The sequence below is a fragment of the Halobacillus sp. AWH4_228 genome (genome assembly GCF_056158365.1).
Genome location: NZ_JBSWTE010000001.1, coordinates 2,861,563 through 3,085,000, shown reverse-complemented (window position 1 = coordinate 3,085,000; position 223,438 = coordinate 2,861,563). Strand labels below are relative to the sequence as shown.

Here is a 223,438-nt window from a genome sequence, read left to right as displayed (position 1 = left end):
CAGGTGTCCGCCGTGAAGCCGGGCACCTGTTCTATTCTCTCGTTTTCTATCTATTAGAAACGGGTAAAGCTATGGATAGAGAATGTGAAGGAGGAATAAACGTGGGTCAAAACGCAGATTTAATTCACCACTATACAGAGTTTGCTACATTTGAAGCCGAAGGGCTGCAAAATGGGGAAATTGATTTTCCTGAGTTTGAAAAGGTCTTGAATGACTACATATTGAGCCAGCCGAAAGAGACGATGGAATTCAAGGAGTGCTGGGTGTATAAAGAGCAGGATGGACTGCGGACGGTACGTGTGGATTTTTATGATCACAATTTGAAAAATGATATCCGTCTGTGGGGATCCCGAAATCCAGAGGATGGCCAGGTGAAGAGCCTGAACGTGGATGCTTTGGATGTGTCGACGAACCAAGTGGTTTATGAACGTAAGCTGATGTAAGGGAAAAGAATGCCGATGCTGTCATGAAGGCCGCATCGGTTTTTTATATGCGGATGAAGGACAATCATGCCTCTTTAGGAATAAAAAGGGGGGATAGATGGATAGAATAGTAATGGGTGATAAACATGACGAATTCTACACTTTTTCCTACACTGTTGTTCTTTCTATTTCTATTGTTCTCGTTCGGACTTATTTTTTCAAGTCGCCGTCAAGCTGAAGACAAGCGGATGGTTGAAAAGGAAGTGTCCAAGAAGGCGCTGGCTGAAAAGCTTCACAGCGAATTGTCCAAGTATGGGCTGCATCCACAGCAGTACTATCAGGAAGGGGAATTCATAATCGATATGGCTTTTCCTGAGTTGAAAATTGCGATCGAAGCTGTGGAGCACGAGTATTTGGTGTCTCCCGATGAGTGGGAGATGGAATGGGAAAGGGATGCCTTTTTGAAAAATCACGGGTGGACCGTCCTGAGGTTCAGTGCGGCACGTATTGAAGAGGATATTTCGAGGATTGCGGAGAAAATCAGCAGGGAGCTGGCCGGACGGCATCATGCAGGATCTTGAATAAGAAGAAGAGATCGAGTCAGAGAGGCCTCTGGCTTTTTCTTTTTGTTAAAAAGGTCAGAATCTTTGATACAATGGAGAGGGTCCTGTTTCTGTGGGAAACAGGCAGGAGGGTGAGTACTTGGTAAAGGAAGGTTTTATGACAGCTATGGAAGATAACTTGACCAGATTAACGATAGAAGGAAAAGAATATATTCTGATCGGCACGGCTCACGTCTCCAGACAAAGTGCGGAGCAGGTGAAGCAGGTCATTGAACAGGAACAGCCGGATGCTGTCTGTGTGGAGCTGGACGAACAGCGCTACCAGTCCATCAAGGACGGAGACCGGTGGAAGAATACGGACATCTTTGAAGTGATTAAAAGTAAAAAAGCGACGCTGTTATTAGTGAACCTCGCTGTTTCATCGTTCCAAAAGCGGATGGCGAAGCAGTTTGGCATTCAGCCGGGTCAGGAAATGATCCAGGGAATTGAATCTGCAGAAGACACAGGGGCAGAGCTGGTGCTCGCCGACCGGAACATCCAGGTGACATTCTCCCGGATTTGGGGCAATCTTGGCTGGAGTGGAAAGTCGAAGCTCTTAATGTCGATCTTCTACGGCATTTTCAGCAATGACAAAATTTCTGAGGAAGAGCTGGAGAAAATGAAGTCCCAGGATATGCTGGATGGCATGCTTCAGGATTTGACCGATCATTTCCCGGACTTGAAGAAGCCGTTGATTGATGAGCGGGATCAGTATCTGGCTCAGAAAATCAAGGATGCGCCCGGAGAGAAAGTGGTTGCTGTGCTCGGAGCGGCTCACGTGCCCGGGATTAAGAAAGAGATTTATAACGATCAAGATTTGAAAGCGTTGAAAAAACGGCCGCCTAAATCAAAAGCGCCGAAAATCATCGGGTGGTCGATCCCGATATTAATTTTATCGATTATTTTATATACATTCCTCTCCAATCCAGCCGCGGGTACCCAGCAGACAATCAGCTGGATCCTTTGGAACGGGTCGTTTTCAGCGATAGGAGCAGCGGCAGCTTTGGCGCACCCGCTCGCGGTTGTGGCCGCATTTCTACTTGCGCCGATCACATCGCTGAATCCTCTCCTTGCAGCCGGCTGGTTTGCCGGGATTGTACAAGCCTATTTCCGACGGCCGAATGTGGGGGATTTTGAATCGCTTTCCGATGATGTCACGACGGTAAAAGGCTTCTGGCAGAACAAAGTAACGAGAATTCTGCTTGTAGTCGTGCTTGCGAATCTGGGAAGTACGCTTGGGACAGTCATTGGTGGAGCTGATGTGATCCGCTTATTTATTGAAAACCTGTAAAAGAGAAGTCTAGGACAGACTTCTCTTTTTTTATGCTCATTTACAGTATTTTCAAAGAATGTTACAATTAGATGACATGAGTTTGTCGGAAAAATATAAATTCAGAGAAAATATTTGCAATAAGGAATGAGAGGATATGAGCAGGTTTATAAAGGGCACATCAATTCTTGGGATTGCTCTCCTTGGTTTTGGTGTGTGGCAGCTGACAGAGATGGATCGGGAGAATCATGGGGAGACGGAAAGTGCCCAGACGATCATTCAACAGGATCAAAGCTATGAGAAGGTTTTTATTGAACAGGAAGAGGAAACAGAGGAGAACCGTCCGGATTATGAGCGCGTGGATAATCAGATGCTCCGGACGATTGAAGACAATGACGAGATGAAAGAACTCGTGTCCGGCCTTGGTAAAGGGGTAACGGATGATTTGAATGATCTGGAAGCGGAAACGGAAGAGCAGTGGAAAACGATTGAAAAAGATACAAAGCAGAAGAAGCAGATGTTGAAGCGGTTGATTGAGCTTACGGATGATAAGAAGATTGAGCAGATTGCTTCCAGTGCTGAGTCCAAACTGGACCGGATGATGGAGGACAAGAAAATCGACTTTTATAAGGAAGCTGTCCTTTCCTTCCAATTGATTTCTGAGCGGTTGTCTTGATAGTGGCTGTCAGGTGAGAGCGAGTCTCCTCACGTTTTGTCGAAATCGTAAATCATTTGAATGATTCATCATCAACGACATGGTAATTTTTGTTTATTTTGCTGTTTTTCAGTTTTTTATGGAGATAAAACGGGGATGTGGAGAATGTAAAACAAATAAGGAGGTTCTTCATTTATGTCCATTGCTGTAAAAGATAGGTTGAGTACAGACAAGCTTAGTAAACTGAGGACGGCCGCTGTTTTGGAGTTTACCGAGGAAATCTTCGAGTCAGACAATTACCGCTGCCTGGAAGTTCTGGATTCGGATCAGCAGCACCTGTTTATTGTGAACAGAAATGACCGCACGCTGACAGCCTTAAGCTTATCGCCGGATATGTCATTGAAAAAGGAAACGTTGTTTGCGGATAAAATCATTTCTATGAAGGAGTACTTCGACGAATACAGCCTCAATGAAAATACACCTCCTAGAAAAATTGAAATCGTATTTATGGAAAACCGGACAGTGCTCATTGAACCTGTCAGTTCCATGGAGCAGGACGAGGAGTACAAGAAAAATGATGTCGCTGCCCAAGTGAATGAGGATTTTGAAAACTTGATCGCTGCTTTGAAGAACACGTTGATTCTATAAGTCAGACGGAGGAAGAGCCATTTGAATGGCTCTTCTTTTTTATTTGGCCTGCATAAAGCCGGCACGTCCGGGGACAATAAGAAGACTCGGCATTACATGCGCCAGAATACCTCTCCAGATGCAGCTTTCCTCCCGCACACATCCTCGTCCATCAGGATTGTGGAGGTGATTGAGATGAATACAACCGATCTGTTTGAGCTGTTTAAACTCTTCATTGACTCCCTGCATTTCACCGCTTTTCTCGTATTTTCCATCATCTACGTCTTCCAGCATAAGCAGAAGGATTAGTTCCAGGCGGACTGCTTCCCCCGGCAGTCTGCTTTTTTATGTATAAAAAAGATCCCATCCGGGTATAGTAGGCCTATCAGGCTTTTAAACTATGACCCCATAACATTGTAAAGCGGCTATTAAGATTTCGACAAAAAAACGCAAAAATCATGTTGCATCGATAGAATTCGGATGTTATCATAACAAATATAGATGAGGGGAGTTGTACGGACAACTCAGCTCTTCATATGCGGGTGTAGTTTAGTGGTAAAACCTCAGCCTTCCAAGCTGATGATGAGGGTTCGATTCCCTTCACCCGCTCCATTCACTATTGTGATGCAATTATTTTTTATACTTATGTGAACCAACGCAGTGTTTCGTTAAATGGGTAACGAAGCATTGCGTTTTTTAATGCGGAAAAATGGATACAACCTATAATAGAACGAAGACAGGAGGATGCCGGAATGAAAAAACTTCAAACGATGCTGAAGCAGATCGACGGTAAGAGTTACAAAGGATATAAGCAGATCCAAGGGACGTACAGTTTCGAGGATTATACGCTTCATATAGACTATGTGCAGGGAGATCCATTTGCGGCTCCATCGAAAATCAGGATTCAGGTGCCTCAGAGCAGACGCCCTGTTCCTGCCGAATATAAAGAGACGAAGAGTCGAAAAACGTACGCAGAAGATGCCTTTGCCAGAGCGGCAGCGGATACGATTAAGAAAACCCAGTTCAGTGTGAAGGGCTCAGGAAAAAGCGGAATGGTCGCCATTGATCAGCCGGGCCAGGAAATTTTAGAACGGACTGCGGTCACCCTGATGCCTGAAGATATCATCATCTGCCTGACGGTGGGCCTGCCCGCAAATGGCCGGCGCATCAATGGAAAGCAGGCGGAAAAGCTGTTTTTCTCTGTGATTCCTGAGATGCTGAAGCAGTCTGTGTTTACTGTCAAAGACAGCGAGCTGGAGGAAGTTTGTCAGCTTGCCGATCAGCACGATACCCTTTTAGAGGCAATGCGTGAAAACGGCTGGATGTCCTTCGTGGCAGACGGGGCGGTTCTTCCAAGGGAGAGCGGAGTGAGCCAGCGCCCGATGAAAAAAGCCGTTCCTTTTGAGAGCCCGGAGGAAAACCGCGTCTCAATCACGATTCCCCATCGTCAGGAGCCGTTGACAGGGATGGCCTTGAAAAAAGGGATCGTCCTGATTGTCGGCGGGGGATACCATGGTAAAAGTACCCTCTTGAATGCCATCGAGCGCGGGGTGTATCCTCACATTAAAGGGGATGGACGTGAATATGTCCTGACAGATCCGGACAGTGTGAAAGTAAGAGCGGAAGACGGACGTCAGGTCACCAAGGTGGATATTTCGCCGTTTATTAAAAATCTTCCGCACGGAACGGACACGACGGCTTTTTCTACGGAAAACGCAAGCGGCAGCACCTCCCAGGCGGCCAACGTTATGGAGGCGCTTGAGGCGGGGGCACGCACACTGCTGATCGATGAAGATACGAGTGCCACCAACTTCATGATCCGTGATGAACGGATGCAGGAGCTTGTCGTAAAGGAAAAAGAACCGATCACACCGTTCATTGATAAAATCAGACAGATGAGAGACGATCTTGATGTTTCTACAATTCTCGTCATGGGAGGTTCCGGCGACTACTTCCAGGCAGCGGATGACGTTATCATGATGGATCAATATGTCCCGGTCAACGTCACGCAGCAAGCGAAAGAGATTGCCGCGAAGTATCCGTCAGAAAGACAATCAGCCGGGGAAGAACACTTCGGCAGCGTTCCACAGCGTGCCTTTCTTCCGAATACGCTGCAGACGAGAAAAGGAAAAAAGGAAAAAGTGCAGGCTAAAGGGCTGTTCAAGCTGCTGATGGGTCATGAAGATATCGATCTTTCCGGTGTCGAACAACTGGTCGATGCCTCACAGACACGTCTGATTGCCGATGTCCTTCTGCATCTCGATAAAAAAGGCCGGCTGAAGACTGAGCAGAGTCTGCCGGCACTTCTGGATCAGATTGAAAAGCAGCTGGACACGAAAGGCCTCGCTTCCTTCGGTCCGTTTAAAGACCAGCATCCAGGGGAGCTGGCGAGACCAAGAAGATTTGAAATCGCAGCAGCTATGAACCGGATTCGGACAGCTGCCGTGAAAGATATTCGTTAGAAAGGAGAACGTCCGGGTGGATTTTCATCAGTTTAAAGAAGAAGTGATCACCTACAGCAGAGAAATCGGCATCGATAAAATCGGATTTGCTTCTGCTGATGTGTTCGGAGAATTGAAAGCCCGATTGAAACGCCAGCAGGAACTCGGATACCAGTCCGGTTTCGAAAAGGGGGAGGTGGACGAGCGGACCGAGCCCGGCCGCCTTCTGCCGGGCGCGCAGTCGATTATTTCCATTGCTCTTGCGTATCCTTCAAAAATGAAAGATGCCCCGCGCAGTGTGAAGGGAGAACGGCGGGGGATTTTCTGCCGGGCCTCCTGGGGACAGGACTATCATGATGTGCTGCGGGACCGGCTGCACAAGCTCGGTGCTTTTATAAAAGAGAGGTTTCCGGAAGTGGAACTGAAATCCATGGTGGATACAGGGGAGCTCTCTGATCGTGCTGTAGCGGAGCGTGCAGGGATTGGATTCAGTGGAAAAAATTGTGCCGTGATCACTCCGGAGTTTGGTTCATATGTATATTTAGGAGAACTTGTAACGAATATTCCTTTTGCTCCTGATGAGCCGGTGGATGACAGCTGTGGCGACTGCAACATTTGTGTGGACGCCTGCCCGACCGGAGCCCTCGTCCAGGGCGGCCAGTTGAATGCTCAGCGCTGTATCGCCTTTTTAACGCAGACGAAGGGTTTTCTGCCTGATGAGTTCCGCACAGTGATCGGCAACCGTCTCTATGGCTGCGATACGTGCCAGACCGTCTGTCCAAAGAACCGGAAGAAAGATTTTCATAATCATGAAGAATTCGAGCCGGATCCGGAGGTTGTCAAGCCGAAGCTTACACCGCTCCTGTCCATTTCCAACCGGGAGTTCAAAGAAAAATTCGGGTTCATTTCCGGCTCGTGGCGGGGCAAAAAGCCGATTCAGCGGAATGCGATTCTGGCGCTGGCTCATTACCGTGACGAAACGTCCGTTGATGAACTGATCCGATTAATGAATCACGACCCGAGGCCGGTCATACGCGGAACCGCCGCGTGGGGACTCGGGAAAATCGGCCGTTCCGATTGTTTTGAGGCCATTGAGAAAGCGATGGAAAAGGAAGAAGATGAACAGGTCTTGTATGAAATGGAAAAAGGGCTGCAATTTCAAACGTAATCAACTCCTGTACCTTTTCAATCCACTAGAGCTCTAGTATAATAGAAAAAACTGTTAATAAAGAAGGGGTTGGCTATGAACCATCATTCTTTTCTATATTACGACACGTTTCAAACTCCTTTGGGGGCTATGACTGTCCTGGCCAATGATGAAGGAGTCTGCCGCATTGATTTTGGTCATCATGAAGATCGACTTCCAGCCTATCAATCTTGGAAAAGGAAGCATTTTCTAAAAGGTGAACTGGTTTATGACCCCGATCATTCATTGATTGTTCAGACAGAAAAAGAACTGCAGGAATACTTCCAGGGAATCCGCACAGCGTTTGATGTTCCGCTCAACTGTTACGGAACAGATTTCCAGCGGAAAGTGTGGAAGACACTGCTTCACCAGATCCCATTTGGTGAAACGCGCTCCTACAAGGATGTAGCCTTAGCGCTGCACTCTCCGCAGGCGATCCGTGCTGTCGGAGGGGCCGTGAATAAAAACCCTTTCTCTGTCATTGTGCCATGCCACCGTGTCATTGGAAGCAACGGAAAGCTCGTCGGTTATGCCGGCGGACTGGACAAAAAAGAAAAACTGCTGGATTTCGAAAAACAGCATACAGCTATACAACATTAAAAGTCCCTGCGGGGGCTTTTTTTCATGGCCTCCCCCCCTCTTCATATACTGAAGGAGGGGGGAAGCGGATGAATAGCACGGAGGAAATCAAGCGTTACTGGCAGAAAGTGCTGGACCGGGTTTTCGATCAGGAGGAAGAAGGATGGTTAAAGCGGAAAATGGAGGGCATGGAAGCGCGTGGTCACAAGCTCCAGCGGATGACTTTCCGAATTTATCCTTATCACAGAAAGGCTTATGATCACGTCGTGGATGTTGCTTATGACCTGCATTTGACCATGCTTGTAAAAAGTGGGCGCCATGTTTTTTTGGAAGAAGGGTTCTACACAGGTCGTGGACAGTGGGCCAAAGGGAAGTGGGTGCATCACGAAGTCGTGACGGAGATTCCCGCCTCCGGGGATTCCTCCTTGCCTTTGACATTCGAGATGGGGGAGAGAGAGCCGGTGGATAATCCACGCTTCGACTACAACCGCCGGGAGGCTGTGCGGTATGCGGACCGCTGGTGGGACAGCTACAACCCGGCTTATAAGAAGTTTGAAGTCGATTGCACCAATTACGTTTCCCAATGTCTGCGGGCCGGCGGTGCACCGATGAGGGGAGCCGGGGACCGGACGCGCGGGTGGTGGTACGGGAATGGAACGTGGAGCTACAGCTGGACTGTGGCTCATGCGCTGCGCTGGTACTTAAGCGGATCGCGTAAAGGCTTGAAAGCCGTGGAAGTATCCTCGGCGGATCAGCTCGCGCCGGGGGATGTCATCTGTTATGACTTTCAAGGAAACGGGCGGTATGATCATAATACTTTTGTTGTGAAAAAGGATGCCCAGGGGATGCCCCTGGTCAACGCTCATACATCAAACAGCCGGCACCGCTACTGGGCGTACGAGGACTCTACCGCTTACACGCCGGATATTCAGTATAAATTTTTCAGAATTAACGGGTGACCGATATGGTATAATGGTCTGGTTGACTACGATTAGACTGAGGTGAAAGTGATGCCTAACCATATTGTCCTTTTCCAGCCGGAAATACCGGCCAATACCGGAAATATCGGGCGGACCTGTGTGGCGACAAATAGTGTCCTGCATCTGATCCGTCCGCTCGGTTTCTCGACTGATGATAAAATGGTGCGCCGTGCGGGTCTCGATTACTGGCCTAAACTGACGGTCCATTACTATGACTCGATCGAAGAGTTGTATGAGAACTATCCAGAAGGCGAGTTCTACTACATTGAAAACTTCGGAACGAAATCGTACGCTGATTTTGATTTCAGTGATGCAAAAAAAGATCAGCTGTTTGTTTTCGGGCGGGAGAGTGACGGCATACCGAAGGAGCTCTTAACAGGTCTTGAAGACCGCTGCCTCCGGATTCCGATGACCGGCGAAGTCCGCTCGTTGAACTTATCCAATACCGCATCGATCATTTTGTTCAATGCTTTACTGCAGCAGGGGTTTCCGGGATTAATCAAATAAGACATGAAAAAACGCACCCCATCGGGTGCGTTTTTTTACTTTCTTGGCCCTGGCTTCGTATCATATCCAGCTGAGAAGATAGCTGTCAAAAATGCGAGGCAGACGAGAATAATCAAGGTTACATTCATGAATAGTCCTCCTTTTCTAGCCAGACAAGCGTTTCTTTTTTAAGTATACCCCATTTTATTCGAGGTGTGAATGGGCTTACAGTTAATTTTATCCTATCCCTGGTGACAGATGCCTATACGATGGCCGGGCTGGTGACATAGAGTGAAGAGTAGGTGAATAACCACAGGAATGGATAGGAGGAGAACGAGTGAATCAGTATCCATATGCTTATCCTTATGGAATAGAAGAGGACTTCCGGAATGAAGAAGAGCGTTTCTTCTTTTTCGGCCCCTTTGCCGGTGGGTTACTGGGTGGCTTTTTAGGCGGTGCCCTGGCTCCAGGTTTGTACGGAGGATTTGGCGGCGGCGGTTATGGCTATCCACCTCCTTATTACGGACGCCCGCCTTATTATGGAGGCGGAGGCGGAGGTTATTACGGCCGTCCCCCGTACGGAGGTTTCTGGTAATCAATAAATCCCCTTCTCCTGATTCAGGAGAAGGGGATTTTGTTTAGAAGTTCGTTGTGTCGAGTTCTTTTCCTTGGGACTCATAGCCCTGCATGTACTTGATCCGTCGCTGGGCGGAGGTGCTGTTCACTTGTTCATCCGCATGATAGGAGGAGCGGACCATCGGGCCTGCTTCACAGTGCTTGAATCCTTTTTCAAGGGCAATCTGTTTCAGTTCCTCGAATTCATCCGGATGGTAGTAGCGTTCCACGTTCAAGTGTTTTTTCGTCGGCTGCAGGTACTGGCCGATGGTCATGATGTCGACGTTATGAGCAAGCAGATCATCCATCGCTTCGATGATTTCCTCTTTCGTCTCGCCAAGACCGACCATCAGGCTGGACTTCGTCGGTGTATTCGGACGGATTTCCTTCACACGGCGGAGCAGCTCAAGAGAACGGTCATACATGGCGCGCGCACGGACTTTCTTCGTCAGACGGCGGACGGTTTCAATGTTGTGGTTGAAAATATCCGGCTCGCCCTCCATCAAGGTATGCAGGCTTTCATAATCACCTTTCATATCAGAAGGAAGAATTTCCACGGTGCATCCCGGTACCCGGCGGCGGATTGCCTTCACGGTTTCACCGAATACAGCAGCACCGCCGTCGTTCAAGTCATCACGGGCAACCGCTGTAACAACGACGTGTTTCAGTCCCATGATTTCAACGGATTCCGCAACACGCTCCGGCTCGCCCCAGTCAAGTTCGTTCGGCAGCCCGGTCTTAACGGCACAGAAACGGCAACCGCGTGTACATGTATCCCCCAGGATCATGAAGGTAGCGGTTTTCCGTTCACTCCAGCATTCGTGGATGTTCGGGCAGCGGGCTTCCTCGCACACCGTGTTCAATTTCTTCTCGCGCATCAGTTTCTTCAGACCTGTATAGGATTTGTTGGTGTTGATCTTGATTTTCAGCCATTCCGGCTTTCTTATGTATTCCTGGTTTTTACTCACGTTCACCACTCCTTATCCCGCTCAGCGGGCGTAGTTCCATTCATCTGTTTCGTAGCGTTCCCGGGCGATTTTCCTTACCTCGTCCCATTGTTCCTCAGACAGGTGGAAGGGCTCCAGGTGAACATTCAATCCTTGTTCAAATCCTTGTTTAAATGCATGTTTTGTTTCTTCGAAAGAGACAGGCTCTTCGAGGATTTCGTTGACGGCAATGGCTTTGCTGCCGAAAGCTTTGCGGGCTCTTTCCTTGATGCGTTCATTTTTGTAAACAAACATATCAAAAAGCTTCCCATCATCCACTTCAATCGGGATGGACCCGTGCTGCAGGATGATGCCGCGTTTTCTAGTCTGTGCACTTCCCGCCGCTTTTTTTCCATCGACAATCAATTCATACCAGGACGGTTCTTCAAAACAGACAGCTGACCCGTTCACATCCAGCCTGCCTTCAGGAACAGCAAAGTCTGCATCAATGTTCAGGTTCCTGAACCCTTCAAGCAGGCCCTTGGAAATGACGAGATAGGCTTCTTTCACGGAATCCGGCATGTCCTCGTGTTTTTCCGATACGATGACACTATATGTAAGTTCATGGTCATGTAATACCGCACGGCCGCCCGTTTGACGGCGGACGAGCTGATACCCATGCTTTTGAACGCCATCCAAGTCAATTTTTCCTTTTACTTTTTGAAAATAACCAACAGACAGCCCGGCAGGTTCCCAGCCGTAAAAACGCAGAACAGGCGGGATGGCCCCTTCCCGGTGCCAATTCATAAGGGCCTCGTCCAGTGCCATGTTGATGGCAGGTGTACAATGGCCTGAATCGACAAAGTACCATGTTTCCATATGCAGTCCTTCTTTCTTTTTGAGTGAGTACTTTATCAAAGTAAAATAGTCAAAACAATTCTAACAATCGGACAAGGGCATGTCAAAATATAGTAAATCCTTCTTCCGGGAATTTATTAGGACTTTAGGCTGAAGAATTTACAGCCTCAGATTCGGTATATGACTATATAATGAGAAGAGGAGGGATTATGATGAATCAAACCTTGCTGTCCAGCGTGCTTTTTTTAATCAGTGCATCCATCTGGGCCATCCTTGCTATTTTTTACGACGATTACCGCTGGCTGAATTTATTCTTATTTATTTTGTTCCTCGTCATGGGACTTGCCAAAAGGAAAAGCTATATGGAAGGGAAAGATGTGGAAGAGGACGGAGATTGATTCCGTCCTCTTTTTTCATAAATGACGGGCAGCGGCATAGGTTTAAGTAGAGGGGCTGTCCTTCTACCCTGCAGGGTGCAGGTCAAAATGACGTAAAATCACTGGATAGGCAACACCGCAAGGGGACAAGTCGAACGGATTCGTTGTTGTAGTTGTAAGGTTCCTGCAGCTCTTTCATGATGGATGTTTTGGTTCTTTGCACAGGCTAGTCGGGACTGACCAAGCCGCTTCCACATTTCTTTTGTCGTCCAGTTGCAGCGGCTAGTCCCTCGAGGTCATAAGTCCAACACCTCTGTGGAGAAAAGCCCTCCACGGCGGTGCTGGTCTTATGCTTGTCGGGACTGACCAAGCCGCTTCCACATTTCTTTTTTTGTAGTCCAGCTCCGGCACCCAGATGCTCGAGACATAAGTCAATGATCTCCGTGAAGGAAGAACGCTTCACTGCAATCCTTGTCTTATGCTTGTCGCATCTATCAGGGTGCTTCCGCATTTCAGTCTTTGTCCAGTTGCAGCGGCTAGTCCCTCGAGGTCATAAGTCCAACACCTCTGTGGAGAAAAGCCCTCCACGGCGGTGCTGGTCTTATGCTTGTCGGGACTGACCAAGCCGCTTCCACATTTCTTTGATTCACACATGTTTTACATGAGCCAGGCATAGGATGTATTAAAATTCGTCTCTTACGACGGGGGAGGTCGCGAAGTGGACATTTTAAAGAAGATACAAGACCACCGGGAATACGAGGAAGAACTGAAGTGGGAAGGAACGTTTGCTGAATACTTGGAGCTGTTGAGAGAGCGGCCGTATTTAGCACAATCCGCTCATTCCCGCGTTTACAATATGGTTAAAAGTGCTGGTGTGGAAGAAGCGCATGATCATAAGCGTTATAAGTTCTTTGATGATGATATCTACGGACTGGATGAAGCGATGGAAAAGCTGGTGGAGGAATATTTCCACCCGGCAGCGAGAAGACTGGATGTCCGCAAACGTATTCTATTATTGATGGGACCTGTCAGTGGCGGGAAATCCACACTTGTAAACCTGATGAAGCGGGGATTGGAAAAGTACACGCATACGGATGAAGGGGCTGTCTTTGCCATCAAGGGCTGTCCAATGCATGAAGATCCGCTGCATCTGATCCCGAGCCATCTGCGCAAGGATTTTCAGGATGAGTATGGCATCCGTATTGAAGGAAGTTTGTCTCCGTTAAATACGATGCGTGTGGAAACGGAGTATGGAGGAAGAATTGAGGACGTTTTAGTGGAACGGATCTTTTTCTCAGAGGATAAGCGTACAGGCATTGGTACCTTCAGCCCTTCTGATCCGAAGTCCCAGGATATTGCCGACTTGACCGGTTCGATTGACTTCTCGACCATTGCTCAATTCGGGTCGGAATCGGATCCGCGTGCTTACCGGTTCGATGGAGAGCTGAACAAGGCCAACCGTGGCATGATGGAGTTCCAGGAAATGCTGAAGTGTGATGAGAAGTTCCTCTGGCACCTGCTCAGCCTGACACAGGAAGGGAACTTCAAGGCTGGCCGTTTTGCCCTGATCTCAGCGGATGAATTAATTGTAGCTCATACGAACGAAGCGGAATACCGTTCTTTTATTGCCAACAAGAAGAATGAGGCGCTCCACTCCCGGATGATCGTCATGCCTGTGCCGTATAATTTGAGGGTCAGTCAGGAAGAGCGGATCTATGAAAAGATGATTAGAGAGAGTGATATCCGCGATGTCCATATTGCTCCGCACACGTTAAGAGTGGCAGCAATGTTCACGATCCTGACACGATTAAAAGAATCGAAAAAGGCGTCCATCGATGTGCTTAAGAAAATGAGACTCTATGATGGCGAAATTCTAGAGGGCTTCAGTGATGTGGATGTCGAGGAACTGAAGAAGGAGCATGGCGATGAGGGAATGAGCGGGATCGATCCACGGTACGTGATCAACCGCATATCATCCACCATCATTAAGAAAGAACTGACATCGATCAACGCACTGGATGTTCTCCGTTCCTTGAAGGATGGACTTGGAAGCCACGCCTCCATATCCAGTGAGGACAAGGAGAGATACCTTGATTTCATTTCCCTGGCGAGAAAAGAGTATGATGAAATTGCGAAAAAGGAAGTGCAGAAAGCATTTGTGTACTCCTATGAAGAATCCGCCGTTACGCTTATGGACAATTACCTGGATAACGTCGAAGCGTACTGTAACAAGGCGAAGCTGAGGGATCCGCTGACGGGTGAAGAACTCAACCCGGATGAGCGTCTCATGAGGTCCATTGAAGAACAGATCGGCGTTTCGGAAAATGCGAAAAAAGCCTTCCGTGAAGAAATTCTCATTCGGATCTCCGCCTACGCACGTAAAGGCAAGAAGTTCGACTACCAGTCCCATGAGCGTCTGCGCGAAGCCATTCAGAAGAAGCTGTTTGCTGATCTGAAGGATGTCGTGAAGATTACGACGTCAGCGAAGACTCCGGATGAACAGCAGCTGAAGAAGATTAACGAAGTCGTTGCCACCCTTGTCGATGAGCATGGGTACAACTCCAGCTCAGCGAACGAACTGTTGAAATATGTAGGCAGCCTGTTGAACAGGTAATGCCTCATCAGACCGCCTCCTTTTCGATAAGAGGGCGGTCTTTTTTATGTTATAATGTCAAAAAAAGAAGAGTGGTGAAATCATGGCCAGGAAATTTTATGCAATTATTGATGTAGGTTCAAACACGATGCGTCTAGTGATTTATCTGCGTGATAAAGGTGGACGTCTGCGTGAAGTGGAGAATGTAAAAGCGGTCGCACGTCTCCGGAACCATTTAACGAAGGATGGTCTGTTATCCACCGAAGGGCTGCAGACGCTGCTGACGACACTGAAGAGTTTCAAGGAAGTTGCTGAATCCTATACGCTTGAGGAAATGGTGTGTGTCGCTACGGCTACGGTCCGCCAGGCGGGGAACCAGGAGGAGATCATCAGCCAGGTTTCCAAGCATACCGGTTTTGACATGCGCATTTTATCGGATCACGAAGAAGCGTATTACGGTTACCTGGCCGTCGTGAATTCCACTCCAGTTACAGAAGGGATCACCGTGGATATTGGCGGGGGGAGTACCGAAGTTACATATTTTAAAGACCGTGAATTGATCGAATCGTACAGCTTCCCGTTCGGAGCATTGACGTTGAAGCAGGACTTCTTCAAAAAGGAACTGCCGACCGAGAATGAATTCGCGGCTTTGCGCCGGTATCTGCTTGATCAGTTCAAATCACTGCCGTGGCTGCAGAAGAAGGATATTCCATTGATCGGAATCGGCGGTGGCGCGCGGAACCTTGCACAGATCGATCAGAACCTGAAGGAGTACCCGCTGGCCGGCCTTCATCAATATAAAATGAAGGACAGCGATCTCGCTTTTATAAAAAATTATTTATTCACCCTGCCGATGAAGAAGCTGCAGAAGGTGGAGGGGCTGTCCAAAGACCGGGCGGATATTATTCTGCCGGCGACGGAAGTGTTCCATTCCCTTTACGATACCATGCAGGCTTCCGGATTCATTCTGAGCAGAAAAGGGCTTCGGGATGGTGTCTTTTTTGAACAGCTGACGAAGGATATGGGGACATCGGTTTTTCCGAACGTGCTGGAGGAGAGCATTCAGGAATTAATCAATGATTATGACTTGAATGTCAAACAGATCCAGCACGTCCAGCATCTGGCTCATCAGCTTTTCTACCAGCTCCATGAAAAAGGGCTCGGTTCTTTGAAAAAATCGGACTGGCAGGAAGTGAAGAGGGCGAGCTATGTGTTCAACCTGGGGGATTATATCGACAGTGAAGCGAGTGCCCAGCATACCTTCTACCTGCTTGCCAACCGGACGATTGACGGATTGATGCATATGGAGAGACTGCGGATGGCGCTTATGGCCTCCTATAAGAACAAAACGATTTTCAAGCAGTTCCTTCAGCCGTATAAGAAGTGGTTTTTGAAGGATGAACAGAAGAAGCTCCGTCTTCTTGGCTCCCTTCTGAAGTTCTGCTACAGCCTCGACAGCACCCGCAGGCAGACGATCCAAAGCCTTACGCTGACGAAAGAAGGCCATGACCTGCATATTATGTGTCACTGCTCCGGCGAATGGATGCCGGAGGAATATCAGGCGGAAAAACAGAAAAAACATTTGGAAAAGTCACTGAAAAAGACTATAGAACTGTCTTTTGTGGAAAATAAAAAGTAAGTCCCTCTGCGGGCTTCTTTTTATGCACAGCTATTAATTTCGGAATATTCTACCTTAAAAGAAAACAAAATTCAGCAAAATTCATCATTTTTTTACAAAACCTTAACACTTGTTTTATATAGAGGATATAGAGACGTACTAACATATGGAGTGGAATAAATGTGTAAAGGGTGTGCGGAATGTCAACAGAAAACAAGACACAGGAATTGAATAATCCATTGTTTTATAACAACCGGGAGCTGAGCTGGCTCGCTTTTAATGAGCGTGTGCTTGATGAGGCTCTTGATTTGGATAACCCTTTGCTTGAGCGTTTGAAATTTTTAGCGATCGGATCCTCCAACCTGGATGAATTTTTCATGGTACGGGTAGCCGGATTGAAGGATCAGGTAAAAGCCGGTTTCAACAAGCCGGAGAACAAGGCCGGGTTGACTCCGAAACAGCAGCTGGCGAAAATTTCGGAAATCAATCATAACAACGTGAAGAAGCAGTATGACTCTTATCAGTCGATGAAGCCGGAACTGGAGAAGGAAGGCATCTCCCTGCTTTCCATAGATAATTTGACGAAAGAGGAAATCAACCGCTTCGAAAAATATTTTGACGAGGAAATCTTTCCCGTGCTGACGCCGATGGCTGTGGATGCCTACCGTCCGTTTCCGATGCTTCTCAACAAGTCCATCAACCTTGCTGTCGTCATCAAAGATGAAATCGATCCGGAGAACACAACAAAGACGGCGATTGTCCAGGTGCCGGCCGTCCTGGATCGTTTTGTCCAGGTGGAGCATGAAAATAAATACCAATATGTGCTTCTTGAGGAAATTATCAGCCATTTTATGGGTAAACTGTTTAAAGGATACAAAGTGGAATCTGTTACAGAGTTCCGTATCACAAGAAATGCGGATATGACAATCCATGAGGAAGGTGCCCGGGATCTTTTGAAGGAAATCGAAAAAGAATTGAAAAAACGCAAATGGGGCGCAGCCGTCCGTCTGGAAGTAAGGGATGGCAAGTACGATGAGAAAGTGGTCAAATTCCTGCTCAGCGTCCTGGAAATTCATCGTGATGACCTGTATATTACGAACGGTCCGCTTGATCTCACGTTCCTGTTCAAGTTCCATAAAACGTTTGCTGATGTGAAGGATCACCTTTACTATGAGACATTGATGTCGCAGCCACCGCGTGATTTGGATGGGGAGGAGAATATCTTTGAAGCAGCGGAGAACCGCGATATCTTCCTGCACCACCCTTATGAATCCTTTGAGCCTGTCGTCGATTTTGTGGCGGAAGCGGCAGATGATCCATACGTGCTGGCCATCAAACAGACGCTGTACAGGGTAAGTGGAGATTCACCGATTATAGACGCTTTAAAGCGGGCAGCGGAGAAAGGGAAACAGGTGACGGTGCTTGTTGAACTGAAAGCGCGGTTCGATGAAGAGAACAACGTGCAGTGGGCCAAGGAGCTCGAAAAAGCCGGGTGTCACGTCATTTACGGCATGACCTACTTGAAAACCCACAGCAAAATCACCCTTGTCGTCAGGAAAAAAGCAGAAAAGATCGAGCGCTTCGTCCACCTGGGTACCGGAAACTACAACGACCAGACGGCTTCTCTGTATACCGATATGGGCATCATTACGTCGAAGCGGAAGTTCGGGATAGATTCGACGCACTTCTTCAATTACTTGAGCGGTTTTACGGAGAAACCGGAGTTCCATCACTTGTCTATGGCTCCATTTGATATCCGGAATGACTTTATCCGCTACATGAACAATGAAATCCGCTTCCATAAGCAGCACGGAAACGGCCGGATCATAGCGAAGATGAACTCGCTTACGGACAAAAACCTGATCATGAAAATGTACGAAGCTTCCCAGGCAGGCGTACAGGTCGACCTGATCGTCCGCGGGATCTGCTGCTTGAGGCCCGGCATTGAAGGCGTCAGTGACAATATCCGCGTGTACAGCATTGTCGGACGCTTCCTGGAGCACAGCCGGATTTATTATTTCCATCACAACGGGGACGACCGCCTGTTCCTTTCCTCTGCGGATATGATGACTCGAAATATGGTGAAACGCGTTGAACTGCTTTTCCCGATTCACGAGCCTTCTGTGAAAACCCGGCTGAAGAAAATCCTGTCCATCATGCTGAATGATAACATCAAGGCGAGGGAGCAGAAGAACGACGGCAGTTATGAGTACGTACAGCCTGAGAAAAACCAGGTGCGTATCAACAGCCAGATGAAGTTTTTCGATATGGCCTACCGGGTTCTTGAGGATGAGGAATAATCTTTACCAGTAAAAAGTAAAAAGGCGTACCAAAGGGTGCGCCTTTCTTGTTATAATGGAATTGTTACCATTTGAGAAAAATAAGCGAAATTTGTTGAATACGTAAGCGTTTCAATTCTATAATAGTATGTGGACTTGGAAACGTTTTCGAGGAAACTTTAGCCAACAACTACTTGGAGGTATTCTACGTGTCTAAACAAGGCTCCATTCAAAGATTTTGGGATAATTTCCACGGCCCCAACATGGGGTATATCGAAGAGCAATTCGAAGTATATGAAGAAAACCCAAGTGCTGTCGATCCTTCACTGAAGGAAATTTTTGACGAGCACGGGGCACCTGACTGGATGAAGACAAGCCCGTCTGTTGAAACGAACGGCGCTGCGTCTCCTTCAGAAAGGGACATTGCGAAAATCACCTCGGCATTGAAACTTGTTGAGGCTATTCGTCGTCACGGCCATCTGCAGGCGAACATCTATGCTGTAGGAAGTGACGAGCGGCCTAAAACAAATTTGCTTGATTTAGAAACCTACGGACTTCAGGAGAAGGATCTGGAGGCTATGCCGGCGGAGTGGGTCTGGCCGGACGCGCCTATGAAACTGGATAATGCCCTCCAAGTGGTCCATGTACTTAAAGAGAGATATGCGGGGACGATCTCCTTTGAATTCGGCCATGTCAATAATGAGAACGAAAGAAAATGGCTGCAGGACAAAGTCGATACAGGATCGTATCAGGTATCTTTGACAAATCAAGAAAAGAAACAGCTGTTGTACCGCCTGGCTGAAGTGGAAGGTTTTGAGAACTTCCTTGCCAAAACGTTTGTGGCACAGAAGCGCTTTTCCATTGAAGGCCTCGATATTATGGTGCCGATGCTCGACCATATTATCCAGTCGGCTTCCGGCGACCACATTAAACATATCATGATGGGCATGGCCCACAGGGGAAGACTGAACGTGCTTGCCCACATCCTTGGGAAGCCTTATGACCGGATTTTCTCTGAGTTCCACCATTCACCTGATAAAGAGCTCGTACCTTCAGAAGGTTCGATGGGCATCAACTACGGCTGGACAGGTGATGTGAAGTATCACTTCGGAGCCCGGAGAGAGATCGAAAACGGCGAGCAGTCGGCAACGAAAGTGACGCTGAGCCATAACCCTTCCCACCTGGAATACGTCAACCCTGTCGTCCAGGGTTTTACAAGAGCGGCGCAGGATGACCGCAGGGAACCCGGCTATGCGAAGATGGACGAAGACGAGGCATTCGGTCTGTTGATCCACGGGGATGCAGCCTTTATCGGTGAAGGGGTTGTCGCAGAAACGCTGAATATGAGTGATCTTCCCGGCTATCGTACAGGAGGCACGGTCCATATCATCGCCAACAACCTTGTCGGCTTCACGACGAACCGCAGAGACGGACGTTCGACAAGATATGCCAGTGATCTGGCGAAGGGCTTTGAAATACCGGTGGTGCATGTGAATGCCGACGATCCAGCGGCATGCCTTTCTGCTATGGCTCTTGCATACGAATACCGTCAGAAGTTCCATAAGGACTTTCTGATTGATCTCGTCGGGTACCGCCGTTTCGGACATAACGAAATGGACGAGCCGCGCTCTACACAGCCGAAGCTGTATAAGGAAATCGATGAGCATCCGACGGCTGCCGCTGTTTTTGAGAAGCAGCTTCAGGATGAAAGCGTTGTGGAAGACGGCGAGCTGGCGAAGATGAAAGAAGAGATTGAAGAGAAGCTTCGTGACATCTATAACAATATGGGTGAGCACGAAACAGCTGCTCCTGATGTGAAGGACCGTCCGAGCGGTGTAGAACGGGATCTGGATGAAATTCAGACATCCGTGGATATTGAGCGTCTGCGTGGTCTGAATGAAGGGATGCTGAAACGTCCGGAAGGCTTCAATGGATTTAAGAAGCTGGAAAAGATTCTCCAGCGTCGTGCGAAAATGCTGGATGAAGGGCAGAAAGTGGACTGGGCGACAGCGGAAGCCCTGGCCTTCGCTTCTATCCTGGAAGATGGCATTCCGATAAGGATTACCGGTCAGGATACGGAGCGGGGAACCTTCGCTCACCGTCATCTTGTCCTACATGATGTAGAAACGGATGAAACCTACTGTCCACTTCACGGGCTGGATCAGGCGGAAGCGTCCTTTGATATTCACAACAGTCCGTTATCGGAAGCAGGGGTTATCGGTTTTGAGTACGGCTACAGTGTTCATGCTTCCGATTCTCTTGTCCTGTGGGAAGCGCAGTTTGGTGACTTCGCCAATGCCGGTCAGGTCATTTTTGATCAGTTTATTGCCGCCGGCCGCGCGAAGTGGGGAGAGAAATCCAATATGGTCTTCCTGCTTCCGCACGGGTATGAAGGACAGGGGCCGGAGCATTCCAGTGCCCGCCTTGAGCGTTTCCTTCAGCTGGCTGCAGAAAACAACTGGACCGTGGCCAATGTCACATCATCGGCCCAGTATTTCCACCTGCTCCGCAGACAGGCGGCAATCAGCAACCAGGAAGAGGCACGGCCGCTTGTATTGATGACACCGAAAAGCCTGCTGCGGAATCAAAGAGTCGCCGTAGACGGAGATGCTTTCAGCGATGGGAAATTCCAGTCGCTCATGATGCAGCCGGGATTATCTGAGAATAAAGATAAAGAAAAAGTGAAAACCCTTCTATTAGGAAGCGGAAAAATCATGGTGGATATCGAAGACAAGGTGGAAAGTATGGACGAAACCTTCGAAACCATCGATGCTGTCCGGGTGGAACAGATTTACCCATTCCCGGATCAAAAACTGGCAGAAATGCTGGAAACCTATCCGAATTTAGAAGAACTAGTATGGGTCCAGGAAGAACCGCAGAACATGGGTAGCTGGTATTTCGTGGAGGGGATCCTCCACAGACTCCTGAAGGATGGACAGATTCACAGATTTGTAGGACGTCCGCACAGGGCTTCCCCTTCCGTTGGAGAACCGAATATCCATAAAACAGAGCAGAATCGAATCATTCTTGAAGCGCTGCAGATGTCTAAAGGAGGAGAAACAAAATGAAGGAAATCAAAGTACCTGAATTAGCTGAATCCATAACTGAAGGCACGATAGCCGAATGGCTTGTGAAAAAAGGCGACCACGTTTCCAAAGGCGATCCAATTCTTGAGCTGGAAACAGACAAGGTCAATGTGGAAGTGAACGCGGATGCAGACGGGGTTATTGCTGAACTGCTCAAGGAAGAAGGAGATGACGTAGAAGTCGGAGACGTCATCGCTAAAGTGGATGAGAACGGAGAAGCTTCCGCATCTTCTGAGGATTCCTCTGATGATCAACAGGCGGAAGCACCTGCAGCTGAACAGAAGGAAGAACCTCAGCAGCAGGAACAGAAACAGGAGTCCAAGCAGGAAGAACAGCCAGCGGGCTCCAATGGACAGAACAATGGGAATAAGGACATTGTAGCCACTCCGGCTGCCAGAAAGCGTGCTCGTGAACTCGGTATTGATTTGAGCAGTATTTCTGCCCGTGATCCGCTCGGCCGCATCCGTCCGGAAGATGTCGATGCCGCAGCTAAGGGTGGCAGCAAGTCGGAAGAGCCGAAATCAGCGTCTAACGACAAGCCGAAGAAAGAGAAGAAGGAAGAGGAGAAGGCACAGTTTGATAAACCGGTGGAACGGATTAAAATGTCCCGCCGCCGTCAAACGATTGCCAAGCGTCTTGTAGAGGTCCAGCAGGAAGCAGCAATGCTCACGACGTTCAACGAAGTGGACATGACGAACGTTATGAAGCTTCGCAGCGACCGCAAAGAATCCTTCCAGAAAAAGCACGACGTGAAACTCGGTTTTATGTCCTTCTTCACGAAGGCGGCCGTCGGTGCCTTGAAGGAATTCCCGAACTTGAACGCAGAAATTCAGGGCAGCGAAATCATTCAGAAGAAATTCTATGATATCGGAATGGCTGTTTCTACAGAGGAGGGTCTTGTGGTTCCTGTCGTCCGTGATGCCGACCGCCTTGATTTCGCCGGTATTGAGAAGGGAATCGCTGATGTAGCAGCGAAGGCCCGGAATAAAGAACTGCAGCTGGAGGATCTCCAAGGAGGTTCCTTTACCATCACAAACGGTGGAATTTTCGGGTCCATGCTTTCTACGCCGATCCTGAATTCCCCTCAGGTCGGAATTCTTGGGCTGCACAATATTGAGAAGCGCGCGAAGGTCATGCCTGATGACAGCATTGAAGCACGTCCGATGATGTACATTGCGCTTTCCTACGACCACAGAATCGTCGATGGAAAAGAAGCGGTCCAGTTCCTGCGCCGCATTAAAGAAATGATTGAAGATCCGTACGACCTTCTTTTAGAAGGATAATAGGAAATGAAAAGCCCCTGCAGCCTGGCTGCAGGGGCTTTTTTTTATGAGAAAACCTAGTAGAAGGGATCAGAAATAAGAGAAAAGATAGGCGGAAATAACAAATAATCGATACATATCCCAATATGTTTCATCCATTCACGTGGACCTGCATACGATAGAGTAATACTCGATTAGGAGGGAATAACATGGATGAAGAGACGAGTTTTGTAATCGCCGAAGACGACTGGTCCCTCCATCGGAAAGGCTACGACGATCAGCGTCGACACCAGGAAAAAGTCAAAGATGCCATGAGCAAGCAGCTGCCTGATTTGATAACCGAAGAAAACATTGTCATGTCCAATGGAAAGCGTGTCGTGAAGATTCCTATACGGTCATTAGATGAATATAAAATCCGCTACAATTATGAGAAGAATAAGCATGCGGGACAAGGAGAGGGAGACAGCGAAATTGGCGATGTGGTGGCCCAGGCCCCGCAGCCCGCTAAAGGGAAGCCCGGCGATGGAGACGGCGCCGGTGACCAGGCGGGAGACGATTATTATGAGGCAGAGGTATCGCTGGCTGAATTGGAAGAGGCTTTATTCAAAGAGCTGACCCTTCCTAATCTCGATGAGAAAGAAAAAGACAATATCCTTCATACCGATATTGAATTCAGCGATATTCGTAAAACCGGATTGACCGGCAATATCGATAAGAAGAGGACAATGCTTGAAGCCTACAAGCGGAATGCACTTCGCGGGGAACCCTCTTTCGCACCGATTTACCCGGAGGACATCCGCTACAAGACGTGGAATGAGAAGACCAAGCCGGAGTCCAAAGCGGTCGTCATTGCCATGATGGATACCAGTGGGTCGATGGGGCAGTGGGAAAAATACATGGCCAGAAGTTTCTTTTTCTGGATGACCCGCTTCCTGAACCGAAACTATGAAACGGTGGATATTGAATTTGTCGCCCACCATACGCAGGCGAAAGTCGTCAGCGAGGAGGATTTCTTTTCGAAAGGGGAAAGCGGCGGAACCATCTGCTCATCTGCTTACAGGAAAGCGCTGGAGCTCATTGAGACGAAATATTCACCGGAACGCTACAACATCTATCCGTTCCACTTTTCTGATGGTGACAACCTGACCTCTGATAATAAACGATGTCTCGGTTTAATTGAACAGCTGATTGAAGTTTCACAGATGTTCGGGTACGGGGAAGTGAATCAGTATAACCGGTCCTCCAGCTTGATGCAGGCTTATAAATCCATCGAACATGATAAGTTCCGTTATTACATCCTACGCAGAAAAGCCGACGTTTTTCATTCGATGAAGCATTTCTTCAGCGAGCAGGTCGAGGAAATGTTCACGTAGCTGACATAAAAAGGGTGTCGAGAGAGTTCTCGGCCCCTTTTTTGTGCGAAAGGTTTACAAGTACACAGGAAAGGAAACTCCTTGATATAATGAGAAGGGTCATCCTACATACAAGGAGTTCATTCTATGATTCAGGAAATTCTGCAGTCTAATCAATTCATTATGCTGATGGCGCTTCTGCTCATTGTCAGCATCATCGTTACGAAATTCTCTTCCCGGCTTGGGGTTCCGTCTCTCGTGTTGTTTATTCTTGTCGGAATGATGGTCGGCAACGAGGGTCTGGGGTTCATTGACTTTGACAATCCGGAAATCGCCCAGCTTGTCGGTGTCATTGCTTTGATTATCATTCTGTTTGAAGGTGGAATGCTGACCAAGTGGAAAGATATTCGTCCTGTCCTCGCCCCTTCGTTGACGCTTGCGACCGTCGGAGTCGTACTGACGACAGGTATCGTTGCAGTTGCAGCGAAATATTTCCTTCATATCGGCTGGGTGGAGGCGATGCTCGTCGGAGCGATCGTCGGTTCTACAGATGCTGCAGCCGTCTTTGCTGTACTGAAAGGGAAAAATGTAGACGGGAAGCTGGAGGCCACCCTGGAAGCCGAATCAGGGACGAATGATCCAATGGCCGTGTTTTTGACGATCAGCTTCATTCAACTGCTGACGGTTGATGAAGTCAACATGTTCGGATTGGTTGGTTCCTTCTTCTGGCAGATGGGGGCAGGGGTCGTGGTTGGTGCTGCGATCGGCTGGGGGGCGAGTTTCGCCTTAAACCGAATCAACCTCGATTCCAGCGGGCTTTATCCCCTTTTTGCGCTTGGTTTTGCGTTTCTTTCCTACGGGGCGAGCTCGCTTCTGCAAGCCAGTGGACTTCTTGCCGTCTATGTCACTGCGGTGATCATCGGAAATGCGGAACTTGCCTACCGTTATTCAATCCTTCGCTTCCATGAAGGCTTCGGCTGGATGGCACAGATTCTGATGTTCATCATCCTTGGGTTGTTCGTCACTCCGTCAGAGGTGTTTACGTGGTCTGTCATGGCGAGCGGATTATTGATTGCCGGGGTGCTTATTTTTATTGCCAGGCCGGCAGCGGCTTTTTTGAGTCTATCCGGGTTTTCGTTTACATGGAGGGAAAAAGTGTTTCTATCGTGGGCGGGTGTCCGGGGAGCGGTTCCGATCGTCCTCGCAATTTTCCCGATGCTTGCCGACATCGAAAACAGCCAGGTGATCTTCAACGTCGTTTTCTTCACGGTTCTGACTTCAGCGCTCATCCAGGGGTCCTCGATTACTTGGATGGCAGACCGGTTCAAACTGGTTTCCGACAAGCTTGGCAACCCGATTCATTCATTGGAACTGATTTCAATTGGAAAAGCGAATGTGGAGATGATTGAGTTTGAGGTAACTCCGAGGAATGTCGTCGTCGGGCAGAAGCTTGAGGAAATGGAACTGCCGGACAGGGCATTGATTAATGCCATTATCCGTAAGGGTGATGTGATTACACCATACGGACAGACGGAAATAAAAGCAGGGGATACGTTATACATTCTGGTTTCCAGAAAAAACAAGAAAGAAGTCAAGAAAGTTCTTGAAGCCGTTAAGGATCACGGACACCACGAGAAAAGCCGAGCTTAAACAGCTCGGCTTTTCTCGTAGCAGCTATGATATTTTGGGCGTTTCTTTATGATATGAAGAATACAGTCTTTATTATAGGTAACAAATGCTGATTTGTAAACCTTTTCTAATAAAAACGTGATCATTTTACTAGAAAATATTAGTGAAAGCGGGAAGCAATTGTGTGTTCGACAAAGTTCCTATACAATAAGAATCACCAAGGAGGGATGTACGGTGAAGAAACGTATAGGTTTTATCGGCTGCGGTCAGATGGGCCAGGCCATGATTCAGGGCATGATTGATGCAGGGGTCGTGGAACCGGGGGATATCGCTGCGACCGCTTTGTCTGATGAAACGATCGATTTTGTGGCCGATGAGTACGGCATACATATTTCCAATGATAATAAGAAACTGGCAGGAGAAAGCGACCTGCTGTTTCTGGCCGTGAAGCCATATGTGTACAGAGGTGTGATTGAGGAAATCCGTGAAGAGGTTTCCGAGGATACGGTGGTCATTACGGTTGCAGCCGGTATTACGCTTCAATCGATGGAAGAGGCTTTTGATAAAAATGTCAAAGTCATCCGATCCATGCCGAACACCCCATCGCTGGTTGGTGCAGGTATGAGTGCGCTCTGTCCCAATGCTTTTGTGACACAGGAAGATCTGGCCGAAGTGCTCGAGCTGTATGAAAGCTTTGGGGAAGCGGAAGTCATTGAAGAGAAACTCATGGATGCTGTGCCGGCGGTCAGTGGTTCTTCCCCGGCTTTTGTATACATGCTGATTGAAGCGATGGCGGATGCCGCTGTCCAGCAGGGCTTTCCGAGGGACAAGGCTTATAAAATGGTTGCCCAGACAGTCGAGGGGGCTGCGAAGATGGTCAAGGAAACAGGCAGACATCCGGCAGAATTGAAGGATGCCGTCTGCACGCCCGGAGGCACGACGATTTCCGGTGTAACCAAGCTGGAGGAAGCTGGGTTCAGGAAGGCCATTATTCAAGGGATGACGGCTACGACAGAAAAGTCAAAAGCCTTATCCCAAGGGAGAAAATAACAGAAAGCCGGGCCCCGGATGCCGGGCTTTCTGTTTGTTTGAAACGAATGGGCTCGCATATCCGTACAGATAGTACAGGAGGTGGACGTATGAATAATCAGCCGGCTCAACGTATTTCTAAGCGGGCTTTAACGCTATGGCGCATATACGGCGTCATACACAGCTTCATTCTATTACTCATAACAACGGCTTTAACCGTTACGGTGTTCCTCTGGGAATGGCCGTGGTGGCTGGCGGCTGGAGGAGGAGGGCTGGTCGTTCTGGATGCCGTTCTGTTCATCTGGCTGGTGCCAGGGCTGAGATGGAAACGCTGGCGCTATGAAGTCAGTGAGCAGAACATCGATCTGCAGCACGGCATTTTCATCATTACCCGCACACTGGTACCGATGGTCCGGGTTCAGCACGTAGATACGGAGCAGGGACCGCTGCTACGGAAATTCCGACTTTCCACCATCAGCATATCGACAGCGGCGACGATACATAAAATACCAGCGCTCGATGAAGACGAGGCGGAGCGTCTGCGCCAGTCGATTTCCTCTCTGGCAAGGGTGGCTGAGGATGATGTTTGAACCGCGGAAGCTCCACCCTATTTCTGCATTGATCAATTTCGTTAAAACCCTGAAAGATGCGGCTTTTCCATTGATTGTCGTTATTTTTATTAACGGCAGCCCGTTCAGTGGAGAATGGAACTGGGTGCCGCTCGCCATTTGGGGAGGTCTGCTGGTAATCGTGCTTGGTTCAGGAGTCATCCGCTGGCTGCGGTTTTCTTATTGGATGGAAGATGGAGAACTGCGTATTGAATATGGGTTGATTTTCAGGAAGAAACGCTACATTCCTGTGGAGAGGATTCAAAGCCTTGATTTTTCGGAAGGAATTTTCCACCGCCCGTTGAAATTAGTGAAAATTTCTGTGGAAACGGCGGGGGCGACCGGTACACAAGGAGCGGAGGCTGAATTGACAGCCATTACCCGCGAAGAAGCCAAAGAGCTTGAAACGCTCATTTTTCAGCAGAAGCGGGCGGCCCAGGAAGAAGAAAGCGTTGAGGAAGATGCCGGGGAACAACCGGTGGAACCGCCAAGACAGAAAGTGTTCGGCATGACCATGAAGGATCTTGTCCTTATGGCCGTCACTTCCGGAGGGGCGGGGGTGGTCATTTCCGGTGTGGCCGTGTTCTTTTCCCAGTTCATGGACATTCTTCCTGTCGGGGCCATTTATGAAGAACTGTTGGACTGGATTCAGGTCGGTGTATTGATGGTGGCTGTTACTGTCCTCTTTGTTCTTTTGATCGCTTATGGGATATCGATCCTCCTTACGATCATGCGCTATGCCTATTTCTCTGTCTACCTGGAGGAAGAGGATCTGATCATTACCCGGGGATGGCTGGAGAAAAAGCAGATGACTATCCCGCTTAACCGGATTCAAGGGGTGCGGATTGATGAAAACCTGATCCGCCAGCCCCTGGGGTATGCATCGGTCACGATCATCAGTGCCGGTGGTTCCGTACTGCAGAACGATGAGCATCAGTTGAAACTGCTTCCGATGATCCGGAAAAAGGAAATCGAAGGAGTTCTCCAGATGATTCTCGAAGATTATCAGGTTGTTGGTGATTTCAAGCAGCCACCAGCCAGATCGAAATACCGTTACATGATCCGGCAGTCATGGCTCGGGGTGGCGGCCGCCGTTCCGGTCAGCATATACTTTTATCCTTACGGGTTGCTGGCTGTTCCAGCTGTCCTGGGGCTTGCGGGTTTCGGCCTGCTTGCCTATAAAGATGCGGGGTGGGCCATCCATGGTACCCAGTTGAGCCTGCGCTCAAGGAATATTATCAAGCAGACCTACTTGATGAAGCGATTCCGTATCCAGGCCGCATCCAAGAAGCAGACACTGCTGCAGAAGCGTGCCGGTCTTTCTACGATTCAGGTGACACTCACCTCTGGTGGAGGTGGAGCGGTGGCGCGCTGCTACTACCTGGAGGAAAAAGAAACCGATTCGGTCCTGGACTGGTATATAGACGCTGTGGCCAATCAAAAACCAGTGGAAAAGTAATTTTTCCGCTGGTTTTTTTCTGTTTACAATAAAAACACGAACATTAATAAATTACAGTTGATTTTTGTTCGCTTTACTATTACTATAAGAGACGTCCTATTCTTAAGTGAAAGATTGGTGTTGACATTGATGAATAAATTATTTCGTTTGGATGAAAACCAAACCACTATAAAAACTGAAATACTTGCCGGCATTACGACCTTTCTGACGATGGTCTACATTGTCGTTGTAAACCCTGCGATTCTATCCGGAGCAGGTGTTCCGTTCGGCCAGGTGTTTATGGCGACGATCATCGCTGCTGTCACAGGGACGCTGATTATGTCCTTTGCAGCCAACTACCCGATTGCCATCGCCCCCGGGATGGGGTTGAACGCCTATTTTGTTACAGAAGTGGTCCAGCAGGATGTCAGCTATTCGGTCATCTTCGGATCCGTTTTTGTTGCTGGTATTCTTTTCGTTATCTTAAGTTTAACAAGTCTTCGTAAAACGTTGATTATGGCCATTCCGCCATCCTTGAAATATGGCATAACATCCGGAATCGGTCTGTTCATTGCGTTTCTTGGACTTCGCATGTCCGGCATTATTGTTGAGAGTGATACAACGCTTGTCACTCTTGGAGACATGACATCTCCAGGGGTACTGCTGACCGTCTTTGGTCTTATGGTTACGCTCGGCCTGATTGCAAGGAACGTCACCGGCGGATTATTTATCGGCATGTTCATTACCGGCCTTGTTGGATTTTTCACCGGTCAGCTTGAACTGAATGGTTTTGTTGATACACCACCAGCTCCGGTTTTCTGGGATATGGATATTGGAGCGGTGTTCAGCAACGGCCTTTATACTGTGATTTTTGCATTTTTACTCGTGACTATTTTTGATACGACAGGGACGATGATCGGTGTGGCCGAGCAGGCCGGATTCATCCGCAAGGACGGAAGTCTTCCGAGAGCCCGCGCGGCTTTAATGGCAGATGCTTCTGCTACGACGGTCGGCGCTGTGTTCGGAACGAGTCCTTCATCCGCATACATTGAATCTTCTTCTGGTGTAGCGGCAGGAGGACGAACAGGATTGACGACCATGGTTGTCGCCGGCCTGTTCCTTCTCTCGATGTTCTTTGCACCTGTCGTAGGGGCGGTTTCCGGCCTTCCTGCGATTACCGCTCCTGTGTTGATCATCGTCGGCTGCTTTATGATGGAGGGGCTGGCAAAAGTCAACTGGGGGTCCTTTGATGATGCTTTCCCGGCTTTCATCATCATCCTCACCATGCCGCTTACCTCAAGTATTGCAACAGGGATTGCTTTCGGATTCATTACGTATCCGATTTTGAAACTGGTCGTCGGTAAAGGAAAGCAAGTCCACTGGATGCTTTACATGTTTGCGATCATCTTCATACTGCAGATGGCCTTCTTCCCCGGCCATTGATCCTGAACCTGCGTGCCCTTAAAAAGGCACGCAGGTTTTTTTATGTTCTTTCGGGTATATTTTCCTTTCCGTTTGGAAGATTAAGGACAGGTGATGCCCATGGGTTTCTTGAAACGGCTGTTCTTTGGAGATCATAAAAAACTCCAGGACAGGGATTTGGCGCACGACCATAATAGTCAAAAGCAGCCAAGTTCTAAAAAATTATCCGAGAATGTGGAATATCTCTTAAGTAATTTCCATAAGTCCAATGATTTGAAAATCCGTGTTCTAAATGAAGGGAATGCCGCTTTACTGTATTTCGAATCACTGGCAGAACAGGAAAAGGTGTTTGAAAAGATCTTTGCTCCTGTTGAAAAAGGTCATATCGATGAAATTTCCAAGTTGAGGAATGCCCGTATTGCAGAGGATCTTGAGGAAGTGATTACGAACCTGCTGGGCGGTCAGGCGGCTTATATGGAGGATGGCTCTAATAAGGTTCATCTTTTTGATGTGACGTCCTCCTTTAATCGGACACCGGAAGAGCCGCAGAACGAGCGGGTCATTCGTGGGGCGCACGACGGATTCATCGAAAATATCATGGTGAACATCAACCTGATTCGAAAAAGGATCGAAAATCGGAACTTAACCGTGAAATACATCAAGATTGGCTCCTATACCAATACAAATGTCGCCATCCTTTATATGGACGGCATCGCAGATCCTACCTTGGTTCAGGAGGTGGAAAGAAGGATCAGCTCTATTGATACGGATATGGTGCACAGTCCCGGGCTGATCGAAGAATACATCGAGGATCAAACGAATACGCCATTTCCACAGATGCTGCATACCGAAAGACCGGACAGGGTGGTCGCCAACTTAATGGAAGGCCGTGTGGCGATCATGGCAGAGGGCACCCCGACCACGCTTATTGCGCCATCAACGTTTTTTACGTTTTATCAGGCTTCTGATGATTACAACATGCGTTGGTTTACCGGAACATTTATCCGCCTTGTCCGTCTTTTCAGTTTTATAGTAGCCGTCGGTCTTCCAGCGTTTTATATCGCCATTGTCGGCTTCCACTTTGAGGTCATTCCGGATGAATTGATCATTCCTATCAAGGCTTCCATCAATGAAATTGCCTATCCCCCAATTATCGAAGCGCTGGTCATGGTCGTGATCATCGAATTGATCCGGGAGGCTGGTGTGCGGCTGCCGGCCCCGGTTGGGCAGACGATTGGTATTGTAGGAGGTCTCGTGATTGGCGATGCGGTGGTCCGGGCAGGGCTCGTTTCCAACTTGATGGTTATTGTTGTTGCGTTGACGGCAATTTCTTCCTTTGTGGTGCCCTCGAATGAATTGAGTACGGCGCTCCGTCTCCTTACATTTCCGTTAATTATCCTTGCCGGGACGATGGGCTTTGTCGGGATTGTGTTTGGAATGCTCATTATTATCATCCATTTGACAAAGCTGCAGTCTTTCGGTGTCCCGTACCTGGCTCCCGTAGCACCGCTCAGTTTTGTGGATCTTAAGGATACGTTTGTCCGTCTTCCGATGTTCATGATGAAAACAAGGCCGAAAGACTCACATGCGGTTAAGCCTGACGCATTGAATCCAGTGAGGAAGTGGAAGCTCAGTGACCAGCAAGGATCAAAACCAAACCAGAAGCCGGATGGGGCAGAAGCCTCTTCACAAAAACAATCCGATTGATGATCATAAAATTTCCAGACGCCAGTTTTTCTTTATCATTATCCAAACCCAGATTGGTGTAGGTGTGCTAAGTGTGCCATTTGAACTGCACAGTGCCGCCAGGCAGGATGGGTGGATCTCTCTGCTCATTGGAGCGTCGATCCTTCCTTTGGTTCTGCTGGCCATCTGGGGGACAGTAAAAAATTTCCCGGATGACTCTTTGTTTCAGATTAGCGAAAAAATCTTCTTCAAATGGGGAGGAAGGGCGTTAACTCTCGGTTATGTCCTCTATTTTGTCAGCGTAGGGACCTTGATTATCATCCTGTATGGAAGGATGATCAGTCTTTGGGTGCTTCCCAGTACGCCGCTGTGGATCATAGCTTTTCTTATGATTGTGGTCTGCTGCTATTTGATTTCCGGCGGACTCCTTGTCATGGGGAGGGTTTACACGATGGTTTCTGTTCTCATTCTTATTCTATTCGGAGTGATTATCTACTCGGCGAAAGAGATGAATATCGTATACCTTTTCCCGATGCTTGAGAATGGCTGGGGGAGAGTTTTGAAGGGTGTAAACGAAGCGCTTTTTTCTTTTTTAGGATACATCGTGTCGCTGTTCATCTATTCCAAGGTTATGGGTACTCATAAACAGAAACTGAGAGTCATGCTGTATGCCCACTGTTTTGTGTTTTTTTTCTATTTCATTATCGTATTTGTCAGCTTTACGTACTTCAGCACAAAGGAAATCACTCTGGTACCAGAGCCTATTTTGTATATGCTGAAGGCATTTGAACTTCCGATTATAGCGAGACTGGACTTGTTTTTCATTTCGATATGGGTGGTGAACGTGGCTACGACTTTCGGCACGTACTTGTATATGGCCAGTCTTGGAGTGAGTCACCTCTGTCCAATCTGTACGAAAACGACAGCATCCATCCTTGTCAGTGTAATCGTGCTTGCTTTGACTCTCTATGTCGGATATGACATGGACAAGACCAATCAGCTCGATCAAATCGTTCTCTATCTTGGCTATATTTTTTCTCTGTCGGTCCCCTTGATCATGCTGCCACTGTCCTACTTAAGAAAACAACGTTTCATGGAGGAAAGGTGATATGAGAAAGGCTGTATTGATTCTTGCTTCATTAATTATTTTGACAGGCTGCTGGGATGAGCGTCAGTTCAAAAACATCAGCCTTGTTCTGTCCATGGGATTTGATGTGGGGGAGGAGCAAGCCATCAAGCAGACGGTTTCCATCCCTACTGTTACACGCAGTTCGGAAGGTCCGGGGCAGGAATTCATCAATGTTCTTTCTACAGAAGCCCATACACCGAGGGAAGCCAGAGATAAAATTGATATGATGATCTCCGATAACTTCGATCCTTCCAAGGTAAGGGTGATCGTTTTTGGAGAGGAGCTGGCCAAGGAAGGAATATTTCCAGTCCTGGATGATATGTACAGGGATCCGAAAAGTAACTTGAATGCTTATATGGCTGTTGTAGAGAAAGGGACAGCAGAAGAGATTACCCGGCTGAGGGCGACTGGAGAAACGAGAATCAGTGAATATCTCGGGGGGATGCTGGAAACAGCGGCCTCTTCTACGCATACGACGGGGGAAAATCTACAGTTGTTATGTGCGGAGCTGATTGAACCAGGCATTGATTTTTCAGTACCGCTCATTCAGCTGGATGAGCAAAATGGAGCGATCAACTTCAGTGGTATGGGGTTGTTCCATGAAAGAACGTACACAGGAGAAAAAATTTCAGCGGAGCAGTCTACGCTCTATATGCTGCTTCAGGGGAAAAGGGGGAAAATTGCCCGCTTAACCGAGAAGGTTTCCGGGGAAAATGATGAGATTACCAGTTATGTGACCGTTGAAGTGAATAAGATGAAAAGGGACATGAAACTGACCGTCGACGACGCAGTCAAGGCTGATATTTATTTGAATCTGCAGTTGAAAGTAGTGGAATATCCTTCCGATCACCTTTACGTGAAAGGGAAAATCAAAATGCTGGAGAAGGAGCTCACCGACGTGCTCACAAAAGAGTCCGAGAAGATTCTCACTACGCTTCAAGAGGCCAACAGCGACGTATTCGGCATTGGACGACGAGTGAAAGCCTATCATCCTGATTATTGGAAGAAGGTGGAGTGGAGTGAGGAATTTCCTAAGATCGAAATCGTCCCTCACTTTGACATCAAAATCATTGAGCATGGCATAATGAATTAGAATCAGAAGAATTTTTAGAGATTTTTCTTTTTCATGAAACCTTTTTGAGGTGAGTGTCGTCTGTAGAGTAGAACTATTTTTGGAGGAAGTCCGTTTGCCAGTCACAAAAGGAACATTCGTTTTACTCATGTGCGCCGGAATCGTTCTCAGCTCCTGCATGCCGACGGACCTGCCAAGTGGATATTATGCGTATGACAGAGAAGAGGCTTCCGGATTCGCTCAGTCTTTGAAATTTCAGCCTGAGCTTCCACGCTTTATTCCTTTCCAGTCTGCCAGCATGATAACGGAAGAAAATGAAATCACTTTTCTTTCCGCGCAGAATGATGTGTTAACGCTCCAAGTTTTCCCCGGCAATCCTTCGTTTCCAATGATGGATCCGGTGATGCTGGAGATTCCAGGCAAGGGGAAAGCCGCGTATGTGAACAACCGGTTTGCCCAGAAGCTTTCATGGACAAAGAACGGCATCGCTTATCTGCTTGTGTACCGCATGGCTGCCGTTCGTGATGAAACGAATGAACAGAGTGTGACACGTCAGCACCTGGTTGAAGTGGCTCACTCGTTTCATTAATAAATTGGTTTATACCTCCCCTATGGTATAATACATGTGCACCTGCCGCTTGACCAACGGCAGGTGTTTTTTTGCTTTCCTTTTTATACATAAATTCCCTTTCTTACTCCAGACTACAACGATAAAACAGGAGGGAATGATCGTATGAAAAAATGGATCGGTACAGCTGTTCTGCTGATCGTACTGCTGTTCTCAATGAGTACTGAAATCATTTATGCCCAGACGGATACGTAAACGGTTAAACGTGGAGATACCCTTTGGAAAATCTCGCGGAAGTACAAAATCGGTCTTTCGGAAATTATCAATGGCAGCCCTCAATTCAACAATCCGGAAATCATCGATGGAAAGCGCCGGTCATAGGAAGAACATTCCGGACCCCTATTGACCCAGAACGGCGTGGGTTATGCAGAGGGTGGAAGTTACGGCTATTCCTGGACGCAGGTGTTCATTACTAAATAGGACAGGCATTGGAGGAGGTGCCCGTGTGCCTTCTCCAATGCCTGTCCTTTACATGGTGGTGTATTCTTATTATGATAGAATAAGTTTATGATAACGATTATCATTTGTGGGAGGATTATTATGAAAAAATATTGGAGTTACATAGCGCTCCTCTTCCTTGTACTTCTGCTTGCCGCGTGTGGCAGTGAGGATGAAGGAGAGCAGCAGGAAAGCTCAAATGGGGAAGACTCCAGTGGGCAGGAAACACGGGTGATTGAACATGAAATGGGAGAGACGGAAATCAGCGGTCAACCTGAAAAGGTCGTTGCGCTGGAGTTTTCTTTTGTTGATAATCTGGCGTCTCTCGGTGTATCACCTGTCGGAATTGCCGACGATAATGATGAGGCGCGGATCATAGAACCGATCCGCGGGAAAATCGATGACTATACGTCTGTCGGTACGCGGAAGCAGCCTTCTCTTGAAGTGATCAGTTCACTTCAGCCGGACTTGATCATTGCGGACATGCAGCGTCATAAAGATATTTATGATCAATTGTCTGAGATTGCTCCAACGATCATTCTTCCTTCACTGGCCGCCGATTACGATGGCATCATCGACAGCTTCCAAACAGTATCGACCGCTATGGGTATGGAAGATAAAGGAGAAGAAGTGCTGGCAGACCATAAAGAAAAGATGGAGGAACTGCGCAGCCAGGTGCCTGAGGACGAAGACCGGACTGTTCTGCCGGCGGTAGTTGCGGACAGCGGCTACTTTGCTCACAATATGGAGTCCTACACCGGTTCACTCCTTGAGTCGATCGGTTTGAAGAATGCAATCCAAAGCGGCGATGACCGCTACAACAAAATCAACCTGGAACAGCTTGTAGAGTTTGACCCTGACGTCATGTTCCATATGTCCTCAGGAGATCAAACGGTTGTTACGGAATGGGAAGGCAGCGACTTGTACCAGGATATATCCGCTGTGAAAAATGGAGAAGTCCATGAAGTGGATCGCAACATGTGGTCACGTTTCCGTGGATTGATTTCTTCAGAGAAAATTTTAGAAGATGCCGTTCAGTATCTTTATGAGGGTCAGTAAGTAAAAAGCGGAGGGATGCCTCCGCTTTTTTTATGTAAGGATGCAGGAGAGAGGAGGATGTTGTGTGAATCAAACCTTACACCGTTTTAAAACAGGAACGGTCATCGTAGTGGGAATCTTTTTGCTGCTGGCCAGTTTTACGGCCAGTTTAAGTATTGGAGCTTATGCGATCTCATTTTCAGAGGTATTGAGCCTCCTGTTTTCCCCTGATGGCAGTAAAGCCTCTTCCATCATAGACACCATCCGTCTGCCGCGTGCCGTGACGGGCATTGTGATCGGGATGTGTCTCGCTGCTGCAGGAGCCATCATGCAGGCGATTACTAATAATCCGCTGGCGTCTCCGCAGGTCTTCGGAGTAAACGCCGGGGCGTCCCTGATGGTCGTGATTGGCGTCGTCCTTTTTCCGGGATTAGGAGCTGGGACGCTTGTTTACGGCGCATTTTCAGGGGCGGCAGCCGGCGGCGCTGCTGTGTATTATATGGCTTCCACAGGAGGAGGAATGACTCCTGTAAAGCTCGCTTTATCCGGCATTACCATCCACCTTCTGCTTTCATCCATGATTGAGGGCATTGTTTTGTTTCATGAAACATCGACAGAAGATGTATTATTCTGGCTTGCCGGAGGGATTGACGGACGGACGTGGACAGATGTAAACCTGCTTCTTCCCTGGGCCGCTGCCGGCTTAGCGGGGGCAGGTCTACTTGGCAAACCGCTGACGACACTCGGTCTTGGTGATGATGTGGCTCAAGGGCTTGGGCAGAAAATCGGGTGGATCCGGGGAGGAGCGGCTCTCCTGGTCGTTGTCCTTGCAGGTATATCCGTAGCTGTAGCTGGTCCAATCGGATTTATTGGATTGATCATTCCGAATATTATCCGGAAACTTCTTGGTCCTGATTACCGAATCCTGCTGCCTGTATCTGCGCTTTATGGAGCCGTACTGCTGACGTCTGCAGACGTGCTCTCCCGATTTATTTCCTATCCAGGGGAGGCACCGGTGGGGATCGTTACCGCACTCATAGGTGCTCCGTTCTTTTTATATCTCGCCGGCAGAGGAGGTCGTAACGGATGAAGCCGTTGATTCGAACACCAAAAAGATGGCTCGGGATGCTGTTATTCCTATTGATAGGGGTGACGTATCTATCCATAGGGGCAGGAGCCGTATTTATCGGCCCGGCTGGTATCTTTGAATATATCATTGGAGAAGATGCGGCAGGGCAGGCTTATATTATTGAAAACTTCCGTATCCCACGTATTGTGGTCGGCTTGTTAGCCGGAACAGGGCTCGGGTTATCCGGGGCCATTCTTCAAGGTGTCATCAGAAATCCGCTTGCCTCGCCTGATGTAATCGGAATTACGAAAGGCGCAGGACTGGCCGCTGCCGCTGTAATTCTGTTGTACCCGGGCCTGCCGGTACTGGCGCTTCCGGCCGCGGCCTTTTCTGGAGCAGGCATCGTCATGATAGGCCTTTATATATTTGCCTTCCGCCGCGGCGTTCAGCCGGCAACCCTTGCTTTAATCGGGATTGCTCTCGGGGCGGTGTGTCAGGCAGGCATTCAATTTCTTACCATCAAATTCCCGTTGGAAACGAACGCAGCGCTCGTCTGGCTTACGGGCAGCGTGTGGGGGAAGGATTGGACGGACGTCCAGATGCTCGTTCCGTTTATTCTGATCGGCGCGCCTGCTGCATGGCTGTTGTCCAGGAAGCTGGATGTCCTGAACTTAGGCGATGATGTAGCTGAAGGGTTGGGGGAACCGGTCCAAAAAGCGAGACTGTCTCTTCTTGCTCTGGCTGTTGTTCTGGCAGGGGCGTCTGTGGCTGTAGTCGGAACCCTTGGTTTTGTCGGGTTGATTGCTCCTCATATTGCCAGGCAGATGGTTGGGAACAGGCATGTGTATCTGCTTCCGGCCTCCGCCTTAACGGGAGCCCTTCTTCTTGTGACGGCAGACAGTCTGGGGAGGGGATTGTTTCCTCCTACAGAGGTCCCAGCCGGGATATTTACAGCTGTTATAGGAGCCCCTTATTTTCTATTTTTGTTAAGAAAAATACAAAAATCCTAAAAAATGGTTTATTTACTTTTTTTGATAGAAGGGATAAATTTTAAGAATATGCGACATATTACACAACAGAACGACAATAATAGCAGAAATGTATTATATTTCATACAAATAAACCTTGCATGACGTCTGACAACCTGATAAAATCCATAGTGGAATTACTAGATGTAAGCATTTTCATTTCAGCTTTTTTGTCAAAAATAGAGGGGGAGGACTTTTCATGGATATTCTATTAGGAATTCTTGCAGTTGCCGTCATTATTGGAATCGCTTTTCTAATGTCCAATGACCGCAAAAACATCAATTTTAAGGGCATTGGAATCATGCTCGCTGTTCAGCTGCTGATTACGTGGTTCATGTTCAATACCAAAATCGGTGAGGCGATCATCACCGGTATTTCCTGGGGCTTTAACAAGCTTATCGCCTTTGGTACAGAAGGTGTGAACTTTGTGCTTGGTGGTGTAGAGGTTGGAGAAGGCGGCGTGTTCTTCTTTAACGTACTGCTTCTTATTATTTTCTTCGCTACTATTTTGTCTGTTCTTACGTATTTGAAGATACTTCCGTTTATTATTAAGTATCTCGGCTGGGGACTTTCCAAAATTACCGGTCTTCCGAAGGTCGAATCATTCAACGCGGTCAACAGTATTTTCTTCGGTCAGTCTGAAGCGTTGATTGCGATTAAATCACAGTTCCACAATCTGAATGACAACCGTCTTTATATTGTCAGTGCGTCTGCGATGGGTTCTGTGTCGGCTTCAATCGTAGGAGCTTATCTGAATATGCTCCCAGATGAATATATCCTTGTTGCACTGCCGTTAAACATGTTTAGTGCTTTGATTGTCGCTTCCTTGATTGCACCTGTCCGAGTGTCCAAGGAAGAAGATAAAGTAGACATCCAGGATGTTTCCAATGCAAAGAGTTTCTTCGAAGCTATGGGTAACGGTGCCCTTGACGGCGGTAAAATCGCCTTGATCGTTGCCGCTATGCTGATTGCCTTCATTGCCTCCCTTGAATTGGTTAACGCAATGTTCGGGGCGTTGTTCAGCGGATTTACATTGCAGCAGCTGCTTGGATATATCATTGCCCCAATCGGCCTGTTGATGGGTATTCCTGCAGCAGAGGTTCTGGATGCCGGAGCGATTATGGGAACGAAAATCGTGACCAACGAATTCGTAGCCATGCTTGAATTCCAATCTATGCTTGATGGTGTATCTGCGAAAACCGCTGGTATCGTGACGGTCTTCCTTACAAGTTTCGCCAATTTCTCCTCCATCGGAATCATTGCTGGTACCGTCCAGGGAATCGATCCGGAAAAAGGCGGCCGCGTATCAGGCTTCGGTTTGAAGCTTTTGATCGGGGCGACGCTTGGATCTATGCTTTCTGCAACAATTGCCGGTCTTTTCTTGTAATCGTATAAAAAGTCTGAATGGATGCTTCCATTCAGGCTTTTTTTTATCATTAAAACCGCCGGCGGTCGTTTCACGAATCAATCGATCATGGGATCGGGTGTTATAGGGGAATATTGTTATTAAGGTAAAAGAACGTACAAAGTGCATTTGAATTATATTAGGATATTTTTTGTTTGTGTGTTATGTTGAGCTGTGTCTTTTTAATTGGACATGACTCAACCCTATAGAAAGGAAGGACGCATCCATGTTTACGCTCAGTGATCTTCCGATGTTTTTCGTAAACTTTTTTCTGATTCTGCCGCTGGTTACCCTTATTCATGAAGCCGGGCACGTATGGACAGCACGATTATTTGGGGGAAAGATAAAATTCTGTCTCGGCACAGGAGAGACGCTCTTTCACATTGGACCTCTGGAAGTGAAAAAGAAATACTTCATGGAAGGCTGGTGCCAGTATGACTCTCTGACCTACAACAAAACGTGGGCGCATGTCGTCATCTACCTGGCCGGCAGTGGTTTCAATTTGATGGTTATTCTGCTCATCAATTACTTCATCACCATTGATGTCCTGCCTTCCACGTTGTTTTTTTACCAGTATGCTTATTTCTCCATCTACTTCATATTTTTCTCTTTATTCCCTTACCGCAATGATAATGGTAAACCGAGTGATGGCATGGCCGTTTACGATGTCCTCCGTTATGGAAAGGCGAAAGACCCGATTGATTAACGGAACCTGTCATGTCTGCCCCATCATAGAACCTCCAGTTTCTTCAAGGAGACGTTTACGGATATTTTATTGAGGAAATACACAGGTATAGACATTTAAGATAAGGGAGAGATGACCGTGGAAACCTATCAACTGTTCATAAATGGGGAATGGATCAAAACCGGTGAAACACAGGAAGTCCTTAATAAATATACACAGGAAACCTATGCACATGTGGCTAAAGCTTCTGAAAAAGAGGTCGATCAAGCTGTTGAGGCTGCATCCGTTGCGTACCGGAATAACCAGCTTTCCCCTTACGAACGTTATCAAGTGCTGAAGCGGGTCAGTGAACTTCTGCAGGAAAATAAGGAAGACTTAGCCGCGACGATTACCCACGAAGCTGGAAAGCCGTTGAAGCAGGCGCGCTCAGAAATCGATCGTGCGACCCAGACGTTTGAACTTTCCGCTGAAGAAGCGAAACGCATACATGGGGAAGGGGTCCCGGTTGAAGCAGCACCTGGATCGGAAAACCGCATGGCCTTTACGATTAAAGTTCCAGTCGGCGTCGTTGGTGCCATCAGTCCATTCAATTTTCCGATCAACCTCGTCGCTCACAAAATTGCCCCTGCTATTGCCGCAGGGAATGCAGTGGTATTAAAACCGGCGAGTAAAACGCCGATTTCCGCTCTGAAACTGGCTGGTTTGTTTGAACAGGCGGGACTTCCGAAAGGGCTGCTCAACGTCGTTGTAGGTTCGGGATCAACGGTCGGTAATCAGATGATGCAGGACTCCCGCATCAACCTCTATACGTTTACAGGAAGCGCAGAAGTAGGCTTGAAGCTGAAGCAGAACACAGGATTGAACAAACTGGTGCTCGAACTTGGTAACAATTCGCCTGTAATCGTTGATAAAGAAGCGGACGTAGAGGCAGCAGCGGAAAATATTGCCGCCAAAAGCTTTGCCTTCGCCGGACAGGTGTGCATCTCGGTGCAGCGGATTTATGTTCACGATGATGTGAAAGACGCTTTTCAGGACAAGTTCATCCAGGCGATTGAATCTCTGAAGGTCGGCGATCCGAATGATCCGGAAACGGACGTAGGTCCGATGATCAGTGAGGATGAAGCCGAGCGTGCCGGTCAGTGGATCCAGGAAGCGAAGGAAGCAGGAGCGGAAGTGGTTTATGGAGGGGAACGCGAAGGTGCTCTTCTGAAACCGACCATCCTTACCAACGTGACCGGCGATATGAAGGTGGTTTGTGAAGAAATCTTCGCCCCAGTAGTCACCATTCAAACGTTCTCTGACATAAAAGCCTGTATCGAAGACGTCAACACGTCAAGCTATGGTCTGCAGGGAGGAATCTTCACCCAGAATGTAGACACGGCTTTCTATGCGGCCAGAAACGTGGAGGTTGGAGGATTCATGATTAATGATTCTTCTCAATACCGCGTGGATCTGATGCCTTATGGCGGTGTGAAGGACAGCGGATCCGGCAAGGAAGGTCCGAAGTATGCGATGGAGGATATGACAGAAGAACGTCTCGTGGTTATGAACTTAAAATCATACTAAGACGCCTGAATATTAAAAGCGATTCTACACGACTTTTGTCAAACAAGGATCATTTGAAGGAATCGTTTTTCGTTAAGTTAGAATGGCTGTATTAGAATCCATTTTTCACATCATTCTTGGTGAAAAAGAAAAAACTTCTTCGCTGCCCATCATTCAGGGAAGTCACGGGAAGCATCCACCGAAAAGCTGGATGTGACGGTTCGCACGAGTATAGTATTCCTTCAATATCTTGAGCCTCCTGTTCGTTTACAGGAGGCTCTATTTATTTACGAAGCTGTTTTCTCTGCAGCAGGACCATCCGGATAAACAGGGCTGCTGCTCCGGCTGTTAAACCGATGGTCAGACTCAGCCAGTAGCCGTAGGGGCCGAAAGCTGTATAATTGGCCAGCAGCCATCCACTCGGAAGCCCGATTCCCCAGTAGGAAACGAAGGCCATCACCAATGTAATATTCACATCCTTATATCCACGGAGGATGCCTTGAAGCGGGGCGCCGAATCCATCAGACAGCTGGAAAAATACCGCATAAATAATAAAGGTTTTTGTTAATTCCACGACAGCTTCATCAGAGCTGTATAACCTTGCTACACTGTCATCGAATACGTATAGGATGAGGCCGGCAATGACGCTCATACATACAGCGAGTCCGATGCCAAGGTAGGAATAGGTGCGGGCTTCCTTGTAACGTCCCGCCCCTGATTCAAATCCGACGACGATCGTCAAAGTGAAGGCAATGCTGAGCGGTACCATGTACAGAAACGAAGCGAAGTTGATCGCTGCCTGGTGCGCAGCGATCGTATTGGTGTCATATACCGTCATGAAGAAGGTCACCGCAGCAAAAATGCTCGTTTCAAAGAAAATCGCGAACCCGATGGGAACACCGATTTTCAACTGATCTTTCCATTCACGCAGCGATGGCCGTTTCCATGCCTTGAAAATCTCATAGCGCCTCAATGGTCTTACCCGGTGGATGATCAGGACGAGGATAAGTAAAGACACCCAGTACGTCAGAGACGAAGCGGCCCCCGCCCCTACACCTCCAAGAGCAGGAGCGCCCCATTTCCCAAATATCAACATATAGTTGAATAAGAGATTGAGTGGGAGGGTCAGTAGAATGACCATCATGGAAAGTCTCGTCAGTCCGAGAGCATCGACAAAGGAACGAAGGATATTAAAGACGAATAATGGCACGATACCTGTTCCAAGGGCGACTAAATAATAACGGGCCACGCGGGCAACTTCAGGTTCGATATTCATGAGGGACAAGATGGGATCCAGCAGGAACCACCCGGTCCCCGCTACGACTACGGCCAGCAGGACAGCTAGATAGACCCCTTGTTTGACGGAAAAAGGTATCTCTTTTTCCCTCCCGGCGCCTTTTAATTGAGCGACAATCGGGGAAATCGCCATCAATATCCCGTTCAGACCTGTGAATACGGGTACCCAGATGCTTGAGCCGATCGCAACACCAGCGAGCTGATCTGGTCCTGCTCTGCCGGACATGACGGTGTCAAAGAAGTTCATGGCGTACATGCCGAGCTGGGTAATTAAAATAGGAAACAAAATGATTAGAAATAGTTTGATTTTCTCTTTTATTGTGTGAGTTTCATACATGGTGATCTCCCTTTTCTGTTACAATGCAATTTAGAGGAATATGAGGATTATAGCACATTTATCCATAGAAGAAAGATCTTAGAAAGGACGTTAATCCAATCATGAACGATAAGCGCATTTTATTTACAGGCGGAGGAACGGCAGGTCACGTCATTGTGAACCTCGCTCTTATCCCGGAATTTCAAAAGCAGGGATATACCGTTGATTATATCGGTTCCTATGAAGGAATTGAAAAGCAGTTGATTGAACCGCTGGAAGGGGTGACCTACCACGGCATCTCCACAGGAAAGCTCCGGAGATATATGTCGAAGGAGAATTTCAAGGATCCCTTTAAAGTAGCCAAGGGTCTGATGCAGGCACTGTCTATCATCCGTAAGAGAAAACCAGGCGTTGTCTTTTCAAAAGGCGGGTTTGTTTCGGTTCCGGTCGTGATGGCTGCAAGATTAAAGGGCGTTCCCACGCTCATCCATGAATCCGACTACACGCCGGGTCTTGCGAACAAGCTTTCTTTCCCGTTTGCGAAAAAGATTCTGGCTACATTCCCGGAAACGATGACGCACCTTCCGGAAGATAAAGGTGAATTTATTGGAGCCGTTGTCAGGGAAGAGCTTTTCCAGGGCAGTCGATCCAAAGGTCTTTCCATGTGCAGCTTTCATAAACAGAAGCCTGTCGTGATGGTCATGGGAGGAAGCATGGGCTCCAAGGTCATCAATGATGCGGTCCGCTCCAACCTCGATCAGCTGCTGCAGAACGTACAGATCATTCATATTTGTGGACGTGGAAACAAGGATGACTCCTTGAAAAGACCGGGATATGCCCAGTTTGAATATGTCCAGGACGAGTTGAAGGATTTATTTGCGGCCACGGACTTTATCGTTTCCAGGGCCGGGTCCAACGCCATCTTTGAATTTCTAGCCTTGAAAAAACCGATGCTTCTTATTCCGTTGTCGCGAAAAGCCAGCCGGGGTGATCAAATCCTGAATGCCGATTCCTTTGTCAAGCAGGGCTATGCGATGAAGCTGGAGGAAGAAGAAATGACCGGCGACCGTTTTACGACGGATCTTCAGATGTTGATGCAGAATAAACAACAAATATTGGAAAGTATGCAGGATTATAAGAGTGAACAGACGAAAGAAAGGGTTATACGACTCATTCAGACGTTTGAAAAGTGATTCTTGAAATGAACGAGTAAAGAAGTTTTTTCTTCCATTTTTATGAAAAAACCACTTAAACCTTTTATAGGACGACATAAAAGGGAATAGGTAATTGTAGACCAATCACCGCATTAGTCATTCTTTACTCATTCAGCAGAGGAGAGGTTGAATCATGAAGACGTCTCTTGAAGCGCAGATCAGACACCCAAGAGAAATAAAGACGATCCGGAAAAAATACCATCCCTATTTAGCCAAGTACTTCGGGAGTGATCAACTGCTCGTCGACGCCAGTATTTCTGAGGCGGTATGGAATGCCTGGGAGCACGGACATGGGCAGAACAGAGATTACCCGATCCTGCTGAAGGTGAACTTTCTAAAGCACCGTCTCGTCGTCCGGGTTTACGACCAGGGCGAAGGTTTTGACTGGCGGCCTTATCAATTGTCGAGCGATGTGAGGCATTGGTTTCCGAAAGTGGAGGATCTGGATGAAAACGGCAGGGGCATTATGCTCATCCTTCGAGTTATGGACTGTCTGAGGTATAATGATAAAGGCAACGAATGTTTGCTGATGAAAAATTATCTTCAGGAGTAGATACCGTGAAATCCAATATGTGCCGCTACTGTTATAAAGAAATCAAGGACCGGGATGAGCTGGTGACGGCATCCAGCTGGTTCCGCCTGCGTCCCTATCATTATCGATGTTTTGAGAAACTTGAACAGGACACCCGGACCGTTGCGGGCGTCTGGAAGCCGGTGAATGGTTTGACGGGATCGGTCAATATCCTTGTCATGCTGATTCTGGCTGTGGGTCTCCTGGGTACCGATCTTCTGGGCGGCATCGGGGATATCATCGGAATCATTGCTTTGTATCCCCTTTTCCTCCGGCTGCTGTCTTATATGATTTTTGAGCGGCCGCTTCCTAAGCTCGCACCCGAAAAGCAGAGATAACCGACAGGATGCCTGCATCCAGAGCTTGTAGAGAACTTTCTCTACAAGCTTTTTTCATGCTGCTGGAAGCTTCACATTAGATTTGGTTGCGCTTCCAAAAAAGGTGTGATATGTTGGTTTTCTCTGTTTTTAGATTTGTTGTTCGCAGCTATTCAGATGGAAGGGAGGAGATACAGTTTGAATGAATGTCAGTATGAAAAAGATCGTCTGGAATTTACGAAGGCTTATATGGAGCGGATGATTGCTGTTCAGGAAAGCGGTCGTGCCTCTTTAAAGCAGCGGCAGGGGGATACGCTGGAAAACCTTGACTTCCAGGACAGCAGCCTGAGGTATCAGGAAATGCTTTCCCACGCCAATTTCATGAAGATGTCCAGCGATCAGCTGGATAATTTGAAGAGTCTGCGGCGGAAGCCTTACTTTGCCCGTATTGATTTTCATAGGAAAGAAAATCCCGAAACAGAACAGTTTTACATAGGGAAGGTCTCCTTGTTCGACAGGGAAACGCAGCTCCCTATTATCCTCGACTGGCGGAGTCCGCTGGCCAACGTCTACTATGAAGGACGGCTTGGAAAGGTCAGCTATGAGGCATTGGGCGAGCGGTATGAGGGAGAAGTTTCTTTAAAGCGGCAGTACCAGATTGAAGAAGGAGAGTTGATGGACTACCGTGATATTGATGTAACGGCTAATGACGATCTCCTGCAGGACTCCCTTTCCCAAAACGCCGGCGGGCGCTTATCCGAAATTGTTTCGACGATTCAGGAAGAGCAGAACCGTGTTATCCGGGCGGATCTTCGAAAGCCGATCATCGTCCAGGGGGCAGCGGGAAGTGGAAAGACGACGATTGCTCTGCACCGCATATCCTACTTCCTTTATACGATGAAAGAAATATTCAAACCTGACGAAATGCTGATTCTCGCTCCCAACCGTCTATTCATTCAGTATATCACAGAAGTACTTCCTGAACTGGGGGTGCAGCGCGCCAGGCAGTCCACTTTCCAGGATTATGCCGTTCATACGGCCGGGATCAAACGTCCGGTCATTACCCAGCATGAAGTGCTCACACAGGCTGTTGAAGGTACCATCGGGTGGGACGGGGTCACAGCCGCCCGGTTGAAGGGATCGAAAGAATTCCAAATCATCATGGACACCTACATCCAATCATTGAAAAAGCAGTACAAAATCAATCAGGATTTTATGCTGTCGGAGTTCCGGATAAAAAAAGCTCGAGCCATCAACCGTCTGTTTTTTGAGGAATACAGCTATTTTCCTTATGAGGTACGGGTGAAAAAAATTAAAGGAGTGCTCCAAAGTGAACTGCGGCGTAAGAAAAAGCAGATTTTGGAGAAGGTGGCTGCCAAATACGATGAAGCACTGGATAAGGCTTTGTACGGAATGAAGGATCCGGATAAACGGAAAATCCGTGTCAGCTACTTGATTACAAGAAAAGAGGAGCGTCTCGCGGAGATCAAAAAGGCCGCGCGGACGGCTGTCGCTTCCTTTATGAAGCAGTACCCGGCTTTTCCTATAGAGAGGACATATGAAAGGCTGTTTGAGGAGAACGTATTTTTGGGGGTCCACCCTGAGGATACTGAAGAATGGAGAGCTGTCCGCCGTTGTTCCCGTTCGGCATTTGCAAAGGGATATATCTATTCGGAGGATCTCGCGGCTCTGCTTTATCTCTATACATTTCTAAAAGGCACCCCTCCGGATGACCGCGCTAAAAAAGTGGTGATCGATGAGGCACAGGATTACAGCTATTTTGAAATCTATGCCCTGCGCAGGGCTTGTCAAACGGACCTGTTTACCATTGTCGGAGATCTGGCCCAGGGCATTTATCAATACAGGGGACTAGACAATTGGGAGTCCCTGGTCGAGGACATCTTTCCTTCTGCTTCTTATTTAACCTTGCAGAAAACCTATCGGACAACCATTGAAATTATGGATCTTGCCAACGACCTTCTTACTCATCTTCCGGTTTCCCTGCCGCGGGCTGAGCCTGTCGTCCGTCACGGGTCTCTTCCGCAGTTTCTTCCTCTCAGAAATGGATGGGAGGAAAAAGTCCATGCCTACTGCCTCGGTCTCGTGGAAGAAGGGATGTCCAGCTTTGCCATCATTACAAAAACGATGAAGGAAGCTGAGGAGGTCCAGAGAAAACTGGAAGTCTATGGCATGGCTTTTCAGCTTTTGAGAGAGGGGGAGGAAAACTTGTCTGAACGAATGGTTTTACCTGCCTACATGGCTAAAGGTCTTGAATTCGATGTGGTCCTTTTATATAACGACCGCAATCCTTTCAAGGAGTCGGAGCTTGATTTGAAAATGCTGTACGTAGCCATGACCCGTCCCCTTCACAGGCTGCTGATGATTGGAGAAGAAAAAGAGGATTTTCTGCTTCACCTCATTCAACCGGACCGTTTCATAGAAGTTTAGATTTCCGGCAATACAGGGTACATCCAGTCATAAAGCTGATGGTGTCTGCAGGATGCTTCATTTTTCAGGCCGCGCTTTTATAAATGAAAGGAGTTTTTTTAGATGGGAATCCGTTCTGAAGCCGTTCTAAGTAATGGTGTGAAAGTTCCACGTGTAGGTCTTGGCGTATACAAAATGGAAGATGGAGACGAAGTTAAACAAGCGGTTCAATCCGCTGTCGATCTTGGTTACCGCCACATTGACACCGCTTCATTCTATGGGAACGAAGCAGGTGTTGGGGAAGGGATCAAAGCCTGCGGGGTGCCCAGGGATGAATTGTTCATCACTACAAAGGTGTGGAATGACGAACAGGGATATGAAGAAACGCTGGAAGCCTTTGATAGAAGCCTTGATAAACTGGGAGTAGAGACACTGGACTTGTACCTTATTCACTGGCCGGTTCCTGGGAAATTCAAAGACACGTGGAAAGCGTTGGAGAAACTTTACCGTGAGGGACGTGTAAGAGCCATTGGGGTGTGCAATTTTATGGAGCATCACCTCGATGAATTGCTGAAGGATGCAGAAGTGGCCCCTATGGTCAATCAGGTGGAATTTCACCCGGCCCTCTACCAGGAAGCGCTTGCTGATTACTGTTATCAAAAAGGAATCCAGCTGGAAGCATGGGCGCCGCTTGCCCGGGGCCGCTATTTTGATGCCGCTATTTTAAAGCAGCTTGCTGAAAACTATCAAAAAACCCCGGCACAGGTTATTTTAAGATGGCACCTGCAGCATGATGTGGTCGTTATTCCGAAGTCGTCCAATCCGGATCGTCAGAAAGAAAACTTTGACGTTTTCGACTTTGACTTGAAGAGCGATGAAATGCTGCGTATCGACGAACTGCACAGTGGGGACCGTATCGGCAAGCATCCGGATGAATTTGATTATGATGCATAAAGGAATCACCAGCCTTCGTGGCTGGTGATTTCAGGTTTAATGGACCAGAGGTGTATGCGCTTCTCTCTTTGTGGGACATTAATAAAAAATGTGCCGGCAGGGAGGATGGTCTGTTGAATGTGCAGCTGATAGAAGTTTATATCCCGGATAAGCACTTTGAATCAATCAATGAAAAGCTTCAACAATACGACCACCGGTCCTATTGGATTTCCAGCGAGTCCGAAGAGCGCATGCTCGTCCGGATGCTCGCCGATACAAGTGATGTCGAGGAAATCCTCAACTATTTAGAGGGAGTCTCAAATGTCGTTGAAGGATTTGAAACGATGCTGATCCCTGTCCAGACATACTTATCCAAGGAAACCATCAACGAGTCGGTGGAGAAAGAAGGAGAGAAGCAGGAAGCAGAAAAAGCGAAACTGCTGAGAGCGAGCCGCCATGAACTAATGAATGCAGCAGAAAAAAACAGCAGGATTTCCTGGAACTATTCTTTATTAATCGTACTTTCAGCGATCGTGGCAACAGTCGGGATCATCAAAGACAGTGAAGCGGTCGTTATCGGCGCCATGGTGATTGCGCCGATGATCGGCCCTGTCATCTCCATTGCCTTCTCGGCCATCCTTGGAGACTATAAGCTGCTCGGCAAGTCTGCTCTGTCTTCCTTATATAGTGTACTCATCGTATTAGCCATTTCGATTCTTTTTGGTTATGTGACGGATGCTGGAATGGAAAACAGTCAGTATCTGGACCGGACAAAGGTGACTTTGATCGACATCCCGCTCGGCGTAGCTTCCGGGGCCGCCGGTGCTCTTGCTTTTCTCAACCGGTTGTCTGGAAACCTTGTCGGGGTTATGGTAGCGGTTGCATTGCTGCCGCCTTCTGTTGCCCTTGGTATGTCCATCGGTGACGGGGCGTTTGTGTCAGCTTACGGCGCCTTCCTGCTTGTCACAGTCAACATCATGTCAATCATACTTGCGGCGGTTATGATCTTTTCCATCAGCGGTATTCGCCCTGTCCGATGGCAGGAGGTCCAGAGAGCCAATGTTTCCCGTCCGCTTTCCATTGTTTTTGTCAGCATTATCATCCTTGTCCTGGCCATCGTCATTCTGGAAGGTCAGAAAATCATATAATTGCCGAGCGGGTTTTGAGTGAGCCCCCCGCAGGTTACCGAGGAAAAACATACGTCCGGAGCGTATGTTTTTTTATGGTTCACAGCATGATAACTGATCTATCAAAAATAATGTCGTATTTCCCGGGAAATGTCCACCGCCTTTCTGCTGGTCGGCTTTTCGTCCCTAACCGTGATACAATGATGAAGCGGAGAACACATGAGTAAGATCATGGGGGTTCTCTAATTCATAAAAGTTGGAGGCAAATCCGATGAGTGATCAAGATGAAAAAAGAGACATCATTGATGAGGATTTGTATGAAGAAATAGATGAAGAAGAGCTGTATGATCTCGTGCAGGAAGAAAAGCGGAAAGCGCTGGAACGGGATCGTGAAGAAAGAGAAAAACGTAAAGAAAAGCGTCCTTTTCCGAGATGGATTTTCTGGCTGATTGCCGGCGTTATGGTTGTCAACGTTACGGCTGCTCTGCCTAATACCTTTTCCATTCCGGCGGTGGATTTCCTGATGACCTCAGCTCAGTTATCTAATGACGAAACCATTCAAACATATAAAGAGGCCGTCGTCGTTGTAGAAGCAGGGCAGAGCAAGGGCACCGGTTTTGCCGTATCTGAAGACGGGACGATTTTGACGAATCATCATGTCATCGAAGGGGAGAAACGGATCGCAGTAGCTTTTCCTGAACAGGGATTATTTAGTGCGGAGGTTCAAGCCGTTTACCCTGAGGTGGACCTCGCCGTCCTGCAGGTGGATGGGGAGGAAGGTTTTCCCCACTTGGACCTTGCCGCCTCCACCCAGTTTCAGAGGGATGAGCATGTCTATTTCATTGGGAATCCCCTTCGTTTCTCCGGGATCGCTAATCAAGGTAATGTGCTCGGTTATACGGACGTTTCCGGTATGGAGCAGGAGGTTCTTATGTTGGATGCTCCCATTTACCGTGGGAATTCCGGTAGTCCAGTCATCAACGAAGAAGGGGATGTCATCGCCGTCGTTTATGCTACAATGAATGACGAGGACGAAGGACGTGTCGGGCTTGCTGTACCGATTGATTATTATTATGAACAGTCAGGAGAAGCTCCATGATTGGAGCTTCTTTTTTTAGTTCGAAAGTCCTTTTCCGGTGCGCAAAACTGGATGATAGTTTTGTCATTTGGTGTAGAATACGGTCCCATTGGCGAAAGGTGGATGGAAAAGGGGACGAATGGCCTGAATTTTGAAATGATTATTTAATAAAATGTAAACCTCATGTGGTAGACCAGTCCCCCTTTCTTTGAGTAAAATGGTCATGCTTACATGCAATACCTATGCCCAAACTCATTCAAACACATACTTCAGGCATATTGGTTGATACAAATCTGTAACATAAATGAAATAATTTATAGATCAACACCCAGAAATAAACGGATTTATACGAAAACATTAGTAGGCTGGAGGTGGTAAAGGTTGATCAAACGTCTTTTTCACAAAAATGACGCCTCCCTGGACGAACAAGTAGCGTCAGCAAAAGAGGGAGATGACGAAGCAAGAAACGAAATGCTCAAGCAGTATCAACCTTTTATCGCCAAAAGTGTTTCTGAAGTGTGTAAAAGATATATAGACCCTGCCAGAGATGATGAATTCAGTATTGGGCTGCTCGCTTTCAATGAAGCGATTCAATCCTATTCTTCGAACAAAGGAAGTTCCTTTCTATCCTTCGCCCGTCTTGTAATCAAACGGAAAGTGATCGACTACATTCGTAATGAGCAGAAGCGTCCACCTGTCACCTCTCTGGATGAGGACTTCCATGAGGAGGAGCAGATGGAGAATCCATTGGAAATTTCCGCAGCCAGAGAGCGGCATCAATTGGAAACGGAAGCCTGGCACCGCAGGGAGGAAATCCTTGAATTCCAGCAGGAGCTGGAGCGGTATAAGCTTTCTTTTGAAGAATTGATTGAAGTCTCTCCCAAGCATCGGGATGCAAGAGAATCAGCGGTTCAAGTGGCCCGGCTCGTTTATGATGATGATGATCTGCGCGCACAGGTACTTGAAAAGGGCCGCCTTCCTATTAAGGATTTAGTCGACCGTGTGGATGTCAGTAAAAAGACATTGGAGAGAAATCGGAAGTTCATCATTGCTCTCGTTCTCATTTTCAAGGGGGATTATATATATCTTAAGGACTATTTGAAAGGAGTGGGCATGTGAAAACAGGCATTGTCATGGAGCGTAAGAAAGAGTATATGATTGTCATGACGAATGAAGGCCGCTTTTATCGAGCTGTTACGATTGCTCAAGCAGAAGTGGGGACAGAAGTGCAGTTTCAATCCATCCCCTCAAGTAAAGCGGCCCGGCAGTGGTCACAGATGCTGCAGTATCGTTATACAAAAGCCGTCGTGGCGGCTGTGCTTTTTCTAATGGTTTTAATTCCCGCATACTCCTGGCATGGCAGCAACCAGGCCTTTGCCTATATGAATATAGACATCAACCCTAGTGTTGAACTTAAGTTGAATGATCGAATGCAGGTGCTCGACATCGAGCCGAATAACGCGGAAGCGGAGGAAATTGTCACCCTTCTTTCAGATTGGAAGAAGGAAGATGCTTCGGATGTAACGATGGATTTGATTCAAGCGAGCCGTGATCACGGTTTTGTGAGTGAGGGGAACCAGGTGCTCATCGGCATCAGCTATCTGGAATCAGATTTTGATCACCAATACTTAGAAGAAATGGAAGGTACGCTGAACGACAACTCTAAACAGATGACTGTCGCGGCCTACCTTATTCCGGACGAATGGCGCAGAAAGGCCAAGGACGACGATCTTTCTGTGAATAAATGGATGGCGGAGCGGCTCACGGATGAGGAGAATCTGAACGAAGACACAGAGAATATCCCGGAAACCATTGATGATACGGACAAAGAAATCATACAATCCTTTTATCAGAAACCGGCATCTCAAGGGGAAAAGGATACCAGTGAAACTTCTGACGATTTTTCTGACTCAGCACCTGTCCATCCAAAAGTAGAACCGCAGAACTCGATGGAGCGGCAGTCTCCTGGGGACGATCTGGAAAAAGAGCCGGAGCTTCTTCCCGGACAAGCAGAATTCGACCTTCGTCATGAAGACCAGTCTTCCCGCAGTCCCGCTACCGGTGTTCACGGGGATGATCCTGTCCCAGAGACCTTTCCATAAAAGGCATGGCTTGTTGATAAGAAAGTATTCCATGTGACTGAAAACACTCCTGATTTATGGGGAGTGTTTTTTTATTGTATTTTGAGTGAATATAGAGGTAGTGTGAGTAAAAGGAGGAATAATGATGAGTAAACCGTATCTGGGTGTAAAAGACGGCCGTCTGGCAGAATGTCCGTCATCCCCCAATTGTGTGTCCACACAGGCCGGCCAGCAGGATAAAAAAATGGACCCCCTTCCATTTTCCAAAGACTTGGAAACCTCTAAGCAGGTCATGAAGGAAGTGCTCCATCAGATGGAGAGAACGACGATTGAAACGGAAACAGAAAATTATATCCACAGCATCGTCCAGTCGAAATGGATGAAATTCAAAGATGATGTGGAATTTTATTTTGATCAGGATGAACAGGTGATCCACTTCCGTTCTGCCTCCCGTACAGGGTATTCGGACATGGGGGTCAACAGGAAGCGGATGAACAGCATCTCAGAACATTACGAAAGCATGAGGAGGAAATAGACGATGGGTTATGACTATCAGATTGCGGTGATCGGGGGCGGGTCAGGAGGCCTTACCGTCGCCGCAGGAGCGGCAAGCTTCGGGGCAGAAACGGCTCTTATTGAAAGAAAACCAAACCTTGGAGGCGACTGCCTTCACTACGGGTGCATGCCGTCCAAAGCCCTCATACAAGCTGCGAAGGAGGTCCACACCAGCTCTCACTATCAATCCTTCTCTAATGAAGACTACGATCAGCTTTTCAGTCGAGCGATGGAGCGTGTGGCTGAAGCGGTGGAGGATGTGCAGAACCATGATTCCAAAGACCGTTTTATCGATATGGGCATCGATTTGTATGAAGCAGAAGCTGTCTTTCAAGATCCGCATACACTCCGCGTAGGCGACAAGACGATCACGGCTAAGCGGATTGTGATTGCGACAGGTTCCTCCCCCTTCATCCCGCCGATCCAAGGAGTGGATGAGGTCGATTACTTAACGAATGAAACCATTTTTTCTCTGCGCCAGCGGCCGGCATCGATGGTGGTCATCGGCGGCGGGATTATCGGTATTGAACTCTCCCAGGCCATGAGCCGTCTTGGTGTAGACGTGACCGTAGTGGAAGGGAACGATACGATCCTCGCTAATGAGGATGAGGAAATTGCAGGGATCGCCCAGCAGACAGCAGCCCGGGAAATGAGCATCTTGACGAATGCAAAAGCGGACCGTATTGAAAAGACGCAGACCGGAGTCAAAGTCGTCTATACAAAAGACGGTGTGGAAAACATACTTGAGGCTGAACAGCTTCTTGTTGCGACAGGAAGAAAGGCGAATACCGGTAGTCTCGGGCTGGAACATGCGGGAGTGGAGACAGAAAAAGGAGCGGTTACCGTCAGCGCTTCCTTAAGAACGTCCCAGAATCACATTTACGCCGTCGGCGATTGTAACGGGTCGATGCCGTTCACACACGTCGCCGGAATGGAAGGCAAAATCGCCGTGTCCAACGCTGTGCTGGGTCTTTCCCGGAAAGCTTCCTATGAGAAGATTCCATGGGCGGTGTACACGGCACCGGAAATTTATCATCTTGGTTTAACAGAAAAGGAAGCAAAAGAAAAATACGGCGGTAACCTGTTGACGTTCAAGACGAAACTGGAAAATAACGACAGGTTTATGGCGGAACGGAACACGACAGGCGTAGTGAAAATCCTGACGACCAACAGAGGACGCATTGTCGGGGCCCATGCGGTCGGCGAAGGGGCAGGTGAATGGATGCAGGAAGTAGGAACCGTACAGGCGCTGAATAAAAAGTTCCAATCGATTTCCAACATCATTCACCCGTATCCCGCGCGCAATAATGTCGTATCCCAGACATCAGACCTTTATTGGAGGGAGAAGTTGTTCGGCAGCCGGGTCAATGATTTGATTCAATGGTATGTGAAAAAATGGCGTTAAAAGAGCGCGGACATGACATCCGGACCCTTGGGAAACAAAGGGCTGCCTGCATGCCTGCGATACAGCATAGCTTTTTCGCGCCATGATCCTCGTACCATTTCTTTTACGGCTTCAGGAGGAAGACGAAAAAAAGCTGTCGGAAAATATTCGACAGCTTTTTTCATCGTTTTATTGATTCAAGCGTTGACTCTGATCACCGGCCAGCCCATAAAAGAACATATGGGTGATTTCCTCTGTAAAGGATGTAATCGATTCATCAAACAAGTGATCCGCCGACTGCAGAGCCTGATAAAAAGCGTTGATAAAGAACAAAATCGATCGGAAAGAGACATCGGGATGTACGTCTCCTTCTTTTTTTCCCTGTTCAATGAGTTCCATTAAGAGCGGGATGGTTTCATTCTGGGTAAACGATTGAACAAACTCCTGAATTCCAGGATGATCTGTGAGAACGGTTTGTAGAAAGCCTGGGTCCAGATGCAGAATATTTTCTTTCTTTTCCAATATGACATGGTTGATTTTATCCTTAAAGCTCCGGTCAGGGTCCCGTACAATAAGACGGAACTGTTCGAACCGCTCGTAGAAGAACTTTTTGATCGTTTCAAAGACGAGTTCATCTTTACCACCGAAATAATTGTAGATGGTCACCTGGGAGACCTGGGCTTTTGCTGCGATTTCCTGAATGCTGACCTTCTGTACTCCATATTCAGCGAATAAGGAGAGGGAAGCATCAAGGATGCTGCGCTTTTTTCTTTCCTTCCGCTTTTCAAATCCATTCATCGGCCACACCTCTTCCCGTACATCATACATCGAATTATGAACTGTTTCAATTCATATATTTCAAATCAGAAAGCCTTTGTGAATCTTCTGTAAAAAAGACGCGGGCATTGGGGATGGTTTGATATGATGAAAATATGGAAAGAACAAGAAATGGGAATCATGAAGGTACTTAAAAGGGGGAATGGATTATGAGAAGAAATACCGCAGCCGTCATAACCGAAGCGGCAGAAGGCATGGGAAAAGAGGCGGCGCTTCAGCTGGCCTTCGAAGGTGCCTCCCTTGCTGTAACCGGTTATTCGGAGGATATTTTTCTATTTAAGGAAGTATTGGAGCAGAAGGGAGCTGGACGTGTTCTTGCGTTTCAGGCGGACGTCACAGAAGAAAATGATATGGAACATGTTGTCCAGGCTGCCAGGAATGCCTTTGGGAGGGTGGATGTCCTTGTTACCCATGCCCGTTTTGAGGACTCCGGTTCGTTGGAAAGCGTCACGGTCGAAGAGTGGCAGCGTACCTATGAGCGGAATGTACAGGGGATTTTCCTTCCTGTAAAGGCGGTGTTTCCAGCTATGAAGAAGCAGGGGGCAGGAAAAATCATTACGGTTTTTCAACACCCTGTCCGGCAGAAGTCTGTCCTTAACTCTTCAGGGTTGGCGGCGGTCGAAGCATTTGTCCATGCTGTTATGGAAGAAGCTGGTCCCTGTCAGGTTCAAACAGGTATGGTGCATGTTCTGGATGATGTGGAATGGACAAAGGAGTGGGCACGTGCGTTCACAACAGTGTTGGATGACACATCACCGATGGCCGTCCAGCGGATCGGGAGCGTAGGTACAGACGTGGAATGAGAAAACCGCAGAAGTGGATTCTGCGGTTTTTTTATAAAGAAAAACTTTCGATTGTTGTCGTTTGAGCATGATCGATATAGCTGAGCAGGGCTTCGTGTGAATGGAGGCGGTCTTTGTGCATGCTCGGGTAGTAACAGGCATGCAGAAAAGTTTCAATTTTTTTGGACAAAAATTCATCATTGGTCCGGACCATAAGGACAAGCAGATCATCCCACTGTCCCCATATCATATAGTGGAGAGCTTTATCATAATCGTACGTATTCATCGCTGACACTTCCTTTTGAAAGAAGTGTTTTTAGTATCTCCACCCGCGGTCATCCCCACACTGAAAGATCGTCACAGTTCTTCCAGACTCGACATAAAAATGCGTTTTTCTTCCGCAGATCCATGGAAATTTTGTTATGATGGAATGGAAAGTTTTTGCTATATCTACGGAGGGAGACGTTCGGATGTCGGAGAAACAGCAGCTTTATGCGCATACGGGACTTCTTGCCGCCTTCAGCCTATTCTTATTCCTGAGCTTTGTCACAGCTGAAGCCGACAGTGTCCAGAGAGTCATGATTACGATTAGTGAAGTGATTGGATGTGCATCCCTCGCAGGAGCCGCCATTTCGCTGTATTACATAAAAAGCAGCCGGCGTTTTATGATTCTGGCCATTCTTGCTTTCCTGGCGCCCTGGCTGGTTTATGGAATCGGATATGAAGTGGGATGGGACGGTGATACTTCCTATGTCTGGGTGTGGTTCATCAGCCTGTACCTAATGCTTGTGGGTGGTTTTATCATCCTCAGGATGAGCTATAAGAAAACGGAGGAAATCTTCAAACTTGTACCAGCGTTTTTAATGTTTGTTAATGCTATTCTTTTCGTATACCTTATCTTTATACATATATGGTGGAGTCTTCCTTTCGTTTGAAAGAAAACCCAGGTCCAAAAAGGATCTGGGTTTTCTTATGGTTGATTTTACAACCGCATATTTGTGTTTTGGACACACATACTAAAAGCAATCGGAAAGGAGGAATACCAATGAAAATCAAGACACTTGCCCTTGGGTTATTAGCAGCGGGTTCTCTTGTCGCCTGTCAGGCGGAGCAGGAAGCCGGCAATGACGGTAACTACAATGGGGTTGAAAATACAAGTTTTGAACGCGAGGCCGACAACATGTATCAGGAAGGCCAGAAAGCGAATCAATATGACAATGACCGAGGCATGGTCCACAACACGAACTACCATGTGGCTAAAGATGCCGCCAACCGCATTATCAAAAATGTGGACGGGGTGGATCGCGCGTATGTATTAAAAACACGTGATAACGCCTACGTCGCCGCTGAATTGGATAATCCAAAAGGAGATAAAAATGAGGTCTCCGATAAAATGGAAAAGCAGATCAAAGAAGCGGTAAAAGGCTCCGATCAGGATATTAACAACGTGTATATTTCCACAAACCCTGATTTCGTCGATTTGACGAACAACTATGTGGATGATGTTGAAAATGGCGAACCTGTGCAAGGGTTTTTCCGTGAATTCGGAGAAATGGTCGACCGCATATTCCCCGATGAACGTTCCTAATGGGTATACCAGCTTCCTTTTTGGGGGAGCTGGTTTTTTATGTATAAAGGCTGTCTGCCGGTGTTTTCTGTTAAGCTGTAGAAAAACCTATTCTGGAGGGAAGCCTGTGATTCAAACTGCGGAAAGAGATGATGCCGGACGTTACAAAAGGTTGATGGCAGAACTTGAGGAAGAGACAGACTTCCTGCTTTATGGCAGGGATGAACGCACGTGGACACTCGATCGTGTGGAAGGAATGATTCAACATTGCAGAGAACATCAAGGATCGCTGCTCCTTCTTTCTGAAGACGAGTGGGGGCTGAATGGGCATGTCACGGTATTTGGAGGGGCAGCTCCGAGAAACCGCCACTCGGCAGAGATCATTACAGGGGTGAAGAAAAGGGTGCAGGGAAACGGAGTGGCCGATGAGCTGTTCGGATATGTGGATGCATGGGCGCGGGACCATGGAATTTTGCGTCTTGAGCTGACTGTGATGGTTCGGAACACAAGGGCTGTCCGGTTTTATGAAAAGCATGGATACATAATAGAAGGAAGAAAGCAGAGGACACTGATGGTGGACGGGCAGCTTCTGGATGAATACATGATGGCTAAAATTCTATAGCGGGTGGATATAACATGCCCGTAACCTTCATGTTCGCTCTTTCCTGTTCATATAGTAAGGTAAGCGAAACTGAAGGAGGGGGCATCTTTGAAACCAGATGACCAGAAAAAGCTCGAATACGCGATCCGCGAAATTACGGAAATCGCCAAAGGATTCGGGCTCGACTTTTACCCGATGCGTTATGAAGTCTGTCCTGATGATATTATTTATACATTTGGTGCCTATGGTATGCCGACGCGGTTTTCCCATTGGAGCTTCGGAAAGCAGTACTACAAAATGAAACTGCAGTATGACCTCGGGCTCAGCAAAATTTATGAACTCGTCATCAACTCCAACCCCTGCTATGCGTTTTTACTGAATTCCAACAGCCTGATTCAAAATAAGCTGATTGTCGCCCACGTTCTTGCCCACTGTGATTTCTTTAAAAACAATGCCCGTTTTCAAAATACGAAAAGGGACATGGTTGAAAGCATGGCTGCCACAGCGGAACGGATTGCTGCCTATGATAAACTCTACGGCAAGGAAGAAGTGGAGTCCTTCCTGGACGCAGTCCTGGCGATCCAGGAACATATCGATCCCTCTCTCGTAAGACCGAAGCTGGCATGGTCGGTGGATGATGAGGAAAGCAGTGGAGAAAAAGCGCTGCTTACGGAATATGATGACTTATGGAATATTGATGAATCCTCATCGGAAGATCAGCCCCGTTTTAAAAAGAAAAAGAAGTTTCCGCCTCGTCCGGAGAAGGACTTGCTCTTATTTATTGAACAGTACAGCCGGGAGCTTGAAGACTGGCAGCGGGATATCCTGACAATGATGCGGGAGGAAATGCTGTATTTCTGGCCCCAGCTCGAAACGAAGATCATGAATGAAGGATGGGCCTCGTACTGGCATGCGAGAATCTTACGTGAAATGGATCTGACCAGCGACGAGTCGATCGAGTTTGCGAAATTGAACGCAAGTGTTGTCCAGCCTTCAAAAACCCAGCTCAACCCCTATTACTTAGGTTTGAAGATCTTTGAAGATATCGAGGAGCGCTATGACAATCCTTCAGAAGAGATGAAAAAGCACGGCGTCGTTCCAGGGACGGGACGCGAGAAGATGTACGAAGTCAGGGAGATCGAATCCGATCAAAGCTTTATCCGCAACTATTTAACGAAAGAGCTTGTCCGCCGTGAAGATTTGTACCTGTTCCAGAAACAGGGGCAGAAATATAAGATTACGGATAAAGATCATGAAGCGGTCCGAGATCAGCTTGTCACAATGAGAGTCAACGGGGGCTTTCCCTATTTAACCGTGCAGGACGGAGACTACGTGAAAAGCGGAGAGCTCTACTTGAAGCACCATTATGAAGACGTGGAGCTGGACGTCAGTTACCTGGAGAAGACGCTTCCTTACGTGTATCAATTGTGGGGACGCCCGGTGCATATGGAGACGAAAGTGGAAGGGCGCGATGTCATCTTCAGCTACAGTGGTAAAAAAGTTCAGAAAAAATATGTGTAAGTGTAAAACTGCTCTTGAAAAAGGGCAGTTTTCTTCATGAAAAGGGCGCTGCATCTGCTATAATAAGGAGATAATAAAACGTTTGCAGAAGGGGTGGCATGATGCGTAACGTCCGTCTGGCAATCATAGGTTTTCTGGCTGTCCTTACGCTTGCGGTCGTGTTTTTCTTTGACAACCGGGAATTGAATGGTCTTACGAAAGACCGCCTGTATCCGATGATCGACGAGCCCACGCAGCATCCTCAGGCGTTAACGAGCAAAGTCAGTGATCTGGGAAACGGCATCCTTGTTACGAAACTTTACAGCCGTAATGATTCGACAGGGCTGTATTTCGGGATGTGGTACAGAGACGGAGGCGCCCTGATTGACCAGAACGACGAGGAATGGCTTCTGGAAGATGGAGAAATTGAATTCCTCGTTAAAGCTGTAGATTCCAATGGGACGACGTATAACGCAGAAACCGAGGGCATTGTGCAGGGCACCTTCTCCACATTCCGTTATGTGCAGTTTGATGACTTTCATTATGATGAATCGCTGGAAGACCTCCATGTAGCCTTTTATCCAATGAAAAAGGAAGAAGGGGAGCGGACTCCGCATCACCTTCCCGTGGTGGAAGCGGTTATTGAAATAGAACCAAACATCCAGTAATGGCGGCGCATACCCTGATGTTAGAAGGTCCAAATCCTTCTGTAACAAGGGTGTGGGCCGATATTTTTCGTGATACAGAAAGATTTAAAGAAGATAGAACAAATGGTCCGCGTTTTCTGTTAAACTAGTTCTTAATCTGTTATGGAATGCTGAGGAGGTAAAGAATGACGATTTATAACCATATTTTGACACAGGATGATTTTGTCGGACAGGATGAGCTGAGCTATCCGTTTGAAGAACGCGGGCTGCAGTTCGGGGATGGTATTTATGAAGTCATCCGTATTTACGGCGGCCGTTATTACTTAATTCATGAGCATGTGGAGCGGTTATATCGTTCCGCAGCAGCTATAAAGATCCAGGTTCCTTATACGAAAGAGGACCTGTATGCCAAACTTGACGAGCTGCTGGAGAAAAACCACGTCACTGGTGATGCCAAGGTTTACCTGCAGATCACAAGAGGTTCTGCGCCAAGGGATCATGCCTTTCCGGATGAGATTGAGGCGAACCTTTACGCTTATGTGAAAGATCTCCCAAGACCTGAGGAGAAGTTGAAAAATGGCGTAACCACCATTACACATGATGATGTACGCTGGGACTGGTGCTACATCAAGAGTCTGAACCTGCTTGGAAATGTTCTGGCTAAACAGGCAGCTAAAGAGAAGGACAGTTATGAAGCCATTCTTCATAAAGATGGGGAAGTGACCGAATGCAGCTCCTCCAATGCCTACCTGGTCAAGGACGGAAAGGTCTATACCCATCCTGCTAAAAAGAACATTCTTCACGGCTGTGTAAGAATGCGTGTAGAAGCTTTTTGTCAGCAGAAGAACATCGAGTTCATTGAAGAACCATTTTCATTAGAAGATCTGCAGGACGCGGATGAAGTCTTCTTATCGAGCAGTACTTCTGAAGTTATGCCGATTTTAAAAGTGGATGAGCTGATCATCGCCGATGGAAAACCGGGGCCGGTTACACGGACACTCCAAAAGTGCTATGAACAGGATGCAGGACTTCCGGAAGAGGCCTGCCTATTCTCCACAGCAGCAGCGGAATAAATAAAAACAGCCGGCAGCCGGAAACGCTGCCGGCTTTCTTTGTGTGCTGTGGTTTCACGTATGCTATAATGCAGATGAAATCAAGGAAAGGGGCGGAAATCGTGCCGAATGTAAAGCTGGATTTAACGCAGGACCAATATGAAAAGCTTGTAGAAGCGGTGTTTCTTGGAACATGGATGGTCAACTCGACAAAAATGGAGCTGGATGAACAGTTTGAGGACGTCCGGGAAGCCGTTCTGTCAAAATATAAAGAAGGCGGTCTGGAAGACAAGGTTACGCACCATGAACAGCTGGGAGTCCATGATCTTGATGTGGACTATGAATCCAGACTGATGGATACCCATGTCGAGGAATATGATGAGTTCAGCTTCTGGGACAAGCTGGTGGAAAAGCTTTCAGAGAGAGAACTGACGAACATCTATGGTCCGCTTGGAGATAAACTCACAGATGAGCAGATGGAGAAACGGATGGAAATCGAAGAAGAAATCGGACGGAAACTTGAAGAAACAGGTGTTACTCACTTAACTTTTGAAAAATAACCGCCCAAAAAAGCGTGATGAGAGCATCACGCTTTTTGAGCGGCTTGTTTCTCGGAATCTGACCAGAGCCTGGCAATGGGGCGGGCCCACTGGAAGGTCCATTGAATGAGCGGGCCGAGCAGAATCGCCACAATCAACGTGCCAAAGCCTACTGGTGCCCCCAGTAAAAAGCCGATCAACGCCATGCCGGATTCGGAAAAGATCCGGATGGAGCTTTTGGACTGATTGGTTTTCTCGTTCATGATCATCATGAAATGATCGAGTGGGATACGCGGGAACGGGGTCCGGAGGTATACCGATATCCCGACAGCTGTGGCGAGGAGGCCGAGGCTGAATATGCCCCACTGGCCCCACCATACCTGTACATCCAGTTTTTCCAATGATCCGTATAAAAACAGATCAAGGGTACGGCCCCGCAGGATGATCGGAATTAACGATTCATACTGCGGCCGTTTCCGTTCAAGACGCGCATTGACGAGAAGAAGGATGATGAAGGCGGCAATCATCACGCTGCCGACAGTGACAGGTAAATGCATCGACAAACCAACGGCAATGCTGTCCCCCGGTCCTACACCGAGGCCGGATTTTATAATCAGGGCAAGGCCGAGGCTCGACACGACCAGGCCCGCAACGTAAATAATGAAGAGAAAGAAATACTTCATGATCGGCTCCTTTGCACGAACACATTTGCTTTGTTCATCATATCGCTTGAAAAGTTCGATGTAAAGAGAGCCGGCTGTGGAAGAGGGAGAGGATGATCGGTTCCCTCTATCCTATACAAAGAAGAAGGAGGATACGACATGAAATATGCAGTCATTACCGGAACGTCCCGAGGACTCGGGGAAGCGGTGGCAGAAAAATTCATAAAACAGGGGGTCCACGTCTTAGGGATTTCCCGTTCAGGAAATGCAAAACTGGAGGCACAGAATGAGGAGAAAGCTGGAAGTTTTGAGCACATTAAGGCAGACTTGAACGATCTTGCCGATTTGAAGAATGTTGCAGATGTGGTAAAGGAAAAAGTTTTTCATGAACAGACGGAATACGTGTACGTCGTCAATAATGCCGGTGTCGTAGAACCGATTGAAACAGCAGGAAATCTTGATGCTGAAGCAGTGCAGAAGCACATGCAGATTAATGTGACAGCTCCGATCCTGCTTATGAATGAACTGCTTCCGGCAGCGTCCGAAGCCGGTGTCAAGCTTGGCATCGTGATGATTACGTCCGGAGCTGCTGAAAAGAGTATTCACGGCTGGAGTGTGTACAGCAGTTCCAAGGCTGCATTGAACCGTTTTACAGAGACGCTTGCTCTTGAGCAGGAGGGCAGCGGCCATACGATTCTAGCCTTTAGTCCAGGGGTCATGGATACGGATATGCAGCAGGAAATCCGTTCTTCCAGTGAATCCGCGTTTGCGGATGTGGATAAATTCAAAAAGATGAAGGAAGAAAATGTCCTGCGTTCTCCGGAGGAAGTGGCTGAGGTACTCATGAATCTACTGGGTCAGGAAATCACAAACGGACAAGTGTACCGCTTATACGACCTCGTTAACTAACAAAAAAACCACCCTTGTACGGGTGGTTTTTTTGTTAGTTAACCAGTGAGAGTTGTCCATTTGTCGTGCAAAGGGTCACATTCCGCTTATTGGTGGATGAATGTTGCGGGCACCCCTCCGCTGACTTGGTCAGGAAGGTCGCCTGCCCAAGTGGATCTTCGGCCCGTGCTGTTCCCGCAGGCATCACCACCGTGCGCTCCACGTGAGCTCAATAGATCCCGGGGCGGAAAGGGATTGGTGCTCTCCTGGTGGCTGTGGAGAACACTCCACAGCTTTAATACACGGTTTTTCTATCCGTGGAGACGGATGTTGACCTGGCTTTTTTCAGCGTGTATTTCTACATATCCTCCAATGGGAAAGGTGAAAATCGGGCTGGTGTGGCCGAAATCAGCTTGAACAATGACAGGGAGGTGAGCAAGCTCCGGTTTGCTTTCAATGACAGCAGTCAGTGTATGAAGATCCATATTTGAAGCCGTTTGGAACCGGCCGATCACAATCCCCTGCACTTGATCAAATCCAGGCTGGTGAATGAGGGACTGCAGGTCGCGATCAAAGGTTTCTGGATTGGAAAGCTCATCATCTTCCAAGAAAAGAACCGTACCGGCAAGCTCCGGCATAAAGGAAGTTCCCTGCAGCAGATTGAACGTACACAGGTTTCCTCCGATCAACGTGCCGGATGCTTTTCCCTCTTGAATGACGACAGGGCCCTGGTTAGGGTGGAACGTACGGTCATCCTGATCAAGGTACCACGCATCATCACTCCATTGAGCAGCTGGTTCGATGTTTACAGGGGCGTTTGTTGTTAACATGATCCGGAAATGCTCCAGCGTATAGTCCAGACCTTTTTCCATACCGAAAGTAGAAAAGTGTGGGCCGCTGTATGTGACCAGTCCTGTTTTATGGTAGATGCTGTTAGCCAGTGCTGTGATATCCGAATACCCACAGAAAATTTTGGGATGGGCTTTGATTAAATCATAATCCAAACGATTCAGCAGCTGGTTGCTGTCGTATCCTCCCAATGTTGTAAGCACAGCTTTAACAGCAGAGTCCTTAAACGCTTCATGAATATCCGAGATTCTGTGATCCACAGGATTGGAAAAAAGGGTCGGTGCTTCTGCTGCATATGTGCTGAAGCTGACTTTAAACCCCATGTCTTTGAAGCGTTGGAGAGCAAGCTTCTGCTGTTCTGGAGCGACGATGGACAAGCTTTTGGCTGGAGAGATGACCCGTATTTCATCCCCCTGTTTTAGTTTTTCAGGTATCATCAGGAGCCCTCCTTTTACGAATCACTTAAATATATCAAAGGAATCGGAAGGTGTCTATGATTTGTTAAAATTTTGAATCTTTAAGGAAAGCTGATTCGTAAAGAAGAAAGAAGGAGGTGGAGAACATGTGGGAAACCATTCTCGGACTTGGGGGCGTCCTTATTTTTTTCACCATGGTTATTGTCTACCTTATACGAAATCCATTAAGAAAGCAGCAAAAGCCCAGCCCGCATCAGAAAAAACGGGATGCCTCGTTTTACGCACCTGGAATCATGGGAGGAGACAGCGGTGATGCAGGAGACAGCGGGGACTGATCCACAGCACAGAAAGGACGGAGCGCAGCCGCTCCGTCCTTTTCCTGTTTATGAGGCCTTCGCCTGTTTTTTTGCTTCTTTATTGTTTTTCAAAAACATGTAAAGGGAAGCACCAAATATAGTGAAATAACCAGCAACACTCAGAAGGTCTGGAATCTGGCCGAACAGAAGAATGCTGATCAGGGCCGAATAAACAACCGTGGAGTAAAAGAAGATGGAAATTTCACGGGCAGGAGCGAATTTATAGGCAATCGTCAGACCAAACTGGCCGAGCGTCGCGAATGCACCGGCACCCAGCAGGTAGGCCCACTGCCTGGCTGTCATCGGTTCATAAAAAGCGATCGTGAACGGCAGCAGGGTGATCGTTGTGAAAAAAGAGAAGTAGAACACGATGGTGTAGAATTTCTCTTTATCCCCAAGGACGCGCAGCAGCGTGTAGGCCCCGGCAGCGAACACCGCAGAAAACAGGCCGGCCGCATATGGAATGAATTCAAGTGAAAATGCCGGCTTGATAATAAGGAGTGTTCCTGCAAAAGCTACGGCAATGGCGATAAGCTGGTACGGTCTCGTCCGTTCTTTTAAAAAGATGGCAGAGAAGATAATTAATAAAAACGGGCTCAGTTTATTCAGCATATCCGCATCGGACAACACAAGGTTATCAATGGCGTAAAAGTATAGAACCATCCCGATGGTACCGAGGGCGGACCTGGAAAGCAGAAGCTTTTGATTTTCCTTCTTTCCGAACAGGCGCTCTTTATTATAGCGAACAAATCCAAAAGCGATGACAGCGGAAACGAGGTTGCGGAACAGTGTCTTCTGCACGGTTGGAACGTCACCGGACAGCTTGACTAAGGCAGCCATCATGGAAAAACCGAACGCTGATATGAGCAGTAATACAATTCCTTTATTACGATTTGTCATGGTTGATGTTCCTCCAGTTGTTCTTAGGTTGTTCAAAAACACCTTAACCATCCTAATACAAATCAAGAGGGATGAAAAGCAGAATTACTTCAATCCTAAAAAAGAAGAGGAGGTCGTGTATAATGGAGACAGACAAAATAGAGAAGGGACGATTGGTGTGATTTGTGCTCATCCCATCATTGTTAAAACACGGACGATCCGTAATAATCAACAGCTTTATGAGGAAAGGGAGGAAAGCCTGGAATTATATGAGGATTCAGTCGTATGCCCGGATGAAACATTCCAGCTTAAGGACGTCCATGATGTGTCCTACAAAGAATTTTCCCAGGGCTCCGGATTTCTTTACCTTCATACAATGAAGGGCGTGCGGACATTTTTAGTGAATGAACATCCCCGTGCATGGATGGAAGCGTTCAGGACAAACGTATGACGAACAGCAGAATACCGTTTGATCTGACTCCGTCGGATGATCATGGGATTCAGATAACCGCAGAAGGGAGACGCCTCTATCTCCGTGAGGTTCTCCCGGAAGACTGGGAGGAATTCCATCCCTACGCTTCAGATCCGGATACCGTTAAATACCAGCCCTGGGGGCCGCATACAGAAACAGAAAGCAGATTTTTTGTCCGTCAGGTGCTGATTGATGCCAGGCAGAAACACCGCTCGCGGTATGTATTTGCGGTTGTGGAGAAAGGCGCCGATCAGGTGATCGGAAATATAGAGTTGAATATCAAGGACTGGGATGGCGTCGGTGAAATCGGCTTTATCATCCACCATCATTACTGGGGGCGGGGATACGCGACAGAAGCCTGCCGTCTGATGCTGGCGTACAGTTTTGACGTGTGTGGTCTCCATCGCGTCACAGCACTGAGCAGTCCGGAAAACAAAGCCTCCCAGCGGGTGCTCGAGAAAATCGGAATGGTTAAAGAGGGAACACTGAGGGAGGATATTTTCGTGAAAGGCGCTTGGAGGGATTCGGCCGTCTATGCGGTTCTCCGGAGGGAGTGGAAAAAAAGAAAAAGCAGGCATTGATTTTCATCAATGCCTGCTTTTCACTTGGCAGCGGCTTCTTCTATTTAATGATTGGATAGGGAAGCATCCGCTTTATGATGGACCGCCAGCTTTTTGACAAGCTGGGAGCTGTCTTTATTGAGCCCGGCGATTTCTACTTCTTTGTCCTGCTCTCTGAACTTCAGGACAAGTTTATCAATCGCAGCTACGGCTGAGTCATCCCACACATGGGCATCAGTGAAATCAATCCGGACCGTATCGGCTTTCACATTAAAGTCGAAATGCTTAAGCAGGCTGTCTGTTGAAGCGAAGAAGACTTGTCCGGATACGTGATAAACAATCCTGCTTGTTGTTTCCTCCACCTGTTCTTCGACGTGGACTTTGGAAATCTTGGACACAAAGAAGATCGCACTCAGGATGACACCAGCCAGGACGCCTTTGGAAAGGTCATGGGTGTAAACAACGGTTCCAACGGTTACTACCATCACGACCGTGTCTGTGATCGGTGTTTTATGCAGTCTCGTCAAGGCACTCCAGTCGAAGGTTCCCACGGACACCATGATCATAATACCGACAAGCACAGCCATTGGAATCTGCACAAGAAGGTCGTTAAAGGCAATAATCAATGTCATCATGAAGACACCGGCCACCAGTGTGGATAATCGTCCGCGTCCTCCTGAGGAAACATTGATGACCGATTGTCCAATCATCGCACATCCGGCCATTCCGCCGAACAGACCGGAAACCACGTTGGCCATGCCCTGTCCGCGGGCTTCTTTGTTCTTATCACTTACGGTATCTGTCATATCATCGACAATCTGAGCCGTAAGCAGTGACTCAAGTAGTCCTACAAAGGCGAGAGCAAGCGATATCGGGAAAATGATCTGCAGCGTTTCAAAGTTTACTGGAATATCAGGTACAAGGAAGATGGGAAGCGTACTTGATAGTTCTCCCATATCTCCAACGGTCTTAAAGCCGGCTCCTGTTGTTACGGCAATAATCGTCATAACGACGATGGCGACAAGCGGAGATGGGACAGCTTTTGTAAACCTTGGCAGTAGATAAATGATAGCAAGAGACCCTGCAACCATGGCGTACATAGCAAGACCTGCGCCCTCAAAGTGAATCAGCTGGGACGAGAAAATCAAGATGGCCAGGGCGTTTACGAAACCGATCATCACCGATCTCGGGATGAATTTCATGAACTGTCCGATTCTTAAGGCACCAAGAATAAACTGCAGGATACCCGTCAGAATAGTGGCGGCCAGCAGGTATTCAAGTCCGTGATCCTTCACAAGCGTCACCATAAGCACAGCCATCGCTCCTGTTGCGGCCGAAACCATTCCAGGCCGTCCCCCTACAAAAGCAATGACAACAGCGATACAGAAGGAAGCGTACAATCCTACCATGGGGTCGACTCCAGCGATGATAGAGAAAGCGATCGCTTCAGGAACAAGGGCCATGGCGACGACCATACCTGAAAGCACATCGTTTTTTACGTTTCCAAACCATTGTTGTTTTAATGTTTGTGTGTTCAATTGCGCACCTCTCTCTTAAATTTTGTCTGTATTACCCTTGGCAATACGTAATTCCGGCAAGAACGTTCAGATTATATCACCTATCGAAGGAATTACATAACCCCATGTAAGCGCATAAATAAACTTTTTTCTCTTTTATTCTTCAAATATCTCTATGAAACTCTTATTTGTCTGTAGGCGGAATTTTTTCTGGATGGAGGGTTCCAATATGTGGGAGATGGTGCGTGTCTTCAATTATTTACATGGGCTTCACAATCCATGGTAAAATGATGAAAAAGAAGGGGGGAGCGGTCATGTATAAACACATATTGATCGCGGCCGATGGGTCCGATCATTCCATACGTACAGCAGAACGAGCGGCAGAGCTTGCCGGGCTCCAGATGGGGGCAAAGATCACCATCATTTATGTGGTCGATGTCGACCAGTCTAAAACCGATGTCCTGACACAGGGAGACAAAACAGTGATCGATCAGAAGCGGAAAGAAAGACTGGAGCCGATCGAAGACGTCCTCCGCGGCAAAGATATCTCTTATGAAATTGTCATCCGTCATGGAGAACCCGGGCCAACCATCGTTCATTACGCCAATGATCATGCCTTTGATATCGTCATTATCGGCAGCCGGGGATTGAATGCTCTCCAGGAAATGGTTCTTGGCAGTGTCAGTCATAAGGTGGCTAAACGGGCCAAATGCCCCGTTATGATTGTGAAATAAAAACAGGCAGAAGAGGCAATCTCTTCTGCCTGTTTTTTTACAGCAGGTTGTGGTAGCGTCGTTCCGTTAACTTCTTCATGGCCGTCTGCATAAGAAATGCCAGCAGCAGAAAGATGATGAATAAAGCACCTGTTACCGGCCAGAGCCCCTGCAGACTGTTGATATTCCAGACAATCACTATAATCACGCCAAAGACAAGGGCTTCAATGGCGAGGGGAACAATTCCGATGAAACGACCCTTGAATACTTCACGCTCATCTGTCCAGTCCAGTTTCGGGCTGTATAGATCCACCATCACGCCGGCAGCAGAAGCAATCCAGCTTATGAGGAGGGACAGGATGAACCATGCTGTCCAGATGAACAGAGGGATTTTTATGACCCATAAAGCGGCTGCGCTCAAAATAACCAAGGAGATGGCATTCAGCAGATAGGCCGTCAGCATTTTACTCGTGATTACCTTTGACGGTGGAATAGGCAGATACAGATGATTGAACCAGCTTTTCCCATCCCTTGAAATCGAAGAGATGGAAGCAGGGTTCGATCCAAAAACAACGACCGAAAGCCCGACAGAGGCCAGAATGACGAATTTTCCGTTCATTCCGGCCAGCTGAGTGCCGGCTCCCCCAAGCGGTCCATCCATTTCCATGATGATCAGCACAATGGCTAGTACAGGCAGAATTAAACTTTGCACAAAGACTTGGGTGAAGAAGGTGGGGGTGCGTAAAATCAACAGGACTTCTTTTTTGAAGAGACTGTAGATCATAGGCTTTTTCTTCACATAAGCTTCGACTGTATCCTCAGTAAACGTGTTCCTTTTTCCACCGGATAAACCGAGTACGCCTTTGAAATAAAGCTTCTGGCCGATAGTAAAGAAGAGAGCAATCCCTCCTGCGGATAGTGCGGTCATCAATACGAGAAAAAGGATACCCTGTATGGACGCAGGGGCGGCGAGGGCTGAACTGCTTATATAAGCAGTAGGGAAGAACTTCGTCACTAATCCGAGCAGGTCTCCCTGTTCAGCCGCCAATTGATACATATTCTGGCTGCCGCCCTCCAGACGGATCACAACATTGATTCCGATAACGAATCCAAAACCAAGAAGTCCAGCAATGACTTTGCTTCGGTCCTTGTTTTTCGAGATATTGACAAAACGCATCATGAACATGATGGCAATGGCAGTCAAAACAAAGGGAAGCACCGGAAGCAGAAGCCAGACAAGGAAGGCGGAGCTGTAATAAAGCAGTCCCGCACCGCTGTGAAGACCGTAAAACGCAAGCCCGGGGAGCAGAATGACCGCATTCACCCCGTAAAGGGACAGAAATGGAACGGCTGCTTTTCCAGCTGCTATTTGATAAGGGTGAAAAGGGAGCGGTACAAACGATTCCACATCCTCTGCAAAATAAAAAGATGATAAAACGGTACCTATGCTGATAAAACAGTAAAAAACGGTCATTAAGACAAATAAAACCCCAAGGATGACCGCTTCATCCCCTGCCGGGCTGAAGGCCGCATACATGGCTGCGATCAGTTCGTTCAACAGTGTAAGAATCAACAGCCCGAAGGGGATCATGAGGACGGCTAAGATGAGGTAGCCTGTTTTTTCTGATGTACTGCGGTGAGCGAAAGATAACTGCATCTTCACCATCAACTTCATCAGCTTCCACGTGTTACTCATTTTGTGTCAGCTCCAAAAACAGCTTCTCAAGATTGTTGTCCTCCTGGAACTGCTGCTTCATTTCTTTCATACTTCCTCTGAATTGAACATGTCCTTTGTTGATAATAGCCACCTCGTCACATAACTGTTCAACGACTTCCAGCACATGGGTGGAGAAAAAGACGGTCTTTCCTTTGGCTGCGTGTTCCCGCATCATTTCTTTCAATGTATAGGAAGACTTAGGATCAAGGCCGGTTAACGGCTCGTCAAGAATCCATACATCAGGATCATGCAGAAGCACACCACTGACAACGATTTTCTGACGCATGCCGTGCGAATATGTATGAATCTGATCATTCAGTGCTTCATAGATGTCGAAGCTTTTCGTTAAGTATTCGATTTTCTCTTTTCGGACGTTTGCCGGTACATCAAAAACATCACCGATAAAATTCAAGTATTCCATGCCCTTTAATCGGAGAAAGATGTCTGAGCGGTCCGGAACATAGCCGAACTGATGCTTGGCTTTCATAGGGTCAGTGCTGATATCCACGCCGTTCATGGATATGGAGCCTGCATCCAGCGGCAGGATCCCCGTCATCATTTTGATCGTTGTCGACTTTCCAGCACCGTTGGGACCGAGAAAGCCGAAGATTTTCCCGTCCGGGACCGTCAAATCCAAGTCCTTGACGGCTGCTTTACCGGCGAAGTTTTTAGTTGCCTGCTTGATTTCAATCATTCCATCCCTTCCTTTTTCAGGAGCTTATGAATGGTATACGAACGGTAGCTTTTATCCGTTTCAATTTCACAGAAAAAGTTCATAATGCTCCTCATCTAAATAACCTGTGGGAAGTTTGATTGCTTGCTTCTCCACGCCCCAGCATCGAAAACCGAGCTTTCGATACAGCTCTCTTGCCGGGGTGTTTTCTGTAACAACGCTGAGGTGAAGGAGTTCGACTTCCACTGCCCGGGCATGCTGGATCAGTTCTTCCAAAAGCAGCATGGCTCCTCCAGTCCGCCTTACCTCCGGTGTGATGTACATCGCAACGATGGATGCTTTATGTCTGAACTTCGGGTGTGTTTCCCGTACCAGTGTGACTACCCCAGTCAGTTTTTCTCCTGAAAAAAGTCCGAAGGTTCTGGTGTCTTTACCCTCCAGCCGTTCTGCGGTCGTTTCGATCGGGTCCGGCTTCTGCTTTTCCTGTTCGTAGGTCGTAATAAAAGCGTCCGGATTTGTAAGCAGAGCTTCGAGTCTTAACTCATAGTAGGCTTCTGCATCTGAACGGTTCAATTCGCGCGTCTCCATAGGCTTTGCCTCCTTTTGTTGTTCCTAGCCTAGCCGAAAACTATGATAAAGTAAAGACATCAAAACCACAGGAGGGATCGTATGTCAGAGAAGGGAAAAATGGTGAGTGGTGAACTGTATCAACCCTGGGACGATGAACTGGTGATGGAAAGATCGCGCGCCAGGCAGATCACCCACGCATTGAACCAAACGAAGAATACGGAGGAGCATTACCGATCTCAGTTGATCGAAGACCTGTTTGGAACAATTGCCGGGGAGATGACCCTGGAACCGCCTTTTTACTGTGATTATGGTTACAATATTCATGTAGGAGACAGGTTCTTTGCTAATTTTAACTGTGTCTTTCTTGATATATGTCCGATTACGATCGGAGACCGCGTCCTGATTGGACCGAACGTTCAGTTGTACACCGCTCTGCACCCTATGGACAGGGAAACAAGAGCAAAGGGGCTGGAGTCCGGGCGGCCGATTACCATCGGTGATGATGTGTGGATCGGAGGAGGAGCGATTATCAATCCCGGAGTTACCATTGGAAACAATGTCGTGATTGGTTCAGGGGCAGTTGTCACCAAGGATCTCCCGGATCATGTTTTCGCCGCCGGCAGCCCTGCAAAGGTCATCAGGACAGTCGAATAAGGCTCCGGGGTAGTTTTGCCGGTATTTTTTCGTTATCATACAGAGGGATACTTGCATACGTAATAAGAAAAAAGAGAGGATTGTATCACTATGATTAAACGTAAGAGTCAAAGAGAAATTGAAAACATGCGCGAGGCCGGTAAGCTGCTGGCTGATGTCCATAAACAACTGCGCACCTTTATTAAGCCGGGTGTCACAACGATGGAAGTCGAAAAATTCGTGGAAAAATATTTAGCTGAACGCGGAGCTACCGGAGAGCAGAAGGGATATCAAGGGTACGAATTCACCACATGTGCTTCCATCAATGACGAAATCTGCCACGGGTTCCCACGCGATGAGAAGTTGAAAGAGGGCGATATCGTCACCATCGATATGGTCGTCAACTTGAATGGTTACCTCGCGGACTCTGCCTGGACACATGCCGTGGGAGAAATCAGTGAAGAAGCTCAAAAATTGATGGATGTAACGAAAACATCTCTTTATAAAGGAATCGAGCAGGCTGTACCGGGTAAACGGATCGGTGATATCGGCCACGCGATCCAGGCATATGCGGAAGGTGAAGGGTATTCGGTTGTCCGTGATTTCACCGGACACGGAATCGGCGAATCCATCCACGAAGATCCTTATATCCCTCACTTCGGTGCTGCCGGCAAAGGAGCACGTCTGAAAGAGGGAATGGTCATCACCATCGAGCCGATGATTAACATCGGAGACTGGGCAAGTCAGATGGATGAGAACAATTGGACGGCACGCACGGTTGATGGGACGTTATCCGCGCAGTATGAACATACGGTGGCTATTACAAAAGACGGCCCTGTCATCTTGACTGAACAGGAAGATGAATAAATAAAAAAGGAACAGCTGTGAGCTGTTTCTTTCAGCTTGTAGAGAAACCTCTGTTTCTTTACAAGCTTTTTTCTTTCTTTCCGCGGACGAGCGCCCGAGCTTCCTCGCAACACCCACGCTCGGCGATCTCTACTCGTTCTTCCGCAGGAGTGGAAGAGGCACCGCTCCTTGGGAAATTTTAAAGTCGAAAAAAACAAGGCTGTCGAGACTTTCTCGACAGCCTGAGGAACAGCTGTGAGCTGTTCCTTTTTTATTTTAAGCTCTGTTAAAGTCTGTTGTTGATATTTTAAACGATTACTAAATCGTTTCCGCTGGAATTAGGGGTCCGGTCTGCTATTTACTCAGAGCATGGGATGGCAGGGAAAACCGTCCGCTTTCCGCGGCTCACGGTACCTCACGGAAAGGGAGTCATTCCCAAGGCCGCCTCCTACAAATCCCATGACAGAAAGGGGTGATGATAGGAGCTCACATGTTAAATAACAACACCAAGCAATAACAGAGCCTTATTTTAAAAACAAGACATAAAAAAAACTCCCCTCGAAAGGGGAGTTTTTTATACGTTCTTATTTTTGAACGTTAGCTGCTTGTGGTCCACGCTGACCTTCTTCAATTTCGAAAGTTACGACTTGACCTTCTTCAAGAGTTTTGAATCCTTCTTCTTGAATAGCGGAGAAGTGAACGAAGACGTCGTCTTGACCTTCTACTTCAATGAAACCGAAACCTTTTTCTGCGTTAAACCATTTTACTGTACCTTCGACCATGTACAAAAACCTCCTGCGTGGAGAAACTCCACATTGTATTACTATTCTTGCTCATTCAAGTCCATCAAGACGACATCTTGCGAAACATCTTCTCTTGCATGACACTCATCGAACAACGAATAATTAACCATAGTATAACAGATGGGCAAAAGGAATGAAAGCCCTATTACAAAAAAGTTCCTTTTTACTCCTGGGGCTGGGTCATATAGGCCTGATTCATTAATGAAAGCAGGGAACGTTCCACAAGAATATCGACTTCCTCAGGAGCGATGCGGGCCAGTTCATACAACGGCTTCCCCTGTTCGAGAAGGTGCTGGATGACAAGCCACCCTGTGTAATTGGCTTCTTTTTCAAATCCTGATGCACCGGTACCTTTGGTAAAAGAGTAGAGGGCCTCGTAATCTGTGCGGTGCAGATGGGGCTGAATGTTCATCATGACCCGGTTCGGTTCGCGGCTGCAGTTTTCTTCATCCCAGCTGAAGTAAGGATCTGATATCCCGCTTTCCTCCAGCACTTCCAATGTCGTATGGATCGCCAGCCCCTCCTGAAAGATCAGCTGCCCGAGGGTACGGGTATGGCTGGGGGCGAGTCCGGACTGGCGGCAGTGAACGACTCTGGCCAGCTCCTGAATCAAACGTGTCTGACCACCGGGCAGTTCGACAGGGAAGCAGAGAATGTATTGATGATTTTCCTGGATGATGAAAGGATCCGTTTCAAATGTTCCGACAAAAAAGAGTACGTTTACATCAACGTAGGTGGTGCTGTGCAGAATTTGTTTAATATGATCCACGTGCTCATTCATTTCCAACGGACTGATATCGAAGTATTGAATTTTATCATAGACGTGATTGTACTTGTTCCAGGCATACTCCACCATTTCCTTTGCGAGCTGCCCTTGTTGATACCCCGGCGGTGTATGAGGGAAATCATAATATTCCATCCATAATTCATGACGCTTATGAGGGGGTTCTCGATAAGCCTGGTCATAAAACGTTAAGAAACGATCCAGCATTTGTGAGCACCTTACATCATCCATGGTGATCCCTCCGAATGTTTTAGGATTGATTTAGAAATTCCAGCCGTTTATTCCAAACATCATGAGCATCTTTTCCAATCCAGATCAAATGACTGTCAGCATTGACTTCGTAGATTTCACAATCGGGTACCGTCGATTTCAACAACAGGGCGTTTGTATAAGGGACGCTGCGGTCTTTCTGTGAGTACATGCCGAGAACAGGGACATTCAGCTCATCCAGGTTCGTTACATCATGGTCAAGGTCAAGGATAAAGCCTCTGCCGGGCTGGGAGGTGGCGAGCATATCATAGATGAACCGCCGGTCATTGGCCGATAAATGATTGAGGTAATCCTCCACATCTTCGGTCGTCATATCAGCAAGAAGCTGCTTCATGACAAGGTCAGGGAAAAGTTTAAGCATAAACTTGAGGCTGCCTGTGACCATTTTTTCTGCGGGACCGAACAGCAGCATCGCCTTTTTCCGGGCCTTTCGATCCCATGCCCCCGTCAGCGCTGCTTCAAGAACAAGCCGGTCCACCCTCTCCGGGTAGCGGGAAGCTAGAGCGATTCCGCTTGGTCCTGCTGCAGACACAGCAATGACATGGACGCGTTCCAAATTTAAATAATCAAGCACCTCAACCATTGTATCTGCGAATTCATCCGGTGTTCGGCCTGTCGAGGGTTCTGTGTAGTCGTAACCAGGCCGGGAAATCGTCAGCAGTGAGAATCCTTCATATACAAGGCTGCTGTGGGATAAATCTGTATCTCTGCTGCAGTGTCCACCTTTCAACAGCAGCACAGGAGGACCTTCTCCGATATATGTAAATTCCACTATTCCGTTTGTTGAATCAAGGAGTGTCGTGGTCATGGGCTCATCCCTTTCTTTCTTTTTCCATACACTAAATATAAGCTATAATAAAAGAAAATGAAACATCAGACAATTCTGTTAATAGGGGTGGAAAAGTGAGAATCGTGTCGATATGTCCAAGCAATACTGAAATTGTCGCCTATCTGAATCAGACCCACCTGTTGGTTGGTGTCGATAATTATTCTGATTATCCGGAACAAATCAGGAAGCTTCCAAAGCTCGGCCCTGATTTATCCATAGATATACAAAAAACGGCAGAGCTGAAGCCGGACTTGGTCCTGGCTTCGCTGTCTGTACCGGGCATGGAAAAAAATATTGAAGGGCTTGAAAAAGCCGGTCTTCCTTATATCATCATCGATTCCAACAGCCTGGCAGAGATTGGGGAGGATGTCCGTCGTGTCGGCAGAGAGCTCGGGATGGGAGAGGAGGCCGATCATAGAGCGGATGAGTACCGGGATGAATTGGATCGTTTGATGGAAAAGGCTTCTCTTGCTGAGGTAAAGCCTGCGTTGTACTGGGAATGGTGGCCCAAGCCGGTTTTTACTCCGGGTGGAAAGAACTGGTTGACGGAAATCAGCCGCCTGGCCGGAGCTGAAAATGTCTTTGCAGATCAGGATACGGCCAGTTTTCAAACGGACTGGGAAGAAGTGAAGAATCGTAACCCTGACCATATCTGCATGGTATGGGTGGGGGTGAAGGAAGAAAAAATGAACCCGGATCTTCTTAGAAAACGCCCGGGATGGCTGGAGATAAAGGCTGTGAAAAACGACAGGATCCATGTCCTGGAGGAATCATTATTCTGTCGTCCAAGTCCAAGACTGCTGGAGGGGCTGGCAAAGTTGACGAATGTCCTGCAAAAAGAAATCGACGAGCATGGATAAGCTCGTCGTTTAGTGAAGTTTCCTTTTATGCTTAGGAACAGCCAGCTCGCGGAAATTGGACGCGAGTTCCTTGAGTTGATGGCTGAGGGCTTCCCCTGACATAGGGAGCCCGTGCCCAGTGATCGCGGTGACCGGGTTCAAGGCCGCTAATTTCTGTACGGATTTTTCAGCTTCCTCCCAATTGTGAGTAAAGTAGGCCGGGGGTCCATGAACATGCTGATGCTGAATGAAAACGGCCATGCTGGATTCTTGTTTTACAGTAATAAAGGCATCTCCAGCAAGAAGGGTGCCATCGTCCGGACGGTATAGTGCGACATGCCCCGGTGTGTGACCGGGGGTGTGGATGACCTGCCAGTCAGGGAGTGAGGGGATTTTCCCATCGTTCGGAATGGAATGGATATAGCGGCTCAAATCCGGCTGATGTGTAGGGAAGAATGGGGAAATCAAAGCAAAAAAACCTCCACCAACTGTGGCATCGCCTACAGGGTAATCCCGTTGATTGGTCACATAATCCATTTCCATTGGATGAATAAAAATGGGGACATTCCAATGGTCTGCCAGTTTTTTTGCTGAACCTACATGATCGAAATGGCCGTGGGTCAAGATGATCGCTTTAGGGGGTCTGGATCCATAGCGTTTTTCCGCAGCTGCTATGATCCTTCTGCTGTAATGGCTGATTCCACAGTCGACAAGGACCCAGTCCTCTGTCTGTTCTTTTCCTATAAAGATGACATTGACAATCAATGTACGGTAGAAGGCGACATCGTCAAGAACTTGTTCAGCTTCTGCCTGTTCCATATCTAAATGATGATCCTGTTGTTCTCCATGCTTCTCCTGGTCCACACCTGTCACCTCTTTCATATTCTCTACAGGTTAGTGTGGGAAATGATCGCACGGATTATGCAATAGAAAAAGGACGTACCCTCTGGTGGATACGTCCCTGTTTTAGGATGGCTGCTTTTCCTTCTACTATCCGTAGATGGTTCATTTTTCATCATCCAGCCAAAAAGTGGAAGTGCTTCCGATTAGTTCGCCTTATGATAAGACGGATTGGCTGCCGAAGCTATCGTTTTTCCTGTCAATCCGTACAAGATGGTAAGGATTGGGGATAACAGGCAGAAGAATGCAAATGGAAGATAATCAAGGACCGGTACACTCAGCACACCGGAAAGGAATACGCCGCACACACTCCATGGGACAAGAGGATTAATGACTGTTCCTGCATCCTCCAGTGTCCTGGACAGGTTTTTACGTGCGAGTCCCGCTTTTTCATATACATCCTGATAGGCTTCTCCTGTCAGCAGGATGGAAAGGTACTGTTCGCCAATCGCGATGTTGATACCGATCGCTGTAAATGCGGTGGAAAGCGTCGCTGACCTTGCTGATTTCAGTGAATCCTGTACTCGAGACAGTATGGCCGGGATGATTCCGGTAACGAAAAACAAACCGCCGAGAGCCAGTGCTAAAATCACGAGGGAAACCGTAAAGAGCATACTGTTCATTCCGCCCCTTGTGAGTAGTTCATTGACCACTTCCACCTCTGTGCTTCCTTCGAACCCACTGAACCATGTCTGCCACAAAGCCGTCCACGGCAGGACTTCTCTAAACCCGGCCAGAACCGTAGCCGTCAGACTGCTGACAGCCAGAGAAATGAAGGCTGGACGTTTAGTCATGGTCATGGCAACGAGGACAAGGACTGGAATCCAGGATGTCCAGTGCATTAAGCCTGATGCAGCCAGTCCGTTCTGGAAGTTATCGAGCTGTTCAACGTCCGGGTTTCTGTCCGGAGATAGGAAGATGAACAGAACGAACGTGATGATGAAGGCCGGGATTGTTGTCCACGCCATATTTTTAATGTGATCGAACAAGTCCACTTTTACAACCGTGGAAGCAAGGTTGGTTGTATCAGAGAGCGGTGACATCTTGTCTCCGAAAAATGCGCCGGAGACGACGGCTCCTGCAGTCATTGCAAGGGAGACGTCCATGGATCCGGCCACCCCCATGAAGGCCACACCGACGGTAGCAGCTGTCGTGAATGAGCTTCCGAGGGCCACACCGATGACAGCCGTAACGGCAAAAATGATGGCCAGGAACCAAGGGCCGTCCGCAATCGTAAATCCGGCGTCCATAAGGACAGGGATGGTACCCGCGGCCATCCAGCTGGATATAAGGATACCGATGACGAAGAACAGGAGTACCGCTCCCATTCCTGTCTGCGCGCCCTGAGTCATCCCGTACTGCAGGTCTTTAAAGGAGTTTTTCTTTAATAACCCATACGTAAGCATAAGGAGAATGCCTAAAAGAATCGGGATATGTGGAGCGGTCTGCAGAGAGATGATAAAATAACTGATTACTCCAATAGTCAGAACGAGCATAACTATGGATTCTACCAAGGATGGCAGGTGTTTTGGCTGTAAATGAAACATGTTTCTTCCTCCTCTAATCCATACAAAAAAGCTTCGTCCCAAAGAAAGGGACGAAGCATCGCTCCGCGGTACCACCCTTATTGGTAAAGAAACATTTCTTTACCCGCTCTTGTGGTTGTATCATTTGAACCGTACCCTGTAATTCAAAGGAAGCCGGCCCGGATTTTCACCATCCATCCGGTCTCTGCTGGCTGTCTGACTGCCTTTTACTGCGGAGTACTTGATACAAAAAATCTTCTTTGCTTAAACGCTTTTCCGTAATGAAGTAAGTTGCATTTATAATATAAGAGCACCAGTGCGATGTCAACATTTTTTCATTGAAAAATCTTTCCATCATCCTCATCGATTGGGTATAATAGTGGAAATTTCAGAAAGGAGGTGCCCCTATGGAAACCCATGCTTTCAAACACGCCCATTCCTCTTCACGGATGCATATGGTGCAGAGAGGAATCACGGCCGGCTTTCCCATTATGCTCGGATATCTGCCAGTAGCTTTGACATATGGGGTGCTCGCTGGACAATCCGGCATCACGAATTTGGAATTGACATTGATGAGCGTGCTCGTGTTTGCTGGAGCTGCCCAGTTTCTTGCTGTTGGAATGGTGGCTGCCGGGACAGGGTTCGTTGAAATTGTTACGGCTGTGTTTGTTTTGAATTTCCGCCATTTCGTGATGGGGCTTTCCTTCGTGAACCGGCTGAAAACGATGGCTCTTCGCGCCAAGATCCCGTTAACGCTCGGGCTGACAGATGAAACGTTTGCGGTTTCGACCCTCTACAAAAAGGAAGCTGCGGAACCTAATGGCGCTTATTTTTATGCTTCCCTTATGCTGACTGCCTACGCTTCCTGGGTGGGAGGGTCCTTCTTGGGAGGGGTGCTTGGTGATGTGATTCCTGCAAGGCTGAGTGACAGCATGGGTGTCGCTCTTTATGCGATGTTCATCGGACTCTTAATTCCTTCTGTGAAAAGAAATGGGCGGATTGCCATAATCGCTGTGACCGCTCTCCTCATTAATTATCTTTGTCAAAGGATGGGGATGAATCAAGGATGGGCCATTGTTGCCGGCACGCTTGTAGGTGGTCTGAGCGGGATTTGGATTCTAGGAGAGGAGGAGGAATCATGATCATCTGGATGATTATTGGGATGGCCGTCGTTACAGCTGTTCCCAGATTTCTGCCTGCGTTCATTGTGGATGTTGCTGCTTTTCCACGCTGGGTGGATCGATGGTTGAACGCTATTCCGTACGCCGCTTTAGGAGCGCTCATTTTTCCAGGCATCCTGACAGTGAAACCAGATGCACCGCAGGTAGGGGTTGCTGCGGGTCTTGCTGCTGTGCTGCTGGCCTGGCTGAATATACATATCATCTTTGTAGTTTTGGGATCCATCGGGACTGTTTTTCTATTAACAGTATAAGCACACCCGCCCAGTGGATGCATATCGTATAGGGATACTTCCGAGAAAGGAATTGATCGTTATGCATCGACAATTTGGCTTTCCTTTTGGGCAGATCTTCGGATTTCCTGGAGGAGGACCTGGTGGTCAGCCTCCCCAAGGGCCTCCACCTGGAGGGCCCGGTGGTGGACCAGGCGGACCGGGTGGACCAGGCGGATCAGGAGGGCCTGGAGGGCCCGGAGGACCCGGTGGCGGACCGGGCGGACCGGGAGGCCCCGGCGGAATGCTGCCGCCTCCACCTCCAGCACCTCCATCCGGAGGACAGGGAGCGGAGTTGTATGCCGTTGATCCCGGCTCCCTGTATGGATGTTTGTACCGTTATACATGGATCCGTCTTGTCAATGGAAGGTCGTTCTGGTTTTATCCAACCTACATTGGAAGAACATCTGTAGCGGGTTACCGCTGGCGCCCCGGTCAGCAGCGGTGGGTTTATTCGGGATTCGATACACGCAGGATCTCCAGTTTTTCCTGTCGATAATTGTGAACAAAGAGATGATGCCGTACGTTGCATCATCTTTTTGTTACAATAAAGAAAATATATAAGAAGAAGGTGAACGGAATGCCTCACGTCAGGGAAGCGCGTTTTGAAGATGCCGCGACGATAGCGGACATTCATGTGAAGAGCTGGAAATCCACATATAAGGATCTGATTGATGAAAGGGATATTAGTAATACAACACTTGAGCATAGAATCACATTATGGGAAACCATTCTGCGAAAACCTTTGAATGGTCAGATTGCCTTCGTCATCGAAAATGATGAAGGACAAGTGGTAGGTTTCGTTTCCGGAGGGAAAGAGCGGACGAAGAACTATGGGTATGATGGAGAAATCTATGCCATCTATCTCCTGGATGAGTATCAGGGGAAAGGCTATGGGAAAATACTGCTGCAGACTTTTGTACGCGGAATGGGGGAGGCTGGTTATCAATCGCTTCTTGTCTGGGTGTTGACCCGGAATCCGTCCAGTCAGTTTTACATAAAATATGGAGCGGACCCCGTAGAAGCAGAAAAAGTGACGATTGGTCAAGGTACCTATGAGGAAACGGCGTATGGATGGAAAGATCTCCATACACTGGAAGAAGCGCTGACGGTATAGCAAAAGCTCCCGCTTGGGAATGACAAGCGGGAGCTTTTATTCTTCGAAAGGTTCAATGTGGATATGGGCATACCGGATATCATTCTCTTTTTTTAAGAGGGCTTCTACTTCATCCGTAATTTCGTGTCCCTGCTGGATCGTAATGTGAGGGTCTACGTGAATGGTTGCTTCAACAAGCGTCTGACTGCCCTGTAATCTTGCCTTCACATCTTTAACGGCCCAGACATCCGGATGGCCGGAAATCGTTGTACGAATATGTTCAATCTGCCCTTCCTCATAACCATCGGTCAAACTGTGGGTGGCTTCCTTGAAGATGTCCCAGGCTGTCTTGCAGATGATCAAACCGACGATGAAACCTGCCAGCGGATCGAGCCAGAAGAGACCGAACTGGGACCCGAAAATACCAATGCAGGCTCCGATACTGACCAGCGCGTCGGATCGGTTGTCCTGTGCGGCCGCATAAAGGGAGGGGCTGTTCACTTTTTGTGAGAGATTTAAGTTATAGCGGTAGACGCCGAACATGACTCCGGCAGCTCCCAGAGCGGTCCAGGCAGTCAAAAGCGATGGCTGGCTTGTTTCCTGATGAATGAGGTCCTGCACGGTTCCTATAATGACTTCGATTCCGACAGTCATCATAATGAAGGCGGCAATCAAAGAGGCAATCGTCTCTGCACGGAAATGTCCATAGTGATGGTCCTCATCAGGGGGCTTGCGGGATATTTTCAGTCCGACGAGTACAGCGATGGAGGCGACCACATCCGTCGTATTATTCAAGCCGTCCGCCCGTAAAGCTTCAGACTCTCCGGTATAGGCGACCAGCAGCTTGACAGAGGCCAGAACAAGGTAGGCAATGATACTGACCCAGGCTCCCCGTTCCCCTCTCTTTAAATTTTCGTATTCACTCATCCGCCTGACACCTCCATCCTCGGTTTTTACAGCATGTTTTAGCTTACCAAAACGGTCATTAGTGAGTCCAGAGAAAAAAAACTTCCCTCACGCATGTACATTGCCTGAGGTCAAATTCAGCATCATCTCGATTTGGAGATTCTTTAGTTTTAAATAAATATAAGGGGGGAATAGCAACAGTGAAAATCATAAAATTCGAAATTCATTAAAGGAGAGATAAAAAATGGCTCAGGTAAAACTTGCGATTATTTATTACAGCTCTACAGGAACGAACTACAAAATGGCCAAGTGGGCGGAAGAGGAAGCACAGAAAACAAATGCAGAAGTGAAACTCATCCGTGTTCCTGAACTTGCTCCGATGGAAGCTATAGAACAGAATCCGGCATGGAAGGATCACTACTTAGCTACTAAAGATGTTGTACCTGAAGCTACGGTTGATGATCTGGACTGGGCAGATGCCGTTATTTTCAGCATGCCGACCCGCTTTGGAAATGTGCCGGCGCAGATTAAACAGTTTATGGACCAGGCCGGCGGCTTATGGTTCCAGGGGAAGCTTGTAAACAAAGTCATCAGTGCAATGACATCTGCACAGAACCCTCATGGCGGTCAGGAATCCACTCTTCTCAACTTTTACACAACGATGTTCCACTGGGGGTCCATTATTGCCACTCCAGGATACACCAATGATGCGGTGTTTGGAGCAGGAGGGAATCCATACGGAACGAGTGTCAGTGTAGACGGGGAAGGTCATATGAAAGAAGATGTGGAAGCAGCTGTCCGCCACCAGGTCAACCGGACTCTTGAAATTGCAGGTAAATTTGCAGAATAAGGAAAAGGAGAGGGCGCAGACGTTAAGCTGCGTCCTTTTTTTATATATACGGACGCGGGATATGGAAAGTTCAAAAAAATATCAGGCGGCTGCATGTGCTGTCACCCTAGTAAACAAGCGGTTCAGCAGGTTTATGTAAGTAGAAATCGGGGAATGATATAACTAAATATTCAGAAAACTTGTTGCGTTCTTCTAGTAAATCCTGCATAATGAAAAAAAGCATGAAGGGGGTAATCTCATGAGAAAGCAAAAGATCAATTATGTTATTCGTCGGAACCCCGGTTACAAAGGGAAAGAGATTACGGCAAAGAGAGAACTGTCTTTTGGAATAAAACTAGCCTCGCGTCTGCTTTTGGATCACCTCAGCTATCAATTCAATAAGGATCGTTTAGATAGAGAAATCAACCAGGCTATCGACAGCGGCGACCGGGAAGCGTTCGACCGGCTCAGCCTGCAGTATCAGCTGTTTACATGGGAATAAAGCACAGCCGCTGGAGTGACAGCGGCTTTTTTATATGGCCTTTTATAGACCCGTTATTAGGTAGAGATGTGGATATACAACTTCTTCCTGACAATGTTATAGTTGTTACAGCATCTTTGAAAGTAGGAAGGGAATTAGTGTGAAAAAAATACTTACCATGGTCTTGATAGGGGCCGCATTAACCGGGTGTTCCAACAATCCTCTCAGTTCGGATGACCATCAGGCAGAGGAAGCACCTGCCTCATCCACTGCCCAGCAGGAGGAGAAAGAAAGTACACCAGCATCAGGAGAGGCGTCTCAAAATGAGGATACCGCTTTGTCCAATGGAATGATAGAAGTCGGTGATCCTGAAAGTGTTGAAGTCGTCGTCAATAAACAGCGGAAACTCCCAGACGGCTATGCCCCTCCGGATTTAACCGTACCGGATGTGCCGTTTTCCTTTGAGGAAGACCATCCGAAAAAACAGTTAAGACAGGAGGCGGCTGATGCGCTGGAGGAGCTTTTTGAAGGCGCAGATCAAGCAGGGCTTGAACTTGTAGCCGCATCAGGATATCGTTCGTATGAACGTCAGAAAGAAATTTATGAACGGAACGTAGAAGTGTATGGAAAAGAAGAAACCGATACGTTTTCTGCGAGTCCGGGAACAAGTGAACACCAGACAGGTCTGGCGATGGATGTGACTTCGGCAGAAATGGCATTTAAACTGACCCAGGCTTTCGGTGATACCCCGGAAGGTGAATGGGTGGCGGACCATGCTTATGAATATGGGTTTGTCGTCCGTTATCAGGAGGGAAACAATGACATTACCGGTTATAAATATGAACCGTGGCACCTTCGCTATGTTGGTAAAGAAGCAGCGGCAGAGGTTCATGAACAGCAGGTGACCTTAGAGGAATTCTTCGGTTACGAGCCGGTCAGTGAGACAGAATAATAAAAAGCCGTTTCCCGATGGGAAACGGCTTCTTTTTTTTAATAGCAGATGCCGACGCGCTTTTGTGGAAACTGGTCGTTTATAAGCGTCTGGTAGGCGAAGACGGCTGTATCGCCGGTGGTCACTTTTTTACCATCCTCCGGAAGTCTGTCCAGTTCAAAGCGGACGCCGCCTTGAACGTCTCCTTCTGGAAGGTAGGTCGGACAGACAATCGTCCAATCGAGTGTGGTTTTCTGTAAATGCTGGTAAACCCCGGCATGTTCTTCTGCCGCGAACGTTTTACTCCGTTTGGATTCCGAACTTTCAAACCTGTATTTTCCATCCTCGTAGCGGCTGTCGAGGATTCCCGCGGTCCCGATCGTTACCACCCTTTTCAAACTTTGACGCTCCATTTCATCCGTAAGAAGCGGGACGGCTGTTGTGAGGGTATCGGACTTATCTGTACTTAATCCACAAAACACGACTTCACAGTCTGTCAGCGTCTTTCTGATATCTTCCTGATTCTTTGCATCCCCTTGGACAAGTTCTGCCCCTTCCAGCATTTCCTCTGCTTTATGAATGTTCCTGACCAACGCTTTTATTTCATGGCCCCTGCTTAGGGCATAGCGGATGAAATGGGTACTGACACGGCCTGTTCCACCGATTACAGCTATTTTCATATGAATCACCTCAAATATTTGTAAATTTTTCTATCAAGAAACCTTTCCGATCTTTTCTTCTGCTATTCTTAGGACTAAAGATAGTGCTGGGGGGATGGCTATGACGAAAAAGTCTGTGCGCAGCTGGATTTTATATGATTTTGGGAACTCAGCGTTTGCCACCACCATTATGGCTGCTGTGCTGCCTGTGTTCTATTATGATGTGGCAGCGAAAGGAGTACCATCGTCGCTTGCGGCGAGTTATTGGGGATATTCCCAGTCAGCCGCTGTTTTAATCGTTGCGCTGCTCGCCCCCATTCTCGGTGCCGTCAGTGATTATTCCGCTTCCAAGAAACGTTTTCTTATGTTCTTCGCTTTCATGGGGATCCTTGCTTCTATTCTGCTGGCATTTGTCGGCGAGGGGGATTATGTATGGGCCTCTCTGCTTCTGATTGCAGGTACCGTCGGTTTTTCCGGCGCCAACGTATTTTACGATGCTTTTCTGCCTGAAGTTGCGGGGGAGGAGGAGATCGACCAAGTCTCAGCTGCTGGTTTTATGCTCGGTTACGTAGGGGGCGGCATTCTCCTTGCTGTCAATCTTCTTATGATTATGAAGTATGACTGGTTCGGTCTTCCGAACAGCACTACGGCCGTGCAGCTGTCCTTCGTTTCTGTCGGGATATGGTGGCTGATCTTTTCCATTCCCCTGCTTCGTCATATTAAAGAGGAGAAAAGGAAAACCAGTGTGAGGCAGCGCTCCTACCTATCCATCGGATTCCGTCGTGTTTTACACACAGCAGGGGAGCTTCGGTCTTATAAGCCGCTCCTATTATTCCTGGCCGCTTTCTGGCTGTACAATGATGGTATTTCTACCATTATTAAAATGGCCGCCATCTATGGCCGGGATGTCGGAATTGACAGCAACTCGCTCATTACAGCTCTTTTGATTACTCAGTTTGTCGGCATTCCCTGTACATTTTTATTCGGGCGGCTGGCACGAAGAATCACAGCTAAACGAGCCCTGCTGATCACGCTTTTTATCTACCTTTTTATCGTAGCTCTCGGTTATTTCATGACGACAGCGTTTCACTTTTACATCCTTGCGGTCTGCGTCGGAGTCGTTCAGGGAGGGGCGCAGGCATTGAGCCGGTCGATATATGGACGGATGGTCCCGGAAGGTCGCGAGGCAGAATTTTTTGGATTTTACGGCATTTCTTCTAAATTCGCTGCTGTTTTTGGTCCTTTTGCCTTTGCGTTGATCGGTCAGTTGACCGGTTCGAGCCGTCTCGGCATTCTATCGCTGATCGGATTTTTCACAGCGGGCATTCTCCTTCTCTGGTTTGTTGATGTGGAAAAAGGTGTTGATCAGGCCTCGTCTGGAAGTGGTGAACCTGTCGAACGTTAAACGACCCTAAAGGAGGGGGCGGCTGTATTGGTTGGCGCGGTTCTCGGACAAAGGTCTTCCTGTGTCATAGGAAATGTCCCCTATCTTTTTCTTCAGCTGTTTGAAAGTCTCTGTCTGCTGGTGTTCCCAGTAGTGGAAAACCAATGAAAGAACCGTAACAGCTTCGCTCAGCGCTGCTTCGTAAAGATCAATAAACGACTCTGTATGGACAGCGGATGTAGCGGAATGCTGCCATGGGCGGCGGTTTTCATTCATATAATCGATGTCGTCAATAATGGGACTGTGAGAATAGGAGGAGACAAAAGACGACAGCCATTTGTTTTTCCACTGCCACCTGTCTCGCAGCAGTTTCTGCGCAGCCGTCATATGGCGGTAGGACTGCCTGATCAGGGATCGTGGATAGTGAGAGGCTTCGGCCGGGAATTGTCTGGCAAGGAGGGGGTGCATGAAGCTGGTCAGTTGTTCCTCCAAGGTTGAAGATAAACGGATGTGTTTGTGAACGGCTGTTTTCCATGGATCTTTCTTTCGGAAACGCTTCATCAAGAGAGTGTCGATGATCACTTCCAATTCCTGATGCTTCGCTCCCTCATAACCGGCATGGAAATGGATGAAGGGATGGGTCGTCCGGTCAAGCATGTGATGGCTGATAAAACCTGTCATATAGGCCTGCATTGGAGCTTTTTCCTTTGCTCCCGCCTCGATCATATCCATGAGAAAAGGGCCGCATCGAGATGTGTGCAGAAGGGTGCCCAGAGCGGTCCCTTTTTTGGACGAACAAAAGGGCGGGAAGTTATGATAAAAGAAAGGATCCGGTCCCTGGGCGCCCATATGCAGACTGTTCGGTGCTGCATGGATCAGGGGGTGGCAGAGAATCCTTTCGCAAAGTTCATCAATAAATAGAATGTGAGTCCAAATGTTCGGCATGGTCGTTACCTCCTGTTTTAAAGCAAAAAAAAGAGCCGTTCCAAGGCTCTTTTCACCACTTTATACCCACTTGAGAAGTCAAGCGTGGTTTGGTTAACCGGTGCTTGACAGCATAAGTATAGACGATTATCTGAAAAATGTAAATAATCTGAAATGAAAACGCGGAAAATTGTCAAAAACACCCGTCATTCAGGTGATTGTTCAAAAGATTCTTGATACAATGAAAAAGCATAGAAAGAACTGAAAAGGGAGGATTTTTCATGGATTACCGCGTGGAGAAAGATACGATTGGTGAAATACATGTGCCAAGTGAAAAATATTGGGGGGCACAAACGCAGCGAAGTAAAGAGAATTTCCCGATCGGTGATGAAAAAATGCCGAAGGAAGTCATCGAAGGCTTTGCCATCTTGAAGAAGAGCGCAGCGAAAGCCAATGCTGCTCTTGGACTTTTAGAAGAGGAAAAGGCGGAAGCGGTAGGCTATGCTGCGGACCAAATCATTGCAGGTGAGCTGGATGAACATTTTCCGTTAGTGGTCTGGCAGACCGGCAGCGGCACGCAGTCGAATATGAATGTGAACGAAGTTATCGCCTACGTGGGCAATCAGTGGCTGGAAGAGAAGGGGAGTGAGACGCGTCTTCACCCGAATGACGATGTCAACAAATCACAAAGCTCAAATGATACGTATCCTACAGCGATGCATATCGCTTCCGTCCGTAAAGTGGAGGATGTTGTCCTTCCTGCCCTCACCCAGTTGAAGCACACGTTACAAGAAAAAATGGAAGCGTTTAATCATATTGTGAAAATCGGCCGAACTCATCTCCAGGATGCGACACCCCTCACGCTTGGGCAGGAAATCAGCGGCTGGCACCGCATGCTGGAAAAGACGGAGAAGATGCTGATCGAGAGCAGTGAATATGTGAAAGAACTTGCTATCGGCGGCACGGCTGTCGGGACAGGCCTGAATGCGCATGAAGATTTTTCAGAACAGGTCGTTGCTGAAATCAATGCGTTGACCGGCAAAGGGTTTGTTTCTGCACCGAATAAATTCCATGCCCTCACATCCCACGATGAACTTGTACATACGCACGGAGCTTTGAAAGCTCTGGCTGCGGATATGATGAAAATCGCCAATGATGTCCGCTGGCTTGCGAGCGGTCCGCGCTGCGGCATTGGAGAAATAACAATTCCGGCCAATGAACCTGGAAGTTCCATCATGCCTGGGAAAGTGAACCCGACTCAAAGTGAGGCGGTTACAATGGTTGCGGTTCAAGTAATGGGAAATGATGCGGCCATCGGTTTTGCTGCCAGTCAGGGGAACTTTGAATTGAATGTATTCAAACCGGTGATTGCTCATAATTTCCTTCAGTCCGCCCAGCTTCTCGCTGACAGTATGGTCTCCTTTGATGAGCGTTGTGTCAGCGGCCTTGAGCCGAATCATGAACAGATTGAAAAGTATCTGCGTGACTCCCTGATGCTGGTCACGGCCTTGAATCCTCATATCGGTTATGAGAATGCCGCGAAAATAGCAAAAACAGCATTTGAAAAAGACCAGACGTTGAAAGAAACAGCTGTGGAGCTCGGTATTTTGACCGAAGAGCAGTTCGAGGATTACGTAGATCCAAAAGCCATGACAAAACCAAACGCCAAGTAAAAGGAATCCAGCCATGTGTCTATTGTTTTTCTCCAGTAATTACCACTGTCTTTTTTGACATAAAAACAAAACCTCCGACCCATACTACGATTACACAGGACAGGAGGTGAGACACATGGCTAACAACAACAGTTCAAACGAGTTGGTTGTACCTGGTGTACAACAAGCTCTAGACCAAATGAAATACGAAATCGCTCAAGAGTTCGGCGTACAGCTTGGTCCAGATTCTACAGCACGTGCTAACGGTTCTGTAGGTGGAGAAATCACTAAGCGTCTTGTACAAATGGCTGAACAGCAGTTCGGTGGATACCAAAAATAAATACGTGTGACGAAGGAGGAAGGGTGCGCCCTTCCTCTTTATTTTTGTGAAAGAAGTGGACCAATTATGTACGAATGCGGACTTTGTAACGGGTGGGGAGAAACGCAGCGCGCCTGCCCGAGGTGTGAGGGTAGGATGAAGGATCGGGGAAGGGTGACTGATTTTCTTGATGAATACAGCCCTTATCTGGATCTTACCTATACCGACCTTGTTGATGGTGAGATCGATTCCTCCATTCAGGACGAATGTGTTCACCTTTTTGTGTGTGAAGCCTGTGGTCTGCAGGATATTCAGACAACATAGGCTGTTTCAGATACGATACAGCCCGGGCGGTGATTTATTCCAGACACTGCCCGGGTTTTACCGTTTTTGGAGGCATTCAGAAACATGCAGTTCCCCTAAAAAAACAAGCAGCCCTGGATAGGGCTGCTTTGTTATGATCAGCGGATACGGCTTTCTGTATCCTTATCAAAGAAGTGGACTTTGTTCATATCAATCGCCAAGGTAATTTGGTCTCCACCGTTGATATCGGAACGGGAATCGACACGGGCGATGAATTCCTGGTCATTCAATTTGGAATACAGGTAGGATTCGGAGCCCATCAGCTCAGCTACTTCAATGTCGGCCGTAATTTTCTTGTCCTGGTTGGCATCGATAAAGAGCGGCTCATCGTGCATATCTTCCGGACGCACACCGAGGATAATTTCCTTTCCGATGTAGCTCTGTTCTCTGAGCGGCTTCATTTTTCCTTCCGGTACGGCAATTTTGATTTCTCCGAGTTCAATGTGACCATCAGCCAGTGTGCCATGGAGGAAGTTCATAGCCGGGGACCCGATGAAGCCGCCGACAAACACATTCTCAGGCTTATCATAGACATCCTTCGGCTCACCCACCTGCTGGATGATTCCATCTTTCATAACGACAAGACGGGTGGCCATCGTCATCGCTTCGGTCTGGTCGTGGGTAACGTAGACGGTCGTTGTCTGCAGACGCTGGTGCAGTTTCTGGATTTCAGCGCGCATCTGGACACGAAGCTTGGCATCCAGGTTGGATAAAGGCTCATCCATCAGGAAGACTTTTGCGTCACGGACGATGGCACGCCCGAGGGCTACACGCTGTCTCTGTCCACCTGACAGCGCTTTTGGTTTACGGTCCAGTAAAGCCTCCAATCCAAGGATCTGAGCGGCGTTCTTGACGCGGCGTTCAATTTCCGACTTATCCATCTTGCGGAGTTTCAAACCGAAGGCCATGTTGTCATACACGTTCATGTGCGGATACAAGGCATAGTTCTGGAATACCATGGCAATGTCACGGTCTTTTGGTGCTACATCGTTCATGCGCTTGTCATCAATCATGAAGTCTCCGCCGGTGATCTCTTCAAGCCCTGCAATCATACGGAGTGTTGTCGATTTACCACAACCGGACGGACCTACAAAAACAATGAATTCCTTGTCATTGATATGAAGGTTGAAATCGTCGACGGCTTTCACATTTTTATCATACACTTTATCAATATTGTTCAGTTTAAGTTCTGCCATTGGAAACTCCCCCTGTTTTTGAAATCGCTTTCTTAACTGATTTCAGTGTACCGAAGTTTCTGAAAACGGTAAATGGACAAAGTGCACAAACTCACCATCGTGAGCTTTGTGCACTCTGTCGAATTACAACTGTAGATGTAAAAGAGCAAGATAGGTGATGACCGCCCCTTTGAAATCCTTAATATCCAAATCCGTTTTTTCGATGAACTTATCGACACGATACTGCAGGCTGTTCCGGTGCATATACAGCTTTTTAGCAGCAAGGGACGTGTTGGATCCGGTTTCAAGGAAAACCTTGATGGTCTGAAGCAGTTCCTTATCTTCCAGTACCTCGTGGAAGATCGACTGCTCCACCTGATGCCAATAGGCTTCAGGAAGGTAGTCGATGTAGAAATAGGGAATAATATCCTTGTAGGAAACGACAGCGGGCATGTGGTATCGATCTGCCAGATCGGCTCCGCTCAGCGACCATTTCAAAATAGAAGGGGCTTCTTTTAAGTCAGAACTGAAATGGCTTGTGAAAAAACGTATATTTGTGTAGAAGTCACTCATGAGAACATCCGGAATCCCTTCGAATGTCAGGACCTCCTGCCCGCTCGAGAAGATTTCCTCCACCATGTATCCCGACTGGTCCGACTGCCAGAGCAGGGGCACGCGTTCCGGAAATAGAGACTGGAGCGCTTCTTTTATCGTGCTTTTTTCAGTGCCGGAGTCATCAAATGTAAACAGGATGAAGCGGTACGACTGCGGCCAGGAAATGCCTTCATACTGGCTGCCGGTGGAAGTGAGTTCCTTCCATGCCGTTTCCCTTTCTGTCTCGGTCATGGTATCTTTCTCAAAAGGAGTAAGGAAGATGGATAACAGCTCCGCTTCCTGGTTATTCCTTTCGCCCTTAGGGATGGCAATGAGTTCTTTTTCCGGCGTCAGATAATAGTCCCACTGGTCTGAATCGCCGGCTTCTGCTTCGGTGATCACCCTCATAGAGGGGTAGATCTGCTGGAGTTGATGAATGACAGACATGAATCTCTTCCTTTTTACTAGGATATTTACTATTATAGTAATACAATGTAGAAATCCGCAAAGTCAATTGATCCCTATACATGATAAGTCGGAGGGAGAGGAGGAATCGGAGTGGAACACGTAAAAGAACAGAGTTTCTATGGACAAGAAACGAAAAACCGGTTGAAACGCATTGAAGGGCAGGTGCGCGGTGTCCTTAAAATGATGGATGAGGAAAAAGACTGTAAAGATGTCATCACCCAGCTGTCTGCGGCACGTTCAGCGATGGACCGGGCGATTGGTTATATTGTAGCGAAAAACCTTGAGGAATGTATACGCGTTGCTCACGAAGAGGGAGAATCCGCTGAAGATTTAATCAATGAAGCTGTACAGATGATTGTGAAAAGCCGCTGAAATGAAGCTGTCTCTGATGGATGAGGGTCCATCAGAGACAGCTTTATTATTTTTCTGCAAGGTCATTTTTCCGATTTTCCTGAACCGGAATTTCATGGGCTTCCCCGATCTGCTCCCGCCCGTATACCGGCGCTACGGTGCCGCCCGCCATTCCTTCATTAATCATGCGGTCAACATCCACTTCAAACTGGTCTTTTCCTTCGGGTGCCTTCTTTTTTTCCTCCTTCATTCTGGTCACCTCCTTCCTTATAGGGTGGCCCGTTTGAAGGGGAATCATGAGAGTGGATATTTTTCATTCCTCTCGTTTGGCACACGCCGCATTTTTCCATTATACTTGGTACACTACGATAGAAAGAGGTTGTACGATGCATCCAATACTTCTGATTCTTTTAATGATGGGGATCGGTGCCTTGATTGGTGGAGTAACGAACTCTCTCGCGATTAAGATGCTTTTCCGCCCTTACCGTGCGATATATATCGGGAAGTTCCGCGTTCCATTTACGCCGGGGCTTATACCTAAACGACAGAATGAATTAGCACAACAGCTCGGGAAAATGGTCGTGAATCATCTTCTTACACCCGAGGGTATCCGCCGCAAATTGACTGAACCTGCTCTGGTGAGCCAGATGACCTCCTTGGCTGAACAAGAGGCGTTGAAATGGATGCAGCAGGATAAATCCGTCCAATCCCTGCTGAAGGATTTCCAAATCGATGTGGCTTCAGAGGAAATTCGATTGAATACGGCTTCTTGGATCGAAGAACGGTACCATATGCTGATGGATGGATACAGGCAGCAGGAAATCAGAGAGCTGCTGACTCCGGAATGGACATCGAAGGTGGATCATGGCGTTGACCAGGCCGCTGAGCACATTCAAAAAAGTATCGAGAATTATTTCCGGAGTACAGAGGGAAAAGAGAAAGTTTCCGCCCTCATTAATAATTATCTGGACAATCAAGGGTTTCTCGGTAATATGATTTCCTCTTTCTTAGGGCCGGACGGGCTGACTGAACGTCTGTATCCGATTCTCCTGAAATATGTGTCCGACAGTGAAATGAATGAATGGTTGAAAACGATGCTTCATGCAGAAAAAGAGAAATGGCTCGACATGCCCCTGGAATCCGTGGAAGAACGAATCGGTTCTGATGAAATCGGGCGTCTGATCGGGCAGACGACGGCGGAGGCTCTTCCTGTTGAGCAATGGATGGAGCGTTCGATTGCAGACTGGACCGCTCCTATTCAGGAGAAGGTGACCAAACAATGGATTCCGGTCCTCATTAGGAAATCCATCGATGTCATCTCCGGCAAAGTGGAAGGGATGATCCAATCCGTTCGACTGGAGGAAGTCGTCAAGGAAGAGGTAGAGGCTTTCCAGGTGGATCGTCTGGAGGAGATGGTCCTTGGCATTTCAAGAAGGGAATTCAAGATGATCACATATCTCGGAGCTCTTCTTGGAGGACTGATCGGTCTGCTGCAGGCCGCTCTCGTCATGGTGATCGGATAAGACCCTATTCCTATACAGACTTCAGTGAGTCTGTTATAGTGGGGTAGGAATGTTAGAAGTACGAAATTACAGGAGGGCTTATTTTATGGCAAACCTATACGATTACGCTTATGATTTGGAAAAAGCGATCCGCAACAGTGAAGAATTCACAAGCTTGAAAGAAGCTTATGAAGCGGTTATGAATGACGAAGCAGCGAAAACAATGTTTGATGATTTCCGTCAGACACAAATGACGCTTCAACAAAAACAGATGCAGGGAGAGGAAATCTCCGAAGAAGAAGTGGAGCAGGCTCGTAAAGTCGTAGAACTTGTACAGCAGCACCCACAGATTTCCAAGCTGATGGAAGAAGAACAGCGTTTGAACACTGTTATCAACGATATCAGCCGTATTATTACAAAACCGCTGGAAGAGCTTTACGGTAATCCGGAAGAGCCACAGCAGTAATGCAGTTGACCGCCGTTTCTACGGTGGTCCGAGTCTGCAGAGAACCTTGTGTTCTCTGCAGACTCTTTTTTTATGCCTGGAAACGCAGCGGCCCTTCTCATTCAGCAGGAGTCTGTCTTTGTGTCTTTTCTGCATGATGGATGGAATGTTGTCGACCTTTGCAGGAGAAAAGAGACACGCCGGCGAAATGTAACGAATAGAAGACATTTTTGAATCCAGGGGGAGAAGAATGGGCCACTTTAGGGTTGAAGAAAAGGATAATGTTGTGCACATTACGTTGGACCGCGGAGAAAAGTACAATGCGCTCGGGACGGAGCAGTTAGCTGAATTTGCTTACGTTCTCGATCAGGTGCAGCATTCAAAGGCTCAGGTTGTGGTTTTGTCGGGAAGTGGAGACGGCTTTTGCGCCGGCGGGGATCTTACAATGATGAAGGAAGCCGCCGACCGTGACGTGTACGACCAGGTGATGGATGACATTGAATATATCGTGAAGTCTTTTTATACGATGCCTAAGGTTGTGATCGCTGCTGTTCACGGGCCTGTCGTCGGGCTCGGACTCAGTATTGCTTTATCGGCTGATTATGTAATGGCGGAAGCAGGGGCGCAGTTGTCCATGAACTTCATCGGCATCGGACTTGCTCCGGACGGGGGCGGCCACTTCTGGCTCCAGGAACGTCTGGGTACCCATCAGGCCAAGCATTTTACTTGGAAGGGGGAGCGGATGTCGGCTGCGGAAGCTTATGAATACAAGCTGATTGACCAGGTTGTTGAAGGATCGGTCCAGCAGAAAGCTGGAGACCTTGCAGATTATTGGAGCCGCCGCCCGCTCCGATCGATGATTGCGACGAAGGAGATCTATCATAAATATGGCTTGGAAAAGCTCCAGACCTATTTGACAGAGGAAAGGGAAACCCAATGGATGCTGAGGCACACAGATGATCACCTCGAAGGTGTTCAGGCTTTTATGGAGAAGAGGAAGCCTGTATTTCACGGAAAATAATGAAGAGCCGCGCCGTTAAGCGCGGCTCTTTTCAGCGGTGGAAAAGAACCAGCCGTCCATCAGGCGACACGCAGCGGTGGGTAAACTCACTGTATCCATGCTCCGTCAGTTTGGCTGTCCCTATTTTTTTTGCTTCCTCATCATGTTCAGCTTCAAAGTTCTCATCAAGCACATTTGTCCCGTCTTGTTCGAATACGGTTAAGTAGTAGCGTTTCATGGATGTCCCCCTCGAATGAATAGTTGTTCATTTATTTACATTTGTCATGAGAAAGCGAAATTCCTGCAAAAAGCTTCAAGTTTCTTCATTTTTATTTGTGGAAAAATTGAAACTCCCGGGCGGACAAGCCCGTAAGATAAACAGAAAGGGGAGGTTATCGGTATGACTTTGAGGTTGGAGAATGTTACAAAGACGTTCGGTTCGTTCACGGCAGTGGATCATTTATCCATCGAGATACCTGAACAGCAGATTTTCGGTTTTCTTGGAGCCAACGGAGCGGGCAAAACGACGACGTTCCGTATGATCCTCGGGCTGCTGGATCAGACAGAAGGAGAGATATCGTGGAATCGGGGGAAAATCGGCTATGGGGAGAGCCATTTGATTGGTTATCTTCCTGAAGAGCGGGGGTTGTACCCGAAGTTGAAAGTGAAAGAGCAGCTTGTGTACCTGGCTAAACTGCGCGGGATGTCCAAAAAGGAGGCAGTGGAGGAAATCGACCACTGGCTGGAACGATTTAAAGTGCCGGAGTATAAGCAGAAAAAAGTAGAGGAGTTGTCCAAAGGGAATCAGCAGAAAATTCAATTCATATCGGCTGTTCTGCATAAGCCGGAGCTGCTTATTCTGGATGAGCCGTTTTCCGGACTGGATCCGGTCAATGTAGAAATGTTGAAAGAGGCTGTTGTGGAATTGAAGGAAGCTGGCACATCCATTGTGTTTTCATCTCACCGTATGGAGCATGTGGAGGAATTGTGTGAAAGTCTTTGTATCCTTCATCATGGATCCCCCGTCGTTCACGGCAGGTTGAAGGAAATCAAACGATCGTTCGGTAAGAAAAACATCCGCATTCATGCAGATTTTGATACCTCATATTTACAGTCGTTCAAGGGTGTGACCAAATATAAGCCGCTTGCAGAAGGATGCGAGCTTCAAATTACTGCGGAAGAAGCAGCTGCGGGTATTTTTGAATCCCTTCATGGAAAAGGCTTTGTCCGCACCTTTGATTTGGAAGAACCGACACTGAATGATATTTTCATTGAAAAGGCAGGGGCTTCCTATGAATAAGTTCTTCATTATGATGGGCCATACATATAAAAATAGAGTGAAATCCAAATCTTTTGTGATTACGACGCTCATTATGCTCGTGTTTATTTTCGCTGTATCCAACCTTCAATCCATCATTGAACAGTTCAGTGGGGACGAAGATGAAAACCGTATTGCCGTTCTTTCCGAAAGTGCAGCTTGGGCGTCGGCTTTTGAAAGAAGTCTCGCTTCCAGTGAGTCAGCAGCCGCTGAAACCTATGAAGGGACGCTGGAAGAGGCAAAGCAGGAAGTAGAAGAAGGCAGTTATGAGGCTGTCGTTCACATCCGGCAAGGGGCAGATCAGCTCCCGGAAGCGACGTACTTTGCCAATCAGATTGCGAATATAGAAGCAAGTGAGCCTGTCCGTCAGGCCCTGCAGCAGGTGAAAATCGAGCAGGTGACCGAAGAAGCAGACGTGGCGCCGGAAACCCTGCAGCAGATATCAGCTCCGGTATCGTTTGAACTGGAAGCCCTGGAGGAACGGGCGAAATCCGCGGAAGAACTCAATCAGACGCGCGGAATCGTATATATCATGTTGTTCTTTATGTACTTTGCTGTCATTATGTACGGCCAGATGATTTCTACGGAAGTGGCTACGGAGAAATCCAGCCGGGTGATGGAAATCTTAATTTCCAGTGTGTCTCCGGTTTCCCAGATGTTCGCTAAAATCATCGGTATCGCTCTCGTGGGCTTAACCCAGTTTGCCATTTTCCTGACCGCCGGATATTTCAGTATTCAGCAGACGATAGAGTCGGGGAGCGCTTCATTTATTGATGGGCTGGGGCTGACCACGATTCAGCCTGCCACCATCATTTATGCGGTCGTATTCTTCCTGCTGGGATACCTATTGTTTGCCACCCTTGCAGCAACGCTCGGGTCTCTCGTCAGCCGTCTGGAGGATGCCCAGCAGATGACTGCTCCTATGATCATGCTTATCGTGGCTGCCTTTATGATTGCGATGTTCGGTCTGGCCTCGCCGGATTCGACTTTCATTACCATCAGCTCGTATTTCCCGTTTTTCACCCCGTTGATTATGTTCCTGAGAGTCGGGATGCTCGACGTCCCCGTATGGGAGGTCTCCCTTTCCTTAGGCGTGCTGATCGGTTCGATTGCGCTGCTCGGATGGATAGGGGCAAGAATTTACAGAGGAGGCGTTCTCCTTTACGGAAAATCATCATCTTTGAAGGATCTTAAAGCAGCCCTCCAACTATCGAAAAAAGAAAAGTCATCCTGAACGTTTCCGCCCTTCCCGGGGCGGTCTTTTTTTGCGCAGAAGCCCTGGAAGCGAACGTGCATTCGTGGGTGTGCTTTGGTAAAATAAAAGAAAAAGATGGAGTGAAGGAGCGGAAGCTATGCGGAATGGAATCACATTTGTCCATAGTGCAGATCTGCATATGGACAGCCTGTTTAAGACGAAAGGCCATCTCCCTGAGGAACTGCTCGAACGGCTGCGGGCGGGAACCTTTGAAGCCTTTGACCGCCTTATTCAAGTATGTATAAAAGAAGAGGCGGATTTCCTGTTGATTGCCGGGGATGTCTATCATGAGGAACTGCGCAGCCTGAAGGCACAGGTCCATGTGCGCCGGGGATTTGAGAAGCTGCAGAAGCACGGGATCAATGTATACGTCAGCTTTGGAAACCATGACTTTACGTCAGGAACGGAGCACGCGGTTTCCTTTCCCGAAAATGTATTCCTATTCGAGAGCGAGCGTGTCCAGGAGTTTCCCTTTTATAAGCAGGGGGAGCTTCTGGCGCATATTTATGGCTTTTCTTACGAGACAAGGGTGGTCAAGGAGCACAAAGCGCAGGAGTTTCAAAAGACGGGACACCCTCCGTATCACATTGCTATGCTTCATGGAAGTCTGGAATCGAATACGGATCACGATGTTTATGCTCCCTTCACATTGGAGGAATTGAAGCGTACGGGGATGGATTACTGGGCGCTCGGCCATATCCATAAACGGGAAATTTTATCTGCAGACCCGCTGATTATCTATCCGGGAAATACACAGGGCAGGTCTCAGAAAGAACAGGGGCCGAAAGGGTGTTACGTCATCGAAGAACAGGAGGGGGAATGGGAGTACAGGTTTCAGCCTCTGCACAGCTTTGTGTATGAAAGTGTTACCGTTCCTGTTCCATCCCTGGAAAGCCCGAATGAATTGGAGCGCGTATTAGAGAGTGCGAAGCATCACGTTGCGGAAAGCGGCGACTCTGTCATGCTCTCTGTGACGATTGAAGGCAGCGGGCGTCAGTGGAAGCGCTGGTGGTCCTCGGGGGTAATGGATGAATGGAAGGATATCGTTAACGAAAATGAAGACGTTATCGAAGACGGCTGGGTGTGGATTGAAGATGTGCGTCTGGATGAAAGAGTAAGCTGGACTGAAGAAGATCTTCATGGTCCTCATTTCACGGGAGAGTTCTTGAAGAAAATGAATGAAGCAGACGCCGAAGCCTTGGATTCGTGGCTCGCTCCATTGTACGGTCACAGGAAGATGTCGCGGTTCGTTCCTTCCCTTAATGAAAAGGAGCAGGCGGAAGTGCTGGAGAAAGCAAAAGCAGCGGCAGTAAACCAATTAATAGGAAGCGGGGATGACGGCTTTGATCATACATAACCTATATATTCATGGCTTTGGAAAATGGAGCGGGTTCTCCCTATCCTTCGCTGAGGACCGTCCGAACATCATTACAGGAAGGAATGAAGCAGGGAAATCCACCCTTTATCATTTCTTTTTATACATGTTTTTCGGTCTGCCGCCTAAGCAGAGGGAAGCATATAAGCCTAAACAAGGCGGGGGGCTTGGAGGTACCATCACGGTAGAGACGGCAGAAGCTGAAGTCGTGACAGTCGAACGATTTCATGACCGGCATAAAGGACAGGCGGTCTGCCGCAGCTCTCTTGGAGTAGAGTATGGAGAAGAATGGCTGAGGGAACAGTTGAATGGTCTGGACCGGGAGAGCTTTGAAGCGATCTTCAGTTTCAATGCGGACGACCTCCGCCATTTGGAAACGCTGTCTGCTGAAAGTCTTGGTGAAACCTTGCTGGATATCGGTCTCACCGGATCGGATCGGATCAGCCGCACAGAAAGATGGCTGGAAAAGAAAGTGGAGGAGCGGTTCAAACCCCAGGGCAGAAAACCCGTAATCAATGAACAGCTTCATAAAGTGGAAGACCTTTATAAAAAGAAACGATCACTCGAAAAAGAGGAGCAGGACTACCTTCATCTGCTTGAGGAAAAGCAGCAGGCGATGGAGGAAATCGAAGCCTCTGGAATGGCCTGGAGGGAGAAAACGAATGCCCTCTACCGGACGGAACAATTATTGAAAGCCAGACCGGCACTTGTGAACTATCATCAAGGGCTGGAAGAACTTCAACGCCGGGCGTTCATTGTTTTTCCTGATGGGGGAATGGAAAGATACAGGCAGCTCAAGGAAAAAATCCTCCCCCTTCAATCAGAAAAGAAGCTCCTCACTTCGGATGTCGAAGCCGGAAAGGAAAAGCTGAAGGCTTTGTCATCCGCTTACCAGCCTCAACGACTTGAGGAAGCAGCAATGCTTTTGAAGCAACGCCCCGAATCAGAAAAGATCGATTATGAGAAAGATCGGCTGCATAAGGAATCAGAGCGCAGGCAGGAAGAGCTGTCCAAGGAAGTCCAGGCGCTGGATATTCCATTGACCGTTGCCGATCTTGATGATTACACATTTCCCTTTTATATAGAAGAAACGTGGAGAGAATTGAAAAACGAAGAGCAGACATTGGTTCAGGAAAGGGCCTATATTCATGATCAAAGCATGGATCTGGAGCGGGAGTTTCAGTATGTAGAGACGAAGAAAGCTGAATTGGAAGAAGAGATGATCGGTGAAGACGAAGCGGCTGCTCTTCAATCCAAAGTTCAGGAAGCTTCAGAAACGGCTGCGGCCAACCGAGCCACAAGGAACAGTGGAAAAGCCGGCAGGAGACGTCCGAACAGGTCTGTTCTTTTTGTTGGAGCCGCCACTGTCCTATCAGGCGGGGCAGCGGTCTTTATAGGCGGCGGGAGTGTTGTTTGGCTGCTGCTTGGAGTGATGTTGTCCATCGGTCTCAGTTTCTATGCTTCCCGCCTTCCACAGAGTGTCCATCCTCAAATCCCGGATAGCAGAGAAGAAGAAGTGGAAAGAGCACGGGAGGAGCTGAGGAAATATGAAACAAGAAGAACGGAATGGAAGCATGTTCATGATCAGTGGAAGCAGCTGAATCATGAAGACATCCGTCTTCAGGAAAAAGAAAGTCTTGCCGCGCAGCGCCGGCGCCGCTTGGAAGCTCAAGTGACAGAGCAGCGAAGCCTTTATCCGTTTCTAACCGGACTTGATGTGAAACACTGGGAGAAGTTATTTCATAAAGTCGTTCAACTTCGTGAAAAGCGAGTGGAATACCTTCAGGCAGTGAATCGGATAGAGGAACTGGAAAGGGAACAGGACAGAATGATTGAGCAATTGAAAACGTTTCACAGACGTTTAGATTGGGAAATAATAGATCATACTGTCCGTACAGGCTGGAACGAATTGAGCGGCTGGGTCAAAAAGCAGGAACAGTTGGAAAGGGATGTCCATCAACAAAAAGAAGCGTTGGAAGCGTTGGAACACCGTCTTAAAAAAATCACGTATCAGCTGCAAGGTTATCTTGAAGAATGCCATCAGCTTTTTGAAGAGTGCGGGGTCGAGAGCGAACAAGACTTCTATAAAAAGGCGGAAGAGGCAGAAACCGTAAGGAAACTTCAGGAGAACGTCGCCGGGCATCAGTTTCAAATCGAAGGGTTGTTGTCTGAAGAAGATCAGACATATGCGGATGTATGGAATCAAGTGCCGGAGGAAAGCCGGCTGCTGACCGAAATCCGAGAGTTCAAACGGGATATTGAGCAGCTGGAAACGCAGCAGTCCGATGCGCGGCAGCATCTTGCGGATATCCACAGCCGGCTCGATCAGATGGAGAATTCTGATGAGCGTTCAGCTCTGACCCACCACTATCAGGCGGAGAAAGAGAAGCTGAAGGAGCTGGCAAAGGAATGGGCCGGCTATCAGACTGCCCTCCAGGCCTTAAAGGAAACCAAACAGTCCTACCAATCCACCTACCTTCCTGCTGTACTGGCATCGGCTGAGGACTATTTCCGGGTGTTGACCGACCGCCGCTATGAAAGCATAGCGGCTGATGATTCTGAACGGGGGATCACCGTGCTCAATTCAGAAGGAATGCTTTTTGCCCCTGGAGAATTATCGAAGGGGACGCGCGACCAGTTGTACATATCGCTGCGTCTGGCTCTGGGGGAAACGATGGCCGGCCAAAGGCCGCTTCCCTTTTTTATGGATGATGCGTTTGTGCATTTCGATGAAAGCCGGCTGCAGAAAATGACTACGATTCTACAGGGCGTATCCACCCGTCACCAGGTGCTGTTTTTCTCCTGGAGAAGTGATCTTCAGCAAGTGTTTACAGACGCAAATATTCAGCAGTTAAAATAAATTGAGGTTTAGGTCGCAATCTCAGGACTTTAATGATAAAATGTTCTAAGATTACATGAGCATTATGCAAATGGAGGGTTTCCATTGCCAGAAACAAATAATAAAGACTGGACGAAATACGAAGAAACAATTGAACAATTCATTCAGGTGATTGCTAAGAATATGAGCCTCTACGGGGTGACTCCTTCGATAGGACGACTGTATGGAGTGTTGTACTTCTCCGAGGAGCCGATGACGCTGGATGACATGCGTGAAGCTCTTGAGATGAGTAAGACGAGTATGTCCACAGGTGTCCGGGCTTTGTCTGATATGAAAATGGTGGAACCTTCCTTTAAAAAAGGAGTTCGGAAAGACTTGTACAAGTCGGAGGAAGACTGGTATAAGTCATTCACTTCCCTTTTCGGGAGCAGGTGGAGACATCATACAGAAACGAACATTGAAGAGGCGGACGAGGCGATTCAGGAACTGGAATCTCTTCAGAACCGCACTTCCGATGAAGAGTTGAAAGAGAAGATCCAGGTGGATATCGACCGTTTAAAATATGCCCAGAACTACTACCGCTGGCTGATGAAATTTATCCATGTCGTTGAATCCGGGGAAATTTTTAAATACGTTCCGAAAATCGATCAGAAGAGTGAATAACATAAAAAAACTGTCCCGGCTTTTCCGAGCATTGAATGGAAAAAGCGCGGGGCAGTTTTTTTGCTGGAGGGGAGCTTGTTCATATTCCGTCATGCTGATACATAAGCTTATGGTAAACAGGGCAGGGAGGAACAGCGTATGCTATTCGGTTTGCCGATCTGGGTATTTCTATGTGTGGCTTTTATATTTTTCAGTGGCTATATGGCTTTCCGGGCTATGAGGGCGGAACATACATTGGAGCAGGAGTTTATTGAACAAGAGGGACAGGTGTATTTGAAGAGGATCGAGCAGGAAAAGCAGCGGCGGGGAAAACGGAGAATGACCTCAAACTAAAAGCCGGGTGAAGGATCACCCGGCTTTTTATTATTCTTCTGTATTCTCTTCTTCCGTGCTTGATTCCTCTTCTGCTGCTTCGTCTTCTTCAGATGCGTCATCAAAAAGACCTTCGAATTGATCATCCTTCACATCAATCTCGGCATCTTTTTCAAGCTGATCCATTTTCTCTTGAAGCTGTGTCTGATCGACCTTCTGGCTCACAAGTGTGCGTCGGATTTCATCTTTCGTATCTTCATAAGACTCGATATCTTCTTTTTCGCGCTTGTCGGTCACTTTAATGATATGGTAGCCGAACTGTGTTTCGACAGGTTCACTGACGCTGTCTTTTTCCAATTCGTAGGCTTTCTCTTCGAATTCAGCGACCATCTGTCCTGGACCAAACCAACCGAGATCTCCGCCGTTTTCAGAGGAGCCGTCTGTGGAGTATTCTTTGGCAAGCTCTCCGAAGTCACCACCGTCATCAAGCTTTTTCTGCACTTCTTGAGCGGTTTCTTCATCTTCGACTAGAATATGGCTTGCTTTTACTTCTGTTTTCATGCGTTCATAGTACTGCTTCATTTCTTCTTCCGTGATTTCGACATCTTCAGCTGCCGCCTTTTCCTGAAGCAGGCTCATGCGGATGGTTTCCTTGAAGGCTTCTTCATCAGAGAAGCCATTCTGTTCAAGAACGGTTTCAAACTGCTCCCCGTACTGGTCTTTCAATGTCTGCAGTTCTTCTTCAACGGCTTCATCGGTCACTTCATAGTTGTTGGAAAGAACTTCTTTCATAACAAGGCTTTGAAGCACTTGATCACCATGCTGGCTTTTCAGTTCCTGATAGAATTCTTCCTTCGTTACTTCTCCATCTTTCGTTTGAACGACGACTTCCGATTCATCCGCGTTTGATGAACAAGCTGAAAGGGTGAAGACGCCTGCCGCCAAGGCAGCAGTAATGGCTACTTTTTTCATGTGCATGACACTCCTAAAACGTTTTGTAATTTTTTCATGACGTAGAGATTAAATAAACAGCCTATGAGTAAATATAACACATTTTCCCTGTCCTATACTATAATGTTCAGCGAAAAAGGGTGGGGGAGCTTCCACCCCCAGTCTTTCCTTATCCGATCGAATATAAAACAGGCCACTGAAGGGATCAGCGGCCTGGGTCATTATAGTGTATTTAAGACTTCCACATAGGATGAAATGAGTAAAATAGTGATCAGCACATTAATTGTTCGGAATACACGAGTCTGCTTCTCGTTCGACATTTTCGTTTTTAAGCATAAGGAATGTGTGAGTGAGTTAAACACGAATAAAATGACGAGCGCGTACAAGCTGAAACCAAATGCCATGTTGATGAACCTCCTTTATTCCCTATGAAACTACTCTATCAAAGTTTAACTGGATTGAACAGGAAAACCCCGTTCCAGGCCATAAAAAAACAGCGCTCCACTGAACGCTGTTTTTGATTTTATGCTTTCGGCTGATGAATGAGAATATCGTAGCCGTCTTTCGCATTTTCAATGATGCATTTCCTCGGTGCTTTCGCGAAATGGCTGACATAAAGAAAATCTGAAAAGGACAGCCCGATATTCACAGAGGCAAACAGCACCAGATAGGCGAAGTAATTCGGGAAGACGTAACTCATGACTAGTGTTGGAACAGTAATCAAAAAAGTCGGTGCCAGTGCCATCGTCATGGACATCGGTTTGGACAGCCTCGTCTTGCATTGATACGAGAACGTCGGTACGCAGCGTTTCCTGAATTTAAAGTGAACCCGCAGTCGTTTATAGCTGAGCATCAAAGGCAGCATATGCATGAGCCTGTGAATGGACGGCAGAAAGAATAGAATGACCAGCAGCGGTATAAAACCGTGATCGTTCATATCATGCGTCGCATGGATCATGGAAAACGGCAGGTAAAGAATTAAAAAGGACAATAGTCCGGTGAGAATAGACATGATATAAACACGGTTTAATCCGAATTCTTTATTGATGTTCACTGATTTCCAGCAGTTCATCATAAGAATCCCCCCTTACTACAAAAAATGCTGTGATTTTATTATGATTATCGATATGATAGGAGTACGTTTTCTCTATCGTTTTATTAGCACAAGACGAATAATAGTATGTTTAGAGACAAAAAGCAATAGGTTTTTCGTAAAAAATACCACTGAAGATTTTACTTGATCTCGAAGTGGTCTGAAACCCTGCTGTGACAAGGGTGACAGCGAGAGGGGAGGGAAAAGTATGAAGAATGTGAATCTTTGTGACACTCTTTCTTTTCAACTGAAATTATTGAGCAGCATCAAAGAAATTGACCACTATCCTTTTACAAAATTAGTGATTGAAAAAGATTTAACAGAAATGGAATATGACGAGACGATGCATTTGCTGCAGACGCTCTCTGATCTTTATAAGGAAGAGAAGGAGGAGGGGCTGCTGGATCACTCTTCGTTACTCTTTCATTACGCGGGGATGGTCTGTTGGAAGCTTCCCATTACAGATTCTCTCGAAGCCCTTCATAAAGAAGGGTATTATAAAGACCTGACAGAACTGCTTCTGTCCTATACATAAAAAACCCCTTTCCAATGAAACATCGGAAAGGGGTTTTCAGCATATAAGTCCGGGTTTATAAGGGATAAGCACCAGGGCATTAAGAAGAACGTGACTTCTGCGATTTTTGTTTGTACTTTTCCAAATCCGTCGGCTCGTTGACTAAAGCCTCTTCTTCAATATTTTCAAGAGAACGCTCCAGAATCTCCATATATTCATCGCCGTAAATCTCTTTAATCAAGGCGGATAGATCAAGGAACTCAGGAAGTTTCCCGAACATTTCGGTCATCGGCATCACGCCTTTGAGCACCGAATTGTCGTCCGGCTCGTACTCATTGAGCGTGGATTCCAAAAGGTCGTTTCCTTCAGGAGTCAGTTCCACATAGGTATTCCTTTTGTCATTCTCACGTTTAGAGAATTGGAGGAGTCCGCGTTCTTCCATTTTCTTTGAAAAGTTGAAGGCAGTCGAGACGTGCATCACACCATATTTGGATATTTCAGAAATGCTGGCCCCTTTGAGGTGGTAGGCAATCCATAGAATATGATGCTCATTGATGTTCAACTGAAAAGGTTTGATCCAGTTCTGCCAGTCCTTCTCGATGGCTTTCCAAAGCGCTTTGGACAGTTGTGCCATTTTATGACTATAATAAATGGCTTCTCGCTTTGTGATCTTTTCCTTCACCAATTTCACCTTCTTTAGGTATATTCTTAATTCTATTGTGCCAGACATGGCGGCAATAGGAAAGTTAGAATGTGCTATTCCAATATTCTATTCCCTCTTTATAATAATATAAAACATTCTGTATTTGACAAGGTGTAAATAACAGAAAAATGATAAAAAAATACCAGTAAACGTATGTTTACTGGTGAGAAGTTCAAAATGGGTCCGGATGAAGGCTCTGGAGCGCCTTGGAAAGGCAGGTATGAAAATGGACCATTTCCCTCATGCGTTCCTGAAGAAACGCGGTTTCATCCATTTCTTTTTGTTTCACACAGCGCTGCATGTTTTCCTGCACCTGCTCTTCTACAGCCGCTAATTCATTCTCCTGTTCATTCACAGCTGTCTGCCATTTTTGTATGTAGGAAGTCATAAAGGTTTTGTAGAGGTTGGTGGTGGGTGTATATAAATCCTTCCGAACCCCTTTTTTCCACACACGTTCAACCAGTCCTTGATCGGATAAATTCCGGATTCCAGTACTCATGGCCGTCTTGCTTTTTCCCAGCGCGCTGCTCATCTCATCAAGCGTCATTGGTGACGGATGAAGGTAAAGGGTGACAAACAAGCGGGAGTCAGCCATGGATAAACCGAACATCTCCAGGGTTTTAGAAAATTCGTGTATGACTTTCATCTGGATGTCTTCCAGGTTGTGGTGATCGTTTCCTCCCATATGCTCCTCCTTTTTACGTTCTACGACTACATTACTATAAATGGTAATCCAAGAAAAATTACGGATCGACAAGCATTTTGTCGAAATTAAACGAAATATGAAGCAAATCACCCTTTAAATTACGTACAGTTTGAACTGTACGTAATTTTTGTACTTATTTTAAAGTAAAGTACGTTTGAACTTTTATTTGCAAATGGGTTACAGTGTATAAGGTAATGAGTTCAAAGTCACAGTTTGAAGATTTTTAGAAAATGAGGTGAAAACGTGCCGGTCATACAAGTAGAGAATTTATCAAAGATTTTTGGTAAAAACGCTAAAAAGGCGACGAAATACTTAGATGAAGGACAAACAAAAGAAGAAATTCTAGAAAAAACCGGAAATACGGTAGGTGTCAACAGAGCCTCCTTTGACGTTGAAGAAGGAGAAATTTTTGTCATTATGGGATTGTCGGGGAGTGGGAAATCCACACTCGTGCGTTTGATCAACCGTCTCATCGAGCCGACGGAAGGCAGTGTGCTCATTGATGGAGAGGATTTAGCGAAGATGGACAGCCGTTCCCTTCGAGAGGTCAGACGTCAGAAGCTAAGCATGGTCTTCCAGAAATTCGGGTTATTCCCACATCGGACCGTACTTGAAAATACAGAGTTCGGCCTTGAAGTCCAAGGCATTGATAAATCGGAAAGAAAGAAAAAAGCCGAGGAATCTCTTGAACTCGTTGGTCTTGGCGGATACATACACCAGTTCCCGGGTCAGCTTTCCGGGGGAATGCAGCAGAGAGTCGGACTCGCCCGCGCTCTTGCCAATGATCCTGAAGTTCTTTTAATGGATGAAGCTTTTTCTGCTTTGGATCCATTGATTCGTAAGGAAATGCAGGATGAGCTTCTCGATCTGCAGGAAACGATGAAGAAGACGATCTTATTCATTACGCACGATCTCGATGAAGCTTTAAGGATCGGCGACCGTATCGCATTGATGAAGGATGGACGGATTGTTCAAATCGGCACACCGGAAGAAATCCTCGTGAATCCTGCCAACGAATATGTCGAGAAATTCGTAGAGGATGTGGACCGTTCGAAAGTGTTGACCGCTGAAAATATTATGAAACGGCCGGAGACCGTGGATGTGGAGAAGCACGGACCGAGAACCGCTCTGGAAAGAATGCGTAAAGAAGGCCTTTCTACGATTTACGTCACCGACAGCCGGCGGAACCTCCATGGCTATGTCACAGCGGATGATGTTTCAGAGGCAGCCAGGCAGGACGTGAAGGACTTGAAAGGGATTCTGCGTACAGATGTGCCGCAGATTCAGGGTTCCACGCCGATGCAGGAGATTTTCGACATCATCCATGATGCTCCTGTTCCAGTTGCCGTCATAGACGAAGGGAAGCTGAAGGGAATTATCGTACGCGGTGCTGTTATCGCCGCACTTGCAGGAAATGAGGTGAATCTACATGGAATCGATTCCTAAAATTCCAGTAGCCCAGTGGGTGTCGGATGCCACAGAGTTAACGACAGAAACGTTCGGATTTTTATTTGATTTTATAAAAAATGATTTTGGTGACTTTATCGAGATTGTAGCCGAAGACTGGCTGATGGGCATTCCTGTCTGGCTGTTTATCGCCATCGTCGGAGTGCTGGCCTTCTTTGTTTCCGGTAAGAAATTCGGTTTGACGGCTTTTTCTGTGATTGGTCTTTGGTTTATCCATAACCAGGAGCTGTGGGAAGAGTTAATGAATACCTTCACTCTTGTGGTGTTTGCCAGTTTGATCTGTGTTATTGCAGGTATTCCGCTGGGAATCTGGATGTCGAAAAACCGGACCGTGGAAAAGATTTTCACTCCTGTTCTGGACTTTATGCAGACGATGCCGGCTTTCGTATATTTAATACCGGCCGTAGCGTTCTTCAGTATCGGGATGGTCCCGGGTGTATTTGCATCCGTTATATTTGCGACACCGCCGACCGTCCGTTTCACAAACCTGGGAATCAGACAGGTGTCTCACGAACTGATTGAAGCCTCTGACTCCTTTGGTACAACCGGCGTTCAGAAGCTGTTCAAAGTACAGCTGCCGATGGCAAAGAAAACGATTATGGCTGGAATCAACCAGACGGTCATGCTTGCCCTCTCCATGGTGGTTATCGCTTCAATGATCGGAGCCAAAGGTCTTGGGCAGACGGTTATTACCGGATTGCAGCGGGCCGAAGTAGGAACAGGGTTTGTCGCAGGCCTTGGAATTGTCATATTGGCGATTATTATCGACCGTTTTACTCAAAACCTGAATACACAGCGTGGCGAGCAGTAAGGAGAAAAAAGACCATCGTCTTTTTCTAATACACACATTTTTTTAAAGGGGAGAGATTTACATGTGGAACTGGAAGCGTTTAGGTATGGCAGCAGGGGTGTCACTGACATTGATTGCTGCAGGATGTGGCTCATCAGAAGAAGAAGCGTCCGGAAGTGATTCTTCATCAGAAGAGGTCAGTTATGGGGAAGAAATGGATTATGAGATTACCGGAGTCGAAGCGGGTGCCGGTGTTGTCAGTAAAGCACAGACAGCTGTGGAAGAGTATGACAACCTTGAAGGATGGGAAGTGTCTACATCCTCCTCAGGGGCCATGGCAGCAGCACTTGGAGAAGCTTATGAGGACGAAGAGCCGATTGTTGTCACTGGCTGGACACCGCACTGGAAGTTTTCCAAATATGACCTTGAATACTTAGAAGATCCTAAGGGTGTCTTCGGTGAAGAAGAGCAGATTAAGACGATGGTTCGCGAAGGCTTGGAAGAAGACAAGCCGAACGCTTATCAAATCTTGGACCAGTTCAACTGGACAACCGAAGACATGGAATCGGTCATGCTGGATATCAATGAAGGCAGCAGTGAAGAAGAAGCCGCACAAAAATGGATCAAAGAAAATGAAGATCTTGTAGCGGAGTGGACAAAAGGGACGGAAGAAGTCGATGGAACCGAAGTGAAGCTGGTTTATGTGATGTGGGATTCTGAAATTGCCTCTACGCATGTCATTGGAGAAGTGCTGAAGCAGCAAGGATTTGACGTAACGTTGACGTCTCTGGATAACGGACCGATGTGGGAGTCTGTAGCCTCTGGAGAAGCTTCCGGAATGGTCGCAGCGTGGCTGCCGGTCACTCACGGAAGTCAGTATGAAAAACACGAGGACAGCATTGTGGACCTTGGTGCCAACTTGGAAGGGGCTAAAATCGGCCTTGTCGTTCCAGCCTATATGGATGTTGATTCTATTGAGGATCTGAAAGCGGCGGAATAACAGCTGAAACGCATCATTGAAAACCCGTGCAGGAATCGAGACATGTTGATCCCTGCACGGGTTTTTAGCAGGGTATACACCCTGTTTATTAACTTTAAAGCGTACAAAAGCCCCCGTTTGGATCAACGGGGGCTTTTCGGCTATTGATGGTTAATGGTCTCATGACTTGGCTGGGAAGGGTCGGTGTTTTGATCGGCCTTCGCTTTTTCCTCCAGCTCCTTCAGACTCTCTTCAATCTGCTCCAAATATTTCTGGATGTTTTTCTGGTGGGGTTCGACGGTGCGTTTCCAGCTTTCAATGGAGGATTTCACATCCTCGGAAAGCTCTTTAATTAATTCAGCACCTTCTTTGGACGTCTGAGTAATCTGGTCTCTGAGCTGCATGCCATCCTCTTTCAGGCTCAGCACGGTATTCTTCAGGTTTTCGCTTTTCAGTCTGGCATTTTCACGGAAATCCCTTCCGGATGATGGGGCATTAAAAAGTGTGCATGCGGCCCCGACGGCACCTCCTACTAAAATGCCCAGAGCTAACGATTTTCCATTTGGCATATCCGTCCATCTCCTTTCAGATCCATCTCCATGGTTCTATTTTCTCTTAATATGTAAGAATAAAACCTTAAAATGATAAAAAAGCGTCTGTCGTTTTAAGTATAACAAAGGCACTACAGAAAAGTAGTGCCTTTGTTGACTGACAAGGTTACGAAGCCTGCCGGACCGGACCTCCCATGGAAGACCGCTTGAGGATCTTCATGGCAACAGGGTACACAACGGCGACGAACAAGATGTTGAAGACCGCAGCCGGGAGAACGACTGTGGCGAACATGACGCCGAAACTCGCTTCCATCAGGCCGATGATATATAGGACAACGCCAAGGAAAATGGATCCGCTGATCATTGTTCCAATGCCGGCAAGAATCGGCTGCGTCAGTTTATGGTTAGAGATTTTTTTCGTCAGCAGTACAAGTCCAAAGAAAGCGAAAGCTGTCAATGGTTTGTCAATCAAGTTGGCAAGCTGGCCGCCGGGCACTGTCGTTGTCAAAGCAGCGATAAAACCGGTAGCTAAGGACAAAAGCAGTACATAAGGGGCTTTCGGGAACATCAGTATGCCCAGGAACATCATGGCCAGCATCATGTCCGGACGCATCCCGAAGAAAAACGGTGGAGCCACCGCGTGAAGCACAGCACCAATACCAACAAGCAGGGACAACATAACTAATACTCGAATATTCATTTAACATCTCTCCTCAACTATTCTAATCTCTTCTAAATGACATTCCAGACGTGTCCTTCTGACCGCCTGCGAACGCATACCTGTATTATACAAAAATCAGCTCCGAAAATCAAAAATGATACATAGTGTTAATGAGGAATCCGGCTGCTGATCTCACCGGCAACCGCCTGAAGCTGCTCCGGGGAGTACTCATCGGAATGGACTTCCCATTTTGCTCCGAAACCATCATTATCCCCATACCTTGGAATCAGATGAATATGTAGATGGAAAACAGACTGTCCTGCTGGTTCTTCGTTGTTGTTCAGCACATTCAAGCCGACCGGTTCATACGTTTCCTTAATGGCATTGGCGATTTTAGGAATTCTCGAGAAAAGAGCGGCTGCTGTGTCAGGATGGGTGTTGTAAATATCCTTGCAGTGCGCCTTGGGGATGACGAGCGTGTGCCCCTTCGTCACCTGACTGATATCGAGGAAAGCATACACTTTTTCATCTTCATACACTTTAGCGGAAGGGATGTCTCCGTCAATAATCTTACAAAAGATACACGAGTCTGCCATGTTTGACACTCCTTTCATTATTGAATGTATTGTACCATAAGAAGCGGTAGACGCCCATTAGTAGAAAGCGCGGGCGGCGTGTGTGCAGATGGAAAATATGATAAAATTCACTCAAATGGACCAATGAAAAGAGGGATAGCATGCAGTCTTTATTACATATTGAAAACCTCCACGGAGGCTATACGCATAAAAACGTCCTGCACGGCATCAGTCTTGATGTGAAACCGAAAGAAATCGTCGGATTGATCGGATTGAACGGAGCGGGGAAAAGTACGACGATCAAGCATATTATCGGATTGATGCAGGCGAAGAAGGGGACGGTGTCTATTAACGGAACCCGCTTTGATGAGGATCCCGAGAAGTACCGGCAGCAGCTGGGATATATTCCTGAAATGCCGATCCTCTATGATGAGCTTACCCTTTATGAGCATCTTCATCTGACGGCTATGGCTTACAACATCCCTGAAGATGTTTTTAAGAAGCGTCTTGATCCACTATTGAAGGAATTCCGTCTGGAGAAAAAACTGAAATGGTTCCCTGTCCATTTCTCTAAGGGGATGCGTCAGAAGGTGATGATCATGTGCGCCTTCCTCATAGAACCGGAACTTTATATCGTGGATGAACCTTTTGTCGGTCTTGATCCGCTTGGGATCCAGTCCTACCTGCAGATGATGGTGGATATGAAGGAGAACGGGGCGGGCATTCTTATGTCCACCCATATTCTGGCGACAGCTGAGAAGTACTGTGACCGTTTTGTCATTCTCCACGACGGAGAGATCCGTGCGCAGGGGACACTGGCGGAGCTCCGACAATCCTTCGGCCGCCCCCATGCTTCCCTGGACGATATATATGTCGAGCTTACAAAGGAAGAGCAGCATGATTAAGGCGAAGGAGTTCTGGTCTGCGCGTTTTTCCGGACACATCAAGGAAACGAGCCGCTACTTGAAATACATGTTCAACGGGCATATTGCAGTGGCCATGCTGTTTTTCATTTCAGCTTCGGCTTATTATTATCAGCAGTGGCTTCAGAATCTTCCGGAGAACTTCCCTACCGCTTTCGTCATCGCTGTCGCTTTTGGTTTTCTCGCCGGCTACAGTCCGGTGCGGACACTGCTGAAAGAGCCGGACCTTGTCTTTCTCCTTCCGGCTGAGTATCAGCTGAATGATTACTTCAAGCGGTGTCTCTACTATAGTTACATCGTCCAGCTTTATTTAATCTTTCTTGTGTCGGCTGCGCTCGGCCCGTTATATTTGGCGTCTTATCCATCTCTGGGTGGCCGTTATTATTTCATGATGATCGGTGTCGTCCTTGTTGTGAAGGTGTGGAACATGCTTTCCAACTGGTGGATGCTCAAGGAAAGGAATGGTCGGATCCGCCGGGTGGATCAGGTGGCCAAGGCGTTCCTGAACGGCTTCATCTTTTTCTTTCTTGCCCGCGGAGATTGGGTGTTTGCCGGTGTCGTAACCGTTCTTCTTGCCGCCCTCGTCCTGTACACGTATACATTGGCGAGTCAAAAAGCCGGACTCGCCTGGGACCTGCTCGTAGAAAAGGACCAGCAGCGGATGCGTGCCTTTTACCGGATCGCCAATATGTTCACGGATGTGCCGCATTTGAAAAACACCGTGAAGAAAAGGCACGGGCTTGTCCGGCTGCTCGTGCAGAGGATCCCCTTCCGTCAGGACCACTCCTTTACTTATTTGTTCCGGATTACATTCGTCCGGAGCAGTGATTATTTAGGCATGTACCTCCGGCTGATTCTTATTGGCGGGCTGGCGGTTTGGTTTGTCCCGAACGTCTGGGTGAAAGGGGCATTTGCTCTGCTGTTTCTCTATTTGAGCGGGTTTCAGATGATGACCCTCTGGAATCACCACAGGACCATTATCTGGCTCGATCTCTATCCCGTTCATCAACAGTGGAAACAGAAGGCCGTCCTGCAATGGCTGAAAACGATCATGCTTTTCCAGACGGCTGTCTTCGGAATCCTGCTTGCTCTTCAATTCCAATGGGCGGGGATGATTGGTGTCTGGGTGCTCGGTGCTTTGTTCAGTTATGCGTTTGTACAAACGTATGTCAAACAACGATTAAACTAACAAGGAAGGCTGCATGGAGCAGCCTTCTTTTTAAAAGGAGGGTCTTCATTGAACTACGAACAAAAGGTGAAGAAAGAAGCCGTACGCTGGAGCCGGTCGCTCGATAAACGGTCTGCTCTTCTGCAGCGGACCTCGAAGCCGTTTCAGCAGCGGATCAACAGTACGATTCCCGACCGCATCCACCAGGTGATAACGGAAAGTGTCCGTTCCATGATGGAAGCCGCTTTAACCACCTCTGAATACGTCAGGCCTGTGACTGTCGAAGACCACTGGACGTGGGAAGAGCGGGAGGTGAAGATTAAGGAACTGCTGAAGCAGTACAAAAGAACCGCTTCACTGGAAGGAGCCGGGACGGGGTTCGGCGGCATATGGCTGGGCCTTGCCGACTTTCCTCTGCTGTTAAGTATCAAGATGAAGTTTTTATTCGATGCGGCCCAGGTGTGTGGAATGAACATCCATTCGTATGAGGACAGAGTCTATTTACTGCACGTCTTTATGCTGGCTTATTCCAGCGATGACGTGAGGAAACAGACGAAGGAAAAAGTGATGAATTGGAAGGACGTTCCGCTTGAGGAGAAGAATGTGGATTGGAAAACGCTTCAGATGGAGTACAGAGATACGCTTGATATAGTAAAGCTGCTCCAAATCGTCCCCGGCATCGGTGCCGTCGTCGGCTTTGTGGCCAATGGACGTTTATTGGAGCAGCTTGGTGAAACAGCTGTACAGTCCTTTCGTCTACGTTTTCTTTAGGACTGTTGTTTTTCCTGATAGCTCATATAAGCCTGAAACAGCGTCTTTGCAGCGTGAGGCAGGGCAGACTCATCAAAGTCGAATTTCGGATGATGATGCGGGTAGTAATGATCAGGGATTTGAGCTCCCGTAAAGTAGTACGCACCCGGTTTCTCCAATAAGTAATAGGCGAAGTCCTCTCCGGCCATCACGGGCTCCACTTCTTCGGTAACGAGGGAAGCATCCGCCTTAGAAGCGTTCTCCAGGATGAGTTCAGCCTCATCGATATGGTTGATGACCGGTGGGTAGCCCTTTTCATAAAGAAAATCATAGTCGGCGTCATATCCCTGGCACGTACCTTTTATGATTTTTTCCATTTCGCCGATAATCAGATCCTGAACATCAGCATCAAACGTCCGGACTGTCCCCGTCAGCTTAGCTGAATCAGCAATCACGTTAAAGGTGCCGCCCGCTTCCAAAGTTCCGACCGTAACGACCGCCGTTTTCAGAGGGTCAATCCGGCGGCTGACCACCTGCTGCAGCGTAGTCACGAGCTGGGAAGCGATGACAATGGCATCTTTCGTCTGGTGCGGCTGAGCGCCGTGTCCACCTTTTCCTTTGATCGTAATTTCAAAACGGTCCGCTCCAGCCATAAACGGCCCTTTAGACGTCTGGATGACTCCGGTCGGTGCATTTACCCATAAGTGCGTTCCGAAGACGGCATCCGCTTCTTCGATGGCTCCCGCCTCGACCATTGGCTTGGCACCTCCGGGAGCATATTCCTCCGCATGCTGATGAAGGAACAGCACGGTTCCCGGAAGTTCGCTTTGATAAGGGGCGAGAGCTTCGGCCAGGCCTAGCAAAGCTGCCGTATGGCCGTCATGTCCACAGGCATGCATCGCCCCGTCATGCTTGGAGCGGTAGGAAACATCATTCTCCTCCTGGATCGGCAGGGCATCAAAATCTGCACGAAGGGCAACCGTTCGGCCGGGTTTTCCGCCTTTAAGCGTGGCGACGACACCGTTGCCGCCGACGTGGCTTTCATAAGGAATGCCCAGTCTTTCATATGTATCTGCTATAAATTGCGCCGTTTTCTCCTCGTGGAAAGAAACCTCCGGATATTGGTGAAGATACCGGCGTGTTTCCACCATCTTGTCGTATTGACGGTCGATGGCTTGAAAAACATTCTCCCTCATGTCGCATTCTCCTTTATGTTGTGGTTGTACAAATTGTAATACAGCTTCTGAATATTCTCAAATTTATCCCGGACGCATGCTTTTCTTAAAAGCTCTGTTAAAGTCTTTTGTTGATATTTTAAACGATTACTAAATCGTTTCCGTCTGGAATTAGGGGTCCGGTCCGCTATTTACTCAGAGCATGGGATGGCAGGGAAAGGGAGTCATTCCCAAGGCCGCCTCCTACAAATCCCATGACAAAAAGGGATGATAGGAGCTCACATGTTAAATAACAACACCAAGCAATAACAGTGCCTTCTTAAAAGAGAAAGACTGCAGTGAAGAGGGACTGTTGTCCGGCAATCATAAAAAACCCGTACGATGGTTGTTCATCGTACGGGTTTGTGCCGTGGATAGAAGATTAATCCTGCAGCCGGGAATCCTGAAGAAGGCGGCTGATCTCTTCCATGTGGTGGGTTTCATCTGAAATCATATCATCAAGCTTGACGGAAAGCTCGGTCAGGCTCAGTTCCTCCGCCTGCTGTTTTCTTTCTTCGTAGCGCTGGATCGTCTGTCTCTCCGCTTCACGTGCTTCCTCGAGCATTGGACGAACTTCTCTCAGCTGTTTCACTTCTGCCGGTGTTGTTGTCGGTGTGCCTCCAAGTGTACTGATTTTTTCAGCTAAATATAAGGCATGCCCTTGTTCATCGGCGACTTCCTCTTCGAAGAACGGCTTCAAAACGGAACGGTAAAGTCCTGTTACGACCGCCGCATTATAGGTGTACATAATGGAAGCGGCATACTCATGCGCGAGGTCTTCATTCAAGCCATCAATGAGGGCTTTCATTTTTTCATCCATGCAACAACATCCTTTCTTATTTCAGTCTCACCCATTACTTTTCCCTCCCGCTATCCATTTAAACGTGAAATTCCGTCTCAAGTCGGAAGGGGTGCCCCTCTGCAGCGGGGTTTCACCTCTCCATGAAACAGATAAAATGAAAACAGGCACAGGAAAGGTTTTTATACTGTTTTTGTCGAATTATTTACGTAAGAGAAGGGTGATAGGATGAGTACAACTGTTGGGAGAGGGATTGCGGCCTTCCTTTTGATTGGGGCCGGAGTCATTCTTTTGTTAACGAATATGAACATCATTTCCCTGGAAATGAATCTATCCTGGGGTATGATTTATCCGTTTATCATTCTGCTGTTTGGGTTGAGAATGTGGAGCGGTGCTCTTTTTAAAAAAGCGGGAAGCTGGGTGACCGGGTCATTTTTGTCCGTTTTTGCGGCCCTGTTGATTCTGGACCGTTTCGGAGTGATGACTTTCCGCTTCTGGGATATCTGGCAGCTCTGGCCGCTGCTGTTCGTGTATATCGGGTTTGGGATCATGAAGGGAAGAGGCGGAGGCAGCGATGCCCGCTATTTTGATAAACCGCTGCCTGCATCCAGGACGATGGCGGTCGGGGATCTATCTTTTACAGAAGAAAACTGGAAGGTAGAGCCGATGAACGTCTGGAGCGCGGTTAGTGATTACAAGTTCGATTTTACGAAAGCTTTTATTCCAGATGAGGATATTCCGATCCGTGTGGCCGGCTGGGCCGGTGATGTGCGCATGTTTGTACCAAAGCAGGTGCCTTTTCGGGTGGACGCAAAAGTGAAAGCCGGAGATATCAAGGTGGCCGGCCAGAAGGCGGACGGAATCAACCGCTTCATTCAATATGAAACACGGGATTACCAAGAAGCCCGCCGGAAACTGACCATCCAGATTGAATTAACGGCCGGTTCCATTAAAGTGGTTCAGGTGTAAGGGGGGAAAGCGGTGCTGAAAAAACTAAACAGTGTACGTTATATGTTCATCCGCTCTCATCTTTACGGCCTTTTTCTAAATACATTGATCCTGCTGGCTGTCCTGCTGTCCGTTGACGTTTGGTTCGATCCAGCGTGGCTGGAAGCGGGAGCGGTTCTGCTGTTTATCGTGGTATATGTCTTCATCGGTTTTTTGACGGCGCTGTATGCCGGGTTTCGTTCGAGCGGGGATATGAAACAGCGTCTCGACTATATTTCAACAATGATTACACAGCTGGCGAGAGGGAAGCTGTCGTCCAGGATTTACTTCCAGGAGGATGATGAAATTGCCGGGCTCGGGGATGAATTGAATACCCTCGGTCAAAAGCTGCAGCAGCAGAAGGACGCCCTTTTAAAGCTGGCTGACGAAAAAGGGGAGCTCGCCCGTTCCGCCCATAAAGCGGCAGCGATTGAAGAGAGACAGCGTCTGGCCCGGGATCTCCATGATGCCGTCAGTCAGCAGTTGTTTGCCCTGACGATGATGGCACAGGCGGCTGAGAAGATCTTTGAGCGTGATCCTGTCCGTGCGAGAGAGCAGGTGGGGGAGATGACTCAGATGGCGCTTCAGGCTCAGACGGAAATGAGAGCGCTGCTGCTTCATCTCCGGCCGGTGCATTTATCCGGGGAATCTTTGACCGAAGGCGTGGGTGCTTTAATCGAAGAATTGAAGCAGAAGTGCCGGATTGATTTTCAAGTGGATATGGAGGATGTGGAAGGTCTAACGAAAACGATGGAGGATCAGCTTTTCCGTATTGTTCAGGAAGCCTTATCCAACGTTCTGCGGCACGCAGGGGCGGATGAAGTGAAAGTCATCTGTACGAGCGATGAAGAAGAAGTTTTTTTACATATCTCCGACAATGGAGCAGGCTTTCGTGTAGAAGAAAAAAAGGGAAACAAAGCTTCCTATGGTTTGAAAACGATGCAGGAGCGTTGTGAGGAAATCGGCGGCATTTTTTCTCTGCGTTCGAGCAAAGGAGAGGGGACGCATATCGATCTGCGTGTTCCTGTCCGTTTTACAATGGAGGGGGAAACAGGATGATCCGTGTGGTAGTCGTTGATGATCATGATGTTGTACGTAAAGGCGTCATTGCTTATTTAAGTACGGAAGAGGACCTTGATATTGTAGGGGAGGCATCCAGCGGCAGAGCAGGAGTGGCCGTCGTGCAGCAGCAGAAGCCGGATGTTGTCCTCATGGACTTGATTATGGAGGACGGAACCGGTATTGAAGCTACGGAAGAAATTATGAAAACCGAAGCGTGCCGGATTATCATTCTGACAAGCTATTACGATGATGAAAAGGTCTTTCCCGCCCTTGAAGCCGGGGCCTTCAGCTACATGTTGAAAACCTCGTCGGCTGATGAAATCGCAGACGCGATCCGGAAGGCTTTTGTGGGAGAAAACGTCATTGAACCAAAAGTCGCCACGAAAATGATGACCCGGTTTCGGAAAGATAAATCCCTGCATGAGGATTTAACGAATCGGGAGCTTGAAGTTCTTAAGTGTATCGGAGAAGGGATGACCAACCAGGAAATCAGTGATGTTCTTTACATCGGCATAAAAACGGTGAAAACCCACGTCAGTCATGTGCTGAGCAAGCTTGAGGTGCAGGATCGGACACAAGCGGCTGTTTATGCCCATCGTAATGGGCTTGTGCAGGCGTAAGGGGAGGGTTTTATAAATGGATAAATCCTTTGTTTTCAATAAATACACGAGTATAATGACAGGTAGGAGAGAGAAAGGAAGACTTGTATGAAGAAGGATCATGAAAGCCGGCTGTTTGTCATCTGGGCTGTATCTCTGACTGCCATGGCCGGAAGCTTGTTTTTTTCAGAAGTGCTCGGCTTTCCGCCGTGTGAGTTGTGCTGGTATCAGCGTATTCTCATGTACCCGCTCGTGCTCATCTATGGCACAGCCCTTGTGAAAAAGAATATGGCGGTTGCGCTGCCGGGGTTGTTTATGAGCGGTATCGGTGTGTGTGTATCTGCCTGGCACTACAGCCTCCAGAAAATCCCGGTCTTATCCGCCGGGGATTCGTGCGGTCTTGTGCCGTGCAGTGGCCAGTACATCAATCTATTCGGTTTCATCACCATTCCGTTTTTAGCGGGAACCGCATTTATCATCATTTTTATCATTCACGTGCTTGTAGTGAAAAAGGAAGGAAGTCATCGTTCATGAAAAAAGGCATGATTATTTTCGCCAGTGTGCTGGCTGTTCTCGTTGTTGTCCTTATCTTTGTCGTCAATTACCAGAACAATCAGAAGACAGCCGATAATCTTTATGGCAAGGATGAGCTGGATCAGGCTACCATCAACCAGCTGGACGATCCGAATTACCAGAATCAGATTCTGCCGGATGAGCTGGAGGAGGAAATCGAATCGGGAGATCCGGTTACCGTGTATTTTTACAGTCCGACCTGCCCGCATTGTCAACGGACAACTCCTGTGCTTGTGCCGATGGTAGAGGATCTGGATATCGACATGAAAAAAATGAACTTATTAGAGTTTGATGTGTGGACAGCGTACAGCATTGAATCAACGCCGACACTCGTCCATTATGAAAATGGCGAAGAGCAGGCGAGACTTGTCGGAGAGCAGCCGGAAACGGTGTTCGAGGAATTTTTCCGGAATGAAGTACTCAATGGGGCAGAGGAAGAATAAAAAAGTGAGCGGCATGTGCCGCTCACTTTTGCTATGCTAGTCTTCAAGCTGGATCATACGGTATTGTGTAATATAGGCGTCTCCGTCTATAAAGGAAGGTTTCTTCGCGTGTTTCGGTCCGGACTTTTTGTGGGCATCATCAAAGGATTTGGAATTCTTCCAGTCTTCGAAGTCCTGCTGGTTCCGCCACTGGGTGAAGACAACATACGTATTTCCTTTCAGCGGGCGGAGGATACGGATGGCCTGGAAGCCTTCCTGGTTTTCTACGCTTCCCGCTCTCTGCTTGAAACGATCCTCAAACACCGGACGTCCCTCTTCACTGACAGGGATGTTGTTCATAACCACATACCCTTCCGACTGGACGTCCCCGACACGGTCGACCGTCTCATAATCCCGGCCCTCAGAGAAAATCGAAGGACCGTCTCCTTCATAATAAGCGAGGGTTTTATCCTGATCCTGCATGTAGAAGATGGAGGCGTCAGGGTGCTGCTCCCGCAGTTTAGCTAAGTAATCCAGTGTACCACTTGTCATTGAAACTTTCATAGGCGATGTCTCCTTTCCTTCGGTATGTTCAGTGTATCAATAGGGGTTGAAGGGTGGCAAGCTGGAAGGTGACAGACAGAAAGGGTCGAATTGCAGTGAAATTAAAAAAACAATGGGACAAGCTTCCTTCCTGGGTGAAGAAATGGAAGTGGCCGCTTCTCGGTCTTGGCGTGCTTGTCTTTTTCTTATTTGCAGGCTTTATGACGATCTATTTCGGTGGGCGTTTCGTCGTCAATGAGAAGGATTTAATCCTTGATGAAATGACGACAGTGGAAACGGCCGATGGTGAAGTGATTGAGCGTATCTATACGAAGAATCGGCAGGTCGTCAGTATCGACCAGGTTCCTGATCATGTGCAGGAAGCCTTTACTGCCGTGGAGGACAGCCGTTTCCGTGAGCACTCCGGTGTAGACTTTAAAGGTATTCTACGTGCGGTATATAAGGATATCATCGCCATGAAAAAGGTGGAGGGAGCCAGTACCATCACGCAGCAGCTGGCGAAAAATGTGTTTTTGACCAATGAAAAGACGTGGATGCGTAAGACGAAGGAAGTGATGGCCGCCCTTTATTTGGAGCGGAACTTCACGAAGGACGAAATTTTGGAACTTTATTTGAACCGGATTTATTTCGGGGAGGGAACGTACGGCATTGAAGCCGCTTCCCAGCACTATTTCCAAACCTCAGTCTCAGATCTCAGCATCGCTCAAGGAGCGCTTTTGGCAGGGCTGCCGAAAGCACCGAATACCTACTCTCCTTTTGAAAACCCTGAAGCAGCTGAAGAACGCAGGAACGTTGTGCTGGCACGGATGTATGATGTAGGAAGCATAGATGCCGCTGTACTGAAACAGATGCAGGGAACGACATTGGCTGTGGAAAGAGAAGAAGATACGGAGGAGGAGACGTGGTCCAATAGTTACGTCGACCTCGTTATTCAGGAAGCGGCTGAGAAGTATCATATCTCACGGGACGAACTGAAGCGCGGCGGTTATCAGATCATCGTGGAGATGGATCCGGTCATTCAGAAAATAGCTGCCGAAGAAATGAAAAACGGGGAATATATTCCCGGGACAGCAGGTCCTGTGGAAGGGGCGCTGACGATTACCGATCACCGGACGGGAGCCGTTGCTGCCGCTGTTGGCGGACGGGATTATGTGCACGGGGACTTCAATCGGGTTCTTTCAAAACAGCCGCCGGCTTCAACGATCAAACCGTTCGCGGTCTACGGCCCGGCCCTCATGATGGATGAATATGACCCGTATTCCCTGCTGTCGGATGAACGGCAGGCCTTTGGTGAGTTTAATCCAAGAAACTACAACGATGAGTACGAAGGTCAGGTGTCGCTCTACGAAGCTCTTGTAGAATCGAAGAACGTGTCAGCGGTATGGCTGCTCGATCAAATCGGCATCCCTTATGCGAAAACGTATTTAGATAAACTGGGTCTTTCTACAAAGGACGATGGGCTTGCGATTGCTTTAGGCGGGCTTTCTGAAGGCTATACACCCCTGCAGATGGCAGAGGCATACGGGGCCGTTGCCCAGTCAGGAGTGAAGAAAGACAGTTATACCATTAAGCAGATGGCAGACCGGGAGGGAAAGGTTATCCATGAGCATACGCCGGAAGAAGTGCAGGTGTTTGACGCTCAAACCTCCTGGTATTTGACGGAAATTCTGCAGACAGTCGTGGAGGATGGTACCGCAAGTTCCGGCGACTATCCGAAAGCCCTGGCTGGGAAAACCGGTACGCAGCAGGATACAGATGTCTGGTTTGCCGGCTATACCCCGGAATATGCCGGAGCCGTCTGGATGGGGTATGACTCCAATGAAGAAGGCAGCCGTGTGGAAGGCAGCAGTGCCTATCCGGCCCGCATGATGAAACGCATTTTAACGAAAGTGGACCAGCAGCAGGAGCTTGCGACAGCGTTTGAACAGCCGGAAGGAGTGGAAAGTCTTCCTGATCCTGTCTCCCTGCCGGTGATTACAGATGCGGAGGCTAACCTCAACCTGGGCGGACTGGCTACGCTGCGCGGGACGATTACGTGGAGCATACCGGAGGATGAACGGATTATTTACCGTATTTTCAGGGAAGAAGAGGGAGAGGATGTTAAAGTCGGGGAAGTGACCGGCAAAGGGGAGTTCCGCATCAGTGCGTTCAGTGTTTTTGATGAGACCCGCTACTACATTGTCCCCGCCGACCCGCTTACAGGTAAAGAAGGACAGCCGTCCAACTCTGTCCGCCTGAACTGGGACTTTTAAAATCGTACAAAATCGTGACAAACCACTTATACAGCGACATGGTTTTCCGATAAATGTTATAGTTGAAAACGGGTCGTTGATGAACGTTAAAAAGGAGTCTTATTCATGAAGAAAATTGAGAATGACACAATATTGAGAGCTTTCCGCGGTGAAGAAACCGATCATACACCCGTATGGTTTATGCGCCAGGCCGGACGGTCACAGCCTGAATACCGCAAACTAAAAGAGAAATACTCATTGTTTGAGATCACTCATGAACCGGAACTGTGTGCCTACGTCACACGTCTGCCTGTCGAGCAGTACGGCGTGGACGCTGCCATTCTTTATAAGGATATCATGTCCCCTCTTCCGGCGATTGGTGTGGATGTCGAGATCAAAAAAGGGGTCGGTCCCGTCATCCATAATCCAGTCCGCTCGAAAGACGACATCTTGAAGCTTGGAACCATTGATCCGGAGGCGGATGTTCCTTATGTTCTGGATACCATCCGTCTGCTTACGAAAGAGCAGCTGACAGTACCATTGATCGGCTTCAGTGGAGCGCCGTTCACACTGGCAAGCTATATGATTGAAGGCGGTCCTTCCAAGAACTACAGCAAAACAAAATCACTGATGTACAGTGAGCCGATGACATGGTTTGCTCTCATGGATAAGCTTGCTGATATGGTCATTGCGTATGTAAAAGCGCAGGTGGCAGCCGGAGCCGAAGCCATCCAGATTTTCGATTCGTGGGTAGGTTCCCTGAACGTCGAAGACTACCGGACATTTATCAAGCCGGTGATGCAGCGGATCTTCTCTGAATTGAAGGAAGAAAATGTCCCGTTGATTACTTTCGGCGTCGGAGCAGGTCATTTGATCCACGAATGGGATGATCTTCCTGTCGATGTCATTGGTCTGGACTGGAGAATGTCGATTACAGAAGCTAGAAACGCAGGGGTGACGAAACCGCTGCAGGGGAACCTGGATCCGACGATTCTCTTATCCGACTGGGACGTTATTGAAGAGCGGGCCAAGCGGATTATTGATGAGGGCAGAAATCATCCGTCCCACATCTTTAATCTTGGACATGGTGTCACACCGGATATCAAACCGGAAACATTGAAGCGTTTGACCAATTTAATCCATACGTACTCAAAAAAGAACTAAGAGGTGAAGCTGCATGGCACAGAAGAAAATGGGACTATTAGTAATGGCTTATGGAACTCCTTATAAGGAAGAAGATTTGGAGCGTTATTACACACACATCCGCCGGGGAAGAAAGCCGTCGGATGAGCTTCTTCAGGATCTGCGTGACCGTTATGATGCCATTGGAGGCATATCGCCTCTGGCCCGCATTACGGATGATCAGGCCGAAGCCGTACAGAACGCGTTGAATGAAAAACAGGAGGATGTTGAATTCCATATGTATCTTGGCTTAAAACATATTGAGCCGTTCGTGGAAGATGCGGTGGCTCAGATGGCCGAAGATGGCATTGACGAAGCGGTTTCCATTGTTCTTGCTCCCCACTATTCCACGTACAGCGTAAAATCTTACAACGGACGTGCGAAAGAGGAAGCAGACAAACACGGCATCACTATCCGTTCTGTGGAAAGCTGGTACGACGCCCCGGGCTTTATCGATTACTGGAAGCAGGCTTTGGAAGCGGAATACAGCAAAATGGATGAAGCAGAAAAAGAAAACAGCTGCCTGATCGTATCGGCGCACAGTCTGCCGATGAAGATTTTGGAAGGCGGCGATCCATATCCGGATCAGCTGAAGAAAACGGCGGATTTGATTGCAGAAGCCGCCGGCATCACCAATTATGAAATCGGCTGGCAGAGTGAAGGGAATACACCGGATCCATGGATCGGTCCGGACGTGCAGGACCTTACCCGTGATCTTTATCATGAAAAAGGATACACCACTTTCGTGTATGCGCCGGTCGGTTTCGTTTCCGATCACTTGGAAGTTCTTTACGACAACGATTACGAGTGTAAGGTTGTCTGTGATGAAATCGGAGCAGGCTATTACCGTCCTGAAATGCCGAATACGCATCCGCAGTTTATCGACACTCTAGCTGATGTCGTGCTGGATAAAGCGAAAGAGCAGTAAGACGATGGGGGAACGAAAACAAGTCGTAGTTATAGGCGGGGGGATCACAGGATTAACATCCGCCTATTACCTTCAGAAAAAAGCAGACGAAAAAGACATCCCTCTCGATGTATCATTATTAGAAGCCGGCCATCGTCTGGGCGGTAAAATTGAAACCGTGAAAAAGGACGGGTTCACGATTGAACGCGGTCCTGATTCTTTTCTGGAACGAAAGGAAAGCGCCGGGCGCCTGGCCCGTGAAGTCGGACTGGGGGAGGAGCTTGTACCCAATGGGACAGGTCAATCCTACATCTTAGTGAATGGGCGGCTTCACAAGATGCCGGCGGGATCCTATATGGGGATTCCTACGCGGATCCGTCCATTTCTTTTTTCCGGATTGTTCACACCTGCAGGAAAAATCAGAGCGTCGATGGATCTTGTGAAGTCCAAAAAGACGGTGGAGGGAGATCAGTCGCTTGGACTTTTCTTCCGGCGCCGGCTGGGGAATCAAGTGGTCGAAAACCTGATTGAGCCGCTTTTGTCCGGCATTTATGCCGGCGACATCGATCAGCTGAGCCTGAAGGCGACCTTCCCGCAGTTTTATGAGATGGAGCAGGAGTATGGCAGCCTGATTAAAGGACTGCGTCGGACCACTAACATCCCAAAGCGTAAAAAAGGCGAAAAGAAACCGAGCATGTTCCGTACCCTGAAACACGGGCTCAGCTCCCTGGTGGATGCGGTCGAAGAGCAGCTGCATCCAGGAACGGTACAAACGGGAGTCCAAGTGAATCATATCGAGAAACAGGACGATGGCTATCAACTGCTGCTCAGTAATGGAACAGTGAAGGAAGCGGATGCTGTCATTATGGCTGTTCCCCATTTCGCGGTTCAGCGCATGCTGTCCCACTTTGATTTTCTTGAGCCGTTTAAGAACACCAATGCCACATCGGTGGCCAACGTCGCCATGGCTTTTGATGCGTCAGCCATTAAGAAGGATATTGACGGCACAGGCTTTGTCGTGTCGAGAAACAGCGATTTCCGCATCACCGCCTGCACGTGGACACATAAAAAATGGCCGCACTCGACACCAGAGGGAAAAGTGCTTCTCCGGTGTTATGTCGGTAAGCCGTCGGATCAGGAAATCGTCGAAAAGACGGATGAAGAAATCCAGGACATCGTTTTGAAGGATTTGAATAAAACGATGAACATTACGGAAAAACCGGATTTTTCTGTTGTGACGCGCTGGCATGATGCAATGCCTCAGTATAAGGTGGGGCATAAGGAAAAGCTGCAGCATATTACAGCAGCTATGGAAAAAGAGCTGCCCGGCATTTATCTGGCTGGCGGCTCCTACCGCGGCATCGGTCTTCCTGACTGTATTGACCAGGGAGAAGCGGCCGTAGAGAAGGTTCTCACACATCTTTTTGTATAATGGCACGAGAAGAGCTCCCCGGATCAACGGGGGGCTTTTTTTATATGCAGCCTTCCTTATAGAAGCCTGCAACCTTATGAAAGGGCTTGCATGAAACGACAAGGCTTAGTATGATAATAATTGGAAACGTTTTCAAATAGCATCAAGGGGGAAATGAATATGGCTACGATTGAAGATGTAGCGAAATTGGCTGGATTATCAAGGACGACGGTGTCCCGCGTCATTAATGATCAGCCATACGTGACTGAAGAAAAGCGGCAGCGAATAGTCCAGGCCATGAAGGACCTCGGGTATGTCCCCAATTCATCTGCGCGCCGCCTGCGCAGCCAGAAAACAGAAACCATAGCAGTCCTGCTGCCCCGGGTTACCAATCCATTCTTCGGAAACTTAATTGAAGCGATGGAGCAGAAAGCATCCGAATGGGGATACCAGGTAATCGTCTGCCAGACCCACCATTCCAGAAAAAAAGAAATCGACTATCTTCAGCTGCTGAAAACGAAGCAGGTGGATGGTGTGATTATGGCTTCCCTCATCAATGATTGGAAGGATGTCGAGCCTTATCTGGAGTCCGGTCCGATTGTGTTCTGCAATGAATACATGGAGGATGCTTCGATTCCAATGATTCATATGGATCATAAAACAGCCGCCTACGAAGCTGCTGTTCATTTGCTGGAGCAGGGGTGTAAACATATTGCGTACGCCAGCGGAGGGCCGGAAAGTCATCTGGGAGCTATGCGGAAGCAGGGATTCCTTGAGGCGTTGGAGGAATATGGGCGACCTTTCCTCGACGAGCTTAATATCGACTGGGCGATTGATGTCAGTGACGGACAGAAGGTCTTTCATTTGATTCGCAGCGAATTCCCTTATATTGACGGGGTATTTACTGGATCGGATGAAGTAGCAGCCGGTTTAATCTATGAAGCTTCTTCCTCAGACTGGAAGGTGCCGGAGGACCTCGCCGTGGTAGGGTTTGATAATCAGATGGTGTCGCTCCTGATGGTGCCTTCTGTCACAACCATCCAGCAGCCGGTCATACAAATGGCGGATAAAACGGTGGAAGTACTCATACAGCAGCTGCTTCATCCGGGAGCCATTGCACCGAAGCGGTATGTCTATCCCCATCAGCTTCTATTAAGAAATTCAACGAAACGCAGAGAAGCAGCCATTCAGTAGTTTTCTACGAATGGCTTTTTTTTATGGCATCCATAAAAAAAGCAGCTGATGCCAGCTGCTTCAAATGATAGGTTCACTCTATGGATTTTTGTGGAATACTGGAATTAACGGGCAGGGTGGTCGCAGTCGTCGCAAACATTACCATAACAGTCGGCTTTTTCCTGAATGACATTTCCACATTGAGCACAGTGCTTTTTCGGCAGGTTACGGAAAAACTCAAGAACATTCATCATGGTAAATCGCCTCCAAGTATTTTTAATGTAAAACCATTGTATTATAACAATATTCAGAAATCAACCATCTGTTATAAAACAAAGCATATTTAGGCGGAATTTTTTTAAAAAGGGAGTGGATGATGTGAAAGTGACGATTATCGGATACTGGGGAGCCTATCCGGCGTCAGGAAGTGCGACCTCCGGATACTTGTTGGAGAAGGATGGATTTACGATGCTTGTCGATTGCGGAAGTGGTGTTTTGTCGCGACTGCAGCAGTACAAAAAAGTGATGGATCTTGATGCTGTCCTTTTGTCTCATTACCATCATGACCATATAGCGGATATCGGACCGCTGCAATACGCGATGCTCGTTCAGAACACTCTGCATGAAACGAATCAGAAGCTTTATCTATATGGGCACAAAGAAGACAAACAACAGTTTGAGCGGCTGAGCCATCAGTATACAGAAGGCGTCGGCTATGATCCTGGAGAAACGCTGAAACTCGGACCATTCACGATTGACTTTCAAAAAACCTCCCACCCTGTTCCTTGTTATGGTATGCGGATCAGTGATGGGGACAACACGATTGTTTATACAGCGGACACGAGTTATTTCGAACCGTGGGGGGATTTTGCAGAAGGGGCGGACCTGTTGATTACAGATACGAACTTCTATCATGGAATGGATGGGACCGGTCCGGGGCATATGACCAGTACAGAAGCTGCCACCATCGCCCGGGATGCCGGGGTGGATACGCTCTGGCTCAGTCATCTTCCACATTTCGGGGATCATACCCGCCTGCGTCAGGAAGCCCGGAACGTTTTTCAAGGAACCATTCAGATCGCAGAGGAAGGTTTATCCTGGAGTAAATAGATTGTTTCTCCTTTTCTAAACGATTACAATGGTACATGGAATAAGGACTGGAAAGGATGAAAGCCATGCTTTTTATAGACCACGAAGGCATTAATGATCCCAGGATTAATCTGGCGATCGAGGAGTACGCCTTAAAAAATCTCGATATTAATGAAACCTACTTACTGTTCTATATCAATGAACCGTCCATCATAATTGGGAAGAACCAAAACACGGTGGAGGAAATCAACACCAATTATGTGGAAGATAACGGCATTCATGTTGTACGCCGCCTGTCCGGTGGGGGAGCCGTTTATCATGATCTCGGAAACTTGAATTTCAGCTTCATCACGAAGGATGACGGAGACAGCTTCCATGATTTCGCTAAATTTACGAAGCCGGTGACAGAAGCCTTGAAAAAGCTCGGTGTAAATGCGGAGTTGTCCGGAAGAAATGACATTACCGCAGAGGATGGCCGGAAAATTTCAGGGAATGCCCAGTTTTCTACACGAGGGCGGATGTTCAGTCATGGAACGTTAATGCTGGATTCTGAAATCGAAAACGTCGTATCTGCGCTGAATGTGAAAACAGAAAAGATCAAATCCAAAGGAATCAAATCGATCCGCAGCCGCGTTGCGAACATCTCTGAATTTCTCGAAGAGCCGATTTCCATGGAGGAATTCAAACACCTGATTCTCCGCTATATTTTTGATGTGGAGGATGTGAAGGATGTACCACAGTATAAGCTGACTGCCGAAGACTGGGACAACATCCATAAACTTGCCGATGAGCGCTATAAAAACTGGGACTGGAACTACGGCCGTTCTCCGAAGTTCAACATCCAGCACACCAAGCGGATTGAAGGAGCAGGGAGTTACGATGTCCGTCTTGATGTGTCTAAAGGTACCATCCAGAATGCAAAAGTGTTTGGAGATTTCTTCGGTGTCGGTGATATCCATGTAGTCGAGGATACATTGATCGGATGCAGGTATGAACGCCAGGCCATCTCTGAAGCTTTGGATGAGGTGGATATTTCCTATTACCTTGGGAAAATTTCAAAAGAAGACTTTTTGAACATCCTTTATTAAAAAATTCCCGGTCTCTGTTGGAGGGGGCCGGGTTTTTCCTATTTCACGTTTAGACATAAGTTGATAAAAAGTTTTCAGTATTTTATAATTAATTAGAAAATACAAATGGTGAATGATTATTCATTCATAATAAGGGGGAGCATGCATGAATTTAAGCGGACAGCTGATGCTGACGGCTCAAGAAAACCCTGACAAGGATGCCTATATTTTTCAAGGTCATTCGGTCAGCTACAAAGAGTTCGATGCGTCCGTAACGAAATTCGCTTCAACGTTGTCCAGGCTTGGCTATGGGAAAGGAGACCATGTGGCTTTGGTAAGTGGGAACAGTCCTCTGTTTATGATCGGCTTGTACGGAGCCCTCCGTGCGGGGACGACTGTTATCCCAATCAACCCGACCTACACCGCATCAGAGATTGGATACATTTTAAAGAATGGGGATGTCAAAGCTGTCATCACAATGGATGTCCTTTTGGAGATTTTTGAACATTTGGATCACCAAAGCGATGTGGAGCATTATTTTGCTGCCGATACGAACAGCGGTATGGATTTGTCCGCATCTTCCTTGTCTCCAAAAATGAAATCGTTTACAAAAGCGGTGGAGGAAGGCAGCCCGGCTTTTGAGGGACCGCCCCTTGAGGATGAAGACACGGGAGTCATCCTTTATACCTCAGGAACGACCGGGAAGCCGAAAGGTGCGATGCTGACCCACCGGAATTTATATTCCAACGCCACAGATGTGGCGGACTACCTGGAGTTTTCTTCCGATGACCGGGTCATTGCCACACTGCCGATGTTCCATGTTTTCTGCCTGACCGTCTGTTTGAATGCACCGCTTATGAATGGAGGCACCATCCTCGTCATTCCGAAGTTTTCCCCTCAGGAAGTATTTGCTGTGGCAGATGAACATAAAGCTACCGTGTTTGCCGGAGTGCCGACGATGTATAATTATCTGCAGCAGACAGGCAGCGATCAGGTGCAGACCTTCCGGCACATGCGTCTGTCCATCTCCGGCGGCTCATCGCTGCCTGTATCCCTGCTGGAATCTTTTGAACAGCAGTTTCACGTACGGATCTCAGAAGGGTATGGATTGTCGGAGGCTTCGCCGGTCACTGCCTTCAACCCGCTGGACCGTCCGAGAAAAGCTGGATCAATAGGGAGAAATATAAAAAATGTAGAAAACCGCGTCGTGGATGAACTAGGAGAAGATGTTCCTGTCGGCGAAGTCGGAGAGTTGATCGTCAAAGGTCCGAACGTGATGAAAGGCTATTACAAAATGCCGGAGGAAACTGCTGTAACAATCAGAGATGGCTGGCTTTATACCGGCGATATGGCCCGTGTAGATGAAGAAGGGTATTTCTACATTGTGGACCGGAAAAAGGATATGATTCTTGTCGGGGGCTATAATGTCTATCCAAGAGAAGTGGAAGAGGTTTTATACAGCCACGAGGACATTACAGAAGTGGCGGTCGTCGGTGCGCCGCACCCGGAGCTTGGGGAAACGGTCATCAGTTTTGTTGTTTCCAGGAATCCGTCTCTCCGGGAAGCCGAACTGCTCGCTTTCTGCCGTGAGCGGCTCGCCAAGTATAAATGGCCGTCCCGAATTGAGTTTCTACACGAACTTCCAAAGAACACAACAGGGAAAATATTAAGAAAGAACTTACGCAAGCAGCTCACCAGCTCTTAATCATTAAGCCGTTCCGGTTTCATTCAGCCGGAGCGGCTTCTTTAATTTAACAATCATTTATAAGAACTTAAGACCCCGTTTATTTTCTCTTGATACTTTAAAGAGGAATAAGGAAGGGGTGGGTGTATGAGAACGTTCAAACGTCGAATGCCGCTGCTGTTGGGGCTGCTGCTTGTTACAGGTTTTCTGCTGGCTGCTGAAACGCTGTATTCCGAGGAGCCCGTGGACATTCAGCTTCTCGGTGTCAACGATCTGCATGGTCAGCTGGAGGCAGAACTGACCTTTGATGGAAAGAAAGCGGGAGGGGCTGAATACCTGGCCGCTTACTTGAAAGCCTATGAGAAGGAGAACCCTCACTCTCTTATTGTTCACGCAGGAGACATGATTGGTGGAAGTCCGCCAATTTCTTCTTTGTTTCAGGATGAACCAACGGTCGAATGGATGAACAGGGTGGGCTTTGATGTTGGAACACTAGGAAACCATGAACTGGATGAGGGAGTAGAGGAAATGACGCGCCTGCTTGACGGGGGATGGCATAAGCAGACGGGGACGTTTTCTGGTTCGACCACCCCTTATACTGCTGCAAATGTCGTGGATGAATCGACAGGAGAGCCGCTGCTTCCTTCCCACATCATTAAAGAAATCAAAGGTGTGCCTGTCGGTTTTATTGGAGTGGTAACGACAGACACGCGTGATTATGTCCTCGAAGAGAACTTGGAAGGCGTCAGGATTACGGATGAAGTCACGGCGGTCAATGAAGCGGTTCAGGAATTGAAGGATAAAGGGGTTTCTTCCATTATTGTTCTCGGCCATGTTTCGGCTGCATCTGACAAGTCCGGCACAAAAGGCTCTGAGTCCTTTGTAGAGATGGCCGGAGCCATTGATGATGAAGTTGATGTCCTGTTTGCAGGGCATAACCATACGTATGCAGATATTGAAGTAGATGGAAAGCTGATTGTTCAGGCGTATTCGTACGGCCGGGCATTTTCCAAAGTCGATTTGACGATCGACCCGGCCACTCAAGATATCGTCAATAAAGAAGCAGAGATTATTGTGACCTACCACGAAGGGATGGACCCGGATCCGGAGACAAAGGCATTGCTGGAGCCGTATCAGGCTCAGATCGAAGAGGAGTATCACCAGGTGCTGGGAGAGGCGGAACGTGGTTTGTCGAGGAAGAAAGACGAAAAAGGCCGTTCTGCACTCGGTGAGCTTGTAGCCGGTTCACTGAAGGAGAAGATGCAGGCGGATATGGCATTCGTGCATCACGGTGGGATACGTCAAAGTATCCCTCAAGGTCCCATTCAAGCTGTGGACCTGCACTCCTCGCTTCCTTTCAAGCATTATGGGGTCAGTCTGACAATGACCGGCGAACAGATTGAAGACGCTCTGCTTGAACAGTGGAGCGAAGGACGGACGAACAGGGTACAGCCATCAGGGCTGACATATGAGTGGGAGAAGAACGACGGAGTGATTTCTGTATATAACCTGCGGGATCAAGACGGTGAACCGGTCGATCCCGAGCAGACCTATACGGTCGCTGTCACCCAGTATCTGGCTTACGGCGGAGATGGTTTTGAAGCTTTCGGACGTGGGGAGCTCCTGCGTGAAGGTGAGCTTCTTGTGGATATCGTGTCAGATCATATCGCTGAAAACAACCTGTTGGATGAGTAGACTGCCTATTACGGCAGTCTTTTTTTCATGGATGTGAAACGTTCATGTGGGTGGAGGCGTAAAAAAGGAAAGGGGGAATGAAACGTGGAGAAACAATTATCTCGATTGATGGAAGCCAAACAGGACGTACATAGGCTGGAACGTTTGGAACGTGAACATAACCAGCTGGAAAAAGAGCTTCAGGAGGCACGCGGAAAAGAAGCCCATTTCGCTCGTAGACTGGAGGAGGAAAAAGAGGATGTGGAAAAGCTGGAGCGTGTTCGTTTGAGTCATCTATTCGTTGTCCTTACCGGCCAAAAGCAGGACCGGATGGAAAAAGAAAAGCAGGAAGTGGTTGAGGCTGGTGTGAAATGGCGGGAGGCTGAAAAGTCCCGTAAGGACATCGAAGGGGAAATACGTCATATTGAAGAACGAATGCAGGGCCTGAGCGGGGTGCGGACGCGCTATCGTACGCTGTACGAGGAACGAAAAGAGGCGCTCGTCTCCGGCGGCGGTGATAAAGGAAAGCGGCTTCTGGAAATTAGTGAGAAGCGCTCGCAGCTTCTTGCAGAGCGGACAGAAATTGAAGAAGCCCTGCAGGCAGGAAAGGAAGCGCACAAGGCTTTGGAGACGGCTTCGGAGTTTTTGACGAAAGCGGAAAACTGGGGAATGGCCGATATGCTTGGCGGGGGTCTTCTCACCACAGCGGTGAAGCATTCCAGAATGGATGAGGCAGAAGAAGCTGTTCATATGGCCCAACAGCATTTGCGGAAGTTTGCAAATGAAATGGCGGACATCGGCGAATTCGCCGATGTGGACCTCCGAATCTCTGAAGGATGGACGATAGCTGATTACTTTCTGGATGGTTTGATTGTGGATTTATTTGTACAGAATAAGATCCAGCAGTCCCATGAAGAGGTACGCAGGATTCGAAAGCAGACACACGACTCTCTTGTTGATCTCGAGTCTCTGCAGCGGGATTATGAGAAGAAAGAGGCGGTGTGGAAGGAAGAGCAGGACGAGCTGATCAAGTCCTCGTGAGGGAAGGTCAAATGTCATTTCTTAGTAAATACGCAAGGAGTTGCGGGAAACCGCAACTTTTTTTCGGTGATTATGAGCGGAAGATATATTACAATAAAAACAGATAAGCGGTGATGCTTATTGATCTCAAACCATTTGCGATTGGTTGTCGTAAATGGGTCAGTAACTTGTTACTGATGAGTGTAATGAAAAGAATCTTCCCTCTCAGAAGAACTTTTCAAACAATTTATTCCCTCACTCAAAAGTTAACCAGTCGTCTCTTTTGGCCAATGCTTCCTATGAAGCATTGGCATTTTTTTGTCTTTTATTATTCCGGCTTTTTATAGGTGATCATAAACTCCTCGTCTGTGAGATAAAAGTCGCGATTCGGGCGGCGCTGTAACAAATCATGTTTTTCCAGCTTATAATAATTTATCCGTTTAAAAGGGTCATGATCAATGACAGGAAGTTCCTGAGTCTGTTTCATGTATTGATCCACGGCATATTGAACGAGGTCCAGATCCTGAGCTAAGTCAAGGGCGTCTTCTTCGAACAGTTCATAAGTTTCTCTGGACATATAGTAGTTCTTCTCAGGAAGTCCCTCGAGATATGGCGCCAGCAGGTCATAGTCCAGTGTCAGGTCCTGATTGATGAGGACGCTTAAGGGAACATCTCCTGGTTTGTGATCAGCGAAGGCGTGAACGGCCTTGCGGACATCATGGATCGATAAGTCACGGACTTCCAATGTTTGTTTTCTGCCGGCTTGTGAAGGTTTCTTTTTACGTTTCCACATGAATAGTCTCCTTTCTTTGGAATGGAGGGAATGAGGTGCCTGTGATGAAAGGTCAGCCTGAACTTGAGGTGTTTACACTGCTCAATCCGGATTTCGGACAGAAGGGGGAAGAAAAGAAAGACGCTTACCCCGAAGGCAGCGGCTGTTAACTGTAGTATAGCAGATATGGATATTTTTTTGAGAATGTTTAGACTTTTTTCTTAGTTTTTGGTAAATTGAAGAAGAAAAGCGGTAAGATCGACCTGCAGGGAGAGTTACCGCTGTCTAAATGAGAAAGGGTGTTTGTGGATGACGCATGTGCAGAAGAAAGAATATGAAATCAACCCGAAGACGATGGCGCTGGTTGCTGTCCAGCAGGATAATGGACAAGTCTTTACTGAAGTTGTGGAGCGGGAAGAGCGCTTTTATGTGCACGCGGCTCCCAGTACGATCGTGGATGATTCCTGCCGCTATTTCGCCAGCAGTCTGGACGGGCGCATGGCCGGGACGAAACAACTGACAAGCTACACACATAAACCTCCGATTGTCATCTCCGAAGCGATGGGTATTTATTTCTTCCCTATTATTTCCCCGAAACGAAAAGAATGCTCCTGGGTCGCCCACAAATATATCCGGACCTTTAACGGTGAGCGAGATAAAACGACGACGGTCCATTTCGGACAGGGCACATCCGTCAATTTTCCTGTTTCTGACGGGATGTTTGCCAACCAGGTACAGCGCACGGCTCATCTGCGCGTTATTCTCGAAGACCGTTTTCGTGATGGGCCGGCTGCCTCTGAGCGACGGGCGGACCGGATTGCTGAGACCTTTTCATAAGCTCAAATAGAATGTTTTCCACCTTTTTGCGGATGGCCGGGTTGAAGTAGTTCCGCTTTTCCTCATAGCCGTGGGCAAGGAATAGAAAAGACGTGAAGGAATCATTGCGTCCGGACTCCACAACCTGGATCTTCATGGCATCCATCTGTTTTCTCAGCTCTTTTCTTTCCTGGCGCGCTTCCAGCTCCATTTTACCGAGCAGCTCCATGTACGGCTCCTTTATTTTGAATTTCCCCTGTTCCACGTGTTTCCGATCCTGCCTGATGACTGTAACCGCCATAGATAAAAACAAGTAGCGGGAAGCGAGATCCAATTCTTTCTGTTTTAAGTACCTCATGTCATTCCCCTCCGAATACGAACAAACGTTCTTGTTCTGTATTATACCACGCAGACATCCTTTTTATGCAACCTGTTTTTTGAAGAGGTTAAAAGTGGCAGCGGGAGAAAGAAACGGAAATCTTGATTAAACAGACTGGGCAGAGGGGATACCTATCCTATAAAATAAAAAGAAAACCCCTCTTCATAGGTGTACATAAGGAGCTTCATCATGGATGCTGTATTTGAAAAAATCAATCAATGGCGGCATTTAGCTGAGAACGATCAGCTGTTTGATTATATCATCCGCCAGCTGGAGGAGCTGGATCGCCTCGGTCCGCTTCCCGGCATTCTTCTTCCCCTGCTGGAAGCTTTTCTTCCTGTTCTCCCCTTAGTGGCCTTTGTGCTGGCCAATTCGGTGGTGTACGGGCTGTTCCGCGGATTTTTATATTCCTGGATCGGCTCGGTGATCGGTGCGGTCAGTGTTTTTCTTATCATCCGCAGGCTCGGGGATAAAAAGCCGTTCCGCGCCATTACAGAACAGAAGCAGGTGAAACGGGTCGTCGTATGGGTGGAGGAACACGGTTTCGGGCCTTTGTTTCTGCTGATGTGCTTTCCTTTTTCGCCTTCCGCCGTCATCAATGTCGTTTCCGGTTTGTCCAAAGTCAGCCGGCAGCAGTTTATTCTTGCTGTTCTATTAGGAAAATCGGTGATGATCTTCACCATCTCCTATGTCGGCTCAAGCATTGCCTCATTCGCCCAGAATCCGGTGAAATCGATTGTCGTCGGTATTTGTATTCTTCTATTCTGGATTCTCGGAAAATATCTGGAGGGGCGGATTCAAAGGAAGGCGGAGCGGAAAGTGCGCCGCGACGATTAAGTTCGTTCCATTGCGGGTAAAATGTGGATAGACCAACACATGGAGGAGCAGACCATGAAAAAATACCTGAAATGGATACGGACTGTCCTGCTTGCCCTTCTGCTGGCGTTTGTTTTCCGTTCCTACTTATTTGCGAGTTATGTCGTCGATGGGGAGTCTATGGAGCCCACCCTGTATGACGGCAATCTTTTGATGGTGAACAAAGCGGTGTATGACTGGAGCGAAATAGACAGGCAGCAGGTCATTGTGTTCCATGCTAATGAAGATGAAGACTATGTCAAACGGGTCATCGGCATTCCTGGTGATGAAATAGAGTTTAAGAATGACCAGCTTTACGTGAACGGTGTCCTTATGGATGAAAGCTACCTTGATGATCTTCGTCCCAGTGACGGCCTTCCTTTTACGGAGGATTTTACACTGGAGGAAGTGACAGGGTCCACAACGGTACCGGAGGGGCAGTTGTTCGTCATGGGGGATAACCGCAGAGACAGTCTGGACAGCCGCTACTTTGGTTTTGTTTCGGAAGAGACGGTTGTCGGGAAAGTGGATGTCCGCTACTGGCCGTTCAGTCAGGCTGGAATACAGTTTAAATAGCCGGGAAACGGCTGCAGCGAACTTGGGCAGGAAGATCATCTGTCTGCCCTGTTCCTGTATACGTCCCTGCAGAACCTTCCACATGCCTTTGCGCAATGGGGGGCTCAACAAAGGGGATCATCTGTATAACAGATGATCCCCTTTTTATTTTTCAACAGGGGGAAAACACAGGTGGAGGAGAATCCGTTTCGATCCTGAAAGGAATCAGCCCTTCCGCTTCTGTGGGAAAAGCCCGGCAGGATGATCTTCCCAGAGGAGACTTGGACGTTCGAAGAGGGTCTGTGCTCCTGAAAGCACTGAAGCAACAAAGACTTTCTATACAAGCTCTTCCTTTTTGCAGAGTCGCGGGATTCTTCATTTGGTGAGGAAAAGTGATAAAATAGAAGCAGTATGGAAGAAAGAAGGGAGCGGAAAAGATGGGTCTGCGTTTTTTAATCGGCCGATCGGGAGCGGGAAAAAGTACGCGCTGCCTCGATGAAATCGAGCAGCGTCTGCAGGAAGCCCCGCGCGGTCCGGCCATTGTCTATATTGTGCCTGATCAAATGACGTTCCAGCAGGAATACGGGCTGCTGAAACGCGAAGGCATGCAGGGGTCGATCAGAGCCCAAGTCTTCAGCTTTTCACGCCTCGCCTGGCGTGTGCTTCAGGAGACGGGCGGGGGAACGAGGAAATTTATCAGTTCAACAGGCGTTCAGATGATGCTGAGGAAAATTGTAGAAGAGCGCACATCCGACTGGCGCGTCTTCCAGAAGGCTGTGGAGAAGCAGGGTTTCATTGCTCAGCTGGAAGGAATCATCACCGAATTCAAACGGTACCGGATTACACCTGATGATCTTCGTTCCCAGATGGATGCGTTGGAGCAGTTCGTTCATTCCACCAGTCAGGAAGAAGGACTGAAGGAAAAGCTGGACGATCTTTTCTATATTTACGATAAACTTGTAGATGCTCTAAGAGAGCAGTACATAGACGGAGAGGACCAGCTTCAGCTTCTATCTGAAAAAATCGGGGAAGCCGGTTATTTAGAAGATGCGGACGTCTATATTGACGGTTTTCACAGCTTCACCCCACAGGAATACGGGGTCATCGAAGCGTTATTGAAAAAGGTGAAGAACGTCCACGTCACTCTTACGACCGAGAACCCGGAAGAGACAGGGAATTCAGAGCTGGATTTGTTTTATGAGACGAAACAGACCTACCTTGACCTGAAAAGGACGGCCGAGGAGGCGGGCACGACAGTTGATGACGTGGAAGTGCTTGATCATACTGCGGGCCGGATGAAAGATAACCCTGCCTTCCTTCACTTGGAGGAGTATTATGATGTGCGCCCGGCTGAGACTTATCCTGGTCAGGCCCCTGTGACGATTGCGGAAGCCGTCCATCCGCGGGCGGAAGTTGAAGGTGTCGCACAGAAAATTCTTGAGCTTGTCCGCGACCAGGGCTATCGGTTTAAGGATATGGCGGTGTTAATGCGGGAGCCGGATGTGTATCACAGTTTGATTGAGACCTTGTTTGATGATTATGGTATTCCTGTGTTTATTGATGAAAAACGGACGATGCTCAACCACCCGATGATTGAACTGATTCGTTCGGGACTGGACGTCGTGGAAGGAAACTTCCGTTATGATGCGGTGTTCCGTCTGTTAAAGACCGGATTTATTCCAGCCTCCCATCCGCGCTGGCCGCTGACGGAGGATGCCATTGATGAACTGGAGAACTATGTGCTTGAATACGGCATACGCTCCCGAAGTCAGTGGTTTTCGGAAGAACCTTGGGTATATCAGCGGTTCCGCGGGTTTGAGCAGGCGTCCAAGACAGATGAGGAGAAGGAAAAACAGGACCGGATCAACGCCTACCGGGAGCAGGTACGCGAGGCGCTGCAGTCCTTCGATGAACAGCTGCGTGCGGCAGAGTCTATTGAAGGCAGAGCAGGGGTGCTGTATAAATGGCTTGAAAACCTTCGTGTTCCAGAACAGCTGGAAACGTGGCGGAACGATTATGATGAACGAGGAGAGATTGAGCGAGGGCGTGAACAGGAGCAGGTGTGGGACGCATGTCTGCAGCTGCTGGATGAAATGGTGGAAATGGCCGGAGAGGAAAAAATGTCGCTGCAGGTCTTCCGGAAAACACTGGACAGCGGGCTGGAGGCTCTCACGTTTGCCCACGTTCCTCCGAGCATGGACCATGTCATTATCGGAAGTGTTGACCGTTCCAGGATGACGGGCATCAAAGCCGGATTCCTGCTCGGTGTGACGGATGGGATGTGGCCGATGAAGCCGCCAGGTGACGGAATGATCTCCGAACAGGAGCGCTCGCTTCTCGCTGAGCACGGATTGAAACTTGCCGACGGAAGCAGCCGGCAGCTGCTGGACGACCGTTTTTACGTGTACCTTGCTTTGACGATGGCTTCTGAGCAGTTATGGGTGAGTTATCCGTTGAGCAACGAAGAAGGAAAATCAAAAGTGCCGGCGCCGCTCATTCAGCGGATCGAAGAACTGTTCCCGCGCTGCGCGGAGCATGAATTGTGGCAGGAGCCGGATGATCTCCACGATGCACGCCGGTTTATTACCAATCCGGCAAAAACACGATCAGCGTTGACGGCCCAGTTTTCCAGATATTTAAAAGGGTATATGATGCAGCCGGTCTGGTGGGAGCTGCTCAACTGGTACATCGATCATGAGCCGGCCCACGGGCTGACGAACCGCGTGCTGCAAAGCCTCTTTTATCGAAATCAGCCGGTCGATTTGAAAGAGGAAACGACAAACCAGCTGTTTGATAAAAGTCTGAAAACGAGTGTCTCCAGACTTGAGACGTATCACCGCTGTTCCTACCAGTACTTTGCCCAGCACAGCCTCAACCTGGAAGAGCGGCGTACGTATAAACTGGACGCCCCGGATATCGGGCAGTTGTTCCACGAAGCGCTGAAGCAGATTACCGAATGGATCAAGGAGGAAGGGCGCGATTTTTCCCAGCTGCAGCGTCCGGAGACGGACCAGTATGCGGAACGGGCGACAAGCTACCTTGCTCCAATCCTACAGAACCAAATATTGAAAAGCTCCAACCGCTATCAATATATTCAGAAGAAGCTTCAGCAGGTCATTGCGAGAGCTGCTTTCGTCCTGAGTGAACAGGCCCGGAAGAGCAGCTTCTCTCCCGTTGGCCTTGAGCTTGGTTTCGGGACGGAAGGTGCCGAGCTGCCCCCGTTATCTCTTGATCTGCCGAACGGCTATGAACTGATGCTGCGCGGACGGATTGACAGGGTCGACAAAGCTTTGTCTCAGGAAGATTTGTTTCTTAGAATCATTGACTATAAATCAAGCAGCAAAGGCTTGAACCTCGTCGACGTTTTTTACGGCCTTTCTCTGCAGATGCTCGCGTATCTGGATGTCGTCCTGACGAATGCGGAGCAGTGGCTCGGCATGAATGCTTCACCGGCGGGGGTCCTGTACTTCCATGTACACAACCCGATGATTACCGGGAAACAGCTGCTGCAGGATCAGCAGATCGAAGAAGAAATCTTTAAGAAATTCAAAATGCAGGGGCTCCTGCTGGAAAATGAACGCGTTGTCCAGATGATGGACACGGGTCTTGACAAGGGATACAGCCAGATTGTCCCGGCGGCTCTGAAAGCGAACGGCGGCTTTTACAAGAGTTCAAAAACGGCCGATGCCGAACGTTTTGAACAGCTGAAAGCCTATATCCGCGATTTGATGGGCCAGGCAGGGACGAAAATTACGAATGGAACAATTGACCTGGATCCCTATCAGAAGAAACAGCAGGTCGCGTGTGAGCACTGCTCGTTCCGTTCCGTCTGTCAGTTTGATCCGACCCTTGAGGGGAACGAGTACCGCAAACTGCAGGACTTGAACGATGACGATGTGTTGGCACGACTGGCTGGAAGAAAGGAGAATTCATAATGGTCAGCTGGACAAAAGAACAGGAGCGGGCCATTTACTCGCACGGCTCCGATATCCTCGTAGCAGCGGCGGCTGGTTCTGGAAAAACGGCCGTCCTCGTTGAACGGATCATTCAAAAGCTGCTGCATAAGGAAAATCCCGTGGACATCGACTCCCTGCTTGTTGTGACCTTCACAAACGCAGCCGCTCAGGAGATGCGGAACAGGGTCGGACAGGCCCTTGCAAAAGCCCTTGAGGACAATCCGGGCTCCCATCACTTAAAAAAGCAGCTGGCTCTGCTGCAGAATGCGTCGATCTCAACGCTGCACGCCTTCTGTATGGACGTGGTGCGGCGGTATGCCTATATGCTGGACCTTGATCCCGGCTTCCGTATTGCGGACACAGTAGAGGCTGATCTTATCCAGCAGGAAGTCCTGGAGGATCTGTTTGAGGACTGGTACGGCAGAGATGGAGAAGAGCAGGAACGGTTCTTTGACGTTGTGGAACGGTTTTCCAGTGACCGCAGCGACCTGGATGTGGAGAAACTCGTGCTTGATCTTTATACGTTTGCCACACAGAATCCGTGGCCGGACCAATGGCTCGATCAAATGGCAGCCATGTATGATGTGCGGGAAGATGAGGAAGAAGAAAAGCTGGTGTGGCTCGACCTGCTGAAACAGGAAGTATCCAGCCAGCTGAAGGCGATGGAAACCGAGGCCCGGCAGATGCTCGATCTCACCAGGGAGCCGGACGGCCCGTATGCATACGGAGAAACCGCAGAAGGCGATCTTGAACTCATCCAGCAGGCGAAGGGGGCGCTGGCCCATTCGTGGTCTGAGCTTCAGGCGTTCATGGAAGGACAGAAATTCAAGGCTCTTTCCAGAAAGAAAATGGACGCAGATGAAGAGAAAAAGGATGAGGCGAAGAAAATCCGCGACCGGTATAAGAAGCGGTGGAATGAGCTGAGGGACGAGTGGTTTTCCCGCACCCTGGAAAGCTATCTGAAGGATATGAAGGATCTGTATCCGGTCATGGAACAGCTGGTCATCATCGTTAAGGACTTTAAGCAGCGCTATGAGCAGTTGAAAAAAGAAAAGGCGATCGTCGACTTTTCCGATCTGGAACACTACTGCCTCAATATCCTCCTTGATGATTCCGCCTCCTCTGAGGAACTGGCAGCTTCGCCGGTGGCGGAGGGCTTTCAGCGCCAGTTTTCTGAAGTGCTGATTGATGAATATCAGGATACCAACCTTGTGCAGGAGACGCTGCTCCGCCTGTTGACCGAAGGGAAAGACGCCGGTCATCTCTTCATGGTGGGCGATGTGAAGCAGAGCATTTACCGCTTCCGCCACGCCGAACCTTCGTTGTTTTTGAATAAATACAAGGCTTACGCTGCGGATGGAAGTGTGGGGGAGCGTATCGATCTCGCCCGGAACTTCAGAAGCCGGAAGCAGGTGCTGGATGCGGCGAACTACATTTTCCGTCAGGTGCTCGACGAGGAAGTCGGGGAGATGGAATATGAGAAAGAAGCTGAACTCATTTACAGCAACACGATTTATGATGAACTGACTTCGGATGATACCGAGGCTGAGCTTTTTGTTATTGACCGGGAGTCCCAGGAGGGGGACTCGGAAGATGACGAAGCCTACAAAGATTTGGAAAAGGCGCAGCTGGAAGCACGGGCCTACGGAAAAATGGTCCGGCGCTGGCTCGGGTATGAAGGCGGGGAGCCTGCTCAGGTCGTCGACAAGGAGACTGGAACGAAGCGGTCGATCCAATACAGGGACATCGTCATTTTGATGCGTTCCATGACCTGGGCTCCGACAATCGTTGATGAACTGAAACAGCAGGGGATTCCGGTTTATGCGGAACTTTCAACCGGATATTTTGAAGCGATCGAAATCAAGGTGATGCTGAGTATGCTGAAGGTCATTGATAACCCGATGCAGGATATCCCGCTAGCTTCGGTATTAAAATCGCCGATTGTCGGACTGGATGAGGATGAGCTTGCGCAGATCCGTCTGGCGAAGAAACGCTCGACCTACTATGAAGCGATGCAGGCTTATGTGGGAAACAATGAGCTGGATCGCAAAGTGGATGATTTTCTCAAATTGTTGAAGAGTTTCCGCGAACGGGCGCGCCAGGGAGCACTGTCAGAGTTGATCTGGGAGATTTACAGAGAAACAGGCTATTACGATTTTGTCGGTGGTATGCCGGGTGGACGTCAGCGTCAGGCCAACCTCCGTGCCCTGTATGACCGGGCCCGTTCCTATGAAGCAACGTCCTTCCGGGGATTGTTCCGTTTTCTACGGTTTATTGAGCGGATCGAAGAGCGGGGCGATGACCTCGGGGCGGCCCGTGCGCTCGGTGAGCAGGAGGACGTTGTCCGGATCATGACTATTCACAAAAGTAAAGGGCTGGAATTTCCGTTTGTCATTCTCGGAGCTGTCGACAAGCAGTTCAATATGATGGATTTGAAAAACCGGTACCTGCTTCATAAAGATTACGGGTTCGGTACAAGATATATTAACCCGCAGAAGCGGCTCATGTATCCGACACTTGCCTATCACGCGTTGAAGGAAGCGAAGCGCAGGGAACTTCTGGCTGAGGAAATGCGGGTCTTGTACGTGGCCTTGACGAGAGCAAAGGAAAAGCTTGTTATGGTCGGAAATGTTGCTTCTTTTGATAAAAAGCAGAAAAAGTGGCAGCTGGCGGCCGATGTCAAGGACTGGGTCCTTCCACCACATGACCGGCTCGAGGCAAAGTCGTACCTTGACTGGATCGGTCCTGCATTGATCCGTCACCACCAGGCAGATGAGCTCCGTGGAGGAATAGAAGTGCAGACCGCTGAATCCATCCAGTATGACCACTCGCAGTGGAAGGTTCATATCGCCCACGGAAGTGAGTTCAATGTGCTTGACGAAGTGATGGAAAAGCGGGATGAAGAACTGCAGACGGCGGTTGAGGAGTGGACGAAGGTGGACGTGGAAGCCGATGTGGATCCTTCTTATGTGGAGCGGCTGAACTTTGTCTATCCTCACGAGCAGGCCGCTTATACGAGAGCGAAGCAGACAGTAACGGAAATGAAACGCCAGCGGGAAACGCTTGATGAATACGCCGGCGACCAGCTGGTCATTCCTTACCGCGCCCCGATTGTCAGGCGCCCGCGTTTTATGCAGGAAGAGAAAAAGCTGACAGCAGCGGAGCGGGGAACAGCCATGCACACCGTCATGCAGCATCTTCCTTTGACAAAAGTATGGACAGCAGCCGAAGTAGAAGAGTATGTGGAACACCTGGTACTCAAGGAAATTATGCGCCGGGAGGAAGCCGATGCGGTGGACCCCGAAGCGGTCGCGCAATTTTTCCATACGTCTGTCGGGGCCATGGTGCTGAAAGCAGAGACGATTGAACGGGAGATCCCCTTCAGTTTGACGCTGCCGGCCCACGAAGTGTATGCCAAGTGGGAAACAGAAACAGAGGAGCAGGTATTCATCCAAGGGGTGATTGATGTGGTGATTCCTTATGAGGATGGATGGATGATTCTTGATTATAAATCTGACCAGATTCCCGAGCAGGGAGAGAAGGCCGCACAGAAATTGGCCGATCGTTACCGGATGCAGCTCGGGTTATATAAAACGGCTCTCGAAAAAATCTGGAAGCAGCCGGTACGGAATACGTGCCTGTACTTCTTTGATGGACCACTCGAGGTGGAGGTGGAGACCGATGGAGGGAACGTGTGAGCTGTGTGGACGCTCGCCCGTGAAAACGACGGAGCATCACCTGGTTCCAAGGCAGTACGGTGGTGTGGAAGGACCGACGATTTGGCTGTGCGGTGCCTGCCATCGTCAGATTCATGCACTGTTTACGAATGCGGAGCTGGCTGGTTTTTATCACACACCTGAACGCCTGAAGGATCACCCTGCCATGCAGAAGTATTTGCGATGGGTGAAAAAGCAGGATCCGGAAAAGAAAATAACGACGAGAAAATCCAATCGAAGGAAACGTTGAAAAACCGGGGACGCCCCCGGTTTTTTTCTGTCTGAAAAAAAGCAGCCCCTGTTTCCACAGGTGCCGCTTCAGGCGTTGGCTGTAATATTCTGGTCGGCAATGTCCGGATCAAAGGGGTTCGTGGAGCTGAGTCCATTGTTGGTAATAATCCAGTTGCCAGTATTCAATGCTCCGGATCCGGCATTTGTTTTGGACGTCGCTTTAGGAGATAAATAAAACGAGTCTCCGAAGTTGACGACCCCACCTCCTACGCTGTTAATGCTGATCGGACCGACAATCGCAGGCATAGCAGTGCCTCCTTTTTGAGTACGGTTCAAGCCATATACCAACAACCTATGCAGTCGTGCAGGTTATGGTTCATCCTTTAGGATTCGGAAGTGTTTCGTATAACTGAGCGCATCGATATGGTCGATCCCGCCGGTTTGAAAAATCCCCGCCGTTGATACACCGACGACTCTTACGTTATGGATGATGATCGGATTGTTTTGAAACGTGAACGTTTCTACATTCAGAGGAAGGGGAGGGGGAGGGCTTTTTAAAGAGAAAATGGAAAAATCATCAAACTGAAATACGTCTTCTTCGAACGCAGGTCCTTCTTTCTGCACAGCCAGCACGCGCGAATTTGGCGAAGCTTTATACACATCACCGATATCAGCGATGGAGCCGATCGCAAGCGATTGAATTTCGATATCGTTCGTATAGACCATCCGTTTAATCATCGGCCGGATGCTCATCCTCTCGTTCTGTTTCTAAGCCGGCATCGGCTTCAGCATCCACTTCTTCGAATGGTCCGATAATCAAAGATTCCGGTGGCGTATCAAAAAAAGACTGCAGACGTATGGTTTTGTTATCACCGATCAAGAAGACTGAAGAGGCTGCGACCCCTGTAACATGGATGTTTCCTACATGCAGCCCGTAATTGTGGACGATATGATTCATCCTTGACCATCTCCTTCGAGGTTATCGAGATACTGGGCAATGGAATGCTGAATCTCCGCCTTCACTTGATGGAAGATCTTCTCCGGCGGTGATTCCGGGTTTTCACTCCGGTAATATTCAAGACGCTGAGGCAGCTGCTTCCTTATGTCGGCAATCATCCGCTCTTTGTGAGCGTCGGAAATCTCCCTTTCATGATCCCGGCAGTACTGGTTCATCCAGCCGGGAATATCCGAAACCATATATTCGTGCAGAAAATGAAGGGACTGCTCATCCGTTTGAGGCAGTTGAGGATGCTGTCCCTGCCCGTTGTATAGATCCCCGATGTCGGAAAGGTCGCTGCCGCCCGGGGTCAGACCAATCTGAAGCGTTCCTTCGAGGGTTTCAATTTTAAGCTGATCAAAGTGGTACTCAATTTTTTCAATGACGGTTTTTGCAGGGGGTTCTGCGGACTGGAGTTGATCGATTTTCTTTTGCAGCTGATCAATCATTTGCTGCTGCTGTTCCATCTGCTTCATCATCTGGTCCACCCATGCCTGCCAGGAATAATACGGGTTCAACTCCACTCACCTCCCTGTACCATCCTATGAAAAAAAGAGGACAGCTATGTTATCGAAAGAGGGACGAGTGTTCCAGGTCCGAATTCAGGGATAGATACCTCCCCGTCTTCCGGCTGCGCTTTCTTTCCAGGTGCCGTGTATCCACCGGAATTGTACAGTTCTGATTTTGACTGAATCACCCCGGAGCTTCCAATTTGAACGACGGAAGAGTTGGCGACACTGCCGATTCTCAATACGTGAATGTAAATCGATTGATGTACGGTTATGTTCATAACATTCCTCCTACGCATTCCCTATAATAGGCTGATCGATATTTTCAGAGTCATTGACGAACGTATCCGACCGGTTGATGTGGATGCGGATGCCGTCGCCAGTGTTGAAGGAACCGCCGCCGGCAAAGGTCTTGGCGGCCGCTTGAGGCGCCATATAGTACACATCACCGATATTGAAGATGCTCGAAGACGAAAGAGAGATGACTTTGACAGCTCCTACTTTGGCAGGCATAGAAAAACTCCTTTCTATATCTTATGAAACCTCGTTGTTTAAATAACGTAAGAAAAGTAAAATAAAGGTCAGAGGAGGAATACATATGAATACAAAAGCGTCTCCCCTCGGGGATTCAGGAAGGCTGAACTGGATTGATGCCGCCAGGGGCCTGGCGATCCTCGGGATTTTCATGGTGAACGTCCCGGCCTTTAACGCCCCGTACTTCCTATACGGCGGGCAGGAGGAATTCTGGTCCTCTTCGGTGGACCAGACGGTTCAGAGTATCGTGGATATTTTCTTTCAAGCCAGTTTCTACACCTTGTTTTCCTTTATGTTCGGGTTTGGGATTCAGATGATGAAGGACCGGCTCGAGGAAAAAGGGATTCCGTATATGCCGGTCATTTACAGACGGCTTTTCGTTTTAACTGGTTTCGGAATGGTGCACGCGTTTTTAATCTGGCACGGAGATATCCTGCTCAGCTACGGGGTGCTCGGGCTTATCCTGCCGGTCTTTTTTCAAGTGTCTCCCGGATTTCTGCTTGGCTGGGCATTCGGTCTGCTCGGGATTCTCACGCTTCCTTTTACGCTTGCCCTTTACGTGACCCGGGGACAGTTTCAGGGATCTGTGAATCGTCCCGCGATTGAGAGCGCGTTGAGCCATTATGGGAATGGTTCTCTGTTTGATATCTGGCAGCAGAACCTTACAGACTGGCAGTATGCCAATGCCATCGGCAATCTTCCATTTTTAGTGCTGAGTCTTGTGCCGATGTTTCTATTAGGCATGTATGTGTGCCGGAAGCGGTGGCTTCATGAGCCGGACGCCCACAGGAGTACGATCCTTAAGGTGTGGGTGGTTACAGGCATTCTGTTTGTCACGTTGAAAGCCGGTCCTCACTTCTATGGGAATCCGTTGTGGTTCGGCCTTATGCAGGACGGTGCCGGGGGCTCTGCTTCCGCTATTTTTTACGTCTTATCTATTACTCTATTGTTCCGCACGGAAATGGGTGCCAGACTGGCCTCCCCGTTGGTATGGGTGGGACGGATGTCGTTGTCCAATTATATTCTGCAGTCCGTTTTCTGCTTTGTGCTGTTCTATTCCGCCGGCTTCGGGTTGTACGGTCAAGTGTCGCCTGCAGCAAGTATGGGGATTGTTATCCTGTTTTACATCGTTCAAGTATTCCTCAGCCGGTTCTGGCTGAAAAACTACCGGTACGGTCCGTTGGAATGGCTGTGGCGGACGCTCACCTACGGACAGAAGCAGCCGAATAAACGCCGGGAAAAGGCGGTTTCTTAACAGGAGGCGGAGAATTTGAAGCGTAATCAACTGCTGAAAGAAAGTGAGTGGTGGGTGGAAGAAGCGATCATTACGGAAGCCCAGCGGGAAAAGCTGTTGGAGCACTACCCTGAAAAACAATATAAACCGGTTCTGCTCACCTTTGCTGCTTTATTCATCGGTCTTGGCTTTCTTACTTTTACGGCATCCAACTGGTCCTACCTGGCTGATTGGGGGCGCCTGGCGGTTCTTCTTTTGTCCATGTCCGCTTTTTACGTGGCAGGGGAAAGGGTGTACAGGAAGAAATCCGCCCGAGTCGGTTCCAGTCTTATCTTGACAGCGCTGCTCATTTTCGGTGCAGCCATTTTCCTGATCGGCCAGATGTATCATTATACGGCTTTCAGTGCGTCTCCGTTTCTGCTGTGGTCCATGGCCGCGGCAGGATTGTACTACATTATGAGAGAAAGCTTGTTTTATTACGCAGCGGCTGTGATCCTAACCGCCGGACAGGTCTACAGCGGTCTTGTTTTTCAGGACTTTTACCTGTGGCTCGGCTTTCTGCTGCTTGTGGGTCTTGGATGGGCGGTCTACGTGACACGCTCTCTTCCGTTTGCCGGAATGTTCGCTGCTTCCTATTACATCCAGGCCCTTGTCCTGGTCTTCAGCGGCGGATATCCGTACTACTGGCTGATCGTCGTATCGATGGCCCTTTATATCGCTGATGACTTTATCATCCAAAAAGGTCAGACGAGAATATGGAAAACATCAGCAGTCGTCTTCATGTTCGCCGTCTTTTTTCTGCAGATTTTCTTCCTTGGCGATGGATACGCTGAAACGTTAACGGAATCTTCCCTTTACTTCTTTCTCATCTGGGCAGTTCTGTTTGTTTTTGCTGTTGTACGTTCGGCTCTTAGTACGACCAATTATTACTGGATTGATCTGCTGTTGTTTATACCTGTTTTCCGTTTTCCATCAGGAGATCTCTTCTCGCTGATCGTCCTGTTTGTCTATGCCGTGTTATGGCTTGTTTCCGGCTACCAGCAGGAAGTGCGGCGCTGGGTGAACAAAGGGACAGCGGCCTTCCTGCTCACGACACTGGCTGCTTATTTCCAGCTGGCCTGGGACTTTATGGACCGTTCTGTCTTCTTTTTCGTCGGAGGTCTCTTATTATTCGGCCTCAGTTATGGGCTGGAAAAGAAACGCCGGTCGTTCCGTAAGGAGGGAGAGGAAGAGTGAAGAAGCAGTGGTGGTTTTATGGACTTGTATCCGTTCAGGTTTTGTTTCTCCTTCTGATGGCTGGTGGTTATTATGCGATGGACGTTGTAGGAGAAAAAGTGGTGCTGAAAACAGCTCCTGTGGATCCGCGCGACCCTTTTTACGGAGATTATGTGGAGCTCGGTTATGAGATCGAAGAAATTTCCGAAGACCAGTGGCAGGGGAAAAAGGCTCCGGACAGGGGAGCGAAGGTCTTTCTTCTTCTTGAAGCGGTTGAAGGCGGCATCTATGAACTGCAGAAGGCAGGTGTGGAACGGCCTGATTCTGAAGAGGGGCAGGTCGTGCTGGCAGCACGTTACCTGTGGGAAGATGAGCGTGCCTCCATCCATCACGTGGATATCGGGCTGAACCGTTATTATATTGAAGAAAATACGGGGCGGATGTGGGAGCAGGAGGAAGAACGGCTCGTAACCATTGTGCTCGCTCCGTGGAATCAGAAAAAAATTGTCTCCCTGGATTAAACGCTGAATAATGCGGAAGGGCTTGAATGGTCGGGATGATCACGTGCCGCGTATCGGTCGATGCCTGCCGCGGGTACGGCCTCATCACTGAACGCTCTCCGTGGAAAGGAAATGGACCGAGCTTCTCTATAACCAAAAAACCTCCCCGTTCCAACGGGGAGGTTTTTTTGATTAAGCAAGAACAGCTTTGATCTGCTCGATCGCCCAGTCTAAATCCTCTTTTTGGATCACAAGTGGAGGAGCGAAGCGGATGACATTTTCATGCGTTTCCTTGCAGAGAAGACCTTTCTCTTTTAACTGTTCACAGTATTTACGGGCAGGTTCGGTCATTTCTACACCAATAAACAGTCCCTTGCCGCGTACTTCCTTGATTTTTGGATTGTTGATGGACTTTAATTCTTCCATCATGTACGTACCGAGTTCAAGGGAACGCTCCGCCAGTTTCTCTTCTTCAAGCACTTCAAGCGAGGCGGTTGATACCGCACAGGCAAGCGGGTTGCCGCCGAACGTCGAGCCGTGGGATCCTGGATTGAAGACACCAAGGATATCCTTATTGGCAACAACACAGGAGATGGGGAATACACCGCCTCCAAGGGCTTTGCCGAGAATGAGCATATCGGGAGTCACACCTTCCCAGTCGCAGGCGAACATTTTACCGCTCCGCCCGAGGCCGGCCTGGATTTCATCCGCAATAAACAAGACATTCTCCTCATTACACACATCGTATGCTTCTTTAAGAAATCCTTCCGGAGGCATCACAATGCCTGCTTCTCCCTGGATCGGCTCAAGTAGAAAGGCAGCTGTATTTTCTGTGATGGCTTCTTTCAACGCGTCAATATCGCCGTAAGGCACAAGCTTAATACCTGGAAGCATCGGACCGAAGCCGCGTTTATATTCAGTTTCAGAAGACAAGGACACAGCTGACATCGTCCGGCCATGGAAGTTGCCGGTGCAGGCGATGATTTCCGCCTGGTTTTCATCCACCTTTTTGACATCATAAGCCCAGCGTCTTGCTGCTTTAATCGCGGTTTCAACAGCTTCAGCTCCTGTATTCATCGGAAGTGCCATATCTTTATGCGTCAATTTACAGATCTTCTCATACCAAGGGCCGAGCTGGTCATTATGGAAAGCGCGTGAAGTTAAGGTCACGCGGCTGGCTTGATCGGTTAAAGCCTGGATGATCTTTGGATGGCGGTGGCCCTGGTTGACGGCAGAGTAAGCGCTTAACATATCCATATAGCGGTTCCCTTCCGGATCTTCCACCCATACGCCTTCCGCTTTGGAAATAACGATCGGCAGGGGATGGTAGTTTTTGGCCCCGTATTCCTGTGTCTGGTCGATAATGTTTTGACTGCTTATAACAGACATGTGATCCCTCCCATTTCTATTCAATCTCCAATTATTATAACAGGTTATGCCGTGTTTTTCGTACTATTGAAAAAATTATCCGTCTTAGTTTTGAATAGGAAAGTGGAAGCCAGTCGTGGTATCATAGCGGTAGATGGATAGAAAAGGAGGAGAAACCATTATGGCGCACTTACATATTACTTCCTGGGTAATCGCTTTTGTGCTTGTCGCCCTTGTGACGACTTTTGCACGGGGAGGAAGAGAAAAAGCAGCGAAGATTTCGCATATGATTCTGCGGGTCTTCTATCTGTTGATCTTGTACTCCGGCGGTTCATTGTTTGCCAGCTACTCCGTGTACGGAGCTATGATTATCATAAAAGTACTCGTAGGGCTCTGGGCAATCGCCGCAATGGAAATGGTCTGCGTGAAATATAAGAAAAAGAAACCGGCTGCGATCTGGTGGGGACAGCTGCTCGTTGCTGCGGTCATTGCTCTTGTACTCGGCTTCGGATTTCTTGGCGCGGGCATTTTACCTGCATAAAAATGACGCTGCATGCGCGAATCGCATGCAGCGTTTTTTATAGGTAGAAGGGGGCTTCAATTCTGTTTCTTATGTCCGCTACTTGGGGGATAACGGATGTTGTTTACATATACAATGATAATGATTATCATTCCCGGTGTCAACAGGTTTATTCCTTTTTCTTTGGCTATGTTAAAAGTCAATGTTGAAATAAAGGCTGCGAACATTTCTTAGTGACAGACAAATGGATTGCTCAAAAACTTTCATCCCAAAATGTATGGGGTACAGACTTCGGGCGATTTATAAAGCCATACCAATCAAGGGTCAGGATTTAAATGGCTTTCGTGTTTTTGAAAAATAAGGAGGGATTAGATGAATAAAAAAACTTTTTTGATTTTAACGATTGTTTTTGCGGCTGTGACCTTCATTCTAAATAATGTCTTCCATACTGCTGTGGGGGGATTTTTGATGACTTTAAGTTTTTCAGCATGTTTAGTGCTGATTATAGGGTCTGTTTACTACATAATTAAGTTTTCCATTAAACAGTTTAGATACAATCAAAAAAACGGGGAGACATGAAATCATTCATAATCTTTATTTACAAGCCAGTGAGAGGAGGGTTATTTTTCAGGTGGAATCAACCCTGAAGTTTACCACAGCCTTTTTCATAGAAGTCTGTGATCCTTCATATAGTGAGTCATCATGGATGTTTTATCGAAAGACTTCTGTTAGAAAAAGGATGGTGAAGCAGGATGTGTGGAATTGTCGGTTGGGTGGACAGTGATTCCCGGACAGAGGGGAAAGCTTCTATACTGGACCGTATGGCGGATACACTCAGACACCGCGGTCCGGATGATTATCAAACATGGATACACGAATCTGCCGCCTTCGGTCATCAACGCTTGATTGTTGTCGATCCTGATGGAGGCAGGCAGCCGATGGTCCGGACCGCCAGGGATGAACAGTTTGTTCTATGCTATAACGGAGAACTTTATAATACAGAAGACATCCGCGCGGTCTTAAAATCGAAAGGATGGAGCTTCGCTTCCCATTCAGACACAGAAGTGCTGCTCATCAGCTATATAGAGTGGGGACCAGACTGTGTCGACCATTTGAATGGCATTTTTGCTTTCAGCGTATGGGAAACGAAACGGAAGCGGTTGTTTCTTGCCAGAGACCGTCTCGGTGTGAAGCCGCTCTTTTACAGTCATCAAGGGGATCGACTGCTTTATGCTTCAGAAATGAAAGCCATTCTTGCTCATCCTGAAGTGGACCCTGTCCTTGACCGATCCGGTGTGCATGAACTTTTATCGCTCGGACCTTCCCGTACCCCGGGGCAGGGCGTGTTCAAGGACATTCAGGAAATCCGCCCGGGGCACTGGGCTCTTTTTGAAAAAGGAAAGCTTGCCGTGAAACGGTACTGGAATGTGAAGAGTGCCCCGCATGAACATACATTTGATGAGACGGTGGAAAAAGTCCGGGAGCTTTTTATGGATGCTTCCACACGGCAGCTCGTTTCAGATGTGAAGCTCGGCACCTTTTTGTCGGGCGGTGTGGATTCCAGTGCCATCACAGCAGTGGCCGCCGACATGTATAAGCAGAATCAAAGGGGGACGCTGCAGACATTTTCCATTGATTATAAGGACCAGGCCCGCTTTTTTAAGAAAAATGCCTTCCAGCCGGATCGGGATGAAGCTTTTATTCAGCTGGTCAGTCAGCAGCATCAGACAGACCATACGGTGATGGAAGCCGCTACGGATGATTTGATGGACCGGTTGAAACAGGCCGTAGAGCTGCGCGATCTTCCAGGTATGGCGGATGTGGACTCGTCTCTTCTCTGGTTTTGTGAAGAAATAAAAAAACATGTGACGGTCGCATTGTCGGGGGAATGCGCCGATGAAATCTTCGGAGGCTACCCGTGGTTTTACAGGAAAGAAGATAAAGAGCGGAAGGGTTTCCCTTGGATCCGGTCCTTGGATGAAAGAAACCGGCTGGTCCGGGATGATTTAAAAGGCGACATTGATGTTGAATGGTATATGCTGAAGCGTTATAACGAAACCATCGCCGAGACACCGCTGCTTGATGGCGAAAGTGAAGATGCGCAGAAGCACAGACAGATGTCGTATTTGAATATGAACTGGTTTATGCAGACGCTGCTGGAGCGGAAAGACCGGATGAGCATGGGAGCCAGTCTTGAGGTCCGCGTTCCTTTCAGCGATCACAGACTGGTGGAGTATGTGTGGAATGTGCCGTGGAGCATGAAGTTTCATAACGATCAGGAAAAAGGACTCCTCCGCCAGGCGCTGCGAGGCATCCTTCCTGACCGGGTGCTGTTCCGGAAGAAGAATCCGTATCCGAAAACCTTCCACCCTGACTATACCCGGGCTGTCTGCCGGTGGATGGATGATATTCTGACCGATGAGCGTGCTCCGTTGTTTCAATTGTTTGATCGTGATCAAGTAAGAAAGCTGAAAGAAAGCGAAGGGAAGTCGATGGATACGCCGTGGTTCGGTCAGCTGATGACGGGTCCGCAGCTGATTGCTCACCTCTGTCAGATCGATCACTGGTTCAGAACATATCGTGTCCAGCTCTAGGGATGAGCAGCCAAACCTGTGCGGTGTTGAAAAACACCGCACAGGTTTTTGGTCTGCCGCTGGATTTTCAATTCTTCTCTCCGTAAACACAGGATTGACGGTGCAGTTATGAAAGCGGTACCCTTAGAGAGGAGTGTTTTTCAGGTCGAGGGAGGACGGAATATGAAAAAGGCAGCAGGGATCCTTCTGCTTCTTTCTTTTTTCCTTTTAAACAGCATGGTTTCCACAGCTGTCGAAGGAGAAGAGCGCAGGTGGCAGGACGAGAGTGTGTATTATATCGCGGTGGACCGCTTTTTCAACAGCGACCGCAGCAACGATGAACAAGTGGACGTTGAAGACCCGCAGGCTTATCAAGGCGGGGATCTTGCAGGTCTGACCAGCCAATTGGATTACATAGAGGAACTTGGTTTTACGACGATCCAGCTGTCCCCGGTGATGGCCAATGCTCCTGGAGGATTTCATGGCTTCTGGGTCACAGACTTCCAGGCTGTCGAGGAACAGCTCGGGACGATGAAGGAAATGAGAGCGTTCGTCCAGGAAGCTCATGATCGTGACCTGAAAGTGGTGCTTGATCTTCCTTTGTTCACAGCTGCTGAACATCCGTGGCTCGAAGACGATACGAAAAGCAGCTGGTTGAAGGAAGGTGTGACAGATGCGCCTCTGTCATGGCTTGACGATCTTCCGCAGCTGAACATGGAAAAGGAAGCAGCCGCTGCTTACATGGAGGAAACGATGGAGTTCTGGGAGGAAGAAGCGGGAGTAGACGGCTTCCACGTTATATCACAAACGGGTGTAGAGATGATGGAGGAGAAGGATTCTGTTCTTTATACAACCAGCCTGGAACAGGCAGGGGATCTTCCTGAGCAGATCAGGAACGTCTTCGAAGCTCCGGGTGCTGTAGCAGGCATCGCATCGTCGGCAACCGGTGTCCAGCAGCTCGACGGCCCTTTTACCGGACGCTTTACACATGAGGCGGTTGAAAACGGGCAGAACCCCATTACCCGCTGGCGTCTCGGCCTTACCTATCTTTTTACAACACCAGGCGTTCCTGTTGTGTATTACGGATCGGAAACGCCGCTGGATGATGGAGGGGACCCTGAAACGGTACCGATGATCAATGTGAAAGCCGGAAATGAAGAGTTAAAGCAGCGGATTGAAAAATTAACGTCGATGCGGGACCAATACCCGGCGATGACCCGGGGAGGATATGAAGAGTTATATAACGACAACGGGCTGATCGTTTTCGAGCGCAGGGACGAAGAAGAGTCGCTGATTGTTGCCATCAACAATGCGGCAGAAACGAAAACAGCAGAGCTGGATCACCTGGACAGCGGCCTCCAGCTGCGCGGCCTTCTCCAGGACGGAGTGGTACGGGAACAGTCGGATGGGACGTACCGCCTGGCTATGGACAGGGAAACGGCGGATGTGTTCATCATTGAAGAGAACAGCGGCTATAACTGGCTGTTCATCGGCTTTGTCGGGGGCGTTCTGCTTCTGTTTACCGTGGCGGTTATCATCTTGAGCCGAAAAAGCCGTTCGTCTGAAAAAGTATAGACCTTCTGGTGGATCCACTTATCGACGGGGACTGCCTCGGGTACGGGCTCAAACCATATGGGGAAACGAGTCCACAAAAAAGGCTGTCGACAACTTTTTCGACAGCCTGGGAATGAAAAGCGCTCCAGCTTGCTGGAACGCTTTTTTTATTTGTTTTTTCTGGAATGTCTGCGATATCTGAGAATCAACCATGCGCCGACCACCAGAAGTGGAACGACAAAGGGAGCGTACCCAATGCGTCCTACCGCTGCCCAGGAGCAGTCCGTTCAAGGAACGGAAAAACGCCTGTTTGATACGTTCTCCTGTATGGAGTGACGCACTTTCAGGTACAGAGAGGTTTGTTTCCTTGATCATCAAAGTGATTGTTGAATGTTCGCTTTGGTTTTCCAGGAAGTTCATTTCACCTTTCAAGGACTCGATGTCTCCCTGAACCCGCTCCAGATCCTGTGAGATACGCACCAAATCCTCAGTGGCTCCGGCCTTTTCTAGAAATCCAAGGAGACGGGCTTCAATTTCTTCCTTCGCCTTTAATCTGGCTTCCAGATCGACATACTGTCTGGTGCCATCACGGCTGCTGATGTTTCTCGACTTCACGTCGTCTGCCGCGGCCTCAAGGGCGTCAAGAAGAGGAGTGAACGACGGCTGCGGTACTCGCAGAGTGATGTGTCCTTCACGCCCGCCGCTGGCTGTTTTTTGAATGGATGTTTCGACCATGTACGCATCATACTGCTTCATGCTTTTGTTCATGTTTGTTTGGTAAGAGTTAAAATCATCGGTTTCAAGAGTGAGGACAGCTTCATACAACATCAACTCTCCGATACTGCTCTCTTCCTCAGCTTTGCCGTTTTCCCTGTCGGCTTGAAGTCCGGAATGGGAAGGCTCGGTCGTCTGATCCTGTTCCACCGCTGTATCTTCATTTTCGTATGATTCTGAGCCTTCCCTGTCTGTTTGACAGCCAGTAAAAAGGAAGAGAAGTAATGAAAAAAGAAAAAACGTGTGGGGTACCGTGAGCCTCCTCAGGCAGCGCCTTCCGGGGTCTCACGATGTACCTTCATCCCACAGGAGTCCCGCCATTCCCAAGGCCGCCTCTTCAAAGAAGGGGAGTTAGAAAGGACATAACCGAAGTCCGAGGAGGCTCATCGTTCCCCGCGGAAAGCGGACGGTTTTCCCTGCCATCCCATGCTCTGAGTAAACAACGGACCGGACCCCTGGTTCCAGACGGAGACGATTTAGTAATCGTTTAAAATATCAACAACAGACTTTAACAGAGCTTTTTTTATAAGAAAAACCCCCGATCGCGTGGGACAGGGGGAGGGAACTGTAAATCCCATCTGCCTCCCCGGCTGTCTTTATAAATGAGACGCGCAAAGAGGGAGTAGGGTTACATCGTTCAGGGAATAGTTATTGATATGTGTCGTTTAAGAAGAATAAAGCGATCGTGCCCGGGCCTGAGTGGGCGCCGATGGTTGCACCGACATAATCGATGTGAATATCGGATGTTCCAAACTGGTCCTTGATCATTTCAGCCAGCTGTCCGGCTCTTTCGAAATCGTCTCCGTGGCTGATGGCCACACGCTGGTTTTTCAAATCATGCCCCCGCTCTTCCATGACTTCAAGCATCCGCTTCATGACTTTCTTGGATCCGCGAATTTTTTCAAGGGGGATCAGCTTTCCACCCTCCATATGCAGAAGCGGTTTGATTTTCAGCAGTCCTCCGACGAAAGCTGCTGTCCGGCTCACCCGGCCCCCGCGCTGAAGGTATTCAAGGTCATCGACTGTAAAGATGTGCTCCATATGCTCTGCATGATAGGTTCCTGTTTCCAGAACGGTTTCAAGGTCTGCTCCCTCACGGGCGATTTCTGCGGCTCTCATAACGATGAGACCGCATCCGAGGGAGGCCGCCTTTGTGTCCACCACTTCAAAAACGGCATCCGGATAGTCCTCCTTGATTTCCTGCTCGACCATTTTTGCCGTCTGGTACGTGCCGGAAAGTTCGGAGGAGAAGGAGAAATAAATGAAAGGCTGGTTCTTGTCGGCAAGATCCTTAAACGTTTCTCTGAATGTCTGCGCAGAGACTTGCGCCGTTTTCGGTGCATCCCCCTGGCGCATACGGTCGTATACATCCTTCGGGGTAATCGTCTCCCCATCCACATATTCCTCGTCTTTCATAATCACTTTTAAAGGGAGGGAGATAATCCCATACTTTTCAACAGTGTCCCGGCTCAAGTCACTGGCCGAGTCACAAATAATCTGCACGTTCATCTGCGTCACCTACTGTCATAGAGTTTGTATGTTAAGTGTAGGCACAATCCTGTGGATAGTCAAAATAAAAAGTGAACCATCGTTCGACAAAATCAGGGTATTTTCCTCAAGTTTAACTTGATTTTACCTACATCGGGTGATAAAAATGAATAGATGATAGAGGTTAGGAGGTTTTTCGGTGTTTACAGTAGAAATAAAAAGGATTCTGATTGTTTTGTTCGGTGCGGTTTTGAACGCGATTTCACTGAACTTGTTCTTAATTGAAGCCAACGTTTATGCGAGCGGTTTTACAGGTGTCGCCCAGCTGTTAACGAGTATCTTGAATGATTTCGCCGGCATTCCGGTCAGTACCGGGCTGCTCTTATTCATACTTAATATCCCTGTAGCCATTTTAGGATGGATGAAAGTAGGAAGAGGATTTACGGTTTATAGTGCCATTTCTGTTGCTTTTACGACGTTCTTTCTTGAGGTCATCCCTGTGATGCAGCTCTCCGAAGACATCATCCTGAATGCGGTGTTCGGGGGCGTGATTGGTGGTACAGGTGTAGGAATCACCTTGAAATGGGGGGCTTCCACGGGAGGTCTCGATATTATCGCGATGATTCTGTCGAGAATGAAAGACCGCCCGATCGGCATTTATTTCTTGATCATTAACAGTGCCATCATCGTGATTGCCGGAGTGCTTTACGAACCGGAGAACGCCCTTTATACACTCCTTACGCTGTATGTTACAACAAGGGTGATTGATGCGATCCATACACGTCATGAGAAGCTGACAGCGATGATCATTACATCCAGGGCAGCCGATCTTGAAAAAGCCATCCACGGTCACATGGTCCGTGGGATTACGACACTTCCTGCCCGCGGGGCGTTTACCCAGCAGGATAAAAACATGCTCGTCATGGTCATTACGCGTTATGAGCTTTATGACCTGCAGCACATCATTCAGGATGTGGATCCCAAAGCCTTTACCAACATCGTTCAGACGACAGGTATCTTCGGGTTTTTCCGAAAAGACGATCAATGATGTAACTTTTCCACCTCTGAAACGACGAATACATTAAATAGCATAAAGAGGAGTGGGGGTCATGAAAAACGTGCTAGCCGGTATCTTCGGAATAACGCTCTTATTTGCCGCAGGATGCTCGAACCAATCGGAAGTCAAACAGGCGGAAGGTGAGGAGAGCGAAGAAGCGGCATCCGAGGAGATGACCGAGGATCAGCAGACGGAAATTGATATGGAGGGCCTGATCGAACAAATGGTGATGGATGCGGAAGTAGTTGTGGATTCCGGAGAAGTTTCGTTTCAGTTTTCCTTGAAGAATACGGGGGAGGACCCGGTCATTCTGGGCTTCACCTCAAGTCAGAAGTATGAAATCCAGGTGAAAGACAAAGAAGGAGAAGTGGTGTATACCTACTCCGCGGATCAGATGTTTGCGCAGGGCTTAACGACCGAGGAAGTCGAAGCAGGAGGCCTTCTGGAGGCTTCTGAAACGTGGCCGGCTGATATTGAGCCGGGAGACTACGAGGCAACGATGACGTTCCTTGTGGATACGATCAACGATCAGCCGCTGGATGCCAATCCTTTTGAAGTGACCCAGTCATTCACCCTTGAAGGGAAGGATGCTGTAACCGAAGAGGAAGCAAAGACGGATGAGACCGGATTGAAAGAGGCGGAATACGGCAAAGGGGAAGCTTTCCGTAAAGTGACGGTGTCAGGAGATAACGGATCGTATGTCGTAAAAGGGGAAGCCCGCGTTTCTGAAGGATCTTTCCTTTACAGTGTGGAAGACGGTCATAACGTACAGGTATCCCCAACACCAGTAAAAGTCAAAGAGGGAGCTCCTTCCTGGTCTCCTTTTGAGATCAATATTTCCATCCCGAAGGAGGATATGCCGGATTACGGCATGGTCACTCTGATTTTATTTGAGGAAAGTTCAGACGACGGGCGTCCGATTCATCTGAACTATATTCCTCTTGAACAGGTACAGACGACCGAATAAAAAAACAGCCCTGCCGTTTAGAACGGCAGGGCTGTTTTTTAATACCCGTATTCTTCCAGTGTGCTTTTCACTTTCGGTGTCAGCTCATCCCAGTCTCCCTGTGGAAGCTTGTTCACAGTGATGAAGTTTTGGAAGCCGAATACGTTATCGACACCGTCCAGCTCCATTAGATCGTTCATGATTTTGTGTTCACTCGTCTGCCCGGGCATAACGGACACACTGCCGTCCCCCTGAAAGATCATGGATTCCGTCGTGAACTTGCGTGCATTCGGATTGGGTGTTTCCTGTACTTGTATAGCCATATGATTATCCTCCTCTGTTCCATCTGCTCCTATTCTATCAAAAAAATCCTGTAATCAAAACTCCTAAACGTTATCAGGCGTGGGATGGGAATATCTGTGGTACAATGAGAGCAATGTTTGAGGAGGTGTGGGAGATGGAAACGAAACTAATTGAAGTTCTGCAGCCGATTAAAGAGAACGATTATGCTCTTCCAGAGGGGCAGAACCTGCAGGAATTGACGACGATGATGCTTCAGAAAATCGGAACGGTACATCCTGAGTTGAGAGATAACCTGATCCACTCCGTTTTTACAACGTTTATTGAGCGTGGTCATTATTCGAATGACCAGTTGAAAAATATACTTCAGTCCGTCTTAAATAAAAATTATTTGTTTTACAGAATCGGTACGTCCAAGCAGGAGGAAGATGCTGTATTCAAGCGGAGCTTTTCCGTTTTGCTGATTCCGCCCATTATGCAGAAGCACAGGGAAGCTCCTTTCCTGAAGGAAGAGGAGGTCCACCGGGTGTGGGAGCATTTGAAGAAATACATGCAGCAGGAAAAAGATCACAGAGGTTATGTGGAAGGGAAGGGATGGGCTCACGCCATGGCTCATGCAGCGGATGCCATTTACAGTGCAGCCGCCTGTGAGGAAATGACCCGTGAGGAGATTCTCCATATGCTTCCCGTCATCCGGGAGCAGTTTCTCATCGACCAGCCTTACCTTTTTGATGAAGAAGAAAGAATGGTCACCGCTGTATTGATGATGTTCCGTAAAATTGACCATGTGGAGCGGATGGAATGGCTGGAGACCCTCCTTTATATAAGAGACGGGTGGCAGGACCCTAAGGAAGACATCATTATCAACAACAGCAAGCATTTCATGAGAGCGATGTATTTCCGTATGCTTGAAGGGGATTACCGGGAGCTTCGACAGGTTTTAGAAAATCTTCTGAGGGAACTTAGGAAGCAGGAAGCCTATTAAACCTGGAGGAAGCCTATGATTCGATGGGGACTGTTTATCGGAACGACATCTGGCATTGTCCTTGGCCTGTACATGTGGTTCGTCGAGAAGATTACGGGGGATAAAGTGTATACGCTGTTGATGAACGTAGACTTTATTCCGTGGTTCGGAAGTATTGACTGGCCGGTTCTTATGGAGTGGTTTTTTCATATGATCATATCCTGGATCATCGGTCTGGTGTATGCGTGGCTGTTTATGTACCGGGTCCAAAGTACGTCCCGGAACCATTGGCGGGCAGCGGCTCTTTTGACAGCGCCTGCCGCCTTGACGTATGTCCCGCTCACCATCCTTGCACTTAAGGAAACGCCACCGGTAACAGATGGATCCGCCGTTCTCTTCTGGCTGTTCGGTCATGTCCTTTATGCCGTGACCTTGAAAAAATCCTATGATCGTTTTACGTAAAAGGCGGGGTCTTCCCCGTCTTTTTTTCGTGAATGCGGGCTGCCTCAGCGGCCAGGGCGGACAAAACGGCTCCCCCGGCCTGGATCCAGCTGCCGATCAGGTTGAGGGACGGGTCTTCCTCCCCGCGCCGTTCTTTTCCTGACCCGACGGCCTGCATGGAATTTCCGATGACTTCCATCAGCTGGCCGTTCAAAGTATAGACGGAAAAACGACTGGAGGGGCCTTTCAAAGTTTCGGAAAAGGCGATGGTTCCCCCGAGCGCCTGTAGAAGATTTCCTTGGGTGACCAGGGACAACGCCTCGTTTTCCGGCAGATCCGCGAGCAGGCTGTAAACGATGGCTGTATTTCCCGAGGCCTGGATCAAGCTTCCGGCTGTACGGAGTGTAAAGGTTCCGTCTTCATTGGCAGCAAGCCCGTTTCCGGATGCTTGCAGAACATTCCCGATGAGATCGAGGTCGTCATTATCAATGGTTATGCTCACAGCCGAGGCGATTGTCCCTGCAGCGGTCACCCATAAACCGAAAGTCTGATCCTGTTCCATTTCTCTCCGCCTCCTTACAGCTATTGTATACAGGTGGGGGAGAGGGGTTTCAGGAAAAGCGCAGAAGTTTTTGGAACCCAATGAAAAGGACTGCCGGAATTCAATCCGGCAGTCCGAAGAAAAAGCCTGTGTTATCCAGTCAGAGTTCTCCGCACGTCGTGTTGGGGGGACACGTTCCTCTTATCGGTGGATGCCTGCCGAGGGCACGGACTCCGCTGACTTGGTCAAGAAAACCATTGGACCAAGTGGAGCTTAGGCCCGTGCTGTTCCCGCAGGCGTCACCACCGAACGCTTCTCGTGCTGACGTTAGAATATAGAGGAGAGAGATTGTGCCTTACGCAGGTTCGCAGATTCAAGCGAACGGCACGGGCTGCACTATGGCCGCTTACGTGGAAAAGAAAAAGGGAAGGAACAGCCGCTGATACGGCTGCCTGCCGGAATATAAACAAGACCCTCCTCCATCCAGCAAAGGTGAGCGGGGTGAAGGAGAGTCTTGTTCGATGTTATAGAACTCCCAAGGGGCTTTCGCTCCTGGCGGTAAGAAAGAAAAAAGCTTGTAAAGAAACAGAGGTTTCTTTACAAGCTGAGAAAAACACCCGCAGGACGGGTGTTTTTCTTTTTTATGAAAATCATTAGGGGGGCACTTCTGTTATACCCCTTACAGACGGAAATCAATCCGGTCTGAATAAAAAATTTACTGCAGGTTGTTATGATGGGCTTCCATCTGCTGCTCCAACTGCTGTAGCTGTTGTTTCTCCTGTTGTGAACATTGGCTATAGGCAGATTGGATCGCTTGTCTGGCCGCCTCCATATCCTGCTGGCTCGTAGCATCATGTCTTCCGCCACGCTGGGTAAAACGGTTGACTGCATCGCGCGCATTTTCAAAAAGGTTTTTCTCCATGGTTAAAACCCTCCTACTGTATGCCGGTCGCTTTCCATTTGTTTACGATCTGCATCTGTCAGCCTTTTCGGCTCCATGATGCTTTCGTCAAATGTCTGCACTTCCACCCGGCTGTTGTCTTTGCGGCTGTCCTGCTTACGCTGCTCCATGACAAGACCCTCCTGTCATAAAAAAGCCTGAACGCTTTCACGTTCAAGCTTAGTATGGCAGAGAGCAGTGGTTTTAACCGAGGAAACCATTTCCTTTAGATCGCCCGTTTATTGAGGCTCAAGTACTGATCAAGAAACGCCCCGATGCCGTCTTCTTCGTTCGTGCCGGTGATGTGTTTGGCGACGTCCTTCAATTCGTTGATCGCATTCCCCATAGCAACGCCTACTCCGGCATAGTCGATCATTTCAAGATCATTATCCTCATCACCAAATGCGATAATCCGGTCCTGCGGAATGTGGAAATAGCGGGAGATCTTATCCAGGCCGACCGCCTTGTTCAGCCCTGCCCTTACGATTTCGATTACGTGATAGGGAGCGCCCCATTTGCGGTGGTCGATCAACGCAGCGTGTTCATCCAGTTCCGCACGGATCGCTTTAATTTTTTTCTCTTCCGGATGAATGAGAATGGAAGTCGGGTCATCTTTCAAGTTGGCCTGCAGACGCCCGACCGTAATCGGATCATTTTTCGTCTGGAAAATACTCATAATATCTTCGTCATATTGGTCAAGGTATACTTGATCCTTCACTTCCGCCAGGATGTTTTTGACGCCCAGTTCCTGGCAGGTATGAATGATTTTATGTGCGGTGCGGATCCCTAAAGGAGAATGGATCGCATCCCAGCGGTGGTCGGAAGGATGGTGAATCAGGGCCCCGTTGAAATTGACCATCGGTGTTTCCAGTCCAAGTTCATGGTAGAAATCGATGCTTGCTCTGTGTGGACGGCCTGTAGCGATGACAACGATGTGCCCCTGATCCATGGCCTTTTGAACGATGCCCTTCGTTTTTTCACTGATTTTTTTCTCGTCAGTCAAAAGAGTACCGTCTAAATCCAATGCAATTAAATGCTGTTTCATACTATTCACCTCATTTTGTATGTATAGTTTATCGGTCAGGTAATGGATTGTAAAGAATATCCTCCTTGATGACCTAACACTTTCCAATCAAGAACCGCAGTGTTACGATAAATTATAGACCGTTTTTATTAAACATGCCTTAAGGCCAAGTAAAGATTATCAGAAAGGAACCAGCCGCAATGATAGGGATATACCGTAATTCATACAAAAACGTACCAGCACTTACCATTGTAGATACAGAAAAACAGGACCAGCCGCTCCCTGTATTCATTTATTTTCACGGCTTCACAAGTGCAAAGGAGCACAATCTTCCACAGGCTTATATGCTCGCGCAGAAAGGCTTCCGTGTAGTTCTGCCGGACAGCGCCTTTCACGGAGAGCGGGAAGAGGACCTTTCAAAAAAGGAACTGGATATGAAGTTCTGGGACATCGTGTATCAAAACCTGAAGGATCTGCAGGATCTGAAGGATGAACTTGACCGCCTTGATCTGATTCTTGACCGTCGTATCGGCGTAGGAGGCACATCCATGGGTGGAATCACGACAAGCGCAGCTTTGACGATGTATCCATGGATCCAGGCGTCAGCAGTCATGATGGGGTCACCGAAAATTGTGGATTTTGCAGAGCGTACCATCAAAGGAGCGGAGAAGGCAGGTCTTCATGTGCCTCTAAGTCAGGAGGATCTGGATGAGATGTATGATTCCCTGGCAGGCATCGACCTTTCCAGACAGATGGATAAGCTGTTTGGACGGCCGCTGTTCTTCTGGCACGGGGATGCCGATCCAGTTGTGCCGTTTGAGCATTCGTACGACTTCTATAATGAAGCGATCAAACAGTATAAAAATCCAGAAAATATCCGTTTCCTGAGAGAAGTGGGACGGGACCATAAAGTGAGCCGGTTCGGAATGGTTGAAATGGTCAATTGGCTGGAACTTGTGCTGTAACAGCGGGATTATTTTATTATCTCCAATATTTTGTTTATAATAGAGTTTGAAATACTGTAAAGGGGGAACTTAAGTGAGTACAACTGCATTGGAAGAAAACGCAATGGGCGCCCTTGAGAATGTCATTGACCCGGAACTCGGCATTGATATTGTCAACCTCGGTCTTGTCTATGGTGTTGATATAGAAGACAACGGAGACACAAAGGTGACAATGACCTTGACTGCCATGGGCTGCCCGCTCGCAGGACACATTGAGCAGGACGTTAAGCGCGCACTTGCTGATCTGCCTGAATTGAATGAGATTACCGTAAACATTGTTTGGAATCCACCTTGGACGAAGGACCGCATGAGCCGTTATGCGAAAATCGCTCTTGGAATTCCGGATTGATGAAAGGTGAGGCCCCTGCCGTATGAAATGCGGCAGGGGTTTTTACATAAGTGAAGCATTTGGGTTGGGGTAGGGAAAGCCTGCCATGCCTGCTCGTGAATACGAGAGGGAGGGAACGACATGAATGAAGCCCCGGTTTTCCAAATCGTCGGGTATAAAAACAGCGGAAAAACATCCCTGCTCTCCGATTTGATTGCATTCGGAGCAGAGCGTGGAGAAAAAACTGCCGCCATCAAGCGTCACACCCATGAAGAACCATTGAAGGTGATGCATCATGAAACAGACAGCTGCCGCCTTCATGAGGCGGGTGCCTTTATGACAGGGGTCGACAGTTCCGGACGTTTTCAGCTTGAGTTGTCCCATCAAGAGGACTATACGCTCGACAAGCTTATTTTTTTATACCGCCAGTTTGATCCGGATTTAATTGCTGTGGAAGGGTATAAGAACGAAGCCTACCCGAAAGCTGTCATCATAAAAAGGGAAGAAGATCTAAAACTTCTCGATCAGCTGCACAATATCCAGCTGGTCATTACATGGAATGAAGCGGTGACCGCGGATGTTCCTTTTCCAGTGATAGCACTGAAAGACTGGAGAAAGCGTCTGTCGGAGGTTTATCGTCTGGCGAAAGGGGAGGAGAGACGTGAACAGTAAACAAGTATGGGTGACCGATGAACCTTTGTCTCCCGGTGATATTATTGCCAGGGTGACGCGAAGGGATGCAGGGGCAATCAACACGTTCATAGGTACGGTCCGTGAGTTTACAAAAGGGAAAAGAACACTGCATTTACACTATGAGGCGTACCCATCCATGGCAGAAAAGAAGCTTCAGCAGATTGCTGACGAGATAGAACAGCAGTGGCCGGGCACAACAACGGTGATGGCCCACCGTACAGGCCGCCTGGATATCACGGATATCGCTGTTGTGATTGCTGTTTCCACCCCGCACAGGGACGCTTCCTATGCGGCAAGCCGGTATGCCATCGAACGGATCAAGCAAATTGTTCCGATTTGGAAGAAAGAACACTGGGAAGATGGCGAAGAGTGGATCGGGAATCAGAAGGAAACCAAACCTGGAGTGCCGACGAAGGAGGAAAGCCGATGAATCAGCTGTTGTTTTTTGCCGGTTTGAAAGAAGCCGCCGGTACGGAAAACGTTGATATGGATCTTGCCGGCTTGACGGTAGAGGAAGTGAAAAAGAAGGTCTTTGAAGTCTGCCCAAGTGACCAGCTTCAAACAAGTATGGTCGCGGTCAATGAAGAGTTCGCCGGCCGGGAACATAAAATTGAAGAAGGCGACACGATTGCCTTTCTGCCTCCTGTCAGTGGAGGTTGAAAACCACCCCTCCATTTGAGAGGAGGGGAACGAGAGCTCCTGAAGACGTTGACCATTTCTACAAAATAAAGAGGCGTTTCACATCTGTGTGAAACGCCTCTTTTACACTTATAAGAATAAAACGACAAGTCCGCCGACGATGAAGCAGTAGAAAGCGAAGTATTTTAAGTTTCCCCGCTCCATAATGTTCATGAACCAGCGAAGGGAGTAATAGGAAGCGACTACCGAACCGGCAAAGGCGACAAAATAGGCAATCCACGTACCTGTAGAACCGCCGGCATCCGCAATGACATCATCCATCGAAAGAAGCATCGTCCCTAAGCTGACAGGGATGAACAGAAGAAAAGAAAAGCGCAGCGCGGTTTCCTGTTTCATGCCAAGGAACATAGCCGCAACAATGGTCGCTCCTGACCGGCTGATACCGGGGATCAAGGCAACCGCCTGTCCCATACCAACGATGAGCGCATCCTTCCATGTCATCTGCCCGTCGCCTTTTCTGCCTTTCATGTTACGGATGAGCCATAAGGCGATTCCTGTAATGATCAGTGTGATTCCAACCGTCTGAACACTGGATAAGGTTTCAATCGCATCTCCAAGTAAAACGCCGAGAACACCTGCAGGAATGGTTCCGATAAACAAATACAGGACGAAATCAAAATCATCTTTCTGCCGGCTGTCTCTTGTCATGATGTAGCCGATGCCGTTTCTGAACAAACGGATCAGATCTTCTCTGTAAATAATGAGGACGGCGACAAGAGAGCCGAAGTTTACGAGAACCTCAAAGGTGAGCCCCTTCAGGTTTAAACCGAGCAGCTCCTGTACGATAACGAGGTGTCCGCTTGATGAAATCGGGATGGGTTCGGTAAACCCCTGGAATATCCCGAGAAATAAGTATTTAATAATCAGCCATATTTCTTCCATGTTTTTCTCCTCCTACCCAGATCAACCATAGCTTTATCCACTATATCGTTGATTGATTTTTATGTACAATCGGTCTATTTATTCATATCCTCAGCTGTTCAGACACATAAAAACGCTGCCATCCGAAGATAGCAGCGTTTTGGCTCAAGCTTCGTCCTTGATCAGACCGTCCCCAAGTACAACAGCGGCTAATGTGAAAAGAATGGTCATCACAATCACCTGGCTGAAAGCGAAACTGCCTCCGGCCATGTTGCTGATCACATACGCTGACATAAAACTTAATACAAAAGCCCATAGAATTGTCCATATCATCCGCATCGTTACTCACCTCATTTACGCAATCTATTTCTATAGTAGCAGAATGTCGAAAAAAAAGAAATATGAAATCGCTTCATGAAAAGACATCAGGTGGAATAGGATGTAGGAAGATAAAGAAGGAGTGATTTTCTATGCTTGTAACCGTCCAGCCGTGCTTTCACTGGATTGGATTTCATATCACATCCTATCTTCTTCAGGAAGGCGTGGAAGTGATCGGGATCGATCCTATTGAAACGAATCAGAGTGATTTCTTATATATGTATGTCGGCCGGAATAGTAATTTTCAGCATTTTTTCCAAAGGGAAGATAAAGAAAACCACGTGCAGGGGACAGAGAAGGAAGCCTCTGTGGAATATGTCGATCATCACCTCCTTGTCCGGAAAAACGGAGAAACGCTCTGGGTGAAACTTCCCGCCCTGTATGGTGAATGGATGGATCTTCAGCGGTTTGGTATTCAGGACACGGAGCAGTTGAAATCATGGATCAAGAAGAAAGAAGCGGTGTATATCGGAGACTTCTTGAACGACTTATCCAAGAGCCTTTTAGGCAATCAGCCTTTTCAGCTTTCCGGCCATGTCGTAGATGAGGAATTGATGGAACAGCGGATCGAAGCCGTCTTTCACAGCTGGCAGCTCCTTTGTTGACCCCCTGCCCCCGCGGCATAGCGTTCTCTTTGAAAAAGATGTAGAATATAGGGATAGACTAGCCGCAGGGGTTTAGGAGTGCATACCGTTGAAAAATCGAGTCATCATGATTCTGCTTCTGATTGTTTTTCTAGCTGGCTGCCAATGGTTCCCTGGATATGAAAAAGACGTCGATGTCGGCCTTCTCGTGGAAACTTCGATTGACGATCAATCCTGGGGACAGCAGGGGTACCGGGGGCTGCAGGCAATTCAGGAAGAGTATGGGGTGGATATCTATTATAAAGAAGAAATCCGCAGCTACCAGCAATCGGCGGAAGCTGTGGAAGCGCTTGTTCAGCAGGGAGCCGAGGTGATTTTCGGACACAGCAATATCTATGGCAGTTACTTTCGTGAACTGCATCAAGCGTATCCTGAGATTGATTTCATATACTTTAACGGGCAGTTTGCCGCAGAAAACGTAACGAGCCTGAACTTTGATGCAAGGGCGATGGGGTTTTTCGGAGGCATGGTCGCCGGTGAAATGACGAAGGCGGATCAAGTTGGTTTGATCGGTGCTTTTGAATGGCAGCCCGAGGTGGAAGGATTTTATGAGGGTGTGAAATATCAGAATCCGGAGGCTGACGTCGATGTGGCTCTTTTGAACAGCTGGGAAAACACTGAACTTGCTCTTATGCAGTATGAAAGAATGAGGGACAAGGGAGCTGACGTTTTTTATCCGGCGGGTGATTTGTTTGCGGTGCCCATTATCGAACAGGCGAGGGATGATGGCCGTCTTGCAGTCGGTTACTTGGAAGACCAGTCCTCCATTGCTGCTCAAACGGTTTTGACGAGCACGGTTCAAAACGTTGATGAAGTATACAAATTGGCTATGGAACGTTATTTCAACGGAGACCTTCCCGGAGAAGCACTTACCTTTGATTTCAGTGAAGGAGCGATTACGATGGGGGAATTCAGTCCTGTCGTTCCGGAAGAATTCCAGGAGAATCTGGAAGCGGAAGTGGAAAACTATAAGGAAACGGGCACGCTCCCGCAGTGAAAAAAGACTTTGAGGCATCTGCCTTCAAAGTCTTTTTTCGTTCATTTCTTAAATTTATCCATAAACGGCTTCATCATTGGAGAAATGGATTTCCATGTTTTCGAAGCTTCCTGAAATAAGTCAGGGAAGTGGAGGGAAGACTCCTTTTCCTTATCTTCCTTGTTATCTTTATTGTTGAATCCCCAGAAATCATCAAACGGGGATGATTTACGCTTGGTCATTCATGATACACCTCCTTATTTCTACAATATGAGCAGGAACGCCGGCCATGTGGGCGGCTTTTTAATACGGTTGGAAATATCATGATTTTTTGAAAAGGGGAGGAGATGGCGGTGTGCTTGCAGAAATGTTCTGTATGAATTAGAATTAGTACCAAGTCATAAGAATTGATATTAGATATTACCTTTAAGGGGATGAACATATGAAGGCAGGATTCTTAGGAATAGGACACTACACGCCTGAAAAAGTATTGACCAACAAAGATATGGAGAAAATAGTAGATACAAGTGATGAATGGATCCGGACGCGGACAGGAATTGAAGAGCGCCGCATCGCTTCCGATGATATGGACACTTCTGACCTTGCTGTCCGCGCCTCTCAGGAAGCTTTGAAGGATGCTGGTCTGGACATTCAGGACATTGATATGATCCTTGTAGCCACCGTCACTCCTGACACGCCTTTCCCTTCGGTCGCCACCGTTCTTCAGGAAAAGCTTGGAGCGAGAAAAGTGGCCGCTATGGATTTGAGTGCGGCCTGTGCAGGGTTCATGTACGGTGTCATAACAGCGAAACAATTCATTGAATCAAACGCTTATCAGAATGTACTCGTTGTCGGTGTTGAGAAACTGTCTAAAATTACGGACTGGAGCGATCGTAATACGTGTGTTCTTTTCGGGGACGGCGCGGGTGCAGCTGTGATCGGTCCTGTCAGTGAGGACAAGGGGATTCTTTCCTTTGAGCTTGGCTCTGACGGATCAGGCGGCCAGCATCTATATCAGAAACCCGAGGCAAAACTTCAGATGAATGGTCGGGAAGTATTCAAGTTCGCAGTTCGTCAAATGCCGGAATCATCCGTGAACGTGGTTAAAAAGATCGGCTTAAGTGAACAGGATGTCGATTACCTGGTGCCTCACCAGGCCAACATTCGTATTATGGAAGCGGCCCGCCAGCGTCTTGGGATACCAGAAGAGAAAATGTCTACAGCCGTTAAACGTTATGGAAATACCTCTTCTGCTTCAATTCCGATCGCTTTGTCAGAGGACGTGAAGGCAGGTAAAATTAAAGATAATGATCTAGTAGTTCTTGTCGGATTCGGCGGTGGTCTCACATGGGGCGCCGTAGCTCTTCGATGGGGTAAGTAACCAAGGAGGAATTTTCATGGATAAACAACGTGTCGTCATTACTGGAATGGGAGCCGTAACTCCTGTCGGTAATACAGTGGAAGATATGTGGAACAGTATAAAAAACGGCGTTTCCGGTATCGGAGAAATCACAAAAGTAAATAAAGACGATTACCCGGTGCATGTCGCTGCGGAATTGAAGGATTTCGACCCTTCCAAGTGGGTGGATCGTAAAGATGCGCGCCGTATGGATCCATTTGTTCAATACGCCATGGCTGCTTCTCATATGGCCGTCGAAGATGCCGGCCTTGAAATCACAGAAGAAATTGCGCTGCGTACCGGTGTGTGGATCGGATCCGGTATCGGAGGCATGGGAACGTATGAGTCCCAGTTTGAGACTTTCCAGCAGAAAGGATACCGTCGTGTCAGTCCATTCTTCATCCCGATGATGATTCCGGATATGGCTGCGGGACAGGTGTCGATTTCTCTCGGTGCGAAAGGGATCAACTCCTGTACGGTAACGGCCTGTTCTTCAGGTGCCAACTCGATTGGAGATGCCTACAAGGTCATCCAGCGTGGAGACGCGGACATTATGATTGCGGGTGGTACGGAAGCACCAATGAACAAAATGTCCTTCGCAGGGTTCGCATCCGCCCGTGCACTGTCCTTAAATGAAGATCCACAAACAGCAAGCCGCCCGTTTGACCAGAACCGTGACGGTTTTGTTATGGGTGAAGGTGCCGGGATTCTCATTCTTGAGACATTGGAATCTGCGAAAAAACGCGGAGCGAAAATCTACGGCGAAATCACAGGTTACGGCTCGACAGGAGATGCGTATCACATTACGTCTCCAGCCCCGGAAGGCGAAGGCGCATCAAGAGCTATGCTTCAAGCCATCGGTGATGCCGGCCTGAAACCAGAGAATATCGATTATTTGAACGCTCATGGAACATCTACAGAACTGAATGATAAATTTGAAACCCATGCGGCGAAGACCGTATTCCAGGATTATGCCGGAAAACTGGCGATTTCTTCTACAAAATCGATGACCGGTCACCTGCTGGGAGCCGCTGGTGCCGTTGAGGCGGTTATTTCATTGAAAGCGATCAATGATGGCATTCTGCCTCCAACGATTAATTATGAAACACCGGATCCGGAATGTGATCTGGATTATGTACCGAACGAAGCCCGTCACCAGGACGTGAACACGGTGATGAGTAATTCCCTCGGTTTCGGCGGACATAACGTCAGTCTGATCTTCCAAAAATATCAGGATTAATAAAAAAGAGTCCGGTGTGTCGTTATGACACATCGGACTCTTTGTCTTCTTCGAAAAATTCTTCCAACGTCTGAGCGGTCTCTACAAAATCATGATTCAACACGAGGCCGACCGGATAGTCCTTGCGTTCATTCCACACGTTATCATTTGTTGGAACACTCATCATGTCAATGCTCCCGGAAGATTGGAAAAGAATATCCTTCCCGGCATTCAGGATGCTTGTTCCACTTAGATTGGTGTCGATGTAAGGCTGGATGGATCCGACGAGGCGGGGAGCTTTCAAAACGCCCTGCACAGACAATAGTTCGTCCTTCAAAATTTGAATCACCTTCTGCTGCCGCTCCACTCTGCCAAAGTCTCCCGAAGCATCACTACGGAAGCGGACATAGCCAAGCAGTTCATCTCCGGATAAAATCCGGCTTCCCTGCTCGAGGTCAATGTTGGTTGAGCCGTCCCCGGACGTATACTGCATATCTTTCTCTACGTCAATTTCTACTCCGTCAGGGGAGAGGGTGTCCACAATTTCGGTAAAACCGTTAAAATCTATGATCGAATAGTACTCGGCTTCAATACCGAAGTTTTCAGCGATTGTTTCGCGGAGGAGCTCAGGTCCGCCGATGGCAAAAGCGGCATTCAATTTGTTTTTGCCGTGACCTGGAATGTCCACATACATATCTCTCATCAATGAAACGATCTTCGTACTCTGCGTCTTTTTATCATACTGAGCGAGCATCATCGTATCAGTCCGGGACACTTCCGATCCTCTCTGGTCAATACCCAGAAGGAGAACCATCATTTGGTCATCTCCATTATCGACACCTTTAAATTCATCTTTATAGAGGCTTTCCGTCGTTTCTGAGAAGGCATTCTCGGCCGATGCGGTCTGGTTATTGAGAGAACGGTGCTTGCCGGCTAAAAATTCGTAAGCGGTATAACTGCTGAAGGCCAGCAATATAAAAGCGAACAGGGCGATTATCCCCTTGCGTCTGCGGCGTTTATTCCGTCTTTTCCGCAAGGAACGGGAATTACTCAAACCTCATCATCCTTTCAAAGTAGAAACGTACCTGATAAATAATGTACCTGTTAATGGAAGAGTTGTAAAGACTGGGATTTCTCAGTATTTCCGCGCATTTCCAGAAGATTTTCTTCATAAGATAGCTGTAGGAGGACGAGCCGGGAGGAGGCTGCCTGTGTGGTATTGGTTATTGCTGTTAACCGGTTTCGGTTTTGCTGTGGCTGGAGGGACGATCACCATCACCTATTTGAACTTTGTTCCCGCAGGTCTCAGCTGGATTGAATTTTTCCTGCTGATCCGAACCCGCCTGGAATGTTACTTGTTTCCTCTTGGGATTCTACTCATCACGACGGCCCTGATTTTAATGGATGATTAATTTTCTAAAATATGGATTGAAAGAATAAAAAAGCCAGTAATGGTCATAATGTAACCAAAAGAGATCACTGATTGAAAGTGAGGGTCCGTAATGTTATACATGCATGATCTATGGGTGAACTGGTTTGAAGGTGAAGAGAACGGGTACAATGTGTGCCGATTCCATGAGTGGAGGAAAGAAGACGGCATTGAATTGATCGATCAGATTCCACTTTTGTTTGTGAATGATGAGCTGTTTCATTTTATTGAAAACGATCTTCAGGATCTGCCGCCGGCACTGCTTCAGGATATCCACCGGAAGACGTATATGAAAAAGAACCAGGAGCGGCAGACCGTGGAGTATGCTGCGGTTGTGACAAATGGAAAGGATGTCGTCGTTTTTGACACGATCGGCTATACCCTCCCGGTCAAGAAGAGCCGTCTGATTCCAAGGCAGGAACGTCTTGTTTTTGAAATGGTTCAGGGGAAAATGCCGGAATCCTATTATATGGATAAAAACATTTTGAAAGAGCATCATATTTTATCCCTGGACCCCCGTAAAATGGCCGGCTTAACCCGCAGGGAACGGCAGTTGAAGCAGCTGCTTATGATGGCGCTTGATCAGCTGAAGAATTCGGACCATCCTGAGGAAGTACGTTACTGGCTCACGGAATGGGATCCGGGGCAGTATGCGTCCATCAAGCAGTTCAGCGTACAGGAAGCCTGGGACCGTTTGTATAAAGGGACATGCAGCGGGTGGTCAATGGTTCATGAAGAATTATGTAAGAAGATGGTTAAAGGACAACCATTTTTTGAAACCATCTGGCATGGAGAGAATGAACGCGTTTCCCAACATATGAACAGCCGGAATTGAGAACACTCAATTCCGGCTGTTTTTGATTTTATTTCTTTTTCACTCTTCCAAGGCCCATAGCTTTTTTCGCTTTCCGGATCATCTTCCCGGCTTCATAAGACGCTTTGTCAGCACCTTGATCAAGAATATCATCCAGTTCTTCTGAGTCAATCAGGCTTTCATAACGGTCCTGGATCGGTTTGAGAACGGCAATGACCGCTTCCGCTACCCCCTGCTTGAAGTCGCCGTACCCTTTTCCTTCATATTTCTTTTCCAAATCGCTGATGGAAACACCGCTGCAGGCCGATTCAATGGTAAGCAGGTTGGAGACCCCTGGTTTGTTTTCCTTATCATATTTCACAATTCCGTCCGAATCGGTCACTGCGCTTTTCACTTTCTTCAGGATTTTTTTCTCGTCATCCAGCATTGAAATGAAGCCCTTCTGGTTCTCGTCGGATTTACTCATTTTTTTCGTCGGGTCCTGCAGGGACATAATCCGGGCTCCTGCTTTAGGAATGCGCACTTCCGGAATCGTAAAAATGTCATTGAATTTGTTGTTGAAGCGCTGGGCCAGGTTTCGTGTCAGCTCCAAGTGCTGTTTCTGGTCATCGCCGACGGGTACGATATCTGTTTTATAAAGAAGGATGTCAGCAGCCATCAAAGGAGGATACGTCAGGAGGCCGGAGGAAACGCCGTCCTTACCTCCGGAGGCAGACTTATCCTTGAACTGTGTCATTCTTTCCAGTTCCCCGATGTAACTGATACTTTGGAGCATCCATCCAAGCTGAGTGTGTTCAGGAACTTCAGACTGGATGAACAAGGTCGCCTTGTCCGGGTCAATGCCGGAAGCCAGATACAAAGCAGCGAGTGAACGGATGTTCTTTCTAAGTTCTAAACGGTCCTGCGGAACGGTAATGGCATGCTCATCTACTATACAGAAATAGCAGTTGTTCTCATCCTGAAGCTCTGTAAAGTGTTTCATAGCCCCGATATAGTTACCGAGCGTCAATGTTCCACTCGGCTGAATACCGGAAAAAATCGTTTTTGTCATCTTTTTCACCTCTGGTTTAGTTTATAAGTAAGAAAAGCAGGAATATAAAAAAGCCATCCATCCCTTCCTTGTGGAAGGGACGAATGACCGTGGTGCCACCCTTATTACTTTCGTTTACACAAACGAAAGTCTCTCGAATCGTTAACGCCGATGCTACGTCTATCAGAAGCTCCGAAGTCCCAGTTCCCGTTCATGCCCTCAGCTGTTCACAGCAGCCACAGCCTCTCTGGAGAGGGGAGATGAACCGTACTTAATCTTCTTCCCAGCTTTTCATCTTATGTTTGAAGTAATTTTGTATTATAGCGTAACACCGGCATTTCCGCAAGTAGCTATAGAAGATAGTAAATGAGAAGTAAAATAAGTAAACCCACCATCAAGATAAACCCATGGAATAAGAAGAAGCGCGGCCAGGAGCCGCTGATACTCTTAGAAGGAAGGGGCTTATCCTGCCAGTCGTCCATATAATCCCCGTTTTTACTCATTCTATTGGTAAAGCGCCGGAACCCATAGGTGATTCCATCGAAAAAACCACCGCGGGTCACCCACGCAATCAATCCGATCCCTAAATAGAAGAAGGACAGGTAGAAGAGCTGATTAATGTAATGATATAGATTGTAAACAGGGGCGAGGATGATAAATAATAAAGTAGCGGCCGCCAGATTAATACCGGTCATCCTCCATTTATTTCTCATGATGCTCACAAGGTCTCCACCTTTCTGACAAACTCACCCATCATTATAGCATGGAGAGCAAGTATGAAGGCAGAGTAAAGTTGTTAATGAAACAGAATATTTAATAAACATAAAATAATGTATAAATCATACATGGGCTTTAGCGTAGAACTGCGCTAAACAACACATACTTATCAATGCGTCCCTTTTTTTATACAGAAAGGCTAATATTTACTAGAGTTTATTCCAAAGTCTTTGTAAAATAAACTAGGCATTTAGTCTTATTTTGTGTTAATGAAACGTAATAATGATGGGAATTTGGGAATTTTCATGAAAAAAAGGTAATGCAAAATAGTTAGAAAACTTGTATAATTCGATATGTGGACAAAATACCACAATAATTTCTTGAAAATTTTTAGGGGAGGTCATTTTCAAAGATGAAAAAGACAAATTGGCTGCTGCTGGTCCTGGCACTGGCACTAAGCATGTTCCTCGCAGCATGTTCCGGCGGATCGGACGAGTCGTCTGATTCTGCAGACAGCGGGGACTCATCAGACACAGAAGGTTCTTCTGAAGCTTCAGGGGAACAAGTACTTAGCTTGATGGATACAGCGGATATTCCAACAATGGATGCTTCGCTTGCAACAGACGCTGTTGCATTCCAATGGCTTGGATCTACGACAGACGGTCTTTACCGCCTGGGCGAGAATGGTCAACCCGAGCCTGGTATTGCTAAAGAACACGAAGTAAGTGAAGACGGTTTGACTTGGACATTCACTCTTCGTGAAGACGCTGTTTGGTCAAACGGCGATCAGGTAACTGCCAACGATTTCGTTTACGCGTGGCAGCGTGCTGTAAACCCTGATACAGGATCTGAATACGGTCCATATATGATGGGTGGAGTAATTGCTAATGCAACGGCTGTAGCTGACGGAGAAGTTCCTCCGGAAGAGCTTGGCGTTAAAGCGGTAGATGACTACACATTTGAAGTTACACTTGAAAAGCCGATTCCATACTTTGAGTCTATGACGACGTTCGGCACGTTCCTTCCAATGAACGAGAAGTTCGTTGAGGACAAAGGTGAACAGTACGCGCTTGAATCCGAAAACCTTCTTTCCAACGGACCATTTGTAATGACGGAATGGAGTCACGGGGAAGGCTGGACGCTTGAAAAGAATGAAGACTACTGGGATGCAGAAAATGTACAGCTTGAAGAAATCAATGTAAAAGTTGTTAAAGAAACAGCTACAGGAGTAAACTTGTATGATACAGGTGAAGTTGACCGCGTTAACTTGACTTCTGAGTTTGTTGATCAATACCGTACTTCTGATGAATTCAGTGTGAAGGAAGAGCCGACTCTTTTCTACCTGAAGATGAATCAGGAAAGCGATATGCTGAGCAACGTTAAAGCACGTCAAGCGGTTCAGATGGTTATCGACCGCCAAAGCATGATTGATGTTATTTTGAATAACGGTTCTGTTCCAGCAGGCGGCGATGTTCCTGGAAACTTCGCGAAACACCCTGAAACAGAAGAAGATTTCCGTGAAATCAACGGAGAGCTTGTAGAAACAAATGTTGAGGAAGCGAAGAAGCTTTGGAACGAAGCGAAAGAAGAAGAAGGTATGGATTCTGTAGAGCTTGAATACCTTGGCGGTGACACAGAAACAGCCCTTGAAATGGACGCATACCTGAAAGATCAGCTTGAGCAGCTTGAGGGACTGACGGTTAAAGTAACGTCTGTACCATTTAAAGAGCGTATCGAGCGCGACAAGAACATGGAGTATGACTTCCAGAATGCTGGATGGGGTCCTGACTACATTGACCCGAACACATTCCTGAACATGTGGGTGACCGATGGTGGTAACAACCATACCGGTTATTCCAGTGAAGCGTACGACGGCATGATTGAAAAAGCGAATAACGAACTTGCACAAGAACCAGTTGAGCGCTTCGAAACTTTCCTAGAAGCAGAAAAACTGTTGATTCAAGAGGATGCTGTTCTGGCTCCACTTTATCAGCGTGCACAGGCTCAACTTTGGAAGCCGTATGTTAAAGGTGTCATGGCTCAGCCAATGGGTCCTGATTACACGTACAAATATGCTTATATCGAAGGTGAATAATTGAGGGATTCCAACCACATATAGGCTTGCTTAATAGGGAAGAGAGTATATGTCCAACGAGTTGGCGTATGCTCTCTTTTTCCCTGTCAACCTATTATTCTGATTATAAACAACTTTCAGTTAATTCAGGCAATAAGAAGAGACTGTGGTTTATCTAATGGAGGTGTTCAATATGACTCGTTATATTATTCAACGGCTTATTTACTTGGTTATAACGATGATCTTAATTGCTACCTTAACGTTCTTCCTGATGAAGTTTTTACCAGGTACTCCCCTAAGTGCTGCAGATAAATTGTCAGAAGAACAACAACAGGTAGTTTTGGAAAAGTATGGCCTGGATGATCCAGTGCCAATTCAATATTTTAATTATATGGTTAATCTTGTACAGGGAGACCTGGGTATTTCCTTCCAGTTCGATAACCGTGAAGTTTCAACAATCATTATGGAAAGAATCGGCCCGTCCATGCAGCTTGGTGTGCAGGCGATGGTGATTGGAGTCATTCTGGGAATGCTTTTAGGCTTGGTTTCTGCAATCTACCATAACGGATTCATGGATTACACGTCCACCTTTTTAGCTGTGCTGGGTCAGTCCATTCCGTCCTTTGTATTCGCAGGACTCCTGCAGTTTTATATTGGCGTTAAGTTCGGCTGGTTTCCAGTTGCCTTGTGGGAAGGCTGGGAGTATACTGTTCTACCAACCGCTTCGTTGGCCATCTTCCCAATTGCAATTGCTGCCCGCTTTATGAGAACAGAAATGCTTGAGGTAATGGGTTCCGATTATATCGTGACTGCCCGTGCCAAAGGGGTCAATAAATTCGGTGTCGTATTCAAGCACGGTCTTCGTAACGCCTTGATCCCATTGATTACGGTTTTAGGCCCATTGGCGATCAGTTTGATGACAGGTTCTTTGGTTATTGAGAACATTTTCGCCGTACCTGGAATCGGTGAACAGTTTGTAAAAGCGATTAATGTGAATGATTACCCAATCATTATGGGGACAACATTGCTGCTATCTTTCATGTTCATCATTATCATCCTGGTCATCGACCTGCTTTATGGAGTCATTGATCCTAGAATCCGACTGGCAGAAGGAGAGTAGTCATTTATGGAAAACCATAAACCAAATAAAGATTTATTTGTTCCTGTGGATACCACAGATACTGAAAGTGAAAAGATTACCCGGCCGAGCCTGTCGTTCTGGCAGGATTCCTTTATCCGCCTTCGTAAAAACGTAGGTGCGATGATTGGGCTTGCTGTACTTGTTATTTTAGCCCTGCTGGCAATTTTCGGACCGTACTTGAATGATTACGGCGTATACGAACAGGACCTTTCCCGTTCTAAAATGCCTCCGAAGGTAGAGGGGCTTGGGTGGCTTGGTATGGATGGTACGCTGTCCGACGTCCAATCAGCCGCTACACTTGAGCAGGCAGAATCCAAAGCTTTGATGCGCTTTAACAATCAGGAAGATTTCATTGAAACAGAAGTTGTTAACGACGGCAGCGACGGTGATCCTGCCCAGGTAAGAGCGACGTATGATGTTTATGCAGCGAAAGACATTCAGGAAAACTACTGGTTTGGGACAGACGGTCTCGGTCGTGACCAGTGGACACGTACATGGATGGGAACGCGTGTATCCTTATACATTGCTTTCCTTGCTGCAGCGATTGATATGCTGATTGGTGTTGCCTACGGTGGAATTTCAGCTTATTACGGCGGCCGTGTGGATAACGTCATGCAGCGGATTATTGAAATTCTCGTAGGTATTCCAAACCTTGTTCTTGTTATTTTGATGATTTTGATTTTAGAGCCCGGGATCTTATCGATTACGATTGCCCTTGCGATAGCCGGATGGATATCGATGGCCCGGATTGTCCGTGGACAAATATTGAAATTGAAAAACCAGGAATTCGTGCTTGCTTCACGCACACTCGGTGCGAAAGACAGCCGGATTCTTCAAAGGCACTTGATTCCGAACGTACTTGGGTTGATCATCATTAACACGATGTTCTCGATCCCGTCAGCGATTTTCTTTGAAGCCTTCTTAAGCTTTATCGGTTTAGGACTGCCGACGCCGATGGCTTCATTGGGTACGTTGATCAATGCTGGTTTCCAGTCGCTGCAGATTTATCCGCACATCTTGTTGTTCCCGGCAGTTGTCATTTCCTTAATTATGATTGCCTTTAACGTCTTAGCGGACGGTCTGCGTGATGCGTTTGATCCGAAGATGCGTGAATAGGAGGTAGGTGTAACCAATGGAAAAATTACTAGAAGTAAAAGATTTACATGTATCCTTTGACACCTACGGCGGTGAAGTAAAAGCTGTACGTGGGGTTAATTTCGATTTGAATAAAGGGGAAACCCTGGCGATTGTGGGAGAATCGGGTTCCGGAAAATCCGTTACGACCAAAGCGCTGATGCAGCTGATTCCAATGCCTCCAGGGCGCATTAAGCAGGGGGAAATCATTTTTGAAGGACGCGACCTTGCTAAAATGTCGGATAAGCAGATGCAGAAAATCCGCGGGAAGGAAATCTCGATGATCTTCCAGGATCCGATGACTTCCTTGAACCCTACCATGAAGGTTGGAAACCAGATCATGGAAGGATTGATCAAACACCAGAAAATGAGCAAGCCGCAGGCACGTAAACGTGTCGTTGAGCTTCTTGAACTTGTTGGAATTGCAGATGCAGAAAACCGCATGAAGCAGTATCCTCACCAGTTCTCAGGTGGAATGAGGCAGCGTGTGGTTGTAGCGATTGCTCTTGCGTGCAACCCTAAATTATTGATCGCCGATGAGCCGACCACAGCTCTTGATGTAACGATTCAGGCGCAGATTCTTGAATTGATGAAGGATATTCAGAAGAAGACGGATTCAGCTACTATTTTCATTACCCACGACCTCGGTGTTGTTGCCAACGTAGCGGACCGTGTGGCGGTGATGTACGCTGGTAAGATTGTAGAAGTTGGAACGGTGGATGATATCTTCTACAATCCGAAACACCCTTATACATGGGGGCTTCTGGGTTCCATGCCGTCTCTTGACAGTGAAGATGAAGAGCTTTATGCCATTCCAGGTTCTCCACCGGACTTGCTGAATCCTCCGAAAGGGGACGCCTTCGCAGCCCGGAATGAGTATGCGATGAAAATTGATTTGGAAGAGGAGCCGCCAATGTTCAAGGTAAGCGATACGCACTACGCTGCCACGTGGCTGCTTCATGAAAATGCTCCGGATATCGATCCTCCAGCTGCAGTGAAGAAACGCATGGAAGGCATGGCGAAAACATCCGGCGGTTCGGAAGGTGAACAACGATGAGCAAGGAAAAATTAGTAGAAATTAAAAATTTGAAGCAGCACTTTAAAACTGGACGACACAGCGTTGTAAAAGCTGTGGACGGCTTGAATTTCGATATTTACAAGGGTGAAACCTTCGGCCTTGTAGGAGAGTCGGGCTGTGGGAAATCCACAACCGGCCGGACCATCATTCGTTTGTACGATGCTACCGATGGTGAAGTTCTCTACAACGGCGAAAATGTGCACGGGAAAAAATCCCGTGACCAGTTGAAAAAGTTCAACAGGGAAATGCAGATGATTTTCCAGGACCCTTATGCATCCTTGAACCCACGGATGAAGGTCGAGGATATTATTGCAGAAGGCATGGACATTCACGGTCTTTCAAAAGATTCGAAAGCAAGAAAAGAAAGGGTTCATGAGCTGCTTGAAACCGTCGGCTTGAACAAGGAACACGCCAACCGCTATCCCCACGAATTCAGTGGTGGACAGCGCCAGCGTATCGGCATTGCCCGCGCGCTGGCTGTGGATCCTTCCTTTATTATCGCAGACGAGCCGATTTCCGCCCTGGATGTTTCCATTCAGGCCCAGGTGGTCAACCTGTTGAAGAAACTGCAGAATGAAAACGGCCTGACGTATTTATTCATCGCCCACGACTTGTCCATGGTCAAATACATCAGTGATCGTATCGGTGTAATGTACTTTGGTAAAATGGTGGAACTTGCAGATGCAGAAGAACTGTATAAGCACCCGATCCATCCGTATACACAGTCTCTTCTTTCCGCCATCCCGCTGCCTGACCCGGATTATGAACGTTCCCGTGAACGTTTCACATATGATCCGAGTCAGCATGATACAAGTGAGGAACCGGAATTCCGTGAAGTACGCCCTGGACATTTTGTCCTTTGTACAACTAAGGAATTTGAGCAGTATCAAAGAGAGCATGGTACAGGTAGATAAGGAAGAAAAAGAAGACTCTGTCTCCATAGGCAGAGTCTTTTTCATGAATGTTCCCTTTTATAGGAAAAAGGAAGCAATCTTCCAAATATTTCAGGAAAGTTCAGATCATCATTGTTATAACGAAGCTTCCTCTTTTATAATGAATAAGAGACATAATAGGATAGGAGTAGGATGAAATGGGGAAAAAAAGTCTCTGGACCATGATTTTCACAGGTATACTGCTTGTGGGCATGATGATTCCAGTACATAATGCAGAAGCAGCAGATGGTAAAGATGCCGGTACGCTTACGAAAAAGCAGATGGGCTTAAAGGAGCTGGCTGTTCCAAGTCCGGCCGCAAGGTTTACATACAACTCTGGATTAAGCTTTGAATATCCGGATGCGGTTCGCGGCATCTACGTTACGGGTCCTTCCGCCGGCGGAGCTAAGATGGCAGAGTTGACGCAGCTGGTAGAAGACACCGAGCTGAATGCAATGGTCATCGATATCAAAGAGGATAACGGAAACATCACATTCCAGCCTGAAGAAGGATCACCTTACGCTGATGTGGCTGAATCTTTTATTGATGATCCTGAGCAGATGCTGAAGGAACTTGAGGAAAAAGGCATTTATCCGATTGCCCGTGTCGTTGTGTTTAAAGACAGTATGCTGGCGGAGAAACGTCCCGATCTGTCCTTTACACAAAATGGACAGGTATGGAAAAACGGCAAGGGAGAAGCGTTTGTGAACCCATTCATGGAAGAGGTATGGGAATATAACGTAGAGCTTGCTAAAAAAGCAGCAGAGATGGGCTTTGAAGAAATTCAATATGATTACGTCCGTTTCCCTGAAGGCTTCGGAAGCCGGGATGACCAGCTGGATTACGGGCAGGGGAAATATGCGGATATGGACCTGAATAACGTGCAGAAGCGTGTTCAGGCTGTCACCGACTTTGTAGAATACGCCCGTGGAGAGCTGGAATATTACGGGGTTGATGTGTCTGTGGATATCTTCGGATATTCAGCGACCATCGAAGAAGCTCCGAACATCGGACAGAACTTCTCGAAAATATCTTCCAACGTCGATGTTATTTCATCGATGATCTACCCAAGTCACTGGGGTCCGTATTTCGGTATATCCAAACCGGATGCTGAACCGTATAAGTTGATCAATGAATACGCCAAAGTGGAAAATGAAGTTCTCGGTAAGCTGGATCCAGCTCCGACCTCCCGTCCATGGCTTCAGGACTTTGAAGCCCCTTGGTTGTATTCCGGACCGACGAAACAGTATGGGAAAGCTGAAGTAGAAGCGCAGATCAAAGCCTTGAATGAAAACGGTATTGATGAGTTCCTTCTATGGAATGCCGGGAATAACTATACGAAAGGTGTCGACTACACACCGATGAATGAATAAAAAAGACCGGGGTCTCCCCGGTCTTAAGCTTGTAGAGAAATCTCTGTTTCTTTACAAGCTTTTTTCTTTCTTACCGCCAGGAGCGAAAGCCCCTTCCCTTTCCGCGGACGAGCGCCCGAGCTTCCTCGCAACACCCACGCTCGGCGATCTCGGCCCACTCGTTCTTCCGCAGGAGTGGAAGGGGCACCGCTCCTTGGGGGTTCTTTAACATCGACAAAGACTCTCCTTCACCCCGCTCACCCTTGCTGGATGGAGAACAATCTTTTTCATATTCCGGCAGACACCCGTCATCAGCGCTTGTTCTTTCCCTTCTTTTCCACGCAGGCGGCCATAGCGCAGCTCATGCCGTTCTTTGGAATCTGCAAACCTGCATAGGGCGCAGTCTCTTTCCTCTATATTCTAACGTCGACACGTGGAGCGTTCGGTGGTGATGCCTGCGGGAACAGCACGGGCCGAAGATCCACTTGGGCAGGCGACCTTCCTGACCAAGTTAGCTGAGGGCGTGCCCGCGGCATTCATCCACCGATAAGCGGAAAGTGACCTTTCACACGACAAATGGGCAACTCTAACTGGTTAACATAGGTTTTTTTATTCAAACATGAGAAGGCGGCTTGTATTTTTGAGATTAATGGCCGTGAACGCCGGGAATAACGTAAGTAATGAAAGTAAAGCCTAAGTGCTGGCAAGGGTTGTACAGCGGTGCATTTAACAAGGATAGGAATTTTCGCTATAATGAAAGGGACTAATGATAAGGGAGCAGATCAATGAATTGGTATGAAAAGCTGAACGAATATTTCCCAGTTGAGGAAATGAAGTCAAAAGAACACATGGAAGCTTTATTAAAGGAAAAAAGCGATGTCTACTACAAAGACGAGGGGGAATACCACGTCCTGATGTATGCTGAATTCGACAGCTTTCTTTTCATCGATTATGTATACGTTTCCACCGCAGCGCGGGGACAGGGACTCGGTCATAAGCTCATTGAAAAAATGAAGGCCAAGGGCAAACCCATCATCCTTGAAGTAGAACCTGTGGATTATGAAGACTCTGATACGGAGGCGCGTCTCCGCTTTTATCAAAGGGAAGGTTTCACACATGCCCAATCCATTGGATATACCCGCCGCTCTGTCGTAACGAATGAAATGAACAGTATGGAAATTTTATACTGGTCACCGGATGATGCATCGGAAGAGCAGATTTTCGAGCAGATGAAGAAAATGTACACAGAAATCCATACGTATAAGGATGAACAGTTTTATGGAAAGTCGTATCAGCCGGTAGAGGAAGTGCTGACCCACGACGAGAAAAGGGACACCGAGGATATTCTGGACGAACTCGGGAAAACCCGTCAGACATAAGAAAAATACCCGCTGCTATTCCGGCGGGTATTTTCAATGACTGTGCAGTAGTTGATAAATGAGTTGGAAAGAAAAAATGCAGAAATGGTGTTTAACTTCTATATGTAAGTGGTATAAGGGTATAAGAACCAGAAATTGATTGCTTTTCATAACATATGTTCGTATAGATATAGAAAAAACTTGACAACTGTGTTATAGTAGAACTATAGTACAGATTGTACTGATTATAAAAAAAGAAGCAATTGAATCTCTACCATAAAATATTTGAGGAGTGAAGTTTCTGTATGGTTACACTTTATACCTCACCAAGTTGTACATCATGTCGAAAGGCGAAGGCTTGGTTGGAAGAGCATAACATCCCTTATACGGAACGAAATATCTTTTCTGAGCCGCTTACACTGGATGAAATCAAGGAAATCCTTCGTATGACTGAGGATGGAACGGAAGAAATCATCTCTACGCGCTCTAAAGTTTTCCAGAAGTTGAAAGTTGATTTCGATCAGCTTCCAATGCAGGATCTGTTTGATCTGATCCAGGAAAACCCGGGATTGCTGCGCCGCCCGATCATCATTGATGATAAGCGCCTGCAGGTTGGTTATAACGAGGACGAAATCCGTCGTTTCCTTCCGCGCAGTGTGCGTACATTCCAGTTGAAAGAAGCTCAACGTCTCGTTAATTAATACAAAATAAAAACTGCGACAGCCCAGGCTGCCGCAGTTTTTATTTTAGGCTTGAATATTGTCAAATCGCCGTTCCTTTTCGTTTATTTATCCAATACCCTAAAGTAATAATGATAATGACCATAATTACAGCAAACCATTGATGGATGTATGGGAAATCTTCCATATACTGCATCATGTATCGATCCTCTTTTACCATTTCTGCAGCTGTATAAGCTAAAATTCCGGCCCCGAAATAAATGAGCAGGGGAAACTTGTCCATCATATGAAGAATGATCCGGCTTCCCCATACAATGATAGGAACGGAAACGAGCAGCCCGATGATAACCAGCAGAATATTATTGTGGGAAGCGCCTGCAATGGCCAGGACATTATCGAAGCCCATGACGATATCAGCAAACACAATCGTTTTTACCGCCGCGGCAAGACTGTCACCCGCCTTGATGTGGTCGGTTTCCTCGGTATCCGTCAGCAGTTTGAAGGCAATGTAAAAAAGAAGCAGCCCTCCGATTAATTGAAGAAAGGGAATTTGGAGAAGATAAAGAGCAACCACCGTTAACAGGACTCTTGCCGCAATAGCAAGCCCTGTTCCGAATAAGATTGCTTTATTCCTTTGTTCCGGAGGCAGGTTCCGGCTGGCCAGAGCGATGACAACCGCATTATCACCGCCGAGAATAATGTCGATGCTGATAATGATGAAGAGTGGTTCAAGTAGGTCCCAGTTCATGAAAAAAATCCTCCTGCTACGTAGTGACAAACTAATGGTAATAAGCTAAAATGAAAAATCAACCCGCTTCACTACAGGCTCTGTTCTAATCTATTCAGAACGCGGACAGCTCTATGCTGAATTCGAGCAATTTGTTTTTCATTTTGCTTCAGCTGTCATACAATAGAATCACATCAACCCTTACATGGCACATTATCACGGTTGAAGTTCAGGCCTGAAGGGTAAGGGTCTAGGAAGAAGCACAAAGGGTGAGCATTCCCTTCCCCCTTAAAACATGTTTAGAAGGGAGAGAAACGTATGGAAATCGAACGCATTAATGAGAATACCGTAAAATTTTACGTAACATATCAGGATGTAGAACAAAGAGGTTTTGATCGAGAAGAAATTTGGTATAACCGTGAAAGAAGTGAACAGCTTTTCTGGGAAATGATGGATGAAGTGAACGATAAGGAAAATTTCCAGTCGGACGGACCGCTTTGGATCCAAGTCCAGGCTATGGACAAAGGTCTGGAAGTGATCGTTACAAAAGCTCAAGTATCCCAGGATGGTCAAAAGCTTGAACTGCCGAATGATGAAGGTAAGGGTGTCGATGTTCCGCTGGATGAAAAACTTGAATCCCTGCTGGATGATAAATACCAGTCATCCGGAGATTATAAGCAGTCTGAGGAAGATGGAGAAGAAGAGTCGGAAGGTTCCTTGACTTTCACCTTGAAATTCAATGAGTTCGAAGATATTATCCAGCTCAGTCATTATCTATCTATTCCTGAATCAATGGAACAGCGCTTATTCCACTTCGAAGACCGTTACTACTTGTATATTCAGTTCGATGATGAACGTATGAATGATGACGAACAGGAAAATACGCTGAGCCAGCTGATGGAATATGCTCACGAGTCATCCTTGACCGTCCATCGTCTTGAGGAGTATGGGAAAGTCATCTTTGAAGAGCAGGCCCTGCAGCAGATCAGACAATACTTTCCACTTGATTAATATAAACAAGCACACACCATCGTGTGCTTATTTTTTTTGCAGGCAGGAGAAAATGACACGATGTCGAATATTGGGGAGAGGTGATGCTTTATGCTGTATGCTCTTAATGATCAAGAGCAGCTTCAGTCCATTTATCAAAAATCCTTCTCCGATATTTCCCGATTGAAAGAGCGCGCTTATTATTGCCCAACCTGCCGGGAGCCTGTCCGGATCCGATCGGGACCCAAAGTGATACCGCACTTTGCTCATCTCCCAGACAGCCGCTGTTCCTCGATCAAAGGCGGGGAATCAGAGGAGCATGAAGCTGGAAAGTGGCTGATATACCAATGGCTGAGAGCCCAGGGGTATCAGGTAGAACTGGAACGTTACCTTCCCGGTATTCAACAACAGCCAGATGTCTACATTTCCGGTTCTAATCGAAAGGTCGCCGTAGAGTATCAGTGCTCTACGATACCGGTTACAGACATATGGAAGCGTACAAAGAGGTACGTGGACCATGGGGTTTTCCCTTTATGGATCCTTGGACCGAAACACTGGAAAAAGAAAGGCCCTCACATGCTCCAATTTAATACCTTTCTTCAATCCTTCTTATATCAATGGTCTGCTTGTTATCAACTCTTCTTCTTTCACCCACGCGAAAAGACGATGACGACAGCGTCTGGTCTCCGCTGGTTGTCCCCAGCCTCTGTGACCGGTTCGTTTCACTCCTTTTCCTTACCGCAAAGCACGTTTCCTCAAATGTTCTCCCCCGGCCGGAAAGCCGTACTTCCTTCGATATTCCATCACTGGAAAAAATCCTGGCACAACAACCGGTCGACATACCGCCGGGAGCCGGGAAGTAAGGAGAAGCAGTTCCGGCAGTATTTATACTTGAAGGGGTATCACTTTTCCCTCATTCCAAGCGTTTGTTACCTTCCCGTAGCCAGTCAGATGCAGCTGAGTGTAAAGCCTTACATATGGCAGACAAGGCTTTTATTAGACCATTTTACTCCAGTGCCCGTCGGTTCGGTGGTGGATTTTCCGAAAATGGAAGTTCCGGTTACGATTAATCAATACAGGCCTGATCCTGCAGCGGAGTATGCAGAGCTGCTCAGCCTCTTAAATATCCTGAAAAAAACAGGGAACAATAAGTGGGTGAAAACCAGGGAGGTTGCTTTCCCGGCCACTATGGAGGAAGCCTTTCTGGATGACCGGACCACGCTGGCCAGGTTGAAAAATTTAAAGATCATGTAGCAGCGGGGAGGTATTTTTTCTTTTATCGAGAAGTGAATGAGGATGAGGAATGAAATAAAGGAGGATGCAGATGTCATCTACTAAGCAACTGCCAAAACGAGAAGAAGTCCCTGTAGAAAAAACATGGAACCTTGAAGCCATGTATGCTGCAGATGAAGACTGGTATAAAGACCTTGAAGAAACGAAAGCCATGCTTCCTGAAATGGAGAAATATCAGGGCCGTATCGGTGAATCTGCTGAACAATTATATGAGCTTTTATCTTTCCAGGATAAAATATCCAATAAAATCGGGCTGTTATTCACGTATGCCCATATGCGCAACGATCAGGATACCACGAACGCCTATTATCAGGAAATGAATGCAAAAGCGGAAAACCTCTACACGAAAATCGCTTCCGCAATGAGTTTTATCGTGCCGGAGATTCTAGCCCTGCCGGAAGGAAAGGTGCAGTCCTTTCTGAATGAGCACGAGCCTCTCAAGCTGTATGAGCATACTTTGGATGAGATTACCCGTCAGCGTGCCCACGTTTTAAGTGAGAAGGAAGAAAAACTTCTTGCCGGTTTTTCTGAAATTGGAGCAAGCCCATCCCAAACCTTCGGGGCGCTGAATAATGCGGATCTTACCTTCCCATCCATAAAGAATGAACAAGGGGAAGAGGTGGATCTCACCCACGGCCGTTATATCAACTTCCTGAAATCGGATGACAGGGATGTGCGGAAATCGGCCTTTGATGCGATGTATGATACGTTCGGTGCATTTAAAAATACATTCGCCTCCACGCTCAGCGGGCATGTGAAAAAGAACAATTTCAATGCCCAGGTCAGGAAATACGACCGTGCAAGACAGGCGAAGCTGGATAACAATAATATTCCGGAATCCGTGTACGATAACTTGATTGAAGCAGTCACGGAACGTCTTCCACTGCTTCACCGTTATGTCGAACTGAGAAAAGAAGTATTGAATCTTGATGAAGTCCATATGTACGATCTCTACACGCCGCTGGTCAAAGAAGCGGAGATGGATATTCCATATGAGGAAGCCAAAGATCTTGTGCTGAAAGGTCTGGAGCCTCTTGGAGAGGAATACGTGAACACTGTGAAGGAAGGGTTTGAAAACCGCTGGATCGATGTCGTCGAAAACAAAGGCAAGCGCAGTGGGGCTTACTCTTCCGGCCATTACGGAACAAATCCGTATATTTTAATGAACTGGCAGGATAATGTAAACAATTTGTTTACACTTGCCCATGAGCTCGGACATTCCCTGCACAGCTACTATACGCAAGAGAATCAGCCGTATCGGTATGGAAATTATTCCATTTTCGTGGCTGAAGTTGCGTCCACGTGTAATGAGGCTCTTCTGAATGAGTACATGACCAAAAATACGAACAGTGATAAAGAAAAGCTGTATCTGCTGAACAATTTCCTGGAAGGTTTCCGAGGCACAGTTTTCCGTCAGACGATGTTTGCGGAATTTGAGCACACGATTCATATGCAGGCTCAGAACGGGGAAGCGCTGACCGCTGAGAAACTGACCGACATCTACTATGATCTAAACAAAAAATACTTCGGGGAAAACATCGTTATCGACGAAAAGATCGGCCTGGAGTGGGCGAGAATCCCTCACTTCTATATGGGCTATTACGTTTATCAATATGCGACGGGCTATGCAGCCGCACAAGCTCTGGCTGGACAGATTCTTGAAGAAGGCAGCCCTGCTGTCGAACGTTATAAGAATTTCCTGAAGGCCGGAAGCAGTGATTATCCGATTGAAGTGCTGAAGCAGGCCGGTGTTGATATGACATCGAAAGATCCGATTTCGTCCGCCCTGGATGTCTTTGAGGAAAAACTGAATGAAATGGAGCAGCTCCTCAAAAAATAATAAAAAAGCTTGTAGAGAAACGTTGTGTTTTTCTACAAGCTTTTTTGTTCCCAAGCGTTCCTGCCCTGCGGAAAGGAAAACACTCCTTTCCACAGCCGGCCGTATGGGTGAGAAGGACAGAAAAGGGTTAATGAAAGCCTTTGAATGTTTTTTTGTAGGAGGCCGCCGATACAATGAGGAAAATGGCTGTAAACAAGAGAGGGGAAGTGATGTAGAGAGGATAGAGATGCATCAGAGCAAACAAGTGAAAAAGTAAAAGCATGAACAGAACAGCCAGTGCAGCCAGCGTCAACCATATTTTCATGACCAGTCCTCCTTTATAAAAATGTATGATCAAGGGGGATTCGTCATGATCCGGCCATAAAAAAGCTCCCGGAGAGGGAGCTTTTTTATGAACCGATATATTTCCAGAAAGCCCCGTGCTTCACAGGGACTTCGCGTACTTTCTGTTTTAGGACGAGCTTCTTCATTTCGTGTTTAGCTTCTTGTTCCGTCCAGTCATAAACGACGGCAATTTCCTTATTGGCTACAAAGCGATAGTGCTGTAAGAAATCCTCTAAATCGGGTTTGACCCCCGGCTTAGGATCCTTCTGCAGCATTTCTTTCAACACTTTCACATAAACATCGTACGAATACAGGCCGGTCACTTTTAATCCGGCGTCTTCTTCTGATTCATTGAAAATGACGATGGTCGGAGTAGAATCCACTTCCATCTCACCAGCAAGCTTCATGTCGCATTGAAGAGCTCGGCGGGCTGCATCAGAATGAAGATCCCGTTTGAACTCAGCAACATCCAGACGGCTGTTTTCTGCGCATTCAATAAGAACTTCTTCATTGGAAATGTCCTTCTTTTCCAGAAACACGTACTCCTGGATCTTACGAAGGAAGCGCATGCCTGCTTTTTTACCCTGCAGTTCGGCGGCTTTAACAGCCAGGGAAGTCGCAAGCGGGGAGGCGACAGGATTTTCAAGCCATACATCCCCATCACAGCACATGCCTGTTCTGGAACCGGTGTGGTCCCATTCTTTTTTCAGGTTTTCGGCTTTTCTGCCGTAACTCTCCTGTAAGGAAGTAAGATTTCCGCTAATGACCGGGCGGATGGTAAAGAAGCGTCCATATTCGATCGTGAGCTTTTTAAGAAAGGGTTCAAGTGACCAGCATTCTGGACAAAGCGGGTCGATGAAGACGTATATCTCTATAGGGCGTTTCAATAAATTAAAAAAGCCGCTTGATGTTCCGTTTGTCTGTTGATCACGATTTAAACTTTTCCAACCCACAACTATTCTCCTTTCTCATCCTCAGGTGTATTCATCATATGGTTGGCCGTTTTCACGAGCCGGTCGAACATGGCAGAGCGGTAAGGCTCCTCCAGATCCACTTCTGTCATAGCTCCGGACATGCAGGACAACCAGGCATCTCTCCGGGCAGGAGTGATTTCAAAAGGAAGGTGCCTGGCCCGCAGCATCGGATGGCCGTGCTCTTCCACATAGAGAGGAGGGCCTCCGAAAAACTGTGTTAAAAATTGTTTCTGTTTCCGGATGGTTTCTGTAAAATCATCCGGAAATATCGGAATCAAATCCGGATGCTGCTGGACTCTCTTGTAGAAGGCTTCCACCAGTTCGTCGATCTTTTCTTTTCCGACGGCATCGTAAAACGATTGATTTCGCTGCATAGCATCCCATCCTTGTCTGTTCAACATTTTAGCAATGAGGGGTGTCTGACAGCAACTATTCTGATTTGAGCTTAGCGTTATAGAAACGTTTGATCTTATTATCTGTTTCGCGCTCAGGAATATTGCAGGACTCAAGAATTTCCTGGATTACGGCTTTTCCCGACGTTCTGCTCTCTGCTTCCACCTCAAGTTCGTAATCCTCCTGGTCATAATAGAGGCTGTGGTCAAGGACAACAAGGGCCCCATTATACTCCAATTCTTTCCGCCTTGTTGTCAGCGAACCTAAGTAGTGCAGGTGATCCGGATCAATGCCGAGATCACGCAGCTGTTTGAACACCCGGCTTTTTTCCACTCGTTTGTTCTGTATCCATAAATTGGCTTCTTCCTCTGTGAGGGAATCATGTGTTTCAAGCAGACCTTCCGGGTGCGGCTGCTTCAAGGTCAGTGTCCACTGATCGGATTTTTTACGGATTCTCAAAGCCGCTCCGTGCTGTTTCAGTTTTAGATCTTCTGTTTCAAAATAATAATTGGTTTGTTCGATAAGTTCAACTGATTTGAATGGTAAAAAATGATAAACCCTGTTGTATTCTTCTTCCTTCAGCAGGTTTTTGAATTCAATTTCGATTTCCTGGGTCATGAGAACCCCTCCTGTATTGTAGTTCCTTTGGTCACTCTGCTTCTTCAGCAGGCTGACTTTATGATACAATGAATGAAAGATAAAACGCACATAATTACTATAAAGATTGGTTACATAAAGGTGGACGCTTAATGAATTGGGATATATTTATAGCTCCATATGCTCAGGTAGTTGAGGAGCTGAAAATAAAGCTGAAAGGCATGAGGCGGCAGTTTGAATATGAGGAGGAACAGTCTCCTATAGAGTTTGTAACCGGACGCGTTAAGCCGAAAACAAGTATATTAGAAAAAGCGAGACGAAAAGGAATCAATCCTGAAAACATTGAAGAGGAAATTCAGGACATTGCTGGTGTGCGCGTCGTCTGTCAGTTTGTGGACGATATTTACGCTGTTGTGAATATGCTGCGAAACAGGCATGACTTAAAGGTTGTGGAGGAAAAGGACTATGTGTCCAGAAAAAAAGACAGCGGATACCGTTCCTTCCACGTGATTATCGAGTACCCTGTTGAAACCATTCACGGGGAAAAGCGGCTGCTCGCTGAAGTTCAGATCCGGACCCTGGCGATGAACTTCTGGGCGACCAATGAACATTCGTTAAACTACAAATATTCGGGTAAGATACCTGCAGAGATCAAATCCCGTCTGAAGCGCGCAGGCGAGGCCGCCTTTCAATTAGATGAAGAAATGTCCAAGATAAAAAATGAGGTGCAGGAAGCCCAGCGTGCTTTCTTAAGAAAAGAAGAACAGAAGAAAAACCCGAAAAAAATGTAGAGGAGTGGCCGACAATGAAGTTTTCGATCTTATCTAAGGGAGATCAGAAATCCAACGAAATCCGTTCAAAAATTAAGAATTACTTAACCGAATTCCAGCTGGAATATGATGAGGATGAGCCTGAACTGGCCATATCCGTAGGCGGGGACGGAACCCTTCTGGAAGCTTTCCATACGTATGTCCATCGTTTGGATAAAACCGCATTTATCGGTATTCATACCGGGCATCTTGGTTTCTATGCAGACTGGATGCCGGAAGAACTTGAAAAACTGATCATTGAAATAGCGAAAACGCCGTTTCAAGTGGTGGAGTATCCACTCCTTGAGGTGACGATCCGCCCGAAAGATGGCAGTGAAGAAGACCGTTACCTTGCGTTGAATGAATGCACGATCAAAACATCCGAAGGTTCTGTCGTAATGGATATTGAAATCAAGGGCGATCATTTCGAAACCTTCCGGGGAGACGGCTTATGTGTATCCACACCTTCAGGAAGTACAGCTTACAACAAGGCGCTTGGGGGAGCGATCCTTCATCCATCCCTGGAGGCCTTCCAGATTGCCGAAATGGCTTCCATCAACAACCGGGTGTTCCGTACGATCGGGTCACCCCTGATCCTGCCGAGCCATCATACATGTATGTTCAAGCCGCTTCACGACCGCAGCTTCCTGTTCACCATCGATCACATTTCAAGAACGTATAAAGACGTGAAGTCGATCCAGTGCCGGGTGGCAGAAGAAAAAGTACGGTTCGCCCGCTTCCGTCCATTCCCATTCTGGAAACGCGTGCATGACTCCTTCGTGGCGGATGAATACTCCGTCTAAAGTGATAAAGCGGTGGACCATCACCGCCGCTTATTCCGGTTGGTCAAGTCGGGACTTCCTGTTTGGGGCGGGGGAATTCTCCCGGCAGCTGATCAAAAAAGTGCGGATCAGCGGCAGCGTTTTTGTCAACGGTGAACGGATGGACATGTGGCAGCCGCTGAGGAGCGGTGATCTTCTTGAAGTGGAATTTCCAGAGGAAGAACGCGGGTCCATTCAGCCGATGGAAGGTCCGCTTTCCATTGTGTATGAAGATGAGGATGTACTCGTCATCAATAAACCGGCCGGCCTTTTTTCGGTCCCAGCTCTTGATAAAAACGAACCATCTGTAGCGGCTTTTCTGCTTTTCCGATACATTCAGGAAAACGATCCATGCACGGTTCACATCGTCACACGACTGGATAAGGACACAAGCGGATTGATGCTGGTCGCTAAACACGCGTACAGCCACCGCCTGCTGACACAGAGCATGAAGAAAATTGACCGCCGGTATAAAGCTGTAGCGGAGGGAAGATTACAAGCGGATCAAGGCATCGTGAATCAGCCCATTGCACGGGCAGAGGGATCGATTATCCGCCGTACGATATCGTCGGAAGGACGGCCGGCTGAGACACGTTATGAAGTGGAGAAAAGGAGCGGGGCATATACATGGCTCCGCCTCCAGCTCATGACGGGACGGACGCATCAAATCAGGGTCCACTTGGAACATCTGGGTTATCCGCTTGCGGGGGATACCCTTTATGGTGGAAACGCCTGCCCGTGGATCCCGGGACAGGCGCTGCACTGTTACCAATTGAACTTCCGTCATCCCTGGAGTAAGAAAAGGATGACATTCGTAACGGAAACACCTGAAGAGTGGGATCTTTTCGCTTGAGGACATAGGGTTCTCAAGCTTTTTTTCACCTTATGATGGGTAGATATCAATCGTATCGGAATTTCTCTTCTATATAAGGCATGGAGGAGGAGACGCTGACCACCTCTTCTTCCGGAAGCCTGAAAGCCGTCAGTTTTCCTCCAAAAACACATCCGGTATCAATATTGACGGTCTTATTGACAAAGCGTGGCGTTTTTACAGGTGTGTGCCCATAAACAATCCACCGGCTTCCTTTATAGTCCTGAGCCCAGTCTCTCCTCACCGGGCGCCCGTCGGGGAGTTTTTCCCCGGTGATATCTCCATATAAAATGAACGTTTCGATTCGTCTGCTTCGTTTTCCGATATCTTCCTCTTTAATACCGGCATGAGCTACGACAGCTCCTGTATCTTGCAGAATCAAGTGCAGCGGGGCTTCTTCGTAAAGCTGGAGAAACTGCTTTTTCACCAATTGCTGCTCCTTCCCGGGCAGGTTTCTGTATTCCGCCGCGGTCGTTTCCAGTCCGTGTTTTTCCTGGACCGGGTTTCCGAGAAAGAACCGGTACAATTTGTTACAGTGATTTCCCGGGACATAAAGGGCGTTTTGTTCATAGACAAGTCTGTAAACAAGCCGGATGCACCCGAGAGAGTCCGGACCTCTGTCCGTGATATCTCCGACAAATACCGGTGTACGGCCATCCGGATGGAGGGGGAGTCCGTCGCTCCAATTGTAACCAAGCTTCTCGAACAGTTGAACAAGCTCGGGGAGACAGCCGTGGACATCTCCGATCACATCATAGGTCATAATGACGCTCCTTTTGGTAATGGAATGAGAGGCTGCAGGTGTTTTAAAAGGGCAGGAATTGCAGCGCATGAAGGAATCTGAATGATATTTTTCCCACGGGGATGAATAATAAACATGGCCGCCCGTTATTCCATCCCGGAGGGGCCTTTCTGTTAGACTATGGATAGGCGTGGAGACGGTACGGAAGCTGAATTTAAAAGTTGCGTGACATTCGTTGACAAACCTATGAATCACAATTAAGATTAAACGGTCAAAAACGAAATAGACACGGGGGAGGGCTGCTTATGGAACACTTAGATGACCACGAGCGGAAAGAAGTCTGGGCAAATATTAAAGATGCCCTGTTCAATGAACATATCGATCAGTTTCGTGCTGAATTTTTGGAGATGCATCCCTATGATCAGGCGCGGATTTTTGAGGATCTGGATGCGGATGTAAGAATGCAGATCTATACTTATTTGTCACCGGAAGAAGTGGCAGATGTGATGGAGCATATCGATTATGAGGAAATTGAACCCTTCTTTTCAGAAATGGATCCAAGATTTGCCGCCCAGGTGTTTGCCGAAATGTCTGCCGATGATGCTGTTGATATATTCAACGAATTAGATAAAGATAAAGTAGCCAGCTTCCTGACGATCATGGATGATGAAGCTGCGGACGAAATCAAGGACCTGCTCCATTATGAGGAGAAAACCGCAGGGTCCATCATGACCACAGAGTTCGTTGTCGTAAAGGCCGGTATGACGATCAAGGAAGCCATGGTGCATTTGAGAACAGAAGCCCCTGATGCCGAAACGATTTACTATACGTATGTCATAGATGAAGATAAAAGGCTGGTTGGTGTTATTTCGTTGAGGGATTTGATTATTTCTGAAGAAGACTGGCTGATTTCCGATGTCATGAATGAACGGGTGGTATCGGTATCAGTAGGGGAAGATCAGGAAGAGGTCGCCCGGATGGTCAGGGATTATGACTTTCTCGCGCTTCCTGTTGTCGATTTTCAAGATCATCTGCTTGGTATCATTACTGTGGATGATATTATGGACGTCATGGAAGAAGAGGCCAGCGATGATTACTCGAAGTTTGCTGCGATTTCTGATGTGGACAGTCCGGATGATAACGCTTTTGCCTCAGCGAAAAAGAGGCTTCCCTGGCTGGTGATCCTGCTATTTTTAGGGAGTTTAACAGCCAGCCTGATCGGGCGGTTTGAGGAAACGTTGGATAAAGTAGCCATTCTTGCCATCTTTATTCCGCTGATTGCCGGAATGGGTGGAAACACGGGTACTCAGGCGCTTGCTGTTGCTGTCCGTGGAATTGCTACAGGAGAAATAGAGAAACAAGGAAAATGGAAAATGATGATGAGAGAAGCAGGTACTGGTGTGATCACCGGAGTTTCCTGTGGTGTGCTGATTACCCTTATCGTTTATATATGGCAGGGAAACTTTTTCTTAGGATTATTAGTAGGTTTGTCCATTTTATTAACGCTGATTGTTGCAACGCTCGCAGGATCTCTCGTCCCCCTTATCATGCATCGTTTGAACATTGACCCCGCTGTTGCCTCAGGGCCATTCATCACAACAGTGAATGACTTGATTTCCATTCTGATTTACTTCGGTATGGCAACAGCCTTTATGAATTTTTTGATATGAAGGAAGGAGGGCGAGTATGGAACATGGTGCTTCAGTAACTTCACTGGTTATTGTCATAATTGCAGCATTTATTACTCCCATCCTACTCCACCGGTTTAAACTGAATATGATTCCGGTGGTAGTAGCAGAAATCATCGTAGGTTTGATTATAGGTCAAAGTGGATTTGACCTTGTTGAACAGGGAAGCTGGCTTGAAATACTATCGACCCTGGGGTTCATTTTTCTTATGTTCCTGAGTGGTCTTGAAATAGACTTCTCCATTTTTGCAAGCAAGAAGAAACGTGCGAAACCGGTCAACCAGGGAACCGGCGCCCCCAATCCAGTATGGGTGGCGGTCATCGTATTTGTCGGAATATTCGTCATTTCCCTGGCGCTGTCCTATGTATTCGTGCTGGCTGGATTTATAGACAATGCCTTTCTTATGACGTTGATCATTTCAACGATCTCCCTTGGTGTAGTTGTTCCAACTTTGAAAGATGCACAGATGATGAAAACGACAATCGGTCAGACGATCCTTCTGATCGCTGTAATCGCCGACCTCGTTACCATGATCCTATTGGCCGTATTCGTCTCCATTTATGGAGAGAACGGCGGCAATACGTGGCTTCTGCTTATTTTGTTTGCTGCTGGTGTCCTTTTCTATTACATCGGGAAAAAGTTCCGTCATCAATCCTTTGTGGAGACGATGGCTAAAGGTACCATCCAGATTGATACACGTGCCGTCTTTACATTGATCCTGCTTCTCGTTGCTTTATCGGAAACTGTGGGTGCGGAAAACATTCTGGGCGCCTTCTTAGCGGGTACTCTTGTATCTCTGCTTTCACCGAACCCGGAAATGGTCAAAAGGCTCGACAGTTTTGGATATGGCTTCTTAATCCCGATCTTCTTCGTCATGGTCGGTGTAGAAATAGATATTTGGAGTTTGTTTACGGATACACGTGTCCTGTTATTGATTCCGCTGCTGTTTGCAGCCCTGTTGATTTCCAAAATTGTTCCGGCCTTGATCCTTTCGAAATGGTATGACCGTAAGACGGTGTTCGGATCCGGATTTATCCTGACGTCCACCTTATCTCTCGTTATTGCCGCTGCTGCGATTGGCAAAAGGGAAGGAATGATTGACGATCAGATGGAAGGGGCGCTTATTCTTGTAGCCGTCCTGACCTGCGTTGTCGCACCGATCGTCTTTAAAAAGGTATATGGACGCTTTGAGGATGAGGACCATAAAACGGTGGTTTCCTTCATCGGATCCAACCGGATGACGCTTCCTGTTGTGCGTGAACTGGATATCAACGCGTATGAAACGCATTTGTACCATACGAAAGTGGATAAAATCGATGAACGAATCAGCCGGAACTGCTTTGATATCAAGGAGCTGGACGGTTACAACGTCGAGAATATGAAAGAGCTGGGTGTCTTTGATGTGGACCTTGTCGTCGCCTCTACAGGGGACGAGGAAAGGAACGCAGAAATCGCCCGATATGCGAAAGAACAAGGTGTGGAGCGGATTATTGTCCGAGTCGAATCTCCTGAGCTTTCTACAGAGATGAGGGAGCTTGGCATAAGTGTTTTCAGCGTCTTCCTGTCCTCGAAGGCTCTTTTGAAAGCGATGATCGAAGCACCGAACGTGCTTGATATTTTGACAAAGCAGGATAGTGCGCTTTATCAGATCAATATGAACAATTCCATGTATAACGGCGTCCATATCCGGGAGTTCCCTTTTACAGGAGACGTAATCATGGTCCGGATCTTCCGTGGCAAAGATTCCATCGTTCCTCACGGCGATACGGAGCTGAAAATCGGGGACCGCTTAATCGTGACAGGTTCCAACGAGTATGTGGATGAACTCAAAATGGAACTGGAATACTGTGAATGGTGCTGATGATGAACTTCCGCTTTTGTTAGAGCAGCCATTGAGCTTGTAGAGAAACTCCGTGTTTTTCTACAAGCTTTTTATGTATGCGGGACTAGTGACCACACCCTTCATTAGATGATTAGGGTTTTTTTATGGATCCTGATTTGTTTTTCAAACGTGGATCGTTTAAAATAGGAGCAGGTACTAATAACAAATACTAATTTGTGAGAATGATTGAGGAGGGAAATCAGCGTGAACTTTTCTTTAGAAGGACGTACGTATGTAGTCATGGGTGTTGCCAACAAGCGGAGTATTGCGTGGGGAATTGCACGTTCTCTGCACGCAGCGGGCGCCCGGTTGATTTTCACCGTGGCATCGGAACGGTTTAAAAAGTCGGTACAGGACTTGGCCGCGACTCTGGACGGAGTGGAAGAACCACTGGTGTATGAGTGCGATGTGACAAACGACGAAGCGATTATCCACACATTTCAAGAAATCGGACGGGATGTCGGAACGATTCACGGACTTGCGCATTGTATTGCCTTTGCGAACAGGGAAGAGCTGAAGGATGAGTTTTTGAACACAAGCCGTGATGGATTTTTAACAGCCCACAATATCAGTTCCTACTCACTGACGGCTGTTGCGCGTGCTGCCCAGCCATTGATGACCGACGGAGGAAGCATCGTTACGCTGACGTACCTTGGCGGAGAGCAGGTTGTAAAAAACTACAACGTTATGGGTGTAGCGAAAGCCAGTCTGGATGCCAGCGTGAAATATCTGGCCAATGACTTAGGGAAGCATAACATCCGTGTGAATGCGATTTCTGCCGGACCTATCCGGACATTATCAGCTAAAGGTGTCGGTGATTTCAATGAAATTATGAAAGTGATCGAAGAGCGTGCTCCACTGCGCCGACCGGTGACTCAGGAGGAAGTCGGCGATACCGGCTACTACTTGATGAGTGACCTGTCCCGTGGTGTGACAGGAGAAATCATCCACGTTGACTCCGGATTCAGTATTGTCGCTTACTAAAGAAAAAATCCGTCCATTTTGATGAGGCCACTGAAATCCTCCTTCCTATCAAGAGATGTGGTTAAAGGTTGTTGTTGATTTTCAGGAATCGCTTGTCGATGGATGCTTGCCGCGGGCACGGCCTCAGCTGACTTGGGGAGGAAGACCACTGGACCAAGTGGATCTCCGGATCGCGCTGTTCCCACAGGCGTCACCATCGAACGCTCGTCATGGAATCAACGGTGTCCCATCTAATTAAGAGTGATTTTCTTTGATTTATCAAAGAAAATCACTCTTTTTTCTTGTGCAATGAAAAGAAGAGATGAAAATGAGGGGTTCCATGTTCGACCGTCAATGATCCATGTAAATCATTTTCACAGCCGCGTCACTCCTAACAGGATGAGGATCAAGAGAAAGAATGTGTAAATAATACGGAAACTTCCACGATGATCGTCGAAAATGAACATGGGAGAAAGACAGGGCATATACATAAGGTGATGACCGACTGGAAAAGGAGAGATCGAACATGGCCGATGAAAAACGTCTTGCCAAGCAGCCGATGCTTTACATTGTTCAGCCGAAAAATCTAAAGCCTGCCGTTGTTCCTATGCAGACGAGTTTCCGCACGGAACGCTCAGTAAGGTCACGTGGTTCTGAACAGCCCGCTGCAAAAGAAACACCACGATATGAAAAAGAAGCACGGATGCGCCGAACCCATGCCGCTCATACAGAAGAAGTAACAAAACTACTTCCGGAGAATACCGACGCGCCTGAGGTGGAAAACGATCGGGATAACGAAGAAAAGCAAGTATCCAGCCGGGAGCGCAGGCAGCGATTCCACGAACTCTCCCTGGAGGAAAAAGTGGATTACTTTTTTCAATTATCCCCCCATGTTCCGAAGATGAAATGTGAAGTGACGACAAAAGAAGATCAGCTCAGAGGGTACATTACCGATTATCAGGATGGTAAAGTCCATATGAAGGTGTTTCAGCGGCCGTTTCAGAGGGAGATTGACTTTGATACGATTATTGATATTCGTCTACTGGGCTTTTGAAACAGAAAAAACCGCGCCTGTTTGCGCGGTTTTTTTCTGATTTCTTACAGCGTGCTGGCAGCCGGAAGGCAGGTAACGTGGCAGAAGCAGTTCAAGTCCACCGTGATGCAGATCCCTGAAGCGCGAAGGTCGCGGCAGCTTTGATCAGCAGGTGATTTCGGATCGTCGTCTCTCGAATCCTCATCGTCTCCGTTGCGGTCAGAGAATAGAAGTTCAAGAATCGCACATCCATCGTCGTCTACGGACTTGACGCGGAAGAAAAAGCTCCCTTTGACATTACAGCGCTCTCCGCTGCGTTTTGAACCGTAACCTTTAAAAGGCTTGCATCCGTCTTTACAGTAAAGAATAACAGGTACTGTATCGAAACCTGATCCTCCGTTACTGTCACCCAGAAGGTCTGCGATTGATTGTTCACAGCTCGTTGTGCAATCGTGCAGGACGTCATTCTGAGCATCCACGATGTCTTTTAGGATATCAATAACACAGGAGCCTGAATCGTATTTTTTACCACAGCTCATTGTTTTTTCCCCTTTCCATACGCATTGACGTATTGTCTTTACTAGAATATGTCTGTCAGCGCTGTCGGTGTGGGCATTTGTCCGTATTCAGGCATTCCCAAAGTTTTTCGTCTTGTATGGGCGGACGACTATACCCGGCCAAGCTGAAAACCATAAAGTAACAATGAATTCGATTAAGGAGTGAGGGGAATGTCTGAGAAGAAAAAGGTCATTCATGTCAAAGACCTTGTTATTAAAGCTGATAATGTCATTATTGAGCCGCAGCACCGCGGACGTCATGACCGTGATGAAAGCAGTGACCGTGTGGATCCGTTTTTCGGAAGGAAACGCAGGGAAGCCGGGGCGGACGAAAGCAGTTCAAGTTCTAGAAAACGCCATGATGATGAGTCTTCCGACCGTCGTGGAGGATTCCGCTGGTTCTAAACTGAGTAAGCAGCCACTACGATGTATGTAGTGGCTTTTTTCTTCTTTAGAAAGGATGGGATATCAAATGTTATCCATCGCAGAATTTTTGCTGCTTGCTCTGGCGAGTTTCCGTCTGACCCGCTTGATTGTACGTGATTACATTATGGAGTGGATGAGACGTCCGTTTTTCAATGTGAAGCTGGTTACGAACGATCAAGGGGTGGAAGAAGAGTGGGTCGAGCCTAAAGGGTTTATTGGTGAAGGTTTGAGCTGTCAGTGGTGTGTCGGTGTCTGGTCCTCCATCATTATGGTCGTATTTTATCTGGTGGTCCCATACGGGGAGTGGCTCGTCTTTGTCTTTGCTCTCGCAGGTCTGCAGTCGGTTCTGTATGCATGGACAGACCGCCTGTGACGGGGAAAGAGGAAAAAAAGAAGGCAAAGACGCTGCTTGAAGTCCTGCAGGAAATCGATGTGGAAACGTCGAAATATAAAGGCATTATCAAACAGCCGGACAAGAAATTCCAGCAGTGGGAAAAGGATTTGGGAGCTTGGGAGAAAAGGTTCACCAAACAGATGACCGATGTAGAAAAATTTCTAAACAAATATGCAGGGAAGATGGAGAAGTTTTTTGAATGACAGGCCTGGTTCAATTCGGTGTTTTCGGGGTAATGGAAGATAAAGGAGGCGTTCCGGATGGGATATATTCTGCCTGTGAATCATTACCAGTATCAGGATTACCAGACAAGAGTTGTGAATCAGCACCAGCAGTCCTTTGCCGTGGATAAAATTTTCAAGGCAAGCCTCGATACGAAACGACCCGGTCGGCAGCAGAGAGAAGAGGACCGCCTTGTCTATCAGAAAAACAGTCCGTTTATCACCACGCCCGGATTCCATGCGGCAGAGGCCGAAGATCATAAGCCGGCATCCCCCGCGCATCAGAACATCGGCGTGAAAACCTATGCTGCTGTAACAGGAAAAGGCAGCTACTTCAGCGAAACTGTATAGAAATGCTTGAAGGGGCTGTAACGATGACGTTCAAACAAATCAATGATTGGTGTTTCTATGATCATTCATCCGTAAATATCGGCTACATTCATAAAGGCGGTACAGGGCTGCTGATTGATTCAGGTATCGATCGGTCATCGGTTAAAAAGGTGCTGAAGGAACTGGAAAAACGGCAGCTTCCGCTCACCCACCTATTTATCACCCATGCTCATGCGGATCATTACGGCGGAGCTTCCTATGTACAGCATACGTATGACGTTCATACATCTGCCCCCGTATTGGAAGCGTCGGTCCTTTCCAATCCATCGCTGGAGCCGCTCTATCTGTTCAGCGGGGTTGCTCCGCTTAAAGAACTCCGTAATAAGTTTCTTGAAGGTCCCCCTGTACGGATTGACAGGGTTGTCGATGAAGGACAAGTCGATTTCGGCAGGATCACAGCCGAACTTTTTCTGCTCCCGGGCCACAGTCATCATCAGCTTGCATTGAAAGCCGGAGACGTCCTGTATGCCGCGGATAGTTATTTCAGTCTGGAGACGCTCCAGAAGCACCGGATCCCGTTTCTGGTGGATGCCGGAGAAACCATCCACAGTCTGGAGCGTCTTCTGGCTATCCCGTGTGCCGGGGCATTGCCCGGCCACGGGTCATTCGAACAAGATCCCTCTGAAACGATCCGTCAAAATATCGTCTACCATCAGCGTATCCTCGATGCTGTCCAGTCGGCAGTGGAGTCGACAGGAGAGGTGACGCACGAAGAGCTGATTTCCATTCTGTGTACGAAGTGGGATGTGCAGGCGCCTGCGCTCGGGCAGTGGCTCTTATATCGGACGGCTGTAACCGCTTATGCCGTAACCTTGAAAAAAGCAGAAGTGATTCAAGATCGTCTGGTTGATCATAAGTGGGTGTTTTCGGCTATAACCCGATGACAAACAAGGTTTGGTCACCATCCTGGAACTCTGCATACAGTACGGCCTCTGGTGTCTCGTAATCCTGGGCTTTCAGCTGATGATGCAGCCAATTTTCATCAAGCCCGGCTTCCTTCAGGTTATCCCAGATGACCTCCCCGTCACTGATGATGGTACGGGGAAGCGGGACGGGAAGAGGAGGGAGGTTCAAATCCTTTCGGCTGACGTTCTGAGAATGGGAGTTTTTCAACACAGAAATGGTTCCATCCGTTTCCAAAACAGCATACTGCACATCCCTGATCGAGAAGACATCCTTGGAGCGGAGAAGGTGTTGAAGCTGGTTGATATCCAGCTTATTTTTTTTGAGCTGCTCTCGGTCAATCCTTCCCTGATAAATTACGAGGGATGGGCTTCCCTCAAGAAGCTGCCGGGATCCTTTAAACTTTTCCGTGATCATCTCTGTTGTGTAAATAAGGATGCTCCACAGTATAATGGCAAAGCCGATGTCGGGAATACCGACGTCAGGATCGTAAAGGGCATTTCCTACAAGCTCTCCAAGTACAAGGGCGGAGATGAAATCAAAAGCTGTAATTTGAGTAATCTGGGATTTACCCAGTACCTTAGTCATGACAAACAGCGCGGCAAACCCGAAAAGAGTCTCCACCGTAATTTGTATATATTCCATTGAAGCGTCACGATCCTTCTTTTTCGTTCTTCTATGCCTCATTGTAGACAAAAGGGGTGGAATATAAACGAAAAAACTCCCGCCTTTCCATAGGCGGGAGCTGGTTATTCATTCAATTCTTTGACCATCGTGACATGTGGGATGCCGGCATCCATGAATTTGTCTGAAATCGTGACATAACCGAGGGCTTCATAAAAGGCTTCCGCCTGGGTTTGAGCATTAAGCTTGGCTTTGTCATACCCATAGTCACGCACGGCGGCTTCCAGCTGTTCAATCATCTGTCTGCCGTAGGAATGGCCGCGTTTCTCTTTCAGAACACAAATGCGCTCAAGCTTCCCGTATCCGTGGACAAACCGGAGACGGGCGGCGGCTACCGGTTTGTCGTTCTCATACCCGGTGAAATGAAGGGACGCTTCATCATGCTCATCGATTTCAAGTTCTTCAGGTACCTGCTGTTCTTGTACAAAGACGATTTTTCTCACTGTGTAGGCATCGTCCAGCTGCTGTTTGTTTCTGACCTGCCGGATATCCACGAGCTTCACCCTCTGCCAAGGCGGAATGTCTCATAGACACTCCATGCGCCGTTTTCAAGTTGGTAAAGAAGCTGGAAACGATCGACCTGATCCTGCAGATCGAATTTAAGCATAGTGAGGCTGCCGTATACATCGGAAAATTCCTCGTCTGAAAGCTTCTGAGCAATCGTGATGTGCGGAACGAAGGAGAAATCTTTTTCTTCCGGCAGTACACCAGTGTAAAGTTTATCATTCAAATCAAAAATTTCATCGGATGGTTCAATCTTCAGGTAGATGGTGTTGGTTACGGGAGAGAAGGAACTTACCTTGTACACCCCGTAGGAGAATGGCTCTGTGTTCTTGGCAATTTCCCTCAGCTGGGGGATGATTTCACTTTCAATCTGATCTTCCTCCGCTTCAAACGCCTCTTTCATCGTAATGTGAGGAGGAATCAGCGCGTAATGAGGGTCATATCGCTTGCGGTAAGAATTCGCTACATCTTGTACTTTTTTTGATGGAAACACTGCTATTCCGTATTTCATTGAACTAACCTCCTGATTGTCCCATTTTAAAACGTTTATTCACCACTAAATATGTTCAATAAAGCCCGTTCAAAATCCTTCTGCCAGGATCCCCAAGTATGACCGCCATCCAGCTCATGGTACGTATAGGAGACCGGCTTTTCCTGTAGAAGATCCCGCAGCTTTCGATTTGGTTCAAGAAAATCCATCCGCTCACCGGTTGTCGTCTCCACGTCCGTTTCCTCCAGACCGATGGTGTGATCGATGGTTAATGAAGAAAGCTGCCGCCCTGTGTCGACGACTTCCAGGACGTGATCATCGACATAAGGACTCTGCATGATGACATTTCCGAAGATATTCGGGAATTTAACAGCTGTCATTAAGGCAAGGGTTCCGGCAAGGGAATCCCCGGCCAGTGTCCGGCCTCTCCCCATATTATACCCGGGCAGCTGTTCATCAAGAAATGGGACGACCTCCCTGATGAGGAAGCTGACGTAGTCTCCCTGTCTCTGGCCGTCAGGATGGTATTTCTCCCTGCGGTCGTATTTATCCTTGTAATGTATACCAATGAAAATCGTCCGTTCCATACGTTCCTCCCTGTGGAGCTTATCGCTCAGAGTGGCAGCGCGCCCCATGGAGTAATAATCGTTTCCATCCTGCATGATACAGAAATGGTACTTGTATAGAGGAGAGAAGTTGTTCGGCGTATACACACGAAGGGTCATTTCTTCGTCTAAGTACTGACTGTTTATGGTGTACTCGGTCATGGATCCGTCTCTACCCATAAATAGACCACCTCCTTACAGCACGGAAGTATATGAAAATTTCCCGCTTAAAATTCGATGTAAACGTTGCACTTCTTATTTTATCATAGAATTGTTGAAAAAGTGGAACAGATCAATAACCCAAATGATGGAGGGAGGAGGAAGGTTTGTAAAAAAGTTTGTCGAATCATGTTGACTTCAATTGTGATCCATAGTATATTAATCTTTGTCAGCAAAAAACGACAAATTTCTACATAAGATTCCGTAGCTCAGCTGGGAGAGCGCCACCTTGACAGGGTGGAGGTCGTTGGTTCGAGCCCAATCGGAATCATCATACAAAGTGCCGGAGTGGCGCAGTTTCTCATCCAGGGAGAGGCTGCGTCACTTCTTTTTTATTTTCCAGTCATCTTGTCCTCTTCTCCCACATATGCTGTTTCAAACGCCCTGAGCTGGACCGGGCGTGGTGAGAACAGGAGGAATGAACCATGCGGCCCGAAAAAATCATTTCCCCGTGTTATGGAGAAGTGACCGAAGTCCTCGTTCAGAACGGGGAGTATGTCTATGAATGGGAACCCCTTTTTGTTATTAAGCGGGACGGGACAGAGTCAGAGGTAGCGGTGGGCATCAGCGGCAGCCTGAAAAAGCTTCATATTAAGAAAGGTGATAAAGTGTCACCTGCCACCCTTCTTGCCGAGATGGAAGACGATATGATCATATCCGGCAGCGATTAATACACAAAAGAGAACCGTCCGGAATATGGACGGTTCTCTTTATTTGGTACACAGGTTATGAAGCATCATCGCTCTTCAAGGAAATGGTTGTCCCACACGCATCGGCCAGTTTCTGTGCCTGATGGTTAAACCGCTCAAAATCAAGCTCGTCCATATTCTCTACATCAACAGCCTTAATAATGTAACGGCCGAATCTCCACACGTCGTCCTGGACTTTCTCCTTTTGTATGAATGCCAGTTTGTACAATACTTCCATAACGGAGTTCATGACGGACACATCATGGTGTCCGTAAATGCGGATTTGATAGAAGCATTTATACAAGTATTCACTAAAAGGTACCGGCTCTGCGATAAGACGGAGGTGGTCATTATCGTCCGGGTAATATCGGATCGGCTCATATACATCGGCGAGCTCAACGAGGAGGGAGCCGATCCGGTTGATGCAGTTCGTGGCAGTATGAGGATCATTGAGACTTGGGGAAATGGCGCGCACGGCGATTTCCACAAGCTTCTGCAGTGAAAATTCTATATCCTGAATGTCGACCCGCTCGTTGCCGATCACGACAAAATCTCTTGCTTCTTCTGGTGTGAGGTTCTCCTGCTCTGATTCTACCCAGTAATAGAACAGGGGCATTTCTTTCTGAATGTATTCCCCCATGGAAAAGGTGGTCTCCAATAAAAGGTCATTTTTCTCCGCCCATTGAATCAAGGAAGAGTAATTGACACTCTGGATATATCCGGATTCCCCTGTCGCAATGACTCTTTTCTCTGAATTCTTTCGTCTTTCAATTTCCTCGTGATCCCATTCGGTGTAACGGTCGTAATTTTTCTCGGAAAAGGTTCCGTTGATCAAATCAGACGTGCTCTGGCGAATGGTGCCGATTAAATTGTTCACTTTGATGAAACGGGAAGAGTGGTGAATGAAAATGATAAAGAAAGCCAGGCAGACGATGGATACGAAAACGGTTAAAAACGGACTGATGAATCCGGATCCGGAATCCTTCCCAAGCAGGAACAACTGCAGCAGGGAAAAAATGAAGCCGAAGGAGAAGACCCCCAACACGTGCTGGGTGATCCGGCTTTTCATAAAGTCCTGAAGTGTCCTGGGAGAGAATTGAGTGGTATAGGTTGTAAGGACAACCATAATGGTGGAGAAACTGATGGTTGTCATCGTTAAGATGGAGGTGACGAGCGATCCGTACAGTGTTTGAGCCACTGAGCTGCCTGTAAGGAGGAAACCGGGAAGGGCGTCCTTCCAATTGGATACGATCCATTCATCAAGAAGAATGGAGATCACAACGCTCAATATGGAAATCACGCTGTAAATGGCGGGAAGAAAAAGAAAACTGTCTCTTAGATCAATCCATCGTTTGCTGTTATTCATGTGAAAAACCTGCCTTCTGTATGATTGTTCTTTTTCTATTATGAACGAAATATACAAAACCTACAAAACAGAAAGCCCGTCACGCTTTCCTTGAAAACGTCATAAATCATCCATATCGAATTGAAAACAGGGAAGAAGCCTCCCGGATAAGGAAAGAGAGACCTTATTATAAACAAAGAACCTCTATGTTGGCCGACATAGAGGTTCTTTATTTTATTTACTCAGTATCTCTTCGTAAAGGCCAAGAGAGGTGTTCAGAACAAAATCAGGCTTTTGTTTTGTTTTGTGGCCCTGCACGTGGGCATCGCTTTTTTTCCACGCTTTATAATCTTCCTTGGAGGCGAATCTTGTAGTGATGATGACCATCTGTTCTCCTTTACGGGCTTTCTCTACAGCAATGGACATTCCTTGGAATCCCTCCATGTCTTCTATAGGAAGCGGCTGATTGAAGCGGGAAACCAGCTGCTCTATGTACCCTTCCTTAACGGTTATATATTTCGATTCGATATACATAGGATCTCCTGCCTTTCATTTTTGTGCTACAAAAAGTAACAATCCCAGTATACTAGATGAATGTTTTTTGTGCCACAAAAAAGTTTAAAGCTGTTTCATTTCATTAAGAATTCCGGCATAATGGACAGAGATGGAAAGGACGGAGATTATGAAGCAGTTGACGTTTTCTTCTTATGAAGAACTGGAGGAATTTTTGAAACATAAGTTCAGGGAAAAGGCGGCACATGCTGGTCTCCCTGAAGAAGATATCCGGCAGATGACCGGTTACAAGGAAAGGGCTCAGCAGTTGTGGGAAGAAAACAACGGTGCCGAGGTGATTGAAAAAGAAGGGGAAGTCACCCTTGATGTATGGATGGATGAGGATGGAAAGCGGCACATCAAGCGTGGGCGCCCGCGAAAGAAGACCGAGGATAAACTGACCCGATCCCTGCATGTGCGTTTGGATGAAGAATCCTACAAGAAGCTGGAGAGTTATGCAAAAGAGAATGGCATGGACCGCTCAGCGGCGATCCGGACCTTATTGAAAAACCTTTGATGGGAAGCCTTCCTCGTGCATATTTACAAACCTTTAAAAAAATCTTCACACTATATTGACACTCCGATTTTTCCGTAGTATATTATTACTTGTCACCAGGAAATACCCATTATTATTTTGATTCCGTAGCTCAGCTGGGAGAGCGCCACCTTGACAGGGTGGAGGTCGTTGGTTCGAGCCCAATCGGAATCATACAAACCCACGTGCTGAAATGGTACAGTTTCTCGTCAAGGAGAGGCTGTATCATTTCTTTTTTTATAGAAGAAATTCGGATTCTCTAACGTGAGCCGTTACATATTCTTGTATAATGGGTAATAAATAGAAATTAATTCTTTAACAAATCTCTTCAGGAGGTGCGGCAGGCAGGATATGGGGAAAAAGAAAAAAGATGAAGAATTCGACGATTTGCTGGATGCTTTCAGAGAAGCCGTTTCATTGGAGGAAACCCGGTACTATTACATGAAGCTTCAATTATTTCTGGATCACTATGAGGAGAGCAGAGCCGTATTTCAATCTACAGACAAAATGGAGAAGAAAAACTATGAACCCTTGCTACAGGGTATGATGGAGGCTACTTCCAAAAAAGAAGTGGATTACTATGAAGCAGAAATCCAACACTTACTGGATGTGAAAAAAACTTAAAATTACATTTATTGTTATTTGAAGAACAAAATTGAAAATAAGTATTTATTTTCTTTTTGGAATGTTGTACACTGAAGGTAGCATGTTCATTATAGTAACTTTTCGTTTATACAATAAAAGACTTATCGAGGCGGCCCGCTTTGGTGGATGATTAGTGCATAGTTCTTATGTTTCTAAATATCTTCCAGCGGCCGCTTTTTTAAGTTTAGGGGGATCAATAATGTGGACACGCTCCTGATTGCCGGTTGTATCGGAGGGATGACAGGCGTTGTGGCTCATTTGATGAGAAACGGAAAGGTTTTGGTTTTCCCAAGAAGGCGGAGACGTCCAAAGGGCATTTATCTCGGGTTTTTAGCCGATTTTTTAATTGGCGCTGCAGCAGCGGTTTTTGCAGTCACATACCTTGTACCGGAACCGGGCCTGCTGCGGACATTGATCGGCATATCGATCCTGGCCGGGATGACGGCAGAGAATGTGCTTTTGAAAAGAGAATTGAACGTGGAGAAAGCGAAAGTGGAAGGATTGGACCGGATCAACCAGCGTTTAAAATGACCGGACCCATCCTTTTTTTGTTTCAATCCACTAAAAGCATAAAATGATCATGCTCCGTATCGACAGGCGCTGTTTTAAAGATGCCGGTATACACCGCCTTTAACTCCTCATACAACACCTTCGAATGAATCGTTGTCAGATAAGTATCGGGATTTTTCTGGTAGGCTTTCAGTTTATGTAGATCCAGATTGACGGTGTACGAGTAAAAGAGATCCTGTGATCGTAGAAAAGGTTTTTCACACGGGGTCTGCCCGTCATCTGTGAGCGGAGAGCGGCTGTGGATCCGCAGTTTTTTTGGTGAGTCGGCATCCTCTTCCCATTCGCTGGACACCCCGTAGAATGTAGCAAATGGGGGTTCTTTGCTTTGATCGATATAGGTCGTCTGAAAGCTGAACTCAATGGCACCTTCCCTGCCGGTTACTACACAGAAGGCAAGATAGGTCCGGGTGGATGCTGTACCTTGAGCGAGGTCTTCTTGATTGCTGAAACAATGACAGAAACTGGTTCGGGCCATAAGCGACACCATCCTTCCCATACAATTATGGATAATTATAACACGTCGACCACTCCGTTAGTCGGTTAAACGGCGATCGATGAACGAAAAAAAAGCCGCTTCCGCAGCTTTTTTATCCGTTGACAGGAATTCCTCCGTTTACATGAAGCATCTGACCTGTGACATAGCTGGAATCACTGGAGGCCAGATAGACATAGGCGGGGGCCGCTTCCCTCGGCTGGCCTGGACGGCCCATGGGATTGTCCGAACCGAATTCCGCCACTTTTTTCTTGTCAAAACTAGCTGGGATCAGCGGCGTCCAGATCGGCCCGGGGGCCACGCCGTTCACACGTATCTCCTGATCGATCAGGGATCCGGCGAGGGAACGGGTGAAAGAGGTGATGGCACCTTTGGTTGATGCATAATCGATGAGCTGATCGTTCCCTTTGTAAGCTGTCACCGAAGAAGAGTTGATGATACAGGATCCCTTCTTCATATGAGGCAGGACCGCTTTCGTCATATAAACGTAGGAAAAGAAATTGACGCGGAATGTTTCCAGAAGCTGTTCATTGGAAATATCGAGCACACTTGTCTGCGGATATTGAACGGCTGCATTGTTGACAAGAATATCTATGGTTTTAAATGTCTTTACTACTTGTTCGACAATGGTTTCGCAAAACTCCGGTCCACCGATATCCCCGTGATACAGCTCGCAGCGCCTGCCTTCTTTCTCGATTAAGCTCTTCGTAATGGCTGCATCTTCATGCTCATCCAGATAAAGGACAGCTACATCAGCGCCTTCCTTGGCAAAAAGCAGGCTGACCGCTCGGCCGATCCCACTGTCTCCTCCGGTGATCACGGCGGTTTTCCCCGCCAGTTTTCCACTTCCTTTATAGGTCTCATCTGCATACTCCGGCAGCGGCTTCATTTCATACTCGTAACCAGGCTGTCGTTCTTGATGCTGTTCCGGTTGTACGGCCTTCTTTTTCTTCATGATGCGTAACCCCCTATGTACAAATGGTTAAAATTGGTGCAGATCCACTTCCGCTAGCTTGCCCTCGTGACCGTCTTCTTATCCCTCCATTCTTCCAGGGTGCTGGATAGAGGATTTACGTGTCATTCTGTTCATTCCAACCGCCATTCATTTAACGTTTCGTCCATTGATGTGTAAAAATTCAGAATTTATACTTATCTTGAGTGAAAAATATATGAAACAAGAGGTGACAGGATGGCGACAACTTTCTCGAAGTCGAATCAGGTGGTTATTGAAAACTTTATCCATGGCGAGTGGGTTCCTTCTGAAGGAGGTCAGGTGGAAGAAGTTCCAAACCCGGCAACTGGAGAAACCATTGCAAGGGTCCCTATTTCAACTAAACAAGATGTGGATCAAGCGGTCCAATCAGCGAGAGAGGCTTTTCAGTCCTGGAAGAAGACTCCAGTACCGAAACGAGCGAGAATCATGTTCAAATATCAGCAGCTTCTGATTGAAAACCGGGATCAACTGGCTGAAGCGTTGACACAGGAAAATGGAAAGACGAAAAAGGATGCCACAGGAGAAGTACAGCGCGGCATTGAGTGTGTGGAGTTTGCAGCAGGGGCTCCGAGTCTCATGATGGGGGATGTGCTTCCGGATATCGCTGAAGGCATCGATTCAGGGATGTACCGGTATCCAGTCGGGGTCGTCGGCGGTATCACCCCATTTAATTTCCCTATGATGGTTCCGCTCTGGATGTTCCCGCTTGCGCTTGTATGTGGGAATACCTTTGTTCTTAAGCCATCGGAACGGACGCCGATTTTAGCAAAAATGCTGGTGGAGCTCATCCATGAAGCGGGACTCCCGAAAGGGGTGCTTAACCTTGTCAACGGGGCGCATGATGTCGTCAACGGCCTGCTTGAGCATGAAGAGGTCGATGCTGTCTCCTTTGTAGGTTCCCAGCCTGTAGCGGAATATGTGTATAAAACGGCTTCACAGCATGGGAAGCGCGTCCAGGCGCTGGCCGGCGCCAAAAACCATTCCATCGTTATGCCGGACTGTAACCTGGATAAATCGGTCGAAGGGATCATCAATGCCGCTTTTGGAAGTGCGGGCGAGCGGTGCATGGCCTGCTCTGTCGTTGTTGCCGTGGGCGATGTGGCTGACAGCCTTGCTGCAAAGATAAAAGAAGCAGCGGATCAGTTGAATGTAGGCAATGGTCTCGATGATGATACAACCCTCGGGCCATTAATCCGTGAAGCTCACCGTGAGCGTGTGCTGAGCTACATTGAAACCGGAGAAAAAGAAAACGCGGCCTTAATCAGAGACGGCCGGGTAGAGCTCCGGGAGCATGATTCCGGATACTTCCTTGGCGCAACCATTTTCGATCATGTATCCAAGGATATGAAAATATGGAAGGATGAAATTTTTGCCCCTGTCTTAAGCATCGTCCGGGTGAATACTCTTGATGAAGCGATCGCAACGGCGAATGAGTCGGAATTTGCCAACGGTGCCGTCATCTATACGTCCAGCGGAAAAGCAGTCCAGCAGTTCCGGGAAGAAATGGATGCGGGAATGCTCGGAGTGAACGTGAATGTACCTGCACCGATGGCCTTTTTCCCGTTCTCCGGAAATAAAAAGTCGTTTTATGGGGATCTGCATGCCAATGGAAAAGATGGCTTGAACTTTTATACGAAACGTAAAATGCTGACACAGCGCTGGTATTAAGGAAGATGGAGGAAGAAGCAGATGGGACGCTTCTTCCTTCTTTGTTTCCACCTTTAACAATGGATCCAGCAAGGTTTTGACACTTTGTATAATGGATTTTCCGACAAAAACCTGTATTGTATGATTAAATAACTAAATATTATGAATTTTATAAAATTAAAGCGGTAGGAGGAGGAGCACCTATGTCAGATAAAGTACAGATCGGTTTAATTCAAGCTTCACATGATGTGGATGGTAGTGAACCTGTAGAGGTCCACAAGCATCAGTCCATCGAAAAGCATGTGCTTCTGGTACGTGAAGCGGCGCAAAAAGGAGCGCAGATCATCTGCCTGCAGGAAATTTTCTATGGTCCATATTTCTGTTCCGAGCAGAGCCCGAAATGGTACGACGCCGCAGAGGAAATTCCGAACGGTCCGACGACGAAGCTGTTTCAGGATCTGGCTGCAGAACTGTCGGTCGTCATTGTTCTTCCGATTTATGAGCGGGAAGGGATTGCCACGTACTACAACACAGCGGCGGTCATTGATGCGGATGGTTCTTATCTCGGCAAATATAGAAAGCATCACATTCCGCAGGTGGGTGTTGGGGACAAAGGGTATGGATTTTGGGAGAAATATTACTTTAAACCAGGCAACCTCGGCTACCCGGTTTTTGATACGGCCTATGCCAAGGTTGGGGTCTACATCTGCTACGACCGCCATTTTCCTGAGGGTGCCCGTGTCCTTGGTCTGAACGGTGCAGAAGTCGTCTTCAATCCATCGGCTACCGTAGCCGGGCTTTCCGAATATTTATGGAAGCTGGAACAGCCGGCCCATGCCGTTGCGAACGGTTATTACCTGGGGGCGATCAACCGTGTCGGCTACGAAGGTCCATGGAATATGGGCGAGTTTTACGGCCAGTCCTACCTGGTTGACCCGCGCGGCAGCTTTGTCGCAGAAGGCAGCCGGGATCAGGATGAGGTCATCCTCGGGGAAATGGACAAAAAATTCATCCGTGAAGTTCGTGACACCTGGCAGTTCTACCGTGACCGACGCCCGGAAACGTATGAAAAAATGGGTGAGCTTCTCCCGTAATGACCCATCACGATCTGAACAGAGAGTTCTGCATAGGGCCGGGGGCTGAAAAGGATCTATGCAGGGCTTTTTTTATAAATCCGTATCTTACTGAAAGAGGGGGATCAGCGTGACTCAGTTGAAAAGCAAGGGGATATCACTGGAGAATCTTCAGGTGAATTTTAATGAGGTCCATGATGGATTGAATGCCCAGGAGGCGATGGAGGAGTCCAACCGCTGTCTGTACTGCTATGATGCGCCCTGCATTCAGGCCTGCCCGACAGGGATCGATATTCCGAAGTTCATTAAAAAAATTGCTTCCGGGAATTTGAAGGGATCAGCGAAGACGATTATGTCCTCCAACCCTGTCGGTGCCACATGTGCCCGCGTCTGTCCGACCGAAGAACTTTGTGAAGGGGCCTGTGTCCTGAACCATTCGACAGAACCGATCTTAATCGGTGATCTGCAGCGTTTCGCCACAGACTGGGCCATTAAAAATGAACAGCTGTTATTCAAACCCGGAGAGAAAAATGGGATGAGTGTCGCTGTGATCGGCGGCGGACCTGCCGGCTTGTCTACCGCACGGGAACTTGCCCGTTTCGGCTATGATGTCACAATTTTTGAAGCAGCAGAGGAAGCCGGTGGTCTGGATACATACGGGATCGTATCGTTCCGGCTGCCGCAGGAAATTTCCCGGTGGGAAGTGGACCAGGTGGAAAAGCTGGACGTGAAAATCAGAACGAATACGGCGGTTGGAGCGGATATTTCGTTCGAAGAGCTGTCCGAGCAGTTTGATGCGATCGCCTTGACGATCGGTATGGGTCACGTACCGATGCTTGGGATCCCCGGAGAGGGTCTGACCGGTGTTCATGATGCGATTGAATTTGTGAAAGAAACAAAGTCCGGTCCGATAACGGATGAGCTGCTTGGACGCAAGGTCATTGTGATCGGAGCCGGAAACACAGCCATTGACGCAGCCACCTGTGCCGCTCGTAAAGGGGCGGAGGACGTGAAAATCGTCTACCGCCGGACAAGCAGAGAAATGACAGCCTATGAGTTTGAGTACGATTTTGCAAAACAGGATGATGTACAGTTCCACTGGCTGACCCAGCCTGTAGAAGTTCTTGGTAATGAAACGGGTCACGTCACGCATTTGAAATGTGTGGAGATGAAGCTTGGGTCTGCTGGGGAAGATGGAAGGAAAAGACCGGAACCCGTACCCGGATCCGAATTCCTGATAGAAGCGGATGCGGTCATCAAAGCCATCGGTCAGACGCGCTACACCGATTTAATTGAATCGTTTGGTCTGGACCATGAAGGCGGCGTCGTTAAAGTCGATCCAGTCACACTGAGAACCTCCCAATCCCATGTCTTTGCCGCCGGCGATGTCATTTTTGCGAAAGGGCAGGGAGAGGCGATGGTCGTCACGGCTGCCCAGCAGGGCAAGGAAGTCGCTATGGCGATTCATAAACAGCTCTCTCCGACGCCTACGGCTGCGGTGTAACTTTACAAAAACTACGAGGAGGAATCTTATGGCTGACCTACGATTAAATCTGGCAGGGATCGAATCCCCCAACCCTTTCTGGCTCGCATCCGCTCCCCCGACCAACTCGGGGTACCAGGTGCAGCGTGCCTTCGAGGCGGGGTGGGGAGGAGCTGTTTGGAAAACGCTTGGCGATCCAATCTTGAACGTGTCCTCCCGGTTCGCTGCTGTTTCCTATGGCGGGAAGCGTGTGGCCGGATTTAACAATATCGAATTGATTACAGACCGTCCGCTTGAAGTGAACCTGAAGGAAATCTATGAAACGAAGAAAAGATTTCCGGATCATGCCATCATCGCTTCCTTAATGGTGGAACCAACACAGGAAAAATGGCACGAAATCGTCAAACGCGTGGAAGATGTCGGAGTGGACGGCCTTGAGCTGAACTTCGGATGTCCCCACGGCATGGCAGAACGCGGCATGGGGGCGGCCTCGGGTCAGGTTCCTGAGCTTGTGGAAAAACAGACCGCCTGGGCGAAGGAAGTGGCGCAGACCCCGGTCATTGTTAAGCTGACTCCGAATATTACCGACATCACCTTTACAGCGGAAGCAGCCGTCAATGGCGGCGCAGATGCGGTCAGTATGATCAATACGATTAACAGCCTCGCCGGCGTGGACCTGGACTCATGGGATACGGTACCAAACGTCGCCGGCAAAGGCGCGCACGGAGGGTACTGCGGTCCGGCCGTGAAACCGATCGCCCTGAACATGGTGGCGGAATGTGCCCGACATCCGAAAATCAATGTACCGATTTCGGGCATGGGCGGCGTTTCCAGCTGGCGGGAAGCGGTCGAGTTCATGCTGATGGGCGCGACGGGTGTGCAGGTGTGTACAGCGGCCATGCACCACGGCTTCAGCATCGTTGAGGATATGATCGACGGATTGGACAACTATTTGGATGACAAGGGCCTTGATTCGGTCATGGACCTTGTCGGAAAGTCTGTCGAGAAGTATTCGGACTGGGGAAACCTTGATCTCAATCATCAGGTCGTTGCCAAAATCAACAACGATGTGTGCATCAACTGTAATAAGTGTCATATTGCCTGTGAAGACACGTCACACCAGTGCATTGATATGCTCAAGGATGAAAAGGGCCGGGACATTTTGAAGGTGCGCGAGGAAGACTGTGTCGGATGTAATTTGTGCAGCATCGTCTGTCCGGTGGACGGGGCGATTGATATGGTGGAGTATGCCAACGGGAAGCCTCCGATGACGTGGAACGAACGGCAGGCAGCGATTGGAGCCACACCATCGTGCAGTGTAGATTTGATCAAGTAAATAACATGGAGGGATTGGATGAGAAAAATTATAAAGAATGGAACGATTGTCACGGCAGCAGATACGTATCAGGCGGACCTTTTGATCGAAGATGAAAAAATCGCCATGATCGGCCAAGGTTTTGATGAAACTTCGGCCGAAGTCGTGGATGCCTCCGGGCGCTACATTTTCCCAGGTGCGATTGACCCGCATACCCACCTGGAAATGCCGTTCGGGGGCACGGTCAGTAAGGATGATTTTGAAACAGGAACCATTGCTGCGGCCTATGGTGGAACGACAACAGTCATTGATTTCTGTTTAACAGATAAAGGAAAACCGCTCCAGAATTCCATCGATCAGTGGCATGCCAAGTCTCAGGATAAATCGGTCATCGACTACAGCTTTCACCTGATGATCAGCGAAATGAACGAACGTGTACTGGATCAGCTTCCTACCGTCATTGAAGACGAGGGCATCACTTCTTTCAAAGTGTTTATGGCGTATAAAAATGTGTTCCAGTCCGATGACGGCACACTTTTTAAAACGCTGGAACAAGCGAAGAAGCTGGGAGCGCTTGTCATGGTGCATGCCGAAAATGGGGATGTCATCGATCACCTAGTGAAAAAGGCCCTTGATGCAGGACAGACCGACCCTATTTATCATGCGCTGACCCGCCCGCCGGAAGTGGAAGGGGAAGCGACCAACCGGGCGGCAGAGTTGACCGGACTGGCCGATTCGCAGCTTTATGTCGTCCACGTCACCTGTGAGCAGGCCGTATCAGCCATTGCTGCAGCAAGGAAGAAAGGCTATAACGTCATAGGTGAAACGTGCCCGCAGTACTTGGTTCTGGATCAAAGCTACTTGGAAAAACCGGACTTTGAAGGGGCAAAATACGTCTGGTCCCCTCCCCTTAGAGAAAAACACCACCAGGAAGTGTTGTGGAACGCATTGAAGACCGGCGATCTGCAGACGCTCGGTTCGGATCAATGCTCTTTCGATTTCAAGGGACAGAAGGACCTTGGCAAAGGGGACTTTACTAAAATACCAAATGGCGGTCCAATCATTGAAGACCGTGTCAGTATATTATTCTCGGAAGGTGTGAAAAAAGGCCGGATCAGTTTGAATGAATTTGTTGATATGACTTCTACCAAAATAGCGAAAACGTTCGGATTATTTCCGCAGAAAGGAACGATTTCCGTTGGGGCCGATGCGGATATCGTCATCTTTGATCCGGATGTGGAGCGGACGATTTCTGTTGAGACAAGCCACATGGCCGCGGATTACAATCCGTTTGAAGGCATGCAGGTGACCGGACAGACGGTCAGCGTCCTCTCCCGTGGGGAATTTGTCATTAAGGATCAGCAGTTTGTTGGAAAAATCGGCAGCGGCCGCTATTTGAAACGGTCCAAGTTTGGCAGTCAAACGTCTTCTCAGGAGAAGCTTTACCAAAAGTAACACGCCCTCGTGAAAGAAATAAACACGCTGTCCGGCGGCTGTCGGACAGCGAAATTTAAAGGTGAACTTAGGAGGAGACGGCTTCATGAGCAGGAAAGATAATCATTTAATGTCCCCGGACCTTATGCCCATTCCCCATGATCAGAAGAAAATCGGCACCCTCGGATTTACGTTTATGTGGGTGGGGATGGCTGTCGTTTTAGCTGCATTCGCCATCGGTGGAGCAGGGGTCCA

General features: G+C 47.8%; 237 protein-coding genes, 3 tRNA genes and 1 other annotated feature (1 of these 241 cut by a window edge). Of the genes, 166 read left to right on the top strand and 74 right to left on the bottom strand.

Annotation, left to right across the window (positions count from 1 at the left end; genetic code table 11):
* The first annotated feature begins 101 nt into the window (after nt 1-101).
* The 12 genes from ACXADP_RS15985 (at nt 102) to ACXADP_RS15930 (ending at nt 9,843) form a co-directional block, all read left to right on the top strand.
* Nucleotides 102-443, top strand: coding sequence for a hypothetical protein (locus ACXADP_RS15985; protein ID WP_474971912.1), 342 nt, complete (start codon nt 102-104; stop codon nt 441-443).
* Between the two features lie 125 nt (nt 444-568).
* Nucleotides 569-1,003, top strand: a complete 435-nt coding sequence (locus ACXADP_RS15980) for an endonuclease domain-containing protein (protein ID WP_474967702.1) — start codon at nt 569-571, stop codon at nt 1,001-1,003.
* Nucleotides 1,004-1,142: 139 nt separating this feature from the next.
* Nucleotides 1,143-2,315: a TraB/GumN family protein gene (locus ACXADP_RS15975; protein ID WP_474972321.1), complete on the top strand. Its 1,173-nt coding sequence runs from the start codon at nt 1,143-1,145 to the stop codon at nt 2,313-2,315.
* Between the two features lie 136 nt (nt 2,316-2,451).
* The gene (locus tag ACXADP_RS15970) at nt 2,452-2,970 is read left to right on the top strand and encodes a hypothetical protein (RefSeq protein ID WP_474967703.1); all 519 of its coding nucleotides are present in this window, start codon (nt 2,452-2,454) and stop codon (nt 2,968-2,970) included.
* A 174-nt stretch (nt 2,971-3,144) separates the two neighbouring features.
* Complete coding sequence (locus ACXADP_RS15965; RefSeq protein ID WP_474967704.1) at nt 3,145-3,597, top strand: hypothetical protein; 453 nt, start codon at nt 3,145-3,147, stop codon at nt 3,595-3,597.
* A gap of 517 nt (nt 3,598-4,114) precedes the next feature.
* A tRNA-Gly gene (locus tag ACXADP_RS15960) sits at nt 4,115-4,188 on the top strand.
* A 140-nt stretch (nt 4,189-4,328) separates the two neighbouring features.
* A complete protein-coding gene (locus tag ACXADP_RS15955) occupies nt 4,329-6,038 on the top strand; it encodes an ABC-ATPase domain-containing protein (protein WP_474971911.1) in 1,710 nt (569 codons plus the stop codon).
* A gap of 16 nt (nt 6,039-6,054) precedes the next feature.
* Nucleotides 6,055-7,185, top strand: coding sequence for a tRNA epoxyqueuosine(34) reductase QueG (queG, locus tag ACXADP_RS15950; protein ID WP_474971910.1), 1,131 nt, complete (start codon nt 6,055-6,057; stop codon nt 7,183-7,185).
* Nucleotides 7,186-7,260: 75 nt separating this feature from the next.
* Complete coding sequence (locus tag ACXADP_RS15945) at nt 7,261-7,803, top strand: methylated-DNA--[protein]-cysteine S-methyltransferase (RefSeq protein ID WP_027956636.1); 543 nt, start codon at nt 7,261-7,263, stop codon at nt 7,801-7,803.
* 68 nt (nt 7,804-7,871) lie between these two features.
* Nucleotides 7,872-8,741 carry an amidase domain-containing protein gene (locus tag ACXADP_RS15940; RefSeq protein ID WP_474971909.1) on the top strand — a complete coding sequence of 290 codons (870 nt, stop codon included), beginning with the start codon at nt 7,872-7,874 and terminating at the stop codon, nt 8,739-8,741.
* A gap of 51 nt (nt 8,742-8,792) precedes the next feature.
* Nucleotides 8,793-9,269, top strand: a complete 477-nt coding sequence (locus ACXADP_RS15935) for a tRNA (cytidine(34)-2'-O)-methyltransferase (protein WP_474967708.1) — start codon at nt 8,793-8,795, stop codon at nt 9,267-9,269.
* A 316-nt stretch (nt 9,270-9,585) separates the two neighbouring features.
* A complete protein-coding gene (locus ACXADP_RS15930) occupies nt 9,586-9,843 on the top strand; it encodes a hypothetical protein (protein WP_206936089.1) in 258 nt (85 codons plus the stop codon).
* A 43-nt stretch (nt 9,844-9,886) separates the two neighbouring features.
* Here the strand turns inward: ACXADP_RS15930 and lipA are convergent, their stop codons facing one another.
* Nucleotides 9,887-10,831, bottom strand: coding sequence for a lipoyl synthase (lipA, locus tag ACXADP_RS15925; RefSeq protein ID WP_027956632.1), 945 nt, complete (start codon nt 10,829-10,831; stop codon nt 9,887-9,889).
* 21 nt (nt 10,832-10,852) lie between these two features.
* Nucleotides 10,853-11,668 (bottom strand): lipoate--protein ligase family protein, encoded by an 816-nt coding sequence (locus ACXADP_RS15920; protein WP_474967709.1) that lies wholly within the window; start codon nt 11,666-11,668, stop codon nt 10,853-10,855.
* A gap of 191 nt (nt 11,669-11,859) precedes the next feature.
* Between ACXADP_RS15920 and ACXADP_RS15915 the strand changes: the two genes are divergently transcribed.
* The 22 genes from ACXADP_RS15915 to ACXADP_RS15810 all read left to right on the top strand — a co-directional run bounded on the left by ACXADP_RS15915 (nt 11,860) and on the right by ACXADP_RS15810 (nt 42,084).
* A complete protein-coding gene (locus ACXADP_RS15915) occupies nt 11,860-12,045 on the top strand; it encodes a hypothetical protein (RefSeq protein WP_027956630.1) in 186 nt (61 codons plus the stop codon).
* 697 nt (nt 12,046-12,742) lie between these two features.
* The gene (locus ACXADP_RS15910) at nt 12,743-14,638 is read left to right on the top strand and encodes a PrkA family serine protein kinase (RefSeq protein ID WP_474967710.1); all 1,896 of its coding nucleotides are present in this window, start codon (nt 12,743-12,745) and stop codon (nt 14,636-14,638) included.
* A gap of 82 nt (nt 14,639-14,720) precedes the next feature.
* The gene (locus tag ACXADP_RS15905) at nt 14,721-16,256 is read left to right on the top strand and encodes a Ppx/GppA phosphatase family protein (RefSeq protein WP_474971908.1); all 1,536 of its coding nucleotides are present in this window, start codon (nt 14,721-14,723) and stop codon (nt 16,254-16,256) included.
* Nucleotides 16,257-16,435: 179 nt separating this feature from the next.
* Entirely contained in the window at nt 16,436-18,535 is a 2,100-nt protein-coding gene (locus tag ACXADP_RS15900) for an RNA degradosome polyphosphate kinase (RefSeq protein WP_474971907.1), read from the top strand.
* Between the two features lie 242 nt (nt 18,536-18,777).
* Nucleotides 18,778-21,582, top strand: coding sequence for a 2-oxoglutarate dehydrogenase E1 component (locus ACXADP_RS15895; protein ID WP_474970360.1), 2,805 nt, complete (start codon nt 18,778-18,780; stop codon nt 21,580-21,582).
* Entirely contained in the window at nt 21,579-22,883 is a 1,305-nt protein-coding gene (odhB, locus tag ACXADP_RS15890; RefSeq protein WP_474971906.1) for a 2-oxoglutarate dehydrogenase complex dihydrolipoyllysine-residue succinyltransferase, read from the top strand. The genes ACXADP_RS15895 and odhB overlap by 4 nt, the downstream gene beginning before the upstream one ends.
* Before the next feature lie 188 nt (nt 22,884-23,071).
* Nucleotides 23,072-24,235 (top strand): sporulation protein YhbH, encoded by a 1,164-nt coding sequence (yhbH, locus tag ACXADP_RS15885; RefSeq protein WP_474967714.1) that lies wholly within the window; start codon nt 23,072-23,074, stop codon nt 24,233-24,235.
* A gap of 126 nt (nt 24,236-24,361) precedes the next feature.
* Nucleotides 24,362-25,864 (top strand): potassium/proton antiporter, encoded by a 1,503-nt coding sequence (locus ACXADP_RS15880; protein ID WP_474967715.1) that lies wholly within the window; start codon nt 24,362-24,364, stop codon nt 25,862-25,864.
* A 213-nt stretch (nt 25,865-26,077) separates the two neighbouring features.
* On the top strand, nt 26,078-26,893 hold the full coding sequence (gene proC / locus ACXADP_RS15875) for a pyrroline-5-carboxylate reductase (protein ID WP_474967716.1): 816 nt from the start codon (nt 26,078-26,080) through the stop codon (nt 26,891-26,893).
* A gap of 89 nt (nt 26,894-26,982) precedes the next feature.
* The gene (locus ACXADP_RS15870) at nt 26,983-27,462 is read left to right on the top strand and encodes a PH domain-containing protein (RefSeq protein ID WP_474967717.1); all 480 of its coding nucleotides are present in this window, start codon (nt 26,983-26,985) and stop codon (nt 27,460-27,462) included.
* The gene (locus ACXADP_RS15865) at nt 27,452-28,939 is read left to right on the top strand and encodes a PH domain-containing protein (protein ID WP_474971905.1); all 1,488 of its coding nucleotides are present in this window, start codon (nt 27,452-27,454) and stop codon (nt 28,937-28,939) included. The genes ACXADP_RS15870 and ACXADP_RS15865 overlap by 11 nt, the downstream gene beginning before the upstream one ends.
* Nucleotides 28,940-29,068: 129 nt before the next feature.
* Nucleotides 29,069-30,361 carry an NCS2 family permease gene (locus ACXADP_RS15860; RefSeq protein ID WP_474967719.1) on the top strand — a complete coding sequence of 431 codons (1,293 nt, stop codon included), beginning with the start codon at nt 29,069-29,071 and terminating at the stop codon, nt 30,359-30,361.
* Nucleotides 30,362-30,460: 99 nt separating this feature from the next.
* Nucleotides 30,461-32,047 (top strand): spore germination protein, encoded by a 1,587-nt coding sequence (locus ACXADP_RS15855; protein WP_474967720.1) that lies wholly within the window; start codon nt 30,461-30,463, stop codon nt 32,045-32,047.
* Nucleotides 31,974-33,134 (top strand): GerAB/ArcD/ProY family transporter, encoded by a 1,161-nt coding sequence (locus ACXADP_RS15850; protein WP_474967721.1) that lies wholly within the window; start codon nt 31,974-31,976, stop codon nt 33,132-33,134. Before ACXADP_RS15855 ends, ACXADP_RS15850 begins: the two co-directional genes overlap by 74 nt.
* 1 nt (nt 33,135) lies before the next feature.
* Entirely contained in the window at nt 33,136-34,248 is a 1,113-nt protein-coding gene (locus ACXADP_RS15845) for a Ger(x)C family spore germination protein (protein ID WP_474971904.1), read from the top strand.
* 94 nt (nt 34,249-34,342) lie between these two features.
* A complete protein-coding gene (locus tag ACXADP_RS15840) occupies nt 34,343-34,816 on the top strand; it encodes a hypothetical protein (RefSeq protein ID WP_474967723.1) in 474 nt (157 codons plus the stop codon).
* Nucleotides 34,817-35,395: 579 nt separating this feature from the next.
* Nucleotides 35,396-36,352 carry an ABC transporter substrate-binding protein gene (locus tag ACXADP_RS15835; RefSeq protein WP_474971903.1) on the top strand — a complete coding sequence of 319 codons (957 nt, stop codon included), beginning with the start codon at nt 35,396-35,398 and terminating at the stop codon, nt 36,350-36,352.
* A 64-nt stretch (nt 36,353-36,416) separates the two neighbouring features.
* Nucleotides 36,417-37,421 carry a FecCD family ABC transporter permease gene (locus tag ACXADP_RS15830; protein WP_474971902.1) on the top strand — a complete coding sequence of 335 codons (1,005 nt, stop codon included), beginning with the start codon at nt 36,417-36,419 and terminating at the stop codon, nt 37,419-37,421.
* Nucleotides 37,418-38,410 (top strand): FecCD family ABC transporter permease, encoded by a 993-nt coding sequence (locus ACXADP_RS15825; protein WP_474971901.1) that lies wholly within the window; start codon nt 37,418-37,420, stop codon nt 38,408-38,410. The genes ACXADP_RS15830 and ACXADP_RS15825 overlap by 4 nt, the downstream gene beginning before the upstream one ends.
* A gap of 217 nt (nt 38,411-38,627) precedes the next feature.
* Entirely contained in the window at nt 38,628-39,815 is a 1,188-nt protein-coding gene (locus tag ACXADP_RS15820; protein WP_474967727.1) for a NupC/NupG family nucleoside CNT transporter, read from the top strand.
* Nucleotides 39,816-40,059: 244 nt separating this feature from the next.
* Nucleotides 40,060-40,539, top strand: coding sequence for a site-2 protease family protein (locus ACXADP_RS15815; RefSeq protein ID WP_474967728.1), 480 nt, complete (start codon nt 40,060-40,062; stop codon nt 40,537-40,539).
* 111 nt (nt 40,540-40,650) lie between these two features.
* Nucleotides 40,651-42,084, top strand: coding sequence for an aldehyde dehydrogenase family protein (locus ACXADP_RS15810; protein WP_474967729.1), 1,434 nt, complete (start codon nt 40,651-40,653; stop codon nt 42,082-42,084).
* Between the two features lie 262 nt (nt 42,085-42,346).
* Here ACXADP_RS15810 and ACXADP_RS15805 read toward each other — a convergent pair whose 3' ends face one another.
* A complete protein-coding gene (locus tag ACXADP_RS15805; protein ID WP_474967730.1) occupies nt 42,347-43,696 on the bottom strand; it encodes an MATE family efflux transporter in 1,350 nt (449 codons plus the stop codon).
* A 101-nt stretch (nt 43,697-43,797) separates the two neighbouring features.
* Here ACXADP_RS15805 and ACXADP_RS15800 point away from each other — a divergent pair, with 101 nt between their 5' ends.
* The 11 genes from ACXADP_RS15800 to ACXADP_RS15750 all read left to right on the top strand — a co-directional run bounded on the left by ACXADP_RS15800 (nt 43,798) and on the right by ACXADP_RS15750 (nt 55,383).
* Complete coding sequence (locus tag ACXADP_RS15800; protein WP_474967731.1) at nt 43,798-44,868, top strand: undecaprenyldiphospho-muramoylpentapeptide beta-N-acetylglucosaminyltransferase; 1,071 nt, start codon at nt 43,798-43,800, stop codon at nt 44,866-44,868.
* 154 nt (nt 44,869-45,022) lie between these two features.
* Nucleotides 45,023-45,442, top strand: coding sequence for an ATP-binding protein (locus ACXADP_RS15795; protein ID WP_474967732.1), 420 nt, complete (start codon nt 45,023-45,025; stop codon nt 45,440-45,442).
* Nucleotides 45,443-45,447: 5 nt separating this feature from the next.
* Nucleotides 45,448-45,798, top strand: coding sequence for a hypothetical protein (locus tag ACXADP_RS15790; RefSeq protein ID WP_474967733.1), 351 nt, complete (start codon nt 45,448-45,450; stop codon nt 45,796-45,798).
* A gap of 177 nt (nt 45,799-45,975) precedes the next feature.
* Nucleotides 45,976-48,225 (top strand): RNA polymerase recycling motor HelD, encoded by a 2,250-nt coding sequence (gene helD / locus ACXADP_RS15785; RefSeq protein ID WP_474971900.1) that lies wholly within the window; start codon nt 45,976-45,978, stop codon nt 48,223-48,225.
* 102 nt (nt 48,226-48,327) lie between these two features.
* Nucleotides 48,328-49,158: an aldo/keto reductase gene (locus ACXADP_RS15780; RefSeq protein ID WP_474967735.1), complete on the top strand. Its 831-nt coding sequence runs from the start codon at nt 48,328-48,330 to the stop codon at nt 49,156-49,158.
* Nucleotides 49,159-49,277: 119 nt separating this feature from the next.
* Nucleotides 49,278-50,285: a TIGR00341 family protein gene (locus tag ACXADP_RS15775; protein WP_474972320.1), complete on the top strand. Its 1,008-nt coding sequence runs from the start codon at nt 49,278-49,280 to the stop codon at nt 50,283-50,285.
* A 250-nt stretch (nt 50,286-50,535) separates the two neighbouring features.
* Nucleotides 50,536-51,363 (top strand): S1C family serine protease, encoded by an 828-nt coding sequence (locus ACXADP_RS15770; protein ID WP_474967736.1) that lies wholly within the window; start codon nt 50,536-50,538, stop codon nt 51,361-51,363.
* A 360-nt stretch (nt 51,364-51,723) separates the two neighbouring features.
* Nucleotides 51,724-52,461 (top strand): RNA polymerase sigma factor SigI, encoded by a 738-nt coding sequence (gene sigI / locus ACXADP_RS15765; RefSeq protein ID WP_474967737.1) that lies wholly within the window; start codon nt 51,724-51,726, stop codon nt 52,459-52,461.
* Nucleotides 52,458-53,444, top strand: coding sequence for an anti-sigma factor domain-containing protein (locus tag ACXADP_RS15760; RefSeq protein ID WP_474967738.1), 987 nt, complete (start codon nt 52,458-52,460; stop codon nt 53,442-53,444). Before sigI ends, ACXADP_RS15760 begins: the two co-directional genes overlap by 4 nt.
* Before the next feature lie 124 nt (nt 53,445-53,568).
* Complete coding sequence (locus tag ACXADP_RS15755) at nt 53,569-53,958, top strand: DUF1499 domain-containing protein (protein ID WP_474967739.1); 390 nt, start codon at nt 53,569-53,571, stop codon at nt 53,956-53,958.
* Nucleotides 53,959-53,961: 3 nt separating this feature from the next.
* Entirely contained in the window at nt 53,962-55,383 is a 1,422-nt protein-coding gene (locus ACXADP_RS15750; protein WP_474971899.1) for a dihydrolipoyl dehydrogenase family protein, read from the top strand.
* 168 nt (nt 55,384-55,551) lie between these two features.
* Here ACXADP_RS15750 and ACXADP_RS15745 read toward each other — a convergent pair whose 3' ends face one another.
* The gene (locus tag ACXADP_RS15745) at nt 55,552-56,160 is read right to left on the bottom strand and encodes a TetR/AcrR family transcriptional regulator (RefSeq protein ID WP_474971898.1); all 609 of its coding nucleotides are present in this window, start codon (nt 56,158-56,160) and stop codon (nt 55,552-55,554) included.
* A gap of 188 nt (nt 56,161-56,348) precedes the next feature.
* On the opposite strand from ACXADP_RS15745, the gene ACXADP_RS15740 reads away from it, so the two are divergent.
* A complete protein-coding gene (locus ACXADP_RS15740; RefSeq protein ID WP_474971897.1) occupies nt 56,349-57,002 on the top strand; it encodes an SDR family NAD(P)-dependent oxidoreductase in 654 nt (217 codons plus the stop codon).
* A gap of 31 nt (nt 57,003-57,033) precedes the next feature.
* On the opposite strand, the gene ACXADP_RS15735 is transcribed toward ACXADP_RS15740, so the two are convergent.
* A complete protein-coding gene (locus ACXADP_RS15735; RefSeq protein WP_474967743.1) occupies nt 57,034-57,267 on the bottom strand; it encodes a YhdB family protein in 234 nt (77 codons plus the stop codon).
* 184 nt (nt 57,268-57,451) lie between these two features.
* Here ACXADP_RS15735 and ACXADP_RS15730 point away from each other — a divergent pair, with 184 nt between their 5' ends.
* From ACXADP_RS15730 to ACXADP_RS15700, 7 genes are all read left to right on the top strand, one after another.
* Complete coding sequence (locus tag ACXADP_RS15730) at nt 57,452-57,916, top strand: hypothetical protein (protein ID WP_474971896.1); 465 nt, start codon at nt 57,452-57,454, stop codon at nt 57,914-57,916.
* A 110-nt stretch (nt 57,917-58,026) separates the two neighbouring features.
* Nucleotides 58,027-58,569 carry a YhcN/YlaJ family sporulation lipoprotein gene (locus ACXADP_RS15725; RefSeq protein WP_474967745.1) on the top strand — a complete coding sequence of 181 codons (543 nt, stop codon included), beginning with the start codon at nt 58,027-58,029 and terminating at the stop codon, nt 58,567-58,569.
* Nucleotides 58,570-58,675: 106 nt separating this feature from the next.
* Nucleotides 58,676-59,170, top strand: a complete 495-nt coding sequence (locus ACXADP_RS15720; protein ID WP_474967746.1) for an N-acetyltransferase family protein — start codon at nt 58,676-58,678, stop codon at nt 59,168-59,170.
* Nucleotides 59,171-59,257: 87 nt separating this feature from the next.
* Nucleotides 59,258-60,670, top strand: a complete 1,413-nt coding sequence (locus ACXADP_RS15715) for a SpoVR family protein (RefSeq protein ID WP_027956593.1) — start codon at nt 59,258-59,260, stop codon at nt 60,668-60,670.
* 98 nt (nt 60,671-60,768) lie between these two features.
* Nucleotides 60,769-61,317 (top strand): hypothetical protein, encoded by a 549-nt coding sequence (locus ACXADP_RS15710; RefSeq protein WP_474967747.1) that lies wholly within the window; start codon nt 60,769-60,771, stop codon nt 61,315-61,317.
* Between the two features lie 164 nt (nt 61,318-61,481).
* Complete coding sequence (dat, locus tag ACXADP_RS15705; RefSeq protein ID WP_474971895.1) at nt 61,482-62,369, top strand: D-amino-acid transaminase; 888 nt, start codon at nt 61,482-61,484, stop codon at nt 62,367-62,369.
* A gap of 101 nt (nt 62,370-62,470) precedes the next feature.
* Nucleotides 62,471-62,908: a hypothetical protein gene (locus ACXADP_RS15700; RefSeq protein ID WP_474971894.1), complete on the top strand. Its 438-nt coding sequence runs from the start codon at nt 62,471-62,473 to the stop codon at nt 62,906-62,908.
* Nucleotides 62,909-62,934: 26 nt separating this feature from the next.
* On the opposite strand, the gene ACXADP_RS15695 is transcribed toward ACXADP_RS15700, so the two are convergent.
* Nucleotides 62,935-63,570 (bottom strand): YczE/YyaS/YitT family protein, encoded by a 636-nt coding sequence (locus ACXADP_RS15695; protein ID WP_474967750.1) that lies wholly within the window; start codon nt 63,568-63,570, stop codon nt 62,935-62,937.
* A gap of 138 nt (nt 63,571-63,708) precedes the next feature.
* Between ACXADP_RS15695 and ACXADP_RS15690 the strand changes: the two genes are divergently transcribed.
* A complete protein-coding gene (locus ACXADP_RS15690; protein WP_474971893.1) occupies nt 63,709-64,458 on the top strand; it encodes a (S)-benzoin forming benzil reductase in 750 nt (249 codons plus the stop codon).
* 290 nt (nt 64,459-64,748) lie between these two features.
* Here ACXADP_RS15690 and ACXADP_RS15685 read toward each other — a convergent pair whose 3' ends face one another.
* A complete protein-coding gene (locus tag ACXADP_RS15685; protein WP_474971892.1) occupies nt 64,749-65,723 on the bottom strand; it encodes a S66 family peptidase in 975 nt (324 codons plus the stop codon).
* 125 nt (nt 65,724-65,848) lie between these two features.
* On the opposite strand from ACXADP_RS15685, the gene ACXADP_RS15680 reads away from it, so the two are divergent.
* Complete coding sequence (locus ACXADP_RS15680) at nt 65,849-66,037, top strand: hypothetical protein (RefSeq protein WP_474971891.1); 189 nt, start codon at nt 65,849-65,851, stop codon at nt 66,035-66,037.
* A gap of 48 nt (nt 66,038-66,085) precedes the next feature.
* On the opposite strand, the gene ACXADP_RS15675 is transcribed toward ACXADP_RS15680, so the two are convergent.
* Nucleotides 66,086-66,958, bottom strand: a complete 873-nt coding sequence (locus ACXADP_RS15675) for a DMT family transporter (RefSeq protein WP_474967754.1) — start codon at nt 66,956-66,958, stop codon at nt 66,086-66,088.
* 115 nt (nt 66,959-67,073) lie between these two features.
* On the opposite strand from ACXADP_RS15675, the gene ACXADP_RS15670 reads away from it, so the two are divergent.
* On the top strand, nt 67,074-67,388 hold the full coding sequence (locus tag ACXADP_RS15670; RefSeq protein ID WP_474971890.1) for a hypothetical protein: 315 nt from the start codon (nt 67,074-67,076) through the stop codon (nt 67,386-67,388).
* On the top strand, nt 67,385-67,990 hold the full coding sequence (locus tag ACXADP_RS15665; RefSeq protein ID WP_474971889.1) for a GNAT family N-acetyltransferase: 606 nt from the start codon (nt 67,385-67,387) through the stop codon (nt 67,988-67,990). Before ACXADP_RS15670 ends, ACXADP_RS15665 begins: the two co-directional genes overlap by 4 nt.
* Before the next feature lie 44 nt (nt 67,991-68,034).
* On the opposite strand, the gene ACXADP_RS15660 is transcribed toward ACXADP_RS15665, so the two are convergent.
* The gene (locus tag ACXADP_RS15660) at nt 68,035-69,507 is read right to left on the bottom strand and encodes a SulP family inorganic anion transporter (protein WP_474967757.1); all 1,473 of its coding nucleotides are present in this window, start codon (nt 69,505-69,507) and stop codon (nt 68,035-68,037) included.
* A 293-nt stretch (nt 69,508-69,800) separates the two neighbouring features.
* Between ACXADP_RS15660 and ACXADP_RS15655 the strand changes: the two genes are divergently transcribed.
* Nucleotides 69,801-70,220: a universal stress protein gene (locus ACXADP_RS15655; protein WP_474967758.1), complete on the top strand. Its 420-nt coding sequence runs from the start codon at nt 69,801-69,803 to the stop codon at nt 70,218-70,220.
* 37 nt (nt 70,221-70,257) lie between these two features.
* Here ACXADP_RS15655 and ACXADP_RS15650 read toward each other — a convergent pair whose 3' ends face one another.
* The 3 genes from ACXADP_RS15650 to ACXADP_RS15640 form a co-directional block, all read right to left on the bottom strand.
* Nucleotides 70,258-71,895, bottom strand: a complete 1,638-nt coding sequence (locus ACXADP_RS15650; protein WP_474971888.1) for a putative ABC transporter permease subunit — start codon at nt 71,893-71,895, stop codon at nt 70,258-70,260.
* On the bottom strand, nt 71,888-72,610 hold the full coding sequence (locus ACXADP_RS15645; protein WP_474967760.1) for an ABC transporter ATP-binding protein: 723 nt from the start codon (nt 72,608-72,610) through the stop codon (nt 71,888-71,890). Before ACXADP_RS15645 ends, ACXADP_RS15650 begins: the two co-directional genes overlap by 8 nt.
* A 66-nt stretch (nt 72,611-72,676) precedes the next feature.
* A complete protein-coding gene (locus ACXADP_RS15640) occupies nt 72,677-73,177 on the bottom strand; it encodes an N-acetyltransferase family protein (protein ID WP_474967761.1) in 501 nt (166 codons plus the stop codon).
* 81 nt (nt 73,178-73,258) lie between these two features.
* Here ACXADP_RS15640 and ACXADP_RS15635 point away from each other — a divergent pair, with 81 nt between their 5' ends.
* Together ACXADP_RS15635 and map are read left to right on the top strand one after the other, a co-directional pair.
* Entirely contained in the window at nt 73,259-73,813 is a 555-nt protein-coding gene (locus ACXADP_RS15635; RefSeq protein WP_474971887.1) for a sugar O-acetyltransferase, read from the top strand.
* A 90-nt stretch (nt 73,814-73,903) separates the two neighbouring features.
* On the top strand, nt 73,904-74,659 hold the full coding sequence (map, locus tag ACXADP_RS15630; RefSeq protein WP_474967763.1) for a type I methionyl aminopeptidase: 756 nt from the start codon (nt 73,904-73,906) through the stop codon (nt 74,657-74,659).
* Between the two features lie 563 nt (nt 74,660-75,222).
* On the opposite strand, the gene ACXADP_RS15625 is transcribed toward map, so the two are convergent.
* The 3 genes from ACXADP_RS15625 to ACXADP_RS15615 form a co-directional block, all read right to left on the bottom strand.
* Nucleotides 75,223-75,420 carry a cold-shock protein gene (locus ACXADP_RS15625; RefSeq protein ID WP_008634702.1) on the bottom strand — a complete coding sequence of 66 codons (198 nt, stop codon included), beginning with the start codon at nt 75,418-75,420 and terminating at the stop codon, nt 75,223-75,225.
* Between the two features lie 184 nt (nt 75,421-75,604).
* Complete coding sequence (locus ACXADP_RS15620; protein ID WP_474967764.1) at nt 75,605-76,456, bottom strand: hypothetical protein; 852 nt, start codon at nt 76,454-76,456, stop codon at nt 75,605-75,607.
* Nucleotides 76,457-76,475: 19 nt separating this feature from the next.
* A complete protein-coding gene (locus ACXADP_RS15615; RefSeq protein WP_474967765.1) occupies nt 76,476-77,303 on the bottom strand; it encodes an alpha/beta fold hydrolase in 828 nt (275 codons plus the stop codon).
* Nucleotides 77,304-77,398: 95 nt separating this feature from the next.
* On the opposite strand from ACXADP_RS15615, the gene ACXADP_RS15610 reads away from it, so the two are divergent.
* Entirely contained in the window at nt 77,399-78,184 is a 786-nt protein-coding gene (locus ACXADP_RS15610; RefSeq protein ID WP_474971886.1) for a cobalamin-binding protein, read from the top strand.
* A gap of 9 nt (nt 78,185-78,193) precedes the next feature.
* On the opposite strand, the gene ACXADP_RS15605 is transcribed toward ACXADP_RS15610, so the two are convergent.
* Nucleotides 78,194-79,027 carry an MBL fold metallo-hydrolase gene (locus ACXADP_RS15605; RefSeq protein WP_474971885.1) on the bottom strand — a complete coding sequence of 278 codons (834 nt, stop codon included), beginning with the start codon at nt 79,025-79,027 and terminating at the stop codon, nt 78,194-78,196.
* A gap of 182 nt (nt 79,028-79,209) precedes the next feature.
* Entirely contained in the window at nt 79,210-80,610 is a 1,401-nt protein-coding gene (gene nhaC, locus ACXADP_RS15600) for a Na+/H+ antiporter NhaC (protein ID WP_474971884.1), read from the bottom strand.
* Nucleotides 80,611-80,996: 386 nt separating this feature from the next.
* On the opposite strand from nhaC, the gene ACXADP_RS15595 reads away from it, so the two are divergent.
* On the top strand, nt 80,997-81,731 hold the full coding sequence (locus ACXADP_RS15595) for an AzlC family ABC transporter permease (RefSeq protein WP_474971883.1): 735 nt from the start codon (nt 80,997-80,999) through the stop codon (nt 81,729-81,731).
* Nucleotides 81,728-82,021: an AzlD domain-containing protein gene (locus tag ACXADP_RS15590; protein WP_474967770.1), complete on the top strand. Its 294-nt coding sequence runs from the start codon at nt 81,728-81,730 to the stop codon at nt 82,019-82,021. The genes ACXADP_RS15595 and ACXADP_RS15590 overlap by 4 nt, the downstream gene beginning before the upstream one ends.
* A gap of 59 nt (nt 82,022-82,080) precedes the next feature.
* Here ACXADP_RS15590 and ACXADP_RS15585 read toward each other — a convergent pair whose 3' ends face one another.
* The gene (locus ACXADP_RS15585; protein ID WP_474971882.1) at nt 82,081-82,386 is read right to left on the bottom strand and encodes a hypothetical protein; all 306 of its coding nucleotides are present in this window, start codon (nt 82,384-82,386) and stop codon (nt 82,081-82,083) included.
* Between the two features lie 233 nt (nt 82,387-82,619).
* On the opposite strand from ACXADP_RS15585, the gene ACXADP_RS15580 reads away from it, so the two are divergent.
* Nucleotides 82,620-83,156 (top strand): N-acetyltransferase family protein, encoded by a 537-nt coding sequence (locus tag ACXADP_RS15580; protein ID WP_474967772.1) that lies wholly within the window; start codon nt 82,620-82,622, stop codon nt 83,154-83,156.
* 36 nt (nt 83,157-83,192) lie between these two features.
* On the opposite strand, the gene ACXADP_RS15575 is transcribed toward ACXADP_RS15580, so the two are convergent.
* Nucleotides 83,193-84,062 carry a cation diffusion facilitator family transporter gene (locus ACXADP_RS15575; protein ID WP_474967773.1) on the bottom strand — a complete coding sequence of 290 codons (870 nt, stop codon included), beginning with the start codon at nt 84,060-84,062 and terminating at the stop codon, nt 83,193-83,195.
* Nucleotides 84,063-84,285: 223 nt separating this feature from the next.
* On the opposite strand from ACXADP_RS15575, the gene wrbA reads away from it, so the two are divergent.
* The 3 genes from wrbA (at nt 84,286) to ACXADP_RS15560 (ending at nt 86,303) form a co-directional block, all read left to right on the top strand.
* A complete protein-coding gene (gene wrbA, locus ACXADP_RS15570; protein ID WP_474967774.1) occupies nt 84,286-84,891 on the top strand; it encodes an NAD(P)H:quinone oxidoreductase type IV in 606 nt (201 codons plus the stop codon).
* A 238-nt stretch (nt 84,892-85,129) separates the two neighbouring features.
* Complete coding sequence (locus ACXADP_RS15565) at nt 85,130-85,372, top strand: IDEAL domain-containing protein (RefSeq protein ID WP_474971881.1); 243 nt, start codon at nt 85,130-85,132, stop codon at nt 85,370-85,372.
* 139 nt (nt 85,373-85,511) lie between these two features.
* Complete coding sequence (locus tag ACXADP_RS15560; protein WP_474971880.1) at nt 85,512-86,303, top strand: M15 family metallopeptidase; 792 nt, start codon at nt 85,512-85,514, stop codon at nt 86,301-86,303.
* Nucleotides 86,304-86,341: 38 nt separating this feature from the next.
* Here ACXADP_RS15560 and ACXADP_RS15555 read toward each other — a convergent pair whose 3' ends face one another.
* Entirely contained in the window at nt 86,342-86,962 is a 621-nt protein-coding gene (locus ACXADP_RS15555; protein ID WP_474971879.1) for an NAD(P)-dependent oxidoreductase, read from the bottom strand.
* Nucleotides 86,963-87,062: 100 nt separating this feature from the next.
* Between ACXADP_RS15555 and ACXADP_RS15550 the strand changes: the two genes are divergently transcribed.
* Nucleotides 87,063-88,346, top strand: coding sequence for an MFS transporter (locus ACXADP_RS15550; RefSeq protein WP_474971878.1), 1,284 nt, complete (start codon nt 87,063-87,065; stop codon nt 88,344-88,346).
* 6 nt (nt 88,347-88,352) lie between these two features.
* Here the strand turns inward: ACXADP_RS15550 and ACXADP_RS15545 are convergent, their stop codons facing one another.
* Complete coding sequence (locus ACXADP_RS15545; protein ID WP_474967779.1) at nt 88,353-89,270, bottom strand: zinc dependent phospholipase C family protein; 918 nt, start codon at nt 89,268-89,270, stop codon at nt 88,353-88,355.
* A gap of 260 nt (nt 89,271-89,530) precedes the next feature.
* On the opposite strand from ACXADP_RS15545, the gene fumC reads away from it, so the two are divergent.
* The 3 genes from fumC to ACXADP_RS15530 all read left to right on the top strand — a co-directional run bounded on the left by fumC (nt 89,531) and on the right by ACXADP_RS15530 (nt 91,544).
* Complete coding sequence (gene fumC, locus ACXADP_RS15540) at nt 89,531-90,922, top strand: class II fumarate hydratase (RefSeq protein WP_474967780.1); 1,392 nt, start codon at nt 89,531-89,533, stop codon at nt 90,920-90,922.
* Nucleotides 90,923-91,037: 115 nt separating this feature from the next.
* Nucleotides 91,038-91,241: an alpha/beta-type small acid-soluble spore protein gene (locus tag ACXADP_RS15535; protein ID WP_027956559.1), complete on the top strand. Its 204-nt coding sequence runs from the start codon at nt 91,038-91,040 to the stop codon at nt 91,239-91,241.
* 135 nt (nt 91,242-91,376) lie between these two features.
* The gene (locus tag ACXADP_RS15530) at nt 91,377-91,544 is read left to right on the top strand and encodes a hypothetical protein (RefSeq protein ID WP_474967781.1); all 168 of its coding nucleotides are present in this window, start codon (nt 91,377-91,379) and stop codon (nt 91,542-91,544) included.
* Between the two features lie 137 nt (nt 91,545-91,681).
* Here the strand turns inward: ACXADP_RS15530 and ACXADP_RS15525 are convergent, their stop codons facing one another.
* Both ACXADP_RS15525 and ACXADP_RS15520 read right to left on the bottom strand, forming a co-directional pair.
* The gene (locus ACXADP_RS15525) at nt 91,682-92,779 is read right to left on the bottom strand and encodes an ABC transporter ATP-binding protein (RefSeq protein WP_474967782.1); all 1,098 of its coding nucleotides are present in this window, start codon (nt 92,777-92,779) and stop codon (nt 91,682-91,684) included.
* A gap of 123 nt (nt 92,780-92,902) precedes the next feature.
* Entirely contained in the window at nt 92,903-93,799 is an 897-nt protein-coding gene (locus ACXADP_RS15520) for a PucR family transcriptional regulator (RefSeq protein WP_474971877.1), read from the bottom strand.
* A gap of 111 nt (nt 93,800-93,910) precedes the next feature.
* Between ACXADP_RS15520 and ACXADP_RS15515 the strand changes: the two genes are divergently transcribed.
* A complete protein-coding gene (locus ACXADP_RS15515; RefSeq protein WP_027956555.1) occupies nt 93,911-94,192 on the top strand; it encodes a metal-sensitive transcriptional regulator in 282 nt (93 codons plus the stop codon).
* 46 nt (nt 94,193-94,238) lie between these two features.
* On the opposite strand, the gene ACXADP_RS15510 is transcribed toward ACXADP_RS15515, so the two are convergent.
* Nucleotides 94,239-94,421, bottom strand: coding sequence for a hypothetical protein (locus ACXADP_RS15510; RefSeq protein WP_474967784.1), 183 nt, complete (start codon nt 94,419-94,421; stop codon nt 94,239-94,241).
* Between the two features lie 136 nt (nt 94,422-94,557).
* On the opposite strand from ACXADP_RS15510, the gene ACXADP_RS15505 reads away from it, so the two are divergent.
* The 3 genes from ACXADP_RS15505 (at nt 94,558) to ACXADP_RS15495 (ending at nt 97,139) form a co-directional block, all read left to right on the top strand.
* Nucleotides 94,558-95,694, top strand: coding sequence for a DUF445 family protein (locus ACXADP_RS15505; protein ID WP_474971876.1), 1,137 nt, complete (start codon nt 94,558-94,560; stop codon nt 95,692-95,694).
* Between the two features lie 85 nt (nt 95,695-95,779).
* Complete coding sequence (locus tag ACXADP_RS15500; RefSeq protein WP_160834837.1) at nt 95,780-96,139, top strand: YlbF/YmcA family competence regulator; 360 nt, start codon at nt 95,780-95,782, stop codon at nt 96,137-96,139.
* Between the two features lie 229 nt (nt 96,140-96,368).
* Nucleotides 96,369-97,139 carry an enoyl-CoA hydratase gene (locus ACXADP_RS15495; RefSeq protein ID WP_474967786.1) on the top strand — a complete coding sequence of 257 codons (771 nt, stop codon included), beginning with the start codon at nt 96,369-96,371 and terminating at the stop codon, nt 97,137-97,139.
* A 31-nt stretch (nt 97,140-97,170) separates the two neighbouring features.
* Here the strand turns inward: ACXADP_RS15495 and ACXADP_RS15490 are convergent, their stop codons facing one another.
* Nucleotides 97,171-97,356, bottom strand: a complete 186-nt coding sequence (locus tag ACXADP_RS15490) for a YhzD family protein (protein ID WP_474967787.1) — start codon at nt 97,354-97,356, stop codon at nt 97,171-97,173.
* Nucleotides 97,357-97,518: 162 nt separating this feature from the next.
* On the opposite strand from ACXADP_RS15490, the gene ACXADP_RS15485 reads away from it, so the two are divergent.
* From ACXADP_RS15485 to ACXADP_RS15460, 6 genes are all read left to right on the top strand, one after another.
* Entirely contained in the window at nt 97,519-98,418 is a 900-nt protein-coding gene (locus tag ACXADP_RS15485; protein WP_474967788.1) for an ABC transporter ATP-binding protein, read from the top strand.
* A complete protein-coding gene (locus ACXADP_RS15480) occupies nt 98,411-99,670 on the top strand; it encodes an ABC transporter permease (protein ID WP_474971875.1) in 1,260 nt (419 codons plus the stop codon). The genes ACXADP_RS15485 and ACXADP_RS15480 overlap by 8 nt, the downstream gene beginning before the upstream one ends.
* A gap of 118 nt (nt 99,671-99,788) precedes the next feature.
* A complete protein-coding gene (locus ACXADP_RS15475) occupies nt 99,789-101,048 on the top strand; it encodes a metallophosphoesterase family protein (protein WP_474971874.1) in 1,260 nt (419 codons plus the stop codon).
* Nucleotides 101,026-103,926, top strand: coding sequence for an AAA family ATPase (locus ACXADP_RS15470; protein ID WP_474971873.1), 2,901 nt, complete (start codon nt 101,026-101,028; stop codon nt 103,924-103,926). The genes ACXADP_RS15475 and ACXADP_RS15470 overlap by 23 nt, the downstream gene beginning before the upstream one ends.
* A gap of 84 nt (nt 103,927-104,010) precedes the next feature.
* Nucleotides 104,011-104,568, top strand: coding sequence for a GbsR/MarR family transcriptional regulator (locus ACXADP_RS15465; RefSeq protein WP_027956545.1), 558 nt, complete (start codon nt 104,011-104,013; stop codon nt 104,566-104,568).
* Nucleotides 104,569-104,706: 138 nt separating this feature from the next.
* Nucleotides 104,707-104,901: a sporulation YhaL family protein gene (locus ACXADP_RS15460; RefSeq protein ID WP_474967792.1), complete on the top strand. Its 195-nt coding sequence runs from the start codon at nt 104,707-104,709 to the stop codon at nt 104,899-104,901.
* A 30-nt stretch (nt 104,902-104,931) separates the two neighbouring features.
* On the opposite strand, the gene ACXADP_RS15455 is transcribed toward ACXADP_RS15460, so the two are convergent.
* The 3 genes from ACXADP_RS15455 to ACXADP_RS15445 all read right to left on the bottom strand — a co-directional run bounded on the left by ACXADP_RS15455 (nt 104,932) and on the right by ACXADP_RS15445 (nt 106,906).
* Nucleotides 104,932-105,852 (bottom strand): peptidylprolyl isomerase, encoded by a 921-nt coding sequence (locus ACXADP_RS15455; protein WP_474967793.1) that lies wholly within the window; start codon nt 105,850-105,852, stop codon nt 104,932-104,934.
* A gap of 200 nt (nt 105,853-106,052) precedes the next feature.
* Nucleotides 106,053-106,235: a hypothetical protein gene (locus ACXADP_RS15450; RefSeq protein ID WP_027956542.1), complete on the bottom strand. Its 183-nt coding sequence runs from the start codon at nt 106,233-106,235 to the stop codon at nt 106,053-106,055.
* A gap of 119 nt (nt 106,236-106,354) precedes the next feature.
* Nucleotides 106,355-106,906: a DUF3267 domain-containing protein gene (locus tag ACXADP_RS15445; RefSeq protein WP_474967794.1), complete on the bottom strand. Its 552-nt coding sequence runs from the start codon at nt 106,904-106,906 to the stop codon at nt 106,355-106,357.
* 226 nt (nt 106,907-107,132) lie between these two features.
* Between ACXADP_RS15445 and ACXADP_RS15440 the strand changes: the two genes are divergently transcribed.
* Nucleotides 107,133-107,459, top strand: a complete 327-nt coding sequence (locus tag ACXADP_RS15440) for a DUF1878 family protein (RefSeq protein ID WP_035532700.1) — start codon at nt 107,133-107,135, stop codon at nt 107,457-107,459.
* A 79-nt stretch (nt 107,460-107,538) separates the two neighbouring features.
* On the opposite strand, the gene ACXADP_RS15435 is transcribed toward ACXADP_RS15440, so the two are convergent.
* Nucleotides 107,539-108,072 carry an HTH-type transcriptional regulator Hpr gene (locus tag ACXADP_RS15435; RefSeq protein ID WP_474970361.1) on the bottom strand — a complete coding sequence of 178 codons (534 nt, stop codon included), beginning with the start codon at nt 108,070-108,072 and terminating at the stop codon, nt 107,539-107,541.
* A gap of 241 nt (nt 108,073-108,313) precedes the next feature.
* Nucleotides 108,314-108,826 carry a GbsR/MarR family transcriptional regulator gene (locus ACXADP_RS15430; protein WP_474967795.1) on the bottom strand — a complete coding sequence of 171 codons (513 nt, stop codon included), beginning with the start codon at nt 108,824-108,826 and terminating at the stop codon, nt 108,314-108,316.
* A gap of 264 nt (nt 108,827-109,090) precedes the next feature.
* Here ACXADP_RS15430 and ACXADP_RS15425 point away from each other — a divergent pair, with 264 nt between their 5' ends.
* The 3 genes from ACXADP_RS15425 (at nt 109,091) to ACXADP_RS15415 (ending at nt 112,104) form a co-directional block, all read left to right on the top strand.
* Nucleotides 109,091-110,293: a quaternary amine ABC transporter ATP-binding protein gene (locus ACXADP_RS15425; RefSeq protein ID WP_474967796.1), complete on the top strand. Its 1,203-nt coding sequence runs from the start codon at nt 109,091-109,093 to the stop codon at nt 110,291-110,293.
* The gene (locus tag ACXADP_RS15420) at nt 110,277-111,125 is read left to right on the top strand and encodes an ABC transporter permease (protein ID WP_027956537.1); all 849 of its coding nucleotides are present in this window, start codon (nt 110,277-110,279) and stop codon (nt 111,123-111,125) included. Before ACXADP_RS15425 ends, ACXADP_RS15420 begins: the two co-directional genes overlap by 17 nt.
* Before the next feature lie 61 nt (nt 111,126-111,186).
* Nucleotides 111,187-112,104, top strand: a complete 918-nt coding sequence (locus ACXADP_RS15415; RefSeq protein WP_474967797.1) for a glycine betaine ABC transporter substrate-binding protein — start codon at nt 111,187-111,189, stop codon at nt 112,102-112,104.
* Nucleotides 112,105-112,244: 140 nt separating this feature from the next.
* Here the strand turns inward: ACXADP_RS15415 and ACXADP_RS15410 are convergent, their stop codons facing one another.
* The 3 genes from ACXADP_RS15410 to ACXADP_RS15400 form a co-directional block, all read right to left on the bottom strand.
* Nucleotides 112,245-112,652, bottom strand: a complete 408-nt coding sequence (locus tag ACXADP_RS15410; RefSeq protein ID WP_474967798.1) for a YtxH domain-containing protein — start codon at nt 112,650-112,652, stop codon at nt 112,245-112,247.
* A 148-nt stretch (nt 112,653-112,800) separates the two neighbouring features.
* Nucleotides 112,801-113,334: a tryptophan transporter gene (locus ACXADP_RS15405; protein WP_474967799.1), complete on the bottom strand. Its 534-nt coding sequence runs from the start codon at nt 113,332-113,334 to the stop codon at nt 112,801-112,803.
* Nucleotides 113,335-113,462: 128 nt separating this feature from the next.
* Nucleotides 113,463-113,891 carry an HIT family protein gene (locus tag ACXADP_RS15400; protein WP_474967800.1) on the bottom strand — a complete coding sequence of 143 codons (429 nt, stop codon included), beginning with the start codon at nt 113,889-113,891 and terminating at the stop codon, nt 113,463-113,465.
* A gap of 140 nt (nt 113,892-114,031) precedes the next feature.
* Between ACXADP_RS15400 and ACXADP_RS15395 the strand changes: the two genes are divergently transcribed.
* The 3 genes from ACXADP_RS15395 to ACXADP_RS15385 are packed head-to-tail and all read left to right on the top strand — an operon-like array spanning nt 114,032 to nt 116,732.
* Complete coding sequence (locus ACXADP_RS15395) at nt 114,032-114,775, top strand: ABC transporter ATP-binding protein (RefSeq protein WP_474967801.1); 744 nt, start codon at nt 114,032-114,034, stop codon at nt 114,773-114,775.
* Complete coding sequence (locus ACXADP_RS15390; protein ID WP_474967802.1) at nt 114,768-115,982, top strand: ABC transporter permease; 1,215 nt, start codon at nt 114,768-114,770, stop codon at nt 115,980-115,982. Before ACXADP_RS15395 ends, ACXADP_RS15390 begins: the two co-directional genes overlap by 8 nt.
* Nucleotides 115,983-116,030: 48 nt before the next feature.
* On the top strand, nt 116,031-116,732 hold the full coding sequence (locus tag ACXADP_RS15385; RefSeq protein ID WP_474967803.1) for an EcsC family protein: 702 nt from the start codon (nt 116,031-116,033) through the stop codon (nt 116,730-116,732).
* Here ACXADP_RS15385 and ACXADP_RS15380 read toward each other — a convergent pair.
* Together ACXADP_RS15380 and ACXADP_RS15375 are read right to left on the bottom strand one after the other, a co-directional pair.
* Nucleotides 116,729-117,907, bottom strand: a complete 1,179-nt coding sequence (locus tag ACXADP_RS15380; protein WP_474971872.1) for an amidohydrolase — start codon at nt 117,905-117,907, stop codon at nt 116,729-116,731. The genes ACXADP_RS15385 and ACXADP_RS15380 overlap by 4 nt on opposite strands.
* A 400-nt stretch (nt 117,908-118,307) precedes the next feature.
* Complete coding sequence (locus tag ACXADP_RS15375) at nt 118,308-118,745, bottom strand: ferritin-like domain-containing protein (RefSeq protein ID WP_474967805.1); 438 nt, start codon at nt 118,743-118,745, stop codon at nt 118,308-118,310.
* A gap of 207 nt (nt 118,746-118,952) precedes the next feature.
* On the opposite strand from ACXADP_RS15375, the gene liaF reads away from it, so the two are divergent.
* The 5 genes from liaF (at nt 118,953) to ACXADP_RS15350 (ending at nt 122,388) form a co-directional block, all read left to right on the top strand.
* Nucleotides 118,953-119,693: a cell wall-active antibiotics response protein LiaF gene (gene liaF, locus ACXADP_RS15370; RefSeq protein WP_474971871.1), complete on the top strand. Its 741-nt coding sequence runs from the start codon at nt 118,953-118,955 to the stop codon at nt 119,691-119,693.
* A gap of 12 nt (nt 119,694-119,705) precedes the next feature.
* Entirely contained in the window at nt 119,706-120,770 is a 1,065-nt protein-coding gene (locus ACXADP_RS15365) for a sensor histidine kinase (RefSeq protein ID WP_474967807.1), read from the top strand.
* Entirely contained in the window at nt 120,767-121,393 is a 627-nt protein-coding gene (locus ACXADP_RS15360) for a response regulator (RefSeq protein WP_474971870.1), read from the top strand. Before ACXADP_RS15365 ends, ACXADP_RS15360 begins: the two co-directional genes overlap by 4 nt.
* 87 nt (nt 121,394-121,480) lie before the next feature.
* Nucleotides 121,481-121,906 carry a disulfide oxidoreductase gene (locus tag ACXADP_RS15355; RefSeq protein ID WP_474967809.1) on the top strand — a complete coding sequence of 142 codons (426 nt, stop codon included), beginning with the start codon at nt 121,481-121,483 and terminating at the stop codon, nt 121,904-121,906.
* Nucleotides 121,903-122,388 carry a thioredoxin family protein gene (locus ACXADP_RS15350; protein ID WP_474971869.1) on the top strand — a complete coding sequence of 162 codons (486 nt, stop codon included), beginning with the start codon at nt 121,903-121,905 and terminating at the stop codon, nt 122,386-122,388. The genes ACXADP_RS15355 and ACXADP_RS15350 overlap by 4 nt, the downstream gene beginning before the upstream one ends.
* A 36-nt stretch (nt 122,389-122,424) precedes the next feature.
* Here ACXADP_RS15350 and ACXADP_RS15345 read toward each other — a convergent pair whose 3' ends face one another.
* A complete protein-coding gene (locus tag ACXADP_RS15345) occupies nt 122,425-122,931 on the bottom strand; it encodes an antibiotic biosynthesis monooxygenase family protein (protein WP_474967811.1) in 507 nt (168 codons plus the stop codon).
* A gap of 53 nt (nt 122,932-122,984) precedes the next feature.
* On the opposite strand from ACXADP_RS15345, the gene ACXADP_RS15340 reads away from it, so the two are divergent.
* From ACXADP_RS15340 to ACXADP_RS15320, 5 genes are all read left to right on the top strand, one after another.
* Complete coding sequence (locus tag ACXADP_RS15340) at nt 122,985-125,183, top strand: transglycosylase domain-containing protein (protein ID WP_474971868.1); 2,199 nt, start codon at nt 122,985-122,987, stop codon at nt 125,181-125,183.
* A gap of 105 nt (nt 125,184-125,288) precedes the next feature.
* Nucleotides 125,289-126,326 (top strand): uroporphyrinogen decarboxylase, encoded by a 1,038-nt coding sequence (gene hemE, locus ACXADP_RS15335; protein ID WP_474967813.1) that lies wholly within the window; start codon nt 125,289-125,291, stop codon nt 126,324-126,326.
* A 13-nt stretch (nt 126,327-126,339) separates the two neighbouring features.
* A complete protein-coding gene (gene hemH / locus ACXADP_RS15330; protein WP_474967814.1) occupies nt 126,340-127,272 on the top strand; it encodes a ferrochelatase in 933 nt (310 codons plus the stop codon).
* Nucleotides 127,273-127,276: 4 nt separating this feature from the next.
* Nucleotides 127,277-128,683 carry a protoporphyrinogen oxidase gene (hemY, locus tag ACXADP_RS15325; protein WP_474967815.1) on the top strand — a complete coding sequence of 469 codons (1,407 nt, stop codon included), beginning with the start codon at nt 127,277-127,279 and terminating at the stop codon, nt 128,681-128,683.
* Between the two features lie 159 nt (nt 128,684-128,842).
* Nucleotides 128,843-129,856, top strand: coding sequence for a LacI family DNA-binding transcriptional regulator (locus tag ACXADP_RS15320; protein WP_474967816.1), 1,014 nt, complete (start codon nt 128,843-128,845; stop codon nt 129,854-129,856).
* 104 nt (nt 129,857-129,960) lie between these two features.
* Here ACXADP_RS15320 and yhfH read toward each other — a convergent pair whose 3' ends face one another.
* Entirely contained in the window at nt 129,961-130,089 is a 129-nt protein-coding gene (yhfH, locus tag ACXADP_RS15315) for a protein YhfH (protein ID WP_084163219.1), read from the bottom strand.
* 124 nt (nt 130,090-130,213) lie between these two features.
* On the opposite strand from yhfH, the gene ACXADP_RS15310 reads away from it, so the two are divergent.
* From ACXADP_RS15310 to ACXADP_RS15290, 5 genes are all read left to right on the top strand, one after another.
* The gene (locus ACXADP_RS15310; protein WP_474971867.1) at nt 130,214-130,945 is read left to right on the top strand and encodes an MBL fold metallo-hydrolase; all 732 of its coding nucleotides are present in this window, start codon (nt 130,214-130,216) and stop codon (nt 130,943-130,945) included.
* A 65-nt stretch (nt 130,946-131,010) separates the two neighbouring features.
* Complete coding sequence (locus ACXADP_RS15305) at nt 131,011-132,012, top strand: lipoate--protein ligase (RefSeq protein ID WP_474970362.1); 1,002 nt, start codon at nt 131,011-131,013, stop codon at nt 132,010-132,012.
* Between the two features lie 145 nt (nt 132,013-132,157).
* Complete coding sequence (locus ACXADP_RS15300; protein ID WP_474967818.1) at nt 132,158-133,696, top strand: fatty acid--CoA ligase family protein; 1,539 nt, start codon at nt 132,158-132,160, stop codon at nt 133,694-133,696.
* 126 nt (nt 133,697-133,822) lie between these two features.
* Nucleotides 133,823-135,370, top strand: coding sequence for a bifunctional metallophosphatase/5'-nucleotidase (locus ACXADP_RS15295; protein WP_474971866.1), 1,548 nt, complete (start codon nt 133,823-133,825; stop codon nt 135,368-135,370).
* 84 nt (nt 135,371-135,454) lie between these two features.
* Nucleotides 135,455-136,390, top strand: a complete 936-nt coding sequence (locus tag ACXADP_RS15290) for a hypothetical protein (RefSeq protein ID WP_474971865.1) — start codon at nt 135,455-135,457, stop codon at nt 136,388-136,390.
* 307 nt (nt 136,391-136,697) lie between these two features.
* On the opposite strand, the gene ACXADP_RS15285 is transcribed toward ACXADP_RS15290, so the two are convergent.
* Entirely contained in the window at nt 136,698-137,162 is a 465-nt protein-coding gene (locus ACXADP_RS15285) for a DUF3939 domain-containing protein (RefSeq protein ID WP_474967821.1), read from the bottom strand.
* A gap of 288 nt (nt 137,163-137,450) precedes the next feature.
* Between ACXADP_RS15285 and ACXADP_RS15280 the strand changes: the two genes are divergently transcribed.
* Entirely contained in the window at nt 137,451-137,978 is a 528-nt protein-coding gene (locus ACXADP_RS15280; RefSeq protein ID WP_474967822.1) for a competence protein ComK, read from the top strand.
* Here the strand turns inward: ACXADP_RS15280 and ACXADP_RS15275 are convergent.
* Complete coding sequence (locus tag ACXADP_RS15275; protein WP_027956510.1) at nt 137,899-138,315, bottom strand: YhjD family protein; 417 nt, start codon at nt 138,313-138,315, stop codon at nt 137,899-137,901. The two genes, ACXADP_RS15280 and ACXADP_RS15275, sit on opposite strands and share 80 nt — an antisense overlap.
* Before the next feature lie 210 nt (nt 138,316-138,525).
* On the opposite strand from ACXADP_RS15275, the gene ACXADP_RS15270 reads away from it, so the two are divergent.
* From ACXADP_RS15270 to ACXADP_RS15250, 5 genes are all read left to right on the top strand, one after another.
* Nucleotides 138,526-139,173 carry a TVP38/TMEM64 family protein gene (locus tag ACXADP_RS15270; protein WP_474967823.1) on the top strand — a complete coding sequence of 216 codons (648 nt, stop codon included), beginning with the start codon at nt 138,526-138,528 and terminating at the stop codon, nt 139,171-139,173.
* Nucleotides 139,174-139,227: 54 nt separating this feature from the next.
* Nucleotides 139,228-139,767 carry a signal peptidase I gene (lepB, locus tag ACXADP_RS15265; RefSeq protein WP_474967824.1) on the top strand — a complete coding sequence of 180 codons (540 nt, stop codon included), beginning with the start codon at nt 139,228-139,230 and terminating at the stop codon, nt 139,765-139,767.
* A 416-nt stretch (nt 139,768-140,183) separates the two neighbouring features.
* The gene (gene addB / locus ACXADP_RS15260) at nt 140,184-143,681 is read left to right on the top strand and encodes a helicase-exonuclease AddAB subunit AddB (RefSeq protein WP_474971864.1); all 3,498 of its coding nucleotides are present in this window, start codon (nt 140,184-140,186) and stop codon (nt 143,679-143,681) included.
* The gene (addA, locus tag ACXADP_RS15255; protein ID WP_474971863.1) at nt 143,681-147,400 is read left to right on the top strand and encodes a helicase-exonuclease AddAB subunit AddA; all 3,720 of its coding nucleotides are present in this window, start codon (nt 143,681-143,683) and stop codon (nt 147,398-147,400) included. Before addB ends, addA begins: the two co-directional genes overlap by 1 nt.
* Complete coding sequence (locus tag ACXADP_RS15250; RefSeq protein WP_474967827.1) at nt 147,384-147,668, top strand: HNH endonuclease; 285 nt, start codon at nt 147,384-147,386, stop codon at nt 147,666-147,668. Before addA ends, ACXADP_RS15250 begins: the two co-directional genes overlap by 17 nt.
* Before the next feature lie 68 nt (nt 147,669-147,736).
* Here the strand turns inward: ACXADP_RS15250 and ACXADP_RS15245 are convergent, their stop codons facing one another.
* The 6 genes from ACXADP_RS15245 to ACXADP_RS15220 all read right to left on the bottom strand — a co-directional run bounded on the left by ACXADP_RS15245 (nt 147,737) and on the right by ACXADP_RS15220 (nt 149,668).
* Nucleotides 147,737-147,955: a spore germination protein gene (locus tag ACXADP_RS15245; RefSeq protein ID WP_027956504.1), complete on the bottom strand. Its 219-nt coding sequence runs from the start codon at nt 147,953-147,955 to the stop codon at nt 147,737-147,739.
* A 63-nt stretch (nt 147,956-148,018) separates the two neighbouring features.
* Nucleotides 148,019-148,387, bottom strand: a complete 369-nt coding sequence (locus ACXADP_RS15240; RefSeq protein WP_474971862.1) for a spore germination protein GerPE — start codon at nt 148,385-148,387, stop codon at nt 148,019-148,021.
* Nucleotides 148,380-148,607, bottom strand: a complete 228-nt coding sequence (locus tag ACXADP_RS15235; RefSeq protein WP_474967829.1) for a spore gernimation protein GerPD — start codon at nt 148,605-148,607, stop codon at nt 148,380-148,382. Before ACXADP_RS15235 ends, ACXADP_RS15240 begins: the two co-directional genes overlap by 8 nt.
* Nucleotides 148,604-149,164 (bottom strand): spore germination protein GerPC, encoded by a 561-nt coding sequence (gerPC, locus tag ACXADP_RS15230; protein WP_474971861.1) that lies wholly within the window; start codon nt 149,162-149,164, stop codon nt 148,604-148,606. The genes ACXADP_RS15235 and gerPC overlap by 4 nt, the downstream gene beginning before the upstream one ends.
* Before the next feature lie 44 nt (nt 149,165-149,208).
* Entirely contained in the window at nt 149,209-149,436 is a 228-nt protein-coding gene (locus ACXADP_RS15225) for a spore germination protein GerPB (RefSeq protein WP_474967831.1), read from the bottom strand.
* A 10-nt stretch (nt 149,437-149,446) separates the two neighbouring features.
* On the bottom strand, nt 149,447-149,668 hold the full coding sequence (locus tag ACXADP_RS15220) for a spore germination protein (protein ID WP_474967832.1): 222 nt from the start codon (nt 149,666-149,668) through the stop codon (nt 149,447-149,449).
* 85 nt (nt 149,669-149,753) lie between these two features.
* Here ACXADP_RS15220 and ACXADP_RS15215 point away from each other — a divergent pair, with 85 nt between their 5' ends.
* Genes ACXADP_RS15215 through ACXADP_RS15205 form a run of 3 tightly spaced genes read left to right on the top strand, consistent with a single transcriptional unit; the run spans nt 149,754 to nt 152,659 of the window.
* The gene (locus ACXADP_RS15215; RefSeq protein ID WP_474971860.1) at nt 149,754-150,944 is read left to right on the top strand and encodes a DUF418 domain-containing protein; all 1,191 of its coding nucleotides are present in this window, start codon (nt 149,754-149,756) and stop codon (nt 150,942-150,944) included.
* Nucleotides 150,945-150,959: 15 nt separating this feature from the next.
* Nucleotides 150,960-152,159 carry a DUF2157 domain-containing protein gene (locus ACXADP_RS15210; RefSeq protein ID WP_474971859.1) on the top strand — a complete coding sequence of 400 codons (1,200 nt, stop codon included), beginning with the start codon at nt 150,960-150,962 and terminating at the stop codon, nt 152,157-152,159.
* Complete coding sequence (locus ACXADP_RS15205; protein ID WP_474971858.1) at nt 152,156-152,659, top strand: GDYXXLXY domain-containing protein; 504 nt, start codon at nt 152,156-152,158, stop codon at nt 152,657-152,659. The genes ACXADP_RS15210 and ACXADP_RS15205 overlap by 4 nt, the downstream gene beginning before the upstream one ends.
* A 171-nt stretch (nt 152,660-152,830) precedes the next feature.
* Here the strand turns inward: ACXADP_RS15205 and ACXADP_RS15200 are convergent, their stop codons facing one another.
* A complete protein-coding gene (locus tag ACXADP_RS15200) occupies nt 152,831-154,027 on the bottom strand; it encodes an ornithine--oxo-acid transaminase (protein ID WP_474971857.1) in 1,197 nt (398 codons plus the stop codon).
* Nucleotides 154,028-154,187: 160 nt separating this feature from the next.
* Here ACXADP_RS15200 and ACXADP_RS15195 point away from each other — a divergent pair, with 160 nt between their 5' ends.
* The 4 genes from ACXADP_RS15195 to ACXADP_RS15180 all read left to right on the top strand — a co-directional run bounded on the left by ACXADP_RS15195 (nt 154,188) and on the right by ACXADP_RS15180 (nt 158,674).
* Nucleotides 154,188-154,547, top strand: coding sequence for a YisL family protein (locus tag ACXADP_RS15195; protein WP_027956494.1), 360 nt, complete (start codon nt 154,188-154,190; stop codon nt 154,545-154,547).
* Between the two features lie 351 nt (nt 154,548-154,898).
* Complete coding sequence (locus ACXADP_RS15190; RefSeq protein ID WP_474971856.1) at nt 154,899-155,105, top strand: hypothetical protein; 207 nt, start codon at nt 154,899-154,901, stop codon at nt 155,103-155,105.
* A gap of 173 nt (nt 155,106-155,278) precedes the next feature.
* Entirely contained in the window at nt 155,279-157,120 is a 1,842-nt protein-coding gene (asnB, locus tag ACXADP_RS15185) for an asparagine synthase (glutamine-hydrolyzing) (RefSeq protein WP_474967839.1), read from the top strand.
* A gap of 162 nt (nt 157,121-157,282) precedes the next feature.
* The gene (locus ACXADP_RS15180) at nt 157,283-158,674 is read left to right on the top strand and encodes an alpha-amylase family glycosyl hydrolase (RefSeq protein ID WP_474971855.1); all 1,392 of its coding nucleotides are present in this window, start codon (nt 157,283-157,285) and stop codon (nt 158,672-158,674) included.
* A 48-nt stretch (nt 158,675-158,722) separates the two neighbouring features.
* Here ACXADP_RS15180 and ACXADP_RS15175 read toward each other — a convergent pair whose 3' ends face one another.
* Together ACXADP_RS15175 and ACXADP_RS15170 are read right to left on the bottom strand one after the other, a co-directional pair.
* Complete coding sequence (locus ACXADP_RS15175; RefSeq protein ID WP_474971854.1) at nt 158,723-159,577, bottom strand: DUF4349 domain-containing protein; 855 nt, start codon at nt 159,575-159,577, stop codon at nt 158,723-158,725.
* A 498-nt stretch (nt 159,578-160,075) separates the two neighbouring features.
* The gene (locus ACXADP_RS15170; RefSeq protein ID WP_474971853.1) at nt 160,076-160,936 is read right to left on the bottom strand and encodes a DegV family protein; all 861 of its coding nucleotides are present in this window, start codon (nt 160,934-160,936) and stop codon (nt 160,076-160,078) included.
* A 178-nt stretch (nt 160,937-161,114) separates the two neighbouring features.
* On the opposite strand from ACXADP_RS15170, the gene ACXADP_RS15165 reads away from it, so the two are divergent.
* A complete protein-coding gene (locus ACXADP_RS15165; protein ID WP_160834895.1) occupies nt 161,115-161,963 on the top strand; it encodes a YitT family protein in 849 nt (282 codons plus the stop codon).
* Nucleotides 161,964-162,024: 61 nt separating this feature from the next.
* Nucleotides 162,025-162,939: a BsuPI-related putative proteinase inhibitor gene (locus ACXADP_RS15160; RefSeq protein ID WP_474971852.1), complete on the top strand. Its 915-nt coding sequence runs from the start codon at nt 162,025-162,027 to the stop codon at nt 162,937-162,939.
* A 38-nt stretch (nt 162,940-162,977) separates the two neighbouring features.
* Here the strand turns inward: ACXADP_RS15160 and ACXADP_RS15155 are convergent, their stop codons facing one another.
* Complete coding sequence (locus ACXADP_RS15155) at nt 162,978-163,241, bottom strand: NifU N-terminal domain-containing protein (protein WP_027953509.1); 264 nt, start codon at nt 163,239-163,241, stop codon at nt 162,978-162,980.
* A 134-nt stretch (nt 163,242-163,375) separates the two neighbouring features.
* Between ACXADP_RS15155 and ACXADP_RS15150 the strand changes: the two genes are divergently transcribed.
* Together ACXADP_RS15150 and ACXADP_RS15145 are read left to right on the top strand one after the other, a co-directional pair.
* Nucleotides 163,376-164,203, top strand: coding sequence for a DUF2785 domain-containing protein (locus ACXADP_RS15150; RefSeq protein WP_474967845.1), 828 nt, complete (start codon nt 163,376-163,378; stop codon nt 164,201-164,203).
* 15 nt (nt 164,204-164,218) lie between these two features.
* On the top strand, nt 164,219-164,644 hold the full coding sequence (locus ACXADP_RS15145; RefSeq protein WP_474967846.1) for a hypothetical protein: 426 nt from the start codon (nt 164,219-164,221) through the stop codon (nt 164,642-164,644).
* On the opposite strand, the gene ACXADP_RS15140 is transcribed toward ACXADP_RS15145, so the two are convergent.
* From ACXADP_RS15140 to ACXADP_RS15125, 4 genes are all read right to left on the bottom strand, one after another.
* The gene (locus tag ACXADP_RS15140) at nt 164,637-165,185 is read right to left on the bottom strand and encodes a DUF6944 family repetitive protein (RefSeq protein ID WP_474971851.1); all 549 of its coding nucleotides are present in this window, start codon (nt 165,183-165,185) and stop codon (nt 164,637-164,639) included. The two genes, ACXADP_RS15145 and ACXADP_RS15140, sit on opposite strands and share 8 nt — an antisense overlap.
* Before the next feature lie 694 nt (nt 165,186-165,879).
* Nucleotides 165,880-166,086 (bottom strand): DUF3813 family protein, encoded by a 207-nt coding sequence (locus tag ACXADP_RS15135; RefSeq protein ID WP_027953513.1) that lies wholly within the window; start codon nt 166,084-166,086, stop codon nt 165,880-165,882.
* Between the two features lie 2 nt (nt 166,087-166,088).
* Nucleotides 166,089-166,235: a hypothetical protein gene (locus ACXADP_RS15130; RefSeq protein ID WP_474909133.1), complete on the bottom strand. Its 147-nt coding sequence runs from the start codon at nt 166,233-166,235 to the stop codon at nt 166,089-166,091.
* A gap of 95 nt (nt 166,236-166,330) precedes the next feature.
* Nucleotides 166,331-167,149, bottom strand: a complete 819-nt coding sequence (locus ACXADP_RS15125) for a Cof-type HAD-IIB family hydrolase (protein WP_474971850.1) — start codon at nt 167,147-167,149, stop codon at nt 166,331-166,333.
* 179 nt (nt 167,150-167,328) lie between these two features.
* Here ACXADP_RS15125 and ACXADP_RS15120 point away from each other — a divergent pair, with 179 nt between their 5' ends.
* The 5 genes from ACXADP_RS15120 to moaD all read left to right on the top strand — a co-directional run bounded on the left by ACXADP_RS15120 (nt 167,329) and on the right by moaD (nt 169,813).
* Entirely contained in the window at nt 167,329-168,093 is a 765-nt protein-coding gene (locus tag ACXADP_RS15120) for an alpha/beta fold hydrolase (RefSeq protein ID WP_474909131.1), read from the top strand.
* A 103-nt stretch (nt 168,094-168,196) separates the two neighbouring features.
* Nucleotides 168,197-168,481 (top strand): metal-sulfur cluster assembly factor, encoded by a 285-nt coding sequence (locus ACXADP_RS15115; RefSeq protein WP_035531397.1) that lies wholly within the window; start codon nt 168,197-168,199, stop codon nt 168,479-168,481.
* Between the two features lie 120 nt (nt 168,482-168,601).
* Nucleotides 168,602-169,132 (top strand): molybdopterin-guanine dinucleotide biosynthesis protein B, encoded by a 531-nt coding sequence (mobB, locus tag ACXADP_RS15110; RefSeq protein ID WP_474971849.1) that lies wholly within the window; start codon nt 168,602-168,604, stop codon nt 169,130-169,132.
* On the top strand, nt 169,122-169,583 hold the full coding sequence (locus ACXADP_RS15105; RefSeq protein WP_474971848.1) for a molybdenum cofactor biosynthesis protein MoaE: 462 nt from the start codon (nt 169,122-169,124) through the stop codon (nt 169,581-169,583). Before mobB ends, ACXADP_RS15105 begins: the two co-directional genes overlap by 11 nt.
* On the top strand, nt 169,580-169,813 hold the full coding sequence (moaD, locus tag ACXADP_RS15100; RefSeq protein WP_474967850.1) for a molybdopterin converting factor subunit 1: 234 nt from the start codon (nt 169,580-169,582) through the stop codon (nt 169,811-169,813). The genes ACXADP_RS15105 and moaD overlap by 4 nt, the downstream gene beginning before the upstream one ends.
* 108 nt (nt 169,814-169,921) lie before the next feature.
* On the opposite strand, the gene ACXADP_RS15095 is transcribed toward moaD, so the two are convergent.
* The gene (locus ACXADP_RS15095; RefSeq protein ID WP_474971847.1) at nt 169,922-170,734 is read right to left on the bottom strand and encodes an undecaprenyl-diphosphate phosphatase; all 813 of its coding nucleotides are present in this window, start codon (nt 170,732-170,734) and stop codon (nt 169,922-169,924) included.
* Nucleotides 170,735-170,878: 144 nt separating this feature from the next.
* The gene (locus tag ACXADP_RS15090; RefSeq protein ID WP_084162939.1) at nt 170,879-171,052 is read right to left on the bottom strand and encodes a DUF2929 family protein; all 174 of its coding nucleotides are present in this window, start codon (nt 171,050-171,052) and stop codon (nt 170,879-170,881) included.
* A gap of 131 nt (nt 171,053-171,183) precedes the next feature.
* Here ACXADP_RS15090 and ACXADP_RS15085 point away from each other — a divergent pair, with 131 nt between their 5' ends.
* Nucleotides 171,184-171,696 carry a hypothetical protein gene (locus ACXADP_RS15085; protein WP_474971846.1) on the top strand — a complete coding sequence of 171 codons (513 nt, stop codon included), beginning with the start codon at nt 171,184-171,186 and terminating at the stop codon, nt 171,694-171,696.
* An 88-nt stretch (nt 171,697-171,784) separates the two neighbouring features.
* The gene (locus ACXADP_RS15080) at nt 171,785-172,732 is read left to right on the top strand and encodes a BMP family ABC transporter substrate-binding protein (RefSeq protein WP_474967853.1); all 948 of its coding nucleotides are present in this window, start codon (nt 171,785-171,787) and stop codon (nt 172,730-172,732) included.
* A gap of 41 nt (nt 172,733-172,773) precedes the next feature.
* Here the strand turns inward: ACXADP_RS15080 and ACXADP_RS15075 are convergent, their stop codons facing one another.
* Nucleotides 172,774-172,953 carry a hypothetical protein gene (locus ACXADP_RS15075; RefSeq protein ID WP_474967854.1) on the bottom strand — a complete coding sequence of 60 codons (180 nt, stop codon included), beginning with the start codon at nt 172,951-172,953 and terminating at the stop codon, nt 172,774-172,776.
* Between the two features lie 200 nt (nt 172,954-173,153).
* Here ACXADP_RS15075 and ACXADP_RS15070 point away from each other — a divergent pair, with 200 nt between their 5' ends.
* Together ACXADP_RS15070 and fabF are read left to right on the top strand one after the other, a co-directional pair.
* Nucleotides 173,154-174,092: a beta-ketoacyl-ACP synthase III gene (locus ACXADP_RS15070; protein ID WP_474967855.1), complete on the top strand. Its 939-nt coding sequence runs from the start codon at nt 173,154-173,156 to the stop codon at nt 174,090-174,092.
* 16 nt (nt 174,093-174,108) lie between these two features.
* The gene (gene fabF, locus ACXADP_RS15065; RefSeq protein WP_474971845.1) at nt 174,109-175,350 is read left to right on the top strand and encodes a beta-ketoacyl-ACP synthase II; all 1,242 of its coding nucleotides are present in this window, start codon (nt 174,109-174,111) and stop codon (nt 175,348-175,350) included.
* A 22-nt stretch (nt 175,351-175,372) separates the two neighbouring features.
* Here fabF and ACXADP_RS15060 read toward each other — a convergent pair whose 3' ends face one another.
* Nucleotides 175,373-176,383: an LCP family protein gene (locus ACXADP_RS15060; RefSeq protein WP_474971844.1), complete on the bottom strand. Its 1,011-nt coding sequence runs from the start codon at nt 176,381-176,383 to the stop codon at nt 175,373-175,375.
* A gap of 157 nt (nt 176,384-176,540) precedes the next feature.
* Between ACXADP_RS15060 and ACXADP_RS15055 the strand changes: the two genes are divergently transcribed.
* A complete protein-coding gene (locus tag ACXADP_RS15055; RefSeq protein ID WP_160834913.1) occupies nt 176,541-176,741 on the top strand; it encodes a YuzI family membrane protein in 201 nt (66 codons plus the stop codon).
* 90 nt (nt 176,742-176,831) lie between these two features.
* Nucleotides 176,832-177,593, top strand: coding sequence for a DUF3603 family protein (locus ACXADP_RS15050; RefSeq protein WP_474967858.1), 762 nt, complete (start codon nt 176,832-176,834; stop codon nt 177,591-177,593).
* A 28-nt stretch (nt 177,594-177,621) separates the two neighbouring features.
* Here ACXADP_RS15050 and trpS read toward each other — a convergent pair whose 3' ends face one another.
* Nucleotides 177,622-178,623: a tryptophan--tRNA ligase gene (gene trpS, locus ACXADP_RS15045; protein WP_474967859.1), complete on the bottom strand. Its 1,002-nt coding sequence runs from the start codon at nt 178,621-178,623 to the stop codon at nt 177,622-177,624.
* 72 nt (nt 178,624-178,695) lie between these two features.
* Nucleotides 178,696-178,896, bottom strand: a binding site (T-box leader).
* A gap of 56 nt (nt 178,897-178,952) precedes the next feature.
* A complete protein-coding gene (locus ACXADP_RS15040) occupies nt 178,953-179,315 on the bottom strand; it encodes a DUF3899 domain-containing protein (RefSeq protein ID WP_474970363.1) in 363 nt (120 codons plus the stop codon).
* A gap of 416 nt (nt 179,316-179,731) precedes the next feature.
* On the opposite strand from ACXADP_RS15040, the gene ACXADP_RS15035 reads away from it, so the two are divergent.
* The 8 genes from ACXADP_RS15035 (at nt 179,732) to spxA (ending at nt 189,089) form a co-directional block, all read left to right on the top strand.
* Nucleotides 179,732-181,414 (top strand): peptide ABC transporter substrate-binding protein, encoded by a 1,683-nt coding sequence (locus ACXADP_RS15035; RefSeq protein ID WP_474967860.1) that lies wholly within the window; start codon nt 179,732-179,734, stop codon nt 181,412-181,414.
* Nucleotides 181,415-181,586: 172 nt separating this feature from the next.
* Complete coding sequence (opp3b, locus tag ACXADP_RS15030) at nt 181,587-182,513, top strand: oligopeptide ABC transporter permease (RefSeq protein ID WP_474967861.1); 927 nt, start codon at nt 181,587-181,589, stop codon at nt 182,511-182,513.
* Between the two features lie 6 nt (nt 182,514-182,519).
* A complete protein-coding gene (opp3C, locus tag ACXADP_RS15025; RefSeq protein ID WP_474967862.1) occupies nt 182,520-183,650 on the top strand; it encodes an oligopeptide ABC transporter permease in 1,131 nt (376 codons plus the stop codon).
* Nucleotides 183,651-183,666: 16 nt separating this feature from the next.
* Nucleotides 183,667-184,725 (top strand): ABC transporter ATP-binding protein, encoded by a 1,059-nt coding sequence (locus tag ACXADP_RS15020; RefSeq protein ID WP_474967863.1) that lies wholly within the window; start codon nt 183,667-183,669, stop codon nt 184,723-184,725.
* Complete coding sequence (locus tag ACXADP_RS15015) at nt 184,722-185,660, top strand: ABC transporter ATP-binding protein (RefSeq protein WP_474967864.1); 939 nt, start codon at nt 184,722-184,724, stop codon at nt 185,658-185,660. The genes ACXADP_RS15020 and ACXADP_RS15015 overlap by 4 nt, the downstream gene beginning before the upstream one ends.
* Before the next feature lie 176 nt (nt 185,661-185,836).
* Nucleotides 185,837-187,051 carry a putative glycoside hydrolase gene (locus ACXADP_RS15010; protein WP_474971843.1) on the top strand — a complete coding sequence of 405 codons (1,215 nt, stop codon included), beginning with the start codon at nt 185,837-185,839 and terminating at the stop codon, nt 187,049-187,051.
* A 764-nt stretch (nt 187,052-187,815) separates the two neighbouring features.
* On the top strand, nt 187,816-188,409 hold the full coding sequence (locus ACXADP_RS15005) for a GNAT family N-acetyltransferase (protein WP_027953537.1): 594 nt from the start codon (nt 187,816-187,818) through the stop codon (nt 188,407-188,409).
* A gap of 284 nt (nt 188,410-188,693) precedes the next feature.
* Nucleotides 188,694-189,089, top strand: coding sequence for a transcriptional regulator SpxA (spxA, locus tag ACXADP_RS15000; protein WP_027953538.1), 396 nt, complete (start codon nt 188,694-188,696; stop codon nt 189,087-189,089).
* Between the two features lie 61 nt (nt 189,090-189,150).
* Here the strand turns inward: spxA and ACXADP_RS14995 are convergent, their stop codons facing one another.
* Nucleotides 189,151-189,816: a TerC family protein gene (locus ACXADP_RS14995; protein ID WP_474967866.1), complete on the bottom strand. Its 666-nt coding sequence runs from the start codon at nt 189,814-189,816 to the stop codon at nt 189,151-189,153.
* Nucleotides 189,817-190,113: 297 nt separating this feature from the next.
* Here ACXADP_RS14995 and mecA point away from each other — a divergent pair, with 297 nt between their 5' ends.
* The 3 genes from mecA (at nt 190,114) to pepF (ending at nt 193,918) form a co-directional block, all read left to right on the top strand.
* Nucleotides 190,114-190,806: an adaptor protein MecA gene (gene mecA, locus ACXADP_RS14990; RefSeq protein WP_474967867.1), complete on the top strand. Its 693-nt coding sequence runs from the start codon at nt 190,114-190,116 to the stop codon at nt 190,804-190,806.
* Between the two features lie 90 nt (nt 190,807-190,896).
* Nucleotides 190,897-192,039, top strand: coding sequence for a competence protein CoiA (locus ACXADP_RS14985; protein ID WP_474971842.1), 1,143 nt, complete (start codon nt 190,897-190,899; stop codon nt 192,037-192,039).
* A gap of 70 nt (nt 192,040-192,109) precedes the next feature.
* A complete protein-coding gene (pepF, locus tag ACXADP_RS14980; protein WP_474971841.1) occupies nt 192,110-193,918 on the top strand; it encodes an oligoendopeptidase F in 1,809 nt (602 codons plus the stop codon).
* A 127-nt stretch (nt 193,919-194,045) separates the two neighbouring features.
* Here pepF and ACXADP_RS14975 read toward each other — a convergent pair whose 3' ends face one another.
* From ACXADP_RS14975 to ACXADP_RS14960, 4 genes are all read right to left on the bottom strand, one after another.
* Nucleotides 194,046-194,222, bottom strand: a complete 177-nt coding sequence (locus ACXADP_RS14975; protein WP_474967870.1) for a hypothetical protein — start codon at nt 194,220-194,222, stop codon at nt 194,046-194,048.
* Nucleotides 194,223-194,307: 85 nt separating this feature from the next.
* Complete coding sequence (locus ACXADP_RS14970) at nt 194,308-195,195, bottom strand: ClpXP adapter SpxH family protein (protein ID WP_474967871.1); 888 nt, start codon at nt 195,193-195,195, stop codon at nt 194,308-194,310.
* 2 nt (nt 195,196-195,197) lie between these two features.
* Nucleotides 195,198-195,590: a globin domain-containing protein gene (locus tag ACXADP_RS14965; protein WP_027953544.1), complete on the bottom strand. Its 393-nt coding sequence runs from the start codon at nt 195,588-195,590 to the stop codon at nt 195,198-195,200.
* A 55-nt stretch (nt 195,591-195,645) separates the two neighbouring features.
* The gene (locus ACXADP_RS14960) at nt 195,646-196,227 is read right to left on the bottom strand and encodes a CYTH domain-containing protein (protein WP_474967872.1); all 582 of its coding nucleotides are present in this window, start codon (nt 196,225-196,227) and stop codon (nt 195,646-195,648) included.
* Nucleotides 196,228-196,358: 131 nt separating this feature from the next.
* Between ACXADP_RS14960 and yjbM the strand changes: the two genes are divergently transcribed.
* The 3 genes from yjbM to ACXADP_RS14945 are packed head-to-tail and all read left to right on the top strand — an operon-like array spanning nt 196,359 to nt 198,689.
* On the top strand, nt 196,359-196,997 hold the full coding sequence (yjbM, locus tag ACXADP_RS14955; RefSeq protein ID WP_474967873.1) for a GTP diphosphokinase: 639 nt from the start codon (nt 196,359-196,361) through the stop codon (nt 196,995-196,997).
* A 14-nt stretch (nt 196,998-197,011) separates the two neighbouring features.
* Complete coding sequence (locus ACXADP_RS14950; RefSeq protein WP_027953547.1) at nt 197,012-197,818, top strand: NAD kinase; 807 nt, start codon at nt 197,012-197,014, stop codon at nt 197,816-197,818.
* A complete protein-coding gene (locus tag ACXADP_RS14945) occupies nt 197,784-198,689 on the top strand; it encodes an RluA family pseudouridine synthase (RefSeq protein WP_474967874.1) in 906 nt (301 codons plus the stop codon). Before ACXADP_RS14950 ends, ACXADP_RS14945 begins: the two co-directional genes overlap by 35 nt.
* A 46-nt stretch (nt 198,690-198,735) precedes the next feature.
* Here ACXADP_RS14945 and prpE read toward each other — a convergent pair whose 3' ends face one another.
* Nucleotides 198,736-199,470 carry a bis(5'-nucleosyl)-tetraphosphatase PrpE gene (gene prpE / locus ACXADP_RS14940; protein ID WP_474967875.1) on the bottom strand — a complete coding sequence of 245 codons (735 nt, stop codon included), beginning with the start codon at nt 199,468-199,470 and terminating at the stop codon, nt 198,736-198,738.
* Nucleotides 199,471-199,754: 284 nt separating this feature from the next.
* Between prpE and mgtE the strand changes: the two genes are divergently transcribed.
* The 4 genes from mgtE to ACXADP_RS14920 all read left to right on the top strand — a co-directional run bounded on the left by mgtE (nt 199,755) and on the right by ACXADP_RS14920 (nt 205,036).
* Nucleotides 199,755-201,119: a magnesium transporter gene (gene mgtE, locus ACXADP_RS14935; RefSeq protein WP_474967876.1), complete on the top strand. Its 1,365-nt coding sequence runs from the start codon at nt 199,755-199,757 to the stop codon at nt 201,117-201,119.
* Between the two features lie 16 nt (nt 201,120-201,135).
* The gene (locus ACXADP_RS14930) at nt 201,136-202,998 is read left to right on the top strand and encodes a monovalent cation:proton antiporter family protein (protein ID WP_474967877.1); all 1,863 of its coding nucleotides are present in this window, start codon (nt 201,136-201,138) and stop codon (nt 202,996-202,998) included.
* A 225-nt stretch (nt 202,999-203,223) separates the two neighbouring features.
* On the top strand, nt 203,224-204,003 hold the full coding sequence (gene fabI, locus ACXADP_RS14925) for an enoyl-ACP reductase FabI (RefSeq protein WP_474967878.1): 780 nt from the start codon (nt 203,224-203,226) through the stop codon (nt 204,001-204,003).
* Nucleotides 204,004-204,508: 505 nt separating this feature from the next.
* A complete protein-coding gene (locus ACXADP_RS14920) occupies nt 204,509-205,036 on the top strand; it encodes a CotO family spore coat protein (protein WP_474971840.1) in 528 nt (175 codons plus the stop codon).
* A gap of 44 nt (nt 205,037-205,080) precedes the next feature.
* On the opposite strand, the gene ACXADP_RS14915 is transcribed toward ACXADP_RS14920, so the two are convergent.
* Nucleotides 205,081-205,554 carry a CotY/CotZ family spore coat protein gene (locus ACXADP_RS14915; protein ID WP_474967880.1) on the bottom strand — a complete coding sequence of 158 codons (474 nt, stop codon included), beginning with the start codon at nt 205,552-205,554 and terminating at the stop codon, nt 205,081-205,083.
* A gap of 189 nt (nt 205,555-205,743) precedes the next feature.
* On the opposite strand from ACXADP_RS14915, the gene ACXADP_RS14910 reads away from it, so the two are divergent.
* The 5 genes from ACXADP_RS14910 (at nt 205,744) to ACXADP_RS14890 (ending at nt 207,887) form a co-directional block, all read left to right on the top strand.
* A complete protein-coding gene (locus tag ACXADP_RS14910) occupies nt 205,744-205,977 on the top strand; it encodes a hypothetical protein (RefSeq protein ID WP_474967881.1) in 234 nt (77 codons plus the stop codon).
* Between the two features lie 67 nt (nt 205,978-206,044).
* The gene (locus ACXADP_RS14905; RefSeq protein ID WP_474971839.1) at nt 206,045-206,371 is read left to right on the top strand and encodes a DUF1360 domain-containing protein; all 327 of its coding nucleotides are present in this window, start codon (nt 206,045-206,047) and stop codon (nt 206,369-206,371) included.
* On the top strand, nt 206,368-206,595 hold the full coding sequence (locus ACXADP_RS14900) for a hypothetical protein (protein ID WP_474971838.1): 228 nt from the start codon (nt 206,368-206,370) through the stop codon (nt 206,593-206,595). Before ACXADP_RS14905 ends, ACXADP_RS14900 begins: the two co-directional genes overlap by 4 nt.
* Before the next feature lie 57 nt (nt 206,596-206,652).
* Nucleotides 206,653-206,964 (top strand): hypothetical protein, encoded by a 312-nt coding sequence (locus tag ACXADP_RS14895; RefSeq protein WP_474967884.1) that lies wholly within the window; start codon nt 206,653-206,655, stop codon nt 206,962-206,964.
* A 23-nt stretch (nt 206,965-206,987) separates the two neighbouring features.
* Complete coding sequence (locus ACXADP_RS14890; protein WP_474971837.1) at nt 206,988-207,887, top strand: MBL fold metallo-hydrolase; 900 nt, start codon at nt 206,988-206,990, stop codon at nt 207,885-207,887.
* Here the strand turns inward: ACXADP_RS14890 and ACXADP_RS14885 are convergent.
* From ACXADP_RS14885 to ACXADP_RS14870, 4 genes are all read right to left on the bottom strand, one after another.
* Nucleotides 207,874-208,551: a DUF421 domain-containing protein gene (locus ACXADP_RS14885; RefSeq protein WP_474970364.1), complete on the bottom strand. Its 678-nt coding sequence runs from the start codon at nt 208,549-208,551 to the stop codon at nt 207,874-207,876. The two genes, ACXADP_RS14890 and ACXADP_RS14885, sit on opposite strands and share 14 nt — an antisense overlap.
* A gap of 104 nt (nt 208,552-208,655) precedes the next feature.
* Nucleotides 208,656-209,084, bottom strand: coding sequence for a GNAT family N-acetyltransferase (locus ACXADP_RS14880; protein WP_474970365.1), 429 nt, complete (start codon nt 209,082-209,084; stop codon nt 208,656-208,658).
* 5 nt (nt 209,085-209,089) lie between these two features.
* Complete coding sequence (locus ACXADP_RS14875; RefSeq protein WP_474967886.1) at nt 209,090-209,605, bottom strand: YjcG family protein; 516 nt, start codon at nt 209,603-209,605, stop codon at nt 209,090-209,092.
* A gap of 35 nt (nt 209,606-209,640) precedes the next feature.
* Nucleotides 209,641-210,369: an alpha/beta hydrolase gene (locus tag ACXADP_RS14870; protein WP_474971836.1), complete on the bottom strand. Its 729-nt coding sequence runs from the start codon at nt 210,367-210,369 to the stop codon at nt 209,641-209,643.
* Nucleotides 210,370-210,606: 237 nt separating this feature from the next.
* Between ACXADP_RS14870 and ACXADP_RS14865 the strand changes: the two genes are divergently transcribed.
* Both ACXADP_RS14865 and ACXADP_RS14860 read left to right on the top strand, forming a co-directional pair.
* Nucleotides 210,607-210,679 (top strand) — tRNA-Val (locus ACXADP_RS14865).
* Between the two features lie 154 nt (nt 210,680-210,833).
* Nucleotides 210,834-211,079 (top strand): biotin/lipoyl-containing protein, encoded by a 246-nt coding sequence (locus ACXADP_RS14860; protein WP_474967888.1) that lies wholly within the window; start codon nt 210,834-210,836, stop codon nt 211,077-211,079.
* 55 nt (nt 211,080-211,134) lie between these two features.
* On the opposite strand, the gene ACXADP_RS14855 is transcribed toward ACXADP_RS14860, so the two are convergent.
* Both ACXADP_RS14855 and ACXADP_RS14850 read right to left on the bottom strand, forming a co-directional pair.
* Nucleotides 211,135-212,463 (bottom strand): DUF2254 domain-containing protein, encoded by a 1,329-nt coding sequence (locus ACXADP_RS14855; RefSeq protein WP_474967889.1) that lies wholly within the window; start codon nt 212,461-212,463, stop codon nt 211,135-211,137.
* A 213-nt stretch (nt 212,464-212,676) separates the two neighbouring features.
* Nucleotides 212,677-212,976 carry an antibiotic biosynthesis monooxygenase gene (locus ACXADP_RS14850; protein ID WP_474971835.1) on the bottom strand — a complete coding sequence of 100 codons (300 nt, stop codon included), beginning with the start codon at nt 212,974-212,976 and terminating at the stop codon, nt 212,677-212,679.
* A gap of 148 nt (nt 212,977-213,124) precedes the next feature.
* Here ACXADP_RS14850 and ACXADP_RS14845 point away from each other — a divergent pair, with 148 nt between their 5' ends.
* From ACXADP_RS14845 to ACXADP_RS14830, 4 genes are all read left to right on the top strand, one after another.
* Nucleotides 213,125-213,511: a ribbon-helix-helix protein, CopG family gene (locus ACXADP_RS14845; protein WP_474971834.1), complete on the top strand. Its 387-nt coding sequence runs from the start codon at nt 213,125-213,127 to the stop codon at nt 213,509-213,511.
* Nucleotides 213,512-213,630: 119 nt separating this feature from the next.
* Nucleotides 213,631-213,703 (top strand) — tRNA-Val (locus ACXADP_RS14840).
* Nucleotides 213,704-213,880: 177 nt separating this feature from the next.
* The gene (locus tag ACXADP_RS14835; protein ID WP_474967892.1) at nt 213,881-214,153 is read left to right on the top strand and encodes a hypothetical protein; all 273 of its coding nucleotides are present in this window, start codon (nt 213,881-213,883) and stop codon (nt 214,151-214,153) included.
* 222 nt (nt 214,154-214,375) lie between these two features.
* Nucleotides 214,376-214,705 (top strand): DUF4257 domain-containing protein, encoded by a 330-nt coding sequence (locus tag ACXADP_RS14830; RefSeq protein WP_474967893.1) that lies wholly within the window; start codon nt 214,376-214,378, stop codon nt 214,703-214,705.
* A gap of 22 nt (nt 214,706-214,727) precedes the next feature.
* On the opposite strand, the gene ACXADP_RS14825 is transcribed toward ACXADP_RS14830, so the two are convergent.
* Together ACXADP_RS14825 and ACXADP_RS14820 are read right to left on the bottom strand one after the other, a co-directional pair.
* Complete coding sequence (locus tag ACXADP_RS14825) at nt 214,728-215,219, bottom strand: hypothetical protein (RefSeq protein WP_474971833.1); 492 nt, start codon at nt 215,217-215,219, stop codon at nt 214,728-214,730.
* 112 nt (nt 215,220-215,331) lie between these two features.
* Entirely contained in the window at nt 215,332-216,192 is an 861-nt protein-coding gene (locus tag ACXADP_RS14820) for an SDR family oxidoreductase (RefSeq protein ID WP_474971832.1), read from the bottom strand.
* Between the two features lie 234 nt (nt 216,193-216,426).
* Between ACXADP_RS14820 and ACXADP_RS14815 the strand changes: the two genes are divergently transcribed.
* The 6 genes from ACXADP_RS14815 to ACXADP_RS14790 form a co-directional block, all read left to right on the top strand.
* The gene (locus tag ACXADP_RS14815) at nt 216,427-217,899 is read left to right on the top strand and encodes a CoA-acylating methylmalonate-semialdehyde dehydrogenase (RefSeq protein ID WP_474971831.1); all 1,473 of its coding nucleotides are present in this window, start codon (nt 216,427-216,429) and stop codon (nt 217,897-217,899) included.
* 182 nt (nt 217,900-218,081) lie between these two features.
* On the top strand, nt 218,082-218,972 hold the full coding sequence (locus ACXADP_RS14810) for a nitrilase-related carbon-nitrogen hydrolase (RefSeq protein WP_474971830.1): 891 nt from the start codon (nt 218,082-218,084) through the stop codon (nt 218,970-218,972).
* 109 nt (nt 218,973-219,081) lie between these two features.
* A complete protein-coding gene (locus ACXADP_RS14805; RefSeq protein ID WP_474971829.1) occupies nt 219,082-220,455 on the top strand; it encodes an NAD(P)-dependent oxidoreductase in 1,374 nt (457 codons plus the stop codon).
* 28 nt (nt 220,456-220,483) lie between these two features.
* On the top strand, nt 220,484-221,770 hold the full coding sequence (gene preA / locus ACXADP_RS14800; RefSeq protein WP_474967899.1) for an NAD-dependent dihydropyrimidine dehydrogenase subunit PreA: 1,287 nt from the start codon (nt 220,484-220,486) through the stop codon (nt 221,768-221,770).
* Between the two features lie 18 nt (nt 221,771-221,788).
* Nucleotides 221,789-223,204, top strand: a complete 1,416-nt coding sequence (gene hydA / locus ACXADP_RS14795) for a dihydropyrimidinase (RefSeq protein WP_474967900.1) — start codon at nt 221,789-221,791, stop codon at nt 223,202-223,204.
* A gap of 85 nt (nt 223,205-223,289) precedes the next feature.
* Nucleotides 223,290-223,438, top strand: the start of a protein-coding gene (locus ACXADP_RS14790) for an NCS1 family transporter (RefSeq protein WP_474967901.1). The gene runs 1,345 nt beyond the window's last position; 149 of the gene's 1,494 nt are visible here — the first part of the coding sequence; it begins with the start codon at nt 223,290-223,292; its stop codon lies beyond the right edge, outside the window.

Bases quoted from the DNA above. Each gene is read 5' to 3' on its own strand.
- ACXADP_RS15980 (WP_474967702.1), top strand. From the start codon at position 569: ATGACGAATTCTACACTTTTTCCTACACTGTTGTTCTTTCTATTTCTA.
- ACXADP_RS15975 (WP_474972321.1), top strand. From the start codon at position 1,143: ATGACAGCTATGGAAGATAACTTGACCAGATTAACGATAGAAGGAAAA.
- ACXADP_RS15970 (WP_474967703.1), top strand. From the start codon at position 2,452: ATGAGCAGGTTTATAAAGGGCACATCAATTCTTGGGATTGCTCTCCTT.
- ACXADP_RS15965 (WP_474967704.1), top strand. From the start codon at position 3,145: ATGTCCATTGCTGTAAAAGATAGGTTGAGTACAGACAAGCTTAGTAAA.
- ACXADP_RS15955 (WP_474971911.1), top strand. From the start codon at position 4,329: ATGAAAAAACTTCAAACGATGCTGAAGCAGATCGACGGTAAGAGTTAC.
- ACXADP_RS15945 (WP_027956636.1), top strand. From the start codon at position 7,261: ATGAACCATCATTCTTTTCTATATTACGACACGTTTCAAACTCCTTTG.
- ACXADP_RS15940 (WP_474971909.1), top strand. From the start codon at position 7,872: ATGAATAGCACGGAGGAAATCAAGCGTTACTGGCAGAAAGTGCTGGAC.
- ACXADP_RS15935 (WP_474967708.1), top strand. From the start codon at position 8,793: ATGCCTAACCATATTGTCCTTTTCCAGCCGGAAATACCGGCCAATACC.
- ACXADP_RS15920 (WP_474967709.1), bottom strand. From the start codon at position 11,668: ATGGAAACATGGTACTTTGTCGATTCAGGCCATTGTACACCTGCCATC.
- ACXADP_RS15915 (WP_027956630.1), top strand. From the start codon at position 11,860: ATGAATCAAACCTTGCTGTCCAGCGTGCTTTTTTTAATCAGTGCATCC.
- ACXADP_RS15905 (WP_474971908.1), top strand. From the start codon at position 14,721: ATGGCCAGGAAATTTTATGCAATTATTGATGTAGGTTCAAACACGATG.
- ACXADP_RS15900 (WP_474971907.1), top strand. From the start codon at position 16,436: ATGTCAACAGAAAACAAGACACAGGAATTGAATAATCCATTGTTTTAT.
- ACXADP_RS15895 (WP_474970360.1), top strand. From the start codon at position 18,778: ATGGGGTATATCGAAGAGCAATTCGAAGTATATGAAGAAAACCCAAGT.
- odhB (WP_474971906.1), top strand. From the start codon at position 21,579: ATGAAGGAAATCAAAGTACCTGAATTAGCTGAATCCATAACTGAAGGC.
- yhbH (WP_474967714.1), top strand. From the start codon at position 23,072: ATGGATGAAGAGACGAGTTTTGTAATCGCCGAAGACGACTGGTCCCTC.
- ACXADP_RS15880 (WP_474967715.1), top strand. From the start codon at position 24,362: ATGATTCAGGAAATTCTGCAGTCTAATCAATTCATTATGCTGATGGCG.
- ACXADP_RS15870 (WP_474967717.1), top strand. From the start codon at position 26,983: ATGAATAATCAGCCGGCTCAACGTATTTCTAAGCGGGCTTTAACGCTA.
- ACXADP_RS15865 (WP_474971905.1), top strand. From the start codon at position 27,452: ATGATGTTTGAACCGCGGAAGCTCCACCCTATTTCTGCATTGATCAAT.
- ACXADP_RS15860 (WP_474967719.1), top strand. From the start codon at position 29,069: ATGAATAAATTATTTCGTTTGGATGAAAACCAAACCACTATAAAAACT.
- ACXADP_RS15855 (WP_474967720.1), top strand. From the start codon at position 30,461: ATGGGTTTCTTGAAACGGCTGTTCTTTGGAGATCATAAAAAACTCCAG.
- ACXADP_RS15845 (WP_474971904.1), top strand. From the start codon at position 33,136: ATGAGAAAGGCTGTATTGATTCTTGCTTCATTAATTATTTTGACAGGC.
- ACXADP_RS15835 (WP_474971903.1), top strand. From the start codon at position 35,396: ATGAAAAAATATTGGAGTTACATAGCGCTCCTCTTCCTTGTACTTCTG.
- ACXADP_RS15825 (WP_474971901.1), top strand. From the start codon at position 37,418: ATGAAGCCGTTGATTCGAACACCAAAAAGATGGCTCGGGATGCTGTTA.
- ACXADP_RS15820 (WP_474967727.1), top strand. From the start codon at position 38,628: ATGGATATTCTATTAGGAATTCTTGCAGTTGCCGTCATTATTGGAATC.
- ACXADP_RS15815 (WP_474967728.1), top strand. From the start codon at position 40,060: ATGTTTACGCTCAGTGATCTTCCGATGTTTTTCGTAAACTTTTTTCTG.
- ACXADP_RS15810 (WP_474967729.1), top strand. From the start codon at position 40,651: ATGACCGTGGAAACCTATCAACTGTTCATAAATGGGGAATGGATCAAA.
- ACXADP_RS15805 (WP_474967730.1), bottom strand. From the start codon at position 43,696: ATGTATGAAACTCACACAATAAAAGAGAAAATCAAACTATTTCTAATC.
- ACXADP_RS15800 (WP_474967731.1), top strand. From the start codon at position 43,798: ATGAACGATAAGCGCATTTTATTTACAGGCGGAGGAACGGCAGGTCAC.
- ACXADP_RS15795 (WP_474967732.1), top strand. From the start codon at position 45,023: ATGAAGACGTCTCTTGAAGCGCAGATCAGACACCCAAGAGAAATAAAG.
- ACXADP_RS15780 (WP_474967735.1), top strand. From the start codon at position 48,328: ATGGGAATCCGTTCTGAAGCCGTTCTAAGTAATGGTGTGAAAGTTCCA.
- ACXADP_RS15770 (WP_474967736.1), top strand. From the start codon at position 50,536: ATGAGTGATCAAGATGAAAAAAGAGACATCATTGATGAGGATTTGTAT.
- ACXADP_RS15755 (WP_474967739.1), top strand. From the start codon at position 53,569: ATGAGTAAACCGTATCTGGGTGTAAAAGACGGCCGTCTGGCAGAATGT.
- ACXADP_RS15750 (WP_474971899.1), top strand. From the start codon at position 53,962: ATGGGTTATGACTATCAGATTGCGGTGATCGGGGGCGGGTCAGGAGGC.
- ACXADP_RS15745 (WP_474971898.1), bottom strand. From the start codon at position 56,160: ATGAATGGATTTGAAAAGCGGAAGGAAAGAAAAAAGCGCAGCATCCTT.
- ACXADP_RS15740 (WP_474971897.1), top strand. From the start codon at position 56,349: ATGAGAAGAAATACCGCAGCCGTCATAACCGAAGCGGCAGAAGGCATG.
- ACXADP_RS15735 (WP_474967743.1), bottom strand. From the start codon at position 57,267: ATGAATACGTACGATTATGATAAAGCTCTCCACTATATGATATGGGGA.
- ACXADP_RS15730 (WP_474971896.1), top strand. From the start codon at position 57,452: ATGTCGGAGAAACAGCAGCTTTATGCGCATACGGGACTTCTTGCCGCC.
- ACXADP_RS15725 (WP_474967745.1), top strand. From the start codon at position 58,027: ATGAAAATCAAGACACTTGCCCTTGGGTTATTAGCAGCGGGTTCTCTT.
- ACXADP_RS15710 (WP_474967747.1), top strand. From the start codon at position 60,769: ATGATGCGTAACGTCCGTCTGGCAATCATAGGTTTTCTGGCTGTCCTT.
- dat (WP_474971895.1), top strand. From the start codon at position 61,482: ATGACGATTTATAACCATATTTTGACACAGGATGATTTTGTCGGACAG.
- ACXADP_RS15695 (WP_474967750.1), bottom strand. From the start codon at position 63,570: ATGAAGTATTTCTTTCTCTTCATTATTTACGTTGCGGGCCTGGTCGTG.
- ACXADP_RS15690 (WP_474971893.1), top strand. From the start codon at position 63,709: ATGAAATATGCAGTCATTACCGGAACGTCCCGAGGACTCGGGGAAGCG.
- ACXADP_RS15685 (WP_474971892.1), bottom strand. From the start codon at position 65,723: ATGATACCTGAAAAACTAAAACAGGGGGATGAAATACGGGTCATCTCT.
- ACXADP_RS15680 (WP_474971891.1), top strand. From the start codon at position 65,849: ATGTGGGAAACCATTCTCGGACTTGGGGGCGTCCTTATTTTTTTCACC.
- ACXADP_RS15675 (WP_474967754.1), bottom strand. From the start codon at position 66,958: ATGACAAATCGTAATAAAGGAATTGTATTACTGCTCATATCAGCGTTC.
- ACXADP_RS15665 (WP_474971889.1), top strand. From the start codon at position 67,385: ATGACGAACAGCAGAATACCGTTTGATCTGACTCCGTCGGATGATCAT.
- ACXADP_RS15655 (WP_474967758.1), top strand. From the start codon at position 69,801: ATGTATAAACACATATTGATCGCGGCCGATGGGTCCGATCATTCCATA.
- ACXADP_RS15650 (WP_474971888.1), bottom strand. From the start codon at position 71,895: ATGAGTAACACGTGGAAGCTGATGAAGTTGATGGTGAAGATGCAGTTA.
- ACXADP_RS15645 (WP_474967760.1), bottom strand. From the start codon at position 72,610: ATGATTGAAATCAAGCAGGCAACTAAAAACTTCGCCGGTAAAGCAGCC.
- ACXADP_RS15640 (WP_474967761.1), bottom strand. From the start codon at position 73,177: ATGGAGACGCGCGAATTGAACCGTTCAGATGCAGAAGCCTACTATGAG.
- ACXADP_RS15635 (WP_474971887.1), top strand. From the start codon at position 73,259: ATGTCAGAGAAGGGAAAAATGGTGAGTGGTGAACTGTATCAACCCTGG.
- map (WP_474967763.1), top strand. From the start codon at position 73,904: ATGATTAAACGTAAGAGTCAAAGAGAAATTGAAAACATGCGCGAGGCC.
- ACXADP_RS15625 (WP_008634702.1), bottom strand. From the start codon at position 75,420: ATGGTCGAAGGTACAGTAAAATGGTTTAACGCAGAAAAAGGTTTCGGT.
- ACXADP_RS15620 (WP_474967764.1), bottom strand. From the start codon at position 76,456: ATGGATGATGTAAGGTGCTCACAAATGCTGGATCGTTTCTTAACGTTT.
- ACXADP_RS15615 (WP_474967765.1), bottom strand. From the start codon at position 77,303: ATGACCACGACACTCCTTGATTCAACAAACGGAATAGTGGAATTTACA.
- nhaC (WP_474971884.1), bottom strand. From the start codon at position 80,610: ATGTTTCATTTACAGCCAAAACACCTGCCATCCTTGGTAGAATCCATA.
- ACXADP_RS15595 (WP_474971883.1), top strand. From the start codon at position 80,997: ATGGAAACCCATGCTTTCAAACACGCCCATTCCTCTTCACGGATGCAT.
- ACXADP_RS15590 (WP_474967770.1), top strand. From the start codon at position 81,728: ATGATCATCTGGATGATTATTGGGATGGCCGTCGTTACAGCTGTTCCC.
- ACXADP_RS15585 (WP_474971882.1), bottom strand. From the start codon at position 82,386: ATGTATAACGGTACAAACATCCATACAGGGAGCCGGGATCAACGGCAT.
- ACXADP_RS15580 (WP_474967772.1), top strand. From the start codon at position 82,620: ATGCCTCACGTCAGGGAAGCGCGTTTTGAAGATGCCGCGACGATAGCG.
- ACXADP_RS15575 (WP_474967773.1), bottom strand. From the start codon at position 84,062: ATGAGTGAATACGAAAATTTAAAGAGAGGGGAACGGGGAGCCTGGGTC.
- wrbA (WP_474967774.1), top strand. From the start codon at position 84,286: ATGGCTCAGGTAAAACTTGCGATTATTTATTACAGCTCTACAGGAACG.
- ACXADP_RS15565 (WP_474971881.1), top strand. From the start codon at position 85,130: ATGAGAAAGCAAAAGATCAATTATGTTATTCGTCGGAACCCCGGTTAC.
- ACXADP_RS15555 (WP_474971879.1), bottom strand. From the start codon at position 86,962: ATGAAAATAGCTGTAATCGGTGGAACAGGCCGTGTCAGTACCCATTTC.
- ACXADP_RS15550 (WP_474971878.1), top strand. From the start codon at position 87,063: ATGACGAAAAAGTCTGTGCGCAGCTGGATTTTATATGATTTTGGGAAC.
- ACXADP_RS15545 (WP_474967779.1), bottom strand. From the start codon at position 89,270: ATGCCGAACATTTGGACTCACATTCTATTTATTGATGAACTTTGCGAA.
- fumC (WP_474967780.1), top strand. From the start codon at position 89,531: ATGGATTACCGCGTGGAGAAAGATACGATTGGTGAAATACATGTGCCA.
- ACXADP_RS15535 (WP_027956559.1), top strand. From the start codon at position 91,038: ATGGCTAACAACAACAGTTCAAACGAGTTGGTTGTACCTGGTGTACAA.
- ACXADP_RS15530 (WP_474967781.1), top strand. From the start codon at position 91,377: ATGAAGGATCGGGGAAGGGTGACTGATTTTCTTGATGAATACAGCCCT.
- ACXADP_RS15525 (WP_474967782.1), bottom strand. From the start codon at position 92,779: ATGGCAGAACTTAAACTGAACAATATTGATAAAGTGTATGATAAAAAT.
- ACXADP_RS15520 (WP_474971877.1), bottom strand. From the start codon at position 93,799: ATGTCTGTCATTCATCAACTCCAGCAGATCTACCCCTCTATGAGGGTG.
- ACXADP_RS15510 (WP_474967784.1), bottom strand. From the start codon at position 94,421: ATGAAGGAGGAAAAAAAGAAGGCACCCGAAGGAAAAGACCAGTTTGAA.
- ACXADP_RS15505 (WP_474971876.1), top strand. From the start codon at position 94,558: ATGCATCCAATACTTCTGATTCTTTTAATGATGGGGATCGGTGCCTTG.
- ACXADP_RS15500 (WP_160834837.1), top strand. From the start codon at position 95,780: ATGGCAAACCTATACGATTACGCTTATGATTTGGAAAAAGCGATCCGC.
- ACXADP_RS15495 (WP_474967786.1), top strand. From the start codon at position 96,369: ATGGGCCACTTTAGGGTTGAAGAAAAGGATAATGTTGTGCACATTACG.
- ACXADP_RS15490 (WP_474967787.1), bottom strand. From the start codon at position 97,356: ATGAAACGCTACTACTTAACCGTATTCGAACAAGACGGGACAAATGTG.
- ACXADP_RS15485 (WP_474967788.1), top strand. From the start codon at position 97,519: ATGACTTTGAGGTTGGAGAATGTTACAAAGACGTTCGGTTCGTTCACG.
- ACXADP_RS15480 (WP_474971875.1), top strand. From the start codon at position 98,411: ATGAATAAGTTCTTCATTATGATGGGCCATACATATAAAAATAGAGTG.
- ACXADP_RS15475 (WP_474971874.1), top strand. From the start codon at position 99,789: ATGCGGAATGGAATCACATTTGTCCATAGTGCAGATCTGCATATGGAC.
- ACXADP_RS15470 (WP_474971873.1), top strand. From the start codon at position 101,026: ATGACGGCTTTGATCATACATAACCTATATATTCATGGCTTTGGAAAA.
- ACXADP_RS15460 (WP_474967792.1), top strand. From the start codon at position 104,707: ATGCTATTCGGTTTGCCGATCTGGGTATTTCTATGTGTGGCTTTTATA.
- ACXADP_RS15455 (WP_474967793.1), bottom strand. From the start codon at position 105,852: ATGAAAAAAGTAGCCATTACTGCTGCCTTGGCGGCAGGCGTCTTCACC.
- ACXADP_RS15450 (WP_027956542.1), bottom strand. From the start codon at position 106,235: ATGGCATTTGGTTTCAGCTTGTACGCGCTCGTCATTTTATTCGTGTTT.
- ACXADP_RS15445 (WP_474967794.1), bottom strand. From the start codon at position 106,906: ATGATGAACTGCTGGAAATCAGTGAACATCAATAAAGAATTCGGATTA.
- ACXADP_RS15440 (WP_035532700.1), top strand. From the start codon at position 107,133: ATGAAGAATGTGAATCTTTGTGACACTCTTTCTTTTCAACTGAAATTA.
- ACXADP_RS15435 (WP_474970361.1), bottom strand. From the start codon at position 108,072: ATGGCACAACTGTCCAAAGCGCTTTGGAAAGCCATCGAGAAGGACTGG.
- ACXADP_RS15430 (WP_474967795.1), bottom strand. From the start codon at position 108,826: ATGGGAGGAAACGATCACCACAACCTGGAAGACATCCAGATGAAAGTC.
- ACXADP_RS15420 (WP_027956537.1), top strand. From the start codon at position 110,277: ATGGAATCGATTCCTAAAATTCCAGTAGCCCAGTGGGTGTCGGATGCC.
- ACXADP_RS15415 (WP_474967797.1), top strand. From the start codon at position 111,187: ATGTGGAACTGGAAGCGTTTAGGTATGGCAGCAGGGGTGTCACTGACA.
- ACXADP_RS15410 (WP_474967798.1), bottom strand. From the start codon at position 112,652: ATGCCAAATGGAAAATCGTTAGCTCTGGGCATTTTAGTAGGAGGTGCC.
- ACXADP_RS15405 (WP_474967799.1), bottom strand. From the start codon at position 113,334: ATGAATATTCGAGTATTAGTTATGTTGTCCCTGCTTGTTGGTATTGGT.
- ACXADP_RS15400 (WP_474967800.1), bottom strand. From the start codon at position 113,891: ATGGCAGACTCGTGTATCTTTTGTAAGATTATTGACGGAGACATCCCT.
- ACXADP_RS15395 (WP_474967801.1), top strand. From the start codon at position 114,032: ATGCAGTCTTTATTACATATTGAAAACCTCCACGGAGGCTATACGCAT.
- ACXADP_RS15390 (WP_474967802.1), top strand. From the start codon at position 114,768: ATGATTAAGGCGAAGGAGTTCTGGTCTGCGCGTTTTTCCGGACACATC.
- ACXADP_RS15380 (WP_474971872.1), bottom strand. From the start codon at position 117,907: ATGAGGGAGAATGTTTTTCAAGCCATCGACCGTCAATACGACAAGATG.
- ACXADP_RS15375 (WP_474967805.1), bottom strand. From the start codon at position 118,745: ATGGATGAAAAAATGAAAGCCCTCATTGATGGCTTGAATGAAGACCTC.
- liaF (WP_474971871.1), top strand. From the start codon at position 118,953: ATGAGTACAACTGTTGGGAGAGGGATTGCGGCCTTCCTTTTGATTGGG.
- ACXADP_RS15360 (WP_474971870.1), top strand. From the start codon at position 120,767: ATGATCCGTGTGGTAGTCGTTGATGATCATGATGTTGTACGTAAAGGC.
- ACXADP_RS15355 (WP_474967809.1), top strand. From the start codon at position 121,481: ATGAAGAAGGATCATGAAAGCCGGCTGTTTGTCATCTGGGCTGTATCT.
- ACXADP_RS15350 (WP_474971869.1), top strand. From the start codon at position 121,903: ATGAAAAAAGGCATGATTATTTTCGCCAGTGTGCTGGCTGTTCTCGTT.
- ACXADP_RS15345 (WP_474967811.1), bottom strand. From the start codon at position 122,931: ATGAAAGTTTCAATGACAAGTGGTACACTGGATTACTTAGCTAAACTG.
- hemE (WP_474967813.1), top strand. From the start codon at position 125,289: ATGAAGAAAATTGAGAATGACACAATATTGAGAGCTTTCCGCGGTGAA.
- hemH (WP_474967814.1), top strand. From the start codon at position 126,340: ATGGCACAGAAGAAAATGGGACTATTAGTAATGGCTTATGGAACTCCT.
- hemY (WP_474967815.1), top strand. From the start codon at position 127,277: ATGGGGGAACGAAAACAAGTCGTAGTTATAGGCGGGGGGATCACAGGA.
- ACXADP_RS15320 (WP_474967816.1), top strand. From the start codon at position 128,843: ATGGCTACGATTGAAGATGTAGCGAAATTGGCTGGATTATCAAGGACG.
- yhfH (WP_084163219.1), bottom strand. From the start codon at position 130,089: ATGATGAATGTTCTTGAGTTTTTCCGTAACCTGCCGAAAAAGCACTGT.
- ACXADP_RS15305 (WP_474970362.1), top strand. From the start codon at position 131,011: ATGCTTTTTATAGACCACGAAGGCATTAATGATCCCAGGATTAATCTG.
- ACXADP_RS15300 (WP_474967818.1), top strand. From the start codon at position 132,158: ATGAATTTAAGCGGACAGCTGATGCTGACGGCTCAAGAAAACCCTGAC.
- ACXADP_RS15295 (WP_474971866.1), top strand. From the start codon at position 133,823: ATGAGAACGTTCAAACGTCGAATGCCGCTGCTGTTGGGGCTGCTGCTT.
- ACXADP_RS15285 (WP_474967821.1), bottom strand. From the start codon at position 137,162: ATGTGGAAACGTAAAAAGAAACCTTCACAAGCCGGCAGAAAACAAACA.
- ACXADP_RS15280 (WP_474967822.1), top strand. From the start codon at position 137,451: ATGACGCATGTGCAGAAGAAAGAATATGAAATCAACCCGAAGACGATG.
- ACXADP_RS15275 (WP_027956510.1), bottom strand. From the start codon at position 138,315: ATGAGGTACTTAAAACAGAAAGAATTGGATCTCGCTTCCCGCTACTTG.
- ACXADP_RS15270 (WP_474967823.1), top strand. From the start codon at position 138,526: ATGGATGCTGTATTTGAAAAAATCAATCAATGGCGGCATTTAGCTGAG.
- lepB (WP_474967824.1), top strand. From the start codon at position 139,228: ATGAAAAAATACCTGAAATGGATACGGACTGTCCTGCTTGCCCTTCTG.
- addB (WP_474971864.1), top strand. From the start codon at position 140,184: ATGGGTCTGCGTTTTTTAATCGGCCGATCGGGAGCGGGAAAAAGTACG.
- addA (WP_474971863.1), top strand. From the start codon at position 143,681: ATGGTCAGCTGGACAAAAGAACAGGAGCGGGCCATTTACTCGCACGGC.
- ACXADP_RS15250 (WP_474967827.1), top strand. From the start codon at position 147,384: ATGGAGGGAACGTGTGAGCTGTGTGGACGCTCGCCCGTGAAAACGACG.
- ACXADP_RS15245 (WP_027956504.1), bottom strand. From the start codon at position 147,955: ATGCCTGCGATTGTCGGTCCGATCAGCATTAACAGCGTAGGAGGTGGG.
- ACXADP_RS15240 (WP_474971862.1), bottom strand. From the start codon at position 148,387: ATGATTAAACGGATGGTCTATACGAACGATATCGAAATTCAATCGCTT.
- ACXADP_RS15235 (WP_474967829.1), bottom strand. From the start codon at position 148,607: ATGAATCATATCGTCCACAATTACGGGCTGCATGTAGGAAACATCCAT.
- ACXADP_RS15225 (WP_474967831.1), bottom strand. From the start codon at position 149,436: ATGAACATAACCGTACATCAATCGATTTACATTCACGTATTGAGAATC.
- ACXADP_RS15220 (WP_474967832.1), bottom strand. From the start codon at position 149,668: ATGCCTGCCAAAGTAGGAGCTGTCAAAGTCATCTCTCTTTCGTCTTCG.
- ACXADP_RS15215 (WP_474971860.1), top strand. From the start codon at position 149,754: ATGAATACAAAAGCGTCTCCCCTCGGGGATTCAGGAAGGCTGAACTGG.
- ACXADP_RS15200 (WP_474971857.1), bottom strand. From the start codon at position 154,027: ATGTCTGTTATAAGCAGTCAAAACATTATCGACCAGACACAGGAATAC.
- ACXADP_RS15195 (WP_027956494.1), top strand. From the start codon at position 154,188: ATGGCGCACTTACATATTACTTCCTGGGTAATCGCTTTTGTGCTTGTC.
- ACXADP_RS15190 (WP_474971856.1), top strand. From the start codon at position 154,899: ATGAATAAAAAAACTTTTTTGATTTTAACGATTGTTTTTGCGGCTGTG.
- asnB (WP_474967839.1), top strand. From the start codon at position 155,279: ATGTGTGGAATTGTCGGTTGGGTGGACAGTGATTCCCGGACAGAGGGG.
- ACXADP_RS15180 (WP_474971855.1), top strand. From the start codon at position 157,283: ATGAAAAAGGCAGCAGGGATCCTTCTGCTTCTTTCTTTTTTCCTTTTA.
- ACXADP_RS15170 (WP_474971853.1), bottom strand. From the start codon at position 160,936: ATGAACGTGCAGATTATTTGTGACTCGGCCAGTGACTTGAGCCGGGAC.
- ACXADP_RS15160 (WP_474971852.1), top strand. From the start codon at position 162,025: ATGAAAAACGTGCTAGCCGGTATCTTCGGAATAACGCTCTTATTTGCC.
- ACXADP_RS15155 (WP_027953509.1), bottom strand. From the start codon at position 163,241: ATGGCTATACAAGTACAGGAAACACCCAATCCGAATGCACGCAAGTTC.
- ACXADP_RS15150 (WP_474967845.1), top strand. From the start codon at position 163,376: ATGGAAACGAAACTAATTGAAGTTCTGCAGCCGATTAAAGAGAACGAT.
- ACXADP_RS15145 (WP_474967846.1), top strand. From the start codon at position 164,219: ATGATTCGATGGGGACTGTTTATCGGAACGACATCTGGCATTGTCCTT.
- ACXADP_RS15140 (WP_474971851.1), bottom strand. From the start codon at position 165,185: ATGGAACAGGATCAGACTTTCGGTTTATGGGTGACCGCTGCAGGGACA.
- ACXADP_RS15135 (WP_027953513.1), bottom strand. From the start codon at position 166,086: ATGGAGAAAAACCTTTTTGAAAATGCGCGCGATGCAGTCAACCGTTTT.
- ACXADP_RS15130 (WP_474909133.1), bottom strand. From the start codon at position 166,235: ATGGAGCAGCGTAAGCAGGACAGCCGCAAAGACAACAGCCGGGTGGAA.
- ACXADP_RS15125 (WP_474971850.1), bottom strand. From the start codon at position 167,149: ATGAAACAGCATTTAATTGCATTGGATTTAGACGGTACTCTTTTGACT.
- ACXADP_RS15120 (WP_474909131.1), top strand. From the start codon at position 167,329: ATGATAGGGATATACCGTAATTCATACAAAAACGTACCAGCACTTACC.
- ACXADP_RS15115 (WP_035531397.1), top strand. From the start codon at position 168,197: ATGGGCGCCCTTGAGAATGTCATTGACCCGGAACTCGGCATTGATATT.
- mobB (WP_474971849.1), top strand. From the start codon at position 168,602: ATGAATGAAGCCCCGGTTTTCCAAATCGTCGGGTATAAAAACAGCGGA.
- moaD (WP_474967850.1), top strand. From the start codon at position 169,580: ATGAATCAGCTGTTGTTTTTTGCCGGTTTGAAAGAAGCCGCCGGTACG.
- ACXADP_RS15095 (WP_474971847.1), bottom strand. From the start codon at position 170,734: ATGGAAGAAATATGGCTGATTATTAAATACTTATTTCTCGGGATATTC.
- ACXADP_RS15090 (WP_084162939.1), bottom strand. From the start codon at position 171,052: ATGCGGATGATATGGACAATTCTATGGGCTTTTGTATTAAGTTTTATG.
- ACXADP_RS15085 (WP_474971846.1), top strand. From the start codon at position 171,184: ATGCTTGTAACCGTCCAGCCGTGCTTTCACTGGATTGGATTTCATATC.
- ACXADP_RS15075 (WP_474967854.1), bottom strand. From the start codon at position 172,953: ATGACCAAGCGTAAATCATCCCCGTTTGATGATTTCTGGGGATTCAAC.
- ACXADP_RS15070 (WP_474967855.1), top strand. From the start codon at position 173,154: ATGAAGGCAGGATTCTTAGGAATAGGACACTACACGCCTGAAAAAGTA.
- fabF (WP_474971845.1), top strand. From the start codon at position 174,109: ATGGATAAACAACGTGTCGTCATTACTGGAATGGGAGCCGTAACTCCT.
- ACXADP_RS15050 (WP_474967858.1), top strand. From the start codon at position 176,832: ATGTTATACATGCATGATCTATGGGTGAACTGGTTTGAAGGTGAAGAG.
- trpS (WP_474967859.1), bottom strand. From the start codon at position 178,623: ATGACAAAAACGATTTTTTCCGGTATTCAGCCGAGTGGAACATTGACG.
- ACXADP_RS15040 (WP_474970363.1), bottom strand. From the start codon at position 179,315: ATGAGAAATAAATGGAGGATGACCGGTATTAATCTGGCGGCCGCTACT.
- ACXADP_RS15035 (WP_474967860.1), top strand. From the start codon at position 179,732: ATGAAAAAGACAAATTGGCTGCTGCTGGTCCTGGCACTGGCACTAAGC.
- opp3b (WP_474967861.1), top strand. From the start codon at position 181,587: ATGACTCGTTATATTATTCAACGGCTTATTTACTTGGTTATAACGATG.
- opp3C (WP_474967862.1), top strand. From the start codon at position 182,520: ATGGAAAACCATAAACCAAATAAAGATTTATTTGTTCCTGTGGATACC.
- ACXADP_RS15020 (WP_474967863.1), top strand. From the start codon at position 183,667: ATGGAAAAATTACTAGAAGTAAAAGATTTACATGTATCCTTTGACACC.
- ACXADP_RS15015 (WP_474967864.1), top strand. From the start codon at position 184,722: ATGAGCAAGGAAAAATTAGTAGAAATTAAAAATTTGAAGCAGCACTTT.
- ACXADP_RS15010 (WP_474971843.1), top strand. From the start codon at position 185,837: ATGGGGAAAAAAAGTCTCTGGACCATGATTTTCACAGGTATACTGCTT.
- ACXADP_RS15005 (WP_027953537.1), top strand. From the start codon at position 187,816: ATGAATTGGTATGAAAAGCTGAACGAATATTTCCCAGTTGAGGAAATG.
- spxA (WP_027953538.1), top strand. From the start codon at position 188,694: ATGGTTACACTTTATACCTCACCAAGTTGTACATCATGTCGAAAGGCG.
- ACXADP_RS14995 (WP_474967866.1), bottom strand. From the start codon at position 189,816: ATGAACTGGGACCTACTTGAACCACTCTTCATCATTATCAGCATCGAC.
- mecA (WP_474967867.1), top strand. From the start codon at position 190,114: ATGGAAATCGAACGCATTAATGAGAATACCGTAAAATTTTACGTAACA.
- ACXADP_RS14985 (WP_474971842.1), top strand. From the start codon at position 190,897: ATGCTGTATGCTCTTAATGATCAAGAGCAGCTTCAGTCCATTTATCAA.
- pepF (WP_474971841.1), top strand. From the start codon at position 192,110: ATGTCATCTACTAAGCAACTGCCAAAACGAGAAGAAGTCCCTGTAGAA.
- ACXADP_RS14975 (WP_474967870.1), bottom strand. From the start codon at position 194,222: ATGAAAATATGGTTGACGCTGGCTGCACTGGCTGTTCTGTTCATGCTT.
- ACXADP_RS14965 (WP_027953544.1), bottom strand. From the start codon at position 195,590: ATGCAGCGAAATCAATCGTTTTACGATGCCGTCGGAAAAGAAAAGATC.
- ACXADP_RS14960 (WP_474967872.1), bottom strand. From the start codon at position 196,227: ATGACCCAGGAAATCGAAATTGAATTCAAAAACCTGCTGAAGGAAGAA.
- yjbM (WP_474967873.1), top strand. From the start codon at position 196,359: ATGAATTGGGATATATTTATAGCTCCATATGCTCAGGTAGTTGAGGAG.
- ACXADP_RS14950 (WP_027953547.1), top strand. From the start codon at position 197,012: ATGAAGTTTTCGATCTTATCTAAGGGAGATCAGAAATCCAACGAAATC.
- ACXADP_RS14945 (WP_474967874.1), top strand. From the start codon at position 197,784: ATGACTCCTTCGTGGCGGATGAATACTCCGTCTAAAGTGATAAAGCGG.
- prpE (WP_474967875.1), bottom strand. From the start codon at position 199,470: ATGACCTATGATGTGATCGGAGATGTCCACGGCTGTCTCCCCGAGCTT.
- mgtE (WP_474967876.1), top strand. From the start codon at position 199,755: ATGGAACACTTAGATGACCACGAGCGGAAAGAAGTCTGGGCAAATATT.
- ACXADP_RS14930 (WP_474967877.1), top strand. From the start codon at position 201,136: ATGGAACATGGTGCTTCAGTAACTTCACTGGTTATTGTCATAATTGCA.
- ACXADP_RS14920 (WP_474971840.1), top strand. From the start codon at position 204,509: ATGGCCGATGAAAAACGTCTTGCCAAGCAGCCGATGCTTTACATTGTT.
- ACXADP_RS14915 (WP_474967880.1), bottom strand. From the start codon at position 205,554: ATGAGCTGTGGTAAAAAATACGATTCAGGCTCCTGTGTTATTGATATC.
- ACXADP_RS14910 (WP_474967881.1), top strand. From the start codon at position 205,744: ATGTCTGAGAAGAAAAAGGTCATTCATGTCAAAGACCTTGTTATTAAA.
- ACXADP_RS14905 (WP_474971839.1), top strand. From the start codon at position 206,045: ATGTTATCCATCGCAGAATTTTTGCTGCTTGCTCTGGCGAGTTTCCGT.
- ACXADP_RS14895 (WP_474967884.1), top strand. From the start codon at position 206,653: ATGGGATATATTCTGCCTGTGAATCATTACCAGTATCAGGATTACCAG.
- ACXADP_RS14890 (WP_474971837.1), top strand. From the start codon at position 206,988: ATGACGTTCAAACAAATCAATGATTGGTGTTTCTATGATCATTCATCC.
- ACXADP_RS14885 (WP_474970364.1), bottom strand. From the start codon at position 208,551: ATGGAATATATACAAATTACGGTGGAGACTCTTTTCGGGTTTGCCGCG.
- ACXADP_RS14875 (WP_474967886.1), bottom strand. From the start codon at position 209,605: ATGAAATACGGAATAGCAGTGTTTCCATCAAAAAAAGTACAAGATGTA.
- ACXADP_RS14870 (WP_474971836.1), bottom strand. From the start codon at position 210,369: ATGGGTAGAGACGGATCCATGACCGAGTACACCATAAACAGTCAGTAC.
- ACXADP_RS14860 (WP_474967888.1), top strand. From the start codon at position 210,834: ATGCGGCCCGAAAAAATCATTTCCCCGTGTTATGGAGAAGTGACCGAA.
- ACXADP_RS14855 (WP_474967889.1), bottom strand. From the start codon at position 212,463: ATGAATAACAGCAAACGATGGATTGATCTAAGAGACAGTTTTCTTTTT.
- ACXADP_RS14850 (WP_474971835.1), bottom strand. From the start codon at position 212,976: ATGTATATCGAATCGAAATATATAACCGTTAAGGAAGGGTACATAGAG.
- ACXADP_RS14845 (WP_474971834.1), top strand. From the start codon at position 213,125: ATGAAGCAGTTGACGTTTTCTTCTTATGAAGAACTGGAGGAATTTTTG.
- ACXADP_RS14835 (WP_474967892.1), top strand. From the start codon at position 213,881: ATGGGGAAAAAGAAAAAAGATGAAGAATTCGACGATTTGCTGGATGCT.
- ACXADP_RS14825 (WP_474971833.1), bottom strand. From the start codon at position 215,219: ATGGCCCGAACCAGTTTCTGTCATTGTTTCAGCAATCAAGAAGACCTC.
- ACXADP_RS14820 (WP_474971832.1), bottom strand. From the start codon at position 216,192: ATGAAGAAAAAGAAGGCCGTACAACCGGAACAGCATCAAGAACGACAG.
- ACXADP_RS14815 (WP_474971831.1), top strand. From the start codon at position 216,427: ATGGCGACAACTTTCTCGAAGTCGAATCAGGTGGTTATTGAAAACTTT.
- ACXADP_RS14810 (WP_474971830.1), top strand. From the start codon at position 218,082: ATGTCAGATAAAGTACAGATCGGTTTAATTCAAGCTTCACATGATGTG.
- preA (WP_474967899.1), top strand. From the start codon at position 220,484: ATGGCTGACCTACGATTAAATCTGGCAGGGATCGAATCCCCCAACCCT.
- hydA (WP_474967900.1), top strand. From the start codon at position 221,789: ATGAGAAAAATTATAAAGAATGGAACGATTGTCACGGCAGCAGATACG.